The organism is Flavobacterium tegetincola DSM 22377 (assembly GCF_000425485.1).
Classification (GTDB): domain Bacteria; phylum Bacteroidota; class Bacteroidia; order Flavobacteriales; family Flavobacteriaceae; genus Flavobacterium; species Flavobacterium tegetincola.
This window is the reverse complement of sequence record NZ_AUDN01000008.1, coordinates 1-230,686: the sequence shown is the minus strand read 5'-3', so window position 1 is coordinate 230,686 and position 230,686 is coordinate 1. Positions and strand designations below refer to the sequence as shown.

Annotated in this window: 192 protein-coding genes, 9 tRNA genes and 1 pseudogene (1 of these 202 cut by a window edge); 117 read left to right on the top strand and 85 right to left on the bottom strand. The window is 35.2% G+C overall.

Annotated features, from left to right (window positions below; genetic code table 11):
* A protein-coding gene (locus tag H602_RS0102570) for a type IX secretion system plug protein (protein WP_035758781.1) crosses the window boundary here: on the bottom strand, window positions 1-619 show its 5' portion. 608 nt of this gene lie to the left of the window's left edge; 619 of the gene's 1,227 nt are visible here — the first part of the coding sequence; its start codon is at window positions 617-619; its stop codon lies off the left edge, out of view.
* A gap of 229 nt (window positions 620-848) precedes the next feature.
* Between H602_RS0102570 and H602_RS18035 the strand changes: the two genes are divergently transcribed.
* Window positions 849-3,656, top strand: a complete 2,808-nt coding sequence (locus H602_RS18035) for a M16 family metallopeptidase (RefSeq protein WP_084404194.1) — start codon at window positions 849-851, stop codon at window positions 3,654-3,656.
* Between the two features lie 36 nt (window positions 3,657-3,692).
* On the opposite strand, the gene H602_RS0102560 is transcribed toward H602_RS18035, so the two are convergent.
* From H602_RS0102560 to H602_RS0102540, 5 genes and pseudogenes are all read right to left on the bottom strand, one after another.
* Window positions 3,693-4,469, bottom strand: a complete 777-nt coding sequence (locus tag H602_RS0102560) for a class I SAM-dependent methyltransferase (RefSeq protein ID WP_026976612.1) — start codon at window positions 4,467-4,469, stop codon at window positions 3,693-3,695.
* A 63-nt stretch (window positions 4,470-4,532) separates the two neighbouring features.
* A pseudogene (locus tag H602_RS18030) lies at window positions 4,533-4,907 on the bottom strand (GxxExxY protein).
* Window positions 4,908-5,017: 110 nt separating this feature from the next.
* On the bottom strand, window positions 5,018-5,836 hold the full coding sequence (gene map, locus H602_RS0102550; protein WP_026976611.1) for a type I methionyl aminopeptidase: 819 nt from the start codon (window positions 5,834-5,836) through the stop codon (window positions 5,018-5,020).
* A gap of 258 nt (window positions 5,837-6,094) precedes the next feature.
* A complete protein-coding gene (gene gpmI / locus H602_RS0102545) occupies window positions 6,095-7,618 on the bottom strand; it encodes a 2,3-bisphosphoglycerate-independent phosphoglycerate mutase (RefSeq protein ID WP_026976610.1) in 1,524 nt (507 codons plus the stop codon).
* Window positions 7,619-7,700: 82 nt separating this feature from the next.
* Window positions 7,701-10,115, bottom strand: a complete 2,415-nt coding sequence (locus tag H602_RS0102540) for a DUF5916 domain-containing protein (protein WP_026976609.1) — start codon at window positions 10,113-10,115, stop codon at window positions 7,701-7,703.
* 243 nt (window positions 10,116-10,358) lie between these two features.
* Here H602_RS0102540 and H602_RS0102535 point away from each other — a divergent pair, with 243 nt between their 5' ends.
* Complete coding sequence (locus tag H602_RS0102535; protein ID WP_026976608.1) at window positions 10,359-11,084, top strand: murein L,D-transpeptidase catalytic domain family protein; 726 nt, start codon at window positions 10,359-10,361, stop codon at window positions 11,082-11,084.
* Between the two features lie 4 nt (window positions 11,085-11,088).
* Here H602_RS0102535 and H602_RS0102530 read toward each other — a convergent pair whose 3' ends face one another.
* Window positions 11,089-11,526, bottom strand: a complete 438-nt coding sequence (locus H602_RS0102530; RefSeq protein ID WP_035758747.1) for a GNAT family N-acetyltransferase — start codon at window positions 11,524-11,526, stop codon at window positions 11,089-11,091.
* 137 nt (window positions 11,527-11,663) lie between these two features.
* On the opposite strand from H602_RS0102530, the gene H602_RS0102525 reads away from it, so the two are divergent.
* From H602_RS0102525 to H602_RS19240, 3 genes are all read left to right on the top strand, one after another.
* A tRNA-Gly gene (locus tag H602_RS0102525) sits at window positions 11,664-11,736 on the top strand.
* A gap of 206 nt (window positions 11,737-11,942) precedes the next feature.
* Window positions 11,943-13,196: a glycosyltransferase gene (locus tag H602_RS0102520; RefSeq protein ID WP_026976606.1), complete on the top strand. Its 1,254-nt coding sequence runs from the start codon at window positions 11,943-11,945 to the stop codon at window positions 13,194-13,196.
* 56 nt (window positions 13,197-13,252) lie between these two features.
* Window positions 13,253-16,501, top strand: coding sequence for a T9SS type B sorting domain-containing protein (locus tag H602_RS19240; protein WP_084404193.1), 3,249 nt, complete (start codon window positions 13,253-13,255; stop codon window positions 16,499-16,501).
* A 74-nt stretch (window positions 16,502-16,575) separates the two neighbouring features.
* On the opposite strand, the gene H602_RS0102510 is transcribed toward H602_RS19240, so the two are convergent.
* Window positions 16,576-17,715 carry an acyl-CoA dehydrogenase family protein gene (locus tag H602_RS0102510; RefSeq protein WP_026976604.1) on the bottom strand — a complete coding sequence of 380 codons (1,140 nt, stop codon included), beginning with the start codon at window positions 17,713-17,715 and terminating at the stop codon, window positions 16,576-16,578.
* Window positions 17,716-17,810: 95 nt separating this feature from the next.
* Between H602_RS0102510 and H602_RS0102505 the strand changes: the two genes are divergently transcribed.
* Window positions 17,811-18,875 carry an anhydro-N-acetylmuramic acid kinase gene (locus tag H602_RS0102505; RefSeq protein WP_026976603.1) on the top strand — a complete coding sequence of 355 codons (1,065 nt, stop codon included), beginning with the start codon at window positions 17,811-17,813 and terminating at the stop codon, window positions 18,873-18,875.
* A 174-nt stretch (window positions 18,876-19,049) separates the two neighbouring features.
* Here H602_RS0102505 and H602_RS0102500 read toward each other — a convergent pair whose 3' ends face one another.
* Window positions 19,050-20,105 carry a sensor histidine kinase gene (locus H602_RS0102500; RefSeq protein WP_026976602.1) on the bottom strand — a complete coding sequence of 352 codons (1,056 nt, stop codon included), beginning with the start codon at window positions 20,103-20,105 and terminating at the stop codon, window positions 19,050-19,052.
* A gap of 345 nt (window positions 20,106-20,450) precedes the next feature.
* On the opposite strand from H602_RS0102500, the gene H602_RS0102495 reads away from it, so the two are divergent.
* The 8 genes from H602_RS0102495 to H602_RS0102460 all read left to right on the top strand — a co-directional run bounded on the left by H602_RS0102495 (window position 20,451) and on the right by H602_RS0102460 (window position 27,185).
* Window positions 20,451-21,086 (top strand): hypothetical protein, encoded by a 636-nt coding sequence (locus H602_RS0102495; RefSeq protein WP_026976601.1) that lies wholly within the window; start codon window positions 20,451-20,453, stop codon window positions 21,084-21,086.
* 139 nt (window positions 21,087-21,225) lie between these two features.
* Window positions 21,226-22,452 carry a Glu/Leu/Phe/Val dehydrogenase dimerization domain-containing protein gene (locus tag H602_RS0102490; protein ID WP_026976600.1) on the top strand — a complete coding sequence of 409 codons (1,227 nt, stop codon included), beginning with the start codon at window positions 21,226-21,228 and terminating at the stop codon, window positions 22,450-22,452.
* A gap of 271 nt (window positions 22,453-22,723) precedes the next feature.
* Complete coding sequence (locus tag H602_RS0102485; RefSeq protein ID WP_026976599.1) at window positions 22,724-23,428, top strand: MotA/TolQ/ExbB proton channel family protein; 705 nt, start codon at window positions 22,724-22,726, stop codon at window positions 23,426-23,428.
* Between the two features lies 1 nt (window position 23,429).
* Complete coding sequence (locus H602_RS0102480; protein WP_026976598.1) at window positions 23,430-23,822, top strand: ExbD/TolR family protein; 393 nt, start codon at window positions 23,430-23,432, stop codon at window positions 23,820-23,822.
* Between the two features lie 230 nt (window positions 23,823-24,052).
* Window positions 24,053-24,853, top strand: coding sequence for an energy transducer TonB (locus tag H602_RS0102475; protein WP_026976597.1), 801 nt, complete (start codon window positions 24,053-24,055; stop codon window positions 24,851-24,853).
* Between the two features lie 9 nt (window positions 24,854-24,862).
* Window positions 24,863-26,083 (top strand): bifunctional folylpolyglutamate synthase/dihydrofolate synthase, encoded by a 1,221-nt coding sequence (locus H602_RS0102470; protein WP_026976596.1) that lies wholly within the window; start codon window positions 24,863-24,865, stop codon window positions 26,081-26,083.
* 82 nt (window positions 26,084-26,165) lie between these two features.
* Window positions 26,166-26,240 (top strand) — tRNA-Val (locus tag H602_RS0102465).
* Window positions 26,241-26,486: 246 nt separating this feature from the next.
* Window positions 26,487-27,185 (top strand): pseudouridine synthase, encoded by a 699-nt coding sequence (locus H602_RS0102460; RefSeq protein WP_026976595.1) that lies wholly within the window; start codon window positions 26,487-26,489, stop codon window positions 27,183-27,185.
* Window positions 27,186-27,454: 269 nt separating this feature from the next.
* Here H602_RS0102460 and pepE read toward each other — a convergent pair whose 3' ends face one another.
* Complete coding sequence (gene pepE, locus H602_RS0102455) at window positions 27,455-28,174, bottom strand: dipeptidase PepE (RefSeq protein WP_026976594.1); 720 nt, start codon at window positions 28,172-28,174, stop codon at window positions 27,455-27,457.
* Between the two features lie 150 nt (window positions 28,175-28,324).
* Here pepE and H602_RS0102450 point away from each other — a divergent pair, with 150 nt between their 5' ends.
* The 8 genes from H602_RS0102450 to H602_RS0102415 all read left to right on the top strand — a co-directional run bounded on the left by H602_RS0102450 (window position 28,325) and on the right by H602_RS0102415 (window position 35,214).
* On the top strand, window positions 28,325-29,077 hold the full coding sequence (locus H602_RS0102450) for a hypothetical protein (RefSeq protein ID WP_026976593.1): 753 nt from the start codon (window positions 28,325-28,327) through the stop codon (window positions 29,075-29,077).
* Window positions 29,067-29,777: a hypothetical protein gene (locus H602_RS0102445; RefSeq protein ID WP_026976592.1), complete on the top strand. Its 711-nt coding sequence runs from the start codon at window positions 29,067-29,069 to the stop codon at window positions 29,775-29,777. Before H602_RS0102450 ends, H602_RS0102445 begins: the two co-directional genes overlap by 11 nt.
* The gene (locus tag H602_RS0102440) at window positions 29,767-30,537 is read left to right on the top strand and encodes a hypothetical protein (protein WP_026976591.1); all 771 of its coding nucleotides are present in this window, start codon (window positions 29,767-29,769) and stop codon (window positions 30,535-30,537) included. Before H602_RS0102445 ends, H602_RS0102440 begins: the two co-directional genes overlap by 11 nt.
* 43 nt (window positions 30,538-30,580) lie before the next feature.
* A complete protein-coding gene (locus H602_RS0102435) occupies window positions 30,581-31,369 on the top strand; it encodes a peptidase associated/transthyretin-like domain-containing protein (RefSeq protein WP_026976590.1) in 789 nt (262 codons plus the stop codon).
* A 12-nt stretch (window positions 31,370-31,381) separates the two neighbouring features.
* Complete coding sequence (locus tag H602_RS0102430; protein ID WP_026976589.1) at window positions 31,382-31,888, top strand: DUF6702 family protein; 507 nt, start codon at window positions 31,382-31,384, stop codon at window positions 31,886-31,888.
* Between the two features lie 48 nt (window positions 31,889-31,936).
* Window positions 31,937-34,171, top strand: coding sequence for a M1 family metallopeptidase (locus tag H602_RS0102425; protein WP_157504816.1), 2,235 nt, complete (start codon window positions 31,937-31,939; stop codon window positions 34,169-34,171).
* 65 nt (window positions 34,172-34,236) lie between these two features.
* On the top strand, window positions 34,237-34,608 hold the full coding sequence (locus H602_RS0102420) for a Sec-independent protein translocase subunit TatA/TatB (protein WP_026976587.1): 372 nt from the start codon (window positions 34,237-34,239) through the stop codon (window positions 34,606-34,608).
* Window positions 34,609-34,611: 3 nt separating this feature from the next.
* A complete protein-coding gene (locus H602_RS0102415) occupies window positions 34,612-35,214 on the top strand; it encodes a phosphatase PAP2 family protein (RefSeq protein WP_026976586.1) in 603 nt (200 codons plus the stop codon).
* Here H602_RS0102415 and H602_RS0102410 read toward each other — a convergent pair.
* Window positions 35,209-35,850, bottom strand: coding sequence for an O-methyltransferase (locus H602_RS0102410; RefSeq protein WP_026976585.1), 642 nt, complete (start codon window positions 35,848-35,850; stop codon window positions 35,209-35,211). The genes H602_RS0102415 and H602_RS0102410 overlap by 6 nt on opposite strands.
* Window positions 35,851-35,921: 71 nt before the next feature.
* Between H602_RS0102410 and rlmN the strand changes: the two genes are divergently transcribed.
* Window positions 35,922-36,965, top strand: a complete 1,044-nt coding sequence (gene rlmN / locus H602_RS0102405; RefSeq protein ID WP_026976584.1) for a dual-specificity RNA methyltransferase RlmN — start codon at window positions 35,922-35,924, stop codon at window positions 36,963-36,965.
* 637 nt (window positions 36,966-37,602) lie between these two features.
* On the opposite strand, the gene H602_RS0102395 is transcribed toward rlmN, so the two are convergent.
* Window positions 37,603-38,466 carry a sigma-70 family RNA polymerase sigma factor gene (locus tag H602_RS0102395; RefSeq protein WP_026707723.1) on the bottom strand — a complete coding sequence of 288 codons (864 nt, stop codon included), beginning with the start codon at window positions 38,464-38,466 and terminating at the stop codon, window positions 37,603-37,605.
* 137 nt (window positions 38,467-38,603) lie between these two features.
* Here H602_RS0102395 and H602_RS0102390 point away from each other — a divergent pair, with 137 nt between their 5' ends.
* The 4 genes from H602_RS0102390 (at window position 38,604) to cysK (ending at window position 44,930) form a co-directional block, all read left to right on the top strand.
* Window positions 38,604-40,526, top strand: a complete 1,923-nt coding sequence (locus H602_RS0102390) for a transglutaminase-like domain-containing protein (RefSeq protein ID WP_245574902.1) — start codon at window positions 38,604-38,606, stop codon at window positions 40,524-40,526.
* A 9-nt stretch (window positions 40,527-40,535) separates the two neighbouring features.
* Complete coding sequence (locus H602_RS0102385; protein ID WP_026976581.1) at window positions 40,536-42,683, top strand: DUF3857 domain-containing protein; 2,148 nt, start codon at window positions 40,536-40,538, stop codon at window positions 42,681-42,683.
* Window positions 42,684-43,173: 490 nt separating this feature from the next.
* Window positions 43,174-43,998: a serine O-acetyltransferase EpsC gene (epsC, locus tag H602_RS0102380; RefSeq protein ID WP_084404192.1), complete on the top strand. Its 825-nt coding sequence runs from the start codon at window positions 43,174-43,176 to the stop codon at window positions 43,996-43,998.
* Window positions 43,999-44,021: 23 nt separating this feature from the next.
* Window positions 44,022-44,930, top strand: coding sequence for a cysteine synthase A (cysK, locus tag H602_RS0102375; protein ID WP_026976579.1), 909 nt, complete (start codon window positions 44,022-44,024; stop codon window positions 44,928-44,930).
* 115 nt (window positions 44,931-45,045) lie between these two features.
* Here the strand turns inward: cysK and H602_RS0102370 are convergent, their stop codons facing one another.
* From H602_RS0102370 to H602_RS0102345, 5 genes are all read right to left on the bottom strand, one after another.
* Window positions 45,046-45,702 carry a hypothetical protein gene (locus tag H602_RS0102370; RefSeq protein ID WP_026976578.1) on the bottom strand — a complete coding sequence of 219 codons (657 nt, stop codon included), beginning with the start codon at window positions 45,700-45,702 and terminating at the stop codon, window positions 45,046-45,048.
* Window positions 45,703-46,282: 580 nt separating this feature from the next.
* Window positions 46,283-46,909 carry a hypothetical protein gene (locus H602_RS0102360; protein WP_026976577.1) on the bottom strand — a complete coding sequence of 209 codons (627 nt, stop codon included), beginning with the start codon at window positions 46,907-46,909 and terminating at the stop codon, window positions 46,283-46,285.
* A 127-nt stretch (window positions 46,910-47,036) separates the two neighbouring features.
* Window positions 47,037-49,223 carry a polyribonucleotide nucleotidyltransferase gene (locus H602_RS0102355; protein WP_026976576.1) on the bottom strand — a complete coding sequence of 729 codons (2,187 nt, stop codon included), beginning with the start codon at window positions 49,221-49,223 and terminating at the stop codon, window positions 47,037-47,039.
* A 211-nt stretch (window positions 49,224-49,434) separates the two neighbouring features.
* Entirely contained in the window at window positions 49,435-49,704 is a 270-nt protein-coding gene (gene rpsO / locus H602_RS0102350; RefSeq protein ID WP_026976575.1) for a 30S ribosomal protein S15, read from the bottom strand.
* Window positions 49,705-49,895: 191 nt separating this feature from the next.
* Window positions 49,896-50,351, bottom strand: a complete 456-nt coding sequence (locus tag H602_RS0102345) for a GAF domain-containing protein (RefSeq protein WP_026976574.1) — start codon at window positions 50,349-50,351, stop codon at window positions 49,896-49,898.
* 70 nt (window positions 50,352-50,421) lie between these two features.
* Here H602_RS0102345 and xrtF point away from each other — a divergent pair, with 70 nt between their 5' ends.
* From xrtF to H602_RS0102310, 6 genes are all read left to right on the top strand, one after another.
* Complete coding sequence (gene xrtF, locus H602_RS0102340) at window positions 50,422-50,979, top strand: exosortase family protein XrtF (protein WP_026976573.1); 558 nt, start codon at window positions 50,422-50,424, stop codon at window positions 50,977-50,979.
* Window positions 50,954-51,409 carry an exosortase F system-associated membrane protein gene (locus H602_RS0102335; RefSeq protein WP_026976572.1) on the top strand — a complete coding sequence of 152 codons (456 nt, stop codon included), beginning with the start codon at window positions 50,954-50,956 and terminating at the stop codon, window positions 51,407-51,409. The genes xrtF and H602_RS0102335 overlap by 26 nt, the downstream gene beginning before the upstream one ends.
* 36 nt (window positions 51,410-51,445) lie before the next feature.
* Window positions 51,446-51,871, top strand: coding sequence for an HYC_CC_PP family protein (locus H602_RS0102330; protein WP_026976571.1), 426 nt, complete (start codon window positions 51,446-51,448; stop codon window positions 51,869-51,871).
* Window positions 51,872-51,942: 71 nt separating this feature from the next.
* Entirely contained in the window at window positions 51,943-53,958 is a 2,016-nt protein-coding gene (locus tag H602_RS0102325; RefSeq protein ID WP_026976570.1) for a TonB-dependent receptor plug domain-containing protein, read from the top strand.
* A gap of 29 nt (window positions 53,959-53,987) precedes the next feature.
* A complete protein-coding gene (locus tag H602_RS0102320; RefSeq protein ID WP_026976569.1) occupies window positions 53,988-54,329 on the top strand; it encodes a heavy-metal-associated domain-containing protein in 342 nt (113 codons plus the stop codon).
* 153 nt (window positions 54,330-54,482) lie between these two features.
* Window positions 54,483-55,169, top strand: a complete 687-nt coding sequence (locus tag H602_RS0102310) for a DedA family protein (protein WP_026976567.1) — start codon at window positions 54,483-54,485, stop codon at window positions 55,167-55,169.
* Between the two features lie 35 nt (window positions 55,170-55,204).
* Here H602_RS0102310 and H602_RS0102305 read toward each other — a convergent pair whose 3' ends face one another.
* The 9 genes from H602_RS0102305 to miaB all read right to left on the bottom strand — a co-directional run bounded on the left by H602_RS0102305 (window position 55,205) and on the right by miaB (window position 64,793).
* Window positions 55,205-57,556, bottom strand: coding sequence for a hypothetical protein (locus H602_RS0102305; RefSeq protein WP_026976566.1), 2,352 nt, complete (start codon window positions 57,554-57,556; stop codon window positions 55,205-55,207).
* A gap of 102 nt (window positions 57,557-57,658) precedes the next feature.
* A complete protein-coding gene (gene groL, locus H602_RS0102300) occupies window positions 57,659-59,287 on the bottom strand; it encodes a chaperonin GroEL (RefSeq protein WP_026976565.1) in 1,629 nt (542 codons plus the stop codon).
* A 76-nt stretch (window positions 59,288-59,363) separates the two neighbouring features.
* On the bottom strand, window positions 59,364-59,639 hold the full coding sequence (locus tag H602_RS0102295; protein ID WP_026976564.1) for a co-chaperone GroES: 276 nt from the start codon (window positions 59,637-59,639) through the stop codon (window positions 59,364-59,366).
* Between the two features lie 137 nt (window positions 59,640-59,776).
* Window positions 59,777-60,109, bottom strand: a complete 333-nt coding sequence (gene secG / locus H602_RS0102290; RefSeq protein ID WP_035758738.1) for a preprotein translocase subunit SecG — start codon at window positions 60,107-60,109, stop codon at window positions 59,777-59,779.
* 12 nt (window positions 60,110-60,121) lie between these two features.
* Complete coding sequence (locus tag H602_RS0102285) at window positions 60,122-61,003, bottom strand: tetratricopeptide repeat protein (RefSeq protein ID WP_026976562.1); 882 nt, start codon at window positions 61,001-61,003, stop codon at window positions 60,122-60,124.
* A 24-nt stretch (window positions 61,004-61,027) separates the two neighbouring features.
* On the bottom strand, window positions 61,028-61,534 hold the full coding sequence (locus H602_RS0102280) for an LptE family protein (protein ID WP_026976561.1): 507 nt from the start codon (window positions 61,532-61,534) through the stop codon (window positions 61,028-61,030).
* Window positions 61,535-61,556: 22 nt separating this feature from the next.
* Complete coding sequence (locus H602_RS0102275) at window positions 61,557-62,825, bottom strand: sigma-54 interaction domain-containing protein (protein ID WP_026976560.1); 1,269 nt, start codon at window positions 62,823-62,825, stop codon at window positions 61,557-61,559.
* Between the two features lie 61 nt (window positions 62,826-62,886).
* Window positions 62,887-63,261 carry a GxxExxY protein gene (locus H602_RS0102270; RefSeq protein ID WP_026976559.1) on the bottom strand — a complete coding sequence of 125 codons (375 nt, stop codon included), beginning with the start codon at window positions 63,259-63,261 and terminating at the stop codon, window positions 62,887-62,889.
* A gap of 83 nt (window positions 63,262-63,344) precedes the next feature.
* Complete coding sequence (gene miaB, locus H602_RS0102265; protein WP_026976558.1) at window positions 63,345-64,793, bottom strand: tRNA (N6-isopentenyl adenosine(37)-C2)-methylthiotransferase MiaB; 1,449 nt, start codon at window positions 64,791-64,793, stop codon at window positions 63,345-63,347.
* A 193-nt stretch (window positions 64,794-64,986) separates the two neighbouring features.
* Here miaB and topA point away from each other — a divergent pair, with 193 nt between their 5' ends.
* The 7 genes from topA to H602_RS0102230 all read left to right on the top strand — a co-directional run bounded on the left by topA (window position 64,987) and on the right by H602_RS0102230 (window position 74,586).
* Complete coding sequence (gene topA, locus H602_RS0102260) at window positions 64,987-67,527, top strand: type I DNA topoisomerase (protein ID WP_026976557.1); 2,541 nt, start codon at window positions 64,987-64,989, stop codon at window positions 67,525-67,527.
* A gap of 3 nt (window positions 67,528-67,530) precedes the next feature.
* Window positions 67,531-68,682: a formimidoylglutamase gene (locus H602_RS0102255; protein ID WP_026976556.1), complete on the top strand. Its 1,152-nt coding sequence runs from the start codon at window positions 67,531-67,533 to the stop codon at window positions 68,680-68,682.
* Window positions 68,683-68,826: 144 nt separating this feature from the next.
* The gene (gene porK, locus H602_RS0102250) at window positions 68,827-70,209 is read left to right on the top strand and encodes a T9SS ring complex lipoprotein PorK/GldK (protein WP_026976555.1); all 1,383 of its coding nucleotides are present in this window, start codon (window positions 68,827-68,829) and stop codon (window positions 70,207-70,209) included.
* Window positions 70,210-70,277: 68 nt separating this feature from the next.
* A complete protein-coding gene (gene porL / locus H602_RS0102245; RefSeq protein WP_026976554.1) occupies window positions 70,278-70,925 on the top strand; it encodes a type IX secretion system motor protein PorL/GldL in 648 nt (215 codons plus the stop codon).
* Window positions 70,926-70,976: 51 nt separating this feature from the next.
* Window positions 70,977-72,509: a type IX secretion system motor protein PorM/GldM gene (porM, locus tag H602_RS0102240; protein ID WP_026976553.1), complete on the top strand. Its 1,533-nt coding sequence runs from the start codon at window positions 70,977-70,979 to the stop codon at window positions 72,507-72,509.
* Between the two features lie 49 nt (window positions 72,510-72,558).
* Window positions 72,559-73,473, top strand: coding sequence for a type IX secretion system ring subunit PorN/GldN (gene porN / locus H602_RS0102235; protein WP_026976552.1), 915 nt, complete (start codon window positions 72,559-72,561; stop codon window positions 73,471-73,473).
* A 63-nt stretch (window positions 73,474-73,536) separates the two neighbouring features.
* A complete protein-coding gene (locus H602_RS0102230) occupies window positions 73,537-74,586 on the top strand; it encodes an NAD(P)/FAD-dependent oxidoreductase (RefSeq protein WP_026976551.1) in 1,050 nt (349 codons plus the stop codon).
* On the opposite strand, the gene H602_RS0102225 is transcribed toward H602_RS0102230, so the two are convergent.
* Window positions 74,583-74,960, bottom strand: coding sequence for a DUF983 domain-containing protein (locus H602_RS0102225; RefSeq protein ID WP_026976550.1), 378 nt, complete (start codon window positions 74,958-74,960; stop codon window positions 74,583-74,585). The two genes, H602_RS0102230 and H602_RS0102225, sit on opposite strands and share 4 nt — an antisense overlap.
* A gap of 108 nt (window positions 74,961-75,068) precedes the next feature.
* Between H602_RS0102225 and H602_RS0102220 the strand changes: the two genes are divergently transcribed.
* Window positions 75,069-76,976, top strand: coding sequence for an ABC-F family ATP-binding cassette domain-containing protein (locus H602_RS0102220; protein ID WP_026976549.1), 1,908 nt, complete (start codon window positions 75,069-75,071; stop codon window positions 76,974-76,976).
* On the opposite strand, the gene H602_RS0102215 is transcribed toward H602_RS0102220, so the two are convergent.
* Window positions 76,977-77,945, bottom strand: coding sequence for an App1 family protein phosphatidate phosphatase (locus H602_RS0102215; RefSeq protein WP_026976548.1), 969 nt, complete (start codon window positions 77,943-77,945; stop codon window positions 76,977-76,979).
* Between the two features lie 152 nt (window positions 77,946-78,097).
* Here H602_RS0102215 and H602_RS0102210 point away from each other — a divergent pair, with 152 nt between their 5' ends.
* On the top strand, window positions 78,098-78,982 hold the full coding sequence (locus tag H602_RS0102210) for a diacylglycerol/lipid kinase family protein (protein WP_342663463.1): 885 nt from the start codon (window positions 78,098-78,100) through the stop codon (window positions 78,980-78,982).
* On the opposite strand, the gene H602_RS0102205 is transcribed toward H602_RS0102210, so the two are convergent.
* Window positions 78,960-80,123 (bottom strand): GNAT family N-acetyltransferase, encoded by a 1,164-nt coding sequence (locus H602_RS0102205; protein ID WP_026976546.1) that lies wholly within the window; start codon window positions 80,121-80,123, stop codon window positions 78,960-78,962. The two genes, H602_RS0102210 and H602_RS0102205, sit on opposite strands and share 23 nt — an antisense overlap.
* A gap of 124 nt (window positions 80,124-80,247) precedes the next feature.
* Between H602_RS0102205 and H602_RS0102200 the strand changes: the two genes are divergently transcribed.
* Window positions 80,248-80,529 carry a 4a-hydroxytetrahydrobiopterin dehydratase gene (locus H602_RS0102200; RefSeq protein WP_035758735.1) on the top strand — a complete coding sequence of 94 codons (282 nt, stop codon included), beginning with the start codon at window positions 80,248-80,250 and terminating at the stop codon, window positions 80,527-80,529.
* Between the two features lie 163 nt (window positions 80,530-80,692).
* Here H602_RS0102200 and H602_RS0102195 read toward each other — a convergent pair whose 3' ends face one another.
* The 4 genes from H602_RS0102195 to H602_RS0102180 all read right to left on the bottom strand — a co-directional run bounded on the left by H602_RS0102195 (window position 80,693) and on the right by H602_RS0102180 (window position 82,942).
* Window positions 80,693-81,247, bottom strand: coding sequence for a porin family protein (locus H602_RS0102195; protein ID WP_026976544.1), 555 nt, complete (start codon window positions 81,245-81,247; stop codon window positions 80,693-80,695).
* An 88-nt stretch (window positions 81,248-81,335) separates the two neighbouring features.
* Window positions 81,336-82,472, bottom strand: a complete 1,137-nt coding sequence (locus H602_RS0102190) for a helix-turn-helix domain-containing protein (protein ID WP_026976543.1) — start codon at window positions 82,470-82,472, stop codon at window positions 81,336-81,338.
* 269 nt (window positions 82,473-82,741) lie between these two features.
* Window positions 82,742-82,814: transfer RNA gene (locus H602_RS0102185), tRNA-Met, on the bottom strand.
* Between the two features lie 55 nt (window positions 82,815-82,869).
* Window positions 82,870-82,942 (bottom strand) — tRNA-Met (locus tag H602_RS0102180).
* Window positions 82,943-83,059: 117 nt separating this feature from the next.
* Here H602_RS0102180 and era point away from each other — a divergent pair.
* Complete coding sequence (era, locus tag H602_RS0102175; RefSeq protein ID WP_026976542.1) at window positions 83,060-83,941, top strand: GTPase Era; 882 nt, start codon at window positions 83,060-83,062, stop codon at window positions 83,939-83,941.
* 153 nt (window positions 83,942-84,094) lie between these two features.
* Here the strand turns inward: era and H602_RS0102170 are convergent, their stop codons facing one another.
* Window positions 84,095-84,592: a hypothetical protein gene (locus tag H602_RS0102170; RefSeq protein WP_026976541.1), complete on the bottom strand. Its 498-nt coding sequence runs from the start codon at window positions 84,590-84,592 to the stop codon at window positions 84,095-84,097.
* Window positions 84,593-84,844: 252 nt separating this feature from the next.
* Here H602_RS0102170 and der point away from each other — a divergent pair, with 252 nt between their 5' ends.
* Window positions 84,845-86,152 carry a ribosome biogenesis GTPase Der gene (gene der / locus H602_RS0102165; RefSeq protein WP_026976540.1) on the top strand — a complete coding sequence of 436 codons (1,308 nt, stop codon included), beginning with the start codon at window positions 84,845-84,847 and terminating at the stop codon, window positions 86,150-86,152.
* Between the two features lie 187 nt (window positions 86,153-86,339).
* Window positions 86,340-89,111: an outer membrane beta-barrel protein gene (locus H602_RS0102160; RefSeq protein ID WP_026976539.1), complete on the top strand. Its 2,772-nt coding sequence runs from the start codon at window positions 86,340-86,342 to the stop codon at window positions 89,109-89,111.
* 38 nt (window positions 89,112-89,149) lie between these two features.
* On the opposite strand, the gene H602_RS0102155 is transcribed toward H602_RS0102160, so the two are convergent.
* From H602_RS0102155 to H602_RS0102130, 6 genes are all read right to left on the bottom strand, one after another.
* Window positions 89,150-89,479, bottom strand: coding sequence for a hypothetical protein (locus H602_RS0102155; protein ID WP_157504814.1), 330 nt, complete (start codon window positions 89,477-89,479; stop codon window positions 89,150-89,152).
* A 19-nt stretch (window positions 89,480-89,498) separates the two neighbouring features.
* Window positions 89,499-90,323 (bottom strand): TPM domain-containing protein, encoded by an 825-nt coding sequence (locus H602_RS0102150; RefSeq protein ID WP_026976537.1) that lies wholly within the window; start codon window positions 90,321-90,323, stop codon window positions 89,499-89,501.
* Between the two features lie 3 nt (window positions 90,324-90,326).
* Window positions 90,327-90,764, bottom strand: coding sequence for a TPM domain-containing protein (locus tag H602_RS0102145; RefSeq protein ID WP_026976536.1), 438 nt, complete (start codon window positions 90,762-90,764; stop codon window positions 90,327-90,329).
* A 10-nt stretch (window positions 90,765-90,774) separates the two neighbouring features.
* On the bottom strand, window positions 90,775-91,362 hold the full coding sequence (locus H602_RS0102140; protein ID WP_026976535.1) for a LemA family protein: 588 nt from the start codon (window positions 91,360-91,362) through the stop codon (window positions 90,775-90,777).
* Window positions 91,363-91,404: 42 nt separating this feature from the next.
* Entirely contained in the window at window positions 91,405-91,737 is a 333-nt protein-coding gene (locus tag H602_RS0102135; protein ID WP_026976534.1) for a MerR family transcriptional regulator, read from the bottom strand.
* 67 nt (window positions 91,738-91,804) lie between these two features.
* Entirely contained in the window at window positions 91,805-92,782 is a 978-nt protein-coding gene (locus H602_RS0102130) for a M23 family metallopeptidase (RefSeq protein WP_026976533.1), read from the bottom strand.
* A 187-nt stretch (window positions 92,783-92,969) separates the two neighbouring features.
* Here H602_RS0102130 and alaS point away from each other — a divergent pair, with 187 nt between their 5' ends.
* Complete coding sequence (alaS, locus tag H602_RS0102125; protein WP_026976532.1) at window positions 92,970-95,606, top strand: alanine--tRNA ligase; 2,637 nt, start codon at window positions 92,970-92,972, stop codon at window positions 95,604-95,606.
* A gap of 142 nt (window positions 95,607-95,748) precedes the next feature.
* On the opposite strand, the gene H602_RS0102120 is transcribed toward alaS, so the two are convergent.
* The 7 genes from H602_RS0102120 to H602_RS20065 form a co-directional block, all read right to left on the bottom strand.
* The gene (locus H602_RS0102120; protein ID WP_026976531.1) at window positions 95,749-96,711 is read right to left on the bottom strand and encodes a GSCFA domain-containing protein; all 963 of its coding nucleotides are present in this window, start codon (window positions 96,709-96,711) and stop codon (window positions 95,749-95,751) included.
* Between the two features lie 40 nt (window positions 96,712-96,751).
* Window positions 96,752-97,069, bottom strand: a complete 318-nt coding sequence (locus H602_RS0102115) for a rhodanese-like domain-containing protein (RefSeq protein WP_026976530.1) — start codon at window positions 97,067-97,069, stop codon at window positions 96,752-96,754.
* Window positions 97,070-97,129: 60 nt separating this feature from the next.
* Entirely contained in the window at window positions 97,130-98,887 is a 1,758-nt protein-coding gene (locus H602_RS0102110; RefSeq protein ID WP_026976529.1) for an aromatic amino acid hydroxylase, read from the bottom strand.
* Window positions 98,888-99,014: 127 nt separating this feature from the next.
* Window positions 99,015-101,750 (bottom strand): AsmA family protein, encoded by a 2,736-nt coding sequence (locus tag H602_RS0102105; protein WP_026976528.1) that lies wholly within the window; start codon window positions 101,748-101,750, stop codon window positions 99,015-99,017.
* Window positions 101,751-101,872: 122 nt separating this feature from the next.
* A complete protein-coding gene (locus tag H602_RS0102100; RefSeq protein WP_026976527.1) occupies window positions 101,873-102,409 on the bottom strand; it encodes a DUF4136 domain-containing protein in 537 nt (178 codons plus the stop codon).
* Between the two features lie 182 nt (window positions 102,410-102,591).
* The gene (locus H602_RS0102090) at window positions 102,592-104,574 is read right to left on the bottom strand and encodes a urocanate hydratase (RefSeq protein WP_026976526.1); all 1,983 of its coding nucleotides are present in this window, start codon (window positions 104,572-104,574) and stop codon (window positions 102,592-102,594) included.
* Window positions 104,575-104,719: 145 nt separating this feature from the next.
* Window positions 104,720-104,896 (bottom strand): C1orf53 family protein, encoded by a 177-nt coding sequence (locus H602_RS20065; protein WP_169516014.1) that lies wholly within the window; start codon window positions 104,894-104,896, stop codon window positions 104,720-104,722.
* Between the two features lie 28 nt (window positions 104,897-104,924).
* Between H602_RS20065 and H602_RS0102080 the strand changes: the two genes are divergently transcribed.
* The 6 genes from H602_RS0102080 (at window position 104,925) to H602_RS0102055 (ending at window position 110,325) form a co-directional block, all read left to right on the top strand.
* Complete coding sequence (locus tag H602_RS0102080; RefSeq protein ID WP_026976525.1) at window positions 104,925-105,257, top strand: hypothetical protein; 333 nt, start codon at window positions 104,925-104,927, stop codon at window positions 105,255-105,257.
* Between the two features lie 44 nt (window positions 105,258-105,301).
* Complete coding sequence (locus tag H602_RS0102075; RefSeq protein WP_157504811.1) at window positions 105,302-106,237, top strand: hypothetical protein; 936 nt, start codon at window positions 105,302-105,304, stop codon at window positions 106,235-106,237.
* A 92-nt stretch (window positions 106,238-106,329) separates the two neighbouring features.
* Entirely contained in the window at window positions 106,330-107,244 is a 915-nt protein-coding gene (locus tag H602_RS0102070; protein WP_026976523.1) for a 1-aminocyclopropane-1-carboxylate deaminase/D-cysteine desulfhydrase, read from the top strand.
* Window positions 107,237-108,085, top strand: coding sequence for a glucosaminidase domain-containing protein (locus H602_RS0102065; RefSeq protein WP_026976522.1), 849 nt, complete (start codon window positions 107,237-107,239; stop codon window positions 108,083-108,085). Before H602_RS0102070 ends, H602_RS0102065 begins: the two co-directional genes overlap by 8 nt.
* Before the next feature lie 41 nt (window positions 108,086-108,126).
* Window positions 108,127-109,413, top strand: a complete 1,287-nt coding sequence (gene hemL / locus H602_RS0102060; RefSeq protein ID WP_026976521.1) for a glutamate-1-semialdehyde 2,1-aminomutase — start codon at window positions 108,127-108,129, stop codon at window positions 109,411-109,413.
* Window positions 109,414-109,554: 141 nt separating this feature from the next.
* Window positions 109,555-110,325 carry a CDP-alcohol phosphatidyltransferase family protein gene (locus H602_RS0102055; RefSeq protein ID WP_026976520.1) on the top strand — a complete coding sequence of 257 codons (771 nt, stop codon included), beginning with the start codon at window positions 109,555-109,557 and terminating at the stop codon, window positions 110,323-110,325.
* 84 nt (window positions 110,326-110,409) lie between these two features.
* Here H602_RS0102055 and H602_RS0102050 read toward each other — a convergent pair whose 3' ends face one another.
* From H602_RS0102050 to lysS, 3 genes are all read right to left on the bottom strand, one after another.
* The gene (locus tag H602_RS0102050) at window positions 110,410-110,769 is read right to left on the bottom strand and encodes a hypothetical protein (protein ID WP_026976519.1); all 360 of its coding nucleotides are present in this window, start codon (window positions 110,767-110,769) and stop codon (window positions 110,410-110,412) included.
* 60 nt (window positions 110,770-110,829) lie between these two features.
* Window positions 110,830-111,267: a Spy/CpxP family protein refolding chaperone gene (locus H602_RS0102045; RefSeq protein WP_026976518.1), complete on the bottom strand. Its 438-nt coding sequence runs from the start codon at window positions 111,265-111,267 to the stop codon at window positions 110,830-110,832.
* A 159-nt stretch (window positions 111,268-111,426) separates the two neighbouring features.
* Window positions 111,427-113,130, bottom strand: a complete 1,704-nt coding sequence (lysS, locus tag H602_RS0102040; RefSeq protein WP_026976517.1) for a lysine--tRNA ligase — start codon at window positions 113,128-113,130, stop codon at window positions 111,427-111,429.
* A gap of 529 nt (window positions 113,131-113,659) precedes the next feature.
* Between lysS and lipB the strand changes: the two genes are divergently transcribed.
* Window positions 113,660-114,382, top strand: a complete 723-nt coding sequence (gene lipB / locus H602_RS0102035) for a lipoyl(octanoyl) transferase LipB (RefSeq protein ID WP_035758728.1) — start codon at window positions 113,660-113,662, stop codon at window positions 114,380-114,382.
* Here lipB and H602_RS0102030 read toward each other — a convergent pair.
* Window positions 114,377-115,006, bottom strand: a complete 630-nt coding sequence (locus tag H602_RS0102030) for a ribonuclease HII (protein WP_035758725.1) — start codon at window positions 115,004-115,006, stop codon at window positions 114,377-114,379. The genes lipB and H602_RS0102030 overlap by 6 nt on opposite strands.
* Before the next feature lie 174 nt (window positions 115,007-115,180).
* Between H602_RS0102030 and H602_RS18020 the strand changes: the two genes are divergently transcribed.
* From H602_RS18020 to H602_RS0101995, 6 genes are all read left to right on the top strand, one after another.
* Entirely contained in the window at window positions 115,181-117,112 is a 1,932-nt protein-coding gene (locus tag H602_RS18020; RefSeq protein WP_051224116.1) for a S8 family serine peptidase, read from the top strand.
* A gap of 180 nt (window positions 117,113-117,292) precedes the next feature.
* The gene (locus tag H602_RS0102020) at window positions 117,293-120,343 is read left to right on the top strand and encodes a SusC/RagA family TonB-linked outer membrane protein (RefSeq protein WP_026976514.1); all 3,051 of its coding nucleotides are present in this window, start codon (window positions 117,293-117,295) and stop codon (window positions 120,341-120,343) included.
* 13 nt (window positions 120,344-120,356) lie between these two features.
* Window positions 120,357-121,808: a RagB/SusD family nutrient uptake outer membrane protein gene (locus tag H602_RS0102015; RefSeq protein ID WP_026976513.1), complete on the top strand. Its 1,452-nt coding sequence runs from the start codon at window positions 120,357-120,359 to the stop codon at window positions 121,806-121,808.
* A gap of 22 nt (window positions 121,809-121,830) precedes the next feature.
* Window positions 121,831-122,634: a hypothetical protein gene (locus H602_RS0102010; RefSeq protein ID WP_026976512.1), complete on the top strand. Its 804-nt coding sequence runs from the start codon at window positions 121,831-121,833 to the stop codon at window positions 122,632-122,634.
* Between the two features lie 97 nt (window positions 122,635-122,731).
* The gene (locus tag H602_RS0102005) at window positions 122,732-124,735 is read left to right on the top strand and encodes a putative porin (protein WP_084404191.1); all 2,004 of its coding nucleotides are present in this window, start codon (window positions 122,732-122,734) and stop codon (window positions 124,733-124,735) included.
* Between the two features lie 195 nt (window positions 124,736-124,930).
* A complete protein-coding gene (locus tag H602_RS0101995) occupies window positions 124,931-126,292 on the top strand; it encodes a pyridoxal-phosphate dependent enzyme (RefSeq protein WP_026976510.1) in 1,362 nt (453 codons plus the stop codon).
* A 137-nt stretch (window positions 126,293-126,429) separates the two neighbouring features.
* On the opposite strand, the gene H602_RS0101990 is transcribed toward H602_RS0101995, so the two are convergent.
* Entirely contained in the window at window positions 126,430-128,103 is a 1,674-nt protein-coding gene (locus H602_RS0101990) for a GLPGLI family protein (protein WP_026976509.1), read from the bottom strand.
* 111 nt (window positions 128,104-128,214) lie between these two features.
* Here H602_RS0101990 and H602_RS0101985 point away from each other — a divergent pair, with 111 nt between their 5' ends.
* The 35 genes from H602_RS0101985 (at window position 128,215) to H602_RS0101815 (ending at window position 175,731) form a co-directional block, all read left to right on the top strand.
* Window positions 128,215-129,504, top strand: a complete 1,290-nt coding sequence (locus H602_RS0101985; protein WP_026976508.1) for a DUF2851 family protein — start codon at window positions 128,215-128,217, stop codon at window positions 129,502-129,504.
* Between the two features lie 22 nt (window positions 129,505-129,526).
* Window positions 129,527-129,754 carry a hypothetical protein gene (locus H602_RS0101980; RefSeq protein ID WP_026976507.1) on the top strand — a complete coding sequence of 76 codons (228 nt, stop codon included), beginning with the start codon at window positions 129,527-129,529 and terminating at the stop codon, window positions 129,752-129,754.
* A gap of 2 nt (window positions 129,755-129,756) precedes the next feature.
* Window positions 129,757-130,635 (top strand): ComEA family DNA-binding protein, encoded by an 879-nt coding sequence (locus H602_RS0101975; protein ID WP_026976506.1) that lies wholly within the window; start codon window positions 129,757-129,759, stop codon window positions 130,633-130,635.
* A 28-nt stretch (window positions 130,636-130,663) separates the two neighbouring features.
* Window positions 130,664-131,833, top strand: coding sequence for an acyl-CoA dehydrogenase family protein (locus H602_RS0101970; RefSeq protein ID WP_026976505.1), 1,170 nt, complete (start codon window positions 130,664-130,666; stop codon window positions 131,831-131,833).
* 375 nt (window positions 131,834-132,208) lie between these two features.
* A complete protein-coding gene (rpsU, locus tag H602_RS0101965; protein ID WP_022826857.1) occupies window positions 132,209-132,403 on the top strand; it encodes a 30S ribosomal protein S21 in 195 nt (64 codons plus the stop codon).
* Window positions 132,404-132,475: 72 nt separating this feature from the next.
* Window positions 132,476-133,378: a tyrosine-type recombinase/integrase gene (locus H602_RS0101960; protein ID WP_026976504.1), complete on the top strand. Its 903-nt coding sequence runs from the start codon at window positions 132,476-132,478 to the stop codon at window positions 133,376-133,378.
* An 18-nt stretch (window positions 133,379-133,396) separates the two neighbouring features.
* Entirely contained in the window at window positions 133,397-133,699 is a 303-nt protein-coding gene (gene hpf / locus H602_RS0101955) for a ribosome hibernation-promoting factor, HPF/YfiA family (protein ID WP_026976503.1), read from the top strand.
* Between the two features lie 88 nt (window positions 133,700-133,787).
* Window positions 133,788-133,861: transfer RNA gene (locus H602_RS0101950), tRNA-Thr, on the top strand.
* 58 nt (window positions 133,862-133,919) lie between these two features.
* A tRNA-Tyr gene (locus H602_RS0101945) sits at window positions 133,920-134,000 on the top strand.
* A 55-nt stretch (window positions 134,001-134,055) separates the two neighbouring features.
* A tRNA-Thr gene (locus H602_RS0101940) sits at window positions 134,056-134,130 on the top strand.
* Window positions 134,131-134,181: 51 nt separating this feature from the next.
* The gene (gene tuf / locus H602_RS0101935) at window positions 134,182-135,375 is read left to right on the top strand and encodes an elongation factor Tu (protein ID WP_026976502.1); all 1,194 of its coding nucleotides are present in this window, start codon (window positions 134,182-134,184) and stop codon (window positions 135,373-135,375) included.
* A 60-nt stretch (window positions 135,376-135,435) separates the two neighbouring features.
* Window positions 135,436-135,506: transfer RNA gene (locus H602_RS0101930), tRNA-Trp, on the top strand.
* Window positions 135,507-135,523: 17 nt separating this feature from the next.
* Entirely contained in the window at window positions 135,524-135,721 is a 198-nt protein-coding gene (gene secE / locus H602_RS0101925) for a preprotein translocase subunit SecE (RefSeq protein ID WP_026976501.1), read from the top strand.
* 2 nt (window positions 135,722-135,723) lie between these two features.
* Window positions 135,724-136,275, top strand: coding sequence for a transcription termination/antitermination protein NusG (gene nusG, locus H602_RS0101920; protein WP_026976500.1), 552 nt, complete (start codon window positions 135,724-135,726; stop codon window positions 136,273-136,275).
* A gap of 65 nt (window positions 136,276-136,340) precedes the next feature.
* Entirely contained in the window at window positions 136,341-136,781 is a 441-nt protein-coding gene (rplK, locus tag H602_RS0101915) for a 50S ribosomal protein L11 (RefSeq protein ID WP_022826863.1), read from the top strand.
* 9 nt (window positions 136,782-136,790) lie between these two features.
* Entirely contained in the window at window positions 136,791-137,480 is a 690-nt protein-coding gene (rplA, locus tag H602_RS0101910) for a 50S ribosomal protein L1 (RefSeq protein WP_026976499.1), read from the top strand.
* Between the two features lie 22 nt (window positions 137,481-137,502).
* A complete protein-coding gene (gene rplJ, locus H602_RS0101905; protein WP_026976498.1) occupies window positions 137,503-138,000 on the top strand; it encodes a 50S ribosomal protein L10 in 498 nt (165 codons plus the stop codon).
* 52 nt (window positions 138,001-138,052) lie between these two features.
* The gene (gene rplL / locus H602_RS0101900; protein WP_026976497.1) at window positions 138,053-138,421 is read left to right on the top strand and encodes a 50S ribosomal protein L7/L12; all 369 of its coding nucleotides are present in this window, start codon (window positions 138,053-138,055) and stop codon (window positions 138,419-138,421) included.
* A 258-nt stretch (window positions 138,422-138,679) separates the two neighbouring features.
* Window positions 138,680-142,492, top strand: a complete 3,813-nt coding sequence (rpoB, locus tag H602_RS0101895) for a DNA-directed RNA polymerase subunit beta (protein ID WP_026976496.1) — start codon at window positions 138,680-138,682, stop codon at window positions 142,490-142,492.
* A 267-nt stretch (window positions 142,493-142,759) separates the two neighbouring features.
* Window positions 142,760-147,082, top strand: a complete 4,323-nt coding sequence (gene rpoC, locus H602_RS0101890) for a DNA-directed RNA polymerase subunit beta' (protein WP_026976495.1) — start codon at window positions 142,760-142,762, stop codon at window positions 147,080-147,082.
* Window positions 147,083-147,174: 92 nt separating this feature from the next.
* Window positions 147,175-147,486 carry a DUF3467 domain-containing protein gene (locus tag H602_RS0101885; protein ID WP_026976494.1) on the top strand — a complete coding sequence of 104 codons (312 nt, stop codon included), beginning with the start codon at window positions 147,175-147,177 and terminating at the stop codon, window positions 147,484-147,486.
* A 420-nt stretch (window positions 147,487-147,906) separates the two neighbouring features.
* Complete coding sequence (locus H602_RS0101880; protein ID WP_026976493.1) at window positions 147,907-155,025, top strand: Ig-like domain-containing protein; 7,119 nt, start codon at window positions 147,907-147,909, stop codon at window positions 155,023-155,025.
* Between the two features lie 464 nt (window positions 155,026-155,489).
* Window positions 155,490-161,732: a T9SS type A sorting domain-containing protein gene (locus tag H602_RS0101875; RefSeq protein ID WP_026976492.1), complete on the top strand. Its 6,243-nt coding sequence runs from the start codon at window positions 155,490-155,492 to the stop codon at window positions 161,730-161,732.
* A 506-nt stretch (window positions 161,733-162,238) separates the two neighbouring features.
* On the top strand, window positions 162,239-163,132 hold the full coding sequence (locus tag H602_RS0101870) for an ABC transporter permease (protein WP_084404190.1): 894 nt from the start codon (window positions 162,239-162,241) through the stop codon (window positions 163,130-163,132).
* Between the two features lie 131 nt (window positions 163,133-163,263).
* Complete coding sequence (locus H602_RS0101865; protein WP_026976490.1) at window positions 163,264-164,505, top strand: ABC transporter ATP-binding protein; 1,242 nt, start codon at window positions 163,264-163,266, stop codon at window positions 164,503-164,505.
* A complete protein-coding gene (locus H602_RS0101860) occupies window positions 164,492-165,208 on the top strand; it encodes a glycosyltransferase family 2 protein (protein WP_026976489.1) in 717 nt (238 codons plus the stop codon). Before H602_RS0101865 ends, H602_RS0101860 begins: the two co-directional genes overlap by 14 nt.
* Window positions 165,209-165,414: 206 nt before the next feature.
* A complete protein-coding gene (locus tag H602_RS0101855; protein ID WP_026976488.1) occupies window positions 165,415-166,317 on the top strand; it encodes a glycosyltransferase family 2 protein in 903 nt (300 codons plus the stop codon).
* Window positions 166,314-167,237, top strand: coding sequence for a glycosyltransferase family 2 protein (locus tag H602_RS0101850; protein ID WP_026976487.1), 924 nt, complete (start codon window positions 166,314-166,316; stop codon window positions 167,235-167,237). The genes H602_RS0101855 and H602_RS0101850 overlap by 4 nt, the downstream gene beginning before the upstream one ends.
* A complete protein-coding gene (locus tag H602_RS0101845; RefSeq protein ID WP_026976486.1) occupies window positions 167,237-168,184 on the top strand; it encodes a glycosyltransferase family 2 protein in 948 nt (315 codons plus the stop codon). The genes H602_RS0101850 and H602_RS0101845 overlap by 1 nt, the downstream gene beginning before the upstream one ends.
* A gap of 60 nt (window positions 168,185-168,244) precedes the next feature.
* Window positions 168,245-169,372 carry a hypothetical protein gene (locus tag H602_RS0101840; protein ID WP_026976485.1) on the top strand — a complete coding sequence of 376 codons (1,128 nt, stop codon included), beginning with the start codon at window positions 168,245-168,247 and terminating at the stop codon, window positions 169,370-169,372.
* Window positions 169,362-170,702 carry a glycosyltransferase family 2 protein gene (locus H602_RS0101835; protein WP_026976484.1) on the top strand — a complete coding sequence of 447 codons (1,341 nt, stop codon included), beginning with the start codon at window positions 169,362-169,364 and terminating at the stop codon, window positions 170,700-170,702. Before H602_RS0101840 ends, H602_RS0101835 begins: the two co-directional genes overlap by 11 nt.
* Window positions 170,703-170,710: 8 nt before the next feature.
* Entirely contained in the window at window positions 170,711-171,733 is a 1,023-nt protein-coding gene (locus tag H602_RS0101830; RefSeq protein ID WP_026976483.1) for a glycosyltransferase, read from the top strand.
* Window positions 171,715-172,854 (top strand): glycosyltransferase family 4 protein, encoded by a 1,140-nt coding sequence (locus tag H602_RS0101825; protein ID WP_026976482.1) that lies wholly within the window; start codon window positions 171,715-171,717, stop codon window positions 172,852-172,854. The genes H602_RS0101830 and H602_RS0101825 overlap by 19 nt, the downstream gene beginning before the upstream one ends.
* Before the next feature lie 41 nt (window positions 172,855-172,895).
* Window positions 172,896-174,230, top strand: coding sequence for an O-antigen ligase family protein (locus tag H602_RS0101820; protein ID WP_035758718.1), 1,335 nt, complete (start codon window positions 172,896-172,898; stop codon window positions 174,228-174,230).
* Window positions 174,231-174,390: 160 nt separating this feature from the next.
* Window positions 174,391-175,731 (top strand): exopolysaccharide biosynthesis polyprenyl glycosylphosphotransferase, encoded by a 1,341-nt coding sequence (locus H602_RS0101815; protein ID WP_245574901.1) that lies wholly within the window; start codon window positions 174,391-174,393, stop codon window positions 175,729-175,731.
* Between the two features lie 107 nt (window positions 175,732-175,838).
* Here H602_RS0101815 and H602_RS0101810 read toward each other — a convergent pair whose 3' ends face one another.
* Together H602_RS0101810 and H602_RS0101805 are read right to left on the bottom strand one after the other, a co-directional pair.
* Entirely contained in the window at window positions 175,839-176,939 is a 1,101-nt protein-coding gene (locus H602_RS0101810; RefSeq protein WP_026976479.1) for a lipoprotein N-acyltransferase Lnb domain-containing protein, read from the bottom strand.
* A gap of 18 nt (window positions 176,940-176,957) precedes the next feature.
* Entirely contained in the window at window positions 176,958-178,025 is a 1,068-nt protein-coding gene (locus H602_RS0101805) for a putative type IX sorting system protein PorV2 (RefSeq protein WP_483788259.1), read from the bottom strand.
* 170 nt (window positions 178,026-178,195) lie between these two features.
* Between H602_RS0101805 and H602_RS0101800 the strand changes: the two genes are divergently transcribed.
* The gene (locus H602_RS0101800) at window positions 178,196-178,906 is read left to right on the top strand and encodes a CDP-alcohol phosphatidyltransferase family protein (RefSeq protein WP_026976477.1); all 711 of its coding nucleotides are present in this window, start codon (window positions 178,196-178,198) and stop codon (window positions 178,904-178,906) included.
* A 5-nt stretch (window positions 178,907-178,911) separates the two neighbouring features.
* Window positions 178,912-179,781, top strand: coding sequence for a glycoside hydrolase family 25 protein (locus H602_RS0101795; RefSeq protein ID WP_026976476.1), 870 nt, complete (start codon window positions 178,912-178,914; stop codon window positions 179,779-179,781).
* A 156-nt stretch (window positions 179,782-179,937) separates the two neighbouring features.
* Here H602_RS0101795 and H602_RS0101790 read toward each other — a convergent pair whose 3' ends face one another.
* The 5 genes from H602_RS0101790 to H602_RS0101765 form a co-directional block, all read right to left on the bottom strand.
* Window positions 179,938-181,464 carry a carboxypeptidase-like regulatory domain-containing protein gene (locus tag H602_RS0101790; RefSeq protein ID WP_026976475.1) on the bottom strand — a complete coding sequence of 509 codons (1,527 nt, stop codon included), beginning with the start codon at window positions 181,462-181,464 and terminating at the stop codon, window positions 179,938-179,940.
* A gap of 280 nt (window positions 181,465-181,744) precedes the next feature.
* Complete coding sequence (lptB, locus tag H602_RS0101785; RefSeq protein WP_026976474.1) at window positions 181,745-182,485, bottom strand: LPS export ABC transporter ATP-binding protein; 741 nt, start codon at window positions 182,483-182,485, stop codon at window positions 181,745-181,747.
* Window positions 182,486-182,713: 228 nt separating this feature from the next.
* Window positions 182,714-183,064 carry a carboxymuconolactone decarboxylase family protein gene (locus H602_RS0101775; protein WP_026976473.1) on the bottom strand — a complete coding sequence of 117 codons (351 nt, stop codon included), beginning with the start codon at window positions 183,062-183,064 and terminating at the stop codon, window positions 182,714-182,716.
* 2 nt (window positions 183,065-183,066) lie between these two features.
* Complete coding sequence (tatC, locus tag H602_RS0101770; protein ID WP_026976472.1) at window positions 183,067-183,882, bottom strand: twin-arginine translocase subunit TatC; 816 nt, start codon at window positions 183,880-183,882, stop codon at window positions 183,067-183,069.
* Window positions 183,882-184,847 (bottom strand): KpsF/GutQ family sugar-phosphate isomerase, encoded by a 966-nt coding sequence (locus tag H602_RS0101765; protein ID WP_026976471.1) that lies wholly within the window; start codon window positions 184,845-184,847, stop codon window positions 183,882-183,884. Before H602_RS0101765 ends, tatC begins: the two co-directional genes overlap by 1 nt.
* Before the next feature lie 86 nt (window positions 184,848-184,933).
* On the opposite strand from H602_RS0101765, the gene H602_RS0101760 reads away from it, so the two are divergent.
* Genes H602_RS0101760 through H602_RS0101745 form a run of 4 tightly spaced genes read left to right on the top strand, consistent with a single transcriptional unit; the run spans window position 184,934 to window position 189,657 of the window.
* Window positions 184,934-187,129, top strand: coding sequence for a RecQ family ATP-dependent DNA helicase (locus H602_RS0101760; RefSeq protein WP_026976470.1), 2,196 nt, complete (start codon window positions 184,934-184,936; stop codon window positions 187,127-187,129).
* Between the two features lie 11 nt (window positions 187,130-187,140).
* Window positions 187,141-187,845 (top strand): TIGR04283 family arsenosugar biosynthesis glycosyltransferase, encoded by a 705-nt coding sequence (locus tag H602_RS0101755; RefSeq protein ID WP_026976469.1) that lies wholly within the window; start codon window positions 187,141-187,143, stop codon window positions 187,843-187,845.
* The gene (locus H602_RS0101750; RefSeq protein WP_026976468.1) at window positions 187,835-188,620 is read left to right on the top strand and encodes an SDR family oxidoreductase; all 786 of its coding nucleotides are present in this window, start codon (window positions 187,835-187,837) and stop codon (window positions 188,618-188,620) included. The genes H602_RS0101755 and H602_RS0101750 overlap by 11 nt, the downstream gene beginning before the upstream one ends.
* Window positions 188,621-188,628: 8 nt before the next feature.
* Entirely contained in the window at window positions 188,629-189,657 is a 1,029-nt protein-coding gene (locus tag H602_RS0101745) for a VOC family protein (RefSeq protein WP_026976467.1), read from the top strand.
* A 1-nt stretch (window position 189,658) separates the two neighbouring features.
* Here H602_RS0101745 and H602_RS19235 read toward each other — a convergent pair whose 3' ends face one another.
* The 5 genes from H602_RS19235 to H602_RS0101720 form a co-directional block, all read right to left on the bottom strand.
* Window positions 189,659-190,540 (bottom strand): 1-acyl-sn-glycerol-3-phosphate acyltransferase, encoded by an 882-nt coding sequence (locus H602_RS19235; RefSeq protein ID WP_051224114.1) that lies wholly within the window; start codon window positions 190,538-190,540, stop codon window positions 189,659-189,661.
* Between the two features lie 66 nt (window positions 190,541-190,606).
* Window positions 190,607-191,200, bottom strand: coding sequence for a TIGR04282 family arsenosugar biosynthesis glycosyltransferase (locus tag H602_RS0101735; RefSeq protein WP_026976466.1), 594 nt, complete (start codon window positions 191,198-191,200; stop codon window positions 190,607-190,609).
* Window positions 191,201-191,233: 33 nt separating this feature from the next.
* The gene (gene arsS, locus H602_RS0101730; RefSeq protein ID WP_425402311.1) at window positions 191,234-192,301 is read right to left on the bottom strand and encodes an arsenosugar biosynthesis radical SAM (seleno)protein ArsS; all 1,068 of its coding nucleotides are present in this window, start codon (window positions 192,299-192,301) and stop codon (window positions 191,234-191,236) included.
* Window positions 192,298-192,633, bottom strand: coding sequence for an arsenosugar biosynthesis-associated peroxidase-like protein (locus tag H602_RS0101725; protein WP_026976464.1), 336 nt, complete (start codon window positions 192,631-192,633; stop codon window positions 192,298-192,300). Before H602_RS0101725 ends, arsS begins: the two co-directional genes overlap by 4 nt.
* Before the next feature lie 4 nt (window positions 192,634-192,637).
* On the bottom strand, window positions 192,638-193,396 hold the full coding sequence (locus H602_RS0101720) for a DUF547 domain-containing protein (protein WP_026976463.1): 759 nt from the start codon (window positions 193,394-193,396) through the stop codon (window positions 192,638-192,640).
* Window positions 193,397-193,462: 66 nt separating this feature from the next.
* On the opposite strand from H602_RS0101720, the gene H602_RS0101715 reads away from it, so the two are divergent.
* The gene (locus H602_RS0101715) at window positions 193,463-194,287 is read left to right on the top strand and encodes a purine-nucleoside phosphorylase (RefSeq protein WP_026976462.1); all 825 of its coding nucleotides are present in this window, start codon (window positions 193,463-193,465) and stop codon (window positions 194,285-194,287) included.
* A gap of 80 nt (window positions 194,288-194,367) precedes the next feature.
* On the opposite strand, the gene recQ is transcribed toward H602_RS0101715, so the two are convergent.
* Window positions 194,368-196,476 carry a DNA helicase RecQ gene (recQ, locus tag H602_RS0101710; protein WP_026976461.1) on the bottom strand — a complete coding sequence of 703 codons (2,109 nt, stop codon included), beginning with the start codon at window positions 196,474-196,476 and terminating at the stop codon, window positions 194,368-194,370.
* A gap of 151 nt (window positions 196,477-196,627) precedes the next feature.
* Entirely contained in the window at window positions 196,628-196,867 is a 240-nt protein-coding gene (locus H602_RS0101705) for a hypothetical protein (RefSeq protein ID WP_026976460.1), read from the bottom strand.
* Between the two features lie 151 nt (window positions 196,868-197,018).
* Between H602_RS0101705 and H602_RS0101700 the strand changes: the two genes are divergently transcribed.
* Together H602_RS0101700 and H602_RS19230 are read left to right on the top strand one after the other, a co-directional pair.
* Window positions 197,019-198,077, top strand: a complete 1,059-nt coding sequence (locus H602_RS0101700; protein ID WP_051224126.1) for a DUF2891 domain-containing protein — start codon at window positions 197,019-197,021, stop codon at window positions 198,075-198,077.
* Window positions 198,078-198,116: 39 nt separating this feature from the next.
* On the top strand, window positions 198,117-199,673 hold the full coding sequence (locus H602_RS19230) for a T9SS type A sorting domain-containing protein (protein WP_084404186.1): 1,557 nt from the start codon (window positions 198,117-198,119) through the stop codon (window positions 199,671-199,673).
* 349 nt (window positions 199,674-200,022) lie between these two features.
* Here the strand turns inward: H602_RS19230 and H602_RS0101690 are convergent, their stop codons facing one another.
* On the bottom strand, window positions 200,023-200,223 hold the full coding sequence (locus H602_RS0101690; RefSeq protein ID WP_026976458.1) for a helix-turn-helix transcriptional regulator: 201 nt from the start codon (window positions 200,221-200,223) through the stop codon (window positions 200,023-200,025).
* A gap of 624 nt (window positions 200,224-200,847) precedes the next feature.
* Between H602_RS0101690 and H602_RS0101680 the strand changes: the two genes are divergently transcribed.
* From H602_RS0101680 to H602_RS0101650, 6 genes are all read left to right on the top strand, one after another.
* Entirely contained in the window at window positions 200,848-202,410 is a 1,563-nt protein-coding gene (locus H602_RS0101680; RefSeq protein ID WP_026976456.1) for an NAD(P)/FAD-dependent oxidoreductase, read from the top strand.
* A gap of 343 nt (window positions 202,411-202,753) precedes the next feature.
* A complete protein-coding gene (gene idi / locus H602_RS0101670; RefSeq protein ID WP_026976454.1) occupies window positions 202,754-203,278 on the top strand; it encodes an isopentenyl-diphosphate Delta-isomerase in 525 nt (174 codons plus the stop codon).
* Between the two features lie 10 nt (window positions 203,279-203,288).
* On the top strand, window positions 203,289-203,702 hold the full coding sequence (locus H602_RS0101665; RefSeq protein ID WP_026976453.1) for a 6-pyruvoyl trahydropterin synthase family protein: 414 nt from the start codon (window positions 203,289-203,291) through the stop codon (window positions 203,700-203,702).
* A gap of 17 nt (window positions 203,703-203,719) precedes the next feature.
* A complete protein-coding gene (locus H602_RS0101660; RefSeq protein ID WP_026976452.1) occupies window positions 203,720-204,688 on the top strand; it encodes a type I phosphomannose isomerase catalytic subunit in 969 nt (322 codons plus the stop codon).
* Window positions 204,689-204,836: 148 nt separating this feature from the next.
* Complete coding sequence (locus H602_RS0101655) at window positions 204,837-205,103, top strand: hypothetical protein (protein ID WP_026976451.1); 267 nt, start codon at window positions 204,837-204,839, stop codon at window positions 205,101-205,103.
* Window positions 205,104-205,181: 78 nt separating this feature from the next.
* Window positions 205,182-205,255, top strand: a tRNA-Thr gene (locus H602_RS0101650).
* Window positions 205,256-205,378: 123 nt separating this feature from the next.
* Here H602_RS0101650 and H602_RS0101645 read toward each other — a convergent pair.
* The 14 genes from H602_RS0101645 to htpG form a co-directional block, all read right to left on the bottom strand.
* Window positions 205,379-206,089, bottom strand: a complete 711-nt coding sequence (locus H602_RS0101645; protein WP_026976450.1) for a DUF4369 domain-containing protein — start codon at window positions 206,087-206,089, stop codon at window positions 205,379-205,381.
* Window positions 206,090-206,177: 88 nt separating this feature from the next.
* On the bottom strand, window positions 206,178-208,004 hold the full coding sequence (locus tag H602_RS0101640; RefSeq protein ID WP_026976449.1) for a M61 family metallopeptidase: 1,827 nt from the start codon (window positions 208,002-208,004) through the stop codon (window positions 206,178-206,180).
* Window positions 208,005-208,100: 96 nt separating this feature from the next.
* A complete protein-coding gene (locus tag H602_RS0101635) occupies window positions 208,101-209,489 on the bottom strand; it encodes an alpha/beta hydrolase family protein (RefSeq protein ID WP_026976448.1) in 1,389 nt (462 codons plus the stop codon).
* Between the two features lie 10 nt (window positions 209,490-209,499).
* Window positions 209,500-210,090: a hypothetical protein gene (locus tag H602_RS18005; protein ID WP_051224109.1), complete on the bottom strand. Its 591-nt coding sequence runs from the start codon at window positions 210,088-210,090 to the stop codon at window positions 209,500-209,502.
* Window positions 210,087-210,371, bottom strand: coding sequence for a DUF2089 family protein (locus H602_RS0101625; RefSeq protein ID WP_026976447.1), 285 nt, complete (start codon window positions 210,369-210,371; stop codon window positions 210,087-210,089). The genes H602_RS18005 and H602_RS0101625 overlap by 4 nt, the downstream gene beginning before the upstream one ends.
* Before the next feature lie 120 nt (window positions 210,372-210,491).
* The gene (locus tag H602_RS0101620) at window positions 210,492-210,770 is read right to left on the bottom strand and encodes a DUF2805 domain-containing protein (RefSeq protein WP_026976446.1); all 279 of its coding nucleotides are present in this window, start codon (window positions 210,768-210,770) and stop codon (window positions 210,492-210,494) included.
* Window positions 210,771-210,880: 110 nt separating this feature from the next.
* A complete protein-coding gene (locus H602_RS0101615; protein ID WP_026976445.1) occupies window positions 210,881-211,702 on the bottom strand; it encodes a sterol desaturase family protein in 822 nt (273 codons plus the stop codon).
* Window positions 211,703-211,756: 54 nt separating this feature from the next.
* The gene (locus H602_RS0101610) at window positions 211,757-212,365 is read right to left on the bottom strand and encodes an alpha-ketoglutarate-dependent dioxygenase AlkB family protein (protein WP_026976444.1); all 609 of its coding nucleotides are present in this window, start codon (window positions 212,363-212,365) and stop codon (window positions 211,757-211,759) included.
* A gap of 10 nt (window positions 212,366-212,375) precedes the next feature.
* Window positions 212,376-212,735, bottom strand: a complete 360-nt coding sequence (locus tag H602_RS0101605) for a DoxX family protein (RefSeq protein WP_035758713.1) — start codon at window positions 212,733-212,735, stop codon at window positions 212,376-212,378.
* Window positions 212,736-212,769: 34 nt separating this feature from the next.
* The gene (locus H602_RS0101600) at window positions 212,770-213,687 is read right to left on the bottom strand and encodes a DMT family transporter (RefSeq protein WP_026976442.1); all 918 of its coding nucleotides are present in this window, start codon (window positions 213,685-213,687) and stop codon (window positions 212,770-212,772) included.
* Between the two features lie 124 nt (window positions 213,688-213,811).
* Window positions 213,812-214,429 carry a response regulator transcription factor gene (locus H602_RS0101595; protein WP_026976441.1) on the bottom strand — a complete coding sequence of 206 codons (618 nt, stop codon included), beginning with the start codon at window positions 214,427-214,429 and terminating at the stop codon, window positions 213,812-213,814.
* The gene (locus H602_RS0101590; RefSeq protein WP_169516013.1) at window positions 214,426-216,189 is read right to left on the bottom strand and encodes a tetratricopeptide repeat-containing sensor histidine kinase; all 1,764 of its coding nucleotides are present in this window, start codon (window positions 216,187-216,189) and stop codon (window positions 214,426-214,428) included. Before H602_RS0101590 ends, H602_RS0101595 begins: the two co-directional genes overlap by 4 nt.
* A 15-nt stretch (window positions 216,190-216,204) precedes the next feature.
* On the bottom strand, window positions 216,205-216,687 hold the full coding sequence (locus H602_RS0101585) for a hypothetical protein (RefSeq protein ID WP_026976439.1): 483 nt from the start codon (window positions 216,685-216,687) through the stop codon (window positions 216,205-216,207).
* A 98-nt stretch (window positions 216,688-216,785) separates the two neighbouring features.
* Window positions 216,786-218,675, bottom strand: a complete 1,890-nt coding sequence (gene htpG / locus H602_RS0101580) for a molecular chaperone HtpG (RefSeq protein ID WP_026976438.1) — start codon at window positions 218,673-218,675, stop codon at window positions 216,786-216,788.
* 178 nt (window positions 218,676-218,853) lie between these two features.
* On the opposite strand from htpG, the gene H602_RS0101575 reads away from it, so the two are divergent.
* From H602_RS0101575 to H602_RS0101555, 5 genes are all read left to right on the top strand, one after another.
* Window positions 218,854-219,330: a lipocalin family protein gene (locus tag H602_RS0101575; RefSeq protein ID WP_026976437.1), complete on the top strand. Its 477-nt coding sequence runs from the start codon at window positions 218,854-218,856 to the stop codon at window positions 219,328-219,330.
* Between the two features lie 12 nt (window positions 219,331-219,342).
* Window positions 219,343-220,041, top strand: coding sequence for a YiaD family glycine zipper/OmpA-like lipoprotein (locus H602_RS0101570; RefSeq protein WP_026976436.1), 699 nt, complete (start codon window positions 219,343-219,345; stop codon window positions 220,039-220,041).
* Window positions 220,042-220,189: 148 nt separating this feature from the next.
* Complete coding sequence (locus H602_RS0101565) at window positions 220,190-220,882, top strand: TetR family transcriptional regulator C-terminal domain-containing protein (RefSeq protein WP_026976435.1); 693 nt, start codon at window positions 220,190-220,192, stop codon at window positions 220,880-220,882.
* Window positions 220,883-220,906: 24 nt separating this feature from the next.
* The gene (locus H602_RS0101560; RefSeq protein ID WP_026976434.1) at window positions 220,907-222,223 is read left to right on the top strand and encodes an ABC1 kinase family protein; all 1,317 of its coding nucleotides are present in this window, start codon (window positions 220,907-220,909) and stop codon (window positions 222,221-222,223) included.
* A 321-nt stretch (window positions 222,224-222,544) separates the two neighbouring features.
* Window positions 222,545-223,513 (top strand): ABC transporter ATP-binding protein, encoded by a 969-nt coding sequence (locus tag H602_RS0101555; protein ID WP_026976433.1) that lies wholly within the window; start codon window positions 222,545-222,547, stop codon window positions 223,511-223,513.
* Between the two features lie 14 nt (window positions 223,514-223,527).
* Here H602_RS0101555 and H602_RS0101550 read toward each other — a convergent pair whose 3' ends face one another.
* From H602_RS0101550 to H602_RS0101540, 3 genes are all read right to left on the bottom strand, one after another.
* A complete protein-coding gene (locus tag H602_RS0101550; protein ID WP_026976432.1) occupies window positions 223,528-223,836 on the bottom strand; it encodes a type II toxin-antitoxin system RelE/ParE family toxin in 309 nt (102 codons plus the stop codon).
* Window positions 223,837-224,055, bottom strand: coding sequence for a hypothetical protein (locus tag H602_RS0101545; RefSeq protein ID WP_026976431.1), 219 nt, complete (start codon window positions 224,053-224,055; stop codon window positions 223,837-223,839).
* Window positions 224,056-224,237: 182 nt separating this feature from the next.
* Complete coding sequence (locus H602_RS0101540; protein WP_026976430.1) at window positions 224,238-226,646, bottom strand: S9 family peptidase; 2,409 nt, start codon at window positions 226,644-226,646, stop codon at window positions 224,238-224,240.
* Between the two features lie 190 nt (window positions 226,647-226,836).
* Between H602_RS0101540 and H602_RS0101535 the strand changes: the two genes are divergently transcribed.
* Window positions 226,837-227,175 carry a YegP family protein gene (locus H602_RS0101535; protein WP_026976429.1) on the top strand — a complete coding sequence of 113 codons (339 nt, stop codon included), beginning with the start codon at window positions 226,837-226,839 and terminating at the stop codon, window positions 227,173-227,175.
* A gap of 639 nt (window positions 227,176-227,814) precedes the next feature.
* Here the strand turns inward: H602_RS0101535 and H602_RS0101530 are convergent.
* The gene (locus H602_RS0101530) at window positions 227,815-228,510 is read right to left on the bottom strand and encodes a hypothetical protein (RefSeq protein WP_026976428.1); all 696 of its coding nucleotides are present in this window, start codon (window positions 228,508-228,510) and stop codon (window positions 227,815-227,817) included.
* A 397-nt stretch (window positions 228,511-228,907) separates the two neighbouring features.
* On the opposite strand from H602_RS0101530, the gene H602_RS0101525 reads away from it, so the two are divergent.
* Window positions 228,908-230,404, top strand: coding sequence for an SIR2 family protein (locus H602_RS0101525; RefSeq protein ID WP_026976427.1), 1,497 nt, complete (start codon window positions 228,908-228,910; stop codon window positions 230,402-230,404).
* Window positions 230,405-230,686: the final 282 nt, after the last annotated feature.

The following is a 230,686-nucleotide window of genomic DNA, read 5'->3' as shown; positions in this document are numbered from 1 at the left end:
ACATCGGCTTCACATTTTTAATAGCGGTGTTGAAATTTCCATTCTGAATCAATTTAATTTTTACGTTTTGCAAAGGATTTTGAAATTGAATGAGCTCTGATTTTATTGAAAATTCTAAATTTTGTTTGGAGTCCAAATATTGCGTAGTTCGAGGTCTTTTTACTTGCATCGGTACTGAAACTAGATTTTCATACACAATAAATTTTCTGGAGAAAACAACCTCTTTACTGTTGTTTAAAATGCTCAAGATGTAATTTCCTGTTACTTTTAATCGAGTAAATTTGTTGGGAAACGATAAAGTATAGTGCGAATAGAGTTGCAGCGTATTGAACGAGTTTTCGTAGGTTTGAATGCGTTGGTCGTCAAAGCCATCAATATATTCGGCCTTAGAAAGTTCAGATTCGTTCCAATTATAATCGCAGTGTTTTAAGGTATAGAAATAATTTGCTTCATCTCCGTATAAATCGTCAAACTCAAACTGGAACCCGTCTCTTAAATTAAAAACCGGAACTACGTTTTCGCCGTTTTGAACGAAGGTAGCCGTTTTGATATTATAAGGAGGAATAACTTCTGCAATTTGCGCATGCAAAAGCACAGGAAGAATTATTATCCAAATCATAAAGAAAGAGGCTCGATTTTGCGTTATCATAGAATTTAATTTTCAATTTCGTAAATATAAGGATTTCTGCGGATAGATGGTCTGTTTAATAAATCACTTCTAGAATTTGCACACCATTTTATTTTCTACCAATTCTAAATAATCTTATTAATTATTTGTTAATAATAATACAATTTAATATTTAAGTGAGCGTTATTTAATAGTTTTAAACAACCTTAAATAATTTAATATGATACAAATTAAAAGAACACTTTTCTTTTTGCTGGCCTTACCAGTTGCCATGGTAGGTCAAGAAATGAAAGGTGATGCATTAATTCCATTTGATTCTAGCGTGCGAACGGGAAAATTGGAAAATGGACTTACTTATTACATCAAGCAAAATGGCAAGCCGGAGAACAAGGTGGATTTGCGTTTGGTGATCAATGCAGGTTCAATTCTAGAGAATGACGACCAGCAAGGTTTGGCCCACTTTATGGAGCACATGTGTTTCAATGGAACTAAAAATTTTCCTAAGAACAAATTGGTGGATTATTTGCAAAGTATCGGTGTTAAATTTGGACAACACTTAAATGCGTACACAAGTTTTGATGAAACGGTCTACTTCTTACCGATTCCTTCTGACGATCCAGAGAAGTTAGAAAAAGGGTTTCAAATTATTGAAGACTGGGCATTTAACGCGGTTTTGACACCAGAAGAAATTGATAAAGAAAGAGGTGTAGTTTTAGAAGAATACCGTATTGGACTTGGTGCTGGTAAGAGAATGATGGGTCATTATATGCCCAAAATGATGTATAAATCGCATTATGCAGATCGACTTCCAATTGGTAAAAAAGACATTTTAGAAAATTTTACGTACGATAAATTAGTAAGCTTCTATAAAGATTGGTACCGTCCAAATTTGATGAGTGTGATTGTGGTGGGAGATATTAACGTGGACGACATGGAGAAAAAAGTAAAAGCACATTTTTCTTCCTATAAAAATCCAACTAATGAACGTCCTAGAACGATTTATGAAGTGCCAAATCATAAAGAAACATTTGTAGCTATTGAAAGTGATAAAGAAGCTTCATCTGCTTCAGTTCAATTGATGTATAAAGATTATGAAATGCCGAAAGCAACCGTTACAGTTGCAGATTTCAAAACCGAACTTATCGATGGGTTATTTTCAACGATGTTAAATAACCGTTTGGGTGAATTATCAAATTCTCCTACACCTCCATTTACCTACGGATATTCCTATCATGGAGGTACTTTTGCACGAACCAAAGAAGCGTATCAATCCGTAGCAATGTCTGCCGAAGATAAGCAAGTTGATGCTTTAAAAGTGTTGGTTGCAGAGAACGAACGTGTAAAGAAATTTGGATTTACTGAAGGCGAATTGGATCGTGCGAAATCTGATTTTATTGCAAGTATAGAACGCGCTTACAACGACCGAGATAAAACCAATTCGTCTAGTTACGTGGGCGAATATCAATCGCACTTTTTGGAAAAAGAGCCAACTCCAGGAATGGAATGGACTCATGCTATGTTTACTAAAATATTGCCAACTATTAAATTAACCGAAATTAATAAATTAATCAATCAATACATTAAGGAAGATAACCGCGTTGTTATTTTAACTGGACCTGAAAAAGATGGATTAAAATTGCCTACAGAAGCGGAAGTATTGGCTGCCTTGAACGTAAATACAAACGAATTGACGCCTTATGAAGACACAGAAGTAGCGGCAAGTTTATTGCGTAATGACGTGAAACCAGGTAGCATTGTAAAAAAGGAAAAGGATGCAAAAGTTGGAACTACAACTTTGACGCTTTCTAACGGTGTAAAAGTGACGTACAAAAAAACCGATTTCAAAAATGATGAGATTTTAATGAGTGGAATCAGTTTTGGAGGAAGTAATTTGTATTCAAATGAAGAATTGAAAAAGACGCAATTTGCAAACGGTGCTTTATCTGAAGCAGGATTTTCTGGTTTAAAATTGAACGACATCAATAAGTTTATGAATGGTAAAATTGCCTACGTAAATCCGTACATTGGAAGCACATCGGAAGGATTTAACGGAAGTGCGACGCCAAAAGACTTGGAATATTTGTTTCAAATGACCTATGCTTATTTTACAGATTTAAACATGGATAAAGAAGCTTTTGAAGGATACAAACAAAAGCAGAATTCGTTTTACAAAAACATGGCTTCTACTCCTAGTTTTTATTTCCAACAAGAATTTTATGGATTTCTATTGAAAGAAAATCCAAGATTTTTTGGAATGATTCCAGACGAGAAAGCGTGGGAACAGACAAGTTATGAATTGGCGTACCAAAAATACAAAGAACGTTTTGCCAATGCAGGTGATTTTCAGTTCTTCTTTGTAGGAAACGTGGACGATGCTAAAATGGAAGAATATGCTTCTAAATATTTAGCGAGTTTGCCTAGTACAAAAGAACGTGAGAAAATAACCGATTTAGGCTTTAGAATGCCAAAAGGCGATTTGAAAAAAGTTGTAAACAAAGGTACAGATCCTAAAAGTAATGTAACGATAATGTATTACGGAGACACGCCATATTCACCCAAAGAAGCGTTAGCAATGGAAGCATTAGGAGAAGTTTTAACGATCAAATTAATTGAAGAATTACGTGAGAATGAAAGTGGTGTGTACGGAATTAGTGCTCGTGGAAGTATGAGTAAAACGCCTTATGGTTCTTATAGTTTCAATATTTCTTTTCCTTGTGGTCCTGAAAACGCAGAGAAATTAACCGAATCTGCTTTGAGAGAAGTGAACAAAATTATCAAAGAGGGTCCATCTGCGGTAGATTTGGCTAAATATAAAGAAGGTGAAGTAGCGGATTTCAAAAAAGACAGTAAAGAAAATCGTTTTTGGTTGTCTGCTTTAACGCGCTCTTATTCTAATGGAACTGACGCTGCAGATGTTTTGAAAACAGAGGAAAAAGTCAAAGCGCTTACCACAAAAGATTTACAGGAAGTAGCGAAGAAATATTTGTCTAAAGGCAAAGTTATTGGAATGTTGATGCCAGAAAATTAATTTTGGAAGATCAAAAAAGTAAAGCCTGATGTAAAATCAGGCTTTTTCTATTTTGTAGCATACCGGAATAATTTCTCCAGGAGCTAAACAGTATTTTTTGACCAATTCAGGACTTAGTTTTTTTGTGTAGTCCTCCTCAATAACTGTAAAACCGATACTTCTTAATTTATCAAAATAATCGCGTCCGTAAATCCGAACGTGGTCGTATTGTCCAAATATTTTAGCACGTTCTTTTTGGTCTACAATAGTGTCATCTGCAAAAGTTGACGCGCGATTCAAATCTTGTGGTATTTGAAAAATTCCCATTCCGCCAGGTTTTAAAACGCGGTACAATTCCTGCATGGCTTTCGTATCGTCTGGAATGTGTTCCAAAACGTGGTTGCACAGAATAATGTCGTACATGTTGTCCTTAAAAGGTAAATTACAAATATCCGCTTTAACGTCTGCCAATGGCGAAAACAAGTCGGTCGTGGTGTAATCTAAATTTTTTTGATTCCGAAACAGTTTGTAAAACGCTTGTTCCGGTGCAAAGTGTAACACTTTTTTTGGCGCACTAAAAAAATCCGTTTCATTATTCAAGTACAGCCATAGTAAACGATGCCGTTCTAATGACAAAGTACTTGGCGAAAGTACGTTGTTTCGTTGTGTTCCGTAACCATAAGGCAAGAAGTTTTTAAAACTTTTCCCATCAATTGGATCCGTATACGTAGAACCTTTCAGGGCAAAAGCCATAACGGGTCGCACAACATAACTCATCCGAATTAAAAGCGGTCGAGGAATAGTGTTTAAAATGAATTTGAATATTTTTTTCATTGATTTATTAAAGAAAATTAGTCAAATGATTTTTACACAGATTACACTAATTCACACAGATTTTTAAAGAATAATTCGTTTATATTTTAAGCTTTCTTCGCCAAAATTTATAATTAAGCCTAATTTATTTTGAGAACAGGCAAGATAATTTAAAGTTTTTTTAGTGTCGCTTATTGTTAATTGAGAAATAGCTTTCACTTCAAAAATGATTTCATTAAACACTACAAAATCAGCTAAATATTTTCGAGGTAAAATTATTTATTTATATGTAATTTCATAGATTTTTTCTCTTTGAAAAGGAATGGAATTTAACTTAAACTCATATTCCAAAGCATCTTTGTAAACAACTTCACTATGTCCTTTACCAAGAATTCTATGTACTTCCATGCACAATCCTATAATTTTATAGGTTTCTTCTCTCAAATATGAATCATCCATAAGTAGTAGTTAATTTGTGCTTATCTGTGTAGCCTTCACAAATGACTTTATTTTTTTCAATTACTGCTCATCAAATTTAATTCGTGCAAATCTGTGAAATCTGTGTAAAATTATAAAACTAAAGGTTGCATTCTAAACTCGTTTTCTTCATCAGAAGTAATTCCCAATGCTTGATAAACGTAGCCAAATGTAGAAAGCAATTCTGGTTTACCGTTTACAATGGCAACGTTGTGTTCAAAATGCGCACTTGGTTTTTTATCAGCCGTTACAATTGTCCAGCCGTCTTTCAAGGTTTTGATATTTCGTGTTCCAAGATTTATCATCGGTTCGATAGCGACAACCATACCTTCAACGAATAATTTTCCACGTCCTTTTTTACCATAATTTGGCATTTCTGGATCTTCGTGCATTTTTCGTCCCAATCCATGTCCCACTAATTCTCGAACAACAGTATATTTATGTGCTTCGCAATACGTTTGAATTGCATTACCAACATCTTCCACGCGATTTCCGATTTTCAATTCTCGAATTCCTACGTATAAGGATTCTTTGGTAACTTGAAGTAATTTTTTAGTTTCAGGAGCTACTTCGCCAATTTCGAATGTGTAAGCATGGTCACCATAAAAGTCATTCAAAATTGCACCGCAATCTACAGAGACAATGTCGCCATTTTCAATGGGACGATTGGTTGGTAATCCGTGGACTACCTGTTCGTTTACACTCGTTAAAAGTGTCGATGGACATCCGTAAAGTCCAAGAAAACCTGGAATTCCTCCGTTGTCGCGTATGAATTGTTCTGCTAATTTATCTAAATGTAAAGTGGTAACACCTTCTTTGATCTCAGTGGCAATCATTCCTAAAGTCTTAGAAACCAGTAAGGCACTTTGACGCATTAATTCGATTTCTTCTCTTGATTTTTGAATAATCATTTTCTTATTTTTTGATTGTGCAAAAGTAGCAATTTTTAGCGAAACGGAGTTCGGTAGTCTCAAAGCATTTTCATTACAGAAATCTTTAGCTTTGGCGCAAAAAAAAATGTTTCATTAAAATATAATTTTGGTGAAACATTTTTGGTATTTCATTCGCCTTCGTTATCATCTACCAACTTTGAAATAGAAAATCTTTGCAACAGAAGCTCTATTAAAATTTTATTACCGAAAATTGGTGCAATTCGTGACTGTAATTATTTAATGTAAAAGCGAATGTCTCGTCATTGCTTCCGGTTTTTCAATACCAATTAATTCCAAAATAGTTGGAGCAATATCACTTAAAACGCCATTATTGATGAATTTTAACTCTTTATCAACCAAAATAATGGGTACTGGATTCGTTGTATGAGCGGTATTCGGAGAACCATCGGGATTTATCATTGTCTCGCAATTTCCATGATCAGCAATGACGATTGTAGTATAATTATGTGCCAATGCAGTTGTAATTACTTTTTCAACACATTGATCAACTGCTTCACACGCTTTAATCGCAGCTGCCATAACTCCTGTGTGACCCACCATATCGCCATTTGCAAAATTTAAACACACAAAGTCAACTTCTTCTTTTTCAAGTTCAGGAACTAAGGCATTGGTCAAATCAAAAGCACTCATTTCGGGTTGTAAATCGTATGTTGCTACTTTTGGGGAAGGACATAAAATACGACTTTCGCCTACAAATTCAGCTTCTCGACCTCCTGAAAAGAAAAAGGTTACGTGTGGATATTTCTCGGTTTCTGCAATACGAATTTGTTTCTTTCCGTGCTTTTCAAGTACTTCTCCTAGAGTTTCGGTGATGTTGTCTTTGTCATAAATAACGTGCATTCCTTTATAAGAATCATCGTAATTGGTCATCGTGACGTAATATAAATCATTCAATTTATGCATGTTGAATTCGTGCATATCGCATTGAGTCAATACCTCTGTCAATTGGCGCCCGCGGTCTGTTCGGAAATTGAAAAACAGCACTACATCGCCTTCTTCAATTGTTGCAATCGGATTATTTGCATCATCCGTCATTACTATTGGTTGAATAAATTCGTCCGTCACGTCCTTATCATAGCTGTTTTGAATGCTTTGGACAGCATTTCTGGAATGTATTCCTAATCCATTTACCAATAAATCGTAGGCAAGTTTCACGCGTTCCCAACGTCTGTCTCTATCCATTGCATAATAGCGACCAATAACAGAAGCTAATTTTGCCTTTTTAGTGCTTAAAATAGTTTCTAAATCAGCAATAAAACCTATTCCAGATTTTGGATCCACGTCACGACCGTCTGTAAAAGCATGCACAAATACTTTTTCCAAACCAAAATCTTCGGCAGTTTCAACTAAGCCTTTTAAATGATTGATGTGAGAATGCACTCCACCATCAGAAACCAAACCCAGGAAGTGTACTTTTTTATTATTTTTTTTTGCAAACGTAAAAGCGTCCACAAGTGTTTTTTCATCTTTCAAAGTATTGTTCTGAACCGCCAAATTTATTTTAGCTAAATCTTGGTAGATGATTCTTCCCGCACCTAAATTCATATGTCCCACTTCTGAGTTTCCCATTTGGCCTTCAGGCAAACCAACATTTAAACCGTCTGTTCGAAGTTGCGCAGAAGGATAATTTTTATATAATCGATCTATAAATGGGGTATTGGCATTGTCTATAGCTGAAACTTTTGGGTCAGGAGATTTTCCCCAACCGTCTAAAATCATTAGAATTACTTTCTTATTCATGGTTGTTGTGTTTTAAACAAAGGTAAATATTTCAGAAGCAAGCGTATATAAATTTATTGTAATAAATCTATACTTTTGAACATTATAGAGCTGAAAAAACTTTTTTAACGGCATTGTAATCGATGAAATAACGAATACTTACCGAAAAAATGGTGTTGAGATCGCTGTCAATACTATTATTAAAATTGGAAAAAATATTTCTGTCAATCAAATTCTGGTACGTGCTTCCGTTATTGCGGTACAAAACTGAAATTTGGCTTCCAGGAGCAAACCACCAAGAATAGGTAAAGTCAAAATTCAGCGCGTTGTAATTAATATTTGTATTTCTATTAAAATCTGTATTGTTTAGCAATGAACCATCTTTATCCAGTGTCAGGTAGTTTTTATTTTCTGATATGGACCAATAATAACGTGTGGCTAAGTTGAGTGTCATTTTTGGATTAATGGCGTATTTAGCAGTAATTTCATTCGTAACCGTTTGGCGGTCGCGATTTGAAAATATAATATTGTCTGAATCATCAAATGCGGCAAAACCTTTATCACTGTTTTGACGGAAGAGGTCTAACTCGTAAATCATTAACAATCGATCGTTGAAACGGTATCTAGGACTAATGTAGATTCCATACCGTACGCGGTTTTCTTCGTTATATTTGCTGACGCTTGGCGTGACGTCTAAAGCAAATTTTCGATTGTAATTGGTAGATAGATAAAGTGATGCTTCCACGTTTTGCGGTAGCAATACAAATCGGTCGTTTGTACGTGCTTCATAAAAATCAGCAACTTTGAGTGGGTTTACCGCAATGCCAATTGAAAAATAGTCGTTTTTAGTTGTGTTCCCACTAACTTCGATATTAAATTGAGCTTCCTGAAGTCGCCCAGACGTGTTTTGTATTTCTATATAATTTTCATAATTTACACTGAAGGTATTGAATAGAGCTGTTGGATTTAAAATTCGGTACGATACATTGGTGTAGCCTCCGTGGTAATCTGTGATAAAATTAATACCGAGATCATTTGGGTCATATTCTTTGGAAACATAATTTAAACCGGCACTGTACCGCCAATTACCTCCTTTTTTTCCAACGCCTACAGTTGAGTTAATTCCGGTTTTATTTTCCGCAAATCCGTAGCTGTTGATGTAACTGTATTTTAAATTACCGGAAAGATTGTAGCGGTTATTTTTTGTGTTTAAATCGTAGACCAAGGCAGTTACGTTGGCATCCCTGAAATTTCCGTTTCTCGTAACATTTGTGTTGACAAAAGTAATTGATGAATTTTGGTTGAAACGTTGATCAATCACCAAAACATTGTAGTTGGTAAGAGGTTCTACTTCAATTTCTGTTGAAATCTTTGTAACTCTATTGTATACTTTTGCAAAAGTTTGCTCGGTTACAGCATTTAAAATTCCAATTCCGAGTCCGCTTTTGGTTCTACCAGATACTTTAACGGCATTAATTAAATTAACCGAAGTAGGATTTTCAACCGTACTAATTTCATCGGGCGAAGTGGCAAAAGTGGACGGCCTACCGCCAATTCTCCTCGAATACAATAAATCTCCTTTAGTAAATAAATCAGTTCCTTCGGTGAAAAAAGGTCGATTTTCATTGAATTGCTGTTCAAATGGTCCTAAATTTAATTCAACATTGTCGTACACGGTTTGTCCAAAATCGGGAACTAGAATCGCATCTAATGTAAACGAATCATTAATGCCGTACTTAATGTCCATTCCAGCTTTAAATTTGTGGCTCGTGTCCATATTATTGCTTTCATAATAATAGGAAGAATAGGGTATAAAAAAGAGTCGAGTAGGAGGTTTGATGTTTTCAATTCCTTCCAATTGCCCCGTCTGTGGCAATAATGCACCCACTTTTAAATTAATTGGATTCCACGTAAATTTTTGGCGGTCTCTTCGGATTTCTCTGTAAAAATTAATTCCCCAGGTCTGAATGTCTTCTTTTGGAAACCGAAGTGCAGCGTAAGGAATGCGCATTTCTACTTGCCAACCTTCAGGGGTTATATGAACTGCACTACTCCAAATAGCATCCCAGGAATAATCCTCATTATCTTCGGTTGCAATGCAATCCATCTGAACTCCAGCGGCACTCACTAAGAATCTAAAATCTTGCTGACCGTCGTTATAGCCATTTATGAAAACGCCGAAATGATCAGCCGTTCCAAAATTATCCCTTTCGGTAATTTCTTTTAAGATTTTATCGGGCGTATTGTCTGTGAGGATCGCACTTATATAAAGCGCTTCGTTATCATACATAACCCGTACATAACCTTCTTTTTCTACAGGTATTTGAACACCATTGTCGGGTTCTAACATTACAAAATTTGTAGCGGTATCAACAGTTTTCCATACATATTCATCAAATTTTCCATCTATTAAAATAGGTTCGGTGATGGATTGTGTTTTTAAAACTTTTTTCTGCGAATGAACTGAATATGAAATAAATAAAAGTAGAAAACTTATAATAAAAAACCGAATTGGCATAATGATTGTATTATATCTACAAAATTAGTCAATTGCTATTTCTTTGCAATTAGATTCTAGTTTATTTTTTCAAAGCCTTATAGGCATGTGAATTGCAGAATTTATTAATCAACTATAATTCACTAAAACGACCCTAATTGTTGTAAAAATCTGTTTTTAGTTAAAGTTTAATATTAACTGCAATTTCTCTACAATTTTTATATTTTTGTCTCGTTCATTACTAATGTATTAAAAACACTATCAATGATTTATAGAATCCTTCCGATCTTCTTTTTGTTCTTTTCGAGTTTCAGTTCTAACAATAAAGCAGCAGCTATTGCAGCAAGTAGCCTTTCCGTAGTTGCTACAGAAACCACATCCAATTTAACGGCAGAAGCCAAAGCAGTAACTTTATATAATTCTTTAGATTCTAACAATCTTTCGTTACCAAAGTTAGAAAGTTTTACCAATGCCTTAAAAGGATATTATGCTTTGCAAAGTAAAGGCGCTATTAAGAAAAATATTTTAACGCTAATAGATTTTAGTTTGTCTTCAAATACAAAACGCTTGTGGATTATTGATTTAAATAATAAAACAATCCTTTTTAATTCTTTAGTGGCGCATGGCAGAAACACAGGAAACGAGTTTGCTAATTCTTTTTCAAACGCAGCTGAATCATATAAAAGTAGCTTAGGTTTTTACGCCACTGGCGAAGTATATCAAGGAAAACACGGACTTTCATTGCGATTGGACGGATTAGAGCGTGGAGTGAATGATAATGCTCGTGCTCGTGCTGTAGTCATGCATGGTGCTGATTATGTTGCTGAAACATTCATTCATAATAATTCACGCTTAGGTCGTAGCTTAGGTTGTCCAGCAATTCCTATGAACATGACTAAAGAAATTATTAATACCATTAAGGATAAGTCGTGTCTATACATTTATCATCCATCTTTAAAGACGGATGAAGAGCTTAAAAAAGTGTCATAAAGAATTAAAGAATCCGGTACATTATATAATGTGTTCCGACTCCTTCAATTTCAAATGCGGTTCCGATGCTGTGAAAACCTAATTTTTCATAGAACGGAACCGCATTTTTTCTTGCATTAAACCATATAAGTGCAATATTGGATGAAATAGCCCATTCAATTACCGCATAAATCAGTTGTTCGCCAATGCCTTTTTTTTGGAATTCAGCTAAAACTGCCATTCCACGAATTTGAATTTGCTTGGTTTGATGCCAAATTGTATTGCTTTTTTCAAAAATTGAGACTACACCTATAAGATTTTCGTCTGTATAAAAACCGAAATGTACGGTTGAAGGCAAATTATCACCTACAAAGCGACAGGTTTCCACTGGTAAATTTGGTCGAAGGACAGGATTTCTAACAATGAAAGTGGTTTCTGCGGAAATTTTTTTTATAATTGACATTTTTTTTCTGGGGTTAACTTTTTAGTTATAAATTAATTAGCGTGTACGAAGCAAGATTACGAAAAAAATTTCTCTTTTTTTTCAATAAAAAGTTTGCATTAAAGTAATTTTATTACTTATATTTGCACCGTTGATAAGCGAAAGTAGCTCAGTTGGTAGAGCTCCAGCCTTCCAAGCTGGTTGTCGCGAGTTCGAGCCTCGTCTTTCGCTCTTAAAGTCTCAAACCTAGTTTGAGACTTTTTTTTTATTGTACCATTTCTGCTCCACGCCACGATTGAACTTATTTTAAAAGTTTCAATTCTACTTTTCTTTGCCCAATTCACAATTCCTTTTTTAGTCTATCTGCCAATCAAACGTTATATTATAATCAATCTTGTACAGTGCAAGAGTTGGTTTTAATTATAAAATGAAATCAAATGACTAACAATGTAGTATTAATTATCGGTCTCGTATGGCCTGAACCTGCATCTTCTGCAGCAGGGAAACGCATGCTGCAATTAATTGCGCTTTTTCAAAGTTGGGGATACCAAGTTACTTTTGCTTCCACAGCAGCAGAAAATGCGCTGAATTTTGATTTGTCTACAATTGGAATTGAAAAAGTAACTATAAAGTTGAATGCAGAAAGCTTTGACGATTTTGTCAAAATATGCAATCCTAGCATTGTGCTGTTTGATCGATTTGTGACTGAAGAGCAATTCGGTTGGCGTATTACTGAAAATTGCCCTGAAGCATTAAAAGTTTTGGATAGTGAAGATTTGCATTGCTTGCGTTATACACGGGCTGCTAATTTTAAAAAAGGCGTCTCTTTTGAAATAGAAAACTTATATGAGGAAGAATGGACCAAGCGAGAAATTGCAAGTATTTTGCGATGCGATTTAACGCTAATCATTGCAGAATATGAAATGGAAGTCCTCAAAAAATATTTTAAAATTGATCAAAATGTGCTTCTGTATCTTCCCATTCTCTTTGATCAAGTCGATCTGAAGATGGAAGATTCAAATCTCAGTTTTCAAGAGCGATCCGATTTTGTTTTTATTGGGAATTTTTGGCACGAGCCAAATTGGGATGCTGTAGTTTATCTAAAAAAGACAATCTGGCCATTGATACGAAAGCAGCTTCCTACAGCTATTATTCGCATCTATGGCGCTTATCCATCTCAGAAAGTATTTGACTTTACTAATAAGAAGGAAGGTTTTTACGTCGAAGGTCGTGCGGATTCTGCCCTAGAGGTAATTTCGAAAGCCAAGGTGCTCATTGCTCCACTTCGTTTTGGTGCAGGAATAAAGGGAAAATTATTAGAATCCATGCAATTTGGAACCCCAAGTGTTACCACTTCTATAGGTGCAGAATCTATTAACGGAAATTTGCCTTGGAACGGTTTTATTGCCGATGATGCCATAGAATTTGCTCTAAAATCAATTTCATTACATCAATATGAAAAGTTATGGTTGGAAAGTCAAAAACAAGGGTATTGCATTTTAAATGAAAGATTCAAAAAAGGCCATTTCGTAGCTTTATTTCATGAAAAGTTGCACAGCATGTTGAATAATTTGGCTTCCCACCGGCGAAAAAATTTTTATGGTGCTTTATTGTCGCATCATTCTATGAACAGCACAAAATTTATGTCAAAATGGATTGAAGAAAAAAATAAAAACTCCATTTTATCATAATTATAACATAAAATCATTAAATTAGTCAAGTCCCAAACCATTTTACTACTAATCAGATGTCTCATTTACGAATTCTTCTTACTTTCTTATTCTGCACTTTTGCAACGTTGTCACACAGTCAGTTGGCAGATTTCGACCTGAATGTAGTGGTTAGTGATGAAACCTGCACGAACAATGGAAAGCTCCAAATCTCTGTTTCAAACACTACTGCCGCTGCTACCATAGTTTATCGGTTATATTTAGCACCAGATTTTACAACTTCAATTGCAGAAACTACAGGTGCTACTTTTAGCAGTTTGCCGGCAGGAAATTACCGTGTGGTTGCGACTCAAGCATTGGGCGGAATGTCAAACACTGCTACACAAAATGTGGTTATTACAAATTTAATTGAAACATTGGATTTTGAATTATCAGATACGGGCGCTGTGGATTGCGATATTACTGCAAAAATTATAGTAACCGTTTTAACAGGAAATGCGGTAACGTATGAAATACTTTCTGGTCCAGTAATAAGGCCATTGCAATCTTCAAACGAGTTTGGTAATTTACCTTCTGGAGAATACCTTATACGGGTTTTTGATAATTGTGGCGATGCGCTTTCTAAAGCATATACTTTAGTTTTAGGAGCCAACAGTTTAACAATAGGAGCTCCGGTCTTGCCTGAAGTTTATACTTCATGTACCACTGTGGATATTACTAACACAATTACTACAGCAGCCAGTTCAATTTTATACCCCTTACTTGTAACTTACACGGTGTATTCTCCTAGCGGAGGAATAGATCAAACTTACACCCAAAATATCGCTTCTGGTCCTGCAAATAATTTACAATTGACACAAGCGATTAACTTGTTTGGCAGTCAGATATTTCCAGTAAAAATTGAAATTAACGATAATTGCAATAATAGTGTAATTGAAGTATTTGATATTAATCCTAATCCTAAGCTTACGGTTGCTAAATTTCAAGATCCTTGTGGAAAGCCATATTTTACATTAACCATTAAGAATTACTTTCCTCCATACACACTTGATTTTATAGATCCTACCTCTTTTGACCCAACATTGTTTAATCCTGCTTATCCAGGTCCATTTACGGATGCTGGTACTGTTTTTGGCGATGAGGATAATACGGTTCCGTTTGGCGCTTATAAGGTTGTAGCTACCGATGGTTGTGATAGAGAAGTTACCTTGAATTTTGCATTTTTGATTAAACCAATTGTGCCTAATGTAACTGCAGCAAACAATGGTTGTGACTCGCCATTAGGAAAAATCACCATTAAATTACCAAATGACGGGACAATAGTATCTATATCTTTAACAGAGGCTCCATCCGCTTATCAAGGCACTTTGCCACAAGATGTTTTTTCTATGGTAAATGCTGCAGGTGTTTATAATGGTACAAATTTACCTGTTGGTGATTATACATTTAATATTGTTGATAATTGTGATAATGAAATTGAAGTATCAGTAAATATTCCTGAATTTGTTTTTGGGGAATTAGTAGCTGAAACGCGACCGACTTGCGTCCCTATTTTTGGCTCAGTAAAACTTTCTACTACAAATGGAAAGTTGGTTACGGTGTCTATTATTGCAGCACCGTCTAATTATTTGGAACCACTTCCTACAATTTTAAGCAATAATATCAATGCTGACGGTAACTTCTACATGAGTAATTTACCGCCAGGAACTTATACATTTGACACAGTCGACTTATGTGGCTATAGTTCTCAGATTACGGTTGAAATTTTTGGTTATAGCAGTACATCTGACGGACTAACAGTAATAAGAAAGTGTGGTGCATTTGATTTAGTACTTAACGATACGGATATCGCGCTTACGGCAAAGACATTCTGGCTGCAAAAGCTAAATCCTACCACCAATGTATGGGAGCATCCTTATACAGGTGTGGCATTTATTGAAGGTTCGATACCCACTTCAGCCACAGCTAAAGAACTGATTAATGAAGCAACATTATTTAATGTCTTTTTGACGGGGCAGTTTCGTGTTATTAAAGTTTTTGAAACGTTTAATAACGGAAATCCCAATGGTAAATGTTCGGATTTATATGCTGAGTTTATGATCTCTCCAGAGCTTTTTATCTCAGGCGCTTACAATTTGAATTGTATTGGTGGTACAGGTGCAAATGACCTGGTACTTAATGTGATAGGAGTTGAGCCCATTACGTATCAGATTACAGCTCCTTATACGCAGGATAATGGTACTAACAACGTGTTTACCAATTTACCACAAGGTATTTATAACATTTTAGCAACCGACGATTGTGGAAATATAAAAAACATTTCAGTTGAAATGGGAACACTACTTCCCTTAGCTCGCGCTTCAAAACCTAAAAATTTACTAGAATGTAAAGATGATGGTTCGCAGTTTGGAACTTTTAATTTAACAGAACAAACACCTGAAATTTTAGGAAATCAAGAACCTGCAAATTATCAAGTTACTTATCATTTTACAGAAGCTGACGCAAATGCAGATATAAACCCGCTACCGGCTGGTTATACAAATGTTAGTAATCCACAAACGATCTTTGCTCGTGTAGAACATAAAAGTATAAAATTATGCTATGCCGTAACATCGTTTAAAGTAGTGGTCGGAATGAAACCTGCAGTAATGACACCCGCTCCCGCCTTTATTTGTGAGAATTTTACTAAAAAGTTAACAGCAGAAAATGGGTTTGATGCTTATGAATGGTCTACGGGTGAGACTACACAGTCCATTGTTGTTAATCAACCGGGAACATACACCGTTACCGTTAAAAATGTATATGATGAATTCAGTTGTGATGCTTCAGTTAATTACATTGTAACCAGTTCAGGACCTGCAACCATCCAAAGTGTTGAAACTTCCGATTGGTCGTCCAATAAAAATTCTGCTACCATTAATGTAACAGGATCAGGAACTTATGTGTACTCGTTGGACAATGTAAATTTCCAAACTTCTAATACTTTTACAGATTTACTACCCGGCTTTTATACCGTTTATGTTAAGGATATAAATGGATGTGGAACGGTAAAGGAAGATTTTGTACTACTGAATTATCCCAAATATTTCACGCCTAACGGAGACGGTTACAATGATACTTGGCACATTCGTTTTTCTGCCTACGAACCCAATTTGAATGTTGATATCTTTGATCGTTTTGGAAAATTTATCATTCGATTAAAAGGAGGTGAAGCAGGATGGGACGGAACGTACAATGGGCAAACATTATTTTCAACCGATTATTGGTTTGTTGTAATCCGCGAGGATGGCAAAGTATACCGAGGTCACTTCAGTCTTAAAAGATAAAAGAAATTATAAAGCAAAAGAAAGCCCGAAATGTTCAATTTCGGGCTTTCTTTTTATAATAACTTTATTGCGAATTAATTCACTAAAGTTCGTGAAATAACAATGCGTTGAATTTCAGAAGTTCCTTCATAAATCTGTGTAATTTTTGCATCACGCATCATTCGCTCCACGTGGTATTCGGCTACGTAACCGTTTCCACCGTGAATTTGAACTGCTTCAATTGTGGTGTCCATTGCGGTTTGAGAAGCAAATAATTTTGCCATTGCACCCGATTGTGAAATGTCTTTTCCCTGATCTTTTTCAGAAGCCGCTTTTAAACATAACATTTTAGCAGCCATAATCTGAGTTGCCATATCCGCTAATTTAAAAGCAATTGCTTGATGTTTGAAAATTTCTTTTCCAAATGCCTTACGTTCTTGTGAATATTGCAAAGCCAACTCGTAAGCGCCAGTGGCAATTCCTAATGCTTGAGAAGCAATTCCAATTCGTCCACCATTCAAGACAGCCATTGCAAAGTTGAAACCAAATCCGTCTTCGCCAATTCTATTTTCTTTAGGAATTTTTACGTCAGTAAACATTAAAGAATGCGTATCGCTTCCGCGGATTCCCATTTTCTTTTCTTTAACTCCTACTTCAAATCCAGCCCAACCACGTTCTACGATGAAAGCATTGATTCCTTTGTGACCTTTTTCAATATCAGTTTGTGCAATTACAATGTAAGTTGAAGCCGTATTACCATTAGTAATCCAGTTTTTCGTTCCATTCATCAGATAATGGTCGCCCATATCAATTGCAGTTGTTTTTTGCGACGTAGCATCAGAACCCGCTTCTGGTTCAGATAAACAAAATGCGCCAATTACTTCTCCTGTAGCAAGTGGAATTAAGTATTTTTGTTTTTGCTCCTCGTTACAATATTTTTCAATTCCAGCACAAACTAATGAGTTGTTTACCGACATTACCACTGCAGCAGACGCATCTACCTTAGAGATTTCGGTCATTGCTAAAACATACGCCACGCTATCTAATCCAGATCCGCCGTACTTTGGGTCTACCATCATTCCCATAAAACCCAATTCTGCCATCATTTTAATTTGTTCGGCAGGAAATTTAGCGTGTTCGTCGCGTTCAATAACTCCAGGAAGTAGTTCCGCTTGTGCGAAATCTCGTGCAGCTTGTTGAATCATTAAATGTTCTTCTGTTAGATTGAAATCCATAGTATTGAAAATAAATGTTCGATTCTGTTAAAAAATTGTCCGCAAATATAAATTTTTATTGTCAGACTTTCAATGGAATTGCATAATTTTAGCCAATGTTAAAGCAATTCTATAACGTTATCGGTGTCATGTCGGGTACTTCATTAGATGGAGTGGATTTGGCACATATCCATTTTACAATAGAAGACGGCGTTTGGGACTTCAAAATTGTTGAGGCAGAAACGGTTGGTTATTCGATGGATTGGTTCAACAAACTTAAAAATGCCGTACACTATTCGGATTCGGAGTTGATTCAATTGAATATTGATTACACCGTTTTATTAGCCGAAATAATAAATAGGTTCATTGATGTAAATTCAATTGAACATCTCGATGCTGTTTGTTCTCATGGTCATACGATTTTGCACCAGCCACAAAACGGCTTCACGTTGCAAATTGGGAATCTTCCAGAAATTGCAAAACGGATCCATCAGAAAGTAGTGTGCGATTTCCGTGTACAAGACGTTCAGCTTGGCGGTCAAGGCGCTCCTTTAGTTCCGATTGGCGATCAAATTCTTTTTTCAAATTATGATTATTGCTTAAATCTAGGTGGATTTTCAAATGTCTCTTTCGCTGATGATAATTCGCGAATCGCCTTTGATATTTCTCCAGTCAATACCGTTTTGAATTTTTATGCCAATCAATTGGAATTGGATTATGACGATAAAGGTTTAATTGCCAAAGCAGGAAAATTGAATCAATCGCTATTCGATGCGCTAAATGCTTTGCCTTTTTATTCAAAATCGTATCCTAAATCGTTGGGATTTGAATTTGTCACGGAAACCGTTTTGCCATTAATTGAAAAATGTGGAATTTCAAGAGCAGATAAAATGCACACATTTACAGTTCATGTAGCCTTTCAAATTGGAAACGCACTTTTGAAGAATAAAGCGAGATTACTAATAACGGGTGGTGGCGCTTATAATGATTTTCTTGTTGAAGAAATTCAAAAACATTTGCCAGAAATGGAAATTATTATTCCTAATAAAAAGATTTTAGAATATAAGGAAGCACTGATTTTTGCCCTTTTGGGCGTTTTGAAATTACGTGGAGAAATTAATGTGTTGAGAAGTGTTACTGGTGCTAAACAAGATCATTCAAGTGGTGTAATTTACGGCTAATTTGTTTAAAAAGTAAATGTAAACTAAGTCTAACTTTACAAGCTCTACTTAAATTCTGATACACGATTAACGAAAGATCTAAGTTCAAATTCAAATGGATTTTAAATGTCTAGCTAAAAATAAATCGTGATAATTTTATGGTGTGTTTCAAGCAGCGTCTTGTAAAAGTCAACGCTACGCTAGCTTAAGTGACAATGTAAAAATAGCGCCTTTATCGTTTCCTTCACTAAAGGCTTCAATGGTATCGTTCAATTTTTTTGCCATCTCTTTGGATAGATACAGTCCGATTCCTGTGGAAATTTCATTATTAGTACCCATTCTTCCCATAGATGTAAATCGATCAAATAAGTGCTGTTTTTTTGAAATGTCAAAACCTATTCCCTGATCTTCTACCTGAATAGTTAAGTAACCATCGGATTGTGCAACGCTTAATTTTATCTCACCATTGCGCTTGGAAAACTTTATTGCATTGGAAACCAAATTGGAAATAATTCGAGTTAAAAGAAGTTCTTTACTGTAAATAACCACTTGCTTAATCTCTGAATGTACAATCAGAGTTATGTTTTTTTCGGACAACTTTACTGATAATTCATCTTGAATGGCATTTGTCAAAGCGGTTATTGAAACTGTTTCTTTAGTTATTTCTGCAGTGGCAATTTGATTTTCTTCATTTAAAAGTTTAGTAAATCCGTCTAGAAATGTCAGTTGTTGTCTGGAAGATTCTTTTATTAATTGGGCATAATCTCTGTTTCTTTGCGAAGTTGCTGTGTCCTCTAAAATGAAATCTGCAATGACTAAAGGTTGTGAAGCAAAATTTTTGATATCGTGTGTAAGTAAGTAAATTAAATCCTGCTTTTGCTTGAGGTAGAGTTCGTTTTCATTTATTGTGCTTTGAATATTGGACATGAGAATGCCTGATTCGTCTGAATAATTCATTGGCAACTTGGGAACCGTACGATTTTGTCTATAATTAACTAAACTTTTCGAAGCGAGAACTATAGGTTTAATCAGTTTGTGTATGACAATCAATGTGGTTAACGAAGCTACAAGAGTCAATAATAAAGTGAAGATAATAATGGTCCAATTTGAAAACTGTTGCTGCGAGAAAACAATCGTAAATATCAATCCAATTAAAGGAATGTGAATCCCTAGAAACGCTACAAATAAAAACTTGTTAGAATAACTTTTACTTAAAAATGGAATTTTTGATAACCAATTGTATAAATGCATGTGCTTCAATGTTAGTAGGATTTGTAAAATTAACTGATAATTTCTTATAACTACGATTTATAACGTGATGTGGCGCTTTTTTTAAGATATATTTATAATGTTCTCCTTTATGAACTTGAACCTAACAACCTCGGCGTGTTAGTAGAATATGTATTTTGATTTTATAAAATAATTGGAACACATTTAATATCTTCCTATAATGAATCTATTCGATCATTGGAATATTATAATAGTAAAAGTGGGGTAAGTAGGTAATTATTTACTATTTTAGTGTGCAATTTAATGGTGATTAGAAGCCGCTTAACAGTAAAAAATTATATTGTACACTAAAAACATAAGAGCATCATGAAATCATTTCGGTATAGTATACTATTGCTTTTTATTACAAGTATCAGTTTTGGACAAGAATTCGTTTTCGATAAAGTAGCAAAAAGTACATTGAAATATAGGGATTCACCGGTCTTTGAAAGTACTAATTTATTCAATTCAAAAGATTATTCTTATTCGATGCAGATTTACAGTTATAATGACACCCTCATTGCACGTATATTTGATATGAAAGAGGCAAAAAGACACTTCTTTTATCTTGATAAAACAGATTCGTTGAGGCCAATATACGTTAAAACAGATAATTTGCAACGCAATTATAGTAAATACGTCAGTGAATACGAGAATTCAACAAGAAAAAAGGACAGTTCAGAAATTAAATTTTATCTTCATAGTAAAGGAAAAAAGGGTAGATACACGTTGACAATTGATACATCTGGACCTAATTACTTTCCAATTTTTGCTAGAACTGGTAATTTAGGTTTTGAAGAATTGATTTTTACAGAAATAACCCCACCTTTTAATTGTACTGTACTAAAAGCGGAAGGAATAAGTGTTCGTGGATTAAGGACTAGTTATGAATTAAAGTCTATAAACGACATCAATTTACAAGTAATAATACCTCCACAAAACGACAAGCAAAAGACAAAATAATTTAAGCGAAAACCCTTAAATTATTTTGTCTTTTGATCTTTAAATATTCAATTCCTTTATCGATCAATCATTTTACCTTTGATTCCCTAAAGCAAAATAATTCTCTATATTTGCAACACACAAACATTTTTACAACACAATGAAAGACTTACTACAGAAATTCGAAAATAAAGAACCAGAAATAGTTTTCAACTGGAGAGACCAAGAAACTGAAGCCGAAGGATGGACGGTAATCAACTCACTTAGAGGTGGTGCTGCAGGTGGAGGAACACGTATGAGAAAAGGATTGGACATGAACGAAGTACTTTCGCTTGCCAAAACGATGGAAGTGAAATTCTCAGTAGCCGGACCAGCCATTGGTGGAGCTAAATCAGGAATCAATTTCGACCCAAACGACCCTCGTAAAAAAGGCGTTTTGGAAAGATGGTACAAAGCCGTTTCTCCTTTATTAAAAAGTTATTACGGTACAGGTGGCGATTTAAATGTAGATGAAATTCACGAAGTAATCCCAATGACCGAAGAATGCGGGGTTTGGCATCCACAAGAAGGGGTCTTCAACGGACATTTCAAACCAACAGAAGCGGATAAAATCAATAGAATCGGGCAATTGCGTCAAGGTGTGGTGAAGGAAATAGAAAACGCAAGTTTCTCTCCAGACGTTTCCCGCAAATACACCGTAGCCGACATGATTACGGGTTACGGAGTAGCTCAAGCCGTTCGTCATTATTACGCTATTTATGGTGGATCGGTAGAAGGTAAAAAAGCAATCGTGCAAGGTTTCGGAAACGTAGGTTCGGCAGCCGCTTATTATTTAGCACAAATGGGTGCGAAAGTAGTAGGAATCATTGACCGTGACGGAGGAGTAATGAATGAAAATGGTTTCTCTTTTGACGAAATCAAAGCGTTCTTCTTGAACAAAGACGGAAACAAATTAGTAGCGCAAAACATGATTCCTTTTGAAGAAATCAATAAAAATATCTGGACAATGGGTGCCGAAATTTTCGCTCCATGTGCAGCTTCCCGTTTGGTAACGCAAGACCAAGTAGACAGTATGATTGGTGCAGGACTTGAAGTAATTTCTTGTGGTGCCAACGTTCCTTTTGCTGATAAAGCGATTTTCTTTGGTCCAATTATGGAACACGTAGATGCAAAAGTAAGTTTGATTCCCGACTTTATTTCCAACTGCGGAATGGCACGTGTTTTTGCTTATTTCATGGAGAAGAAAGTAAAACTAAACGACGAAGCCATCTTTGTAGATGCTTCTGAAACCATCCGAAAAGCCTTAGAAAAAGCACATGCTTTGAATGCTTCTAAAACAAATATCAGTGCTACGGCATTCGAAATCGCATTGAAACAATTGGTATAAAATTCAATTATCATAACATAGCCTACGGTTTAAACCGTAGGCTATTTATTTTGAACTATCATAACAGTGTCCTCGGTCGCAACCATGGGATATTTGAATAAGTTTTGAAACACCTGGAATGATTTTTATAAGAATAACATGAATTTTTAAAGAATAAATCGGTGAAAATTAGTGTAATCTGTGTAAAAAATAAAGATTAAAAGTCTCCCAAAAAAATCAGAATTCGCAATTTTTATAATACTTTAGCGTTAAATTAAAAAACAAATCACGTATGAGTTTATTGCTACAAATAGACACTTTGTCTGTTGCACAAGAGGGAATGGCTGATGCCGTACCGGTTGAGAAAACATTATCGATAATGGAACTACTCGTAAGCGGTGGTATTGGTGGTCAAGCCATCATGCTTTCGCTTTTTATTATGTTGTTCTTTGCTTTGTATCTTTATTTTGAACGTTTGTTTGCCATCAAAAAAGCATCGGTTATTGATGTGAATTTCATGGCGCAAATTCGTGAAAACATACGTCACGGTAAGATTGACAGTGCCAAAATGCTTTGTGCACAAACACAATCTCCCGTTGCAAGACTTATTGAAAAAGGTATTTCCCGTATCGGAAAACCACTTGAAGATATTAATACTGCTATTGAAAACGCAGGTAAATTAGAAATTTATAAACTTGAGAAAAACGTCGGTATGCTAGCTACCATTTCAGGAGCAGGACCAATGACAGGTTTCTTAGGAACGGTAATCGGAATGATTTTAGCCTTTCATAAAATGGCAAGTGCCGGAGGTCAAATTGAAGTGGGTGCCTTGTCAGAAGGTATTTATACCGCTATGACTACTACCGTTGTGGGACTAATTGTAGGTATTGTTGCCTATATTGGTTACAACCACCTGGTAGTGAAAACCGACAAAGTAGTACACCAAATGGAAGGAAATGCCGTTGAGTTTCTAGACCTTTTAAACGACCCAGCATAATATGAATTTTAGAGGAAGAAATAAAGTCAGCCCAGAATTCAACATGTCGTCAATGACCGATATCGTGTTTTTGCTGCTTATCTTTTTTATGATTACCTCCACAATGGTAACCACCAATGCACTCGATTTGGTTCTGCCAAAAGCAAAGGGAAAAACAGATAGCAATAAAAACATTCAAGTAAGCATCAACAAAGAACTTGAAATGTATATCGACAAAGACCAAGTGCCAGAAGCTGAAATAGAGTCAAGATTGTTATCCATCATGGGTGACGACCGTTCTAAATCAGTAGTTTTAAGAGCCGAAGAAGGCGTGCCGATAGAAAAAGCCGTTTATGTGCTTGACATTGCCAACAGAAATCAGATAAAAGTAGTTTTAGCCGTAAGACCCAAATAGTTTTTAGGATTTGTTTCAGGAGCTATTTCCAGCTCTTCATTGCAAGTCCTCATCATAAAAGCTATTTTTCCAAGCATAAAAAGGAGCTTCCGTTGGTCGCTCTTTTTAAGCAGGAAAAAATTAGCTTTTAAGATTCCGGGCTTTCCACTACTATCTGGGCTAGGGATTTAAGGATTTCGAGTCAACTCGTTTTTTAACATAGAACTTACAACATACAACACACAACGTTTATGGAATTCTTAGAAACAGAAGAAGAAAAAAAATCATTTGCCATCACAACAGCCTTGTTTGTGTTGCTGTTTATTTTGTGCTTTTTTCTTGGTTTAACCTATCTTGACCCACCACCAGAAAACGGAATCGCGATTAACTTCGGAACGACCGAAACAGGAATGGGCGACAAGCAACCTACAGAAGCTATTCAGTCAGCACCAACACCTACTGCAAGTCAGCAAGCAGCTGCTGCAAAAGAAGATATTATTACCCAAGATAGTGAAGAAGCTGTTGTTATTAAGGAAACAAAGAAACCGCAAAAAACAACAAAAGAAGCTACCAAAGAAGAAGTAAAGCCAAAACCTGCCGAGAAACCACAGCCGTCAAAAAGTACATCTGATGCACTTTCAAGCTTAATCAACGGACCAAAATCTGACGGAAAAGCACAAGGAGGAGAAGGCGATGATAAAACAGCCGGCGATAAAGGAAGTCCAAATGGCGACCCTTACGCAAGTGCTTATTTTGGTTCAGGCTCTGGAACAGGTGGAGGAAGAGGTTACGGATTGAACGGAAGGAAACTAAGCAACAGCGGAAAAGAGGTTCAAAACTGTAACGAATCAGGAACAGTAGTTGTTCAAATTACCGTAAACCGCAGTGGAAACGTAATTGATGCTCGTTATACAAAAGGAACTACTAATACAAATCCCTGTCTAGTAGATCCAGCAATTCGAACAGCTAAAAAATACAAATGGCAATCCGATCCCAATGCGCCAGAAACGCAAGTTGGCTTTATTGTAGTGAACTTTAAATTAGGAGAATAATTCTAAAAGATGAATTACGCTGAAACCCTTGATTGGATGTTCAATCAATTGCCAATGTACCAAACACAAGGAGCATCGGCTTACAAAAAGGATTTAACAAACACAATTTTGTTGATGGATTACCTCAATCATCCAGAAGCGAATATTAAAACCATTCATGTTGCAGGAACCAATGGAAAAGGTTCTACGTCGCATCTTTTAGCCTCAGTTTTACAAGAGGCGGGTTATAGAGTTGGTTTGTATACTTCGCCACATCTTAAAGATTTTAGAGAACGAATTAAAATCAATGGTAAAGATATTTCGGAAGAATTTGTCTGCGATTTTATAAATCAACACAAATCCTTTTTTGAGCAAAACCAATTGAGTTTCTTTGAAATGACCGTTGGTTTAACCTTCGATTATTTTGCAAAAGAAAAAGTAGACATCGCCATCATCGAAGTTGGAATGGGAGGAAGGTTAGATTCAACCAATATTATTACGCCATTAGTTTCCGTAATAACCAATATCGGATTAGACCACACGCAATTTTTAGGCAACACTTTAGAGCTGATTGCAGCAGAAAAAGCAGGAATTATCAAACCTACTGTTCCAGTTGTCATTGGAGAATATACTTCAGAAACCAAACCAGTCTTCTTACAAAAAGCAAAACAAGAAGATGCTTCAATCTATTTTGCTTCTGATTTAGTTAGCGAAACTTTTCCAAGCGCATTAATCGGCGACTATCAAATACACAATAAAAAAACAGTTTTGCAAACGATTAAAATCCTTCAAGAAGTAAGTGATTTTACAATTACCGATGAAAACTGTAAGAATGGATTCTTAAATGTAATTGAAAAAACGAATTTGCAAGGTCGTTGGCAAATACTACAAGAGCGTCCAAAAGTGATTTGCGACACCGCTCACAATAAAGATGGCTTAAAAATTGTCTTGAATCAATTGCAAAAAGAGTCTTTTTCCAGATTGCATATTGTTTTAGGGATGGTAAATGACAAGGATTTGAGTGAAATTCTGCCACTCTTTCCAAAAAATGCAATTTATTATTTCTCAAAACCAAATAATTTCAGGGGATTAGACCCATTAATTTTACAACAAAAAGCGAAAGATTTTGAGCTACTTGGCGAAGTATATAATTCAGTTATAATCGCTTATGAAAAAGCGTTGCAAGACGCGACTCCCAATGATATCATCTATGTTGGTGGAAGTACTTTTGTAGTTGCAGAAATACTTTAAAATATTTTCATTTTTTGTTTGGAGATATGTAAAAACGTGCTATATTTGCACACGCAATAACGCAAGACATTGCAACCCGAAAGGGCGATTAGCTCAGCTGGTTCAGAGCACCTCGTTTACACCGAGGGGGTCGGGGGTTCGAACCCCTCATCGCCCACAGAAATTAAACTCCTTAAGAAATTAAGGAGTTTTTTTATTTGGAGAAAATTTAAAATTAGTTAAGTGGTTCCCCTGGAGATTTTCGAATTGATCGAAATTTATCAACCATTACGGTTAACTTATTTTAATTTTAATAAAAGGGTCTTCCTAATTTTTATAGTATCTAAAAACTCTTCTTAGATAGCTATAGAAATAAATAAGTCTTAAAAGTATTTTTAGTCCTAATCTCTTCTATTTTTGCCAAATGTTAGAAATTCTTTACCAAGACGAATACATTATAGCCATTAACAAACCTAGTGGTTTATTGGTTCACAAATCATTTTATGCGCGAGACGCAAAAGAGTATGCTATTCAGGAATTAAGAAATCAAATAGGAGGGCAACACGTTTACCCCGTTCATCGGTTGGACCGCAAAACTTCGGGTGTTTTGTTATTTGCTTTAGATAAGGAAGTTTTGAAAATTATGAATGAGCGTTTTGCTACACGTGAAGTTGAAAAAAAATATTTAGCCATTTTACGCGGTTGGTCGCCCGAAGAGCTAACGATTGATTATGATTTAACCAATGATGATGGCGTTACGCAAAATGCAATAACTTATTTCCATCGTTTGCAAAAGACTGAAATTACGTTAGCATTTAATAATAAGCCAACTTCACGTTACTGTTTGGTAGAAGCGATTCCGGAAACGGGACGGATGCATCAATTACGAAAACATTTCAAGCATATTTTTCATCCTATTTTAGGAAGTCGTCCTCATGGTTGTAACAAGCAAAATAAATTATGGTTGGAGCATTATGAATTGAAAGGAATGATGCTTCATGCACATCAATTAATTTTTAACCATCCAATAAGTAACGAACAACTAATCGTGAATGCAAAGACTAATGAAGAGTTTAATAGAGTAGGAGTTATACTTAATCTGGATTTGAGTATGTATAAGTAGTGTAGTAGCGGTGAATTAAGTGCTACCATTTTTTTTGAATAATGCGTGTATCAATGAATTATTTATTCCCTAATTTCTAATTAATATTCCATATAAGTTGCCGTAATCGTTTAGAATAATCTCATCGTAACAGTACTTCTGTGGTACTTGACTTGTTATATAACTATATAATCCGTCATTTTTTATATTAGAATTTATTTAAGTCTATAATGCAAAAAAAAACTGCTCAATTTCTTAAGCAGTTTTTTGAAGTTTAAACAATTGTTTTATTATAGTACAATACGTCCCAAATCACTCAAATTGGTTCCAGTTATAACTTCCTCCGGGGCTTGATTTTGTTTAAAAACCCGAGCGCTTAGAGTTCCTTTTAATTTAATCATATCGCCCTTCACGTCTAGCCAACTTCCTTCCCTTAATCCTAAAACTGGAACGGTATTGAACGCATGGTATTCTTTGATTCGGGTTTCACGGGTTTCGCCCATATGTTGAGATTGAGCGTCTGGATCCAAGTAATGCGGATTTAAATTAAAAGGAATCATTCCCAATGTTTTAAAACTAGGTGGATAAACAATTGGCATATCGTTCGTTGTTTGCATGGACAATCCTGTAATATTGCTTCCGGCACTCGTTCCTAAATAAGGCGTTCCAGATTTAAGTGTTTCGGTTAAGACTTCCATCACGCCGTATTTGTAAAGCTGTGCAACCAATAAAAAGGTATTTCCGCCTCCTGTAAAAATACCTTGCGCTTCCTGAATTGCTGTCTTACAATCTTCAAATTCTTGCAAACCATTAACATCAATATTTATTGTGGCAAAAGTTGCTCTAACTTTAGCTGTATAATCGTCATGAGAAATTCCGCTCGGTCTTGCAAAAGGAATGAATAAAATGCAACTGCAACTGGCAAAATGAATTTTAAGTTCCGGTAAAAGATAAGCCAAGTAATCGCCTCCATGCAGCGTGGATGTACTTGCAATAATCAGATTTTTCATATTTGTAATTTGTGCTTAAAGATAAAAATCTTCGCTAAAAATCTCCCTAAATCTATTTTATAATTAACAAATATTTACAATGCCATTGGGACTTAATTTGGAAGGCTTCCTAATACTTTTACACCAGATCAATACTATAATTCTATTTATTTGGGAACTAAAATTACTATATCACTTCTTTTTGCCTTTTTCAGTAGTAGTGTAGTTGCTCAAACCAGGAGAAACATTCAGGGTAAAATTGTCGTTGCGGATGCAAAACCTTCCGATGTGTTAGTTCTAAACTTGAATACGCAAGAAGAATCTAAAAGTAATAGGGAAGGATTTTTTGCGATTCTCGCTAAACCAGATGATGTTTTAATTTTCTCATCGCAAGATCTGGCTTACATGAGGAAGATTATTGAAGAGTCTGAATTTCAAAAGGGCAAGGCTGAAATAACAATGACATCAAAGCAAATTGTATTGGATGAAGTTGAAATTAAAACTTACAATGCCGTGTCATTGGGCATTTTACAAAAACCAGCTAAAAGTTATACACCTGCAGAACGTAGATTGCAAACCGCTGGCGACTTTAAGCCCATTCATTTGCTTGCTATTTTAGGCGGTGGAATGCCGCTTGATCCAGTGTTTAATGCAATAAATGGCAGGACAAAGCGCTTAAAAAAAGAAGTCCAATTGGAGCGAAGTCAGTTACGATTGCAGGAGTTTCAGCAATTTTTTCCGAAAGAAGCTTTGATTGACCAAGTTAAAGTGGATCCAGATGATGTTATGGAGTTTACCTACTTTGTATTGAATCAGGAAGAACTTATTAGTTTACTTGAATCTAGAGATAAAAATAAGCTGTTGTTTTATTTGATACAGCAACACAGCCTTTACAAAAACCCAAAGCCAACCGATGAAAAGTAGTAGTATTTTGTTTTTTCTATTTGTAACTACGATTGTTTTTGCGCAGAAAAGCGTAAAGATCAAAGGAGCAATTCTTGTGGCTGATGCCAAACCCAGTGGCGTACACATTATTAATTTGAATACCGAGACTGAAACAATTTCAGATGAAAATGGATTTTTTTATATTGAGGTAAAAGAAGGTGATTTACTGGTTTTTAGTGCAAATCACTTGGACTACATGCGAAAAATTGTGGATGAAGATGCAATTCATAATGCTATAATTCAAGTAGAAATGACTTCTAAAATGACCGTATTAGATGAGGTTGAAATTGTAAATTACAATAGGATTAATGCGGTTTCGTTAGGAATTTTGTCTAAGCCTGCTAAAAAATACACGGTAGCCGAACGCCGATTGTATGGTGCTACAAGTTCGCCAGTAGATGGGTTAATCAATTTAATTTCAGGTCGGACAGCTATGCTAGAAGATGGGATTGCTATTGAAAAAAAACAAGTTGCAATTGCGGCATTGAGCGATCTATATCCTGAATCTTTTTACACGCAGACGCTTAAAATTGCAAAAGATGATATAGGTAGTTTTCACTATTATATTGTGGAAGATTTTAAATTTAGGGAAGCATTAAATGGTAAGAATCCGTTTCTCGTTACTTTTATAATGATTAAATTAGCAACGGATTACAAAGCCATTCGAGATGCAAAATAAATTTTTTATACTCTTTTTCTTAATTTTATCGTACTCCGTCTTTGCACAAAAGGAAAAATTGATGCAGGGAAAAATAGTGATAAAAGATTCGAAAAAAAGCGGCATTCGCGTGGTCAATTTGTTTAATGAAAAAGAGGCGTTTACGGATCAGGAAGGTAATTTTATTATTTTGGCAAAACCGGATGACTTGTTAGTGTTTTCAGCAGAATTTCTAGATTACATGCGGAAGATTGTGGACGAATCGGATTACAATAAAGGTGCAATTGAAATACAAATGACTGCTAAAATCACAATCTTAGATGAAGTCCAAATTAGAGATTATAGTAAAATTAATGCTGTTGCTTTAGGTATTTTGTCAAAACCTGCAAAGGTATATACACCTGCCGAAAGAAGACTAAAAACGGCAACGGGATTGTATCCTACTTTATATGCTGGAACAATGGCGGGCGGATCCATTGGTCTAGACCCATTAATGAATTGGATTTCGGGTAGAACTAAAATGCTAAAAAATGCCCTTAAGTCAGAAGAAAAAGAGATTTTACTGCAAAAGTTGAATGATTATTATCAAGATGATTTCTTTACAGATAATTTAAAAATCGACCAACTGTATCTGGGCAGCTTTAAAAATTTTGTAGTGTATGATGTCATTTTGATAGAAGCAATTCGAGCGAAAAATAAACCTCGGATGGATTTTAATTTATACCGACTTGCCGTTGAGTTTAAAAAGCGGAATGAGGAGCCAATTTTGATAGAAAAGTAACAAAGATAATTCTTTATAATCCATAACAATTAGTGCATTTGATATGAAAACTACACTGCTATTTTTACTGTTTTTTACCGCAAGTCATGGTATTGCCCAGAAGTTGCCACGTGAAATTTTAAACGGTCAATTGCTTTCTGAAACAGGTTCTTTGGAAGGTATTTTGATTACCAATAAAACGGCAAATTTTTCAACGGTTTCTCAAAACGATGGAAGTTTCCGAATTCTCGTTCGAACAAAGGATACATTGGTGTTTTCGGGTCTTAATTTTCCGCGTCAAATTCTTGTTTTAAACGAATCGGATTTAAAATTTTCGGTTTTAAATGTGCCATTGCAAAGTCAAGCAACCAATTTAGAAGAAGTCGTTATTAACCGAAATGCGTTAAGCGGTAATCTCAAAGAGGACAGCGAAAATATTAAAATCACACAAATAAAAATCAAGATTGATAATTTGGCTGTCATGGACCAACTTTTTGAAGATGATTTAAAATCAGCGCCAGAAAACAAGTTGATGCCAGGCTATGTGGACAAAACATATATGGCAGATTTCGTCAAGATCGGCTCAAAATTGGCACGTGTTTTTACAAAGAAAAAGCCGCAGAAAGATGGAAGTAAGGAGCTGGATCAATTTTCTTTGGTGGTTCAAAATAGGTTTTCAAAACAATTTTTCAGGAACAATTTAAAAATCGCTGAAGCGCAAATTGGAAGTTTTCTAAACTTTTGCGAAAATGATCCCAAAGCACAAGAATTGATTGCCAAAGCGGATGACTTTGAATTAATTCAATTTTTAATCGAGAAGAGGCTTGAATTCCTAGCATTAAAAAAAGATTAGTACTTTTGAACCATGAGTAAAAAACGTTCCCTATTGCTGATACTGTTCCTTTTAGTAGGATTGAGTTCTTTTGGTGTCCATAAATTTTATGTTTCCATTTACCAAGTTGATTTTGTACCCGAGAAAAAAAGAATAGAAATTACCGCTCGTATTTTTATGGACGATTTAAATATAGCGCTCGAAAGAGAGTTTAAAAGCAAAACGCAAGTTGGCGAAAAGTCTGAAACACCAGAAGACCTTGTCTTTTTGCAAAAATATTTAAAGAAGCATTTGCGTATTTCGGCGGATGGAAAAGAGCAAAATGTCCAGTTTTTAAGTAAAGAAATTGATAATAATGTAGTAATCGTCTATTTAAAAATCAATGAAATCAAGAAATTCAGTTCGATAAAAATAGTAAATAGTGCATTGTTGGAAATTTATTCCGACCAGCAGAATATCATGCAAACCAATTTTTACAATAATAAAAGAAATTACATTTTCACAGGAGATTACTTTGCTGAAAATATAAATATCAAGTAATATATAAATATTTTCCTTACTTTTAGCCTCTTAAAAATCCATTCTCCAATGAAAATATACAAAATCTCCATTATTTGTTTGTTTTTTAATTCCTTGTTTGTCGTTGCTCAAACAATTCCAGAAAAACAGCAGGGGAAATTAGATACCAATAAATTCCGTCAAATGTACGATTTGATGGCAACACCTAATATGTACCGTACCGCATCTGGAGCTCCTGGTCCAGAATATTATCAGCAACAAGCCGATTATAAAATGGACATTGAACTGGATGATAAAAATGCGCGTTTGGATGGTGTGGAGACAATTACGTACCACAACAATGCGAAAGAATCATTGGAGTATTTATGGTTGCAATTGGACCAAAATTCAAGCAACAAAAATTCGGTTACCAAGAAGAAAGGCAGTTCTTACATGGATGAAGCAATTAGTGTAAAAGGTTTTTCCAAGAAATATTTGGAAGAAGCTGCCGAAAGAGGTTTTAACATCGCTTCGGTTACGGATGATAAAGGAAAACCAGTTTCGTACACAATTAATGAGACCATGATGCGCATCAACCTTGTTGAGCCGTTAAAGCACGGTTCAAAAATGGTTTTTACCATTAAATGGTGGTATAATATAAATAATTATAGAGTAGAAGGCGGACGTTCTGGTTACGAACATTTTGAAAAAGATGGAAATAATTTATACGTGTTAGCGCAGTTTTTCCCTCGAATGGCCGTTTATAATGACGTGGAAGGTTGGCAGAACATGCAGTTCTGGGGAAGCGGTGAATTTGCTTTAGCATTTGGAAATTATGAAGTAAATGTAACGGTTCCTGCAGATCACATTATGAATGCTACAGGTGTTTTACAAAACAGAGATCAAGTTTTTACAGCTGCTCAATTAAAGCGTTTGGCTCTTGCCGAAAAAAGTTACGATAATCCGGTGGTTGTAGTGACTCAAGAAGAAGCTGAAAAAGCCGAAAAAGGATTTTCTAATCAGAAGAAGACCTGGAAATGGAAGGCAGAAAATGTACGTGATTTTGGGATTTCAACTTCAAGAAAATTTGTTTACGATGCAATGGCTGTAAAATTAGGTGATCGAACTGTAATGGCAGAATCACTTTATCCTAAAGAAGGAAATCCGTTATGGGAACAATATTCCACTCGTGCAGTGGCGCATACTTTAAAAAGCTATTCTAGCTACACGTTTGATTACCCTTATCCAAAAGCAGTTTCAGTAAATGCAGAAGATCAAGGGATGGAATATCCAATGATTTGCTGGAATTTTGGTCGTCCGGATGAAAAAGGCGTGACTTCAGACCAAACAAAATACGGGATGATTGGTGTAATTATTCATGAAGTTGGACACAATTATTTTCCAATGATTGTCAATTCAGATGAAAGACAATGGACGTGGATGGACGAAGGCCTAAATACTTTCTTACAATATTTAACGGAACGAACTTTCCAAAAAGACTTTCCAAGCAGACGTGGTCCAGCGCGAATGATAGTTCCTTACATGAAAGGCGATCAGCGAGGATTGGAGCCAATTATGACCAATTCTGAAAGTATCATTCAATTTGGTAACAATGCATATGGAAAACCGGCAACCGCTTTAAATATCTTACGTGAAACTGTAATGGGTCCAGAATTGTTTGATTATGCATTTAAAACGTATGCAAACCGATGGAAATTTAAGCACCCAACGCCAGAAGATTTTTTCAGAACGATGGAAGATGCTTCTGCCGTTGATTTAGATTGGTTTTGGAGAGGTTGGTTTTATTCCACAGATTATACAGATATTGGAATTAAAGAAGTAAAACAATATAGGGTTTCTGCAGAAAAACCTGCAGACGTTAAAGTGGATCAGCCTTCAAGAAGAAACCGATTCAATTTGACCGGACCAATGGTTTATGCTGTGGAAAAAACGACAAGTGACGCTTCTAAAAATGGAAATGTAAAAGAGTTAAAAACTTTGAAAGAATATTTAGCAGCAAACTTTACCAAAATAGAAATTGAAGCTTTAAGTAATCCAAATTATTTTTATCAGGTTACTTTTGATAAACCAGGAGGATTGGTCATGCCGTTAATTGTGGATTTGGTTTTTGATGATGGAACTACAGAAACACATCGCTTTCCGGCTCAAATTTGGCAAAAAAATGACGATCAAGTAACGCGTACTTTTGCTACGGAGAAAGCAATTGTTAAAATTGTGGTGGATGCCAAGCTAGAAACAGCTGATATTGATACGACAAACAATACTTGGCCAAAAGAAAATGTTCCATCGAAATTTGACAAATAAATAAGTGTTAATAGGTAAGAAAATCGAAAACTACCTTTGTAACTTTGCACTGTAAAAAAAAAATTATGTTTGGAATTGGAGGTTCAGAAATATTTGTCATTATACTGATCGCAATAATGCTTTTTGGTGCAGATAAAGTACCCGAGATTGCACGAACTCTAGCCAAAGGAATGACGCAATTGAAGCATGCAACGGACGATATCAAAAATGAAATTGCCAGGACTGCTGAAGAAAGTGGTTTGGACCGCAAAAGTTTAACCAGTAGTTTTGACGCGGAATTAGGCGGATTAAGGGAACATGTTGATGGTATAAAAGATGATTTACTGGCTGATAATACGCTTGATGTAAAAAGTATTACCACAAATATCGATTCTGAGATTTTAAAAGCGAAGGAGGATTTAGAAAATTTAACGGGACCAATAAAAAGACAACGCTAGATTATGATCGAGTTTCTATTTAATTTGGACCGCGAAGTTTTTCTTTTCTTAAATAATTTAGGCACAGAATCGTGGGATGGCTTTTGGTTGCTTGTCACCAAACAATTCAATTGGATACCAATATTCTTGATTATCCTTTATCTTGTTCACAAACATTACGGTTGGCGTCATGCACTATTAATAATAGGAATGATTTCCCTATTGATTTTAATTACGGATCAAACCACCAATCAATTATTTAAATTCCGTTTTGAACGTCTACGTCCGGGAAGCGACCCTTCCTTAGACGGACTTATGAGAGCGGTAAAAACCAGTAGTACTTTTAGCTTCATTTCTGGGCACGCGTCCAATTCTATGGCGGCCTGTTTTTTCTTATACACAGTTTTAAAAACCCGTGTAAAATACATCGAATTTATGTTTCTATGGCCATTAATCTTTGCTTACAGCCGAATTTACTTGGGCTTGCACTATCCTGGAGATATTTTAATAGGCTACTTGTGGGGAATAATAATGGCACTTTTGGTTTTAAAATTATACGTTATCTTACGCGATAAGTATTTTCCTAATCGAGAAGAAATTGATGTAGTAGGTCACGTTAAATTATAAAACGCGAGTCACCGTTAATCCATCTCTTATTGGTAATAAAACCGTTTCCACTCTAGGATCTTCATTCACTTTCTTGTTGTATTCCAACAGTACGGTCGTGCTTAAATCTCTTGGATCTGGTCTCTCCAATACTTTTCCGCTCCACAAAACATTGTCAGACAAGATAATTCCGCCGGCATTCATCATCGGAACGATCAACTCAAAATAATGCAAGTAATTTTCTTTATCGGCATCTATAAAAACCAAATCATATTTTTTATTTAAAGTAGGAATAATCTGAATTGCATCGCCAATATGTTGGTTTATTTGCGTTTTCCAATCAGACAAGTCAAAGTATTTTCTCTGGATGGATTCCAATTCTTCGTTAATGTCAATCGTGTCAAGGCTACCGTTCTTTTGCATTCCTTCGCATAAACACAAGGCCGCATATCCTGTATACGTTCCGATTTCTAAAATATGTACGGGACGAATCAATTTCGATAGCATACTTAAAACTCTTCCTTGAAAATGACCGCTTAACATTCTTGGCTGCAGTATTTTTTGGTGCGTTTCTCGGTTCAATGCTGCTAAAAGTTCAGGTTCAATTTGTGAGTGATCTGCTATGTATGTTTCTAATTCTTCGGAGATAAAGTGCATTTTTTCGATTTTTGGCAAAGTTATCAAATTATCAAAACAGTAAATCAACAAATAGTCATTAAATTTGCAGCATGCAAGAGGATAAAAAAGACATACGCGCGTTGAGCAAAGAAGAATTACGTACTTTTTTCACTGAAAATGGCGACAAAGCCTTTCGTGGCAATCAAGTATATGAATGGCTTTGGAGTAAATCGGCCCATAATTTCAGTGATATGACCAATATTACGAAAGGAACGCGTGAAATGCTCGAAAATAATTTTGTCATCAATCACATTAATGTCGACACCATTCAAAGAAGTGAAGACGGAACGGTTAAAAATGCCGTCCGTTTGCACGATGGTTTGGTGGTAGAATCTGTTTTAATTCCCACCAATACGCGAACCACCGCTTGCGTTTCAAGTCAAGTAGGTTGTTCTTTAGATTGTAATTTTTGTGCAACGGCACGTTTAAAAAGAATGCGAAATTTAGGTGCCGATGAGATTTACGATCAGGTTGTTGCTATTGACCGCGAAAGTCGTTTGTACCACAACCATCCTTTATCCAACATAGTTTTCATGGGAATGGGCGAACCACTGATGAATTACAATAATGTGTTGAAAGCCATAGAAATGATCACTTCTGAAGAAGGTTTAGGCATGTCGCCAAGGCGAATCATGGTTTCCACTTCTGGAGTTCCAAAAATGATAAAGAAACTAGCCGATGATGAAGTAAAATTTAAGCTCGCCGTTTCGCTACATTCTGCAATAGACGAAATCCGTTCTAGAATTATGCCGTTCAGCAAAGCGTTTCCACTGGCTGATTTGCGCGAATCATTGGAGTATTGGTACAGGAAAACCAAAAGTAAAATCTCTTACGAATACGTGGTTTGGAAAGGAATCAATGACAATAAAGAATCGATTGATGCATTAGTAAAATTCTGTAAATATGTGCCTTGTAAAGTCAACCTAATCGAGTACAACCCAATTGACGATGGCGAATTCCAACAAGCATCAGAAGAGTCTATAAACGCTTACATCAAAGCACTTGAAAATGCTGGAATCGTAGTAAAAGTCCGTAGAAGTCGTGGAAAAGACATTGATGCCGCTTGTGGTCAATTGGCAAATAAGGAAGCTTAATTTTTTGATTTTGAGCGAACGGCTTGACTTGTCATTGCGATCCCGAAAGCTTTCGGGAGAAGCAATCTAATTACAGTTTATTGGAGCAAATCGCATGCGTTGTCCATTGCGAGTTTCGAAGCAATCTTTTCCATTTTCCCGCCTTCCTCCCAAATCTCCCAATTAAAAATCGGGAGGATTTTCCTCCCAGTCGCGGCTATTTTAAAATCTTTCGGCTTCGTTTAATCTTTCGGAAAACGCATCACTAAAATCTGTCAGCGTTTTGAAACGTCAAATAACCGAGAAATTTGTATGAGTATTTGAAGCAAAAGTTAAGTGCGATAAAATATTTTAAAATCCTTCTCCTTTGCAAAAAAATTTAGGATGATAATAAGAAACCCGAGAGCTGTGCTCGAACTGACCGAAGGTTTTTTTGCCGTGCAAAAAAAAACCTCGGAACCCGAGAGCTGTGCTCGAACTGACCGAAGGTTTTTTTGCCCTGCAAAAAAAAACCTCGGTAATCAGCCGAGGTTTCAATCATCAATCAAAAAACGAACAGTTAATCAGACTGTTGTTTACTGTAAAAAGTTTCAAATTTCAAGTTTCAGGTTTCGAGCATAACTTTAAACCTAAAACTTTTAACTTGGAACAAATTCTATTATCCTAAATACGTTTTCAAAATCTTACTTCTAGAAGTATGTTTCAATCTGCGAATTGCTTTTTCTTTAATCTGACGAACACGTTCTCTTGTCAAGTCAAAAGTCTCACCAATTTCCTCTAAAGTCATTGGATGTTGATCTCCCAATCCAAAGTACAAGCGAACAACATCAGCTTCTCTTGGCGTCAAAGTTTCCAAAGAACGCTCAATTTCAGTACGTAAAGATTCGTGAATTAATTCTCTATCTGGATTTGGAGATTCGCCTGAACGCAAAACATCGTATAAGTTAGAGTCTTCTCCCTCAACTAAAGGAGCATCCATCGATAAGTGACGACCAGAGTTTTTCATTGACTCTTTTACATCATTTACCGTCATGTCCAATTCCTTTGCAATCTCTTCAGCAGAAGGCGGACGTTCGTTAGATTGCTCTAACAAAGCATACATTTTGTTGATTTTATTGATCGAACCAATTTTGTTCAAAGGCAAACGAACGATACGAGATTGTTCTGCCAAAGCTTGCAAAATCGATTGACGAATCCACCAAACTGCATACGAAATGAATTTAAATCCACGTGTTTCATCAAAACGTTGAGCCGCTTTAATCAAACCTAAATTTCCTTCATTAATCAAATCGGGAAGTGTCAAACCTTGATTTTGGTACTGTTTTGCTACAGAAACCACAAAACGTAAATTCGCTTTTGTTAATTTCTCCAAAGCTCTTTGGTCACCGGCCTTAATCTTTTGTGCTAATTCTACCTCTTCATCAGCAGTAATTAAATCTACTTTTCCAATTTCTTGAAGATATTTGTCTAAAGATGCAGTTTCACGATTCGTTACCTGCTTGGTTATTTTAAGCTGTCTCATTTAATTTCAAAATACCCTTTACTATGGATACCTTTAGTTATACGTTGCGAGTTGCAAAAAAGTTACAATAAATTAAATATATTTTAATTTTTATAAATAGTAGTATTATTTAGTATATTTCGCAAAAATAAAGTTGAATGAAATTACGTACACTCGTTCTATTTTTTCTGATGTTTTCAGGATTGCAATTGCTTGCACAGAAGAATATTGAGCCAACGCCGCAAGATGTTATAGATGCCAAAAAGTTAAGGGAACAGTTTCCTAAAAGTGATGTAGCTATATTAAAAAGTAGTGAAACTATTTCTTTTGATTTAAATAAAAATGAGGCTAAAGTCATCGTAAATACCGAAACGAAGGAACAGTTGATGAACATCAATCACCGAGCGGATATTCGGAAATATGAATTTTATGACACCGAATCCGAAATTAAATCGTTCAGCTTAAAATACCGAAACGATAAAAATGCAAATCCCGCAGTCATTGATGAAATGTATAAGGACAATGATCTGTTTTACAACGACGCTCGTGTTAAATATGCAAATTTAAGTTTTCCCATTCAAGGCTATTCGTATAATTACGAGGTTAAAAAGCAATATAACGATGTAAAATATTTTACTTCGCTTTACTTCAATGATGAACATCCTGTTATTGAAAAAGAGTTTTCAATCACTGTTCCAACATGGCTCAATTTAGAGTTAAAGGAGTTTAATTTTGAAGGCAATTCGATTAAAAAATCCCAATCTGTAGATCCAGAAACTAAAGCGGTGACTTATAAATACACAATGCTCAATGTTCCTGCACTTTTTCAAGATGAAAATGCACCAGGAAGAAGTTACCTATATCCGCATGTTTTAGTGATTGCAAAATCATTTAAGAATAAAGAAAATCAAGTTACCCTTTTTAATTCTACCGCGGATTTGTATAAATGGTACAGTTCTTTAGTGGGACAAATGAATGACGATAACAGTTTTTTTAAAGCTAAAGTGAACGAGTTAACGGCAAACGCAAAAACCGATGAAGAGAAAATTAAAAATATTTATTATTGGGTGCAAGACAACATCCGATACATTGCATTTGAAGATGGGATAGCAGGTTTTAAACCTGACGATTCGCAAAATGTATTTAATAAAAGATATGGAGATTGCAAAGGAATGGGAAATTTAATCAAGCAAATGTTGACTCTGGCTGGTTTTGACGCACGTCTGACTTGGATTGGAACCAAGCACATTGCTTATGATTACACCACACCTTCTTTGGCAGTGGACAACCACATGATTTGTACGCTTTTTTTCAAAGGCAAAAAATACTTTTTGGACGGAACAGAAAAGTTTAATTCTTTTGGTGAGTATGCCGAAAGAATTCAGAATAAAGAAGTCATGATTGAAAACGGCGACAAATTTCTAATCGAAAAAGTGCCAAGCGTAAACAGCGAATTTAATAAGGAAATTTTCAAAGCTAGTCTCAAAATTGTTGATGGAAAGTTGGAAGGAGCTTGTTCAAGAATCTTTGCTGGAGAAAGTAGAGCACAGTTATTGTACCGCATCAGTTCTTTGAAAAGCGATAAGAAAGACGAAATATTGGAACGTTATTTAACAGACAGTGATAAAAATATCAAGGTAAATAATATTAAAAATTCTGATTTGAAAAATAGAGACCAGAAGTTGACCATGGATTACGATATTGCAGTGAACAACAGAGTTTCAGATTTTGACAATGAAATGTATGTGGATTTGGAATACATGAACGAGTACAAAAACTTTGAATTGAAAGACCGTAAAACAGATTACGAATTTGATTACAAAACCAATTATGAGTCCAACGTTTCATTAGCCATTCCGGCAGGTTATAAAGTGACTAAAATCCCTGAAAATTTGACGATCAACGAAAATAACTTTTCCGTGAATGTACAGTTTGTACAATCTGAGAGTCAAATATCGTACAAGAAATCGTTCATATTTAAAAACGGAGTGATCAAAGCAAATGAAATTGAAAAATGGAATTCGTTTGTAAAAGACTTGCAATCCAATTATAACCAACATATTGTCCTATCCAAAATTTAATTAAAACGAATGAAAAAACTATTACCTTGTCTATTACTGCTGTTGTGTTCCTTTTCCTACGCTCAAAATAAAGCAGAAATCAAAGAATTTTTTTGGGGAAAAAATGACGATCATAAAAACACAATTGCTGTTCCAGTCAAGTGGAAAGGCGAATCGGCCGTAATTATCTTTAAAAAGGATTATTATAATTTTCACAAGTTTGGTAAAAGTGTAACGTATACATCGGCAGTTCGAAAGAGAATTAAATTGCAAGATGCCAATGCTGTGCAGCAATTTTCAGAATTTTCATTTGCCGAACGATTTTATACTACAAAAGGTTTTTCGTTTAAAAGAGGAACAACTACAGTGGGAATTAAAATTGTAAAAGCGGGCGGAACGGAAATTGAAGTTGATGTAGATAAAGAGGCCAAAGATATTGACGATACCAAGAAAATTGCCATCGCAAATTTAGAAGTTGGAGATATTATTGACTTCTATTATTATACGGTTGAGCCTTTTAAATCCTTTTATGAAACGGGTTTTGCTCCGGTAGAAACCACTTTGGGCGATATCTATCCTACAATGGAAATGAAATTACTTTTTGAAACGGAAAATGATTTTTTCATCAATTTCAATACATACAATGGGGCGCCCGAATTGAAAGAAGTCTATAACAAAGGTGGCGATCGCAAATATGAACTGGTTGCAAAAGACATTGAGAAAAATGAATTTCCCATCTGGTTTTATCCTGCCGCAGAATTACCGTTCTACAAATTTCAAGTATATTTTGCTCGATCTGCCCGTTTTGAAGCTGGAGCAGAAGCGTTTTTGTCGGAAAAAGAAAGCATCATAAAGAAGACGGTGAGCAAAGACGACGTTTTTAATTATTACAATAATAAATTCAAACCATACGGCGACATCAGTGAAATCAATGCATTTGTAAAGTCAAAGACATTTGCCAGTGATGAAGAGAAAGTAAGACAGGTATATTACTATACGAGGCACGTTTATTTTACAAAATACGTAGAAGCCTTTGTGGCGCATGAGACTAATATTTTTTATCCGTTTGAATTGTATCAAAATCCGGTTTTTATTAAAAATGAGGAGCAGTTCATCAATCACTTCATGAATTTCTTGAAGAAGAACGAGATCAACTACGACATAATCATTGGTACGGCACGCTTTAACGGACCAATTAAGGATTTATTAATTCAAAATAATGTCACATTATTACTGAAAGTAAATACTAAAAATCCAATTTATTTAGAGTTTTTCAGTCCTTTTTCAAGTGCAGATCAGTTCAATTACAATCTTGAAAATACGGAAGCGTATGCACTTCAAGTTTCAAAAGGCAAAAAAGTGGTGGATGCTGAAAACATCGTATTGCCTAAAACAACTTCAGCCGATAACGTTTCCAAAACAACTACTACAATTGCTTTAGAATCCAATTTAACTGATTTAAAGATCAATAGAGTTTCTTCCTTTTTCGGACATTTTAAAGAATCAGAGCAATCGGATAAATTGGAATTTTATGATTATGTGAACGAAGATTATGCAAAATATGGCACAACGCCGTTGATGGAATTGGTTCGGAATAAAAAGAAAAAGGAACAGTATCAAAAGGAATTTGCGGCACTTATAGATAAAGTGAAACAACGAAAAGAGGAGGAGTTGAAAAAAATTGTTTCTCAAGAATTTGAATTTGAAATTGATGATGTGGATTATGAAGTTAAAAATACGGGACGTTACGGAAGCAACCAGCCGTTTTCATTTGAAGAAAAATTTGTCATTAAAAACAACCTTGTAAAAAAAGCGGGAGACAATTACATCATTGAAATCGGTAAATTCTTAACCAATCAAATTGACGTCGATAAAAAACAAAAAGACCGTGTCAATAATGTGTATATGACGTTTCCAAGATTATTTGACAATGAGTTTATTTTTGAAATTCCAGCGGGTTACACGGTAATAGGGATTGAAAAACTCAATAAAAAAGTGGAAAATGAAACAGGGAAATTCATCAGGACAGCTGCGATTTCGGGTAATCAATTGAACATAAAAACAGTCAAAGAATATAAAAACTACTTTGAACCGAATTCAAATTGGGCAAAAATGGTGTCGTTTTTAGATGCCGCATATCAATTTACACAAGAGAAAATTTTGCTAAAAAAGAATTAATATTTGTTTGTACATCATCAGAAAGTCCGGCAGAATTACAGATTTTGTCGGGCTTTTTTGTATTTCAATAGTTAGTAAATGCTGTTTTTTGGGCATTCCCTACGGTCGGGCTGTCCACACTCGCTTTATGGTTCCCTTCGAGTCCACCCTAAGAGCTCAAACAATTGTTCCCATCCCTAATGCAAAAGGTGCGGATCGGGAAGTTCAGGCTGTTTACAATTCATTTTGCAATCCAGCAATTAGAAGTTCCCAAATCTAAAAACCGTTAAAGTAATCCCTACTAATTTGGATGCGCATTGATTAATTCTGAACTTTGTAGCCTAAACGGAAATAGAATGTCCAGAATAAATTCCATCGGAACACATTGTTGCACTTGCTCTAAATCAGAGGGTTTTGTGCTATAAAGTATTTTGATGAATTTCAAAAATCACACGAAACTCTCCGTTATTGGGGAGTTTTTTTGTATACACTATAGTAGAAAAGATGTTTTATGAAATCAAAAAACAAGCTCATTTACCAAGCTAATTTTCTTGAAAAGAAATTATTCTTCAGTAAAAAGAAAATTAAGTATTGGATCAATGAAATGACCGAATGGTTGTTTTGTACTCAAAAGGAATACATCGATTATCAGTTTTTTGCCGATAAAGAGCAAGAGTTGAGCTTGTTGTTAATTCAATTATTGGAAGCAGAACAATTTACAAAAGAAGAAGCAACCCAAATGAGCGCTGATTTTTTCGACCAGTGCGAAAAGTTGCATCAAGTTTTGTCAAACGACTTAAATGCAATTTTTGAATTTGATCCCGCGGCCAAATCAAAGAATGAAGTCTTGATTGCATATCCAGGATTTTTTGCCATTACAGTACACCGGATTGCATTTATTTTATGGAACAACAATGCACGAATTCTAGCACGATTAATTGCCGAACACGCACACAGCAAAACAGGGATCGACATTCATCCCGCAGCCACAATTGGCGAACATTTTTTAATTGACCACGGAACCGGAATTGTAATTGGTGAAACGGCGGTTATTGGTAAACATGTAAAAATGTATCAAGGTGTTACTTTGGGAGCGTTGACCGTAACTAAAGATGCAGCCGAGGTAAAACGGCATCCGACAATAGAAGATAATGTAACTATTTATGCAAACGCTACTATTCTCGGTGGAAAAACAGTCATCGGAAAAGATGCTGTTATTGGTGGAAATGTTTGGCTTACAAATTCCATTCCCGCTGAATCGTTGGTATACCATAAAAGTCAAGTAAATATAAAGAGCAAGGACCAATTTCCTGAAGCACTAAATTTTAGTATATAATTTAAAAATTAAAAAACCGCAATATGAAAGCGAATAGCATTTTAGAAACCATTGGAAATACACCTGTCGTTAAATTAGAACGATTATTTGAAAACAGAAATGTTTGGATCAAACTGGAACGCAATAATCCTGGAAACAGCATTAAAGACCGAATTGCTTTAGCAATGATTGAAGACGCCGAAAAGAAAGGCCTTTTAAATCCGAATAGCGTTATTATTGAACCCACTTCTGGAAATACAGGAATTGGTTTGTCACTAGTAGCTGCGGTAAAGGGTTACAAAGTGATTTTAGTAATGCCCGAATCGATGAGTGTCGAACGTAGAAAATTGATGGAAATCTACGGTGCCGAATTTGAATTGACTCCGAAAGAGAAAGGAATGAAAGGCGCCATTGAACGCGCTGCGGAATTGGTAAAAGAAACGCCTAACGGTTGGTCTCCAAAACAATTTGACAATCCAGCGAATATTGAAATCCACAAAACCACTACGGCACTAGAAATTGCAAATGATTTTCCAGACGGTTTAGACTACATTATTACTGGAGTAGGAACGGGCGGTCATATTACAGGTGTTGCTGAAGTGTTGAAAGAAAAATTTTCTAATCTAAAAGTGATTGCCGTTGAACCCGAATTGTCGCCAGTTTTAAGTGGAGGGAATCCTGGTCCACATCCTTTGCAAGGAATCGGAGCTGGTTTTGTTCCATTAAATTACCATGCAAACGCGATTGATGAAGTGATTCAAGTGGGTAAGGACGAAGCATATGAATTTACAAGACAGATAGCTCGAAAAGAAGGAATTCTAACCGGTGTTTCTACAGGATCTTCACTTGCAGCAGTAGCTAAGAAGTTGAAAGAAATTCCGCAAGATGCCGTGGTGTTGACTTTTAATTACGATACAGGAGAACGTTATTTATCAGTGGAAGGACTGTTTTAATCCAATCTCACATAAACTCAAAAAACCCATTTCAAATTCATGAAATGGGGTTTTTTTATGGAGCAAAAAAAGAATTGTTGTAAAAGCTTTAAAGAATTAATTGCTATTTCAATAATTAGAAACTGACTTCAGAAGGGAAGGAGGTTGCTGCAAAGTCTTCTCTATCCAACCAATACTCTGAGGTTATTATTTCATAAGTTATATTATCTGAGGTATTCAAATGCCAAAGTATATCTTCGGCTTCAACAAATTCCACATCAGTAGTCAATTGTTCATTAAAGAGTCGCTTGATCACGTTTCTTGGCGAAAATCCGGCATATAGAACTCTTAAGATTGCTGCTTTTGAGAGTGGTTCGCTGTTTTCCGTAACATCAGGAGTTATCGTGCAACTGATAATACTTGCTTTAGCATTCAAAAACTTTCCATTGTAGGCTTTGTACAACAATTGATTGATTTGATACAAATCGGCATGCAAACCTATTTCTGGATATTCTTCACACACTTTATCAATCAGCATTTCATTAGAAAGTTGGTCAATTTGTCCTTCATTCAAATGGTCACTTAATTTGTAAGCCAATACCTTTGAAGCAGCATCATTGGGTTCAAAATCACTTACAGCCATTGAAAGCAGTTCTTGTAATTCTGTTAGACTCGTGCTTTTTGCCTCTGGATAATCAAATTGAGCCAACAGATTTACATAATCTTCGTTGGTCCAATAATGCTCTAAATCATCAACATTATTGATGTGATTGATGGTAACTTGATATTTCATAATTTTTTTTCTTTTAATCTATCGAGTAAGGTACGTTATTGCAAAGCAAATTTTGACAATAAAAACTTAAAAACCCCTTTTTTCATTTATTTAAAATGGGGTTTATTCATGTTGAATTAAAAAAGTTGAATTATCCTGCAAGGTTTCTAAAACGGTGTAGGTTTTTAATTTATTGAACTAATTTAAAGGCAATTTAAAATGAGTTAAACCTGAAATTTCTTTCAACAGATTCTTCCATTTATATTTTATTTTTTTTCCATTTCCAAATTCATTGAAAGCTCCGATGTAGATTTAATTTTTCAAATATTAATCTATTTGTAAACCAAGCAACTGCAATATAAACAGATTTTTCCGCAGTTTCAATTTCGTTTATTATTTTGTTGGCTATAGTGCTGAAAATGGTTTCGATGTGCATTTTGTATGATTTAGTGTAGAAACAAATATAGCTTTCTTAGAATTTAAGTTTTAGATTTATTTTGTAATGAAAAAATTTGATTAGATGGTTCTTTAAAATCAAAAACACCTACAAGGTTTTAAAAACCTTGCAGGTGAAAATTTACTAATCATATAAAATTAGAATCTACTTCAAAAACCCATTTGCCCGAATTTCTTTATGCATCGCTACAATGTTTTCCGGAATTTCGCCAGAAAGCAGCCAGTTTACATCCAGTCCATTATTTATAGCGGTTCGCATTAACATAGGATTCTGTCCTATTAGTTTTCCAAGTTGAGAAAGGTCTTCTTTAAAATCAATGAAATAATCTTCGTCAATCGCTTTTATCAAAAGTAAAATTTTAAAAGCTCGTGCAATTACATAAATACACAAAGTGTAGGATTTTGAATAGGTTTGTTGTTGGATTTTATCATTATTCAGTGTCAAAAGCTGAATTAGCATTTTTGTATTTAAAGTAATTTCTCCAAATTTATCTTTGGTTATTTTAACGTGATTCGTAATCTCCCCACTCATAAACCGGGTGTCTTGCAGCAAATAACCTACAGAATAAAACCGTTCAGAATAGTGTTTTATTTTAGTAAACATCTCTTTTTCAAAGGTGTTTCTTTTTTCTTCCACAGTTTCCACATCAACCAATTCAAAATGCAACCGGTTAGCAAGGTCCAAATCTCGTCTCAAAAGTCGAAAGATTAACTTGTCTTTTTCAGCACTTGGCAGTTCTTGAATCGCTTGTTTAAACTCTTTTGTAAACATATTCTTTTAAATTGATTCCCAAATATAAATAATTTTCAAGAAGTAATGTATTTTAAACTTAAAAACCCCATTTCAAATAAATGAAATGGGGTTTTAATTGAATTAAACCTTTTATAAAGTTGTAATCTTATCTTCGGTCATCACGTCTTTCTGGACGAGGTGCTCTTTCTTCTCTTGGAGCATTTTCATCTCTTGGAGGTCTTGGCATTAACGCTTTTCTAGACACTTTTTCTTTTCTAGTTTTAGGATCCATTCCCATGTATTTCACTTGGAAGGTATCTCCCATGTTTACTACATCAGAAACGTTTTCTGTACGTTCCCAAGCCAATTCAGATACGTGTAATAAAACTTCGTTTCCTGGAGCTTCGAGGTATTCAACCACTGCACCAAAATCCAACATTTTAATTACTTTCACATCGTAAGACTCATTCATTTGAGGTTTGAAAGTGATCGATTTAATTTTCGCCAATACTGCTTCAATTCCGGCAGGATCAGTTCCTAAAATTTCAATAACTCCTTCTTCCGTAACTGGATCTTCATTGATAACAATTGTAGTTCCAGTTGCTTTTTGCAATTCTTGAATCACTTTTCCACCAGGTCCGATTAAGGCTCCAATGAATGCATTTGGAATTCTTCTTGTAATGATTTTTGGAGAGTGTGCTTTTACATCTTCGTTTGGCTTAGCTAAAGTTTCAACCAATTTACCAAGAATATGCAAACGTCCATCACGAGCTTGAGCTAATGCTTGCTCCATGATTTCGTATTTCAATCCGTCAATTTTGATGTCCATTTGACAAGCCGTAATTCCTTCAGAAGTTCCTGTTACTTTGAAATCCATATCTCCTAAATGATCTTCATCACCTAAAATATCAGATAAAACAGCAAAACGATCTCCATCAGTAATCAATCCCATCGCGATTCCAGAAACTGGGCGAATCATTTGAATACCAGCATCCATTAAGGATAAAGTTCCAGCACAAACTGTTGCCATTGAAGACGAACCATTTGATTCTAAAACTTCAGAAACTACACGAATGGTGTAAGGACAATCAGTTGGAATCATGTTTTTCAGCGCTCTTTGTGCCAAGTTTCCGTGACCAACTTCTCTTCTTGAAGTTCCTCTCAATGGACGAGCTTCTCCTGTAGAAAATGGTGGGAAATTATAGTGCAAATAGAATTTCTCTTCTCCTTGTTGTGATGGAGAATCAATTTGGTTCGCTTCTCTAGAAGTTCCTAAAGTTGCAGTTGCCAATGCTTGCGTTTCTCCACGTGTAAACAGTGCAGAACCGTGAACAGATGGTAAATAATCTACTTCACACCAGATATCTCTGATTTCAGTCGTTTTTCTTCCGTCTAAACGAGTTCCTAAATCTAAAGTTACGTTACGAACTGCTTCTTTGTTGACTTTCTTGAAATATTTAGAAACTAAATCTCCATCAGCTGCCAATTCTTCTTCAGTAAATAATGTTTTTACTTCTTCTTTAACTTCGTCAAATGCAGCTGAACGTTCGTGTTTCGCCGAACCTTTGCTTGCAATCGCGTAAATTTTATCGTAAGATGCTGCTTTTACTTTTTCGTAAATCGCTTCATCTTCTCTTTCGCCTTCGTACGTTCTAACTTCTTTTTTACCAAAAGCAGCTTGCAAACGCATTTGAGCAGAAATTTGATTTTTGATATGTTCGTGTGCAAATTTAATTGCATCTAACATTTCAGCTTCAGAAATTTCTTTCATTTCTCCTTCTACCATTGCGATAGAATCCATAGAAGCACCAATCATCATATCGATGTCAGATTCTTCTAATTGTGCACGAGATGGATTGATGATGAATTCCCCATCAATTCTTCCAACTCTAGCTTCAGAAATCAACGTTTCAAAAGGAATGTCAGACAATGCAAGTGCTGCCGAAGCCGCTAAACCTGCTAATGCATCTGGCATTACATCTTCGTCATGAGACATCAACTGAATCATAACTTGCACTTCTGCGTGATAATCTGATGGGAAAAGTGGACGTAAAACACGGTCAACTAATCTCATTGTTAATACTTCGTTGTCACTTGGACGTGCTTCTCTTTTGAAGAAACCACCAGGAAAACGACCTGCTGCAGCAAATTTCTCTCTGTAATCTACCGTTAACGGTAAAAAGTCGATACCAGGACTTGCTTTTCTTGAGGAAACAACTGTACCTAAAATTACAGTTTTTCCAATTCTTACTACTACAGAACCGTCTGCTTGTTTAGCTAAACGACCTGTCTCGATTGTGATGCTTCTTCCATCACCTAAATCGATGCTTTCTACAAATAATTGTGGAATCATAATTATTTCTCTTATTGATTAAACATGGGTTTTAGTTGTGTTGTTGTTGCGTAGTTATTGCTCTAAAACCCAATGAAAAACCAAACTTTTTTTAATTTCAATAGCAATATCAAAAATGAATTTAAATTGCTAACTCTCAAGAATTCTGAATTCTAAAATCAAAATACTTAAATAAAAAAAGAGGCGCGTGTGCACCTCTTTTTCATATTGATTATTTTCTAATACCCAATTCTTTGATAATTTCACGATATCTGTTGATTTCAGTCTTTTTCAAGTAATCCAACAAACTTCTTCTTTTACCTACCAACATTACTAATGAACGCTCTGTGTTAAAATCGTGACGATTTTTTTTCAAGTGCTCAGTAAGGTGGTTGATTCTAAATGTAAACAATGCGATCTGAGATTCAGATTTTCCAGTGTTTGCTTCTGATCCTCCGTGTTTAGCGAAGATTTCTGCTTTAACTTCTTTAGTTAAGTACATGCTAATATTATTTAATGATTATTATGTAGATACGTTTATCGTATTTGCGTGCAAAAGTAAGACATTTTTTTATTTAAATAATGCTTTGATCGAAAAGAAATTATATTTCTACCGTCTAACGCAATGATATATTGAGGTTCTGATACTTAAGTTCTTATTGGATTAGTAAATCAGTGTCTTGACCCCTTTCCTTAAAAAGTTTTTGCTATCTCTGCATTTACAAATTCTAAAAAGCGTTCATCTGCTTCTGTAAAAGGATCTCTCACACTTGAATCGATGTCAATTTGTCCAATATTCTCTCCGTTTACAAATAAAGGAACTACAATTTCAGATTTTACAGAAATGCTGCAAGCAATGTAATTGTCTTGTGCTTGAACATCTGGCACTACAAAATTTTGATTGGAAACCGCTACTTGGCCACAAATTCCTTTACCAAATGGAATAACAGTATGATCCGTTGATTCTCCAACATAGGGTCCTAACAGTAATTCTTCTTTGTCGCCGTTTCTAAAATAGAAACCCACCCAATCATAATAATCTATATTGTCTTTCAATAGATGGCAAATCTGAACCAGTTTCTCATTGCGGAGAATGTCAGTTTTAGTCAATATATCTTGGACTTTCGGTTTTAATTCTTCAAATGTCATAATGTACTTTTTATGCAAAAGTATTTATTTGTAGCTTTGGAAAATTATATAAATTTGTTAAAAATTAATTTTGAAGGAATATTTAATACAATACCGTCCTTTCTTGCAGTTTTTAGGCGTTTTCTTACTCTCGTATTTGATACTTGTAGGCTTTTATCAGCTTTATTTAAGTCAATTTAATGCTGCTGATTTGGAGTACGATGGCTTTACCAATGTAGTGGCACTGCAAACAAAAGTGGTATTGGAAGCATTCGATTATACGATTGATTTGAGACCAAGTACATTTGATCCATCGGTAATAGTTAGCGTAGGCGGTAGGTCAATCGTTCGAATTGTGGAAGGATGTAATGCCATAAGTGTGATGATTCTCTTTGTCGCTTTTATTTTGGCATTTAGTAAAGGATTTGGAAAAACGTTGTGTTTTATTGCGTTTGGTCTTCTAGTCATACACTTTCTAAATATATTCCGAATTGCATTATTGACCATTGGAATTATTAAATATCCTGAATACGAACATTTATTGCATGGCACCGTTTTTCCATTGGTTATTTACGGAACCGTATTTGTTCTTTGGATTATTTGGGTAACTAAATTTACAAAAGATGTTTCAAAACCTACTACAGCATAAAGCTAGAGTTTTCTTGTTTGTGCTTGCCGTATTCGGGTTTGCTTTAATTAGGAATTTTGAGAATACGCTATTCTACGATCCTCTATTGGTTTTTTTTAAAGGAGAATATTCTAATAATTCTATTCCTGCTTTAATAGAATGGAAGCTCTATTTAAGTTTGTTTGTCAGGTATTTTTTAAATTCCGCATTGTCAGTATTCATTATATATATTATTTTTAAAAATAAGGAGCATGTAAAATTGACTGCATATTTGTATTTCTTCTTCTTTGTGGTACTGATGTTGCTTTTTATTGGACTTATTCATTTTTTTAGTGAAAAAGTTATGGCTGTTTTCTACGTGAGAAGGTTTTTAATCCAGCCGATTTTCTTACTGTTGTTTATTCCTGGATTTTACTTTCAGCAAGAACAGGTGAAGAAACAGAATCTGTAATTCTTTTAAAGTAATTATTTAAACTACATTTGCAGTATGCGAATTAAAAATGTCACAAGTTTATTTTTAGCACTTATGCTTTTGATTTCCAATTTCGGATTGGCTTTCAATGTGCATTATTGTGGAGATGAAATTGCTTCATTTTCTTCGGTATTTGAAACTGTGCAGCTGCAGTCAAAACAGGAATCTACTAAAGACAACTGTTGTTGTATTCAAATCGAAAATAAAAAAGACTCGTGCTGTAAAGATAAAGTAGTTGATTTAAAAAAAGAAAGCAAAGAAGTTACCACCAAAACATTTTCTTATCACATACAAGCGCCGTTTATTCCCGCTGTACAAAAAGAATTGATTTTTGCAAAAGCAGAAAATAACGCAGCAACCTCAAATCAAACGGCCTATTATTGCAGCCCAAATGCACCGCCGTTATTCAAATTGTACCAACAATATATTTTTTACGCCTGAATTTTAAAGTTTAAAAACGCGCCGTTATAGTTAAAGCGGCTTATTATTTTACAACTTTAAAATACATTACGATGAATAAATTTTATGCGCTAGTTTTAGTGCTCTTTATTGCTTTGCAGGCAAAAGCGCAAGATACCTTAAGATCAGTAGAAATTAAAACTGATGCCAGCTCCACAAAAAAATCCTATAGAAAAGTAACCAATACGGCAACCATGACAAGCAAGGAATTGCTGAAAGCTGCCTGCTGTAATCTTGCCGAGAGTTTTGAAACCAATCCTTCCATAGACGTTAATTTTTCAGATGCATTAACGGGAACCAAACAAATCAAGATGTTGGGATTGACGAGTCCTTACTTAATGATCACAGAAGAAAATATTCCTTCAGTACGTGGTGCTTCCCAAGCGTATGGACTGACTTTTACACCCGGAACGTGGATTGAAAGTATTCAAATTACCAAAGGAGCAGGTTCTGTGGTCAACGGTTATGAAAGTATTTCGGGGCAAATTAATACCGAATTGATTAAACCGATTAGCGATATTCCATTTTTCCTGAATGTGTATGGTTCAAGCGATTCGCGTTTTGAAGTCAATACCCATTTCAATAAAAAAATTACAGAAAAATGGAGCAGCAGCCTTTTTGTTCATGGAAATACGCGTGTGCAAAAAATGGATAATAATGATGATGGTTTCATGGATAATCCGTTGGGAAAACAAATTAATATATTGAACCGTTGGCAATTTGCCGATGCCGAAAAGGGTTGGGTGAGTTTCATTAATTTTAGGTACATGAATGATGAAAAACAAACTGGAGAGCTTGATTTTGATCCAAATCGCGACAAGGGAACTACCAATTTTTGGGGTTCAGAGATCAACACAGAACGTTTTGATGTTTCAACAAAGTTGGGGTATGTATTTCCAAATATGCCGTACCAAAGCATAGGATTTCAAAATGCCTTTACCAGTCACAAACAAGATTCTTACTTTGGATTGAACGATTATCAGATCACTCAGAAAAGTTTTTATTCCAACTTGATTTTAAATTCAATTATTCAAAATACCAAACACCGTTTTGCTACGGGACTTAATTTCACCTATGATGACTACAACGAGTTCTTGGCTGTTCCATCAATTTCGGGCGTTTATGATCGAATAGATACTTCGTTCGGTGCATTTTTTGAATATACGTATGACAATTTAGATAATTTTAGTTTAGTAGCGGGAGCACGAGTGGACAACCACAATCGATTGGGCGTTTTTGCTACGCCAAGAATTCATGTGCGTTACAATCCGTGGGAAAAAGGGGTTTTGAGAGCATCCGTTGGAAGGGGAAAACGATCGGCTAATATTTTTGCAGAAAATCAGCAACTTTTTGCCAGTTCACGTGCATTTGACATCTTAAATAGTTCTGGAAAAATTTATGGGTTAAATCCTGAAATCGCTTGGAATTACGGGGTGAGCTTCCTGCAAGGATTTACTTTATTTACCAAAAGTGCTGATGTAACACTTGATTTTTATCGTACGGATTTCCAAAATCAGGCCATAGTAGATTTATATGCAAGTCCGCAACAAGCCTTGTTTTATAATGGTAAATCGTTTGCTAATAGTTTTCAATTGGAGTTCAACATTGACTTAATGACGCATCTTAATTTTAGAACGGCATACAAGTATTATGATGTTCAAACAGAATACATCAGCGGTGAAGCCCAAAGACCTTTGCAAGCCAAGCACCGATATTTTGCAAATTTAGGTTACGCAACGCACATTGGTGAAAAAGGACGTCAATGGAAATTTGATTTCACATACAATTGGTTGGGAAAACAGCAATTACCCAACACAGCTTCTAATCCAGTTGCCGACAGATTACCAGAATATTCTCCATCATTTTCTTTGATGAATGCGCAAGTGACACGTACTTTTTCTTCTAGTTTTGAAATGTATGCGGGTGCAGAAAATTTAGGGAATTATAAGCAAGATAAAGCGATTCTTGGAAACGAAAATCCTTTCGGAACAAATTTTGATACCTCAATCGTATATGCACCTGTTTTTGGGCAAATGTTTTATGCGGGATTGCGTTTCAAAATAAAATAGATTCAACATCAATTTTAAAATAATTAATTATGAAAAATATACTGTTAGTGCTTTTGATTTCCATCATGGGATTTTCTACACAAGCGCAAGAGAAGAAGGATAAGAATGCAAAACGCGAAATTACTGTAAAAGGTAATTGCGACATGTGCAAAAAACGGATCGAGAAAGCGGCTTATTCGGTTTCTGGGGTAAAGTCAGCCATTTGGAGTTCCGAGAATCAACAACTCAGTGTGATTTTAAATGAGCAAAAGTCAGCGACGGATCAAATTGAGAAAGCTGTAGCTAAAGCGGGTCACGACACTAAAAATGAAAAGGCCGCCAGTGAAGATTACGCCAATTTGCACGAATGTTGTGCTTACGAAAGAAATTAAAATAAAAAACCGAGATGATTCTCGGTTTTTTTGGCTCTAGCATTTATTAAAGTGACAGCGTATTTGGTAAATAAATATATAAATGTATCAGAATAAGATTGGCGTTGAATTAAAAAATTGTTACTTTCACGGCGTAAAATTAACACAAAAACAATGAACGAATTTGATTGGAAAAATCTCATTGATCCTCTGTTTTATATAAATTTTGATATCAATGGAATCAAAGTAGGGCTTTGGCTCGTGCTTTTTATTGTTTTTGCTGAAACAGGTTTATTCGCTGGTTTTTTCCTGCCGGGCGATAGTTTGCTTTTTTTAGCAGGAATTTTCAGTCGAGAATTGATTGAAAATTTTATGGTAGTGGAGAGCGACTTTCTAAATGTTACTATATTGGCTGCACTTGTTGCCTTTGCGGGAATAATTGGTAATACAGTAGGGTACTGGTTTGGCTCAAAAAGTGGTTATTATTTATACAACAAGCAGGATACATTTTGGTTTAAGAAAAAGTACTTGGTTCAATCAAAAGATTTTTTTGAAAAACACGGAGGTCGTGCTATAATCTTAGCTCGTTTTTTACCAATTTTCAGAACGTTTGCACCTATTGTAGCTGGAATTGTGATGATGGAGAAAAAGAAGTTTATGATTTATAATATTATAAGTTCGGTGGTATGGTCGTTCAGTTTGATATTTGCAGGTCATTATTTATATGGTTTTCTATTGGCAAATTATCAAATAAATTTAAAAGAACATATAGAATTAATTGTGCTCTTCTTAGTAGTGGTAACGATAATTCCTGTGATTTTGAAATTTAGTAAAAAATCCAAAGGCGAAAATTTAGATTAAAAGAAAGGGCTGAAATTTAATTTTCAGCCCTTTTTTTATAAATCAATTATTTGTGTTTCAGAGATAATCGCTCCATCAAAAGTAAATCCTTCGATGAGTACTTTTACCTTCTTTTGATTGTAATTGGGTACTGGAATTTCAAACTGATTATTTTCGTCTGTTAAAATAAATGGAATCCAGTTAATAACGCCGTACTGCAGAAATCCTTGACTTGAAGTAGAGTTGTAATTGTAGTTCTCAAATTTTGGTGCACGAGCGAAAGCATTTGTCAATACTGAATTTTTCAAATTAGTTTTTTGTACGCTGAAAGTGGGCGTTTTTCGATACATGCGAATGATTCCAGAATAGTTTTGCATGGAAGGAACAATTGCCGTAGTACTTGTGTAAATTTCGTCTAAGTCATCCATCCGAAGATCTTGCAAAAAGGAATTGTCTCTGATCTGAACATTATCTAAAAATATAATTGGACGTTGAAGTCGACCATTTATGGAGGTTACAGCACGAGTGGTTATATCCACATCAATACCATTTGTGGAAACTTTGAAGCCGTTGGTTTCAATATACGTAATAACGCCAATCGTCATGCTTTCCGGTACTTTAAAACCTCTCAAATTTCGATTTTCAATGTTAGAAGCCCTTTTTAACTCGAATTTTTTAACTTCCACTTCAACGGCTTTCAGACGAATGGAGCCGTCATAAAAATCTGGTAAATCTTCAAAAGTTGTATTGGACGGTTGATTTAATTCTGTAGCATTGTATCCTTTAAAAGCATATTTAAAGATTCTGTTTCCATTAGTAATTCTGCCGTTGTGTGTCAACTTTAAAGGAGTTGCTTCAGTGTTTTTATATAAACCAAAATCTACTGTAGTAGAATCATTCATTAGTAAATGCTTGAATTCAAATTCTTTCAAAGAATTAATGGGCGATTGTACCAAAATCTGATGAAAGTAGGATCGAAGACGTATGTTGTATGCATCGGTGTTTTTTAAAACAGGACTTAGTAGTTGTCCTTTTATGGTAAGACCCATATCAAATTCAAAAGTGGCAACAGGCGGATTTGTTGTAATGTCGATCCATTTGTATTTTGAAGTCGACTGATTTAAAACGGCTAAATCCAATTCATATTTTTGTGCAAGTGTTGGATTGTAAGAGTTCAAATCACGTATTGGTTCTGTCAAATAAGAATTATACAATAAATCTGCGGTAATGGAAGTGCTTTTTGCCGTAGCTTTTGTATTTACAGGTAAGATGGAAACACTTATATTGACATTACCTTTATTAGATAATCCATCCAATTGCAATTGCCCATTGGTATTCATATTTCTCGATAGATTGAATGTCTGAGCTGAATTACCAAATTTGATCAGTGCTCGTTCGGCTATCTGGTTCATGTCTTCATCAACAATTCGTATAGTGTTTACGCCAATTGGCATGTTTTCAGTAGAAAACAGTACGGTTTTTTCTAACGTTTTGGCATCTATTTCAACGTCAAAAATTAGTGCACGCTGGTCTTGATGCACAACTAGAAATATTTTTTTAGAATTTAAAGCGCTAAGTGTAGCAGCGTTGGTTTTGATCTTAACAGACGCTTTGTTCGGAAGGGCATAACTGTTTACCTCAAGTGCCATTCCTATAATGGATGCGGGTGGAAGTGCTTGTTCAAGCACTCGCTCATTCATTTTTACAGAGACTGAGTAATTTTCATTAATAGGTGTGATCAAAAATTTACCCAATCCGTCTTTGTTGATTGGAATTTCAGTAACTACTTTATTGGCACTGTTTTTCAATTCTGCGGTCACATTTCCGATTGGATTATTGAATTGATCCACTATTTTCACGCCAACTGTGTTTGGAATTCCGTTTACAAGCGTGCCGCCTTCAGGTTGAATCATTATTTTAGCAGAAGCAAAATTAGTTTTTTTTGTGTCGAAAAAGTTAGGTGTTTCCGCATTGATGATTTTTATAGGATATATTCCGGATTCATTTTCTTGAAAATTATTCATCCAATTGGTAAACACTTGAATGTAATAATTTCCAGAAGACAAATTTTCTAAATTTTTAAATGCACCGTCAAAAGTTCCTGTATTGGAATAAGCAAGTTGCTGCGTTATTTTTGTACCCGTCTGATCGTACAATGCTACAAATACATTCATCGTGCTAAAAAAAGGTACTAGTTCTTTTCTATTGTATGCATAGCCTTTGAACCAGATGGATTCCTCGGTTGAGAATGTGTCTTTGTTGAGGTGAAGGTGAATGTTTTCACGTTCTAGTGCAAAGTAAGAGTTTAATTTTTCAGCAATGATTTGCTTGGTGTCGGGAGCTTGGCTGAAAGTTTTGACACTCAACGAAAGTGCCAGTACGAATAACAATTTGAATTTTGATCGCATAGAATAAGTGTAAGGCGTTTAGCGTTAAAATTGAAAAGTAAATGTATAAAAAAATCCGAAGCTTTTAAACTTCGGATCTTTTTATTTCATTGAGATTGAGAATTACATCATTCCCGGCATACCGCCACCCATTGGGCTTCCAGCACCCATTTCTTCTTTAATGTCAATCAATGCACATTCTGTAGTTAAAATCATTCCTGAAACGGATGCAGCATTTTCTAAAGCTACACGCGTTACTTTTTTAGGATCGATAATTCCTGCCAATAGCATGTCTACATACTCATCTGTTTTAGCATTGTATCCGTAGTTTCCTTCGCCTTCCATTACTTTTGCTACTACAACTGAACCTTCAAGTCCTGCGTTTTCAACAATAGTTCTTAATGGCGATTCAATAGCACGCGCTACAATCTGAACTCCTGTAATTTCGTCAGCGTTTTCAGTTTGAATGTCTTTCAATGCCGATTTTGCTCTTAATAAAGCCACACCTCCACCAGCTACAATTCCTTCTTCAACAGCTGCACGAGTGGCATGCAATGCGTCGTCAACTCTGTCTTTTTTCTCTTTCATTTCCACTTCAGAAGCAGCTCCAACATAAAGAACAGCAACACCACCAGCTAATTTAGCCAAACGTTCTTGCAATTTTTCTTTATCGTAATCAGAAGTGGTAGTTTCCATCTGACCTTTGATTTGATTCACACGATTTTTAATCATGTCCGCTTCACCAGCACCGCTTACAATTGTAGTATTGTCTTTATCAATAGTTACTTTTTTAGCAGTACCTAACATTTCAATTGTTGTGTTTTCTAAAGTATAACCTCTTTCTTCAGAAATTACAGTTCCGCCAGTTAAGATTGCAATATCTTCCAACATAGCTTTTCTTCTGTCTCCAAAACCAGGTGCTTTTACTGCAGCAATTTTTAAAGCGCCACGTAATTTATTTACCACCAAAGTAGATAATGCTTCACCATCTACATCTTCAGCAATGATCAATAATGGTTTTCCTGATTGTGCCACTGGCTCTAAAACTGGAAGCAATTCCTTTAATGAAGATACTTTTTTGTCGTACAATAAGATGTAAGGACTTTCTAATTCTGTTTCCATTTTTTCAGGATTGGTAACAAAATAAGGAGAAAGATATCCACGGTCAAACTGCATTCCTTCTACAACATCTACATACGTATCTGTTCCTTTTGCTTCTTCTACAGTAATTACACCTTCGCGTCCTACTTTTGCAAAAGCACTTGCAATTAATTCTCCAACGATGTCATCATTATTAGCAGAAATAGAAGCAATTTGTTTGATCTTATCAGAATCACTACCTACGACTTGTGCTTGTTTCGCTAAATCAGCTACTATAGCTTCAACTGCTTTGTCAATTCCTCTTTTAAGATCCATTGGGTTTGCTCCAGCAGCAACGTTTTTCAAGCCTTCTTTTACAATAGCTTGCGCTAAAACTGTAGCAGTTGTTGTTCCGTCTCCAGCTAAATCATTGGTTTTTGAAGCCACTTCTTTAACCATTTGAGCACCCATATTTTCTAACGGGTCTTTTAATTCGATTTCTTTTGCAACGGTAACACCATCTTTAGTAATTGTCGGTCCACCAAATGATTTTCCAATAATAACATTACGACCTTTTGGTCCTAAAGTTACTTTTACTGCATTTGCCAATGCGTCAACACCACGTTTCAATCCGTCACGTGCTTCAATATCAAATTTTATATCTTTTGCCATCTTAATTTTTTGTTTAAAATTTTATTTGTTTAAAGTTGCGAGAATCTTAATACTTAATTCTCTCTACTTAATACTTTTAAATTATTGCAAGAATGTCATCCTCACGCATAATCAAATAATCAATTCCTTCTAATTTTAATTCTGTTCCTGCGTATTTTCCGTATAAAACTGTATCTCCAATTTTTACCGTCATCAGGTGGTCTTTTGTTCCATTTCCAACTGCTACAACTGTACCTTTTTGTGGTTTTTCTTTTGCTGTATCTGGAATAAAAATTCCTGAAGCCGTTTTGGTTTCAGCAGCTACGGGTTCAATTAAAACGCGATCCGCAAGAGGTTTAATACTTAATGCCATAATACTATGTTTAATGTAAATTATTAGATTTTCTTTGTCTATTTCAGAAATGATGCCAAGGCGGAAAAACTGTCATTTTTACCTAAAAAAAATGCCAGCTTTGACAAGCTGGCATCTCTATTATATTTTGATGTGGATTACTTTGCAGGCAATTCAGCTGCAGGAGTTACTGGTGCTGCAGGAGCTGGAGTTTCCATTTTAGCAGGAGCTGGTGTAGTGTCGTTAAGAATTTTAACGTCTGTACTTCCTGAATTGAAACTTAAACTAGAAAACATAATCAATACAATTAGCAATACGCCAAGTGTCCATGTACTTTTATCTAAAAAGTCGGTTGTTTTTTGTACACCACCCATTTGTTGTGAACCTCCCAATGTAGAAGATAATCCACCACCTTTAGGATTTTGAACCATGACTACCACGATTAATAAAAAGCAAACGATTACGATTAGTACTAAAAAAATTGAAAACATGATTATCTTAAATTAATTGTTATTTTGTTGTAAAACTCTAATATCCGAAATACGGTTTGCAAAGAAAGTACTTTTTTCTGGATATTTCAAAATTAATATCTCATATGCTTGAATTGCTTTTTGAAACTTCCTTTGTTCTAAGTATACTTTGGCTAAAGTTTCAGTCATTAGATAGGATTGGTCTTGGTTTTGCTCAGGTATATGGGCTATTTTGGACATTTCTCGCACAGGAGAAATCTTTGGATTGGTTTCAATAAATCGGTCAATTAATGCTATTTTTTTCTTCTTTTCGGGGTCAATTATTGGATCTGGAAGCTTAGTCTCTGCTTTGTCTGGAGTCTTTTCGCGTTCAATAGGATTGAAATTGGCCAGTTGAAGCCATTCTTGAAAGGAATGCTTTTCTTCTTTTGAAAAATCAAGTGGCTTTCCAATCTCCAGTTTTTCTGAAACTTGTGCTGCTTTTTCCTCGGAAGTCGATGCGATTTCTTCTTCTTCTTGAACAGCATTAATCGAACTCACAATGGATTGCTCTAATGTGGAAGGTGCTACTAAATCTTTAGCAACTGTTGGTGCTACAGTTACAATTTGAAGATCATGAACCATGATATCATTGATAAACGCTTCTTTCTCGTCAATAAATAATTTTTGCACGGGTAAAAAGTCTCCGCTTGTAATGAAGTCAAATAGGACACTCCGATCGGTCGTGTACGCTGCCGTTTTTCGTAAAGCAGGATTATACTGAAAACTTTCTTGATTGTGTAAACCTTTTAAAAGTAATGCTCGTGCACTTTGAAAAAAGGGAAATTCGTTCACGATTTTCTCCAAACCAGCGGTGTGCTTGTCTTTAATAGCATTGGGTTTGTTGAGCAGGTAAGTGAATTCAAAAGTGTTCAAAATAAATGTGTTATAGCGTTATATTTACCATTTGGCTAATGACTCGTTGAAAATGTCCTGTGTAATGCGTTCAAAAATCTCATCTAAAGCAGTAGTCAACTGTGCTCCAGCTGGTAAATTTGTGCCAGGGAAGTCATAGAAAAATGAAAAACTTTTTTCAAAATCATCTGCTTCTTTTTTTCTATTGGTAAAACGCACGTTAATTCGAATGGTCAATCGGTTTTGGGCTGCGCGTTGATCTGCAGTTGCCGTCATCGGTGAAATTCGGTAATCCGTTATTTCGCCTTCATAAACCAAATCACCTCCGGAGTTGGTCAAACTTAGATTGGTTTGATTCTGAATTAAATCTTGCAAACGCAACGTAAATGTACGCTCAATTCCCGGCTCAATCAAGTCGGCCGTGTTTTGAAAATAATTTACTTGAAAGGTTTTGGCATCTATTTTTCCCGTTCCTGTAAAGTTGTAAACAGAACAACTGTTGCATACAAATACAATCAATGAAAGGAATGCGATGTGTTTTAATTTATTCATTGTCATTTAAAATTCAAAGATACTATAAATCAAATTGTTTTATTTTTCTGTACAAAGTTCTTTCAGAAATCCCCAACTCGTCCGCTGCAGCTTTCCGTTTTCCTTTGTTTTTTTCTAATGATTTTTTAATCATTTCGATCTCCTTTTGTTCCAATTTCAAGACCTCTTCTTCTTCAACGGTTTCCGCAAAAAGATAATTGTCCTCGTTTTCATCATAATTGGTGCTCGAAGTTTGCGTTTTAGATGCCATTGGAATTACAGACAAATCATTTTCGTCTTCAAATTCAATTTCATTGTCTTCCTGGCCAGATCCGTAAATTTTCTGAATGAGATTTTTGTTCTTTTCTTGCACTTGACTTGCGCCATTTTCCATTAATTCCATGGTCAATTTCTTCAAATCATTTAAGTCACTTTTCATGTCAAACAAAACTTTGTACAGAATTTCTCTTTCTGTGCCAAAATCAGAATCGCTTTTTTTATCTTTAATAACCGAAGGTAAATTACTGCCTTCCGATGGTAGATACGATTTTAATGTTGCAATTGAAATGTCTCTTGTCGTTTCTAAAACGGATATTTGTTCGGCTACATTTCGAAGTTGTCGAATGTTTCCGCTCCAGCGAAATTGCAACAATAGTTGAACTGCTTGGTCGTCCAGTTTTATCGACGGCATTTTATATTTATGAGCGAAATCAGATGAAAATTTCCTGAACAACAAATGAATGTCTTCTTTTCGTTCCCGAAGTGGCGGAAGGGCAATGTCTACAGTGCTTAGTCTGTAATACAAGTCTTCTCTAAACTTTCCTTTTTCAATTGCTTCAAACATATTTACATTTGTTGCTGCAACGATTCTAACGTCTGTTTTTTGAACTTGAGAAGAACCTACTTTGATGAATTCTCCGTTTTCCAAAACACGTAACAATCGAACTTGCGTTGTTAAAGGTAATTCGCCTACTTCGTCTAAGAAAATAGTTCCGCCACTTGCCACTTCAAAATAGCCTTCACGAGTGGAAGTTGCTCCTGTAAAAGCACCTTTTTCGTGTCCGAATAATTCACTGTCGATGGTTCCTTCAGGAATTGCACCACAGTTTACCGCGATGTATTTCCCATGTTTTCTATGTGAAAGCGAATGGATGATTTTTGGAATACTTTCTTTTCCGACACCACTTTCTCCTACAACTAATACTGAAATATCCGTTGGTGCAACCTGAATTGCTTTTTCAATGGCACGATTGAGCTTTGGATTATTTCCAATAATTTCAAATCGTTGTTTTATAGCTTGAACTGATTCCATGTTTTTTTGTTTTGCCACAGATTAAAATGATAAGCACAGATTTATTTTTAAATCCTGGTAGCTAAATCACATATCTTTTATATTGTAAAGATTTGGTTTGGAAATTTACTAACAAGCCAATTCCTGAATTAGATAATTTTATATAATTTAAAATTTGAGCAACATGTTCATTTGAAAATTCTTTTATGGCTTTAACTTCTAATATTATATCTTCATTTACTACAAAATCTGCATTAAATCTATGGGGTAAAATTATTCCTTTATATTCTACAATGAATTCTTTCTCTCTTACAAAAGGGATATTATTTTCTTTGAATTCTATTTCTAAAGCATCCTTATAAATTATTTCTAATAGTCCAGGGCCTAAATTTCTATGCACTTCCATACAAAGTCCTATAATCTTATAAGTCTCTTCTTCTTTGTAGTGATTCTCCATAAATTATTTTCTTTTTAAATAACTTTCACTAGTTTTAATTTCATAAAAATCTTTTAAATCTTTTAAATCTGTGGCATATCTTTTTAATTCATTTCCGAGTAGCCTTGTGCAATTCCTTTTAAAGTTCCGCTGGTGCAATCAGTGATTTTAATATTTACAAATTCTCCTACTTTGTAATGTTCCTTTGGAAAAACAACCATAATACTTTGTGAAGTTCTACCAGCCCATTCATTCGTAGAACGTTTGGATTCTTTTTCAATTAAAACTTCTACCGTTTGGTTTAGAAATTCTTGTGTTCTAAAAGCACTGTGTTCGCGTTGCAAATCTACAATTTCTTGCAAACGACGTGATTTTGTCAGTTCTGGAACATCGTCTTCCATTTTTCTTCCCGCCATTGTTCCTGGTCGTTCAGAATAAGCATACATGTAACCAAAACTATATTTTACGTGAGACATCAAACTCATCGTATCTTTGTGGTCTTGTTCCGTTTCTGTTGGAAATCCAGCAATCATATCTTGCGTTACGGCACAATTTGGAATAATAGAACGGATTTTATCAATTAAGGTAAAATACTCTTCTCTGGTGTGCAAGCGATTCATTGCTTTCAGAATTCTATCGCTTCCCGATTGAACAGGCAAATGAATGTGTTTACAAATATTATCATATTTTGCAATAATGTGCAAAACCGGTTCGTGCATATCTTGCGGATTCGACGTTGAAAATCGAATACGCATTTTAGGAAATGTTACGGCAACTGTTTCTAAAAGCTGGGCAAAATCTACGGAAGTCGCTTTCGCAAAATCAGAAGCATTGTCAAAGTCTTTTTTCAATCCGCCACCATACCATAAATAGCTGTCTACATTTTGACCTAAAAGTGTAATTTCTTTATAACCTGTGTCCCAAAGTTTTTGAATTTCAGTAATAATACTTTCCGGTTCGCGACTTCTTTCACGGCCACGTGTGAACGGAACTACGCAAAATGTACACATATTATCACATCCACGAGTAATGGAAACAAAAGCCGAAATTCCATTTGAGTTCAAACGGACAGGAGAAATATCGCCATAAGTTTCGTCTTTCGATAAAATTACGTTGATTGCATCATGACCGGATTCTACTTCTGCAAGTAAATTAGGTAAATCTTTATAAGCATCGGGACCTACAACAAGATCTACGATTTTTTCTTCTTCTAAAAATTGTGTTTTCAAACGTTCTGCCATGCAACCTAAAACGCCGACTTTCATCTTTGGATTCAAATCACGCTTAACCGCATTGTATTTTTCTAAACGTTTTCGAATGGTTTGTTCCGCCTTGTCACGGATGGAACACGTATTTATTAGCACTAAATCCGCTTCTTCTAGTATAGTAGTGGTGTTGTAATTATTATCAGATAAAATGGAAGCCACGACTTCGCTATCTGAGAAATTCATGGCGCAACCATAACTTTCAATAAATAATTTCTTTGAATTTTGTGCTTTATTTTCTAAAACCAAGCTTTCGCCTTGTTTGCTTTCTTCAATAGTCTTTTCCATGGTCGTATAAAGTAGGAATTTTTCCGTTTGCAAATATAGCTTTTTTTAATAGGTTGTGACAACTTGGCAGATTGAGTTTAACAAAATAATGGTTATTAATTGGTAATCAATATCAGCCATTTGACCACAAAAACACACAATAAATCGAATTTTTAAAAAAAACAATTACTTTTGCCTCAGATATAAAAGCGATATGGCAAAGAATTTAGTGATAGTGGAGTCACCTGCGAAAGCAAAAACGATAGAGAAATTTTTAGGAAGTGATTATCAAGTAGAGTCCAGTTATGGACATATTGCAGATTTACCTTCCAAAGAAATTGGGGTTGATGTTGAAAATAAATTTAAACCAAAATACGAAGTTTCTCCTGATAAAAAAGCCTTGGTGACCAAACTTAAAGGACTTGCCAAGAAAGCCGATATGGTTTGGTTGGCTTCCGATGAGGATCGCGAGGGTGAAGCGATTTCTTGGCATTTAGCCGAAGAATTGAAATTGGATAAAAGTAAAACCAAGCGAATTGTTTTTCACGAAATTACAAAGACAGCAATTTTAAAAGCAATTGATAATCCAAGAGAGATTGATTATAATTTGGTAAATGCGCAACAAGCGCGACGCGTTTTAGACCGTTTAGTGGGTTATGAATTGTCGCCTGTTTTATGGCGAAAAATTAAAGGCGGATTATCTGCCGGACGTGTTCAGTCGGTTTCAGTGCGTTTGATTGTAGAACGTGAACGAGAAATTCAAAACTTTAATGCAATAGCATCGTATTCAATTGTAGCTGAATTTGCAAACGAGTCTGGAAAAACATTCAAAGCAAAATTACCTAAGAATTTTTCCACGAAAAAAGAAGCAGAAGACTTTTTAAATAAAAATAGTAGCTCTATATATAAGGTAGCGGATTTAGAAACAAAACCTACCAAAAAATCGCCAACAGCACCTTTTACGACTTCGACTTTGCAACAAGAAGCAGCTCGTAAATTGTATTTGCCTGTTGGAATCACGATGCAATTGGCACAAAGATTATACGAAGCGGGACTTATTACCTATATGAGAACGGACAGTGTGAATCTTTCAAAAGATGCAATGAATGCGGCTGAAGCGGAGATTATTCGTTCTTATGGAAAGGAATTTTCTCATCCGAGAACATTTACCAATAAAAGTAAAGGAGCTCAAGAAGCCCACGAAGCGATTCGTCCAACCGATATGTCGCAACATACGGTAAATATTGACCGTGATCAAGCAAGACTGTACGATTTGATTTGGAAAAGAACATTGGCTTCGCAAATGAGTGATGCTAAATTGGAACGTACAAACGTAAAAATTCAAGCCAATAATCACGACGAAATTTTCGCGGCAACTGGAGAAGTATTGCTTTTTGAAGGATTCTTAAAAGTATATTTGGAAGGAAATGACGAGGATGATGAAGAACAAGAAGGGTTATTGCCTGCTTTAAAAGTAAGTGAAAAACTACAAAATAATTATATTACAGCAACCGAACGTTATACAAGAGCTCCTGCTCGATATACGGAAGCTTCTCTAGTGAAGAAATTGGAAGAATTAGGTATTGGTCGTCCTTCTACTTATGCCCCAACTATTTCAACTATCATCAACAGAAATTATGTTGAAAAAGGAACATTAGAAGGTCAAGAACGAAATTACACACAACTTACTTTGGCTGCTGGAAAAGTAGGAGAGAAGTTGTTAACAGAAAATACAGGTTCTGATAAAGGGAAATTAGTACCTACGGATATTGGTACAATCGTGACTGATTTCTTAGTTAAAAACTTTGAACGCATTTTAGATTACAATTTTACAGCGAAAGTAGAGCAAGATTTTGATGAAATTGCAGAAGGAAACGTCGATTGGCATAAAATGATGCAAGAGTTTTACGACCAGTTTCATCCTAATGTAAAAGATGTTGAAGCAAACGCTGAACGGGAATCAGGAGAACGTATTTTAGGAACCGACCCAAAATCAGGGAAGCCGGTGAGTGTTCGTTTAGGTAAATTTGGCCCGATGGCTCAAATAGGTAATGCTGAAGATGAAGAAAAAATATTTGCAAGTTTATTGAATGAGCAAAATATTGGTACAATCACTTTAGAAGATGCGTTAAAATTGTTTTTATTGCCAAAAAATCTTGGCGTATATAAAGGAGAAGAAGTAGAAGTAAATAACGGTCGTTTTGGACCTTACGTTCGTTTCGGAACGATGTTTATTTCATTGCCTAAAGGAGAAGATCCAATGGATGTGACTTTAGTTCGTGCAGAAGAACTGATTGATGAGAAGGAAAAAGCGGACGCACCCATTGCAACTTACAAAGAAGAACCGGTCCAAAAAGGAGTGGGGCGTTTTGGTCCATTCTTGAAGTGGAGCGGTATGTTCATCAATGTGAACAAGAAATACAATTTTGATAACCTTTCACAAGCAGATATTGTTGAGTTGATTGAAGATAAAATTCAGAAGGAAATTGATAAAGTACTCCATCATTGGCCTGACGAAGGAATTAAGGTGGAAAAAGCGCGTTGGGGTCGCTCAGTAATTACAAAAGGTAAAATTAAAATTGAGTTGCCTAAAGAAGTAGACGCGGCTGCATTGACATTTGCGGAAGTAACAGAGATGATTGCTAAAAAGACGCCTGCTAAGAAAACAGCTGCGAAAAAAGCACCTGCGAAGAAAGCAACTGCAACAAAGAAAACAACAACAACAGCAAAAAAAGCACCAGTAAAAAAGAAATAATAAATGGAATTTGATTTTTTACATCCACTGAATAAAGAAATGATCCACTATGTTCAATCGCTTTCTTCTCAAAATCTGGGAAGCAAAGTGGTTCTGCATTCAGAAACTGATTTTCCAGATTTAGATAAAGTTCAAATTGCGATTATTGGCGTTTTGGAAAATAGAGGTGGAGCAATACAAGTGGGTGAACTTGATTTAACAGAAATCCGCAAAGAATTTTACGGCTTATATCCTGGAAATTGGCATACAAGTTTTGCAGATTTAGGCGATATTCGTGCAGGTGAGGAATTAAGCGATACCTATTTTGCGGTAAAATCCGTGGTTTCATCCCTTATTAAGAAAAATATTATTCCAATTATCATTGGCGGTAGTCAGGATCTAACGTACGCCATGTACCGCGCTTATGATGTATTGGAGCAAATGGTAAATTTAGTTTCTATTGATAGTAAATTTGATTTAGGAAAGGAAAACGCCGCAGACATGTCCTCGTCATACTTAACACGCATGATCATTGAAGAGCCCAATAACCTGTTTAATTATAGTGTTGTGGGGTATCAAACCTACTTAAATGCGCAAGAAGAAATTGATTTGATGGACAAATTATTCTTTGAAAGCTACCGTTTGGGCGAGATCTGCAATAATATTAGTGTTTCTGAACCCATATTTAGAGATGCTGATATAGTAAGTGTAGATTTAACATCAATCCAATCGTCAAGTTCAGGTAATTTTGTTACTTTTACCCCGAATGGTTTTAACGGTAAAGAAATATGTTCTTTAGCACGATATGCGGGAATTAGTGATAAAGTCACATTATTTGGGATATTTAATCATAATAATTCAAAACCAGAAGCGGCTTTAATTGCACAAATCATTTGGTACTTTTTGGAAGGCTATCAATATCGGTCAAATGAGTATCCTTTTAGTGCAAAAGATAATTATTTTAAATATATTGTGCCACTCGAACAAGAAGAATTGGTGTTTTACAAGAGTGATATCACAGACCGATGGTGGATTGAAGTCTCGCAAATGATTCATTCTCATACTAAAACAGTGAAAAAAACGTTATTACCGTGTTCGTATGAAGATTATTTAGGTGCAATTGAACAGGAAATCCCTGAGCGCTGGTGGAAGACGCAACGAAAAAGCATTATTTAACAGCAAGTTAACGTAGATATAAATTTTTTGCAAGAAACATTTCACATAATTTTAAGTAATTGTTTTAAAAAAAATTGTTTATATAAAAAAAAATAAATAGGTTTACGACCTTAAAATTAAGAATATTTTATAACCCAAATTTATATGAAGAAGTTCATTGCATTTGCAGCATTATCCTCATTTTTGTTCAGCTGTGGTTCAGGAGACAAAGGGGAGTTAGTCGGAGTTCAAGGAAAAAAATGGCATCCTGAAAAACCTTATGGAATGTCTTTAGTTCCTGGAGGTTCCTACATTATGGGTAAATCAGATGATGATTTGGCTAATATTGGTGATGCTCCAACTAAAACAGTTACAGTTCGTTCATTCTATATGGATGAAACTGAAATCACAAACAGTGAGTACCGTCAGTTTGTAGAATGGGTAAAAGATTCTACAATCCGTGTTCGATTGGCTATTATGGCTGAAGATCAAGGTCAGACAAGTACTGGTGGAAATAAAGGTACCTCCATTGGAGATTTTGCGTTTGCTGATGCAAATCCAGAGACCATGACTCCTTATGATAAATACATGTACGAAAACTATTACAGTATCGGTACAGAAGACGATATGTATGCAGGACGTAAAGTAAATAAGAAAGTGAAGTTGATTACCGATACGGCAAAGTATCCAGATGAGTATTATTCTGAAGTAATGGACTCGATGTACTTACCTTTAGAGGAATCTTACAATGGATTGCGCACAATCGACGTTAGTAAATTGCAATTTCGTTACACGGAAGTTAATTTAAATGACGCCGTTAAGAAAAAAGGAAGAAAAGGTTTTATTAAAAAATCTGAACCAGTAGAAATTTATCCAGATACTACATCTTGGATTAAAGATTTTGCTTACTCTTATAATGAGCCAATGCACAATGATTATTTCTGGCACCAAGCATACAGCGATTATCCTGTAGTGGGTGTAAACTGGAAGCAAGCAAAAGCGTTCTGTGCATGGAGAACTTTGTATAAAAACTCACACATTAAATCTAAAGGTAAGAAAGGTCGTAATTTAATTAACTCTTTCCGTTTGCCGATGGAAGCAGAATGGGAATACGCTGCTAGAGGTGGTTTGCAATCAGGTACTTACCCATGGGGTGGTCCTTACACTAAAAACGATAGAGCATGTTTCTTAGCTAACTTTAAACCAAATCGTGGTGACTATGCTGCTGATGGTGCTTTGTACACTGTTGAAGCCAAGTCATACGATCCAAATGGATATAACCTTTATAACATGGCAGGAAACGTTTCAGAATGGACGGATTCTTCTTATGATGCAGGAGCTTACGAATTTGTTTCTACAATGAATCCAAATGTGCCAGACAGTAAAAACTTCAGAAAAGTATTACGTGGTGGTTCTTGGAAAGATGTAGCTTATATGTTACAAGTAAGCACACGTGATTTCGAATATGCTGATACAGCGAGAAGTTACATCGGATTCCGTACTGTTCAAGATTATATGGGAACTGAAACCACAGGGGTGAATAAATAATCCCTCAAATCAAATTGTATTTAACCAAACTTTATAACTAACTAAATTAACTAAAACAAATTATTATTATGGCATTATTAAGCAAAAAAACAATGAATTTCGCTTACGGTATGGGAGCTGCGGTTGTTATCCTTGGAGCATTATTTAAAATTACTCACATCGAATTTGGATTTCTTACAGGTAATTTAATGCTTACAATTGGTCTTGTCGTGGAGGCATTGATTTTTGCACTTTCGGCTTTTGAACCAGTAGACAACGAACTGGATTGGACATTGGTTTACCCAGAATTAGCAGGTGGTCAAGCTAAAAAAGTAGAATTGAAAAAAGAAAATCCTACTGAAGCACAAGGTTTATTATCTCAAAAATTGGATAACTTATTAAAAGAAGCAAAAATTGACGGTCAAATGATGGCAAGTTTAGGAAACAGCATCAAGAATTTCGAATCTGCTGCTAAAGGTATTTCTCCAGCTGCTGACGGAATTGCTGCAACTAAAAAATACAGTGAAGAATTGTCTATGGCTGCTGCGCAAATGGAATCATTAAACAGTTTGTACAAAGTACAATTGGAAAGTGCTTCTAGAAATGCTGAGGCTAACAAAGAAATCGCTGATAACGCATCTAAATTAAAAGACCAAATGCAGTCTATGACAGCAAATATTGCTTCATTGAACAACGTTTATGGTGGAATGCTTTCTGCAATGAGTAACAAAGGATAATTAGTTTTACACTATATTTTCATTAACAAAATAAAACAAAACTAATTAAAGATGGCAGGAGGAAAATTAACCCCTAGACAAAAGATGATTAACCTAATGTACTTGGTTTTCATCGCGATGTTAGCATTAAATATGTCCAAAGAAGTACTTTCGGCATTTGGTATGATGAATGAAAAATTCGAAGCTGCAAATGAGACTTCAAATCTATCCAATCAACAAATGATGGCTGCGCTTGATGCGAAAGCTAGTGAATCGAAAGGTGACTTTATCGCAGCTGCAGTTACAGGACATAAAGTTGAAGCAGCTACAAAAAAATTCTTTGACTTTGTTGCAACAGCAAAAGGAGAAGTTTTAACAGGAGTAGAAGCAGAAGAGGGAAAACTTCCTTACGAAGAAATGGATAAGGCAGATAACCTAAATAACAGTTGGTTTGCAAGTACAGGTTTGTCTGATCGTGGAAATGCGGTTATGAGTGCGATCGAGACTTACAAATCTGAAATGAAAGCTGCTTTAGGAACAGAAGCAAAATACGCTAGTGTTTTGAATCAAGTAAATAACGCTTTTGATATATCTGATGTTGAAAATAAAGATGGTATTAAAGTAAAGTTTTTAGAATATCATTTTCAAGGCTTTCCAGCAATTGCATCTTTAGCAAAATTATCAGCTTGGCAAAGTGATGCAAAAAAAGCAGAATCTGATGTAATCAGTGCTGCTTTAGGAAAAGCGGCTATGAGTGAAGCTTCTATGAGTAAGTTTCAAGCAATCGTGGTTCTTGATAAGAATGCTTATTTCCAAGGCGAAAAAGTTACTGGTAAAGTAGTTTTAGGGAAATATGACCCTAACGCAAAATTTACAGATTTTAAAGGTCCAGGAAAATTAGAAAATGGTCAAGCTGTTTTATCTATGGTAGCTGGTGGAGTTGGTGAGCAAAAAATTGGAGGATCTTTTAACTTCATGGAAAATGGTAAACCAATTAATTTACCTTTTAATGGTACGTACGTTGTTGTACCTCGTCCTAATTCTGCTACGATTTCTGCTGATAAAATGAATGTTGTGTACAGAGGTGTTGTTAATCCAATGACTATATCTTTTGCAGGTGTTTCTGATTCAGATGTTAATGCATCAGGAGCAGGATTAACTAAAGCAGGAAATGGTAAATATAATATGAGTCCTGGTCAAGGTGCTGAAGTTGTGATTAACGTTACTGGTAAGTTGCCTGATGGAACTTCCGCAAATGATAAGAAAGTATTCAGGATTAAAAATATTCCTGCTCCACAAGGTGCAATTGGTGGAACTGTTGGTGAAACATCTGGAGCAAAAGGGCGTTTAGCTGTTTCTCAAATTACAGCACAATTAGTTGATTTTGATTTTGATGTAAACTTAAAAGTAACACAATTTACTTTTAGAGTGTCAGGTCAGCCTTCAGTTGTTGTGAATGGTGATAGAGTTAACAAGCAATGTGAGGCTGCAATGGCTAGAGCATCGAGAGGTGATATCGTTACAATTTCTGAGATTAAAACTAAAATTGAAGGTTCTCCAATTATCTTGCGTCAAACTGCACCTGCTTTTTACGAAATTAAATAATAATAATACTGTTTTGACGTTTTAAACTCAAATCACATTAACACGAACTATGAATTGTAGAAACTTTTTATCACTAATCATTTTAGTAGCAGGTAGCGTTACAGCTTCTGCACAATCTAACTTGTTGAACGCAAAAACTCCAGAAGAAATCGGTAAGAAATCGGAGGCGCAATTGCTCGCAGATAATGATAAGCCATTGCCTTACGGGTTTGTGGACGATCGTGATATCTTAATGGGCAAAGCAGTTTGGGAAGTCATCGATCTAGATGAAAGAGTGAATTTCCCTCTATATTTCCCTATTGATACGGCTAACATCGGACCAAACAGAAGATCCCTTTTTCATGTACTTCTTGGAGGTATTAAAGATGGTAGTATAACTGAAGTGTATGCTGATAGCTATTTCAATACAAAACGTACTTTGAAAGAAATGGAAAACTCTTTCAAATTTAGAGATACTATTGATGCTGGACGTGATGAGATTAACACGTATTACGATGACTATATGTCGGGTAAAAAAGTGTTGGATCCACAGTACATTGACGAACGATTTTTAGTGTCGCAAGATGTTTCGGGTTACAAGATCAAAGGAATGTGGTATTTTGACAAACGTCAAGGCGAATTAAAATACAGAATGATCGGGATTTGTCCTGTTGCAAAAGAGGCAAGAGATTCTGGGAATGATGATGCGATAGCTATTGAGTTGTTTTGGATTTACTTTCCAGCAGCACGAGAAATATTGAATCAGTCCTATGCATTTAACGATAGGAATTCAGCAGCTCCAGTTTCATTTGACCGTTTGCTAAACTCTAGACGTTTTAGCGCGGTAATTTATCAAGAAGAGAATGTGTACGGAGATCGTGAGATTGAAAAATACATGAAGGATAATTCACAGTTGCAATTGCTAGAAGCAGAACGCGTGAAGGACAAAATCAGAGATTTTGAACAAGATATGTGGAATTACTAATTGTAGTTTCATTTTAAAACTAAAACTCTTACCATTTGGTAAGAGTTTTTTTATTTTTGCACTATGGTAGATTATTTAATTGTTGGAGGCGGTATTGCAGGCTTATGCTTTGCAGAACTTTGTTACCAAAACGGTAAAAGTTTTAAGTTAGTTACTGATGCTTCCCAAAATTCCTCCCGAATTGCTGGAGGATTGTACAACCCAGTCATACTAAAAAGATTTACGGGATTAGAAGACGCTGGATTGCAATTGGATTACTTGGAGGAATTCTATAGTACAATTGAAAAAAGAATTGGCGTTCAGATCAATTTTCCATTGCCATTACTAAGAAAATTTTTTTCTGTCGAAGAACAAAATAATTGGTATCAAGCTGCCGATCAACCCAAAATGACTCCATTCCTTTCCACAACAATCGTTAAAAAAGTGATTCCAGGTATAGATGCTCCTTTTAATTATGGACGTGTCTTAAGAACGGGTTATTTAGATACTTTACTCTTTGTGGAAACCTACCAGCATTTCTTAGATTGTAATGGAGACTTGTTTTCTGAAAGTTTTGATCATTCAACACTCAAAATTAAAGACGATAGTTGTGCCTATAATGGAATTGAAGCCAAAAAAGTGGTGTTTGCAGAAGGTTTTGGTATTCACGCGAATCCTTATTTCAACTATTTGCCTCTTGACGGTACAAAAGGCGAACTTTTTATCATCAAAGCACCTGAATTGAAGTTAACAGATATAATGAATACTAGTGTCTTTATTTTGCCATTAGGCGGCGATTTTTTCAAGGTTGGTGCAACTTACAATTGGCACGACAAAACTGATGTTCCTACAGAGGAAGGTAAAGAGGAGTTAGTGTCAAGAATTAAGGAAATTCTACAATGTGATTTTGAAATTATCTCGCACATGGCGGGTGTCCGTCCTACAGTGAAAGATCGAAAACCACTTTTAGGTTCACATGCTATGCATAGAAATATTTTGGTCTTAAATGGTTTAGGAACAAGAGGAGTTATGTTAGGACCTTATTCTGCACGGATGTTATTTCAGTTTGCTGAAAATGGCACTGAAATTCCTTTACATTACTCTATTGCCCGTTTCAAGAAAAAGAGTGTCTAGCTCTTTAAATCTGGTTTATAGGAAACAAACAGATTGATGTAAATATTTCGGGACAGACGCATCACTAATGGAAATGATAAAATAAGTACAACCATGATACTAATGAACGAAGTTAACATGCTTCTGTCAAATTGAAAAACAATAATAAAAGTCAAAATACCTATGGCTACATTTAGACCATAACTTACATACATTGCACCGTAAAAAAATGAAGGCTCGATCTGATATTTCAGTCCGCAGTGGCTGCAATTCTCCTTCATTTTGATAATATTACTCAAATGTAAGAGGTTTTTGTCTTGGTACATCGATTCTTTTTGACATCGAGGACAAGTTCCTGTTAAAATACTATATAATTTGGATCCTTTTTTTAACATTTGCAGATTATTACTGATTTAAATTTTCGTTCGAATTATCGATATGCAAATTTACAAATTAACTCATTCAATTTTGAAGTTTATCTTCAAAGAATTTAAAAATTTATTATGCTTAACATACACAATTTATCCGTTTCGTTTGGTGGGACGTTTCTTTTTGAAGAAGTAACCTTTCGTTTGGGAGCGGGAGATCGCGTAGGTCTTGTTGGGAAAAATGGCGCTGGGAAATCAACCATGCTAAAAATTTTGGCTGGAGATTTTGCTCCGGATAGTGGAGTAATTTCACAGGAAAAAGAAATCCGTATGGGTTTTTTACGTCAAGATATTGATTTTGAACAAGGTCGAACGGTTTTAGAAGAAGCATATGAAGCTTTTGTAGATATTAAAATTGTAGAGAAAAAACTAGAGGAAGTAAATCACCAATTGGTTACTCGTACCGATTATGAATCCGAAGAATATAGCAAAATCATTGAAGATTTAGGAGATTATACCCACCGATTCGAACTTTTGGGCGGTTATAATTATGTTGGAGATACAGAGAAAATTCTTTTAGGATTAGGTTTTAAAAGAGAAGTTTTCAATAATCAAACCGAAACTTTTTCGGGTGGATGGAGAATGCGTATTGAATTAGCGAAACTGCTTTTGCAAAATAACGACGTATTACTTCTGGATGAGCCTACCAATCACTTGGATATAGAAAGTATCATTTGGTTGGAAAGCTTCTTGAGAAATTACCCCGGAGTGGTGGTAATTGTTTCGCATGATAAAATGTTTTTAGATAACGTAACCAACCGTACTATAGAAATTTCGTTGGGAAAAGCCTACGATTTCAATAAACCGTATTCGGAATATTTAGAATTGCGTCATGAAATTCGTGAAAAACAGTTGGCAACGCAGAAAAACCAAGCAAAAAAAATTGAAGAAACGGAGAAACTTATTGAGAAGTTTAGAGCAAAAGCATCTAAAGCATCGATGGCACAATCTTTAATTAAAAAGCTGGATAAAGTAGAACGTATTGAAGTGGATGAAGACGATAACTCAGTGATGAACATCTCTTTTCCAGTTTCAAAAGTTCCAGGTAGAGTTGTTGTTGAAGCAGAACATGTAACAAAGGCATACGGTAGCAATACCATTTTGAAAGACATTTCGCTTTTGGTGGAACGCGGAAGTAAAATTGCTTTTGTAGGTCAGAATGGTCAAGGGAAATCAACATTTATCAAAGCGATTGTAAATGAATTTGAATTTGAAGGTGAAATTAAATTGGGACATAACGTTCAAATTGGATATTTTGCACAAAATCAAGCCGAATATTTAGACGGAGAAATCACGCTTTTGCAAACCATGGAGGATGCGGCAACCGATACCAATCGGGCCAAAGTTCGCGATATGCTGGGTTCTTTCTTGTTCAGAGGTGATGATGTAGAAAAAAAGGTAAAAGTGCTTTCTGGTGGCGAAAGAAACCGTTTAGCGTTGTGTAAATTGCTTCTACAACCCATCAACGTTCTTGTGATGGATGAGCCTACGAATCACTTGGATATAAAATCCAAAAATGTGTTGAAAGCAGCGTTGCAAAAATATGAAGGAACATTATTACTCGTTTCACACGATAGAGATTTTCTTCAAGGAATGTCCAATTTGGTTTACGAATTTAGAGACCAGAAAATCAAGGAATATTTAGGCGATATTAATTATTTCTTGGAACAACGCAATTTGGAGAACATGCGTGAAGTGGAGAAGAAAGACATTGCAAAAAAAGAGAATGCCAAGGAAAATAACAAATCTTCTTACGAAGATCAGAAGAAAAATAAATCGTTGCAAAACCGTTTAAGCAAAGTGGAAAGCCAGATTAAACAGTTGGAAAACGACATTCAGAAAGACGATAAAGCCTTAGCGGCAAATTACGACAAGCATATTGAAGATGCGAGTTTCTTTATGGCATACAACAAAAAGAAGAAAGATCTAGATCAACTTTTAGCAGATTGGGAAGTGGTACAAGGCGAAATTGACGCTCTGTAATTATTTGATCAATCCAATTCGCTTGGAATGTGCAATGGCTTCATTGCTGTCGCGAAAATAACAAATTTTAACACCCAAAGTGCTTATGTTTTCTAAGGCACTTTGGGTTTTTTGTTTTTTGTTCTTTCCGGTTTGCCTGATGTAAACTGCCATTACATTTACGGGGAAAATCTTGCAAATACTCTCGTATAAATACGGATCTTCTTGCGAATCATCGCCAAGCAACGTATAATTTAAGTTAGGATAAAACTCCAAAATGTGCTTGATTTTTTCAAATTTATGATTGTGATCACCACGTCCCGTCAAGAAAAAATCCATTAAACTCGTTTTGATGTCTTTCAATAAAAGCACCGCTCGTGGCAACTGGTTCAATTCTGTAAATTCAACAATAAAACGGTACAAATTCCACTCGCTACTTGAAACATAGAAAAAAGCATTTTGCTCTTCTTTATTGTTTCTTCCGGCAGTACTTAAAGCTTGATAATGCGGTACCACTCCTTCAAAAACTTTCCTTGTATTTACGTTTCTAAACAATAAAATGAATAGTTTTTTAAACGCATTATGGGTATGGGAAACTAAAAAAGTATCATCAATATCTGAAATAAAACCTAAATTCCCATCAATTGGTCGGACGTAAGTTCCAATTTCTTCAATCTTTTTTCCCTCATAAAATATATGCACTTTATAATCCAACCAGCCGTAGCCTAAAATTTCTTTTATTGGAATACAGAATTTAAAATACCCATCTGCAAGTGTTTTGGTATGAATGATTTTTCCATTGCGTTCTAAATAAACATCCGCATTTGACTGTGTTTTGGTTTGAAACATTCGGATAATCGAACGTGCGTTTTTAAACTTCTTTTTTTGAAAATCGTATTCTTCTTGGGTGGTAGGTCTAAAAACATGACCCATGACAATTAATTCTTGCTCATTCGCATAGCCTCTGTATAACTTTAAGATGGGTTTCATAACGGTAAAGTTAAGTGGTATATCTGTATTTACCGAATCGATTATAACTTTTTTGCGGTATTTTTTGAAAAAATTTTTCACAAGCCATCTTATATATTTACTACATTTGATGTACATTAACGTAATGGTTTTTTAGCAATATAAAATTTAAAATGATAAAGAAAAGTGTCATAATGGTGGTCAATCCAATTTCAGGCGACTTGGATAAATCCGAATTCATTCAGGAGGCTAAGTTTTTTGCTGATGCCCTTTTCTTACGTTTTATTGTATATGAAACTACCGGTAAGAAGGATGAGGAATCGATTAAAAAGCTTTTTGATTTACACCAACCCGAACGTATTTTAGTAGCTGGTGGCGATGGAACCATTAAATTGGTTGCAGAAGCACTTGCCGATTGCGATGTGATTATCGGGATTTTACCAGCAGGTTCTGCAAACGGACTTTCGGTCGATCTAAATTTACCTTCCAGCTTACCCGAAAATGTAAAAATTGCGTTTACTAATGAACCAATGGACATGGATATGATTTCCATTAACGGTAAGAAAAGTATGCATTTAAGTGATTTGGGATTGAATGCAGAACTGGTTAAAAATTACGAAAAAGGTACTACTCGTGGAAAATTGGGTTATGCTTTGCAAACTTTTTCAACGCTTTCTGAAATGAAGGAGCCTTTTGTTGCTAAAATTTTTGCAGATAACGTCCAGTTTGAAGTAGTGGCGCGAATTATTATTATTGCAAATTCGCAAAAGTATGGTACAGGAATTACCGTAAATCCAAATGGAAAAATGGACGATGGAAAGTTTGAACTGGTAATTATAAAAAATCTTGATCTTTTTGTTTTTGGGCAAATTATCACTGGAAACATGCCACTTGATTCCGAAGATGTCTTAATTATTTCGACAGACCAAGCACTAATTACAACTGAGGAACCCGTTCCTTTTCAAATTGATGGCGAGTTCATGGGAGAAGTCACTGAATTAGATATTCACATTTTGCATAAACAGCTTAAAGTTGCTATTCCGGAGCATTTGTCTTAAAAGGATTTCTTGGTTGCCAAGATAAGGAAGGTTGTAACGAATTAAAAATGCGCGGCATTTGCCATTGGACCAGTGGATTGCTATGTTTGATATACCCAAATGTGTCTTCAGGAATGGCTCCTACACTGCTTTTTATTTCCAAAGCCGTTCTACCAAAGATGATGGTCTTGAATTTCTTTTTAATCGAATAGCCAATCATATCGTACAACATATTCAGATACAACATCTTTTCGCGCTGGATTTTATCATCGTAGCCCAAGAAATAAGTGTCCATCGTATCTCCATTTTTTATTAATGTGTTGAATCCAATCAGAACACCATTTAAAAAATAGCCGTAAAACAGAAAGTCGTGGTCCAAATGCCTTTTTAATGAACTGAAATGATTTTTACGCAATAAAAATGTATTGAAAGGAGCACTTTCTGCCACATGCAAATACAACTCATAAATAAAGGATTCGGAAGCAATAATTTCTTCTAAACTTAATTTTCTTTTTTCAACATCAATTGCCTTTTTTCGTGCACGCTTGTACTGATCACGGTATTTTTTGTTCAAATCAAAAACGTAATCATCCATTGAATGCCAGTTGTCTTTGATTTCTAAAATCATATTCGGTTGAATCTGAAACTGATAAAAAGAAGAAAAATCAGCAGCTTCAAAAAGAGAAAGTTCCTGATTTGTAAAATCTTTAAAACTGGTCAAATGCGCTTTTCTACCTTGCTTTTGCAATTGCTGTTCTAAAGAGTAACTGGCTTTCTTTAATTCTAATAGTCCATTTTCCAGTGAAATAGTCGGTGAAAATGAAAAAGCATTTTGACCTGTCAACATGTTGTTTCCAATGAAAAGATTGCGACTGGCAAAATTTTTAAATGTAAAATTTCTAGACGCTGTTTTTATGCAACGGTCGCGATTTCCAAAACTCTGCATCGCACTTCCGTCTAAATATTGCGCAATTGCAATTCCTACCAAATTTTCTGCATTATAAATTCCAATGTAAAAACAATTCATGTTTTCCGGAGCCGATTCTTCGAGCACCTTCAGGTAATTGGTAGAAAGAAAAATAGTATGCGTGGCAAAATCATCCCAATTGCTAGGAAGATCTTGGATGCGATTGAAGAGAATGTGGCTAAAAGTGTTTTTCAAATTTGTTTTAAGAAGTACAAAAGTAATTGTTTTTAAACGAGTGCTAAAATAACATTCTAAAGTTTAAGATTATAATTACTAGTGTTTACGTAAATTAGCGGTAAAACGTTTTAAAATTTGAATTATGGAGAAATCAACCGCAGAAGAAATTAAAAAGGAGTTAACAGGAACTTTGAAGTCTTGGAAATTAGAAAACGAACAACTTGTTCGTGAATATAAGTTTAAAGATTTTATCGAAGCGTTTGGCTTCATGACAAAAGTAGCGCTTCTTGCTCAGCAATCTAATCACCATCCAGAATGGTCAAATGTGTATAATAAAGTAAAGATTTGTTTGACAACGCATGATGCGGGAGGTATTACTGAAAAAGACCTTCGTCTTGCTTTAGAGATTGAAAGCGTATCATAGTCGGTTTTAATGAATTTTAAGCATTAAATGCGAGTTTTGCAGATCGGTATTATGGTGTCTTTGAAAAGACGTAAATTATTAATCCATAATTCTGCAGAGACGTTTTTAATGCGAAAATTAAATAAAAAGAGGCTGTCCATTTAAGACAGCCTCTCCAATTTTTTTAGAAAAAGAAGTACCCAATCGATACTTGAATTACGCTGTTTTTATTTTTAAAAGACGAATTATCTAAGTTATTAATGTTAGTCAATCCCAGGTTGTATCGTGCGCCAAAATTAAGTCCGCTTTCAAGTTTGTAACCTAAGCCGAAATTAACACCAAAATCAAAAGTTTTAAACGCATCTTTCACATCTGTCTTTTCATTTTTCGCTGCAAGTAAAAAACCTAATTGCGGTCCGGCTTCAAGACTCAATCCTTTTGTTACATAATATTTTCCAATTAATGGAAGGTTCAAGTAACTTAAAGCAACAATATCGTTGTCAGGACTGTATCCCTGACCCGAGTACATTAATTCAGGTTGAAAGGAAAATTTTTCTGAAATGTGAATTTCTGATACAACACCAAAATTAAATGCTGTAACAGCGCCAAGATCTTTCGTGTTATCACCGCTGATATTTGCAAAGTTTAAACCTCCTTTAACGCCAAATTCAACCTCTTGAGCATTGACATTTGTAAACCCTAAAACTGTAAGAACAGTTAGTAAAAAAAATTTTTTCATAATATGTGTTTTGAATTATTTGATGGCAAAAGTCCTCAAAGAAAAGCGAGAAGAGGTGTCAAAACCTTAAAAATGGATAAATTGGTACTTATTTACCGCTATTCTTATATTCATTTGGTGTTTGACCCGTAGCTTTTTTGAAGCTTTTATAAAAAGTGGTCTTGGAAGTAAAGCCAGATTCTAATCCCATCGCTAATAAATTGTAGTTTTCAAATTCAGAATTTGAAATCATTTCCTTTACGGCTTCTACCAGGTAGTTATTTATGTAATTGGCAAAGTTGTCTCCGGTTATCGCATTTACAATTTGCGAAACATAGCCAGGACTTATTCCCAATTTTTCAGCTACTTTTTCTCTGTTTAAAGTGCTATCCGTATAAATGTGTTGCTCGTTGCAAAGAAGTTGCAGTTTTTGAAAATAGATATTATCCGCTGCAATGCATTCTTTGTTCTCTTCCGATGGTCTAATTTCTACAATTTGCGAATCGGGATAAGTAACCAGCAGATCTGTATGTAGAAAATTATGAACAGCTTCCTTATTCTTTGCTAACTTGTATTTGTAAATGCCTTTATAAGCTGTCCAATGAATTATAAATGTGCCAAATAAAGCCACTCCGCTCATTGTAGAAGAAATATCATATTTAAGAATCAAGCCTGTTAGAGCAGTAATAAGCCAAGACATTAGCAATAAACTAACAAGACTTAATAGGATAACAACCCAATTTTCTTCTTCCTTGACTTTTAAATGCTTTACCATAAAAAAAGAGTAAATCAGTAAGAAAGGAATAAAAGTAACGGCTAAAAGTAGATGAATAAGGCCAAGTACATTTATTATATCGAATAATGTTGCAGGGATTTTATAAATTCCTGCAACACTATCAAGATCGTTTGTAATATTAAGAACAGCGGAATAGACAAATGGAATAAAACACAAATAAATTTTTTGTTTGCTTTTTACAGCATCTTCAATCCGGTTTATAATAAATAGAAATATAAAAACAGGTAATAGAAATGCCCATTCAACATCATCAATAAACTGTAAAAAAGGATAAGGTTTGTATGCATCTTCAATCGCAAGAACATGATTCAGTAAAAGAATGGAAAGTGTAAATAATAAATAGGCTAGATATTTATTTGAATTACTATTGAATAACGAAGACTTTAAAATAATTAAGCCCAAAAGCACTCCTTGAAAAATTGCAATATTTAAAAGTGTTGTATAAATCAATTTCTACTATAATTTAATTCTTGAAAATTAGGAGCAAGCATCTAAATAAAAGATCAATTTTCAAATGCGGTTTTTCCACAGCAAATTGACGTGACGAATTTAAATGAATAGCAATAACTTTTTCAAGCGATTAAGAAATGATTAACTTAATATAATTTAGAATTGAAAAATTCTATTTAAGAAGTGGGTAAGAGTTGAAAAAATTCTAATGTTTCACGAAACGCTATAAAACAGAAAAAGCTTCATATTTCTATGAAGCTTTTTCTTTGTAGCGGGAATTGGACTCGAACCAATGACCTTCGGGTTATGAGCCCGACGAGCTACCTACTGCTCTATCCCGCGATGTGCGTTTGTAATCTCAAAATGATTTTTTTACTAATCGAATTAGTAAACTTAGTAGCGGGAATTGGACTCGAACCAATGACCTTCGGGTTATGAGCCCGACGAGCTACCTACTGCTCTATCCCGCGATGTTTCGGGTGCAAATTTACAACGTTTATCTTGATAAACAAGCATTTTTTTTAAAAAATGTTTTATTTCGTCTATTCCACTGATATCAGTATCTTTGCAAACTAAATAAATTGTAAATGTCACATAAAGCAGGTTTTGTAAATATTATTGGAAATCCAAACGTTGGAAAATCAACCTTAATGAATGCTTTCGTAGGCGAACGCTTGTCGATCATTACTTCAAAAGCACAAACTACACGTCACCGTATTTTGGGAATTGTAAATGGGGATGATTTTCAAGTGATTTTGTCGGATACTCCAGGTATTATTAAACCCGCTTACGAGATGCAAACTTCCATGATGAACTTTGTAAAATCAGCATTTGAAGATGCGGATATCTTGATTTACATGGTTGAAATTGGAGAACAAGACTTAAAAGATGAAGCTTTTTTTAATAAAATCATTCATGCTCAAATTCCAATTTTGTTGCTTCTAAATAAAATTGACACTTCAGATCAAATCCAATTGGAAGAGCAAGTGGCGTATTGGACGGCAAAAGTACCTAATGCAGAAATTTTCCCAATTTCGGCGTTGCAAAACTTTAATGTAAAAGAAGTTTTCAATCGAATTTTGGATTTATTGCCGGAATCTCCAGCGTATTATCCAAAAGACCAGTTGACAGATAAGCCAGAGCGTTTCTTTGTAAACGAAACCATTCGTGAGAAAATCTTGCTTCATTATAAGAAGGAAATTCCTTATTCTGTGGAAATTGAAACCGAAGAGTTTTTTGAAGATGAAAATATCATCCGAATTCGTGCCTTAATCATGGTAGAACGCGATACTCAAAAAGGAATTATCATCGGACACAAAGGTGAAGCGCTAAAAAGAGTAGGAGTGGAAGCACGTGCTGATTTAGAAAAGTTTTTTGGAAAACAAATCCATATTGAGATGTATGTGAAAGTCAACAAAAACTGGAGAAGCAACACCAATATGTTGAAACGATTTGGTTACAATAATTAAAAAACGGTTCTGCTGAAAAATAATTCCATAGCCCAGATGGAAGCGGCATCCTTTTCTGGCTTTCTTTAAGACAGAAAAGATAAAGTGAACAGCTGGATCAAGCTCCTCAAAATACAAGAAGTGAAAGTTGAAAAACCCCTCTTTCGCTAAAAATTAAAATGTCAACATTCTTTGCATCAATTGTTCTAAATTGTGCATCTGAGGTTGGCATTTTTTTCTGTTGATTCGCGCTTGAAAATAGAGTGCGAACCAAGACACAAGCAGTAGTCCCATAATGACAAAGTCAAAAGTGGTGGATTGTTTTAAAGTCCAATGCGAATAAGCGATGACTGCAAAAATTAAAAAAAGTCCTGCAATTATAAAATGCAGAAACATAAAAAAGGTCCAAACCATTTGATCCGGGCCATATAAACCTTTTACATGTGTGGTTTTGTCTTCGTTTTCTGTCAGTTCAATATGTAAGTGCGGTGAATAATACTTTTTTTTTGCACCAATGATGAAGAAGAAAATGTGATGGTCTGAAATTTTAATTCGATAATTTTCTCGTACTTCCTGTTCTATTTTTGTGGCATTTTTTAAAATTTCGCCCACTGATTTTGGAACGTCTACATTGAAAGACGGACGTAAAGCAATTTGATCATCTATTTCCATCCTAATTATTTTAACAATTGTGCGACTAAAATATTCAAATTATTTTAAATTGCAATAAATCTGCAACTATTTTCCCGACGTATTTTTTTTACAAATAATAAATTCAGATCATTTATGTGCCATTCCAATGTAATAAAAGTAAGTGATTATCCATTTTATAAGGCTTTTAAGTATTAAAAATTGAAAATACTTACGTTTCCTAGCAAATAATAGGGGCAAAAAAGCGTACTTTTGCAAATTGAAAATTATTTTATGAACAATATTGTAGCCATAGTTGGACGTCCAAATGTTGGAAAATCAACCCTTTTTAATAGGTTGATTAAGAGAAGAGAAGCGATTGTAGATTCGGTTTCCGGGGTAACTCGTGACCGTAATTACGGAAAAAGTGAATGGAACGGGCAGGAGTTTTCTGTGATTGACACGGGTGGATACATCAAAGGTTCAGACGATGTTTTTGAAAGTGAAATTCGCAAACAAGTGGAATTAGCCATTGATGAAGCGGATGTAATTATTTTTGTAGTGGATGTAGAAGAGGGAATTACTCCTATGGATGACACTGTTGCAAAATTATTGAGAAAAGTAAAAAAACCAGTCTTATTGGCTGTAAATAAGGTAGATAATGCCATGCGTGAAAAAGACGCTATTGAGTTTTACAACCTTGGTTTAGGCGATTATTATACGTTTGCAAGTATTTCAGGAAGTGGAACAGGGGATTTAATGGATGCCTTGGTAGAATCTTTTCCAGAACGACAAGAACCTGTTGACGAAGTTGAATTGCCAAGATTTGCAGTAGTGGGAAGACCAAACGCTGGAAAGTCAAGTTTTATCAATGCTTTGATCGGTCAAGACCGTTTTATGGTAACAGATATTGCTGGAACTACGCGTGATTCTATTGATACAAAATTTGACCGTTTTGGATTTGAATTTAACTTAGTAGATACAGCGGGAATTCGTCGTAAAGCAAAAGTAAAGGAAGATTTAGAATTTTATTCGGTAATGCGATCCGTTCGTGCTATTGAATATGCAGACGTTTGTATTTTGATTATTGATGCCACTCGTGGATTTGAAGGTCAAGATCAGTCGATTTTTTGGTTGGCCGAAAAGAACCGTAAAGGAGTAGTAATTTTGGTAAACAAATGGGATTTAGTAGAAAAAGAAACCATGTCTACACGGGATTACGAGGAGAAAATTCGAAAAGAATTAATGCCTTTTACAGATGTGCCCATTTTGTTTGTATCAGCTTTAACGAAACAACGTTTATTGAAAGCTTTGGAAGCAACTGTTCAAGTATTTGAAAATAAAAAACAACGTATACCTACTTCTAAGTTCAACGATTATATGTTGAAAGTAATTGAAGGTTATCCGCCACCGGCTTTGAAAGGAAAATATGTAAAAATTAAATATTGCATGCAACTTCCTACGCCAACGCCTCAGTTTGTGTTTTTTGCAAATTTACCGCAATATGTAAAAGAACCGTACAAACGCTTTTTAGAAAATAAAATCCGTGAAAAATGGGATTTTTCAGGTGTACCAATTGATGTGTATATCAGAGAAAAATAATAGTAAAAACCAGAGCGAAAGTTCTGGTTTTTTTTTGGTTTAATAATTTTATTCAGGTAATCACACTTTTTACAGTAATTAAAAATTTGTTAATTATTTTGTAAGAAATTATTTCTTTACGTACTAAATATCGTAATTCGCTGTAAATAAGATTGAACCAGAAAGTAAATCTAAACCAAGTCAATTTATGTCAAAAATCTACGCATCAGTGCTCTTTTTTTTAGTGATGTCCTCTTCGCTCCTTGCTCAAAACACGGTAACGATTAAAGGAAAAATAATTGAAGATACTTCTAAACTTCCGCTAGAATCAGCCACCATTTTTATTACCACAGTAAAAGATTCTGCGATTGTGGATTATACTATTTCAGACAAAAACGGAAATTTTTCATTGTCAACTCGGAAAATCTCGCAGCCTGTTTACTTTAAAATTTCATTCGTCGGATTTCAAGATTACACTGTGAAATTAGAATCGCTAACCGAATCTAAAGATTTTGGTGTAATTAAAGTCTTAGATCAAGCCAATGATTTAAATGAAGTAGTGATTCAAGGCCAAGCTCCACCAGTTCGGATTAAGCAAGATACTTTGGAGTTCAATGCTTCTTCTTTTAAAGTGCGTCCCGATTCTAATGTTGAAACTTTGCTGAAGCAATTGCCTGGTGTGGAAGTTTCTTCGGATGGAAAAATTACAGTAAACGGTAAGGAAGTAAATAATATTTTGGTCAACGGAAAACCATTCTTTGGTAAAGATGGTAAAGTGGCCACTAAAAATTTGCCGTCCGACATTATAGATAAAGTACAGATTTCTGATACTAAAACCAAGGAGGAAGAATTAGCGGGTCAAGCGGCAAGTGCGGAAGAAAAAACGATTAATTTGACTATTCAAGAAGATAAAAACAAAGGATTGTTTGGAAAATTTAGTGGTGGTTTAGGAACTAAAGATCGATACGAATCCAGTGGATTGATCAATTATTTTAAAAACGACCAAAAGTTTAGTTTTTTAGGTTCTTCTAATAATATTAACTCTATCGGATTTTCGATGGACGAAGTTTTTGATTCCATGGGTGGCGGTAGAAACGTTTATTCTAGTGGCGATGGAAGTTTTAATATTAATGGTCAGCAATTTGGTGGCGGAAATGGGATTACCGAATCCAATATGATTGGAGTGAATTATTCCGACAAGTTTGGAAAAAAAATTGATCCAAGCGCCAGCTATTTCTATAACTCTTCTGAAAATAATAATGATTCACGCAGCAAGGTGGAGAACCTATTGCCAGAAAATAAATTTACAACAGAATCTTTAGGTAAAACAAGAAACGTAAGTAACGGACACAATTTGAATGTAGAATTTGAGTACAAAATTGATTCACTTACCACGTTGGACATTCGTCCAAATTTAAAGAAAAGCAACTCGAGGTACACAGCAAATCGATCTCAATTTTCAGTAGATGAATTTGGCGAAGCTTTAAATGAAAGCAATAGTTATAGTAATAACAATGCGACTAACTTGGCGTTTGAAAATGATTTATACCTTTTTAGAAAATTTAAGAAGAAGGGAAGAAGTTTGTCTTTTAATTTTGACAATGAAAATACTAATGATAAGACGGAAAGTCAGGATATTTCCACAACTATTTTATACAGAGATGCTGGAGATGAAGTGATTAATCGGAATTTAATTGAAAACAACAAAGAAAAAGACGACCGGTTTTCTACTTCGTTAACGTACTCAGAGCCAATTACAGACTCGCTTACTTTTTCTGTTGGAACAAGATATAAGTGGAGTAAATCTGTTAATGATAAAGCAACTTTTGATTTTGATGAAGCAAGTGGAAATTATTCCATTAAAAATGAATTGCTTTCCAATTACATCACATCTGCTACAAAAGAGGTAAATCCATTTTTAACTTTAAGTATTCGTAAGAAAAAATTCAATGCAAGAATTAGCGTCGGAACAGAAATTACGCGTTTTGAAAACTTCTCAAATTATTTAGATCAAAGCACGGTTTTAAATAAAGATTATGTCTTGCCCAATGTAAACGGGTATTTAAATTATAGATTTTCAAAATCTAAATCGATATATATGAATTACCGTTATTCAGTAAGTTTGCCTACTGCGAACCAAATTTTACCGGTAGAAAACTTATCCAATCCATTAAATACCATCGTTGGAAATCCAGATTTGAAACCCACTAAGAGGAATAATTTTTACCTTGGTTTTAATAATTACGATTATGCAACGCGTTCCGGTTTTTATTTATATTCTGGTGGTAGTTTTTACAATAATCAAATTGTTTCCTCGACCGTTTTTGACGCAAGTGCTAAAAGAAATACAACTTTTGAAAACACAAGTATTACTTACAATGGTTTTCTTGGCTTCAATTGGGATGAAAGTATCAAAAAAGAAGAGCATACTTTTAAATACAGTTTGGGTTTAAGTACTAATTACGGTCTTTCAAAAGGGTTGACTAATAATCAAGCGTACGAAGCGGAAGCATTATCTTTAAACCCAAGCATAGAGTTGTCTTGGGAATATGGAGAATTATTGACCATTACTCCAAGTTACAATTACAATTTTAGTGATACGAAGTTTAAAAACTATTCCATTGACGGTTTGTCCAACTTTGTACATACGTTAAAGTTAGAAACAACTTCTTATTGGCCCAAAAATGTGGTCTTCGGAAATGATTTTGGGTATACATACAACTCCAATATAGCTGACGGATTTCAAAAAGATTTTTATTTATGGAACATGAGTTTGGGCTACAACTTTTTTAACGATCAGTTATTAGCCAAAGTTAAAATTTATGATTTGCTAGATCAAAACGTAAATGCTACTAGAACGATAACTCCAACGGCTATACAAGATGTAGAAAACACAGTTTTAAGAAGGTATGCGATGTTTTCATTGACTTACAAGATTGAGAAATTTGGAGGCAAGAAAAAGAGCCGCTGGGAAGACTAAATGAACAAAAAGAAAAAGGAGCAATTAAGCTCCTTTTTTTATGTATAAAATTCTTTAAAATAATCTTCTATCTCTTGATCAAAACTTGGATCTTTTAAAAGATTTGAGGTCGTTTCCTTTATCAGGATAAAGTCTTCAGTGTGAAACTGATTTTCAAAATTAGTATGAATGAAGGCAAATACACTTTGTAAAACCAAATCAATTTCTTGGCTTGCAATGCCCTTGTTTTGTATGTGTCGGGTACGAATGAGATAAGCGCCAACGTGAGAAGCAACTTCAATGAGTTTTTCGTGCGACAATTGATCTTTTGACATCAGCTTTTCAATGAAATGATCCATTTGCTGATTGATTAATTCCTGAATATTCATGTGCTTTTTTATATTTAAATTACCAACTTCCACCAGAGCCACCTCCAGAAAATCCTCCTCCGCCAAATCCACCACCGAAGCCACCGCCTCCGCCGCCAAATCCGCCGCCAGAAGAACCTCCGCCAAATCCGCCACCTCGGCCTAAACTGCTCAGGATGATCATTTCGGCCAAGCCAAAACCACCACCATTATTGCCGTTTTTGCCATTATTACCACCGCCATTTTTCTTTGCAATTAAAAAAATAATGACAATAAAAATAAGTATGAGCACAATTGGAAAGGGACTTCCATCGCTTTTGTTGTTTTTCCGTTCTCCTTTGTATTTTCCTTTTAAAACCTCAAAAATAGCATCCGTTCCTGCGTCAAGTCCGCGGTAATAACTACCGGCTTTAAATTCAGGCAAAATGTTATTTCGCGTAATTTCGCCGCCAATTCCTGCTGTTAAACGGTCTTCCACTCCATAACCTGCCGAAATCCATATTTTGCGTTCTTTTTCGGCAAGAAGTATAATTACACCGTTGTCATTTTTTTCGCTTCCACCAATTCCCCAAGTTTGGCCCCACTTTGGCGTAAGAAAACCAATATCTTCGCCTTTCAAACTTTCAATAGTAATGATCACAATTTGTGTTGAAGTAGAATCACTATAATTGATTAACTTTTGTTCTAAAGCTGCTTTCTCCTGTGCATTTAAAACACCCGCATAGTCATAAACACTGGTTTGAAATTTTGGAATTTCAGGAATGGTAAACTGTGCAAAACTAAATCCAACTTGAAGCAAGAGCGCCAAAAGCAGCAATTTATTTTTCCACTTGGAATTTGTATTCTTTATTTTTTGGAACTTCATTCTTTATCCTTTAGATATTTCATTTGATAATTCATTCTCATCGCCTTCCTCGTAAGGGAAATAAGTGCGAAGTTGTTCACCCGCTCTTAAAATGCCATCAATCAAACCTTGTTTGAAATTTCCGGTTTTAAAGTGAGCGACCATAGCGTCTTTCGTACAATCCCAAAAATCATTTTCTACGACATCGTTAATTCCTTCATCACCGCAAATAACAAATGATTTGTCTTCAACAGCAAGATAAATTAAAACGCCATTTTTGAGTTTGGTTTCATTCATTTGTAATAAATGAAAAACTTCCAAGGCACGATCAAACGTGTCCTTGGAAGTTGTTTTTTCAATATGAACTCTAATCTCGCCAGAAGTATTTTTTTCTGCAGTTTGAATTGCATTTACGATTTCTTGCTCTTCTTCTTTGGTTAAAAACTCCTCAACTTTTGACATTTTTTTTATTTTAGAATTGAACTTCAACTGGTTTGTCAGCGCCTTCAACTGCTGCAAAGTATGCTTTTTCCTTAAATCCGAACATTCCAGCAAAAATTGAATTTGGGAATGTCAATACATGATTATTATACGGTTTAACCGCTTCATTGAATCGCGTTCTTGCAGTTAAAATTTGATTTTCTGTACTGGCTAATTCATCTTGCAACTTTAAGAAATTTGCATTCGCTTTAAGATCAGGATAGCGTTCTACAGTTACTAACAACCTAGATAATGCAGAAGAAACACCGCTTTGTGCTTTGCTAAATTCAGCCAATTGTTCTGGTGAAATATTTGTCGGATCAATAGTTGTAGAAGTTGCTTTTGAACGTGCTTCAATAACTGCTGTTAAAGTTCCTTTTTCAAATTCAGCAGCACCTTTTACTGTATTTACCAAATTTCCAATCAGGTCATTTCTTCTCTGGTAAGATGTTTCAACATTTCCCCATGATTCTCTGATGTTTTCGTTTAAGGCAACCGCTGTGTTGTTAATTCCTTTAATCCAGAAGTAGCCAATAAATACTACAGCTGCTACAATAATCCAAGGCAAAAATCTTTTCATGTGTTCTTTTTTTTAATTTTTATTATTTGTTCAATTTGGTCTTTATAATTCGCTTTTAATCTGGTTCAATTGTGCTTTAATACTTTCTAGTTTACTGATAATATCAAAGCTGTCTAATGTTTTTTGTTGTCCCACTTTCAAATGCGTTTTTGCACCTTCAAGCGTAAATCCACGTTCTTTGACTAGATGATAAATCAACTGTAAATTCTTAACATCTTCAGGAGTAAACATCCGATTTCCTTTTGCATTTTTCTTGGGTTTCAAAATGTCGAATTCCTTATCCCAAAATCGAATCAACGAAGCATTAACGTCAAACGCTTTAGCTAATTCGCCCATGCTGTAATACCGTTTATCTGGATTTAATTCAAGATGCATATTTTTCTATTTTTAAATCTTTTTTCAATGTAAATAACAATCCTAATTATAATTTAATGTTTAAATCTTAATCCAAAGACTGATTTTCCTGACTCGCCAATTTTGAAATTACAGCAAATTCTGCTGCAGAAATATTTCCGTAATAGTAATTCAATGGATTGACCACTTCGCCATTTTTGTGAACCTCATAATGCAAATGGGGCGCTTCGCTTCGTCCTGTACTTCCTACAAAACCTATAAGGTCGCCACGCTTGACTTTCTGACCTTTTTTAATGTTGTATTTGCTCAAATGTGCATAAAGCGTTTCGTATCCAAAACCGTGCCTGATTACGATGTGATTTCCGTATCCAGAAGCGTTACTGTCTGCTCGATCCACAACGCCGTCTCCTGTTGCGTAAATAGGCGTTCCCGTTTTTGCCGAAAAATCCATTCCTGCATGAAACTTCCTGACTTTTGTAAATGGATCACTTCTGTATCCAAAACCTGATGCCATCTGACGTAAATTTTCATTTTTCACCGGCTGAATGGCAGGAATTGCCGCTAAGAGTTTCTCCTTTGCTTTGGCTAATTTAACAATTTCGTCCAAAGAACGCGACTGAATCGCTGCTTGTTTAGACAAAACATCCACACGTTTAGATGTATTGATAACCAATTCTGAGTTATTAAATCCTTCCAAATCCTTATACCGATTTACACCACCAAAACCTGCTTTTCGCTGCTCGTCGGGAATGACGGAAGTATTAAAATAAGTGCGGTATAAATTATTGTCGCGGTCCTCAATATTTTCCAACACATCTTCAATTTCCGACATTTTAGTGTTCAAAATGGCATATCTAATTTTCAAATTTTCAATTTCTCGCGCTTGTAAACGGTCTTTTGGTGTTTCAAAAAATGGCGTATTTAATAACACAATAAAACTTAGAATTCCAAAAACGGCTGTCGAAAGTAAAAACAACGCAATGTAACCAAAACGTTTACGCTTTTTAGTTACAATTTTTCGGTAGGCCAAATTTTCAGAATCGAAGTAATATTTTACCTTCTTCATGAGTTAAAAAATGCTATTTTTGCACCTTATTAAAAAGGTTAGTCGAACAAATTTAATGAATGTTTCATTGGTTCGGGTGATTTTAATTAGATAATTTGATATTTTACACATTTTGATACTTGTTCAAATGTTTAAAAAATGACAAATGTTCTAATTGCTCAATTTCCAAATTTTCAAATTTTCAAAAATGAAGTCACAAGATATTAGAAAGCAATTTTTAGATTTTTTTCAAAGCAAAGGACACTTAATCGTTCCATCAGCACCAATCGTTTTAAAAGACGATCCAACTTTGATGTTCAACAACTCAGGAATGGCTCAATTTAAAGAATATTTCTTAGGAAATGCTGTGCCAAAAAGTACTCGAATTGCCGATACTCAAAAATGTCTTCGTGTTTCAGGAAAACACAACGATTTAGAAGACGTAGGTTTTGATACATATCATCACACCATGTTTGAAATGCTTGGAAACTGGTCTTTCGGTGATTATTTCAAGAAAGAAGCAATTAATTGGTCTTGGGAATTTTTAACAGAAGTTTTAAAATTAGATAAAGATAGAATCTATGTGTCGGTTTTTGAGGGAAACCCTTCAGAAAATGTTCCGTTTGATCAAGAAGCATTCGATTTGTGGAAACAATTTGTAAACGAAGACCGAATCATAAAAGGAAACAAAAAAGATAATTTCTGGGAAATGGGCGATCAAGGCCCTTGTGGTCCATGTTCTGAAATCCATATTGATTTACGTTCAGATGAAGAAAGAGCTGCAGTTTCAGGTTTTTCATTAGTAAATGCAGATCATCCACAAGTTGTGGAAATTTGGAATAATGTATTTATGGAATTCAACCGTAAAGCAGATGGTTCATTAGAAAAATTACCAGCACAACACGTCGATACTGGAATGGGATTTGAGCGTTTATGTATGGCATTGCAAGGAAAAACTTCAAATTACGATACCGATGTTTTTACACCATTAATTGAGAAAGTAGAAGAAATTACGGGTTTGAAATATACTTCAGATGACGTTCATGATATTTCAGAAACGCAGAATAAAACCAATATTGCGATTCGTGTCGTTGTAGATCACGTTCGAGCTGTAGCTTTTGCAATTGCTGATGGACAATTACCATCCAATACAGGAGCTGGTTATGTAATTCGTAGAATTTTGCGTCGTGCCATTCGTTACGGATTTACATTTTTGGATACCAAAGAGCCTTTTATTTACAAGTTGGTTGAAGTTTTGGCGAATCAAATGGGCGAATTTTTCCCAGAAATAAAAGCACAACAAAATTTAGTGACCAATGTAATTCGTGAAGAAGAAGCCTCATTTTTAAGAACTTTGGACCAAGGATTACAGCTTTTAGACAATGTTATTTCATCTACTGAAGGTAAACTTGTTGATGGAACAAGAGCGTTTGAATTATACGATACTTTCGGATTTCCAATTGATTTAACGGCTTTGATTTTAAGAGAAAGAGGTTATGAGTTGGATGAAGCCGGTTTTGAAAAAGCGATGTTAGAGCAAAAAACGCGTTCTCGTGCAGCTTCAGAAGTTTCTACTGACGACTGGAAAATTTTAGTGCAAGGAAATACGGAAACTTTTGTGGGTTACGACCAAACTGAAAACGAAGTAAAAATTACACGAGTTCGTAAAGTTGATTCCAAGAAAGACGGTGTTTTATATCAAATTGTTTTAGATAATACGCCATTTTATCCAGAAGGTGGAGGACAAGTGGGAGACAAAGGAACCTTGATTTCTGCAAATGAAACAATTGAAATTCTAGACACTAAAAAAGAAAATAACCTGATTTTACATATTGCTAAAAGTTTACCTGAAAATCTTGAAGGTACTTTTACTGCAAGAGTAAACTCAAATCTAAGAACGGCTTCTTCTAAAAACCATACGGCAACACACTTGATGCATTTGGCTTTGCGAACCATTTTAGGAACACATGTAGAACAAAAAGGTTCATTGGTTAATCCAAATAATTTGCGATTCGATTTTTCACACTTTTCAAAAGTGAGTGATGAACAAATTAAGGAAGTTGAAGATTTTGTGAATGAAAGAATTCAGCAACAATTGCCTTTAGTTGAAAGAAGAAATATTCCAATTCAGCAAGCTTTAGATGAAGGTGCAATGGCGTTGTTTGGTGAGAAATATGGTGATAATGTTCGTGCGATTAAATTTGGCGAAAGCATGGAACTTTGTGGAGGAATTCACGTGGAAAATACAGCGAATATTTGGTATTTTAAAATTATTTCTGAAGGAGCGGTTGCAGCTGGAATTCGCAGAATTGAAGCAATTACTGGAGATGCTGTTAAAGATTATTTTGCAAAACAAGAAAACACATTAGCTGATATCAAGGAAACGTTGAAAAATCCGCAAGATACGATGAAAGCGGTGGTTTCTTTGCAAGATGAAAATGCGAAGTTAAAGAAGCAAGTTGAGGTATTGTTGAGAGATAAAATTGACGGATTGAAAAGTGATTTAGTTTCTGAATTTCAAGAAATTGATGGGATTCATTTTTTATCAAAACAAGTTAATTTATCCATGAGTGCTACAAAAGATTTAGCAATGGCAATTGGAACTTCAATGCCAAATTCATTTGTATTTCTAGCTTCTATCGAAGATAATTTGCCTAATATTCACTGCTACATTTCAAAGGAATTAGTTGCAGAAAAAGGATTAAATGCAGGTGCTATTATTCGAGAATTAGGAAAATTAATTGATGGAAATGGAGGAGGTCAGCCTTTCTTTGCTTCTGGAAAAGGAAAAAATGTGGATGGTATTACGGCAGTCCTGAATCAAGTACTACATTATATTAAATAGTCAAGGTTTTAGAAAATTAAGTAAGGATAGCGTCAAGTATATTGGCGCTATTTTTTTTGACTAAAATGAAAGCGCAATACACCAATTTAAAATTTTGATGTATGTTTCTACGTTCGCAAAATTTAACGAGGAAATAAGAGCATCAAATTTTAAAATACATATGCGGATGGATGGATTGCAGTTTCGTTGTCTTTTGCTTTAGGTTATCTAAAAATTTTTTATGCGAAACAGATTCGGGATTAAAAGCGCGGTGCTGTAACCCCTTTTGAATGGTTTCTACAGTGTGCATCGTTGGTAATGCAGTCTTTTCAATGTGTGTTTCTACAAATCGTGACCAAATATAGTCCACAGCCGTCTGATTTGGATGCAGCAAATCAGGATTGTAAAAACGATAGTCCCGCAGTTCATCCATCATAATTTCATAAGATGGAAAATAACTTAAATACGCTGCTTCATTATAGTGAGTAATTAAATCATAGATAGCAGCGATAAGATGTGCTTTACTCACCTGATTTTCTACAAAACCATCCTTAATGTGGCGGACGGGCGAAACTGTAAAAATGAAGTGACAGTTAGGATTAACCCGTTTTATAGATGCAACACTATTCTGCAAAGAAGTGGCTATTTCAGTGCTTGAAAGTAGCTGTTTTACAAATTGCTTTTGAGGTACTTTATGACAATTGGCTACAATTTCATTTGTATCAACTGTTTTATAAACCCAAGAAGTACCCAACGTGAGTATGAAATGAGTTGCCGTTTTGATTTCTTTAAAAAAAGAGGCTAAAGTTTGATTTAATTGCAACAGAAAAATCTCTTTATCCTGATGTGAAAGGTCCGAATGTACTTCAAAACACTGCCATCTTTCATTGTAAAAAAAGATGTCGTCGTCTGTAAAAATTTGGTTGTGAATGGCTCGTGCAATTAGTTTTTCAATCGAATTGGGATTGAATATAATACCGAAAGGATTAACCGTATTTTGAAACTGAAAAAATTGCAATTTTTCACCCATGTTTTCGGCAAAACAAGAACCGACAGAAATAATCTTTGACTGATAATTTATAGGATTAGAAGTCGCGACGATTGGAACCTTGGTGAAAAATTGCATTATAAATTAGTAAATAATTTGAATCATAGCTGCGAAGGCATTACATCGCGGCAAGTTTGTTATTCAAGGAACTCCATCCGCCACCGTTAATGCAGTCAATGCCATTCTTCTTTAAAATAGTCGTTGCTTGAGCACTTCGCATGCCCGATTGACAGCAGGCAATAATCGGTTTGTTCCAACTTTTTATTTTTTCTATTTCATGCGTCAAAGTTTGCAGCGGAATATTTTTTGAACCCATCACGTGACCATTTGCATATTCTGCGTGACTTCGGACATCAATTATTATGGCGCTTTTTTTTGCATATTCTTCAATGTCACTTACTTTACTTCCTAAGCCTATAAAATCTAAAAATCCCATATTGTTTAATTTTTTGACAAAGTTAAAAGAATGAAACGCGTCCTACTGTAACAAATGTTGCTAAACCGGCTCTTTTTCAAAAATCAGTTCCAATCCATTGCTGATCAGTTGGCTTACTGCCGGTCGGTTTTCCTTTATTTTCTCAATATAGATCAAGATTTCTTGCATTAATGCAGGTTCGTCTCGCTCTTTGAGTATTTCAATTAATTCCAGGGGAAGCAACCAATCTTTAGGGTGATTTGCCTTCAGTTCTAAGAATATATTTTTAATGGATTCTCCGTGCTTATTGTTTTCACGGATGGATCGTACTTTTCTGTACAAATGTTCCAATTCGGTTCGTTCTTCTGTTTTGGAAGCCTTAATAGTCTGACTTGAAGGTACGTGAGTGATGAGGTCAAAACTGTTTGTATCTGCAGGTCCTGAAAAAGCAGAAACCACTTTTTTACCTACAGCCATATCATAGATTCCCCAATCTGGCTGGAAAAGTACTTTTTCGCCATGCATAACCGTACAGTTTTTAAAGCTGATTATAATGATTTCACCTTGTAAGTTTCTTGAACCTGTAATGATTTCACCAGAAACCGTAATATCTCCCTCAAAGTCAAGTGTGATTTTTTCACCTTCGTAAATGTTGTAGGCTTTTAAATCTCTTGGGCTCATGTCTTCAATAGCCAAGTTGATTCCTTTAAGCATTCCAATTGGACTTCCAAAACCATCCTTATGGACGTTTGTACCGTGACCTACAAGTTCTTTGCCTCTGTAAGACAGAGCTGTTTTGCCCGTAGTTTGAACATAAACAGATTTTCCGTTGTGTTCAATAACAGCGCTGAAATTTCCAGAAACTTGTAATCCTGTACTCAATTCTATTGTGCCTAATGCTTGAGAATCAATTAGTTTTTTAACGCTTTTTGGACCTCCTTTTCGCAATGCCATTGTACTTGCAAATTCTTCTAAAACTTGATTTAAATAAGCAAAATCAGGTGTTACAAATAGCTGTGGTTGTGGTTTTGTGATGTCAAAACTTTGCTCTGCCGCAGCAAGAGAATAAGGAATTTTTTTCACTTCATCGGTCATACACCAAGCACTTTCGCCGATGGAAGATAATAATCCAGCGCCGTAAATTTTTGGGTTTTCAACTGTTCCAATTAAACCATATTCTACCGTCCACCAATGTAAATTTCTAATTTGCGACATTTCAGAAAGTTCGCCCATATTGTTCTGTAAATCTTCAACAGCTTTCTCGGCAGCATCAATTTCTTGCTGTGGGGTGCCTTCTGCTTCTTTTAGAATAGAAAGTAAACGGATGGCTTCGTACATTTCATAATCTTTGCTTGAAGAAATGGCTTTGCAGCCAATTTCACCAAAACGTCTTAAATATTCGGCATATTCTGGATTTGCAATAATAGGTGCATGTCCAGCTCCTTCATGAATAATATCTGGTGCCGGTGTGTACTCAATGTGTTCTAATTGCCTGATATCCGATGCAATTACAAGAACATTAAAGGCTTGAAATTCCATAAAAGCGTTAGGCGGAATAAATCCGTCAACAGCCACAGCGGCCCAACCAATTTCTTTTAAAATACGATTCATTCCATACATATTTGGAATGTTTTCGACTTCTAAACCGGTTTTTTTAAGTCCATCTATGTAGGAATTATGCGCTACTTTACTTAAGTAATCCACGTTTTTTCGCATCACATAACGCCACACGGCTTGGTTAATCGGAGTATAATCCTCATAATCTTGCGGTTTGATAAACTGCTTTAAGTGTTTAGGCAATCTGTCAATCAGTGGGTTACTTTCAAATGTCTGGCTCATGTTTTCAATCGTTGTAGTTGGTCGTAAAGTTACACATTTTTTTTGGAGCTATTTCCTGGTTTTCGCTACAATCTTTTGCCGTCAAACCTTTTTTAGGAAACCATAAAGAAGTGAGCATATGCTGTACTCACTTTTTATATTTGGTCTCCTTCAGTTCTTTTCCTTTTTTTCCTAATTTTACATCGGGATTGTCGTGCGTTCCAGAAATTTTCATAGGAATTCCAATGATTCCTAAAGGTGGCAAACCCAAACGCATTTGTAAATTTAATTTCCCATCAAAGCTTGTTTGCCCTGAGAATCGAAGGCGGAATAAGGATGCTTTAATGGTAAATGGTTCAATGGTTACTAAATTGTTTTTAATAGATGTTTTGATGTCAACTTTAGAAATATCAGGATTATTAAAGACGTCTGTTTCGGTTTTTTGTGAAACTGCGTTCAATAATTTGAAGCCCTTCATTTTTACATTGTTAACCGAAAGTATGCCTCCGCCCACTAAAGAAGGCATTATGGGTTGCAAATTATTGTCCAAAACCCCTGAAATTTTATAATCTAGTGCAACAATTCCTTCTGCCTTTTCAGCTGCTGTAACGATTTCTCTAAAAAGCTTAATTTCATTGTATGCACGTTTAATATCAAATTCACTGGCAACTATTTTATAATTGAAGTTGGCTTTGCGATTGCCATCATTTTTATAGAAGGCGTCCATTTTCGCAGTAGCTCCAATGATATTTAAAGTCCCATTTTGCATCGTCAAACCACCATTTTTAATTTGTATATTTCCAATAAGATTTTTTACTATTAAATCATCATATACTACTTTTGCAGCGTTAAAACGCATATTTAGATCCAGATTTTTTGGAATTTCAATTACAGTGGATACCGTTTTAGTATTTTTCTTTGGATCAGGATCATTGGTTTTTTCAACCTCGGTGGGCATCAATTCATTAATGTTTACTTCGTCAGATGTAAAGCTAAAATTACCATGCAGCGTTTGATCATCCGCTAAAATAAAATTGATTGCATTTTCTACATATCCATTCATCTTTACAGTTGCCGTACCATAAACGCCGTTAAAATTTTGGAAATGCATCTTATCTTGATTGAAAGTAAACAGACCTTCGGTAATGGTAAATGGTTTTTGTAAGTAAGAACTTTTAGTGACAATGTTTTTAAGTTCCAAGGTGCCACTATTTTTTAAATTTCCATACCTTCGGTTAGTTGCGTCGCTTTGTTTACCAGCAAGACTCAAATCTGCTTTAATATATCCATCAAAATCGATTCCTTTTTGCGAAAATACTTTGTAGATTTTAGACATATTGATGGTTCCTTTTGCTTTTACATCGTACAAGATATCAGTAAAATTTTCAAAAGAAGCATTGATCACAAAAGGTTCGCCCTCAAATTTAAATCCTGCTTTGGGAATTACTAATTTGACATCTTCAAATGTTCCTTTCTTGTTTTCTAGAGTGGCATTAAGCGTAATGTTTTGAATGGGTTTTGGATAATAGGTGGTTTTTAGCATGCCATTGGTCAAGTGAAATTTGCCATTTGTCACAGGAAATTTTCTTTCATTAGCATTGTAAATTCCGTTTACAATTAAGTCAAGATCCATTTGACCTTTCATAAGTAAATTTTCAATTCCGATAGCTCTGTTTAGTTTTTCAAGGTCTAACTTTGACTTTATTTTGCTGTTAATTTGGATTGATTTTCCAATGCCTTGCGTCTTGATATTTCCGCTAAAATACTCTTTACCTACTGTAAAATATAGCGAGTCAACAGTCACTTTCAATTTATTAATATCCAATTCAGGTAATTCAGTTTCGTAATCCATGTAGATTTTTTCGGCAGCGCTATCAGATTTATTATGAGCTACAAAACCATCTCGCACTTTTAAACCCATTATGATGCTTGGTTTACGATTTTCAGAAGCGCTGTATATTCCTTTTAATTTCAAAAAACCGTCAGTTTTACCCTTAATTTCTGTTTTATTCATCCAAACAATAAATTTAGGAGGAAGTGCCGTAAAGACGTCGTGTAAATTACTGTTTTCTGTTTTGACATTAAAATCAAGTGCATAACCATTGTTCAATATGTCCAGTTTTCCCTTGAATTCTACAGGAAGTTTATTGATGATTAAGTCGTTTTTTTCAAATATAAAAGACAAGGAATTGGTGTTGACTTGTGTCAAAAGTTCAGCCGAAATTCTCTTATTGGTCAGATATGCGTCATTGTTGTAACTAAAATTTAGATTCTCAATTACAGCTTTGGTTTGCAAATCAAAATTGGATTTCTTTAAATTCCCATTTCCAGTATAATTAAAACCTGAAGCGTCAATATTTATCTTTGTAGCTAAATCATTATAGATTATCGTAGAATTTTCAATTTGGATGCGTTTTAATTTAAGGGAAGCGTTTTCAGTAGTATTGCTTTTTGCCTTTCCATCGGAAGTATAAACGTTATAATTGGCTTCTCCTTTCTCATTGACTTGGATATTAAAAGCAGCGTCATTGATGTAAATTTTGTCAACATTCATTTGACTTTCAAAAAACAAGCTCATAATATCAATTCCTAGTGAAATGTCTTGTGCAGCAACCAAAGATTGATTTTTAAATGGAAGTGATCCCTTTAAATTAAAATCAGTCAAGGTTAGCGTTAAGGAAGGGAAATGCTTGAAAAAGGAAAGATCAGATGCAGCAAAACTGATTTCTCCATCTAAATTGTCATTGGCTAAACCTTTAATTTTTTCTGTAATGGTGTCGGCAAATACAAATGGAATTAGGATAAGAAGCAACAGCGTCACACCAAAAGTAATACCACTGATTTTTAAAATTCTTACAAGAACGGATTGCTTATTTTGATTCACTTATTTAACTTTTTTTGGATTGACAAATTTAGAGGTATAGCCTTAAAACATATTAGACTATGCTATATAAAAAAAACCGTAACAGTTTTGCTACGGTTTAAAACTCTTAATTTGATAAATTATTACTTAATCTGTGGTGGATATTGTTTCAAAATTTGGGTCACAAACTCTTGAATCCGTTCCTCTTTCTTGTCTTGATTTCTAAAAATTTCGCCTTGTCCTTCACCTTGCCAAATCATTTCCTTCTTTTTTGCATCAATCATATCGATGAATAAAGTGCCATTAGTTGACGTCCGAACGGATGTGCGATTTCCGCCCCACATGTATGGATTCCAACCAAATCCCCAACCGTAACCCCAGCCGCTGTTAAATGAATTGACATCTACTTGCTCGCGTGATTTGGTAAAGAAGTTAATTAAAATATCAGGATTTTCACTTTTAGTAAACCCTTTGGCAAGCATTTGAGCTTCAATAGCTTTTAAAACTCTTTTTTTGTCTAAATCTGAAATTTCCACTTTATCCACTCCCGCTTTATAAAAAGCAAAAGTTTTGTATTGTGTGAAATCGGCATTTTTATCAAAATCGTTGTATACGCTTACAGAGGAACAGGAAGCAAGTATAAAAACGAGTAAAATTGGAAGGCATCTGATAATTTTCATAGTATAAAATTTAGGATTATTTATTTTTTTTCTCTTGGAAACTCTTTACCACAGCAAAAACGTTCAAAACAATTGAAGTAAATAGTAAAGGGTATTGAATGTAAATGTTTTTTACAAACAAACTGATTGCCAACAGACAAATACCTAACGCCATTAATTTCATACTCATCGACATCATACTACTACCAGTTTAAGATTGAATCGTCCACCATATTAGGGATGGTAACTTTTAATAAAGGTTGCGTTTCCATTGCTCTTTTTATTGCGAAAATAGCTCCTTCATTCCGAGCCCAATTTCTACGTGAAATTCCGTTGTTTACATCCCAGAAAAGCATTGATGCTAAACGTTTTGACGCTTCTTTAGAACCATCAAGAACCATACCGAAGCCGCCATTGATTACTTCGCCCCAGCCAACGCCACCGCCATTATGAATAGAAACCCAAGTAGCACCGCGGAAACTATCGCCAATTACATTCTGAATCGCCATATCAGCCGTAAATCGTGAGCCATCATAAATGTTAGAAGTTTCGCGGTAAGGAGAATCCGTTCCCGAAACATCATGGTGGTCGCGACCTAGAATTACAGTGTCAATTTCTCCTTTTGCAATAGCTTGATTGAACGCTTCTGCAATTTTAGCTCTACCTTCTGCATCTGCATATAAAATCCGAGCTTGAGAACCTACTACTAATTTATTTTCTTGAGCGCCTTTGATCCATTGAATATTATCCGCCATTTGCTGCTGAATTTCTTCAGGCGAATGTTGAATCATTTCCTCTAAAACATCACAAGCAATTTTATCTGTTTTTGCTAAATCTTCTGATTTCCCTGAAGCACAAACCCATCGGAACGGACCAAATCCGTAATCAAAACACATGGGGCCCATAATATCTTGAACGTAACTTGGGTATTTAAAATCAATTCCGTTTTCGGCCATAATATCTGCCCCAGCTCTTGAAGCCTCTAGTAAAAATGCATTTCCATAGTCAAAGAAATAAGTGCCTTTTGCAGTATGTTTGTTAATTGCATCCGCATGTCGACGAAGTGTTTTTTGAACTTCCGTTTTGAATTGTTCCGGATTATTCGCCATCATTTCATTCGACTCTTCAAATGTAAAACCAGTTGGATAATAACCTCCAGCCCAAGGATTGTGCAGCGAAGTTTGGTCAGAACCTAAATCAATATGTACATTGTCTTGGTCAAAACGTTCCCAAACATCAACGATATTTCCTAAATAAGCGATGGAAACGGTTTCTTTATTTTCTAATGCTTTTTGAACTCTTGGAACTAAATCTTCAATGTTTTCAACCACTTCGTTAATCCAACCTTGCGAATGACGAATATGCGTTATTTTTGGATTTACTTCTGCACAAACCGTCACACAACCTGCAATATTTCCTGCTTTTGGTTGAGCTCCAGACATTCCGCCTAAACCAGAAGTCACGAATAAACCGCCTTTTGGTTCTTTTTTAATTTTTCTGAAGCCGTTCAAAACCGTAATTGTCGTTCCATGTACAATTCCTTGTGGACCAATGTACATATAACTTCCCGCTGTCATTTGGCCGTATTGAGAAACTCCCAACGCGTTCATTTTTTCCCAATCATCCGGTTTCGAATAATTTGGTATTACCATTCCATTCGTCACCACAACTCTTGGAGCTTCTGTGTGTGAAGGAAATAATCCCATCGGATGACCAGAATACATGGTCAATGTCTGTTGGTCAGTCATTTCTGACAAATATTTCATCGTCAATAAATATTGAGCCCAGTTTTGAAAAACAGCACCATTTCCACCATAAGTAATTAACTCATGTGGATGTTGAGCGACTGCATAATCCAAATTATTCTGAATCATCAACATAATCGCTTTCGCTTGTTCGGATTTTCCAGGATATTTTGAAATTGGTCGCGCTTTCATCTCATAATCGGGACGAAAACGGTACATGTAAATTCGACCGTAGGTATTCAATTCCTCTAAAAATTCCTTTGCCAAAACCGCGTGATGTTCCTTGTCAAAATAACGCAACGCATTTCGCAATGCTAATTTTTTCTCGTCGTCCGAAAGAATTTCTTTACGTTTTGGAGCATGGTTAATTTGAGTTTCGTATGGTTTTACTTGTGGTAAAGTGGATGGAATTCCTTGTTGTATTTGTTCTTTGAAAGTCATAATATTTGTTGTCGGTTTACAGTTGTCTGTTATAATTGTAATCGGTTTTTTATCGTCTATTTAAAAATATCTCGCATCATTTATTATAGTGTTGTTCTATTCCAGAGGTTAACTGACAACCGTCAACTGACAACTGAAAACTGTTCTACTTCTTGACTGTTCCCGTTTTCTTATCATATCCATACGGACAATGTCTACAGCCACTTTTGCAGCAATAACCGCGTTTTAAGTGGTGTTTTTCGGTAAAACATTTGTAACCTTCGGGCGTATAGTAAAAATCTTCTCCTTCAATTAATTTATTTTCCTTATTTTGCTCGTTCATAGAGGCAAATTTAAAAACTTTAAGGCAAATGTTCGTTACTGTTGCAAAATATTTAATTCCAAAGGGTTTTGCGGGACTCACAGTCTTTCCTTTTATTATTTTAAAAGATAGGAAAAATATCTCCAATCCAATAATAATGCAACATGAGAAAATCCATATTCAGCAACAAATGGAATTATTGATTTTGCCGTTTTTCATTTGGTACGGAATCGAATATTTCATACGAATATTGCAATATAAGGATAAACATACGGCTTATAGAAATATTAGTTTTGAACGTGAGGCTTACGCCAATGAATCGAAGGAGTATTTTTTGCGCAAAAGAAGGTTTTGGAATTTTTTAAATTATATGAAACAGTAAATATTTCCGTTGGGAGACTTCTACAATTCCTTAAATAAATGAACATGAAATACATTTTAATTTTAACGGTTTTAATTTACGCTGATACTTATTCACAATCAATAATCCCAAAAAGTAAAGCTGATTCTAGTTTTGTCTTTTCTAACTACGAGACATTCGATTATAAAAATGAAGGACATAAAGTCAGAAAGCTCTTGAACGAAGGTACATCTGCTTTAATCATTGACATGCAATATAATCGATACATTTCTATGAAAAACAATGAAATCATATTTTATACGCGCTGCGAAGACAGTCTTATTAACACCATCACACTTAGCAAGGAAGATAAGTTAAAATGTGAAATTCTAATAGATGCATTAGTTAAAATTAATCCTGAAAAGCTTATTGAAGCCGACACTACTCAAAAGAGCTATTATTCCCATTACGATAAAGATACAAGTGTGGTTTCAATAAGTAAAGGTGGTAAAATTTTGAAACTTATAACTTCACATGGAAATAATTGGCAGCCTAAATACACATTCCCAGAAGTTAGAGAAAAGTTTTCAAAGTCGTACTTAAATTTGAGAAATTATTTTTATGACGAGGAATTTGAAAGAGTTAAGTCCTTAGATACGATTTATTTGTACGTTGAAAGAGGCAAGGAAATACAACTTGGTGAAATTTCTAATAAAGAAAGGAATACTTTTGGACAACAATATTTGTGGCAATTTAAATGCACTTCGGGTATTTTTATGAGTGTGAATCTTAAAAGTTTTAGCGAACCAGCGGATGTGTTTTACAGAGACAAAACATTTTTAAAAACAAATTCGAGTAAAATAATAAGTATGAATTATTTGAAGAAATTTAATAATTATGATTTAAACCAACTAATCAACTCAAATATACGAAAAGTTTTCATTATTGACAAAGATGAAATTAGTGATGAGAAACTAAAAATTAAAGAAGTTAAAGTAGGTGTATTTAATCTGTATTATTAAAGTTTATTGAGTGTAATTAATGAATATTTTTTTCACAAATTAAAAACCATTATATCCAATAAAATTTAAAAAAAACTGTAATAGATTCTTATATGATTCCACTAAAAGTAAAAAACCAATTCGCATTTTCTGATAAAGAAAGAAATATCGACGTTTACATCAAGCGAGAAGACCTAATTCATCCGTTTGTGAGTGGTAATAAATTCAGGAAACTCAAATATAATTTGGCGGAAGCCAAAAAACAAAATTGCACAACACTTTTGACTTTCGGTGGTGCATTTTCCAATCACATTGCAGCAGTTGCTTTTGCTGGAAAATTTGAAGGACTCAAAACAATTGGAATTATAAGAGGCGATGAATTAGCTGAAAAAATAAATGATAACCCAACCTTGAAATTCGCTTCGGAAAACGGAATGCAATTTGAGTTTGTTTCAAGAGATATCTATCGAAATAAAACGGATAAAGCTTTTTTACTTTCGCTAAAAGAAAAATTTGGCGATTTCTACCTTATTCCCGAAGGCGGAACGAACGAATTAGCGGTAAAAGGTTGTACTGAAATTTTAACGGAAGAAGATAAAAAATTCAATTATATAGTTTCTGCAGTTGGAACTGGAGGCACAATTGCGGGAATTATCAAAAGTTCGTTGTCAAATCAGCAAGTTTTGGGATTTCCGGCGTTAAAAGGGGATTTTTTGCAAAATGAAATTCGTAATTTTGTAAGCGAAACAAATTGGCAACTCGTAAATGGTTTTGAATTTGGTGGTTATGGCAAAGTTACCCCTGAATTAATCACCTTTATGAATGATTTTTATGCTGAAACGCAAATTCTTTTGGATCCGATTTATACGGCAAAGATGGTTTTTGGCGTTAGAAGTTTAATTAAAGACGGGTTTTTTGCCGATAATTCAAGGATTTTAATGATTCACACTGGAGGAATTCAGGGAATTGCAGGTATAAATAATTTGTTAGAAAAAAAGAAATTACCAAAAATAAACAGAAATGATTAAAAAAATTGCGTGTCTATTTGTCGTTGTCTTGCTCATGAGTTGTGGAAGTTCAAAGAAGTATTCAAAGACTTCTAAATCAAAACACACTACAAGCAAAAGAACGGTTCAAACAAAAAAACAGACCACAAGTCCAAAATCAGAAAACAGAGAAACGGAGACCATGGTTTCCACATCAAAAACTACCGTGTATACTGATGTTGTTTTTGCTTACATAAATGATTTTAAAAATATTGCAAAAAGCAATATGAAAGAATATGGCATTCCTGCAAGTATTATTCTGGCACAAGGAATTTTAGAATCTGGAGCGGGAAGAGGTGATTTGGCAAAGCGTTCCAACAATCATTTTGGTATTAAGTGCCATACAGGATGGGAAGGCGAAAAAGTATATCATGACGATGATGCCGCTCAAGAATGTTTCAGAAAATATAAAGATCCAGCAGAGTCCTACAGAGATCATGCTTTATTTTTGACCGGTCGAAGTAGGTATGCAAGTTTATTTGAACTGGACAAAGATGATTACGAAGCTTGGGCCAAAGGTTTGCGAAAAGCAGGATATGCCACAGATCCAAGATATCCTGAAAAATTGATTAATTATATTGAAAAGTACAATTTGCACCAGTATGATTCAGAAGTTTTAGGAAATCGATACACGCCATTTGACAATGCTGCGAAACCAGTAATCATTGCGAGTCATCAAGTTGGAAATACTTATGAAGTGCAAGCTGGTGAGACCTTGTATGCCATTTCTAAAAAGTTCAACATTACGGTAGAAGATTTAAAGAAAAAGAATAAATTATCTGACAATACACTTTCTATCGGCCAAAAATTAATAGTAAAATAGTAAGTTGCGAAAGCCACTTTTATCTAAAATAAAATTTAAAAATGATTTATAAAAGAAGTAGTCAGCTTTTTGCAGAAGCTGAAAAAGTAATTCCTGGTGGTGTAAATTCGCCAGTCCGAGCGTTTAAATCAGTCGGTGGAACGCCCATATTTGTTAAATATGCAAGAGGAGCTTACTTGTATGATGAAGACGATCGACGTTTAATTGACTACATCAATTCATGGGGCCCCATGATTTTAGGTCATGCATTTCCACCAGTTGTGGATGCAGTAATATCTAGAGCAAAACTAGGAACGTCGTTTGGAATGCCAACAGCTTTGGAAACCGAAATTGCCACTTTAGCGGTAAAAATGGTTCCGAATATTGATAAGATTCGTTTTGTAAATTCAGGTACAGAAGCCTGCATGAGTGCGATTCGGTTGGCACGAGGTTTTACAAATAGAGATAAAATAATAAAATTTGCAGGTTGCTACCACGGACATTCAGATTCCTTTTTAATTCAAGCTGGAAGTGGTGCCATTACTTTTGGTTCGCCCAACAGTCCAGGAGTTACAGCGGGAACGGCAAAAGATACGTTGCTTGCCAATTTTAATGATTTAGCAAGTGTACAACAATTAATTGATGCCAATCCAGGAGAAATTGCGACCATTATTGTCGAACCTGTAGCAGGAAATATGGGATGTATTCCGCCACAAAAAGGATTTTTAGAAGGCTTACGCCAAATGTGTACCGATAATGGAATTCTTTTGATCTTTGATGAGGTTATGACTGGATTTCGTTTGGCTAAAGGCGGTGTGCAGGAATTATATAACATAAAAGCAGATATTACGTGTTTTGGAAAAGTAATAGGAGGCGGATTGCCTGTTGGTGCTTTTGCAGCTCGTGAGGAAATCATGAATTATTTAGCGCCTCTTGGTCCCGTTTATCAAGCAGGTACGTTATCAGGAAATCCACTTGCTATGGCGGCTGGTTTGGCCATGCTACAAACTTTAGATGCTGATACAGAAATTTTCGATCGTTTGGCTGCAAAAACTGCATATTTGGAAGACGGAATTCGGAACGTGTTGACGCAAGAAGCAATTGAATTTACTATAAACAGAGTAGGTTCAATGATTTCTGTGCATTTTGCTGCAGAAGAAGTAATCGATTTTGAATCAGCAAAAAAAGGAGATAACGAGCGTTTTAAACAATTTTTCCATGGATTATTGGACGAAGGAATTTACATTGCTCCATCTGCCTACGAAACTTGGTTTATAACGGATGCTTTGACCTATGAAGATTTAGATTTTACCATAGCGGCAATTGCGAAAGTGGCCAAAAAGCTATAATAATATAATTACGTTAAACTTGTAATTGATTCTACCATCATATTGTTATTCTAAAAAGAATAAAACTAAAAAAATTGAGCTACTTTTACGGCTCAATTTTTTTTTCGACTATATTGTCCTGACTTTTCTCCTCGTTTTATAATGTCCAAACTTAGTGCCGAAAACCAATTTTTAGATTTATCAGATTACGGTAGGTCATTTGGAAGATTTCTTGCAAAATCCTTGCAAAAAACAAAGTATACTCCCATTCACGTTACCTTTCTTTTTGGCTTTTGTGGCTTACTTTCGATTGTGAGTATGCTGTCTGGTTATTATATCTTAGCCGGATTTCTATTACTTTTAAAATCTGGAATAGACGCTGCAGATGGCGAGTTGGCACGTCTTAAAAAAACGCCTTCTTATATTGGTAGGTATTTGGACAGTATCTTTGATATCCTGCTCAATTTTATGTTTTTAGGTACAATTGCTTATATTACAAATTCGCATTTTTCGTTACTTATTGCTGCATTTTTTGGACTGCAATTGCAAGGTACTTTATACAATTACTACTACGTAATTCTTCGGAATAATACTCTTGGAGGAGATGCAACAAGTAAAGTTTTTGAAATTAATGCTCCAAAAGCTCTACCTGGTGAAACCCAACGTGCGGTAAATAACATTTTTAAAATGTACCTAAGTCTTTATGGAGTGTACGACAGAATTATCTACTTTTTAGATGCAAGTGCGTACAAAGTGAAACGATTTCCCAATTGGTTTATGACTATCTTGTCTGTGTATGGATTGGGTTTTCAATTATTAATTATGGCAGTTTTTCTAGCTATGAATTTAATTCATTACATTTTACCTTTCTTTATAGCAATGACTTTCCCTATCTTGATTTTAGTGTTAATCAGAAAGAAAATGATCAAATAATTTAAAGTTGCTTAAATAGTTTAGGACAATAAAAAAGACCCCAATTAAGGAGTCTTTTCAATGAATTAATAATGTAATCTTATATTACTTTGTCAACTGATTGAACAGTTTTGTATTTGTTTTCAGTTTTGCAAAATTAGCATCACCAAGGTATGTAGCTAGCTGACTTTCAACGTAAGCGTTAAGTGCCGCCATACGATCTTGAGAAAGAGTGTTTTCTGCTTTTGTTCGGTATTTTGTAATAAATGTTTTATTTATTTCAGGTTTTGCCGACTCCTCAACAGTAACTACAGCTGATAAAGCTTTCATGTCACGTTCTGCAGCAGCTTCAGCAGTTAGCATCGGGGCTTCAACGGATGTTGCTGGAGCTAAAGTTGCTTTTTTAGTTTGAGCGCTAACTCCAAGAGCAGCAAAAAGTGCCAATGCAACAAATATATTTTTCATGATTATAGTTTTTAATAGTTTGGTTTGCCAAATCTAATTAAATAAATCATAAAACCAAAATTATTTTTGTTTAGATTCTTTTTTATTGTTGCGCATTTTAACGTGCTTTGTCTTTTTATCTGCATTTTTTTCCCATTTTGCAAACTGTTCAGGACTAAGAACTTTTTTCATTTCTGTATGCATCGCAATTCGTTGGTCAAGCATTTTGGTTCGCATAGCAAATTTGTCATCCGAATTTCTTTTTTTCATTTCCTCGCGCTTGGCTTTCATTTCATCACGTGTCACCGCTCGTTTGGCTTGTTGCTTTTGCATCAGTTCGGAAATTTCCTTCTGCTGTTTCGCACTTAAATCTAAGTCCAAGGTCATTTTTTTAACCTGCAATTCAGTCCTTTGTTCCGGCGTGAATTCTACTTTTTCTTTTCGATTGTTGTCGCGTCGCTCTTGTGCAATTCCTGATAAACTCAAGGATAAAATTGCAAGTATCATTATTCTTTTCATAATTATAAATTTTAAAACGTTATACCATTAAGACCTTTAAAAAAGAATTTAGTTTAATGAATTAATAATATTGGTAAAGTTTTAACAGCTTCTAAATTATAACATAAAAAAAAAGGAGCTCATTACGAACTCCTTTCTATGATCTATTTATCAGTTGGTTTACCCTACAAATTCAACTGTCTTTGTATCGCCAGTTAAACTCACTTTTATTAAATTATGTCTGCTTAGATTTTTCATCGAAGCGTCCCATTTTTTTCCGCTCAAGCCAGCGGCTAGCTTTAATTGTGCTAAATCAAATGTATTTTCGTTTTTATTCAAAAGTAGAATAATAGTTTTTTCTTCGTCAGAAAGTTCGACTTGAATGGCTTTCTTTTCCGGACGCATTTGAGGGAAAAACAATACTTCCTGAATTGATGGATTATTGGTTAAAAACATAATCAATCGGTCCATTCCAATTCCTAAACCAGAAGTAGGTGGCATTCCGTATTCTAGAGCTCTTAAGAAGTCTTCATCGATGATTCCGTTGGCTTCATCGTCTCCTTTTTCGGCTAGTTTCATTTGGTTTTCAAAACGTGCTCTTTGGTCAATTGGGTCGTTTAGTTCTGAATATGCGTTAGCGATTTCTTTTCCGCAAACCATTAATTCAAAGCGTTCTGTTAATTCTGGATTGTCTCTGTGCTCTTTACAAAGAGGCGACATTTCCTTTGGATAATCAGTGATGAAAGTGGGCTGAATGTAATTTCCTTCGCATTTTGCGCCAAAAATTTCATCAATTAATTTTCCTTTCCCCATCGTGTTGTCCACGTCAATTCCCATGCCTCTTGCAGCTTCAAAAAGTTCCGCTTCTGTTTTACCTGAAATATCAAAGCCTGTAAAATGTTTGATAGAATCGGTCATTGTAACTCGAGCATACGGCGCTTTGAAATTGATTTTATGTTCGCCAAAAGTTGTTTCATTACTTCCGTTGACTTCTGTAGCACAATGCTCCAGCAAATTTTCGGTAAATTCCATCATCCAGTTGTAGTCTTTGTAGGCTACATATATTTCCATTGCGGTAAATTCCGGATTATGTGTTCGGTCCATTCCTTCATTTCTGAAGTTTTTAGAAAACTCATAAACACCGTCAAATCCACCTACGATAAGTCTTTTTAGATACAATTCGTTTGCAATTCGCATGTATAACGGAATGTCTAAACTGTTGTGGTGTGTAATAAAAGGCCGTGCTGCAGCACCACCTGGAATGGCTTGCAGAATAGGCGTTTCCACTTCCATGTATCCGGCATTGTTAAAGAAATTTCGCATTGCAGAAAACAACTTGTTTCTTTTTACAAAAACTTCTTTCACGTTTGGATTCACCACTAAATCTACATAACGCATTCTGTAGCGCAATTCTGGGTCTACGAAAGCATCGTGAATATTTCCGTCTTCGTCTGTTTTTGGCAACGGCAATGGACGAATGGTTTTACTTAAAAAAGTAAATTTATCGACACGAATACATTGAGCTCCGACTTTCGTCAAAAAAGTTTCCCCTTCGATACCAATAAAATCACCTAAATCAGTCAGTTTTTTAAACACCTGATTGTACATCATTTTGTCTTCATCGGGACAAATCACGTCGCGATTTAAATACATCTGAATTCTGCCTTCGCTATCTTGTAATTCAGCAAATGCTGCTTTACCTTGGTCGCGAACACTCATTAAACGTCCAGCAAGAACCACCTTTTGACCTTCGCTAAAATTTTCCTTTACTTGTTTTGAAGTATGTTTTACCGGAAATAAATCCGCAGGATAGGGGTTGATATTTAGGTCACGCAAAGCTTGAAGCTTTTCTCTTCTAATGATTTCTTGTTCTGAAAGTTGCATACATTGTATTTTAAGGCTGCAAAGATACGGTTTTCTGGAAAATTAGCAATGTCAATATTAAGGACAATATCAGGGTCAATATCAATTGCAATATTAATCGCAATTTCAATATAAATGATGAATTACTATCGATATTTATTTTATCGAGAACTGATAACCGATAACCGATAACGGACAACTGCTGCTAGGATCGAATGGTTCGGGCTTTTTCAGTAATCCATGTTCCCGCCATCATCCCAAATCTCCCGAAGTCAGTGCTTCTTCCGATAGCTATCAGAAGACGCACTGACTTCGGGAGGATTTTCCGTTCTGTCGGGGATAGGTGAGGATCTATTTGTATATTTGCAGTCGCTTGGGTTTTGAAAAATGTAGGAACTGCATTCTTGAAAATCCCGCGTTAGGGATAGTAACGAGAAATCCTTTTGTGAAATGCAATGGAACAAAAGATTGAAGTGGATAGCCCGCCGACAGGACTGATTTTTCATCAGGACTGACGGAACGCCCAAATAATTAATTTCAATATACTATTTTGAAACAGAATAAAACCATCCAGTTTGCTGATTTAGGAATTCAAGACTACAAAACAACTTGGGAATACCAGGAAGAAATTTTTAAGGGAATTGTAGATTTGAAAATAAAGAATAGGCGAGAGGAAACGGAGCTTGAAACGCCCAATTATTTTCTTTATGTGACGCATCCGCATGTGTATACATTAGGGAAAAGTGGTGCGTTTGAAAATTTGTTGCTTTCCGAAAAACAATTGGAAGCAAAAGGGGCAACTTTTTATAAAATAAATCGTGGTGGTGATATTACGTATCACGGTCCCGGACAAATTGTGGGTTATCCGATTTTAGATTTAGAAAATTTTTTTACCGACATTCACAAGTATCTTCGGTTTTTAGAAGAAGCCGTAATTCTTACCTTAAATGAATACGGCATAATTGGAACTCGAAGCGAAGGAGAGACGGGTGTTTGGCTTGATGTGGGAACGCCGTTTGCTAGAAAAATTTGCGCGATGGGTGTTCGTGCTTCACGATGGGTTACGATGCACGGATTTGCTTTGAATGCAAATGTTGATTTGGGTTATTTTGACAATATTATTCCTTGTGGTATTCGTGGAAAAGCGGTTGCTTCGATGCATGCTGAATTAGGTAAGGCTGTGGACGAAGATGAGGTTAAACATAAAATCTTAAGCCATTTTGCAGTATTGTTTGAAGCAGAATTGAATTTGACAGAAACTTTAAAATTATAAATCCAATTCTAATTGGTCCGGAAGTAACTTAAACGACATTCGGTGGTATTTTGTGGGGCCGTATTTTCTGATGGCTTCGCGGTGTTCTTTGGTCGGGTATCCTTTATTTTTTTTCCAATTGTACATTGGGAATTCTTCGTGTATTTTATTCATGTATGCATCGCGGTAAGTTTTTGCTAAAATTGAAGCCGCGGCAATACTCATGTATTTAGTGTCGCCTTGAATGATGCTTTGGTTTGGGATTGACTTTAAAAATGCGATTTCTTTATCGGTGAATATTTTTCCAACTGGAGATTTTAGTCCCAGTTTTGCATATAATGCACGATTTCCATCTACTATAATATAGGAAGGAATTTTGTTTAACTTTAAGACGGATTCTTGCATTGCTTTCATTGAAGCGTTCAGAATATTTATTTCGTCAATTTCATCAGGAAATAAATGAGTGACGGCAAAGGTTATTGCTTGACTTTCAATTACTGGACGAAGTGAATCCCTTGATTTTTCGCTTAATTTTTTGCTATCATTTAAGGTAATATTTTGGAACGAATTTTCCAAAACTACCACTGCAGCCGTTACTGGGCCGGCTAAGCAACCTCGGCCTGCTTCGTCCGCGCCAGCTTCCATTGATAATCCAGAAAAGTTAGACAAGAGTGAAACCAAAGGTAATTTTATTGCGTATATAATGTTAATGTTGAATGATTACGAATAAAAAAAATTATATTCGCAAAACTTTATTTACCATACATACTATTAAACCACCACAATATTAAAGAATAATTATTAATTAAGATACATGTTATGAAAATTACATTCACTTCACTACTAATTTTAAGTGGAATCCTTTTAGCTAATGTTGACGCAAGCGCTCAAAGTCCTGCGCAACGAGCGAAAATAACCGAGAAATACGATTTACGTAAGTTGGAAGAACTTAGAGTTGAGTTTCAAAATGAACACAATACAAACTACGCAAGAGCTTTAGAGCTTGCAAAATTAAATAATTGGCCGTTAGAGATTAATAAACCTGATGGTGGATTTTCGCAATTAATTGGGGTTACACCGCAAGATCAGCCCATGTATAATACTACAACTAACAATGGGCTAGCTATAACTTCTCGTGCTGATAGATTACAGCCAGGAGGAACGTTAGGTTTGAATTTAGCAGGTCAAGGTATGTTTGCTGGAGTTTGGGATGGAGGAAAAATTCGTGCCTCTCATAATGATTATGGTACTAGAACTTTTAATTTTGATAACAGTACAATGGCAGTGGCTTTTCACCCGACTCACGTTGCTGGTACAATAAATAGTTCTGGAGCTAGCTCAAGTAGTAATTCAGGACGTGGTGTGGCGTATCAATCAACTGTTTGGTACAGCGATTGGAATAATGATACCGCAGAAATGGTTCTTACTGCTCAAGCAGGAATGTTGCTTTCCAATCATTCTTACGGATTAGATGCGAGTGCGCCAGGATTTGCAACGTATCTGTATGGAGCCTACGTTACAAAATCGAGACAAATTGATGACATCATGTTTAATGCGCCAAAATATCAAGCAGTCGTTTCAGCAGGAAACAATCGTAATGATGGAAATCAAATTTACAATCCTTCAAAAGGAGGTTATGATTTGGTAACTTCAATGGCAACTTCAAAAAATGCAATTGTTGTGGCTGCAACAAATCAAGTTTCTAATTATACCGGTCCTTCTAGTGTGGTAATGTCTAGCTTTAGTAGTTATGGGCCTTCAGATGATCGTAGAGTAAAACCGGATATTGCTACAAAAGGTGTAAATGTATTGTCTACTTCAAATGATAGTGATACAAGTTATGCATCAAGTAATGGTACTTCAATGTCTAGTCCTGGTGTTACAGGTACATTATTATTAGTGCAACAACACTATAGTATGCTGTACGATGAGGAATTTATGAATGCGGCAACTTTAAAAGGATTGATGTCACACACTGCTGACGAAGCAGGATCCTTTGACGGGCCGGATGCTAGATTTGGATGGGGATTGATCAATGCAGAGAAAATGGCGCAAACAATCACCAATGCGAAAGTGAGTAATGCGATCATTTCTGAATTGACTTTAGCCAATGGAGGCAGTTATACAAAGCAAGTTAAAGCTTTGGGTACAGAGAAGCTAATTGCTACAATTGCATGGACGGATAAAGGTGGAACGGCAAATAATTCTGTGGTAGATTTGTCTACTCCAGTTTTAGTAAATGATTTAGACATCAGAATTACAAAAGATGGCGCAACTACATTTCCGTGGAAATTGGATGAATTAGGATTTGATCCAGCATTTAAAGGAGATAATACGGTAGATAATATAGAGAAGGTTGAGGTTGATAGTCCTACTTCTGTTGGAAATTATACCATTACAGTAACGCATAAAGGGACGTTATCAACAGGTGTTCAAAATTATTCACTGATTGTAACTGGAATTCAAAATACATTAGCTGTTAAGGATGAAGTATTGGCAAAAGGTTTTACAGTGTGGCCAAATCCAGCAAATAATGTATTAAATGTATCTTTTGATGGGTCAAATCAAACAGAAGACGCCTTTGTTGCTATCTATGATTTACAAGGTAGAAGCATGCTGCAGCGTAAAGTTACGGCATCGGATATTGTTAATGCTTTAAGTTTAGATGTAAGCTCGCTTGTGTCTGGAATGTATATTATTAATGTGAATCAAGGTTCAAATCAAACTTCAAGTAAGTTCGTAAAGCAGTAAAACTAACGTAAGATTCATTTCAAAAAATCCTGCGTTTGTACAATCGCAGGATTTTTTTTGCAACAAAAGGTCGTTTTATCATGCATAATACTATTAAAAGCATTTTAATTAACTGTTAATACTTTGTTATTTAGAAATAAATTAATAGTTTTGCGACTTAACTAACTCAAATTATTAAATATGAAATCAAAGTTTACTTGGATTCTTACGCTAGCTTTAGCGTTTTTTATTCAGTTTTCGTTTGCTCAAGAAAAAACAATCACGGGAAAAGTTGTGTCAAAAACAGACGCAATGGCAATCCCTGGTGTGAACGTCTTGGTGCAAGGAACAACTAGAGGTGTACAAACCGATTTTAACGGTAGTTATTCTATCAAAGCGGCAACTGGTGAAAAACTAGTTTTCTCTTACTTAGGATTTAAAAGCCAAACTGTAACAGTTGGAGCTTCAACTACTGTTTCAATTCAATTAGAAGATGATGACGCACAAATGCTAGATGCTGTTGTAGTTCAAGGTTACGATGTAACTAAAACTAGAAAAACTTCAAACGTGTCTTCTCAAACAGTAAGTGCTGCTACAATCGAGGCGCGTCCAAATGCTTCTTTTATTCAAACATTACAAGGTCAAGTGGCTGGTTTGAATATTACAACTGGTACTGGACAACCTGGAGGAAACAGTACGGTGATTATTAGAGGTGTAGGTTCTATCAACGGTAAAGTTGAGCCATTATACGTTATTGACGGAATTCCGTTGAACTCTGATAACTTTAGAAGTTTAAATCCAGATGATATCGAGTCGGTATCTGTATTGAAAGATGCTGGTGCAACTGCTATCTACGGTAATAGAGGTGCGAATGGAGTAATTTTAGTTCGTACTAAAAAAGGTGGATTTGATTCAGGATTGAAAATTAAATTCAATTCTACTACAAGTTTTACTTCGTTACAAGATAACAAGTATAACATGATGAATGCACAGCAATTGTTGACTTTAGAGCGTTCTTACGGTCAAGGTCGTGGGGCAGTTGGTGGTGCTGCTGGAGGTCCTATGACTGATGCAGAAATTGCTGCAAGTCCTAGTACTGACTGGACTGATTATTTCTTTAGAACAGGTATCTCTCAGAATCAAACTTTAAGTTTAAGTTCTGGAAGTAAAAATCTTTCTTCTTTTACACCTTTTGGTTTTCTTGATCAAGAAGGTATCTTGAAAAATACAGATTTGAAGAGATTTAACTTTCGTTCAAATCTTTCTGGAAAAAGTAATGATGATCGTTTCAATTACAGTACTAACGTATCGATCAACTTCTCAAGAAGAAATGAAGCTACAAGTTTAGGAACGGGTGGAATTAATCAAAACTTTGTATTAGGTGCTAACAATGCAGCTCCTTATATTAGTCCAAGTGATTATACAGATTCGCTTACACTTCAGTCGGATTATGCAAATGATGGAACTTTGTTGTTAACTCCTTTGATGTTAATTGACAAAATGAAAACATTCTCTAATAGAATCGACGAATTAAAAGCATTAGCTTCTTTTGACGGTAGTTATAAATTAACTAAGAATTTGACTTTCGGTAGTAACTTGGGTATTGATTATACACAACAGAATTCGCAAGTGTACCAAGCTCCAACTGCTTTTAACTCTTTGCTTTTCTTAGATCAAAATGGATACTTAGGTTTCCAATCTGAGTTGTTCCAACAAGATATTGCTATTAGTACAACAACAAGATTGAATTACAACAAAACTTTTGCAGATAAACACACTATAAACGTTGCAGCTTATACAGAGTATTTTAAAGCAAACTTTAAATCAATCAGTTATACACAAAATGGTTTAGATGGAAAAGTATCTGGTCCAGGTTATGGAGGAGGTTATATTTTAGATAACCCAGATAACGATTTCTTCGTTCCAACTGTTGGTTCTTCAAAAGCTTCTACAGGTTTGTTTTCATATTTTGCAACAGCAGATTATGATTTTGATTCAAAGTATGGTGTTGAAGCTACTGTTCGTAGAGATGCTTCTTCTCGTTTTGCTTTGTCTAACAGATGGGGTACATTTTTCTCTGTAGCAGGAAGATGGAACATTGATCGCGAAAGCTTCATGGAAGGTTCTGTTTTTGATGCATTGAAATTAAGAGCTTCTTACGGTACAAATGGTAACAATGATATTGTTAACTCTACTTACGGAGCACTTAACCGTACAAGAGAATTGTATGCTATTGGAGCTGGATACCAAGGAAATCCTTCTACTGTGATCGCTCAATTAGCAGCACCAGAATTAAAATGGGAAACAGTTACGCAAGCTAATATTGGTGTTGATTATGAATTGTTTAACAGTCGTTTGAGAGGTACATTTGATGTCTACAGAAAAAGAACAACTGATTTATTCTTAGATGTGCCTATTTCTTTCATCAACGCAACTTCTGTTCTTACTTCAAATTTTGGAACGATGACGAATGAAGGTGTGGAAGCATTACTTACGTATGACATTCTTAAAAGTAATAGCGGATTAAACATCTCAGCTACTTTCAACGGAGCATTTAACGAAAATAGAGTAAATACAGTAAGTAACGAAAGTGGATTAATTGACAATGGTTTGACTGCAACAGCTGAAGACCATGTACTTAATGAGTTCTACTTGATCCGTTACGCTGGTGTGAACCCTGCAAATGGTAACTTATTGTTCTTGGATAAAGACGGTAATACTACTGAAACTCCTGATACTACAGATAGAGTTTTTACAGGAAAATCTTCACAGCCAGTATGGCAAGGTGGTTTTGGTCTTAACGCAGATTATAAAGGATTTTTCTTAAGTTCTCAGTTTTCTTACGTAGCAGACATTTACAGACTTGATTACGATTTATCTGGTACAAGAGATAGAGAAAATATTGGAATCTTCAATGTTTCTAATGATATTTTGAGAGCTTGGACTCCTGACAACAGAATTACTGATCAGCCTTCATTAAATGCAACTAACCTTAGTTTTGATGCAGAATCAGATCGTAACTTGAAAGATGCTTCTTACATCAGAATGCGTTACGTAAGTTTTGGATATGATGTGCCTAAGAAAATGTTAGAGAATACATTCTTGAAATCTGTAAAAGGTTTTGTTCAAGCAGAAAATTTAGTTACTTGGTCTAAATGGACAGGTTGGGATGCTGAAAGCCCACGTGGAAATGATCAGTACCAATATCCTACGCCAAAAATTATTTCTGTTGGTTTAACAGTTGAATTTTAATAAAATAAAAAATATGAAAAATTATAAAGTAGTTTTATTAGCATTTATATCCACATTGATTTTTTCATGTGAGGATGCTATTGATATTGTGCAGCCAGGTGAATTGTATCCTGAAGTTGCATTTCAAACAGTAGATGATTTAGAGAAGGGTATCAATGGTGTTTACGGCGTTGGTGGCGAAAACACTGAAATTGCATTCGCATCTATTTTTACTGATGAAGTTAGAATTGGTCTTGCTAATGGTGGTCAAGGTTTAATTAATGATGCTGAATATAGTTTCAGATTAAATACAGGATCAGGTTACGCTGTAGCACTATGGGGTCAGTATTATTCAATGATTAACTTTGCAACTCGTGTAATCGAAGGTGCAAAAAATGTTGTTCCTGAAACTAGTGAAGAAGCTCAGTACAAGAATATTATAGCGCAAGCGCACATCTTGAGAGCTTATGCTCACTTTAAATTGTTAACGTACTTTTCTGCAGATATTACTGATGATAATGCTTTAGGAGTTATCCTTTTAGATTTTATTCCTTTAACAAATCAAAGTTTACCACGTAATACAAATGCTGAAATTTTTGCCTTAATCAATTCTGATTTAGCTAAAGTTTCTGATTTGACTACAAATGCTGGAAACGCAGATCGTTTCTTTATCTCTAATGATTTCGTTAAAGCTTTAAAAGCGCGTATGGCATTGTACAGAGAAGATTATACTACTGCTGCTGCATTAGCAACAGAATTGATCGCTCAGTATCCATTGACGAATAGAGCACAGTATCCAAACATTTGGAGAGATTTACCAGTTGCAGCTCCTGCTACAGATGAAGTTATCTTCAAATGGGACAGAGTTGCTGACGATGAGATTGTTGGAGCTAATTGGGCGTCAGTAAATGCTACAGTTACAGGATCTCCATTCTTTGAAGTTTCTACCGATTTAAGAGCTCTTTTATCTACAGTTGATGTAAGACGTTCTGTAATTGTTGACGCTTCTGCAAATGCTACTGTTTTTCCAGTTGGAAAATATCCAGGATCAGGTGGTTTAAGAATTAACGATATTAAAGTATTTAGAACTTCTGAAATGTATTTCATTAGAGCTGAAGCGAAAGCAAATGCCAGTGATTTCGAAGGAGTTGCTGCAGATCTTCAAGCAGTAGTTGCACAACGTTTTAGTGCAGCTAACACGCCAACAATTGGAATTCCTGCTACGCAGCAAGCTGCTTGGGCTGAAATTTTGAAACAAAGAAGAGTTGAATTGGCTTTTGAAGGACACCGTTACATCGACTTACGTCGTGTTGGACCTAAAGCGGGTGTAGACATTATCAGAGATCCAGCTGATTGTGCTGTGAACGGAGCATGTACATTGTCTTCATCTGACTACCGTTTTGTTATGCCGATTCCATCTTCTGAAATTGGTGCAAACCCTGCAATTGCTCCACAGCAAAACCCAGGTTACGGAACTATTAATTAATAATAAATAAACGATTAAAATCATGAAAAAATTTCTTTTAAAATTTTCGATTGTAGCCGTTCTTATCGCAACTTTAGCTAGTTGTGATGAAGATCAGGTTATTTGGAATGAAAGTGGTTCAAATTCCTTAGCTGCATTTGCTAAAGAAAATGGTGCTTTACCTGCTAAAGATGCTACTACTACGACTACAGTTGTGGTAAATGTTGCTAATGCAACGAATGCGGATCGAGCAATTGTTATTAGTGTTGACCCTTCTACTACAGCGTCTCCTGACTTGTATGAAATTGTTACTAGTACATTAGTTATACCTGCTGGTGCATATAATGGCGAGATTATTATAAAAAATAATTATGAAGCTTTAGAAGACGGTGTAAGTAAAAATTTAGTATTGAAACTAGAGTCTGTAGATGACGCTACGATTTCGCCACTAAAATACACTTTAAAAATCTTCAAATTCTGTGAATTTGTAAGAGCTGATTTCTTAGGGGAATGGAATGTTGATGAAGTGGGTGAGGGATCTTACTCTTCTACATTTACTGCAGGTGTTGCAGCTAATGAAATCATCATGTCAAATGTATGGGGTTTCAGTCCAACTTCTCAAACTAGAGTTTTCTTTGATGATTCTGATCCAGCTAATTTTGTGTTAGCGTTTCCACCATACCTAGAAAATGTATTAGCTCAAAGCATCGGAACTTACGGTGTGGGATGGATTGACAGAGGTGTTGGTACTTTTTCAGCTTGTGAAAAAACAGTTGATATGCAATATCAAGTTAGAGTTGGTGCTGGTTACTTTGGTCTAGCCATTACAAAATACACTAAACTATAATTTGTTTAAGTTTTCATTAAACCTGCTCCTTTTGGAGCAGGTTTTTTTTTACCTTTTTGTCAAAAAAAAGTTACCTTTGTTTAAATTTAATTAAATAATGTTGAAACATTTTTTTCTGATTGTGGTGTTGTTGTTTTCTTGTTTTGCAATTGCGCAAAAAAAACAGTTGCTCAATAGCGGTGGTACAAAAACCACTTCTATGAATAATGAAGTGCCTCAATTTAATGACTCTATAAAAGAAACAAAATCTACATCCGGGAAATTTAAGCGCGCTCCGATAGATTTCTATAAAGTAATTTCTGTAGAAAATGACACCACTTTTATTGATACCTCTTTAACGATTCAAAAAGAGTACATTTTTAATTATCTACGAAAGGATAATTTTGGTCTTTTGCCTTTTGCAAACGAAGGTCAGCCGTACCAAACGTTAGATTTTGGCTTAAACCAGTTTCAAGGATTTCCATCAATTGGTTTTCAGGGCAAACATTTTAACTTTTTGCAAGCAGATGACATCAAGTACTATTCTGTACCCACGCCTTTAACAGAGCTTTATTTTAAAACTGTTATGGAGCAAGGTCAATCTTTAGATGCTTTTATTACTGTAAATACGTCGGAAAATTTTAATTTTTCTCTAGCGTATAAAGGATTAAATTCTGTTGGCAAATATGTCAATCAACTCTCAAGCACAGGTAATTTTAGATTTACCACCAATTATCATACTACGAATCGTAGGTACGAAATTAAGGCGCATTTTACGGCGCAAGATATTTCAAATGGTGAAAACGGAGGTATTGTCAATTCGTCCAATTTTGAAGGTGATGACGCAGCGTATAGCGAGCGTGCTCGACTTTCTGTTTTCAATGAAGATGCAACTTCGCTATTGGATGGTAAACGCTATTTTATAGATCAGCAATTCCGTATTAATAAAACCGTCGGAACAAATAATCTGTATATAGACCATGAATTTAATTTCGAGAATAAATTTTACGAATTTACACAAGCAACGATAGCATCAACAATTATTGATCCAGACACCGGATCAAATGTTACTTTTAATAGATACGGTGATTCGTACGCATCTACTACAATCAATGATAAAACTCGTTATAATAGAATGTATAATAAAGTAGGGGCGACTTATGAAAATCTACTTTTAGGTAAATTTCAATTTTTTATTGAAGATTTTAATTATAATTATTTTTACAGAACGCTTATCGTTCGTGCAGATAATTCGGTAATTGCAAGTAAACTCGACGACCGAATCAATGCAATTGGAGGAAGCTATACCTACCAAAAAGGCCGTTGGAGTGGGAAAGCAATTTTTTCCAATTCCATTTCAGATCAGGCAATGAGAAATTTAGATGTCAATGCCAACTATAAAATCAATGAGCAAAATGCTATCGGTTTTAAGCTGCAAAATATTTCAAAAATTCCTGATCACGTTTATAATTTATACCAAAGTAGTTACAAAGGATACAACTGGTCCAATAATTTTAATAATGAGAAAATTACCAATTTAGAAGCTGTTCTAAATACCAAGTGGATCAATGCTTCAGCCCAAATCAGTAGTTTAGAAGATAAATTATACTTTGTCAATTCTAGTTCGGTAAACAATCAAATCATTCTTTCTCCAGAACAATTTTCAGGTACAATAAAATATTTTTCTTTGAAGCTTAGTAGAGAGTTTAAGTACGGAAAGTTCGCATTGGACAATACCTTTTTGTACCAGCAAGTCGAACAGAGTCAGGACATCATTAACGTACCAAAGTTGACTGCGCGAAACACATTCTATTATTCAGATCATATTTTTAAAAGAGCACTTTTCTTACAGACAGGATTTACATTTAATTATTTTTCCAAATTTTATGCAAATGATTACAATCCTATAGTAGGTGATTTTTATGTTCAAAATCAAAAACAAATTGGCGATTTTCCAATGTTTGATTTCTTCATAAATGCTAAGATCAGTCAAACACGAATCTATCTCAAAGCAGAACATTTTAACTCTGCTTTTACCGGAAATGATTTTTACAGCGCGCCAAGTTATCCTTATCGCGATTTTATTGTACGTTTCGGAATTGTGTGGAACTTCTTTCAATAAGCATTTGGAACGAATCAGTAGGCTAATCAGGCAGCCATAATCCCGCTTTCCGCTTCTCCCGATAAAAATCGGGATCCACTGCAATCGGGGTTAGTTTGGTTTCCATAGCACTTTTGTAATCTCTTTTTTATCAATACCTTTGTACTCGATTTTAATTGTTGCAAAAAATTCACTTGCAACACCAACCCAATTATAATGAAATACGCAAAAAATATACTCGAAACAATCGGAAACACGCCGCTTGTAAAATTGAATAAAGTAACTGAAGGAATTGATGCATTGGTTCTAGCAAAGTTGGAGCATTTAAATCCAGGTAATTCCACGAAGGATAGAATGGCTTTAAAAATGGTTGAAGATGCCGAAGCAGACGGACGTTTGCAACCGGGAGGAACTATAATTGAAGGAACTTCTGGAAATACCGGTATGGGACTTGCTTTAGCAGCAATTGTAAAAGGATACAAATGTGTCTTTGTAATTTCGGATAAACAATCTAAAGAAAAAATGGATATACTTCGTGCCGTTGGTGCAGAAGTGATCGTGTGTCCAACAGACGTTGAGCCTACAGATCCACGATCTTACTATTCAGTTTCAAAAAGATTGAGTACAGAAATTCCAAACTCTTGGTACGTTAACCAGTACGATAATCCATCTAATGCGACAGCGCATTATGAGCAAACAGGTCCGGAAATTTGGGAGCAAACCGACGGTAAAATTACACATTTTGTGGTAGGAGTGGGAACAGGCGGAACGATTTCAGGTGTTGCAAAATATTTGAAAGAAAAGAATCCAAACATTAAAATTTGGGGAATCGATACCTACGGTTCTGTATTTAAAAAATACCACGAAACAGGCGTTTTTGACGAAAATGAAATTTACTCTTACATCACCGAAGGTATCGGAGAAGATATTTTACCTGTAAATGTTGATTTTTCATTAATTGACGGATTTACAAAAGTTACTGATAAAGATGCTGCCGTTTACACCCGAAGAATCGCTAAAGAAGAAGGGATTTTCGTTGGTAATTCTGCTGGTTCATGCGTTAAAGGATTGCACCAATTAAAAGATCATTTTAAACCAGAAGATGTTGTAGTAGTTTTATTTCACGACAGTGGGAGCCGTTACGTTGGGAAAATGTTCAATGACGATTGGATGCGTCAACAAGGTTTTCTAGATGAAAATATTGAAACAGCAGCTGACGTGATCAAAAATTATGCGCACAAACCTTTAGTTATTGTTCGTACGGAAGAACTGGTTTCTCATGCTATCGGCCGTTTTAATAAATACAAAATTTCACATCTTCCTGTAATTGATACTACAGGATTTGTAGGAAGTATTAGCGAAAACGATTTGTTTAAAGCATATGCTGTTTGTAAAAATATTGCCGACAAGCCTGTGCGTGAATTTATGGGTAAACCATTTCCAATTGTAAAAGAAAACGCATCTATTTCGGAAATTTCTGCATTAATGACTGCTGATAACGATGCGGTTTTAGTGGCATTAGAAGATGGGAAATATCATATTATTACAAAATTTGATATTATTAGTACAATAAAATAAGTATCGAAATATTATAAGTAATAATTCAGGCTAACTGAATCATTGCTATTTAAAGAGGACAACGTATATTCATGAAAATGTATATAGTTGTCCTTTTTATTTATGCAGATTTTAATTCGATCGTGCAAATAGTATTGTCATTCGCCTACTAATACGCCAGAAACATTCCAAGAACTGAAGCTGTTGCCTTCATTCTCGCCTTGAGGAATTTTAATTGTCATTGTATGTGTTCCTGCTTTCAAATCCCCTAAATCAATAAACAGCGGATTAGTAGTGGTTCCCGGACACCAATTGGAACGACTGTAATCAGAAGAGGACAGTCCATTTTCAAAGTTCCCAGACGCAGGATTGTAATTTCGGTAAGAACCACAGTCGGTTTTCCATGGTGTAAATGAAAAAGCTTCTTTAGAATTTAGAAAAATGGTGTTTTTCTTTGGGACAAATTCATCTCCATTTCCCCATCCTCCATGGCCTGTTGTAATATATCTTAATCTTGCATTTAGTAGATCGTCGGTCAAGGTAAATTGTACTTCTAATCCTTTATCGGAATTAAACATTGTTGCGTATTCTTGACCCGCCATTTCCATGATGTTTAGTGTATTGAATAATGTAATGACTTTTTTAGTTCTAGCTTTCACTTCTTTTTCTTCGTGTATAGTCAAGTTTAAACTTACTTTATGTCCACCTTGATCATAATTACCTATAAAAACGCCAATAGTTAGCTCTTGATCACTAAAGAGAGCGGAAAGGTCGCTAATATCTTGACGGTAAAAGGAAGATTCTTCCCAATCCTTGTTTTTCATTTTTAAATAATTAAAATGATGTACGCCAAAGGGTGTAAAGAACCGCATCAATTCTACAACAGGAGAATAATCATCCGTTTTTACAACGCCTTGGTACTGTTTGCCATTTCCGTTGTCATAAATAGGCAAAACGGATTTATCACTTTTTAACGCGTCAACAAATGAAATTTTGGTGTCCGTTGGAATTATAAAAACTGATCCTGTCCGATCATAAGCATCTCCATTGGATTGTTCTTTTAAATCGATAAAAACTTGACTACCGTTGGCGATTTTGCCAACCTTGATTTTTTTGATAATCAAAGTTCCTGCGGCATACCTGAATATGCTATCGTTAGAAACGCTTTGGTCCGAAAAATTAATGACTTCATTTTCAAAGATAGCAAGGGTTCTAAATCTAGATTGCCATAATTCATCCCGGTAAGACAGGACATCGGTGGTGTTTATTAATTTTAAATTGGGAACCAAATTTGTGGGAACAAGTTTCAGTTTCTGCAGTTTTGTAGCTACAATGCTATAATTCCCGTTTCTAGTAACTTCCAAAACCAATCCTAAGTTTTGTCCCAAACTTGATGGTGCGCCTTTTAAATCTAAAGCTTCTGTGTACCAAATGTCAATTGAATTTGAATTGATGGATGTAGTTGCTTTTTTACAGATATAGCCTAGAATTTTCTTAGTTTCATTAGTCAATGTCAATTTTTGACTTGAAATTGAACTACTGTCAACTGTGGAAATGGTTTTATTGATTTTCAATTGTGCTGTTTGATACCAGCGATTGTCGGCTCTCGCTAAATAATACGTTTCGAAAGGAAATGTAGCTTGTTTTTCAATAATTTTCAGCGATGTAACTATAGTTTGGTTTTTGTCTGTATAAATGACAATTGGATCTTGATTTTCAAGCACAATTCCATTCGATGATTTTTCATACGTCACTTGTACTGCATTCGATTTCTTCTGTGCGTTTGCAGTTATAAACAGGAGAAAGCTTAGCAGCGTAATTATAATTTTCATAATAGTTATTGTTGATTCACAAATATAAGTTTTGGATGTCGAATAATTTTGTACTTTTAATAAATCTTTCTCTTTATTATATGCCGTTTTGTTCAATTCAAACCCAAAGACATGAAAGAAGATTTTCTACATTATATCTGGAGATTCAAGAAATTCGACATCAATTCGCTTCAAACTTCTACGGGCGAAACTTTGACTATTGAAAATGTAGGGAGTTATTTAGAGAATGCAGGTCCAGATTTTTTCAATGGATTGATTACAATTTCTGGTCAAAAATGGGCTGGAAATATTGAACTGCACCTTAAATCTTCCGATTGGTACTTGCACCATCATGAAAAAGATGCAGCGTACGAAAATGTAATTCTCCATGTGGTGTGGGAACACGACGTCGATATATTTAGGAAAAATAATATCGAGATTCCTGTCTTGATTTTAAAAGATTATGTGTCTACTGATTTTATCACAAATTTTGAAATTTTAACTGCACCTAAATCATGGATTTTTTGTGAAAATCAAATACTGGAAGTGGATGATTTTGTGTACTCAAATTGGAAAGAACGTCTTTTTATAGAGCGATTAGAGCGAAAACAGAAACCGATCGATGAACTATTCTTAAAATTGAATAAGGACTGGGAGGCCGTCTTGTTTTGCTTATTAGCTAGAAACTTCGGCTTGAATTCTAATGGAATGGCATTCATGGATTTAGCTCAGAACATTCCTTTTTCTATTATTCGAAAAGAAGCTTCGGATGCATTAAATTTGGAAGCACTTTTTCTTGGATTCTGTGGTCTACTTGATGCCGAGAAGGAAGATGTGTATTATAAGGAACTACAAAACCGTTTTGGGTATATGGTTTTAAAATACCAATTGGATTTTAAAAGAACAGTGCCGTTACAGTTTTTTAAATTGCGACCTGATAATTTTCCAAATATTCGCTTGTCACAATTGGCTGCTGTTTTTGCTAAAAACCACCAACTCTTTTCAGATTGTATTCAAGTGAAATCGATGAAAGAGGTAACGAGAATATTTGATGTTGCTGTTTCAGCGTATTGGCAAACCCATTATACCTTTGACAAAATCAGTCCCAAACACTTTAAAAAATTATCGTCTAAATTTATTGAGTTGGTGATGATCAATACAATTATTCCGCTGCAATTTGCGTACTACAAAAGCCGCGAAGAAGAAGTTCAAGAACGGTTAATGACGTTAATGCTGGAAATTCAGCCGGAAAAAAATGCGGTGATGGACAAATTTAAAAGTATCGGAATTGCAGCAAAAAATGCATACGATTCGCAAGCACTACTGCAACTTAAGAATGAATACTGCAATTTAAAAAAATGTTTGTCTTGTGGTATTGGAATTCATTTGCTTAACGCGACTAAAGAGTCTAAAAATACTTAAATTTGTATAAAAATTATTCGCTATGTCATTAGTCCTACAATTGAAATACTTTTTTGAACAACATGGATTTAACGCCGCTTCCCGTTTGGCAGATCGTTTGGGAATGCGAGCGAGTAGCGTGAGGTTGTTTTTCATCTATATTTCGTTCGTGACAGCCGGACTTTGGTTTGGGGTGTATTTGACCTTGGCGTTTTGGCTAAAGTTAAAGGATTTGATCCGTGCAAAACGGAGTTCTGTATTTGATTTGTAAATATGAAAAGAGAGTCAACATATTTTTTTCAAAGATTCACGCCTTCGCAAAGGGTGGGCTTGTTACTGCTGTTTACCGTGATTGTTGGTATGCAAATTGCGTATCAATTCCTTCCTGCAAAAACACGTCCAGAAACTTCTGCAGAGCAAAAAGAATGGTTGGCTTTTCAGGTAAAAATTGATTCTCAGAAAGCACTGACAGTAGAATATAAGTCAAAAATATACCCGTACAATCCCAATTTCATAACCGATTATAAAGGGTATAAATATGGAATGACTACGGAACAGCTTGACCGTTTGTTTGCTTTTAGAAAAGGAAATAAATATGTCAATTCAGCTAAGGAATTTCAAGATGTCACAAAGGTTTCTGATTCTTTATTGAGAGAAATGGCTGTTTATTTTAAATTTCCAGATTGGGTAAATAATAAAAAAGAGTATGCGTCAAAATATACTCCGTTTCCTAAGAAAGAAAAAGAAGTAATTGTTGTTAAAGACATCAACCATGCTACTGCGGAAGATTTAATTAAAATTAGAGGTATTGGTGAAGCCATTTCTGCACGGATTCTTAAGGAGCGTGATAAATTTGGCGCATTTGCCACAATGGAACAAATGCAATTTATCTGGGGATTATCGCCTGAAGTGATTGATTATCTAAATCAATATTTTAAAGTAGTGGATTTTAAGGATATGAAAAAAATAAACATCAATACAGCTTCATTGAAGGAGTTGTCGGCTTTTCCTTTTTTCAATTATTCAACTGCTCGTGAGATCATAATTTACCGCTCCATGAACGTAAAAATTAAGGATGTTGAGGATTTAACAAAAATTAAGGGAATATCTATCGAAAAAGTTAGTGTAATTGCCTTATATTTGGAATTCTAAAATAGAACAAAAAAAAATTGGCATATCTATGAATTCTACATTTTTTACAGAGGAACATGAATCGTTTCGAAAGAGTTTCCAAGATTTCTTACAGAAAGAAGTTGTACCACACATTGAAAAATGGGAGAAAACAGGTACAATAGAACGCTTTATCTGGAAAAAATTTGGCGAAATGGGGTTTTTTGGAATAAATTATCCTGAAGCGTATGGTGGAATGAACCTTGATTTATTTTACACTGTAGTATTCCTAGAGGAATTACAAAAAATTAACTCGTCAGGTTTTGCAGCTGCGATGTGGGCTCATTCTTATTTAGCTATGACGCATTTAAATGCTGAAGGTGATGAGCGAATCAAACAAGACTATTTAGCTCCAAGTATTTTAGGAGATAAAGTTGGTGGATTATGTATTTCGGAGCCTTTTGGAGGAAGTGATGTGGCAGGAATGCGAACAACTGCTGTAAAACAAGGAGATAAATACATCATCAACGGTTCAAAAACTTTTATTACGAATGGTATTTATGCAGATTACTATATTGTTGCTGCTAAAACCAGTCCAGAACAAGGAAATAAAGGTATCAGTATCTTTTTAATGGATACTGGATTGAAAGGAATTACAGCAACTAAATTAGATAAATTAGGTTGGAGAGCGTCTGATACAGCAGAAATTGCTTTTGATAATGTTGAAATTCCTGCTGAAAATTTAATGGGTGAAGAAGGTAAAGGATTTCCCTACATCATGCAGCATTTTGCTTTAGAGCGTTTAATCATGGCAATTAATGCACATGCAAGAGCGGAATATGCAATTGAATATGCAATTGACTATATGTCTAAACGTGAAGCATTCGGAACGACAATTGATAAGTTTCAAGCATTAAGACACACAATTGTGGAACATGCAACTGATGTGGAACACTGTAAAATATTTAATTATGCAGCAGTTGCACGTTTAAATAAGAAAGAATATGTGGTTAAGGAAGCTACGATGGCTAAATTAAAATCTACAAAAGTAGCGGATGAAACTATTTATAGTTGTTTGCAAATGCTTGGTGGATACGGTTATATGGAAGAATATCCAATGGCACGTTTGTTAAGAGACAGTCGTTTAGGTCCAATTGGTGGCGGAACTTCTGAAATTTTGAAAGAGATTTTATCAAAAATGATAATTGATAATCAAAATTATAAGCCAGCGGTTAAGTAATTTTATCGAATAATTGAAATAGAAAGAGCCAAGATGCAAGAAATTGTTTCTTGGCTTTTTTGTTATAATTATTCGTTATACTATACATTAATTATTTATTAAAGTTCAATTTTCTTTTTCAGTAGAAGTTAGTTGGTAAATGTTGTGTTTTTTAGAGATTTTGCATAGTTGTATTTGTTAAAAAGTAAGTGGCAGTGTAAATAAGAGTTATTATACTATTTTGTGTGGTAAAGAAGTTTTCATTCAAAAGTTTATATTCTCTTGTGAGGTTGTTTCAGTTGTGCTAAAATTCTTTTCAAATTAAGTCGTAATTCATAGCTTAGAAGTCATATTTTTGTTTACTTTTGCAAACTAAAGAAAGGGGGTGTCTATATTATGTTAATTATACCAATTAAAGACGGAGAAAATATCGATAGAGCATTAAAGCGCTATAAGAGAAAATTTGATAAAACAGGAACTGTTCGTCAGTTGCGTTCACGTCAAGCTTTTCACAAACCTTCTGTTGTAAACAGAATCAAAATCCAAAAAGCGGCCTACATTCAAAATATGAAGGACAATTTAGAAAACTAATTTCTAAGCTTTTTTAAAATAAGTACCGTTAGTAGTCAAAGTTTAATACCTTTGATACTAACGGTTTTTTTTATGGATAAAAATCAAATAGCATTTAAGGAATATGTACTGCATGAGAAGAAGTATTCAGTTCATACGGTAAGTGCGTACGAAAAGGATTTATTGGATTTTGCCGAATTTATTGCTGATCATTTTGATCAGGATAATTTGTCGGAAATTAATTACAGTCAAATTCGAAGTTGGATTGTTTTTTTAATGGATAATGGTTTAAATCCCGTTTCAGTCAATAGGAAAATTGCGTCACTAAAAGCATTTTATAAATTTCTTTTAAAATCAAAACAGATTGAAGTCAGTCCTTTGGTTAAATTTAAAAGTTTGAAAACGGGTAAGAAAATTCAAATACCATTTTCGGAAAAAGAGGTTCAATCAGTTTTAATGCAAGGGTCTTTTGGATATGATTTTGAAGGTATTCGTAATAAACTCGTCATTGATTTGTTTTATGCTTCAGGAATACGTAGAGCAGAATTGATAGAATTAAAAATATCTTACATTGATTTTCATGCGCATACTTTAAAGGTGGTAGGGAAGAGAAATAAAGAGCGTATTTTGCCTATATTACCCGAAATTTCCAAGCAAATTAAATTGTATTTGGAGGAACGCGCTGATTTAGAAGTTATTCAAGATTCGGAGTTTTTATTTCTTACAAAATCAGGAAATAAATTAAATATTTCACTTGTTTATCGATTAGTAAATGGCTACTTTAGTGGTGTTAGTGAGAAGGTAAAAAGAAGTCCTCATATTTTAAGACATTCTTTTGCTACGCATCTTTTAAATAATGGAGCGGATATAAATTCAGTAAAGGATTTGTTGGGACATGCTACTTTAGCGTCCACACAGGTGTATACTCATAATAGTCTTGCCGAGTTAAAAAAAACGCATGCGGCAGCTCATCCAAGGAGAAAAAATAATGTTTAATCAAATAACCGAATAATTATGAAGGTAAATGTTAATGCGGTGAATTTTACAGTAGATGGAAAGTTAGTAGATTTCATTCAAGAGCGAATGAATAAATTAGAGAAATATTACGACAAGGTAGTGGATGCTGATATTTACTTGAAAGTTGAAAACACAAGCGATAAAGAAAATAAGATTGTCGAAATTAAGGTAAACGTACCTGGTGATGATTTTATGGTAAAGAAGCAGTGTAAAACGTTTGAAGAAGCCGTGGAAACTGCCTCGGAATCGTTGGAAAGATTGTTAGTAAAGAGAAAAGAAAAATTACGAACGCATATTTAATAAAAAAAAAGATACAAATGTTTTGTTTAAAAAACAAAAAGATATACATTTGCAGTCCGTTAGAAATAGCGGGCTTTTTTTTATAATTGCCAGCGTAGCTCAGTTGGCTAGAGCAGCTGATTTGTAATCAGCAGGTCGTGGGTTCGAGTCCCTCCGCCGGCTCTAGATTATTCCAAATGCGATTTGGAATTTGTTCTTTAAATTATTGTAATTTAAAAAGGGGGAGATACTCAAGCGGCCAACGAGGGCAGACTGTAAATCTGCTGTGTAAACTTCGCAGGTTCGAATCCTGCTCTCCCCACAATAAAAAGAGTTTTAAGATTTTTAATTTAAAAATCATGAGCGAAAACTTTACCGCCGGTGTAGCTCAGGGGTAGAGTGCTTCCTTGGTAAGGAAGAGGTCACGGGTTCAATTCCCGTCATTGGCTCCACTAATATAGAATTTGAACACTAATAATAACTAAGATTAAAAATTAAGTAACATGGCAAAGGAGAATTTTGACCGTTCCAAACCGCACTTAAATATAGGTACAATTGGACACGTAGATCACGGAAAAACAACATTAACTGCAGCAATTTCTAAAGTATTAACTGAAGCAGGTTTTTCTAAAAATGCAGCTAAATCTTTCGACCAGATTGATAATGCTCCAGAAGAAAAAGAAAGAGGTATTACTATTAACACATCTCACGTAGAGTATGAGACGGCTAACCGTCACTATGCACACGTTGACTGTCCAGGTCACGCGGATTACGTGAAGAACATGGTTACTGGTGCTGCTCAAATGGATGGTGCTATCTTGGTAGTAGCTTCTACTGATGGACCAATGCCACAAACACGTGAGCACATCCTTTTAGGTCGCCAAGTAGGTATTCCTAGAATCGTTGTATTCATGAACAAAGTGGATATGGTTGATGATGAGGAATTACTTGAATTAGTAGAAATGGAAATCAGAGATTTACTTTCTTTCTACAAATACGATGGTGATAATGGTCCAGTTATCCAAGGTTCTGCTTTAGGAGCTTTGAATGGTGAGCAAAAATGGGTTGATACTGTTATTGCTTTGATGGAAGCGGTTGACGTTTGGATCGAAGAGCCAGAAAGAGACACAGCTAAACCATTCTTGATGCCAATCGAAGATGTATTTACAATTACAGGTCGTGGAACTGTTGCTACAGGTCGTATCGAAACTGGAATTTGTAATACTGGAGATCCAGTTGAGATCATCGGTATGGGTGCTGAGAAATTGACATCTACTATTACTGGTATTGAAATGTTCCGTCAGATCCTTGATAGAGGTGAGGCTGGAGATAATGCAGGTATCTTGTTAAGAGGTGTTGCTAAAGAAGATATCAAAAGAGGAATGGTAATTGTTAAGCCAGGATCTGTAAAGCCACACGCTAACTTTAAAGCAGAGGTTTACATCTTGAAAAAAGAAGAAGGTGGTCGTCATACACCATTCCATAATAACTACCGTCCACAGTTTTACGCACGTACTACTGATGTAACAGGAGTTATTACTCTTCCAGAAGGAGTAGAGATGGTAATGCCAGGAGACAACTTAACTATCAATGTATCTTTGTTAAGCCCAATCGCAATGAGCGTAGGTTTGCGTTTCGCTATCCGTGAAGGTGGTAGAACTGTAGGTGCAGGTCAGGTTACTGAAATTCTAGCATAATTATTTCATAAATATACCAAAGCCAGTTGGTTTTCCATAAAGAAATCACTGGCTTTAATTACGGGCGTAGTTCAAGGGTAGAATAGCGGTCTCCAAAACCGTTGATGGGGGTTCGAATCCCTCCGCCCGTGCAATAAAACAAATTATAATGTCAAAAGTTGGTACTTATATATCGGAAGCATTTGAGGAATTAAGACTGAATGTGACTTGGCCTGAATGGGCTGAAGTGCAACGTCTAACAATTGTAGTTGCTGTTTTTTCAATATTATTTTCGTTAGCAACTTGGGGTGTTGATGAATTTTTCGCAGAGGCATTGACCATTTTTTTTAATTGGATAAAAGCATAAAGATGACGGATAGTAATGTGAAGAAGTGGTATGTTGTTAGAGCTGTAAGTGGACAAGAAAATAAAGTCAAAGCATATATTGAGACGGAGATTAGTAGATTAGGAATGGAGGATTATATTTCTCAAGTATTGGTGCCTACGGAGAAAGTAGTGCAGATGCGTGAGGGAAAAAAGATCATCAAAGACCGTGTTTATTTCCCGGGTTATGTAATGGTTGAAGCAAATCTTACAGGTGAAATACCGCACATTATTAAATCTATAACAGGTGTAATTGGATTTTTGGGCGAAGTGAAGAACGGAGATCCAGTTCCTTTAAGAATATCTGAGGTAAATAGAATGTTAGGTAAAGTGGATGAGTTGGCTGTGAAAACAGATACACACACAATTCCTTTCAATGTTGGTGAGACAATTAAGGTTGTTGATGGACCTTTCAACGGATTTAACGGTACAGTTGAAAAAATCAATGAAGAAAAGCGTAAACTTGAAGTAATGGTTAAGATTTTCGGAAGAAAAACACCATTAGAATTGAGTTTTATGCAAGTTGAAAAAGTATAATATTTGTTACACATATAATAAACCGCCTCTATCACTTCCATGATAGAGGTGTTAAATTCAAAACAATGGCTAAAGAGATTAGTAAAGTAGTTAAACTACAAGTTAAGGGAGGTGCAGCGAATCCATCGCCACCGGTTGGACCTGCTCTAGGTGCTGCTGGTGTTAATATCATGGAGTTCTGTAAGCAATTTAATGCGAGAACACAAGATAAAGCCGGCAAAATTTGTCCAGTGCAGATTACAGTGTATAAAGACAAGTCGTTTGACTTTGTTGTAAAAACACCACCTGCTGCTGTTCAATTATTAGAAGCAGCCAAATTGAAATCAGGTTCTGGTGAGCCGAATCGTAAGAAAGTTGCGAAAGTAACTCAAGCACAGATTCAGGCAATCGCTGAAGACAAAATGGTAGATTTGAACGCTTTCACATTGGAAGCTGCAATGAGTATGATTGCTGGTACAGCTAGATCTATGGGTATAACTGTAACGGGAGACGCTCCTTCTAATTAAGAAAAGACAATGGCAAAATTGACAAAAAAACAAAAAGAAGCTGCTTCGAAAATCGAAAAAAACAAGCTTTACTCTTTGAAAGATGCTGCGGCATTGCTTAAGGATGTTGCGAGTGCAAAATTTGATGAATCAGTAGATATTGCTGTGAAATTGGGTGTAGATCCAAGAAAAGCAAATCAAATGGTTAGAGGTGTAGTTACTCTACCTCACGGTACAGGTAAGGACGTAAGAGTTCTTGCATTGGTTACTCCAGACAAAGAAGCGGAAGCTAAAGCTGCTGGGGCTGACTACGTAGGTTTAGATGATTACTTACAAAAAATTAAAGACGGTTGGACAGATGTTGATGTGATCATCACAATGCCAGCTGTAATGGGTAAATTAGGTCCATTAGGTCGTATTTTAGGACCACGTGGTTTAATGCCTAACCCAAAAACAGGTACTGTTACTATGGATGTTGCGAAAGCAGTTACTGAAGTAAAAGCAGGTAAAATCGACTTTAAAGTTGATAAAACAGGTATTGTTCATGCTGGAATTGGAAGAGTTTCTTTCACATCTGACATGATTATAGACAATGCTCACGAAATTATTCAAACATTAATCAAAATGAAACCAACTGCAGCGAAAGGTACTTACGTTAAAAGTATCCACATCTCATCTACGATGAGTCCTGCTATAGCTTTAGATCCTAAAGCTGTATAATTGGTAGTTAAAAATTTTTAGGATGACTAGAGAAGAAAAATCAATCGCGATTGAAGATTTAACTGCACAGTTAGCTGGTACAAACATAGTGTATGTTGCAGATATTTCTGGATTAAATGCAGATGCTACATCAAATTTAAGAAGAGCTTGTTTTAAAGCAGACATTAGATTAGCAGTAGTTAAGAATACATTGCTTGTAAAAGCAATGGAAGCTTCAGAAAATAATTATGGTGAATTGCCAGAAACATTAAAAGGAAATAGTGCTATTTTCTTTTCTGATGTGGCGAATGCTCCAGCAAAAATTATGAAGGAGTTTCGTAAGAAATCAAAAAAACCAGTTTTAAAAGGAGCTTATATTAACTCTGAGATTTATATTGGAGATGAATTGTTAGATTCATTAGCTTCACTTAAATCGAAAGAGGAAGTTATTGGAGAGATCATTGGATTGCTTCAATCTCCTGCACAAAGAGTTATTTCAGCTCTTTTAAACCAATTCAAAGACGAAGAGGTTTCAGAATAACGCGCACAATAAATAAATTATATTTTACAAATCATTTTAAACGATAGAAAAAATGGCAGATTTGAAACAATTCGCAGAACAATTGGTTAACTTAACAGTTAAAGAAGTTAACGATTTAGCAACAATATTAAAAGACGAGTACGGTATCGAGCCTGCTGCTGCAGCTGTTATGGTTTCAGGTGGTGGAGATGCTGCTGCTGCTGAAGAGCAATCAGAATTTACAGTTGTTCTTAAAGAAGCTGGTGCTTCTAAATTAGCTGTTGTAAAAGCGGTTAAAGAATTAACTGGTTTAGGTCTTAAAGAAGCTAAAGATTTAGTAGATAGCGCTCCTGCTAACATTAAAGAAGGAGTTACTAAAGATGAGGCTGAAGGTCTTAAAAAATCATTAGAAGAAGCTGGAGCTGTAGTTGAACTTAAATAAGTTTTACTAAGTTTTAAGAATAAGGTTTAGGTCTTGGAATTACTTCCAATGACCTAAACCATTTTTCGTATAATAAAATTATATCCGGTTTTATTAGTCATTGAGTTGAATACGAAAAGCTTTTGGTCGCTACGAAGAAAAAAAAGAACTTCAACTTGGTCCTTTTTATAGATGTATCGATTTAAAAAAGAAAGTATGGATTTACACAGTGTTTACACACAAAAAATCACTTTTTTTTAATCAAAATTTTGTCCATAGATGATAACTAATCAGACTGAAAGATTGAATTTTGCCTCTACTAAAAATATACCTAATTATCCAGATTTCTTGGATATTCAGGTTAAGTCTTTTAAAGATTTTTTCCAATTGGAAACTAAATCTGACGAAAGAGGCGACGAAGGTCTTTACAATACCTTCATGGAAAACTTTCCAATCACTGACACTAGAAACCAATTCGTTTTAGAGTTCCTTGATTATTTTGTTGATCCACCACGTTACTCCATTCAAGAATGTATCGAAAGAGGTCTTACGTACAGTGTGCCTTTAAAAGCACGTTTGAAACTGTATTGTACAGATCCAGAACACGAAGACTTTGAAACAATTGTTCAAGACGTTTATTTAGGAACTATTCCTTACATGACGCCTAGTGGAACTTTTGTAATCAATGGCGCAGAACGTGTGGTTGTATCGCAATTGCACCGTTCACCTGGTGTATTCTTCGGTCAATCCTTCCATGCTAATGGAACTAAATTGTATTCAGCACGTGTAATTCCTTTCAAAGGTTCTTGGATAGAATTTGCTACCGATATTAATAGTGTAATGTACGCTTATATCGATAGAAAGAAAAAATTACCGGTTACAACTTTATTTAGAGCGATTGGTTTCGAACGTGATAAAGATATCCTTGAGATATTTGACCTTGCGGAAGAAATTAAAGTTTCTAAAACAAGTTTGAAAAAATATATTGGTAGAAAATTAGCAGCGAGAGTATTGAATACTTGGCACGAAGATTTCGTGGATGAGGATACTGGTGAAGTAGTTTCTATTGAACGTAACGAAATCATCTTGGATCGTGATACAATTATCGACAAAGATAATGTAGAAGAAATCTTGGATGCTAATGTTAAAGTTATTTTGTTGCACAAAGAAGATGCTAATCAAGCAGATTATGCCATCATTCACAATACGCTTCAAAAGGATCCAACGAATTCTGAAAAAGAAGCTGTTGAACATATCTACAGACAATTACGTAATGCTGAACCGCCTGATGAAGAAACGGCACGTGGTATTATAGATAAATTATTCTTTTCTGACCAACGTTACAACTTAGGTGAAGTAGGTCGTTATAGAATGAATAAAAAATTACAATTGGATATTCCAATGGAAAAGCAAGTCTTGACCAAAGAAGATATCATTACAATTGTAAAATACTTGATCGAATTGATCAACTCTAAAGCTGAGATTGATGATATCGATCACTTGTCAAACCGTCGTGTTAGAACTGTTGGTGAACAACTTTCAGCTCAATTTGGTGTAGGTTTGGCTCGTATGGCACGTACGATTCGTGAGCGTATGAACGTTAGAGATAATGAGGTGTTTACACCAATTGATTTGATTAATGCTAAAACATTATCATCGGTTATTAACTCTTTCTTTGGTACGAATCAGCTGTCTCAATTTATGGATCAAACGAATCCTTTGGCCGAAATTACGCACAAGCGTCGTTTATCAGCCCTAGGACCAGGTGGTTTATCAAGAGAGCGTGCAGGATTTGAGGTTCGAGATGTGCATTATACACATTACGGACGTTTATGTCCAATTGAAACTCCAGAGGGTCCAAACATTGGATTGATCTCTTCACTTGGTGTTTACGCTAAAGTGAATGGAATGGGTTTCATTGAAACTCCTTACCGTAAAGTTACGGACGGACGATTGGTACTTGAAACGGAACCTGTATATTTAAGTGCAGAAGAAGAAGAAGGTATGTTGATTGCTCAAGCAAATGTTGAAATCGATAAAGACGGTAACATTATAGCAGAAAACGTAATTGCGAAGCAAGATGCCGATTTCCCTGTAGTAACGCCTAAAGAATTAGATTATGCCGATGTAGCTCCAAATCAAATTGCTTCAATTTCTGCATCTTTAATTCCTTTCTTGGAACACGATGATGCGAATAGAGCCTTGATGGGATCTAACATGATGCGTCAAGCCGTGCCATTATTACGTCCGGAAGCTCCGATCGTAGGTACAGGTTTAGAGCGTCAAGTGGCTTCTGATTCTCGTGTATTGATAAATGCTGAGGGTGCTGGTGTTGTTGAATACGTGGATGCTAATATCATCACTATTAAATACGACCGTACTGATGAAGAGCGAATGGTAAGTTTTGACGAAGACGAAAAAACATACAATTTAATTAAATTTAGAAAAACCAATCAAAGTACGTCTATCAACTTGAAGCCTATCGTAAGAAAAGGCGACAGAGTTATAAAAGGACAAGTACTTTCTGAAGGTTATGCAACTCAAAATGGTGAGTTAGCTTTAGGTAGAAACTTAAAGGTAGCGTTTATGCCATGGAAGGGATATAACTTTGAGGATGCAATTGTAATTTCTGAAAAAGTAGTTCGTGATGATATCTTTACTTCGATCCACATTGATGATTATTCATTAGATGTTCGTGATACGAAATTAGGTAACGAAGAATTAACAAATGATATTCCTAACGTTTCTGAAGAGGCTACTAAAGACTTGGATGAAAACGGTATGATTAGAGTAGGAGCCGAGGTAAAACCTGGTGATATTCTTATCGGAAAAATTACTCCAAAGGGAGAATCTGATCCTACTCCTGAAGAGAAATTGCTTCGTGCAATCTTCGGGGATAAAGCAGGTGATGTAAAAGATGCTTCATTAAAAGCGTCTCCATCTTTACATGGTGTAGTTTTAGGTAAAAAATTGTTCGCAAGAGCAGTTAAAGATAAACGCAAACGTTCTCAAGATAAAGATGCATTGGAAGGTTTAGAATTAAGCTTTGAAGTTAAATTCAATGAGCTTAAAGATAAATTGATCGATAAATTATTCAACATCGTAAACGGGAAAACTTCGCAAGGAGTAATGAACGATTTAGGAGAAGAAGTTTTACCAAAAGGTAAAAAATATACGCAGAGAATGTTGAACTCTGTGGAAGATTTCGCGCATTTGAGTAAAGGTAGTTGGGTTGCAGATGATGAAACTAACAAGTTAGTTAATGATTTGATTCACAACTATAAAATCAAATTGAACGATTTACAAGGAGCGTTAAGAAGAGAGAAATTTACGATTACAGTTGGAGATGAACTTCCAGCTGGAATCTTGAAATTGGCTAAAGTTTACATCGCTAAAAAACGTAAGTTAAAAGTAGGTGATAAAATGGCTGGACGTCACGGTAACAAAGGTATTGTTGCACGTATCGTTCGTCATGAAGACATGCCATTCTTGGAAGACGGAACTCCTGTTGATATCGTATTGAATCCACTTGGTGTACCATCTCGTATGAACATCGGGCAGATTTACGAAACGGTTTTAGGTTGGGCTGGTATGAATTTGGGTCGCACATTTGCTACACCAATTTTTGACGGTGCTTCTTTAGACCAAATCAATGAGTTGACTGACGAAGCTGGAATTCCACGTTTTGGACATACGTACTTGTACGATGGAGGAACTGGAGAGCGTTTCCACCAAAGAGCAACAGTTGGAGTAATCTACATGTTGAAACTTGGACATATGGTTGATGATAAAATGCACGCGCGTTCAATAGGACCGTACTCATTAATTACACAACAACCATTAGGTGGTAAAGCACAATTTGGTGGTCAGCGTTTTGGAGAGATGGAAGTTTGGGCACTTGAAGCTTATGGAGCGTCAAGTACTTTACGTGAAATCTTAACGGTAAAATCGGATGACGTTATTGGTAGAGCTAAAACTTACGAGGCAATCGTAAAAGGAGAGTCTATGCCAGAACCAGGTTTACCAGAATCATTCAACGTATTGATGCACGAATTGAAAGGTCTTGGACTTGACATTCGTTTAGAAGAGTAATACAGTTTAGTTTTCAGTGGTCAGTTTTTTAGTGTTCAGTATAAACTGTTTACCAAAAAGCTGAACACTGAATACTTTTTTTAATTAGTTTTAAGATTTAGGCCCGTAAATCGTTCCGAGTTTTTATACATTCTTATGAATCTATAATTAGCACTTCAGCCAAAAGTTGGGGTTTAGAGAAGTAATTCGAGGCAGTTTTTGATAATAGCATAGCGCTTTCAAAACACAATCAATTTTTTAATTGCACACAAATCAGTAGTAAAAACTATGATGAATAATAGAAATAATAACAACAATAATAATAGAGATAAGAGTCCTATCAAAAGATTCAGTAAAATCTCTATCGGTTTAGCTTCTCCAGAATCTATTTTGGCAGAATCTCGTGGTGAAGTTTTGAAACCAGAAACCATCAACTACCGTACACATAAACCGGAACGTGATGGATTATTCTGCGAAAGAATTTTCGGTCCTGTAAAGGATTTTGAATGTGCTTGTGGAAAATACAAACGTATTCGTTACAAAGGAATCGTATGTGACCGTTGTGGTGTTGAAGTAACAGAGAAAAAAGTACGTAGAGATAGAGTAGGACACATCAATTTGGTGGTTCCTGTAGCTCACATCTGGTACTTCCGTTCTTTGCCAAATAAAATTGGATACATCCTTGGATTACCGTCTAAAAAATTAGACATGATTATCTACTACGAAAGATATGTAGTTATTCAAGCAGGTATTGCAACAAATCCAGAAGGTGAATCTGTAAAAAGATTAGACTTTTTAACAGAAGAAGAATATTTAAATATTTTAGATACACTTCCAGCTGATAACCAATATTTAGATGATTTTGACCCTAATAAATTCGTAGCCAAAATGGGTGCTGAATGTATTATGGACTTGCTAGCTCGTATTGATTTAGATCAATTGTCTTATGATTTAAGACATGCAGCTAACAATGAAACGTCTAAACAACGTAAAACAGAAGCATTAAAAAGACTACAAGTTGTTGAGTCATTCCGTGAGTCTAACTTAAACCGCGAAAACCGTCCAGAATGGATGATTATGAAAGTGGTTCCAGTTATTCCACCAGAATTGCGTCCGCTTGTGCCACTTGATGGAGGTCGTTTTGCAACTTCAGATTTAAATGACTTATACCGTCGTGTAATCATCCGTAACAACCGTTTGAAAAGATTGATGGAGATTAAAGCTCCAGAAGTAATCTTGCGTAACGAAAAACGTATGTTGCAAGAATCGGTTGATTCATTATTTGACAACACACGTAAAGCGTCTGCTGTTAAAACTGAATCGAACAGACCATTGAAATCACTTTCTGATTCATTGAAAGGTAAACAAGGTCGTTTCCGTCAAAACTTACTTGGAAAACGTGTAGATTATTCTGCTCGTTCGGTAATTGTTGTTGGACCAGAATTAAAATTATTCGAATGTGGTATCCCTAAAGATATGGCAGCCGAATTGTACAAGCCTTTCGTAATCCGTAAATTGATTGAAAGAGGTATTGTAAAAACAGTGAAATCTGCAAAGAAAATCATTGACAAAAAAGAACCAGTAGTTTGGGATATTTTAGAAAATGTAATTAAAGGTCACCCTATTTTATTAAATAGAGCTCCTACTTTGCACAGACTTGGTATCCAGGCGTTCCAGCCAAAATTAATTGAAGGAAAAGCAATCCAACTTCACCCATTAGTATGTACGGCATTTAACGCCGATTTTGATGGGGATCAAATGGCAGTTCACTTGCCACTTGGACCAGAAGCGATTCTTGAAGCACAATTATTGATGTTGGCTTCTCACAATATTTTGAATCCAGCGAATGGAGCACCGATTACGGTACCATCTCAGGATATGGTCTTGGGTCTATATTACATGACCAAAGAGCGTTTGTCTGTTCCAGAACACAAAATTTTAGGAGAAGGTTTGACATTCTATTCTGCAGAAGAAGTAAATATTGCTTTGAATGAAGGAAGAGTTGAATTGAATGCTCGCGTTCGAATTAGAGCTAAAGATTACAACGAAACTGGAGAATTGGTATACAAAATCATTCAAACTACCGCTGGTCGTGTATTGTTTAATGAAGTAGTGCCAGAAGCAGCAGGATACATAAATGATGTATTGACTAAGAAAAACTTGAGAGATATTATTGGACACGTTTTAAGTGTGACAAATGTACCTACTACAGCTGCTTTCTTGGACAATATGAAAGACATGGGTTACAAATTTGCATTTAAAGGAGGACTTTCGTTCTCATTAGGTGACATTCGTATTCCAGACCAAAAACCACAATTGATTGCAGATGCAAGAGAGCAAGTAGAAGGAATTTCTGCTAACTACAACATGGGTCTTATTACTAATAACGAACGTTACAACCAAGTTATTGACATCTGGACTTCTGCAAATGCACAATTGACTGAATTAGCGATGAAGAATATCCGTGAAGACCAACAAGGTTTTAACTCGGTATACATGATGCTTGATTCAGGAGCGAGGGGTTCTAAGGAGCAGATTCGTCAGTTAACTGGTATGCGTGGTTTGATGGCTAAGCCAAAAAAATCTACAGCTGGTGGTGGTGAAATTATTGAAAATCCGATTCTTTCTAACTTTAAGGAAGGTCTTTCAATTCTTGAATACTTTATCTCAACACACGGTGCTCGTAAAGGATTAGCAGATACGGCTTTGAAAACGGCCGATGCAGGATACTTGACACGTAGATTACATGATGTTTCTCAAGACGTTATTGTAAACATCGAAGATTGTGGTACTTTAAGAGGTGTTGAAGTTGGAGCTTTAAAGAAAAATGAGGAGATTGTTGAAACTTTAGGAGAACGAATTTTAGGACGTGTTGCATTGCAAGATGTAATCAACCCAATGAATTCTGAAGTTCTTGTTGAAGCCGGAATTCAAATTACTGAAGCAATTATGAAAGCCATTCAGGCTGCACCCATTGAAAAAGTAGAAGTACGTTCGCCATTGACTTGTGAAGCTTTAAAAGGTATCTGTGCCAAATGTTACGGTAGAAATTTAGCTACTGGAAAAATGACACAAAGAGGTGAAGCTGTTGGTGTAATTGCCGCACAATCTATTGGAGAGCCAGGAACACAGTTAACACTTCGAACGTTCCACGTTGGAGGGGTTGCAGGAGGTTTGTCTGAAGAATCAAGCATCGTAACTCGTTTTGCAGGTCGTCTAGAAATAGAAGATTTGAAAACAGTAAAAGGCGAAGATTCAGAAGGAAACTTAATGGATATTGTGGTTTCTCGTTCTACAGAATTAAAATTAGTTGACGCAAAAACAGGAATCGTTTTAAATACGCATAACTTACCTTATGGTTCAAGCATCTTTGTAAAAGACGGCGATATCGTAGAGAAAGGAACTACTATTTGTAAATGGGATCCTTATAATGGAGTAATTATTTCTGAATTTACAGGAAAAATTGCTTACGAAGATTTAGAGCAAGGACAATCGTTTATGGTTGAAATTGATGAGCAAACCGGCTTCCAAGAAAGAGTAATTTCAGAGGGTAGAAACAAGAAATTGATTCCTACTTTATTGATCTATGCTAAAGATGGCGAACTAATTCGTTCATACAACTTACCAGTTGGAGCCCACTTGATGGTTGAAGATGGTGAGAAGATTAAAGCAGGTAAGATTTTAGTAAAAATTCCACGTCGTTCGTCAAAATCGAGTGATATTACAGGAGGTTTACCAAGAATTACAGAGTTGTTAGAAGCTCGTAATCCTTCCAACCCAGCTGTAGTTTCTGAAATTGATGGTGTTGTTTCTTTTGGAAAAATCAAAAGAGGTAACCGTGAGATTATTATCGAATCTAAATTTGGTGAAATCAAGAAATACCTTGTAAAACTTTCTAGTCAAATTCTTGTTCAAGAAAATGACTTCGTAAGAGCGGGTGTGCCATTGTCTGACGGAGCAATTACTCCAGATGATATTTTGAGAATTCAAGGACCAGCAGCTGTTCAGCAGTACTTGGTGAATGAAATTCAAGAGGTGTACCGTTTGCAAGGGGTAAAAATTAATGACAAGCACTTTGAAGTAGTAATTCGTCAAATGATGCGTAAAGTAAGAGTGCAAGATCCAGGGGATACTTTATTCCTAGAAGATCAATTGATCCACACAAAAGACTTTATTGTTGAAAATGATAAATTGTACGGAATGAAAGTGGTTGAAGATGCAGGAGATTCTGATACATTGAAACCAGGTCAAATTATTACTACGCGTGAATTGCGTGATGAAAATTCACAATTAAAACGTTTGGATAAAAATTTAGTGGTAGCACGTGAGGTAATTACAGCTACAGCTACACCAGTATTACAAGGTATTACAAGAGCTTCGCTTCAAACGAAATCATTTATTTCTGCAGCATCATTCCAAGAAACTACTAAAGTATTAAACGAAGCAGCAGTTGCTGGTAAAGTAGATTACTTAGAAGGATTGAAAGAAAACGTTATTGTAGGACATAGAATTCCAGCAGGAACAGGTATGAGAGAATATGACAATGTTCTTGTAGGATCTAAAGATGACTTCAATGAATTAATGACAGGAAAAGAAGAGTATAATTATTAAGAATTTATTTTTGTAATCATATTATTCCTATATTTACTAAACCTAACAGTTCGCTGTTAGGTTTTTTTATGAACAATTAATTTTAAACTATAATGAGCGATCAAAACCAACCACAGGGACAGATAAACATAGAACTAGATGAGAAAACTGCTGAAGGGACGTATTCCAATTTAGCGATCATCAATCATTCTGCTTCAGAATTTGTTGTGGATTATGTATGCATTATGCCAGGTACTCCAAAGGCAAAAGTAAAATCAAGAATTATTTTAACTCCTCAGCATGCAAAGCGACTACTAAAAGCATTAAGTGAAAATATCCACCGCTACGAGATGGCTCACGGTGAAATTAAAGATACCGAGCAACCAGCAATTCCACTGAGTTTTGGTCCTGCTGGACAAGCGTAACCTTGCGCTATTTTGCAGTCAATTACACCAATACTATTTATATTTAAGAACCTTCTCCATTTCGAGAAGGTTTTTTTTATTTACTACTCGATATAGTGCTGCAAGAGAAATTCCATCTTGGTATTTAAAATTAATGCGGACATCAACTTGTTAAAATTAAAAGAATTCAAACAATGATTCTTGCTAATATAAAATTGCTTGTGTCAAAATGACGACCAATTGTAAATTTTAGACTTTCTACAATTTTTTGTTCGGTTTACGAACAAAATAATATGTAAAATATATTTAGTTGTGATTATTTTGGTTTTTTATTGCGTATGTTGTAATTATTATAGATTCATATTTATTTTAATTGATAAAATTAACAACACGATAAAATTTTTGTTAATTTAGTCGCCTAAAAATTAACAAATAATATTTATGAATGAATTTTACGCTAGCTCTATGAACCAGAATGGTTTATCGAGCAAAATTGATTCTTGCGCATTGTCTCCTCCGGATTGGCAAAAAAATCGCAAAACGAGCTTTGGCTTTGCACTGCTTTTGCTTATGTTGCTCTTGAGTAGCGGCTTTGGATTTGCGCAGTCTATTGCCAATTATGCCTTCGCTACTGGCGCAAATGGAAGTTTACAAGATCTTTCCATTGGAAGTACAAGCTATTTAGTGGGTAATCTTGATGACGCTGCAGGAACGGTGCAGCCGCTAGGGTTTAATTTCTTGTTCATGGGAACTAGTTACACACATTTTAGTGCAAACTCCAATGGACAAATGCGTTTACATGCAGGATCTGGAGAAGCAGCTATTGCAAATAATGTAACAGCGGCTGCAAACGCTGCAATATTGGCCCCTTTTACAGGGGACAATGAAGTAGGGAACGGCTTAAGATTTAAAGTTGTAGGTACAGCGCCTAATCGTACTTTTGTTTTAGAATGGAATCAATTTTATGTTTTCTACACTAACCTAAGTAATGCAGGTAATATGCAAGTTTGGTTAGAAGAAAGTACGGGTAAAATTACTTATATGTATGGTGAGATTTATAATTCCTCTACCTCATCACAAACGAGATCAATCTCTTTAGCATCGAGCAATACTACTACAACAGTAGGTTCTATAACTATAGGAGCTGTGTCTACTTTTGCCGCATCAGCAACCTTAATTAGTAATACAATTGCTGCAGGAGCTAATCCAGTAGGTTCGACTTTGATTGCAAATATTGGCTCTGCTGCAGATGGTAGTAGAGTGTTCTTTTCTTTTACTCCTCCTACAACTGTTTTGGGAGATGTTAGTACATTGTCATTTTCTGCGATAACTGGTAATAGTAGTACTTTAAATTGGATAGATAATGCTACAAACGAATTTGGGTTCCTTGTAACCCGTGCTACTGATGCAGCTTTTACGCAAAATGTTGTAAATGCATCAATTGCTTCTACGACTTCCATTGGGACGGGAACATTATATGCTTCAATCCAAACGGGTTTAAGTCCATCTGTCAATTACTTTTATAAAGTGTCTGCACTTGTTGAAGCGGGTCAATCTACTGGAATTAGTGGTAGTCAGTCCACACTTCCTCCAGGTAACGTTACGGCAATTGCCTCAGGACTTTGGAGTGAAGCCACTACTTGGTTAACGGGTGTTGTTCCAATAGTAACAGATAATGTTATAATTCCTGTAGGATTTGTAATCACGCAAGATGTTACAGCTGCGGCAGCGTTTTCATTAATAGTACAAGGCGATTTGGTTTACACAGTTGCAACTGCTCGAACACTTACGGTTGTGAATGATGTTACAATTTCTTCTGGCGCCTCAATCAAATCAGCAGCAACGGGTACGGTAACTACGCATTCTTTGCTAATAGGTGGTAGTTTAATGAATAACGGTACAATTGATTTTAGCACGAATGGATTTACTGCTGGTGCTACAATTACGTTCAACACGCCTGGAAATGCTAGTTTTACTTTAGGTACAAGTTCTATAACCAATTTAAGAAATGCATCGGGCGTGACTTTAAATAAAGGAACAAGCAGAACGAATGTTTTGACTTTTTCTCCAGGTGGTACTTTTACTGTTCAAGGTGCAAATGCGCTAGGGTTTATGGTAATTACCAATGGCTTACTTCAGTTAGAAGGAAGCAATTCTTTTTCTAATCCATTATTTGCTACCAATGGGTATACAATTAGCACGAACGGTGGTTATTGGCAGAACAATCCTAATGCAACCATTCTTGGTTTAGGTGGGTCTCCAACTGTAGGTGGATTACTTCGAATTTCAAGTGGAACGTTTAATATAGGAACTTCAACAGGAAATTCAATGGGCTTTAGTTCTAATAGTCTTATTACAATTGAGGGCGGAACGATTAATGCTGCGTCTCGATTTGGTGTTTCTACATCTTCAAACTTGATAAATTATACACAAACGGGTGGTACAATAAATGTAAACCAAATTGGAAACACAAGTACTACACTTGCTTCATTTGACTTAGGAACTAATGTTGCGTCCGTAATAAACTTTACGGGTGGAACTGTAAATGTAGTTTTAGCTAACACCGCCGTATCAGGTCCTAGAGATGTTAGAGGTACTAGTGTGTTCTCACCTAATTTTGGCGGTACTGGAATAATTAATTTCGGAACTGCTGCTTCTGCTGTAACTTCTTCCACTTATTTTATTTCAGGTAATGTTCCTGGATTAAACATTAGCACAGCATCTGCGTTCCATAACTTGTCTCTAAATGCAAGTGCTCAATCTTTTGGAAATGTAACTGTTCCTGTTGGATCAATCTTAAATTTAAACGGATTTAGATTTATTTTGAGAGGTACTAGTATGATTAATAATGGTACTTTAACCGGAACGATTACGGGAAGCGATCTTTATTTCTTTGCAGGTACTGTACCGCAATCGTACAGTGGTTCAGGAATTACTACGGAAGGACTCATTTCCTTGTCAGTTGATACTGCAGCCAATACATTTAGAATGGATGCAGCATCTCCGGGAATTTCAACTTTGCGCGTAAATTTATTCTCTGGAAGTGTCATTAACAGTAATAAAATTACAATCGGGACTGGACTTGCGCTACCAACAGCAGTGCAAATTGGTGTTGCAACCTCAACCACTGTTGGTGGAAGTTTTGACGTGTCACCAACTTGGAATTTAGGTACAGGTACCCAAACTTTAATTTACGCTCAAGAATCTGTAGCTAGAACATCTGGTTATGAAGTAAATCCATCGCGGATTCTTGCTAACATGGTATTGGATAATACCAATGGACTTACAATAGCTGGTGGTGATATAGCTACTATGGCACTATCGCTTACAAACGGTATCGTTAGCACAAGTTCAAATACTTTAGTTTTAGGAAGTGCTACAACTGTAGGAACTTTAACAGGTGGGAGTGCAACGGCTTATGTAAATGGAGCTTTAACTAGGTCTATTGCAACGGCGAACACAAACACTAATTTTGTGTCATTTCCAATTGGGAAAGCAGGTGTTTACACTCCAATAGCTCTAGCGCCAGCTACTACTTCTATTGCTTTGTTTAAGGCAGAATCATTTGGAAGCAATCTTGGAACTCAAAATCCTTCAATTATAGGTTTGTCTTCAACTAGAAGATTTCAAGCTTTACCCGTTTCAGGAACTTTTGATAATATTAATGTAAGAATTTCTGATCCATTAATTGTGGCTACAAATATTTTAGCACAAGCGCCAACTGCAGCCGGAGCGTATTCCGCAGCATTCGGAAGTGCAGCTACTTATGCAGCTGGCCCACCAACAACTATTACTTCTCTTTCGCCAATTTCAGGTGCCAATTATACTGGTTTTATTTCCTATGCAGACTCTAACGCCTGCACGGGAGTACCAGCACCAGGAAATACAATTGCCTCTTCAAATTCTATTTGTTTGGGTGCAAGTGTAACTTTAAGTTTGCAAAATTCAATTGCCGGAACAGGAGTTTCCTTCGCATGGGAAAGTTCAACAGATGGAGTGCTTTTTACACCGATTGCCGATGCAATTCAAAGTACTTATACAGTTGCGCCGTCAGAAGCGAAATTTTATCGTGCTCAAGTAACGTGTTCTGGAAACTCTGGAGCTTCTATAGCCGTTCAAGTAATATTGACGAACACTGTGCTTTCAACTACTGCAGGAGCAATTTGTGGGTTAGGTAGTGCAACGTTACAAGCTGTTGGAAGTGCAGGGACTACTGTATCATGGTATTCAAATATGAATGGCGGTGCAGCATTAGCTTCTGGTAGTACTTTTATTACGCCACAAATTAGTACAACTACTACTTTTTATGCTGCTGCGGAAGTAGCTTTGCCAGTAACCGGTATTTTAGGAGCTGGCGCAAATACAAGTACTGCTACAGCTGCAACATTTTTGCCAGGTGCTTGGGGTGGTGCAAAAACGCAGTATATTATTAAAGCGGCTGAACTTCAAGCGGCAGGAATTGCTGCAGGAAACATATCAAGTCTAGCTTTTGAACCAACAGTTTCAGGTCAGACTTATCAAGGGTTTGTAGTGCAAATGGGGAGTACAACTCAGTCCGTTGCTACTACTGCTTTTATATCTGGTTTGACGCAAGTGTATAGAGCTACTGGAACAGATGATAGTTATACACCAACTGCAAATGCTGTAAATACGTTAGTATTCGGTACAGGTACAGGATCGTCACCCACATTTATATGGGATGGAACTTCAAATGTTGTAGTTTCTATTTCTTGGAGTAGAGTGCCTGGTGCATCCACTTCTACTGCTTCAGCAATGAAAGTAGATAATGTGGGCTTTGTAAGTTCAAATTATAAACAATCAGATAATGCTACTCCTGCTGCGATGTTAGCAGAAACAACAGCAACTGGCACTGGATCAAGCCGTCCAAGATTTACTATTAATGGAATAGGTATTTGTAGTTCAAATCGTATTCCAGTTGTGGCGACGGTTAATACAGCACCTTCATTTACTTTAAGTGATACCGCTTTGGTATTATGTAATGGTCAGAGTACTGCTACTCCAACAGTAATTACGGCTGGTGGAGCAGATTACGATCTTTATGAATGGTCGCCATCAGCTGCTGTTACAGGAGATGTCTTAACGGGATGGAATTTTAATCCGACAATGACCACTACATTTACTTTGATTGCATCTCAGTCTTCGGGTTCTTTATGTTCTTCTTCAGCTACTGTAGTTGTAACAGTCAACCCAGTTCCTTCTGCTGTTGTAGTTACTCCAATAAATCCTACAGTATGCACTGGAGCAATTGTTGCGCTATCTGCAACAGGTGGAAACTTAAGTAATACGCAAATATTAAATGAAAATTTCAATGCAGTAAGTAGTAATTGGACTACTACAAATAACTCTACAGGTGCAAATTCAGCTTTGATAGCTTGGGGATTAAACTCGAGTCCCTTAAATTATAGTACTTTTGGGTCGTTTAACTCTAATGATGGAACTCAATTTTACTTCTCGAATAATGACGCCGGTGGAAGTGGAAGTGTAGCTAACACGGCATTAATATCGCCAATGTTCAGTACTTTAAATTTTGCTGATGCTTCAGTATCCTTTTGGCATTACTTCAGAAATCCTGGTGATGCTAAAATTGAGTATTCGGTAAATGGTGGAACATCTTGGGTAACAATTCAAACGATTACTGCAACTTCGGGAGCGCCTGCAAATTTTGTACAAACAAACGTTATCTTGCCTGCAGAAGCTTTAAATCAAAGCAATGTTCAGATTAGATTCAAATACGACACTGCGGGTTGGCAATATTTCTGGGCTATTGACAATGTTTCAATATCTGGAACTCAAAACTATCCAATCTCTTGGTCTCCAAATACTAATTTGTACAGTGATACAATGGCAACAGTTCCGTACACTGGTGGTAGTGCTTCAACCGTATATTTTAAGTCAGATGTCCTTACTGCGGCTTCGATGTACACAGCAAGTGTAACAGGTCCTTTTAGTTGTGTTTCATCTAGCAGCATTTCAATAACGTCAATTGACTGTGGGATATCTTACGCAAATGTACAATTTCCTGGTGTAGCTTCAATTTCAACTTGTGCAAGCCAAACCTATTATGCACGAGTTTATAAAGAAGGAATTACGGAAGCTCCGGGACAAGGTAGCGGTATGACGGCGTGGATTGGTCGAAATTCAGCCACTACAGACCCTTCAACTTGGAATGAATCCAATTGGCAATTAGCAACGTTTAATGTGCAGTCCGGAAACGACGATGAGTATCAAGCTACGTTTGGTCCTTTAGCTACTGGAACATATTATGTTGCAAGTAGATTTATGTTCGCATCAGGGAATTTCGTTTATGGCGGATATTCAACAACTGGGGGCGGAATTTGGAACGGAACAAGTAATGCTAATGCTATATTAAATGTTGAAACTCTTGCTCCAATCGCTTCTTCACAAACATTCTGTAATTCTGGAACGGTAGCTGATTTAGTTGCAACTGGAACTAGTTTACAATGGTTTAATGTTGCAACCGATGGAACAGCTTTATCAGCAACAACAATTTTATCAACTGGAACTTATTATGTTTCGCAGACCATTGATGGTTGTGAGAGTGCAAGAGCTACGGTGTCAATAGTTGTTAATACTACAGATGCTCCAACCGCTTCTACTCAAACATTCTGTAATGCAGCAACTGTAGCTAATTTAGTTGCAACTGGTGAGGGATTGCAGTGGTTTGCAACTGCAACAAGCGGAAATGTTTTAGTAAATTCAGCTGCATTGGCTACTGGAAATTATTATGTTTCTCAAACAATTGATGGATGTGAAAGTACAAGAACAATGGTAATGATACTAGTAAATAATGCACCAGTTATTCTACAAAACCCGACAGATGTAAGTGTTTGTCCAAATGAACCCGTAACACTGACAGTTGAAGCATCTGGAACAAATCTTACGTATCAATGGTTTAAAAATGGTACTGCAATTACAAGTGCAACAGGTGCAATATATAGTATTAGCGTTGCTTCACTTTCAGATGCTGGAGATTATACTGTAATGGTAAGTGGCTCATGCAGTCCGTCAGTAACTTCATTAAATGCATCAGTGTCTGTTCAAAATACTGCTGCTCCAACGGGAACGGCTATTCAAGACTTCACTACAGGTCAAACACTAGCTAATTTTACAATTGTTGGTCAAAACATTATTTGGTACAGTACTGCAACAAGTGGATCGGTTTTGCCATCTAGTACTGTTCTTGTTTCAGGAACCGTATATTTTGCGTCACAAAGTGTAAATGGTTGTGAAAGTACAATGCGTTTGGTGGTAACCGCTGGCGCGGATTTAAAAACACCAACATTTGATAGTAATAGCTTGCGTTATTATCCAAATCCTGTGCAAAGCGTTCTAAATGTAGAACATGCTGACGGAATACAATCCGTACAGTTGTATAATATGTTAGGGCAGATGGTTTACAATAGGATGACTAAAAGTGCTAATGTGACAATCGAAATGAGCAGTTTAGCCGCTGGAAATTATGTTATGCAGGTAACAGTGAATGGAATTACTAAAAATGTGAAAGTGATTAAGAAATAGTCGCCGATACAAATAATAATCTTTTAAAATTGCAATCCCGATTACCACTTGGTAGTCGGGATTTTTTTATTACCAAATTTTAAATTGTATTAAAAAGTTGATTTAAGAAACGTAAAGCGCAACTTCTGGTTCACCGTTTTCTTTTAATAACGAATACATATTCTTTTAATTGAAATCATTCAGCTTTAGCTGTTTTCAAAGTGCTGTATTCTTTAATTTTCAACTGAAGTGCCGAATTTTATCTTATTTATCGCATTTTATATAACAATTATTGAGTTAAATAATTAAATAATATTTATAAAATTATTAAAAATTGAAATTATACATCTTTAATTAAATTAAATTGAGTTTTTATTTGATTTATTCGCAAATCGGCATTTTCAAGCGCTAATCTATACTTATGCTTTATAAACTGAGTTAAATAATTCTTAATTTAGTCCCCTAATAATTAAAGAAATCTGTTTATGAACAAACTTTACTCAAACGTATTAAATCCAGGTGATTTTATGCGTAAAGCAATTAAGTACAGAGATTTGCCGATGAAACATCAAGGCAAGACTAAGCAACTGTTCGGATTTGCACTGCTGTTATTGTTAACCTTCTTTGGAAGTCTTAGCGGTTCAGCCCAAAATGTCCTAATCAATCCTGCCGCAGAAGGTGGATTTGAATTAGGTGCCACCTTTGCAGCAAACGGATGGTCCGTTGCTAATAGTGCTAATAACCCTTGGATTATTGGTGCTGTTTCTAATGGTTCAATTACAGGTAATGCCGCATTTGTATCGGATAATGGTGCAACGCCAAATTATTCAATTACTGGAACGTGCACCAATTACTTTTGGCGAGACATTACTGTCCCAGCTGGACAAAGCAAAATTAAATTGGATTTTAACTGGCTTTGTGGTGGTGAATCAACGTGGGATATGTGGCAGGTTTTTGTTGCACCAACCTCAGTATCACCTGTGGGAGCAACACATCCCGGGAGTGGAGCAAATAACGTTCCTGCGGGAATCACTGGAGCTACGTATGTAGGAAATGGTAACTTACAAGCTGCAGCAGTTCAAAACGCATCATTTTTCCTTCCACCATCTTTAGCTGGAACAACTTTCAGATTAATTTTTGTGTGGAAAAGTGATACTAGTGCAGGAGTACAGCCTCCAGCTCAAATTGACAATATCTCTCTAATTTCTAGCGTACCTGGAAATTATGTCTCAATTGCTTCAGGAGATTGGGGTGCTTCTACAACATGGGATATTGGTTCTTCTCCAAGTACGGTTGATAATGCAATTGTATCTAGTGGACATACTGTAAATATAAACGCAGTAGGTCAAGGAATCAATAATTTATCAGTAAACGGAACATTAGCATTTAATACTGTAGCTTCTTCATTTGGAGTTTTAGGAAATGCAACGATTGGAACAAGTGGTACCATCAATGTGTTTGAAGGTACAACTGGAAAAACGCTTACAGTTGTTGGAAATATTATAAACAATGGTCTTATTGACGTTTCAGTTGGAACAACAACTGCTGGAAATTTAACATTGAATGGAACTGCAGTACAAACGGTTTCTGGTTCAGGACAATTTAATGCTGATCTAATAAGAAATTTAACATTTAGTAACACAAGTACTGCAATACCCAATATTAACTGGTTAGTGGACAATGTGAAAATCGCAAATAACTTAAACATTACTGGTGCGAGAATTAATTTAGCTTCTAATAAGTTAACTTTAGGTAATAATGCAGCAGCAGGAACATTTACGGCACCTGTGGGTTCAGGTTTCTTACCTGGGGGTAAATTTTCTCGTTGGTGGACCAATAGCCTTATAGGTACAACAATAACTGCGGCAGGAAGTCCAACAGGAACTGCAAGTAGCTATCCATTTTTGGATGCAACAGGAGTAAATAGAACAATGTATATTACAAGAACAAATGCGACAGGTGCTGTTGCAGGAGAATTGGCTGTAGTGTATAACGACGCCACAACGGTAACTTCTAATTTAGATATATCGGACGGTTCTTATCCAGTTACAGATCGATATAATGGAAACTGGGTAGTTTCTAATGAATTTACATCCATTTCATCGAGCTCATATAAAATTGCTCTTTATGCGCAAAACGGTTTAGTGCCAACTAATGGTAACAGTAGAATTATTGCAGCCGCATCAACAATTGGAGGGTCTCACCAAAATGGGACAACACTACCTGTTGCACAGCGAATAGATGTGCCTCAAGCTGACTTGCTAGGTGGCGCATTATACGTAGGTATCAATTCTGACGATGTGCCTTATCTATCAATAGTTTCTGGTAATTGGAACGCTAGTTCTACGTGGAATAAAGGTGTAGTTCCTTCTTGTGTAGATCAAGTAGTTATTGGAGCTGGCACAACAGTTACTTCAAGTGCTTTTGGAAACGAAGCGAAAAATACCGTTATCGCATTCGGAGGAACTTTAATTGTTTCAGCTGGTGATTTCGTGAACGGTTGTACATTAAATAATAACCCATTGGTTAATAATGGAACATTAACCGTTTCAGGAGGTACACTTATTATTAATGGTAACTTGATGAATAACGCAGGTGCTACTTTTAACCAATCAGGCGGAGAAATTGTAGTGGATGGAAGTGATGGTATTATTGCAAATTCAGTACTTACTGGAACACCTTTAGTACGTTTTACAGCTAATACTGTTGCTAATTTAAATTTGACTGGAGGAATTATTAGAATTTTAAATCCACACAGAGGAGTTTCATCTGTGGACGCTGCTTTATCTATTTCACAAGCTACGGCTCCGAATGCGGCAAGTACAAATCATACCTTTATATTTGGAGATGGTTTTAGCGAAATTGCAGGCGGAAATCTTGGTGGATTCTATATGAATCTTTTTGCAGGTGCTCAATACTTTTCTTTAGGGAATGTAATAGTGGATTCAGGAAGCGCAACAAATCGCTTTTTAAGATCTGGAAGTTCAATTGGTATTCGAGGGAATTTAACGATCACTTCAGGAGAATATCAAATGGCAACTTCTAACTTTGTTGCCGGTAACATTGTAAATAATGGTACTATAACAGCAACAGCTTTGCTAGCTATGGGAACTTTCGTTCCGCCAAATCTTATTGCCTCTTCAACGGCTCCACAAGCTATTTCAGGATCAGGAGTTTTTAGAAACTCATTGGCAGCGCCAACGGCAAGTTTTAATACCTTTCAAGTTTCTAATTCTAGTACATCAGGTTTAACACTAAATGTGCCTCTATCTGTAAGTGGAACTTTAACAACTACTGTTGGTTTCATTAATACTACAGCTACCAATTTGTTGACTTTAGGTACACTTACTGCTCCTGGAACTTTATCTGGTGCTCCAAGCGAAATCACCTACATCAGAGGGCCTTTTGCAAGAACTATTGCGTCTGGAAATCTTGACACAAGTTTTATCTTGTTTCCTGTAGGAAAATCAACTTATTCGCCTGTTTCATTAGCTCCAACCACAACGGAAGTTACTACAATGAGAGCGGAAGCTTTTGACGCTAATGCAGGAACTGCAGGTGCAGGAGTAACAAATCTTTCGGCAAACAGAAGATGGAGTACGAGCCTAGACTTAGGTGGATTTACAAATATTAAAGTACGTTTAGGTGATGCCTTAATTGCAAGCGGAAATATTCCAGTTCAAGCTGCAAGTGCAGGGGGTACCTATCTAGGAGCATTTGGAAGTACTGCATTATTTACAGCAGGAACTCCAAATACAATTGATGCTGGTGCTTCAGTAGTAGCTTCAAATTATACTGGCTTTTTATCTTTTGCTCAATCCAATGCATGTTCAGGAACTCCAACGCCAGGAAATACTATTTCGTCTTCAGCAACAATTTGCGCAGGACAAACAATTAGTTTGACATTGCAAAACTTAACTAATGGAGCAGGCGTTACGTATCAATGGAAATCCTCAGCGGATGGCATTACTTACTTGCCTATTTCTGGAGCAACTATGGCCTCTCTTTCAGTATTGCCAACTGCCGTTACATTTTACGCATGTGATGTAACTTGTTCGTCTAGCGCAGTTACAACTACATCAGTACCAGTTCAAATAACATTTACAAATGCTGTAACAAGTACAACTCCAGCTACACGTTGTGGCGTAGGTTCTCTATCGTTAGTAGCTACGGGAAATACGGGTAGTACTCTATCATGGTATACAATTGCTGTTGGTGGTACTGCGATTGCAACAGGTTCACCTTTTGTAACACCATCAATTAATACGACAACAGATTATTATGTTCAAGCTGTCACTAGTGGAGGACTTGAAGCCTTAGGTCCAATTTCGCCAACAGCGCAAGGAGGAACAACGGGTGTGCAAACTGTAGCTTGGGATATCAATTTCACTGTAGCACAAGCTACTCAATTAAGTTCAGTTGACATATTTCCAGTTGTTGCAGGGCAAAATTCTGCAATTGCATTGAGATCTTCAACGGGGACAGTTATAACTACTGTAAACTTTACTACTACTGTAGGTGGTGGTGCTACAGCTCAAACCATACCATTGAATTTTATTTTAACGCCTGGAAATTATCAATTGTACCCAACATTGCCGAGTTCAGGAGTTACTAGAAATACTACAGGTGCAGTGTATCCTTATACTTCTGGAGTGGCCAGTATTACAAGTAATGGTTTTGATGCTCTATATTTTATGGGAATGTACAATTGGCAGTTTGGATCTCAGTGTGTTTCACCAAGAGTAAAAGTAGTTGCTACAGTTACTAGCGCTCCGGAGGTAACATTAAGTGCTACTTCTCTAACTACTTGTAAAGGTTCAAGTTCAGCTGCAGTAAACTTAACGTCACCTGCTACAGACTACGATACTTTTGTATGGGCACCATCAACGGGGGTCTCAGGAAACAGTACGTTAGGTTGGAGTTTTAATCCAACGGTCAACACGACTTACATATTGACTGCTTCGCAATCTACAGGTGCTTTATGTTCTGCTATTGCAACGCCAATACAGGTAAATGTGAATCCTATTCCAACGGCTATTACATTTGTAACTGCTCCAGGAACGGTTTGTTTAGATCAAGTACAAGCGTTAACAGTAAGTGGAGGTACACTTGGTGTTTCAGGTAAAATTGGAACCGGAACAACAGCAAATACAACTACTACACCATTTAAAGGATTTTGGGGAGGTAGTAAAACACAAGCACTTTATACCGCTGCAGAATTATCTACTTTAGGTTTACAAAATGGGCAATCCATCAGCAGTATTGGTTTTGTAGCGTTATCAGGAACTCCAGTAGTTCTAAACGACTTTACAATTAATGCTGGATTTGTTTCAGCTTCTACATTAGGAACTAGCTTAATTACTGGTGCAAATAATGTGGTTTTAGCTCCAATATTATACACTCCAACAACGGGAATAGGAAACTTAGATTTCCCATTGTCAACTTCTCTTGTTTGGGATGGTGTATCAAACTTGTTAGTAGAAACTTGTTTCAACAATAACAACGGAGGAGGTACATCTTTAAATTCAATTTCTTTAGAATCTTCAATCGTTGCAGCAGGTTTAAATATTTATTATTCGGCTGATAATACAGCAAACGTTTGTTCTAATAGCATCGCTGCAGTTACTTCTTCAACAACACGACCAAATTTGAGAATAGTTGCACAGCAGACTACATCAATTACATGGTCGCCTGTAAGTAATTTATTTACGGATGCAGCAGCTACTGTTGCATACACAGCGGGTACGGTAGCATCAACAGTTTATTTTAAATCAGGTACAGCAGTAGCAAATAATTACACAGTTACTGCAACTACACCATCAAACTGTAGCGTGTCGGCAACAACAGCTATTGCAGCTATTGATTGTACTATTTCGTACGCTAATTTACAATCTCCAGGAACAGCAAACATCAAAACGTGCGATTCGCAAACTTTTTATGCGCAAGTATTCAAAGAAGGCGTAACAGAAGCGCCTGGACAAGGTTCAGGAATAACAGCATGGATTGGTAAATATACAGCTAATACGGATCCTGCAACATGGTCAGAAGCAAATTGGGTTCTAGCAACTTTCAATGTTCAGTCTGGAAACAATGATGAGTACCAAGCTACTTTTGGTCCATCTGCTGCAGGAACATACTATGTAGCTAGTAGATTTAACTTGGCTACTGGAGCATTCGTTTACGGTGGATACAGTGCCACTGGCGGTGGACTTTGGAGTGTTTCGAACGCAAGTGCAGTTCTAACTGTTGAAGCTGTAATGGCACCAACAGGTGTTGCGACGCAAGATTTTACTACAGGTCAAACCTTAGCTAACTTTGCAGTTGTAGGCCAAAACATTATTTGGTATTCTGCTGCAACTGGCGGAACTGTTTTGCCAGCTTCGACCGTATTGGTGATGGGAATAACATACTATGCGTCTCAAACTATTAGTGGTTGCGAAAGTACAGTACGTTTAGCAGTAACTGCAGGTGTAGATTTGAAAACTCCAGGATTTGAAATGACAAAATTAAGTTATTATCCAAATCCTGTTCAAAATCAACTTACAGTAGAATATTCTGATGCAATTCAAAATGTTCAATTGTACAATATGTTAGGACAATTGGTTTACAATAAAGCAACTAATGCTTCTAAAGTAATCGTTGAAATGACTGATTTGACAGCTGGAAATTACATCTTGAAACTAACTGCAAACGGAAACGTTCAAAGCGTAAAAGTTATAAAAGAGTAATTCATACTAAAAAGCGATAAGCTTACATGAAATCCCGATTGTCTTCTTGGCAATCGGGATTTTTTTATAAAAAATCTGTAGTACAATAGAAGATCGTTCAACATTCTTAAATTAATTAATAAGGTATGAAATCCGTAGTTCAAGTAATTATGTGACAAAAATACCTTCGAACAAATCTTCAATTTTTATCTAATTTTATCAATAATAAGTAGGTTTTAAAGCAGCTTTAGACTCAGCCAAATCAACGTACTTATTTAGAATGATAGAGTAAAAGGAAATGAATTTCATGTTGCTAATAGAAACACGGACGCTTGTATTACAGTAACTGAAGAAATCGTATTAAAAAAGTTGTTAGCGAATTGAAATAAAACAATTTACTCAAAGTGTATGTTCAATCACATTTTCTCAATTTTTCTCTTAATCAAAGCAGCTAATTGTGCAATATCCCTTGTCTACTATTTAAAAAAATGTAATTTTGAACATCGAGACAATCAATTCTTTAGCACATGACTAATTCTCCAGATTCAGAAGAATCTTATTTAGAGCACAACCTAGAAAAATGGGATTCTGTTATTGCGTCTAAACATTCTTTTCTGGATATTGATTTCAAAGAATTGTGGCGCTACCGCGATTTATTAATGTTGTTTGTCAAACGTGATGTTGTCACAGTTTATAAACAAACTATTTTAGGTCCACTTTGGTACCTAATACAACCTCTTTTTACATCCGTAATTTTCACGATAATTTTCAACAATGTTGCTGGAATTTCCACAGGAACTACACCTCCGTTTCTTTTCAATTTAGCCGGGATTATGGTGTGGAATTATTTCACATCCTGCTTAAACGATACTTCCGATACCTTCAAGAAAAACGCTTCAATCTTCGGAAAAGTATATTTCCCTAGACTTATTGTTCCCTTATCAGTTGTAATTTCAAATCTGGTCAAATTCAGCATCCAGTTTTTAATCTTTATTGTTTTTTATATTTTTTATGCAATAAAAGGAATGGAAGTGCAGCTTAATTCTTCCGTATTACTTTTTCCATTCTTAGTTGCCTTGATGGGGATTCTCGGATTGGGATTGGGAATGATAATATCTTCGATGGTAACCAAGTACCGCGATTTGAGTTTTTTGGTCGGTTTTAGTGTACAATTGTTGATGTACGTTTCTGCAGTTATGTATCCAATGACTTTGCTGAAGCAAAAATTGCCCAATTTCGGTTGGTTAATTGAATACAATCCTTTGGCATACGTAATTGAAACTGCACGTTACATGTTGCTTCATGAAGGTGCTATTTCAATACAAGGAATATTCTATACAGTTGGTGTTACAATAGTGATTTTCTTTATCGGATTGCTGGTTTTTCACAGAACAGAAAAAAGTTTTATAGATACCGTATAAATTTGTGATTAACTTTACGTAAAAATACAATTCAGAATTTGTCTGTTATAAATTTATGTTTACTTTTAGCAAGTACATTTTTGCAAAACCAAGTACCGTCTCTTACTTAAACGATCGATTAGAAATAAAAAATGAGTTCGACTACCATTATCTTAAAAGCCGAAAATATTTCCAAACAATACCGTTTAGGTACAGTAGGAACGGGTACGTTGAGTCACGACTTGAATCGCTGGTGGCATGCCGTACGCGGAAAAGAAGATCCCTATTTAAAAGTAGGCGATACCAACGACCGAAGTTCTAAAGGAACAAGTGACTATGTTTGGGCCTTGAAAGATATTAATTTTGAAGTGAAATCGGGAGAAGTTTTAGGCATCATTGGAAAAAACGGAGCAGGAAAATCGACGCTTTTGAAAATCCTCTCAAAAGTAACCACACCAACCTCAGGAACGATTAAATATAAAGGTAGAATAGCTTCCTTGTTAGAAGTAGGAACAGGCTTTAATCCAGAATTAACCGGCAGAGAAAATGTATACCTCAATGGTGCAATTTTAGGAATGACCAAAAAAGAAATCACTTCCAAACTGACAGAAATCATTGAGTTTAGCGGCTGCGAACGTTATATTGACACGCCTACAAAACGGTACAGCAGCGGAATGACCGTTCGATTGGCTTTTGCAGTAGCCGCCTTTTTAGAACCAGAAATTCTAGTGGTGGATGAGGTTCTAGCCGTTGGCGATGCTGAATTTCAGAAAAAAGCCATCGGAAAAATGCAAGATATTTCTCGAGAAGGAGGAAGAACGGTTTTGTTTGTGAGTCATAATATGGCGGCGGTGAAGAGTTTGTGTACAAGAGGAATTGTTTTGGAGAATGGGAAGGTTGCGATGAATAGTTATATTGATAACTGTATTGATTATTATCTAAATATGTCAACTGATGTTTACAATCAAACGGAATATTACAATGATACTAATTTTATAAAGTCAATAAAGTTGTTGTCAGATAATAATTCTACAACGCTACAATCTGGTTCGAGTTTGATTTTCGAATTTGAAATTGATAATTCAAAACAGGAGAATTTAAATTTACATATTGGTGTTTATTCAAGGGATGAAGAAAAAATCATCCACCTTTCTAGCGAGTATTCACAAAATAAATCTCTCTTTAACAAAAAGCTACATAGATGTATCATAGAGAAAAATCCATTGGTTGAAGGAGAATACTACGTTAATATTTTATTGTTTAGTAATGATAAAAAGTTAGAACACCTTTCAAAGTGTTTGAAATTTACCGTTTTAAATGGAGATTTTTATAAGACAGGTAGTTTGTTAGAAAAAATACCGTCTAAATTTTTAGTAGATTATGAGTGGAATTGAAAAAAAAAAAACTATTACGGTTGTAATAGCTTCTTATAAATATGGTCATTTAGCAGCTCATTGTATAGAAAGTGTTCTTGGGCAAAGTGTAATTCCGGATAAAATATTGTTTGTAGACGATGGTGTCGGTGACTGTGATTTTTTGCCCGAGCTATACCCTAACATTGATTATGTGTTTAGAAAAAAAAATTTGGGGACAGTAGCTAATTTTAGTGATATGCTTTCAAGGGTAAATACGCAAAAATGTTTGTTTTTGGGAGCTGATAATTGGTTAAGATCTGATTCAATTGAGCTTTTTTTGCAAAAAGACACTGATATAGTAACGTATGATATTATTGTTACAGGGGAACTAAAACATGATGTATTAAAGCGTCATCCGGATGAATTGACAGATTGCAGAGGTGATTTTTATTGGAGTAGATTCATGAAACATCATGGGTCGATGGTTTATGACGTGTCAATGGCCAAAAAGTTGGGTTATCATGCTAATAAAAATTCAGAAAAGTCAGAAGAAGACTTAGTTCTTTGGAATAGTATGATTAAGGCAGGAGCTACCGTGAGTCATATTGATGAAGGCCTACTATTTTATAGGAGACACAAGAGTAATTTTAATAATTATTTGATAAATAAAAAACAACCCAATTTTTTTGTAAGAGGCTTAAAGAAATTAAAACGGAAAATTAAACTTTTTATTAAAAAATAGGTTTAAGGTTCTATAATTATAATCTGAAAGCAAAAGTTTTCCTACTAATTCCTAAGTATAATGTTATATATTTTAACTCCTGCGAAAAAGTGTTTTGACCAATTTTATGGGAAAAAAGAATACTGTATTTATTTATAAATTAAAGAATTTTATTAATAGAATTAGAAGAAAATTACAATAGTTTTTAAGAGAATTAAAAAATGAGGATGGAAGTAACAGAACCTTTAGTTTCTATTTGTTTACCAATTTATAATGGTGCGAAGTTCTTACAAGAAGCTTTAAACAGTATAGCTCTGCAAACGTATTCTAGAATCGAATTGATTATTAGTGATGATGCCTCACGGGATGCCTCATTAGCAATTATCAATGAATTTAAAAAAACTATAAATTTCCCTGTTTTAATTTATCATCATGAACCCTCAGGAATTGGTGCAAATTGGAATAATACAATTGAAAAAGCAAATGGTGAATTTATTAAATTTCTATTTCAAGATGATGTTTTAGAGCCAACTTGTATTGAAAAAATGGTAGAAATTTTCAAAAAAAATCCAAATTTGGGATTAGTCGCTTCTAAAAGGGAGTTTATAATTCAAGAAAGTTTTAAATCTAACGATTTAGAGGACTGGATTTTAAAGTTTTCAGATTTACAAAAAAATATTCCATCTAGTGCGAAAGATGATTATTTTTACATAAATAAAGAATTATTTAAAACGGATTATTTTTTTAAATCTCATTTAAATTTAATTGGAGAGCCTTCAGTAGTAATGTTCAGAAAAAACATAATAGAAGAAGTAGGGTGGTTTAGTACAAAGCTCAAGCAATCTTTAGATTATGAATATTGGTATCGTATTTTGAAAATAAAAGATATAATAATTATAAAAGAACCTTTAGTTAAATTTAGACTTCATAGTGAACAAGAAACGAACAATAATCGAAGTAGAAAAATAGATGATTATTATTTAATGCGAAAAATGCTGTATGAAGATTACTATACATTACTACATTCTGATTTACAACGAAAGTTAAAGTCAGAGTTTTCAATATTTCATATTTTAAAATTTAAAGGTCACAAATTTTTGAAAAAAATTATCAAAAGATTAAAATCATGAAAATTGTTTCTATCATAGTAACGTATAATGCACTTAGAAATGATTGGCTTTACAAATGTCTTGATTCATTACTTTCTTCTGAAATGCACACAGATATTGTCGTTGTTGATAATGCTTCTTCAGATGAAACATGTACTGTAATTAAAGAAAAATACCCGTTTGTAAAATTAATCGAAAACAGTGAAAATAAAGGTTTCGGTGCTGCAAATAATCAAGGATTTGAATATGGGATTACTATCAATGCAGATTATTTTTTTTTACTTAACCAAGATGCTTGGATAGAGTCTAATACAATTGCACTTCTAATTGAAGCTCATCAAAAAGAACCGCAATTTGGAATTGTAAGTCCAATACATCTAAATGGTGAAGGAAAAGCATTAGACTATAAATTTTCAAATTATATCATACCTTCTAAGTGTCAAGACTTATTTTCAGATATTCTTACTAGTAGGCTAAAAAAAGAGCTTTATGAAGTTAGCTTTGTTAACGCCGCAAGTTGGTTATTATCTAAAGGTTGTATGGAAAAGGTAGGAGGATTTAATCCATCGTTTTTTCATTATGGTGAAGATGATAATTACATTCATAGATTATATTTTCATAAACTTAAATTAGGAGTTTTACCAACCGCCATAATTTATCATGATAGAGAGGAACGTAGCAGTAATATTTATTTTGACAATCAATTGATAACTTATAAAAGAGGACTTATTCTTAAAGTATCGAATCCAATAATAAATTACTCATTCAATTTGGAATATAGAAAGTTGTACAAAATAGCTTTCAAATCCTGTTTAGTATTGAACTTAAAACTATCAAAAGAGATTCTGAAAAAAATTAAAATATTAAATGATTTAAATAGAAAGCAAATTGAACAAAATAAAATTATAAGTAAAATTGCAAACCCTACATTTGTAAAGTAATGAATAATCCTTCAGTTTCCATAATAATACCAGTCTATAATGTAGAGAAATATATTTCTAGATGTTTGGATTCTATCTTAAATCAGACTTTTCAGGATTTTGAAATAATAGTGGTAAATGATGCCAGTCCTGATCAATCTCGAAATATTGCCGAAAGTTATGCCGAAAAGGACATTCGAATTACAATTATTGATAATCAAGAAAATTCAGGAGCTGCTTGGTCAAGAATGGTCGGTTACTCCAATGCTTGTGGAACTTACTTAACTTTTTGTGATCCGGATGATTTTCTGCCGGAAGATTCCTTAAATTTATTATATTCAGCAATGATTATTGACCCTAATGCGGATATATGTTTAGGTAATTTTCAACGAGTTTACCCTAACGGACAGACAGGAAACGTATTTAAAAATCAATTGAATTATGGTAATGATAAATGGAGCGTAGCTAAGTCTACCTTGACGTCCGAAACACCGCACTATCTTTGGAACAAAATTTATAAAAGTGAACTGTTTAACTATCCAATAATAACACATAAAGATTTTTCAAAATCATCGGATGAATTTCTTTTTTTTCAGCTTTTGCAAAATTGTAAAAAGATAATTAATATAGATAAAGTAGTTTATTTTTATTTTGATAATAATGCATCGGCAAGTTATAATAAAAGTAATTTTAACGCTTTAAACGCGATGATCATCAGTCAGAAATATGTTGAAGAAATATATAAGAAAAACGACGCGCTTGAAAGCATAATTGAGAAAAGGAAGTTAGGAAAATATGCTAAATTTATACAAGTAGCAGGTAATGACAAGGCACTTTTACAACTCATATTTAAAGAAAACATTGATTATTTATTCACCCCTTTTAATTTGTTCAGGCACTTTCATAAAAGAAAAGCAATTAAAGTATTGCTCAGCTACTTGAAAGCTAAGTATAAAAGTGTTTTTTAAAACATCCGGTAAATGGTATTAAATCAGGACAAGATAAAAGTTTAAAATAGCAATAGATTGATGGATTTTGAAAGAGAATTTATTAAAAAGGTTCAAGATGAACTAAAAAATGCTCAAGCATCAAATTATGTCATAACTGACACTAGTCCACAATATTCAAATATTTATAAGATCGTTACCTCATTTAAAGACCTTTTTCTACTAATTACAAGACTGGTCTTTAACCGGTCAAAAAAATTCAATTTTGTTTATACTGGTGAAGGAATATGTCTTAAGGTTGATGGCGTTTACCGGGATCGGATAGTAGAGCCGTTACACCTTTCGAATCTTATTTATATTAATCGTGGACGAGATACCATCATCGATTGGGTAAATGGAGTAAAAGTGTATAACATTGGTGGATTAGTAAAACTATTTAGTTTCGTATATAAATTTTTAGGTAAAAAAAATTATAATGTTTATTACAGCTATAAAATTATAAACAAGTTCATCTTAAAATTCGCAAAATATCCAAACGTCTATTCATTATTATACTACAATTTAAACGGATTGTCGCTTGTATTTTCAAGTTGCCGAAAGACCTTTAACCTTATAGAAGTGCAACATGGGACCATCATAAATTTTCCGGCTTACGCAATACATTCAGAGATAAAAATTGCAGATAAATTTTATGTTAAAAACAGTAAGACTATAGATTACCTCAAGCAACATTTAAATAAAAATTTTCCAAGAATTGAATACGAAATTTTGCCTTATGCACAATCTAATGCTTTACATAAGGATGGAAAATACATCTTGTACGCTTCAACTGTAGAGTTTAACGGAATACATCCTGTTTTTTCAGCGTATCTCCAGCAAGTTAAACAAACGGAAAATGTAACCGTTTTCATTAGATTACACCCACGTGAAAAAAGTAAAATTGAGTTATTTAAAATTCAAGTGCAGAGTACCAAAGCAAAAATTATATTTGACGATTCTAGAAATTGGCTGGAATCAAACAGAATTAAAAACCTGATTGTGGTATCTCCGTGGAGTTCTGTAATTGAAGATGCCGTAGATAATAATTTTAGAACAATTATTATTGATAAAATTGGAAAAGAGCGCTTTGCCTATTTGATTGATGATAGAAATGTTATTTTTGCTAGTAATTTCCTTAAGTTGTCAAAAGCAATAAATTATGATCTTTAACCATCTAAAATATTTAAAACCCATTTGGTACTTTAATTTGAGGCCAGGTAAAGATTTCTGTTATTTTCCGACGGAAAGTCAGCTGCAAAAAGATGGGGTTTTTTTAGAAATTGACGGCAACTATACAAGCAAAGTGGCTCAATCTCATGATTTGGCGTGGACCGCATTTCAATCCGGATATTTATCCACATCCGTGCAAGAAGGTGTAGATATATGGGCTACAAACAATTTCCCAATACAAGATGAATACCGCTTTTTATGTAAAAATTTCCATAAGGCATGGGTAAGTTATGTGTTGCTACTTCGGATTCTGACTTTTCATAATCCGCTCAAGGAAATCCATGGTTTTTTAAAAAACAGAAAAGTCAAACGAGTGAACCATGCTAAAACTATTCTGAATAATGCGGATTATGAAAATTTTGAAAGTCAACTGATCGTTTCAAATCCATTGGTTTCCGTAATCATTCCTACTCTAAACCGCTATTCCTACTTAAAAGATGTTTTCTTTGATTTGGAAAATCAGACGTTTAAAAACTTTGAAGTCATTGTGGTGGATCAAACAGATGACTTTAAAAAGGAGTTTTATCAAGGTTGGAACTTAGATATAAAATTTTGGTATCAAGAAGAAAAAGCACTCTGGAAAGCAAGGAATGAAGCGATTCGATCTGCACGAGGTACATTTATCCTCATGTCGGAAGATGATATTCTAATTCCTAAAAATCTAATCGAAGACCATCTAAAAACGATAGATTTTTATAAAGCAGATGTATCATGTGGTGTTTTTTTTCCGGAAGGAAGTACCATACCCAAAGAGCGAAGTTATTTTAAATATGGAGAACAGTTTGCCACCGGAAATGCACTGCTGCGAAAAAGTGCATTTGAGCAGGTTGGTTTTTTTGACAGACAGTTTGAAAAACAGCGCATGGGCGATGGAGAATTTGGTCTTCGGTTATACACCAGCGGATTTAAATTGGTTTCCAATCCGGTTGCCTATTGCATCGATGTCAAGGCTCCAGAAGGTGGGTTACGAATTAATGGTGGAAGTTGGGATGCATGGCGACCTAAAAGCTTTTTTGGACCACGGCCTGTGCCAAGTGTTTTATATTTTTCGAGAAAATATTTTGGAAATAAAACCACATTTTATTACATAGTTCATTCCATATTGCCGTCTTTGGTGCCTTATAAGTTTAAGAAAAATAAATTTTTAAAAGTAGTTTCCTTATTTATTCTGCCCCTTGTCTTTATCATAGTTATTTTTCAAATTTTTAAATCATGGAAATTGGCAAACAGTAAGTTAAACGAAGGGGATTTAATTGAATTTTTAAAATAGTTGATTAAATGAAAATTCTTCAAGTTATTGATAATTTAGATGTTGGCGGTGCAGAACGTGTATTTGTAGATATGTGTAATATTTTACACGAAAACAATCACAATGTCACTGCGTTACTATTATTGACAAAAAATGGAGAATTAGCTTCGCAGTTGCAAGTTCCTTTTATAAAACTCGACCGAAAAAGTAAATGGAATGTGAGCAAAATGTATCGCTGCTATAAAATTATGAAGCAATACGACATCGTTCATTGTCATTTTAGACATGTTTATACATATATGTCAATTGTGAATTTAATCTTTAATAGTAACTCCAAAATTATACTTCAGGATCATTATGGTTCTATAAACATAGACAAAAAAATACCTTTTCTTTTAGATTCAATTTTAAAACCAAGTTATTATATTGGAGTAAGTAATACACTTCGTAGTTGGTCAATTAAATACTTGAAAATTGAAGAGGTTAATGTTTTCTTGTTATCAAATATAGTTCGTAAAAAAAGATATAGTATGGCAAATCAGATTGAAGTTGATTTCATATTAGTTTCAAATATTAAACCAGTAAAAAACAATTTGTTTGCAGTTGAGTTATGTCAATATTTAAAGAAAACATTATTGCTAGTAGGTCAGATTCAAGATAAAGAATATTATTCTAAAATTAAGACTAAATTAGACGACACGATTAGTATTTCCACTCTCATTTTAGATTCTCAAGAAATATGTAGAAAAGCAAAATTTGGATTGCATACTTCTAAATCAGAGAGTGGACCATTGGTGCTAATAGAATATTTGGCACAGGGACTTCCGTTCTTGTCCTATGAAACTGGTGAAGTTGCCACAATACTGAAACCTCACTTCCCGGAATATTTTATAGATAATTTTGACATGCAAGAGTGGAAAAGTAAATTGGATAAGATCATTAAATTAGATGTAGATTACACTAAAATGAATACAGTTTTTGAACAGTATTTTGGAGAAGTTCAGTATTATAGAAAATTAGAAAATATATATGCATGCATTTTAAAAGATTAATAATTGTATCTGATACCGCGCTATATAGCAAGAGCAAGCAAAATTACGGTTTTGGACCTGTAGTAAGAGAGTTGGAAGAAATTGATAGTTATTTTGATGAAATAGTTTGGATAGGATTTAAACGAATCGATAAAATAGACGATTTATCTATGCAAGTAATTAGTTCAAAAAAGGTTAGTACTATATTTCTTAATAGTGTTGGCGGTAAAAACTTTATTTCCTCTCTAAAAGTTTTATGTCAATATCCAAAAATGTTTTTGACTATCTGGAGTTCTATACAGAATGCTGATATTGTTCATACCCGAGGACCTTCTCATCCTGCCATAATAGCTATTTTAATTTCTTTTTTTTCGAATAATAAAATTTGGTGGCATAAATATGCGGGAGATTGGTCCCAGTTAAGGCCACCACCATCTTATGGATTTCAGCGCTGGATGTTAAAAAAAGCGGATCGTTCCAAAGTGACTATTAATGGTTTTTGGTTAGATCAACCTGCACATTGTTATTCATTCGAAAATCCTTGTCTAACAGCAGATGATATTAATAGAGGTATTGAGAGCGCAAAAAATCAAAACTTTAATACGACTTTTACCTTTTCATTTATTGGCAGACTAGAAGATCCAAAGGGAGTGACTAGAATTTTAAATGCCCTCAAATCGTTGCCATTATCTGTAATTGAGCAAATTCATTTTATTGGTGATGGTGAAAAAACAGCACATTATCATAAATTGGCTGCATTTTTAGGGGAGAAGGTTAAATTTCATGGCTTTTTAGGTAAAGATAGAATTCATAAAATTTTAGCGGGCTCTCATTTTTTATTACTTCCATCTACAGCTTCTGAAGGATTTCCAAAAGTCATTGCAGAAGCTGCTTGTTATGGAGTGATTCCAATTGTTTCGGATGTAGGAAGTATTCCTCATTACATTGATCAGACAAATGGTTTTATTTGGAAAATTAAAGGCGACCAATCGTTCGAAAAAGTGCTTTCAGATGCCATAGCAACCAATCCAAAATTGCTTAGAGAAAAATCAGAAAATGTATTAAATGTAGCTAAAAAGTTTACTTTTGAAAATTATAGCGCTAAATTAGAAAAATACATATTCAGCAAAGATAAAATGTAAAGGTGTTGAACGAGATAAATCGATAAGGACTTCAATAAAGTATGACTAAAAAAGAACAATTTTATTTAATTGCCATCTTAACTCATGTGGGTATGGGATTTTTGTTCTTTTTTTTCCCCTTCGTTGGTTATTTGTATGGACTTTTCGCACTTGTGGCAGGAGTTATTTATATTGTAAATACGGGCAATAAAAATAACGAAGTCCTCCTCATGGCAGCTTATTTTACAGGGATAGACGTTTATTTAAAAATGATCGGTGCTACCATTTTAAACGAGTATGGAAAATATACCGTTATTATCTTCATGCTGTTAGGCATCCTGTATAAAGGTTTTGCCAAAGCGTCGTTTCTATACGTGGCCTTCTTACTATTACTACTTCCTGCAATTTTCATCGGAGCTGAAACGTTGTCGCTGGATGTCAATATTCGAAAAGCAATTGCTTTTAACATTACCGGTCCAGCATGTTTGGGACTTGCATCAATTTATACCTTTCGGCGAAGTATTACTATAGAACGAATGCTGGATGTACTCACCATGCTGTTATTGCCTTTAATAGCTATGCTTGTGAACTTGTTTCTGTACACGCCAAGTATCAAAGATGTTGTGACCAATACGCAGTCCAATTTTGAGACTTCTGGTGGATTTGGTCCCAATCAGGTCTCTACAGTATTAGGTTTAGGAATGTTTATCGCTTTTGTACAACTGCTTTTAGCTTCAAAATCAAAGACATTTCAAGTCATAAATGGAATTCTAGTGGCGCTTTTCGCATTTCGCTGCATCGTGACATTTTCTAGAGGCGGAATGATAACAGGTTTATTGATGATGGCGGTGCTTCTTTTGGTTCTATATCGCATTACTAACTTTAACGCTAAAGGTAAAATTATAGCAATAACGGGAGCTTCGATGCTTGCTGGATTGCTGATTTGGGGCTATACTTCTATTCAAACTATGGGATTGATAGACAAGCGGTATGCCAATGAAGATGTCAATGGTAGAAAGAAATCAAGTAATTTATCCGGTCGAGAATTACTCATTGAATCCGAGTTTGATATGTTCTTAGATAATCCTTTTTTAGGAGTTGGAGTAGGTAGAAATAAAGAAGTGCGGGAGGAGGAAAGTGGAATTAAAGCACCAACACACAATGAAATTACAAGGTTACTTGCAGAACACGGTAGTTTAGGACTAATTGCATTTTTGATTCTTTTGGTCACGCCGCTTATTTTATATTTGGGAAATAAGCTCCAGATCTTTGCTTTATTATTTACCATTTTCTGGCTTCTTACCATTAATCATGCCGCCATGCGTATTGCAGCTCCTGCCTTTGTTTACAGTTTGGCCTTACTCAATGTACGTTTTTCAGAGCATAATCAGCGGTAAATTATTTTATTTCACAATTTTGCAAAATTAGTAGTAAAATTGAAGTTATAATAACCTTATATTAAATTGTATTTAATAATTTAGCGATTCTCTTTAGCTATTTATGGATATCAATCGAAAAATACATTTTGAAGTTTCGGAACGAAAATTACTGCTGCGTATGTGCGACATAATTTTTGTTTTGGGTACACTTCATTTATTTCACCTTTTTCTTGACTTTGACTATTTTGAAATTTCAATGGTAAATGCACGATGGTTTGCAGTTTTAAGTACGTACCTTATTGTTTTTGGGACGGTGTTTGAAATGTATAATTTGCAAATTGCCAGTAACCAATACCAAATGCTAAAGAGTATTCTACTCACTTCCTTCGCAACGGTATCGTTTTATTTATTAACTCCGATTTTGACACCTGTTTTACCATCCAATAGAATTCAAATTATACTTTTTTTTACAGGCGTGTTCTTTCCATTATTGGGGTGGCGGCTTTTTTATCAACACTTCTTAGCATCGCACCGTTTTGAGAAAAGAGCTGTTTTATTGTGTAATCCCGAAGTTTCCGATGAATTAGTAAAGGCGTTGCAAGAAATAAATCCACATTACAAGGTGCTGGCTGTTTTTTTACTGGACGGAAGTAGACAATTGGCATTTTCTTTAAGGTCAAATAATAAGGAGTTGGAAGAAGAAACCTTAATTCAGTTTGTACAATCAAATTCAATTTCAGAAATTGTGGTTGCCGCAAATCAAACCGAAGGATTACAGCCTTCACTGCTGCAAGAAATATTACATTTATTGCACAAAGGATGCATCATAAAGGAATATACGCAAGTGTATGAAAGCAATACGTATCGCATACCTATTCAGCATTTTGACACCGATTTCTACCGCTATTTCCCTTTCAGTCGAAGTAACAGGAACCAACTGTATCTAGCTTTAGTAAAAATACTTGAAATAATAGGTTCTATTTTAGGGGTAATTGCTACCGTATTGCTTATTCCATTTGTAATTGTAGGCAATTATTTTGGCAATAAAGGCAAATTGTTTTACAGTCAAACGCGTGTTGGAAAAAATGGCGTTCCCTTTGAAATCCATAAGTTCCGTACCATGAAAAGCGATGCTGAAAGTAATGGTGCGGTATTTTCGACAAAAGGAGATGTTCGTGTAACTTCCTTTGGAAAATTTCTGAGGAAGTCGCGCATTGACGAATTTCCACAATTTATAAATATTTTGAAAGGAGAAATGGCAGTCATTGGACCACGTCCCGAACGCCCCGTTTTTGTAGCAGAACTAGTAAAAGTCATGCCTTTTTATGAAACCCGACACGTCGTAAAACCAGGATTAACAGGTTGGGCTCAAGTCAACTATTCGTATGGCGAGTCAATTGAGGAAAGCTTAATTAAGCTGCAATACGATTTGTATTACATCAAACACCGAAGTATTTTTTTAGATTTAAATATCGTCATTAAAACATTGAGCACCATTCTCTTCTACAGAGGACAATGATTATCCAATTTCTATTTTCTATGCTCTATACTCTATACTCTATTTTCTATACTCTCTACTTTTCTCTCTGTTTTCTAAGTTGTGCGCTCTAAAAGTCACCATTAAAATTACTTCTTCTTCACCAAAATTCCCCGAACCAAAAGTGCTGTATTTGCTGCAATAAAAGGCCAAACTATTTCCAGATGAATTTTTGTCAACATGAATAAAGTATAAGTTGCAATACAAGTCAAAGCAATGTAAGAGGAAACTAAAAAAGCTTTTTTATTGTTGTTCCAATTAAAATAAACTACAAATAACAAGACTGGATTCATAAGCAATACATTGTAATTCAATGCAATTTCTTCATGGAAAGAGTAAAACCCAACGAGTGAAAAGAAAATGCCTAGAACACCTAGAATGATAAAATAGACATTGGTAATTGTTTTTTTGTTTACAAGTACAATTAAAGTAAGTACAAAAAGAAGTGTGTAAATAGAATCCCACCAAATTATATTTGGAATTCTGTTGGCTTCAAAAAGAGTCTTGTTTTGCGCCACCAAAGGTTTTCCATTTAAAGTAGTTTGATCCAAATTATTTTTTAAATCAAATGGCAAAAAAAGTGTTGTGGCTTGTTCATCTGTTTTTGCGCCAAAAATAAGATTGATTCCAAGCTTCTGAAAAAATTGATTTTCAGCATATGGATATAAAATTTCACGATAAGTTGTTTCGGAAACGTTGTGTTTGTAAATCACATTTTTCTTTAAGACTTCATTGATCACATCCACCACTTTCGTCGTGCAATTTCTTTGTATGAATTTGTAAGTATAAAATTTGTCTTCTCCCGTTATAGAAGTTTCTAACGCTTGGATTAAACTTAATTTATCTTCCGTAGATAAATCCAGCGTTTGCTCATAAATCGATCGATTTTCATATTTGTAATTGTATTCAAAATCAGCATACGGATACGCTCCCGCAAAATATTGCATGTCACCTTTTACAAAGCGAACTATAAAATTAGGCGTGCTAAAATCAAACATTCCGTAATTATAAACTTGGTCAATACCAAGGATGTCATTTTTGATCCGGATGGCTGTGTGACCGTACAATGAATGCGATTGATCCGCTACACCTACAGTCAAAACGCTCACTTTAATGTGGTCTCTCGCATCAGTTTGTGCGAAAATAAGTGGTGCAAAAAATAAACAAAGAAGAAGGAAAAGTGGTTTCATAAAGTAAGGCAGAAGGTATTATCTAAAAATCCCAAGATCAATTTTTACCGAGAAAATATTGGAATATAATGCGGCACTTTGGTCGCCCAAATCTGTTAAAGCATAGTCAATTTGAATGCCTTTGTATTTAAATCCCAATCCAATATTTGGCTGAAATCCTACTTGTTGAGAACCATCCAATTGCATGACGTTTTGGAAATTTCCCACACCGGTTCTAAAGAAAACCAAGTCGGTGTATCCAACTTCAAATCCAATCGCGGGATCTATACTTACGGCTTTGGTAGAAATAATATCGTTGGTTTGGGTAAATCGCATGTTGAGGTTTGTAGCAGCTAAAAGACTCATGTCATTGTGAAATTCCCATTTTTTGGCAACGCCAAATTGTGCTTTAGGCAAAGTAATTTCGGTACTTTCAGGTAAGTCTTGATTTTCACCTGGAATAGCATCGGCAATTTTTTGATATTCCTCTTCGTCAATATTCCAAATGTTGTAAGTAGTAGTAATGTCGCGAAGCATTAATCCAAACTTCCAGTCATTTCGTTCAAACTGAAGTCCTACGTCAAAACCAAATCCCCAAGAATTGGCAAATTCCCCAATGGTCCTGCGAATTACTTTGGCATTTACACCGTATTGAAAGCCGGGCACTTGCAATTTTCGTGCATACGAAAACGTAAAGGCGTAATCGGCAACGGAGAATAATTTGATTCTATTGTAATCAATATTTCCTTGATTGTCAATTAATTCAGTGGTGTTTAAAATGTCATCCACACCAAAACGAATTAACGAAATAGCGTAAGCACTTCTGTCGTCAATGGGTTTTGCGTAAGCGATATAGTCGTATTGCGCGATGTTAGCAAAATAACTGGCATGCATAAATGATGCTTGATGATCCTCCAAATGAACCAGACCTGCTGGATTCCAATAGGCTGCGTTAACGTCATTTGAACTTGCAATAACAGCACTGGACATGCCTAATGCAGCCGCATCCACGCCAATATTCATAAATTCATTAGAATATTTCCGCACAGATTGACCGTTAGAAATAGTAATATATAGGAAAGTAAGTATAAATGTCAGGTTTTTCAAAAGCCTTGAGTATCAGAAATTAATTGCGAGTGTAAAAATATAAATTTAAAACGAAGCTACAGTGGTTTGAGCCAAAATATGCCCGCGTAAAAGTAACATTAAAAATCTCTTATAAAACGTGCGTGTCTTTGAGTTATTGTGCTAAATTTGTTTTTCAAAAATGCAAACACATGAATATTAAAAAACACGTTCCCAATTTTATTACGTTACTCAATTTACTATCGGGTTGTATAGCTTTAATTTTTGCGATGGAGTTAAATTTCGAGATGGCATTTTTCTTTGTCAGTTTGGGGATTTTTTTAGATTTCTTTGATGGTTTTTTTGCCCGACTGTTTAAAGTTTCAAGTCCATTAGGTTTACAGTTGGATTCGTTGGCAGATATGGTAACTAGTGGTGTTGTACCTGGTTTTATTATGGTTACTATGTTGTCTGATGGTAATAATATATCCGCTACAAGTTGGGCGCCTTATTTGGGATTTATCATCACGTTGGCTTCCTGTTATCGCTTAGCTAATTTCAATATTGACACCCGACAAACGGATTCGTTTATTGGATTGCCTACGCCGGCAAATGCACTTTTAATTTTAAGCTTGCCCCTTATTTTACAGAACAATCCTCCAGAGATTATTCATATATTATTGAAAAATCCATACTTCCTATTGGCGGTAACCGCTTTTAGTGCTTTCATTTTAAATGCCGAAATCCCTTTGTTCTCTTTGAAAATTAAAGAGTTTAATTTTGCTAAAAATAAATTGCAAATTCTATTCTTAACTACTTCTGTAGTGTTCTTATTTGTGTTTCAATACCTTGCAATACCAATGATTATCCTTTTTTATATTTTGCTTTCTGTTGTAAATAATTATCAGTTGGGCAAAAAATAAGTACTATGGCAAAACGCACAGTACGAAAACCATTACAGAGGAAAAAGTCAAAAAAGAATTCGACTTTTAGTAAGGTAAAGCCTTTCTTGATTGCAACCTTTTTTTTAGGATTGCTTTTTGGAACGGCCTATCATTACCGAAATGGCTTGGCGTATTATTTGAGTTTTAAATCTAATAAAAGTGCCAAAGCTGCCGAAAAACAACGACTTTCGGACGTCAGAAATTACACGCTTTTATCCAAATACAAGGAAAATCCTGTCGGTATTGATATTTCTGAGTACCAAGGAACCATACTTTGGGACTCGGTTCGTATGGTGGAAAATGATTTTCCCGTAAAATTTGTTTTTGTTCGAGCAACAGTTGGAATGGATCGGCCTGATCGAAAATTTGCACGCAATTGGGCAGAATCAAAACGTAGAGCATTCCTTCGAGGAGCATATCATTATTACCGTCCGGACGAAAATTCTACACAACAAGCCGAATTATTTATTAAAAATGTCGTGCTTCAAAAAGGTGATTTTCCTCCCGTTTTGGATATCGAGCAATTGCCTAAAAAGCAGACTTTGAAGCAATTAAAAGTCGGCTTAAATAATTGGTTGCAACTGGTTGAAGAACAGTATGGAGTAAAGCCTATTATTTATACCGGTGAGCGGTTTTATAAAGATTTTTTGAAGGAGGACTTTCCGGAATATACGTTTTGGATTGCCAACTATAATTTTTTTGTAGAAAATTTAAAACCCGATTGGCGTTTTTGGCAATTTACTGAAAAAGGTTCGGCGAGTGGCATTTCAGGTCCTGTGGATGTAAATGTGTTCAATGGAAGCGATGCAGATTTAAAAGCAATGACTTTAGGTAATGGCGCATTTAGGGAATAAAGATTTCAATTTCAAAATAAATTGTTACATATAATAATTCTAGAAATATCCCGTTCACCTGCTGAAATAATTTCGCCAGATGAACGGGATATTTTAAATGAAGGTGCTTTTGATGTATGTTTTACTACTTTAAAATCACACTATTTTAATTAAAAGTTAGTCTTGAATTAAAAACTGTTTCATCTCTTCGTTAGGTTCAATCACCGTAAATTCTTTATATATATTTGGGTCATATTTTCTTAAATTCAGGTATTTGAAATCTACTTCCTTGATTTGTTCAAATTCAGCAGCTGTAATTTCTTTTTGATTTAAGTTCAAATACTCTGTTTTGTTTAAAATTTGTCCTTCAGCTTTTATGTCTAGCGCCAAAACATCACCGTCGCCTTCTGTCAATTCAATAAATTTTAAAGGCCTATTTACATAAAAATACTGGCCGTTTTCCTTATTTGCGTAGTGCAAATAGTACTTATTTGTTTCAGGATTTTCTTTGTAAATGAGCGTTCCTCGACTCACATTATTCCTGAATTTAATTCCCAAAAGTAATTTTAAATTAATTCCAGAAAGTGTTTTTCCTGGTGCTAAGGCGTAATTGGCTTTCACTACAGCATAGTCGTTTTCAGAAACGTACATTGTGCCTTCGTAAGAGGCTTTGCTTTTTTTAGGTTTAAATTTAATTACATATACTAATTTATAATCTGCTGTAAAAATTGCACCATCAGAAGTGTAGGTGTACCAATCCGTGTTTCGCATAAATTCGGTTACCGCGCCATAAGCAGGATGCAGTTCACTTTGTAATTCAGTCAAAGAAGATTTTGCACCAGTCACATTTTTCGGCTCTGGTTTTTTATTTTCCTTTTTCTTCTTTTCGTTGAAACTTTTGCTAAACGATACGGTGTCTCTAGATCCAATCCAGCCACTTTTTACCCTGTAAAATTTGGTAGTATCTAGGTGTTTTAGAAATAAATTTGAGGTGGTTTTTTCTAACTCATCTATAGAACTTGATCTGTTTTGGTCTTTAATGGTTGTTGCTTTGAGCACATTTAGTTTATTAGAAATAACAGATTTACCCTCTTTTTTAGTCAACTTCGAGCTGTAATCGCCAAGGAAATCTTTAAACTCACGTGGTGGGTTTTTCGTTGTTTGGGCAATGTAATTTGAAATTTCAGTGTTTACATCTTTCAATTTACTTTTAGAGAATCCAGATGATTTTTCGACTTCGATTTTTAATTGCTTCGCTTTAAAATTAGACTCTTCGCGCAGGAATACGGTGTTTTTTAAAGGCGTGTCTGATGCAATGTAATTTTCATTTATATTTGCTTTAACTTTTGCCATAATGGAATTGGCGTCCTCTTTCTTATCAGTAACATTAACGTCACTCAATTCGTAAATAGCAGGAATCAGCTTGATTATGAAATTTTGTTGCTCCAATTTCTTTACCGTTAACTGTTGAGATTCATAACCGATGTAAGAAACAAGTATCGCTTTCTGGTTGTCTGCTTCAGTGGCTACGAGGGTAAATTTCCCTTCACTATTTGAAACAGTATTAATTTCTGTTCCTACTTTTATATTGGCATAGGGAATGTTTTCGCCCGTACTTGCATCTAAAATAGTGACTACTTTACTTTGTGCTAGGACACAGAACTGAATCAATAGGAAGGAAAAGGTGAGGAGTTTTCTAAGCATAAAAATATGTTTTAACAAACAGTTTGTAAATATTGTGTGAAAATAGTAAAACTTATTTAGATTTCGCAAAAAAAAGTTACTTCGAATGTAATTATTTTTCTGAATAAATTTATAAAAGTGCCACAGATTATAGTGGTTTGTCCTAAATAAAATTATCATAAAAAAAACACCTCAATTATAAATAATAATTGAGGTGTTTGATTCGTGTTTTCGTAAGGATTATTCTTAAATAGCGTTTTGTCTTCATTAAAATGAAACACCAAAATTGAATGTCAGTCGCTTAAAACTCTAATTTCTTTTTACGCAATTCGAAGTTCTGACCTAAATAGACGCGTCGAACCATTTCGTCCTGCACTAATTCTTCGGGAACGCCCGCCTTCAGGATTCCTCCTTCAAACATAAGGTACGTTTTGTCGGTAATGGCAAGTGTTTCTTGTACGTTGTGGTCGGTTATTAAAATACCAATATTCTTATTTTTCAATTGTGCTACAATTCGTTGAATGTCTTCCACGGCAACAGGATCTACACCGGCAAAAGGTTCGTCTAACAAGATGAATTTGGGGTCAGTTGCTAAAGCTCTAGCAATTTCTGTTCGCCGACGTTCACCTCCAGAAAGTAAATCACCACGATTGGTACGGATGTGTTCCAAGCTGAATTCTTCGATCAGCGACTCCATTTTGGCAATTTGTTCGTCCTTAGATAACTTTGTTAATTGCAAAACGCTTAATATATTGTCTTCAATACTTAATTTCCTAAAAACCGATGCTTCTTGGGCCAAATAACCAATGCCATACTGGGCTCTTTTGTACATTGGAAAATCGGTAATATTCATATCATCTAAAAATATATTTCCAGAATTTGGTTTTACCAATCCCACAATCATATAGAAGGAAGTGGTTTTTCCAGCACCATTTGGTCCCAAAAGTCCTACAATTTCACCTTGATTTACTTCTACAGAAATACCTTTTACAACGCTTCTGCCTTTGTAGGTTTTAATTAAATTTTCGGCTCTTAACTTCATGTGTGCTGAATTTATTATGTTTTACAAAGAAACGAATTACATTTTTGTATCGAATTCATTTAACTTCAAATTTGGATTAGGGTAGGAGAATATAGTGAAAAGAATGTAAGGCATAGAACACAGAGCATTGAAGAACGATCTTAGAGCAACTTAATAGTTTTAATAAAATCGATTCAAAAACCTATAGCCTATAACTTACAACCTAAAACTCTTACCTAAAAAACCTGATTATTGAGCACTTTCTTCTAAAGCTTCCCAAAATTCGTAAGCTCTTCTCAAATGCGGTACAACAATGGTTCCGCCTACTAAAGTGGCAATTCCTAAAGCTTCCATTACCTCATCTTTTGTTACGCCTTCTTTGTGACTTGTTTCCAAATGGTATTTTACGCAATCATCACACCTTAAAACTGCGGAAGCAACTAAACCTAGGAGCTCTTTGGTTTTTACATCCAAAGCTCCAGGTGCGTAAGCATTTGTGTCCAAATTAAAAATACGTTTGATGATTTTATTATTGTCAGCCAATAATTTCTCATTCATTTTTTGACGGTAGTCATTGAATTCTTTTACAACATCACTCATAATTAAACTGTTTTAGCGTCTCTGTTTTTATTGACAATTTTGGAAATAAAAATACTTATTTCGTATAAAATAATTAGTGGAATAGTTACAATCATTTGACTAATGATGTCCGGCGGTGTTACAATTGCGGCAATAATCAATATGATAACATAAGCATATTTGCGGTAATCGCGCAAAAACTTTGGAGTAACAAGTCCAATTCGGGATAAAAAATAAATAATAATAGGCAATTCAAAAACCAATCCTGTTGCTAAAGAAGTGGATTTTACTAAACCAATATAGGAGTCAATATCAATTTGATTTTGCACCTGACTACTGATGGTCAGGTTAGATAAGAAATTGATGGACAATGGAACCAATACAAAATAGCCAAAAGCAACTCCAATAAAAAATAGGAGCGAAGCTAGGAAGATAAAATATTTAATGTTCTTCTTCTCTTTTTCGTATAAAGCTGGACCTACAAATTTCCATAATTCCCATAAAATAAAGGGGAACGCTATGATGAAACCGGCGGTTACAGAAGTCCAAATTAACATGGAAAACTGTCCTTCCATAGTTCTGTTTTGAATGGTAAAGGGAAGTTCGGTAATGCAAAAACTTTGGTCCAAGCCATATTTGGTAGCCATATCGCAGAAAAATTGATAGGTTACGAAATCAGCACTTTTTGGGCCGAAAATAACAACATCAAAAATAAAATCACTGTAATTATAAGCTATTGCCGCACCTACAAGTATGGCTATTGTGCTTCGAATTAAAACCCAACGCAATACTTCAAGATGATCTAAAAAGGACATTTCGCCCGTGTTTTTCTTTGCCATTATACAATTCCTTCTTTTAAAATATCGTGCAGGTGCAAGATACCTTTATATTCTTCCCCGTCTAAAACAACGAGTTGTGTAATTGAAAAATCTTCTAAAATATTCAAGGCGTCTACCACCATGTCTGAGGCTTTTACCATTTTTGGATTTTTGGTCATAATGTCCTTTGCTGTTAATCCCGTAATTGAATCCCGTTCATTTAACATTCTTCGGATGTCTCCATCGGTAATAATACCAATTACTTTTCCGTGGTCAATAACCGCTGTAACACCCAATCTTTTTTCTGAAATTTCAAAAATCGCTTGTTTTACAGAAGTGTCTGGGCCAACCATTGGTTTTAATGAATGTTCCAACATATCTTTTACCTGAAGTAATAACTTCTTGCCCAAAGCGCCACCAGGATGGTACTTTGCAAAATCTTCGCTTTTAAAATTACGCAATTCCATTAAGCACACTGCTACTGCATCCCCCATAACCAATTGAGCTGTGGTGCTGGATGTTGGCGCCAAATTTAACGGACAAGCTTCTTCTTCTACGGTGGTATCTAAAACATAATTAGCACCTTTTGCTAAAAAAGAAGTCCTATTTCCCGTCATGGCGATGAGAATATTTCCAAAGCGTTGGATAATCGGGACCAAGACCTTTATTTCTGGACTGTTTCCACTTTTTGAGATGCAAATTATGATGTCTTGCGGCTGCACCATTCCTAGGTCGCCATGTATCGCTTCTGATGCATGAAGGAACATAGAAGGTGTTCCGGTAGAATTCATAGTTGCCACAATTTTTTGAGCAATTATGGCACTTTTTCCTATTCCAGTTACTATAAGTCGACCCTTTGTTTGTAAGATTAGGTCAACACTTTTAACAAAATCGTCATTAATAAAATCAAGCAGTTGTATAATGGCTTTGCTTTCAGTGCTTATCGTCTTTTTTGCAGTGGCCTTAATCGTTTCAGATGAATTCAAAATAGAATAGTTATTATATTTGTTGGTGTAAAAGAAAGTACTATCTTTATGTTCTGCAAATTTATATAAAATACACTTAATAAAGAATGAATTCAAGCGAAATTGATATCCATAAGGAGTTAAAGAAGTATTTTGGTTTCAACCAATTCAAAGGTTTACAGGAACAAGTTATAAAAAGTATTATTCAAGATATTAATACCTTTGTAATTATGCCTACAGGTGGGGGTAAATCATTATGTTACCAATTGCCTGCTTTAATTAAAGACGGAACAGCTATTGTTGTTTCTCCTTTAATTGCATTGATGAAAAATCAGGTTGATGCCATCCGGAGTCTTTCTTCAGATCCCGGAGTAGCGCATGTATTGAACTCATCTTTGACAAAAACAGAAATTGCGCAAGTCAAGCGTGATATTACTTCTGGAATTACCAAACTTTTATACGTAGCTCCAGAATCTTTAACAAAACTTGAATATGTTGAATTTTTAAAAACGGTGACCATCTCTTTTGTGGCCATTGATGAAGCACATTGTATTTCAGAATGGGGTCATGATTTCCGACCAGAATACAGGAATTTACGTCATATAATTAAGCAATTGGGCGACGTAGCAATTATAGGATTGACGGCTACGGCAACTCCAAAGGTGCAAGAAGACATCTTGAAAAATTTGGATATGCCAAATGCCAATACATTCAAAGCGTCTTTTAATCGTCCGAATTTATATTACGAAGTTCGTACCAAAACCAAAAATGTAGAATCGGATATCATCCGTTTCATCAAACTGCATAAAGGAAAATCGGGAATTATTTATTGCTTGAGTCGTAAAAAAGTGGAAGCTGTTGCACAAGTTTTGCAAGTCAATGGGATTAGTGCAGTTCCGTACCATGCCGGTTTAGATGCAAAAACGAGAGCCCGTCATCAAGATATGTTCTTGATGGAAGACGTGGATGTAGTTGTGGCAACGATCGCTTTTGGAATGGGAATTGACAAACCCGATGTGCGTTTTGTAATTCACCATGATATTCCTAAATCATTAGAAAGTTATTACCAAGAAACAGGACGTGCCGGTCGAGACGGTGGTGAAGGCCATTGTTTGGCTTACTATTCCTATAAAGATGTTGAAAAATTAGAAAAATTCATGTCAGGAAAACCAGTTGCAGAACAAGAAATTGGTTTTGCATTACTGCAAGAAGTGGTGGCTTATGCCGAAACTTCAATGTCAAGACGGAAGTTTCTATTGCACTATTTCGGTGAAGAATTTAGTTCAGAAACCGGAGAAGGTGCCGATATGGACGACAATGTTCGGAATCCAAAAAGTAAAAAAGAAGCGAAAGATGAAGTGGTCAAACTGCTTAAAGTGGTGCGCGACACCAAACATCTATACAAGTCAAAAGAAATTGTCTATACATTAGTTGGAAAAATTAACGCTACCATAAAAGCCCATAGAACGGACGCTCAAGCATTTTTTGGTGTTGGTGCGGGAATGGAAGAGCGGCATTGGATGGCATTGATTCGCCAAGTATTGGTTGAGAATTACCTTTCCAAAGACATTGAAACTTATGGTATTTTAAAAGTGACTGAAAAAGGACTTCAGTACATCGATAATCCTGTTTCGTTTATGATGTCGGAAGACCATGAATACAATGAGAAGGAAGATGCTACTATTGTCACGGCATCTAAAACGTCTGGAATAGCTGATGAAGTGCTGATGACCATGTTGAAAGATTTACGTAAAAAAGTTTCAAAAAAACTAGGCGTTCCTCCTTTTGTAGTGTTTCAAGATCCTTCGTTAGAAGATATGGCGCTCAAATACCCAGTTTCAATTACCGAATTAGGAAGTATTCATGGAGTTGGAGAAGGAAAAGCCAAGAAATACGGAAAAGAATTTGCTGAACTTATCGCTCGATATGTAGAGGAAAATGATATTGTCCGACCGGATGATTTGGTTGTAAAATCAACTGGAGTAAATTCAGCCAATAAGTTGTATATCATTCAAAACATCGATAGGAAACTATCGCTGAACGACATTGCAAAAGCAAAAGGTTTGGAAATGGATGCATTATTGAAAGAAATGGAAATGATTGTGTATTCAGGTACAAAACTCAACATTAAATATTATATCGATGATTTGCTAGACGATGAACAGCAAGAGCAAATCTTTGAATATTATATGGAATCGGAATCCGACAGTATAAAAAATGCATTGATCGAATTTGACGGCGATTTTGATACTGAGGAATTGCGTTTGATGCGTATAAAGTTCATCAGCGAAGTGGCGAATTGACACCTTAGTTTATGTATTTATCCATCATCATTCCTACTTTTAATGAAGCGTTGTCTATTGCGAAAATAATTTTACATCTTCAAAAAAATCTTAAAGGTCAGGATTATGAAATTATAATTTCTGATGGTGCAAGTACTGACGGAACAATTGCAATTGCTAAGGAATTGGGTGTGAAAACACTTATTTCTGAAGTGAAAGGTAGAGCGGGTCAAATGAATTTTGGAGTTCAAAATGCCGTAGGCGACGTTTACTTTTTTGTCCATGCCGATAGCTTACCAAATCCTTATTTCTTTGAATTGATAAAAAATGCTATTGCAAAAAATTATGACTGTGGGAGTTTTAGAACACAATTTGACAGCAATCGTTTTTTATTAAAAATCAACGCTTTTTTTACCCGATTTAATTACTTGTTTTTTAGAGGTGGCGACCAAGGAATATTTATAACAAAAACACTTTGGAATCAGATTGGAAGTTTTAATGAAGAAATGTTCATCATGGAAGACTATGATTTTATCCAACGACTTTGGGAGCGCGGTAATTTTAAACTCATCCCGAAATCAACCTTAATTTCAGCTCGAAAATACGAGCAAAATTCCTATTTGACGGTCCAGTTAGCCAATTTAAAAATTGTAAAAATGTATAAAAAGGGTGCTTCTCAAAATGCTATGGTTTCAAAATATAAGGAACTTCTAAGCTACCGAAAAAATGCATTTTAAAAACAAGATTGTTTGGATAACGGGCGCTTCCTCAGGAATTGGTAAAGAATTAGCGGTGCAACTTGCCAAGCAAAATGCTATATTAATTCTGACTTCTACAACTACAAGTGCTTTAGAAAATCTAGCTTCTGAACTCAGTTGCAAAACACATGTTTTACCTTACAACTTATTGGAAGTGGACGGAATTGCTTCGTTAGTTGATACTGCAATGCAATTGGAGGGAAAAATTGATTTTGTAATCCAAAGCGCCGGCATCAGTCAACGCTCTTTGGCGGACCAAACTTCAATGGAGGTCTATAAAAAACTAATGGACATCAACTATTTTGCTCCAGTAGCATTGACTCAATCGATTTTACCGTATTTCAAAAAGCAAAATTCAGGCAGTATGACAGTAATTAGTAGCATTGCTGGATTAATTGGTTTTCCCTTACGTTCAGGATATTGTGCTTCAAAACATGCTATAAAAGGGTATTTGGAAACCTTGCAATGTGAATTTTATAAAACCAACATTCATATTTGTCTCGTATATCCAGGCAGGATTGATACGCCAATTTCCCGCAATGCTTTAGTCGGAAATGGAAGTCAATTTGGAACTACGGACGAAAACAATCAGGTGGGAATGCATGTTTCCGTCTGTGCAGAAAAAATTTTGAAGGGAATTTCAAATAACAAAAAATCCGTTCTCATTCTTAAAGCCGAACGGTTTTTGTTTTGGCTTTGGTGGTTCAGTCCGTCGTTGTATTATAAAATAGCCCATAACAAAGGATTAAAATAAAAGAGTAAATGTCGCATCATTATTTATCTGGAATTCAGCAAATTGGAATCGGTGTTTCTAACGCAGAGCAAGCGATGCATCTATACAAACATTTGTTTGGACTGGATGTTTTGGTTTTTGATGATGTTGCAAAAGCCAGTTTAATGACTGCATACACTGGTAATAAAGTATTTGAAAGAAGAGCCATTCTCACCATGAACCTGCAAGGTGGAGGAGGAGTTGAAATCTGGCAATATTTGAACAGGAAACCGGTACATTGTAATTCTATCAAACTAGGCGATTTAGGAATTTATGCAGCGATTTTGAAGTCAGTTGACATTGAAAAATCGCACCAAAGACTAAAAAGTATTGATGCAATCTCAGTGTCTGAAATACAAAATTGCGCGAGTGGTACTGCATATTTCTGGGTAAATGATGGAACAAATGCATTTAAAATTATTCCAAAAGACGATTGGTTTCAAACAGGAAAGCACGATTTGGGTGGCGTAATTGGTGCTGTAATTGGTGTTTCCAATATGGAAAAATCATTGCATTTCTATCAAGAAGTAGTGGGTCTCGATACTATTTTGTACGATTATGAATTTTCTGAAAATAATAGTATCTACCGAAAAGTGGGATTGCAAAAAGCAGCTACAGGTAAAGGTGCTTTCAATAAACTGTTAGGAAACATTACAATAGAGCTCATTCAAATTATTAACGAAAAGCCTAAAAAAATTTATGAGAATAGATTTTGGGGCGATTGTGGTTTTATCCATCTGTGTTTTGACGTATTAGATATGGACGCCTTTAAATTGCACGCTGAAAATAATAATTATAAATTTACGGTAGACAGCGCCAACACATTTGAAATGGACAATGCTTCTGGTCGTTTTTGCTATGTTGAAGATCCCGATGGAACGCTTATCGAATTGGTTGAAACTCATAAAGTCCCTATTTTTAAAAAAATAGGCTGGTTTTTAGATTTAAGGAAAAGAAACAGAGAGAAACCTTTGCCGAATTGGATGATTAAAATGCTTGCTTTAAGCAAGGTAAAATAACCTAGCTTTTATATTCTCTGTATGACCAAGCACTGAGTGGAAAGAGGAAAAACAGAAATAATGCGGCTTGAAAATTGACTAGTAATCCAAGAAAAACACAAAGTATACTTACGATGATTGGGTAACATAGAAACAGTAATCCAAATAAAATCGAATCGTAAAAGACGGTATTTGTAGTTTTTTTTAGTGCAAAATTTTTAAAAATTGCATAAATCCAATAATTGAGTATAAATCCAATACTTGCTGGAATTACCAAAAGTAATTGCTTTAACTTATTCTCTTTATTTTTAAAAAGAGCCACTTTTTTCACTTGGATGGCAATATACATTTTATTCAGAATTCCGTTTTTCAATTTGAAATTAAACGTTTTATGAAATTCGATTTCTTTACTAGTTTCATCAAATTGTGGACAAAAGGCTTCGTTGAAATTTATAATTACATCCTTTGGGTTCTGATGAAAATTGGAATAATTAAGATTTACGGGTTGAATTTCTAAATTTGCTATACCCTCTTTTAATGCCATTAAAGCCAACCGAGCCGTACCTTTTTTCAAAGGTCTCAAATTCCACTCATTAACGCACAAACCTTCCGAGAAGATAAGAATCGTTTGGTTTTGCCGCAATAACTCCAAGCATTTTTTGAAAGTAGCATCGTTTTTACTTAAATTATTTTTGCCTTCACTCAATCTGTAAATCGGTATGAGATGCAATGCCTTTAAAAAATTGGCAACCAAAGGCTTCTTGAATGCATCGCCGCGCGCCAAAAAGTAAATGGGTTTTGGATAATGAACGGCAATCAGTATCGCATCAAAAAAAGAATTGGGATGGTTACTGGCCAAAATTTTCGGACCAGAAAACACAGTAGTTGCATCAAAATTTGCCACAGTTTTACGGCAATAGATTTTTACGGCTAGAAAAGCAAATATTTTAAATAAGGTGTACACGATCCGTTATCTCCAGTGTTTTGGTACATCTTTTTCTTCGTCAATATCGGTTAGTTTTACCAAATTTGAGTAGGATAAACCAAATTGTTCGAAGTCAGCAATAGTGTCCGAATAGACTGTTTCAGTGCTCCAATTTTTATTTTCGAATAATGCAGCGTGTAGTTTTTTCATTCCTAGTAAATAGTAACCTCCGTCATTTGTTGGCCCAATAACTACATCTTTTGATTCCAACTCTATGAAAGATTGGTTGATGGTTTCTGAATTTAATTCGTAGCAATCACTTCCAATGATACAAACCGAATCGTATTTCAATTGGAATAATTCACGGAATGCATTTTGCATTTTTTGTCCTAAATCGTCTCCATTCTGTACTCTCTTTTGAAATACAGCATTATCCCAATCATCTTCCCTTTCAATATTTTCAGAATAGAAAACAAATTTGTCCACGTCAACAGGAATTACTATTTCTCTGGTATGTTCTAGCAATTTAATATAAATTTCAAGGGCTTTTACATCCCCAATTGTTTTGGCTAGACGGGTTTTGCATTTCCCCAATTCGGGATTTTTTGTAAATAATAAGAGTGCTTTTTTGTTTTGCATTCGGAGAATTTAAGTGGATAAATAGGATTGAAATTAAGCAACGGCACCGCCACAACTGCTTCCAGAGCCTGCCGTACATCCATAACAGTGATTGCTTACTATTATTTTTCTGTTTTTTAAAGAGTCGATTTTAAAGTCGGATAAGTGCTGGGAATCTCTGCTAGAAACCTTTAATTCCAACATTTGATTGAAGTCACAATCGTAAATATAACCATCCCAACCAATAGAGAGTGTGTTTCTACACATTACATTTGAAGCTGCAACTGGATTAAATGCGTCAATTAATTTGGTCATGTAATCTTCGAAATTTTCAGATGCTATTAAATAATCCAAATACCGACTGACCGGTAAATTGGTAATTGCAAATAAATTATTGAATTCAATTCCGAAATCTTGGAACAATGCTTTTTTATATTCAAGTTCCAAAGCGGATTGATTGGGTGGTAAAAATGCTCCTGCTGGATTGTACACTAAATTTAAGATCAGTCCTGAATTTGGCTTGCCGTAACCTACTGTATTGAGCATTTGCAAAGCCTCAATGGAACTTTTAAAAACGCCATCTCCTCGCTGTTTATCTGTTCGGTCTTTTGAATAAAACGGCAAAGAAGAAACGACTTCTATATTGTGAAGTTTGAAAAAATCAGGTAAATCGTAATATTTTTTATTAGCTTTTATAATGGTCAAATTGCAGCGTACTAAAATTTTAATGCCAAGTGCACTCACTTCTTCCACAAACCATCTGAAATTCGGATTCATTTCGGGAGCACCACCGGTCATGTCTACAATTTTAAAATTCGGGTTGTTTTTTAAAACCTCCAAAATGAGTTGCATCGTTTCCTTGGTCATAATTTCTTTCCGATCCGGACCTGCATCCACATGACAATGCGTACACACTTGGTTGCACATTTTGCCTAAATTGATTTGAAATACTTCTAAATTTGTAGGCAATAATGGAGACAGTCCGATGGCATCTAAACTATCCTGGAACGGTTTAAAGTGCAAAGGATCTTGTTCTAAAATCTGCAGTTGATTTTCTGCTTTTGACAAGGAATTATGAGTTGACTTTAGTGATTTCAACGGCACTTTTTTAAATGCACTCATAGGCCAATTTTCTTAACTTTATTCATCATTTGAACGCCGTGAACTAAACTTGCTCCACCACGAATCGCGGCGGCAACATGAACGGCTTCCATCATTTGCGATTCGCTGTATCCTTTTTCATAAGCGTCCGTGCTGTAAGCGTCAATGCAATAGGGACATTGAACGGCATGCGCTACCGCCAAAGCAATTAAGGATTTCTCCCGCGCTGTTAATGCACCTTCTTTAAAAACTTCGCCATAATAGTCAAAGAATTTTTCGCCCATTTCTTTCTGGAAATCAACAATATTTCCAAACTTTTTTAAGTCGTCCGAATTGTAATAACTTTTATCCATTTTTCTAGTTTATTTTTTGATTTTTAACATCTAAAGTCCAATCGTAATCGGCATATTTAAATTTTGGCTTTTGGTCTTCAGGAACTAATTCCAGTTTTTTAATGATTTTTAAAATCCCACATCTACTGCCAAAATCTCCTCTAAACCAGGACATCAGTACGGGTAAGGTAATCTCATCCTCTTCTTTATTGTATTTGGCAATTTTAGTCACATAATCTCTAGTGGATTTTTCCAATTGCTGATCTAAATCTTTTGAAGTATAAGCAACGACAGGTGGACAACTTTTTGCTCCGCAATTTAGCGCAAAATGGATGCGGTAATCTACTTCGTCAACTCGATACGTTCGGTCTAATTTACTTGGAAATAGTTTGTGCAATTTGCCTAAACTCCACTTGATACTCGATCTTCTCAAGAAGCCATGTTCAATGACGTCCAAGCTCAATTCGTGTCCTGCGATTACAAATTGCTTTGACTTAAAAAACGCACCTCTATCTTCATATTTTTCAGGATGTTTTTTTAATTCATTATTTGTAAAACCATTATACAAGTTGATGAAAAATGTTTTTTTATTAGTATCGTCCTCAATTTGTTTCAATAATTGGGCTTCATCTGCTTTTGCAATAATTGCTTTATAGTCATCAAATTTAGGATCATTTGAAAGTGCCGCTTGCACAAATTTTGTAGATAAAGCCACATAATCTACTTCTTGAGCGTAATTCATTGCGGTAAAACACAAAAGTACTATTAGTGCTATTTTTTTCATAAAAGATTGTATTGTAATGTAAATTTATATTTATTTACGTAATTAATTTAATAAAGTTTTAAAATTATGAACTATTCAAATCAGATCAGTGAAGCTACGGATTTTTTACGCTCAAAAGCTGTGACTGCTCCAGAATTTGGCGTTGTTTTAGGAACTGGTCTTGGCAAGTTTTTAGATTACGTAGATATTGAGCATACCATTGATTACGCAGAAATACCGCACTTTCCTGTATCGACCGTTGAATTTCATAAAGGTAAACTAATTTTTGGCACTATTGGAAGTACTAAAATTGTAGCGATGCAAGGTCGCTTTCATTTGTATGAAGGTTACAGTTTACAGCAAGTTACATTTCCTATCCGTGTTTTGCAAAAATTGGGAATCAAGCAATTATTGTTAAGCAATGCAGCAGGTGGAATAAATAAATCGTTTAGAAAAGGCGATTTGGTTTTGTTAAACGATCACATTAATTTACAAGGATCCAGTCCGCTAAAAGGCTTGAATAGTTTTGAATTTGGTGGCATTTTTCCAGATATGAGTGCTCCTTATGATGCTAATTTGAACGGAAAACTACATTTAAAAGCTACTGAACTTGAAATAGAATTGAAAGAAGGAGTGTATGCGTCAGTGTTTGGACCGCAATTGGAAACCAGAGCAGAATACCGCTATTTAGGAATTATTGGTGCCGATATGGTTGGAATGAGTACTACGCCAGAAGTTATTGTTGCCAACCAATTAAAAGTTCCATGTGCGGCAATAAGTGTCATTACAGACGAGTGTGATCCAGACCATCTAAAACCAGTAGACATTGCTGATATAATTGCAACTGCAGGAAAAGCGGATGAAAAGTTAAGTAAGTTATTTTATGAAGTAATTCAAACTTTTAACTCGTAACTAGTTTTTAGTTTTTAATGTAACTTATTTAATTTTAATATCTTCACCCCATTTAGTATTTGGAAAGTACCATTAAAATGCTAGTGCTCTTTTTCAATAACTGCCAATCCCATTCTGATTTTCGAGTACGGCATTTCTTCTTCGAAGTAGTCAAAATAAGATTTCAGAGGAGCATTTGGTTGTAACTCCTTTTGTGCTTCTCTAATATGATCCACTTCAGATGAATTAACAAAGCTACTTACATCATTTAATAAATCATCGGAATACAATTTAGCAATGTGCGAAATAACGGTAGAAACGCCCAATTTACGCCTCACTGCGATTTCTTCCACGCTCAAATTTTCATTAAAAAGAGCTAAAGTTTCTTTATAAGTACTGCTTTCTTTTTTCACGCGAGGGGTAACGGGTTTGTTTTTCTGAAATTCAATAATTGCTTCAATAAATTCTGAACCGTATTTTTCAAGTTTTGCCTTTCCAACTCCTTCAATCGTTAAAAATTCTGCTTCACTCATTGGTCGTGTTTTTTCCATATGACGCAGTGTGGCATCACTGAAAATAACATACGCCGGAACTTCATCTTCCTTTGAAATTGTGTAACGCAGTTTTCGCAATACATCAAAAAGTCCACTACTTGCTCTTGAAGGTGCTTTTTCTTTAAAATCAATGGTTGGCGCTGGTTTTTTTACCACTGCGGTTAATTTTACTTTTTCGCCTTCAAATAAAACTTTTCGTGCCAAAGGTGTAAGTAGAATTCTATTTTTCTGATGAAAAGCAATTTCGCAATAACCTAGATTAATCAACTGAATTAAATATTGATTCCAATCAAACCATGAAATATCGGCACCAATTCCGTACGATTTTAAATTCTGATACTCTTTATCGTAGATCGATGCATTTTTTGAACCTCTTAGAAAATCAATTATTAAAGTCAACGGTTCATTTTCTTGCAGTCGTGTGATAGCCGAAAGCGCTTTTTGTGCCAAAATTGTTCCGTCAAAAAACACGGGTGGATTTTTACAAATATCGCAATTGCCACAATTTTCGGTAACCAATTCGCCAAAATAGGACAGTAGGATTTTACGTCGGCAACTTAAAGCGTCGGCATATTGCTTCATGCGTTGCAATTTTGCCAGTTGTACTTCAGAATTTAATCCTTCGGAAGCAAACTTTTGAAGCTGAATCATGTCCGCATAACTTTCAAATAAAAGTGTTTCTGAAGGCAATCCGTCTCTACCTGCACGACCAATTTCTTGGTAGTAACCTTCAATGTTTTTGGGCAAGTTATAATGAATGACCCATCGAACATTTGACTTGTCAATTCCCATTCCAAAAGCGATTGTGGCACAAACAATTGGGCAATCGTCGTTAATAAAATCATCCTGCGTTTTGGCTCGCAACTTACTTTCCAAACCTGCATGATAGGCCTTTGCTTTGATTCCCTTTTGTTGTAGTTTCTGTGCCAATTCCTCGGTAGTTTTCCGACTCAAACAATAAACGATCCCAGATTCATCGGGTCTATTTTCTATAAAATCTATAATTTGTTTCACCCTATCCAATGCCGGACGAACTTCTAAACTCAAATTTTTGCGGTCAAAAGACGCCACCACAATTTTTGGATTGATGAGGTTTAATTGTTGTACAATATCCGCTCGCGTAGCTTTATCGGCTGTCGCAGTTAGTGCCAAAACTGGTGTTGCCCGAAAGCGATTTTTTAAGTAACCCAAGTTGGTATATGCCGGTCTAAAATCGTGTCCCCATGCTGAAATACAATGTGCTTCATCAATGGCTATCAAGCTTATTTGGAGTGAATTAAAAGCTTGGTCTAAATATGATAAACTTTCGGGCGCCACATAAACCAATTTTATGGTGCCTTCGCGCAACGCATCTATGTAAAATTGCTGTTCTTCTGAACTTTGAGTGCTGTTAATAAAACAAGCCGGAATTCCGTTGGCTTTCAAGCTGTCCACTTGGTCTTTCATTAACGCAATTAATGGTGAAATCACGATTGTAATTCCCGGTAATAATAACGCAGGCAATTGGAAACAAATTGATTTTCCACCACCTGTAGGCATAATTGCAACAGTATCTTGACCTGAAAGCACAGTCTGAATAATGTCTTCTTGATGTTGACGAAATTGCTCAAATCCAAAATGCTCTTTTAAATTGGCGTGGAGTATTGATGTAGTCATGACGGCTTTTAGTTTAGGATTTAGAGATAGAACCACTTAAGGATGGAAAGATAGAAGGACTTTAATATCAATTTCAATCAAGAAAAGAAAATCTAGTGCAAAGACTGATTTCAAAACTGATAACTTTCAACGGATAACCGTTAACTGACAACTATCCTTCAAAAAGCTCTCCTCGATGTGGTTTTAATACGTCTCTAATCTGAATCATATAAGCATCAGTAACCACAACATAGGCAATGGCATGCATGTCATTGATAACTTCAAAACCAGTATTAGTTAAAGGAAGTTGCTCAATTTCAATGTATTCCTTTAAGTGAGTTACATGATGTTCGGCTGTCTTTTCGGACGCTTGGCCTCTAAAATCCCAAACTAATTTTATTTGACGTTCCATTTTTTGCTTGTTTTATGCAAAAATACGGTGCTTTAATTGATTTTGCTTTATAATTGACTTCAAATCTAGCATGCAAAACCGTAATGATTTTACACGTTTATATTTGAAATTTTTAGCTTCAAAATGCTTATTTTTGGTAAAAACACAAGGTATGTATAAATCCATCTTATTCTTTTTGACGATAAGTTCTTTTTGCTTTGCGCAAAATTTAACACTTCCTCAAGCCAATCACTTGGCAACATTACCCATTAAATGTTTGCAGCAAGAATATCCCAATAAGTTAAGTCAAATGCTCATTGACAGTTCTGAAATTGCTTCGCCAAAAACGTTGCATCCTGCTTTTTACGGTTGTTTCGACTGGCATTCTTCGGTCCATGGACATTGGAGTTTGGTGTATTTGCTCAACCATTTCCCCAAATTGGAAGGTCGAGCAGAAATTATTGAGAAATTAAAAGTCAATTTATCGAAACAAAACATCCAAGAGGAAATAGCCTACATTTCTAAACCGCATGAAAAGTCGTTTGAACGAACGTACGGTTGGGCTTGGTTGCTGAAATTGCAAATGGAATTAGACTCTTCTTCTGAGGCTTACGCCAAAGATTTAGCACAGAACTTACAGCCACTTTCTGATAGTATAGTGCGTCGTTATATTGAATTTTTGCCCAAATTAAACTATCCTATTCGTGCTGGAACACATTCTAATACGGCATTCGGGATGAATTTGGCTTGGGATTATGCTATAAATTCTAAAAATGATGCGCTTCAAAAAAGTATTGCAGATAATGCCATCCGATTGTATGAAAAAGACCAAAATTGTCCTTTTGATTGGGAACCAAGTGGCACGGATTTTCTATCGCCATGCTTGGAAGAATTAGGAATTATGCAGCGAATTTTGCCTGCTAAATCATTCTTGGTTTGGACAAAGCAATTTGCACCAAGATTATTCGACAAAAAGTACACTTGGGATGTGGCCCGAGTTTCCGATAGAACGGACGGACATCTAGTACATTTAGATGGTTTGAATTTTAGCCGTGCGTGGAATTTTTATTACCTTATTCAGAGGTATCCAAAAGAATTTTCACATTTGCAAAAACTGGCGGATACACATTTGACATTTTCACTTCCTTCTGTAGTAGATGGAAATTACGAAGGCGAACATTGGCTTGCTTCATTTGCTTTGCGAAGTTTTGAAATGAAAGGTCAATTGTAAACTAATTATGCTTAAATTTGAAATAATATAACAAAATATATGAAAAACAATTACTTATCTCTTAAAAATTTTGTTGTTTGCATTATGATTTCCACTTTCGGAATGCATGTGAATGCGCAAACAGATTACAGTGTTACTTCAATTCCGCATCAAGTGTATACAGCTGCTGTTCCTGTGCAATTTACATCAGATGACAAATATTCAGATGTAATTCCGCTGACGTTCGATTTTACTTTTATGGGAAATACTTTCAATCAAGTCCTAATAGGTACAAATGGTGATATACGTTTTGATACTGCATTAGCAAATGGATATAATCCTTATAATTTTAATACAACAATCCCTAATTTAGATTTCCCTATCAAAAATGCAATACTTGGTTGTTATTCGGATATGAATAGTAATGGAAATACGACTGCAACACCAGGAACGATAACTTATTCAGTTGTAGGAAGCGCACCTTACCGCAAGTTTGTTGTGCTTTTTAATAATCAGCCCCCTTTTTATTGTGGTAATGCAGAAGTAACTACCTTTCAAATGATTCTTTATGAAACTCTAAACACCGTTGATGTGCAAATTGTGCAACGTCAATCCTGTACTACTTGGAATGGCGGACTTGCCGTAACGGGTTTAATTAACGACACCGGTTCAATAGGAATTACTCCTCCGGGAAGAAACACAGGACCTTGGACTGCTACTCAAGAAGGCTGGCGTTTTGCATTGCCTGTTTCTAATTCAAATTACAGTTACATCGCTTGCGAAAATACAGCTGCTGGAGTTGCTGATTTCAACCTTCAAGTGGTGAAAGATGATTTAGAAAATGCGAATTTGAATTTTTACGCTAGTCTTTCGGACGCTCAATTTGCTGAAAATGCGCTTGCCTCTTTAAGTTTCACAAATACAACGGCCAACTATCAAATTCTATATGCAACGGACGGTACAAGTATTACACAAGTAGATTTGCGAACCATCAATTGCCAAAACGACTACGATTTGGATAGCGTTCCCACTATTGATGAAGATTTGAACAACGACGGTAACTTTGCAAACGACGATACGGATAACGATGGAATTCCAAATTTCATCGATAACGATGACGACGGCGATATGGTTTTAACTTCCGTTGAATATGTGTTTGCAAATCTTCCTAATGGAAGAACCGAAACCACTTTGCTAGACACAGACGTCGATGGAACTCCAAATTACCTAGACAATGACGACGATGGCGACGGTGTTTTAACCATTAATGAAGATTATAACGGTAACAATAATCCTGCAGATGACGACACCAATAATAATGGAATTCCAGATTTTCTTGAACAGTCGGTTTCATTGGGTACAACTAAAAGCACATTGAATAATTTAATTTCAGTGTATCCAAATCCTGCTTCAGATGCTTTTTATATCGCAAATAAAAGTGCCGAAACAGTTTCAAATGTTTCCATATATGCTATAAATGGAACTTTGGTAAAAGAATTTAAAAACACAGCTGCAACTGCAAATGGTATTTCTATTGCTGAATTTCCAACGGGTGTTTACTTGGTTCGATTAACAGTTGGTACAACCATTGTAAATTGCAAATTGATTAAAAAATAAATCATTACATGTTAGATTGAAAAGGTTTGGATTTATGCCAAACCTTTTTTTTTAATAATGTTTTTTGTATCGCAACTTTTCGGCTTCTTTTTAACCATGTTCCTGCCTTCCGTTAAATCTTTTCTGATCTCGTGAAAAACGAGACCAGAAAAGGATACCACTTCCAGTCAGGGATAATTAAACAATCTGTAGGCTTCATTTAATCGTTCAAACGAAAATTTAACTATATGTGCTCTAAATCCTGCAAGGTTTTCAAAACCTTGTAGGTATAAACCACATTCGAAAATGCCTAAAAATTTGTGGATAAAAACTCACAAGATTTCAAGAATGTTTAGATCGTTTTTTGCAATCAATCGGTTTCGTCAAGGAAGAAAATAGCTTCAACTGATTTTTCAAAATACTTTGCGATTTTCAAAGCTAATACGGTCGATGGAACGTACTTATTTTTTTCCATAGCATTAATGGTTTGCCGACTTACTGAAATAATTTTGGCCAAATCTTCTTGCGTAATATCTTTGATGGCGCGTTCGACTTTTATATTATTTTTCATTACTAGTGTCGTTGAATTTGTATAATAAATAATGGAATCGAATGATAAATAAAATGAGAACCGTAAACATATTGTAAATCATTACATTTAAGAAAGCGAGGTCATAAATAAAAATGAAGCACAACAACAGTAATGTATAATTTATTAAAATAGACCACTGAAAAGACAAAAGTCGCAATTTCATAATGAATTCGTCTTCTTTTTTTTGTTTTGCGAAAGCCACGAATAGGCCGCCTAAAATAAAAAGTACGCCTACAATAGTAAAGGTTAGATTTACGTCGATTAAGGTAAAATATTCGGTCGGTTTCAGTATTTCAGCACCAGCAATTGTAAATACTCGTGCATTGAGAAATGAAAATTCATCTTCACTTATTGAGCAAATCGTCCAGGCTAAAACGGCTGCTGTAATTTAAATCCATCCAAAATAGCTGAATCGATTCGGTAATAAAAAATTTGTTTCCATAAACTGTTAAATTTAAATTCAATCAAATGTAATAATAACTTCTCTTTATGTAAAGTATTTTTTACAAAAAGCTTTAAATTTTTTACATTTTATAATTAGTAAGGTTATTTATAAATGAATATTATCTTTTATAAATTCCCTATTTTTGCAAAAAAAAATCCATGTCTAAAGAACTCTTGCTTCAAGTTGCACCAGAAATTGCAGTCAATAATCAGTTGCTTAAAGAACATATTGCAAGACTGGAACGCATTAGTTCAGCCGAAATTCAACACATTACCATTTTGAAGCGTTCGATAGATGCCCGTCAGAAATCGATAAAGATTAATCTAAAGGTGGTGTTGTTTTTTCAAGGCGAAGCTATTGTTGAAAAGCAAATTGAGTTGCCTGAGTACAAAGACGTGTCCAAGGCACAAGAAGTTCTTGTAGTTGGAGCAGGGCCTGCCGGACTTTTTGCTGCATTGCAATTAATTGAATTGGGCTTAAAGCCAATTGTTCTCGAGAGAGGAAAAAACGTTCAAGAACGCCGACGGGATTTAAAAGCCATCAACATTGACCACATCGTCAACGAAGATTCCAATTACTGTTATGGCGAAGGGGGTGCAGGAACCTATTCAGACGGAAAATTATATACCCGTTCTAAAAAGCGGGGAGATGTTGATAGAATTCTGGAATTATTTGTCGCTTTTGGCGCTTCCCCGGATATTTTAGTCGAAGCCCATCCACACATTGGAACCAATAAATTGCCTAAAATCATTCAAGCCATTCGCGAAAAAATCATCGAGTTTGGTGGACAAGTTTTGTTTAATACCAAAGTGGTCGATTTTCTTGTAAAAAACAATGCCATTGAAGGCGTTGTCACGCAAAATGGCGATAAGATTCTAGCATCTAATTTGATTTTGGCCACCGGTCATTCCGCTCGTGATATTTATGAATTGTTGCATCAAAAACAAATATTTATCGAAGCCAAGCCTTTCGCTATAGGCGTTCGGGCTGAACATCCGCAAGAACTGATTGATAAAATTCAGTACAGTTGTGATTTTCGAGGCGAATTTCTTCCACCAGCACCTTATTCAATAGTAAAACAAATAAACGGTCGCGGCATGTACTCCTTTTGCATGTGTCCCGGTGGCGTAATTGCACCTTGCGCGACAAGTCCGGGTGAAGTGGTAACGAACGGTTGGTCGCCATCCAAAAGAGACCAAGCTACCGCCAATTCAGGAATTGTGGTCGAATTGCGTTTAGAAGATTTCAAGCCCTTCGCTAAATTCGGACCTCTTGCTGGAATGGAATTCCAAAAAAGCATCGAGCAACAAGCATGGCGTGTAGCGGGGGAAACGCAGAAAGTGCCTGCCCAACGAATGGTTGATTTTACACAAAGCAAAGTTTCGGCGTCCATTCCTAAAACGTCGTATGTTCCCGGCACTACTTCGGTAGAATTGGGACGCGTTTTTCCGGGATTCATTACGCAAACGCTGCGGGAAGGTTTTGTTGAATTTGGTAAATCCATGAAAGGTTATTTCACAAACGAAGCCATCCTTCACGCTCCTGAATCCCGAACTTCATCACCAGTAAGAATTCCTCGTGATGCTATTTCGTATCAGCACCTTCACATCAAAGGATTGTATCCATGTGCAGAAGGAGCGGGGTATGCCGGCGGAATTATTTCTGCAGCAATTGATGGGGAGAAATGTGCATTGAAAATAGCGGAAAGCGTACACCAATAATTCTTTTATAGTACTTTCGTTAAATATTTCACAAACGCAAAAATCGGCAGTTAGCTCATAAGTTTTTTGTATTTTTGGAGCTATTCTTAAGGAATGGATTTAGGATGTACACCAATTATTACCTGCGTTAGGAATTGATTTTTTTGCGTGAGGGATGGAAGTGGAGCTCTTTTTTGGATTGTTTTTTTTTTTTTTAACAATCCAAAAAAAGCGGGAGCGTACAGCCCGACCGCTGCTGCTTTTGGCTTGCTTTGAAAGCCAAAAGCAGTAGGGGTCACGCCCAAAGAATGCAACACTTGATTAGATTTTGCCAAAATTTTGAAAATTATAGGATTGTAAAAGAATGGAAGAACAAGTTATTTTAGTGAATGAAAAGGACGAACCAATTGGCTTGATGAACAAGTTGGAAGCGCATGAAAAAGCGGTTTTACATCGTGCATTTTCTGTTTTTATATTAAATAAGGACAAAGAAATTATGTTGCAACAACGCGCTTCACATAAATACCACTCGCCAATGTTGTGGACCAATACGTGTTGCAGTCACCAAAGAAGTGGCGAAACGAACGTTCAAGCTGGGAAACGACGTTTGTTTGAAGAAATGGGTTTTACGGCTGAATTGAAAGAGTTGTTTCACTTTATTTACAAAGCACCTTTTGATAATGGCTTGACGGAGCATGAATTGGATCACGTAATGATTGGTTATTCTGATGAGGAACCAGCGATTAACGGTGAAGAAGTGGCCAATTGGAAATACATGTCTATTGAAGCGGTGCGGCAGGACATGAAGGACAATCCCGGTATTTACACGGTTTGGTTTAAGATTATTTTTGATAAATTTTACCACTATTTAGAGGAACACACGATATAAAAGTATATTTATGAAAGTTACAATTTCACGAAAAGCACATTTTAATGCGGCTCACAGGCTGTATCGGAAAGATTGGTCTGATGAACAAAACCAAAGCATTTTTGGGAAGTGCAATAATGCCAATTTTCATGGGCATAATTATGACATGATTGTAAGTGTTACCGGACATATTGATCCTGAAACAGGTTATGTGATGGATGTTAAAATCCTTTCGGATTTAATTAAAGCGGAAATTGAAGATCGTTTTGATCATAAAAACTTGAATTTAGACGTACCTGAATTTGCTGATTTAAATCCTACTGCAGAAAACATTGTAGTGGTTATTTGGGACAAACTTCGCGCAAAGATTAATCCAGAACACGATTTAGAGGTGGTACTTTATGAAACGCCTCGCAATTTTGTGACCTATAGCGGTGACAAATAGATTTTAATTCTATACCTATGAATCCATTATTTTATCCATTGCAGTTTAACCCTATTTTAAAAGAAAAGATTTGGGGTGGTGAGAAACTAAAAATGCTACTTAATAAACCGATTACTTCAGATACCACAGGCGAAAGTTGGGAATTATCTGCCGTTGAAGGTAATATTAGTGTGGTTTCGAATGGTGATTTTAAAGGAAAAGAGATTACAGCGTTAATTGACGCTTATCCAGAGGAAATTTTAGGCGCTTTAGTTTATAATCGTTTTGGAAAGCAGTTCCCTTTATTATTTAAGTACTTAGATGCCAAAGAAGATTTGTCTATACAAGTGCATCCAAATGATGCGTTGGCAAAAGAACGCCACAATTCCTTGGGGAAAACTGAAATGTGGTATGTGATGCAAGCGGATGAAGGTGCTGAAATTATAGTAGGTTTTAAAGAAAATTCAACGCAAGATGAGTATTTAAAAAGTTTGGCTACTAGGAAACTGACTTCTATTTTGGACGGTATCGAAGTGCATGAAGGAGAAGTGTTTTTTCTGGAAACAGGAACGGTGCATTCTATTGGTGCTGGAATTGTTATTGCAGAAATCCAGCAAACGTCTGATGTTACGTATCGTTTGTATGATTTTGACCGGTTTGACAGCAATGGGAATAAAAGAGAATTAAACGTAGATTTAGCCTTGGAAGCCATCAATTATCAAAAAACAGAAACTCAGAAACTGTTTTTTAGAGAAGCAAACCAATCCAATCCTGTGGTGGAGTGTTCTTATTTTACAACTAATTTCATACCGCTAACCGTGAAAACTGCCATTGAAAAATTAGGCGATTCGTTTACCGTATACATGTGTGTGGAAGGAACTTTTGAAATCATAATAAGCGATGTGCATTTTTACTATCAAAAAGGCGATACGGTTTTAATTCCTGCCGCTTTAAAAAACTACTATTTAAGTGGAGTAGCTTCCCTTTTAGAAATTTACATTTCATAAGACCCGTAATTGCAATTGTTAAAAATCTGTATCTACGATGCTTTTTATCGTGGGTGTTTTTTGCAATACTTTCTATTTTAGCAATTTCATAGTCGGTTATATCAAGATTATGTGTACTTTTGCAATCGGAAATTAAAATAAAAATCAAATGGCCAATATTAAGAATTTAAAGAAAGACATCAACTACGTATTAGGTGATATTATTGAAGCAGTATACTTGTACGAGATGACTACAACAGGAAAACCAACTGTAGAAACAAATGCATTAATCGATGAAGCGATTGCTTCTTTTGATGTTTTGATTGAAAAAGTAAACGCAAAGAAAGTTGAAGATAAAAAAGCACACTTCAAACAAATCAATAAAGATTTGGAAGAAGTTGCAAATCAATTAGTTGCTAAAATCAACGCATTGTAAGAAAAAAAAGTGCAAAAAAAGTTGAATTTTTGTTTGTAAATCTAAAATTCAGTCTTATATTTGCACCCGTAATGAGACGCCAGCGTAGCTCAGTTGGCTAGAGCAGCTGATTTGTAATCAGCAGGTCGTGGGTTCGAGTCCCTCCGCCGGCTCAATACAGAAACCATAACATTTAGTTGTTATGGTTTTTTTTATGTCCAAAAAAAAAGCCATTTTTGAATTTTCAAAAGTGGCTTTTTAATAGCAATTTATAAATGATTGTATATCGCTTGATTTTATTTTACTTGCTTCAAATCGTTCAAGTACTCGGTTAGTAATTTTCCATATTTAGATTGAGCTACTTTTGGAGCGATCGTTTTGCTGATGGTGTCTAAATATTTAATGTTAGCATTGCTAAGTTCTGTTAAAGCTACGTAAGGTGCTACTTCATATTCTTTGTTGGTCAAAGCAAAGTTAATAGCGTACAAGTATTTTCTTTTTAATTTAGAGTCAAACTTACGCTCAATACTATCCACGTCTTGCAAACGCTTAAAACGAATAGCATCAAATTTCTCTTTTGAAATATCTAGTAATTCGCCGTTGTATTTGGTGTTTACTTTTTGGAATTGTTCAAACAATTCGTGATTCTTAGATCCAGAAACTTTTGCACTTGCGTAAAAATGGTCTAACGCCGCGTCAACAGTTATTGTTCCTGGCTCTGCAAAAATAGGTAAACTGTTATCAATGGATTTTGTAACGCCGCGATTTACTTCCAAATACATCACTTCCGGTGAATCAAGATTAAAATCAAATTTAAACTTGGAATCTTTACTCATTTGTACACTGTCAATAGTAACTAGAATACTGTCGTTCTGCTTCTGTAGATAAACGGTTCCTGATGTGAATCCTTTAATAGTTCCTGCAATATGTGTGTTGGTATCGGCACCTTTTTCCGCACAACTCATCAAAAGGAAAGCGGTGGTAAGCGAAAGAATCAATTGTTTCATTTGGTTATATTTTTTTGGCAAAATAATAAAAAAATCCCCAAACAACTGACTTATTTGGGGATTATATTTAGCAAATCATTTTAAACTTTTAGCCTTTTAACCATGCTTGTTTTTTAGACTCTTTTGCGGTTTCTGTAAATTGATAGCCTGGAATTCGTTCTTGTGGCAAAATAGCTTTGCCTGAAAACTGTTTTTCAACACCGTTGCGTCTAATTATGAAAGTAACTTCTTCCTCTTCTTTCAATGAAGTGCTCCAAATGATCAAATCATTGATGTTGTCTAAATTATATTTTATAGTATTCACGGATAATAATACATCGCCCGGTTCAATTCCTATATTTTTTAAAAATGGTTGAAGTGGTGCATGTTGGATGAAACTAATTTCCTTCGTATCTGGATCAATGCTTATAAGTGGCGCTTGCTCCTTTATAAATAAATTCCCTTCGGTATTGATCATCGTTTTGGTCACTCCCATTTTTGCAAAGTATGCACTGTATGGAATTGGAGTAGGACCGCTTACATATTTTTCCAAGAAAATGCCTACTTCTGGATAGGTCAATTGGGTTATTTTGCCAAATAATTCGCTATCGTCAAATGCTTTTTTTGTCCCATATTCCAAAGAAAGCAGCTTCATTAAATCTAAAATACCTCGTTTTCCATTGCTTTTTTCTCTGATTTCGATGTCAATGCACATGGCAATCAGTGCGCCTTTTTCATAGACATTAAGGTATTCATCTTTGTAAGGTTTTATCAAAACGTTAGTACTCATTTTGGTAAAAGGCAACATGTCATTCATTCGTGATGCATTGGCAATCTTGCCCGACATTCTTTTATAAAACTCTTCTTCGGTAATTAAGCCTTGATTGATCTGAAATAAATTGGCAAAATATTCAGTTACACCTTCATACATCCATAAATGTTTAGACATTTTGGGAGCATTGTAATCAAAATCCTGGATTTCCTTAGAATGAATGCTTAAAGGGGTAACAATGTGGAAAAATTCGTGCGAAACTACATCTTTCAATTGATCTACTAATTCTGATTTTGGTAGTAATTCTGGCATCACCACCGTTGTTGCTGTTGGGTGTTCCAAAGCGCCAAATCCTTGCGCATCGGGTTTTGAATTGTCAGACAAATAAAGTAGAACTACATATTTTTTTGTGGCGTTAAAGTCACCTAAAAAATTCTTCTGAGTTGTTATCATAGTCTTCATTTCAGGCGTAATGCTTTCCGCAGTAACCAATCCGTTTGGTGAGTAAACAGCAATTACAATTTCCATTCCTTGGACGGTAAATGTAGTGTAATCCGGTTTTGCATACATAATTGGGTTTTCCACTAACGTAGCATATCGATTGGTCTGAAATACATCTTTAGTTTTGGATGCATCCAAATCTTCCATGGCCGTTGCACCCCACAAATATTCCGGATGAATGATGGTAAGTTGATACGGACTATTGGCAAAACCATCAAAATAACCTACAAAAGCATGTGTGTTGATCATGAAATTTTTACCGACTTCGATATTGCTTCCTGCTGGTGAAAATATTTCGTGTGTGTCTTCAATATCGTATGTGTCATTAACCTGATACGAAATTGTTCTTGCCTTTGCAGCATTTTCAATTTTCCAAGAATTATCGTTGACTTTTATCGTTGTCAGTGCATTTCCTTTGGCATCAAAAGCTTTAAATTTTTCGATGTATTTTCCATAATCATCCTCCGAATACGTTCCGGGGATTATTTTAGGAAAGCTGTAAAGTAACGCAGATGCCGTAGTTACAGGAACGGAAACGGAAACAGTGACTTGGTCATTGGTCACTTTATTTAAATCCATTTCTACTTGAATTTTGTTTTGTGAAAAGGCAAATAGTGTAGAAGTTAGCGCAAGGAGTAAGAACTTTTTATGTGTAAAATTCATCGGATAGAATATAAGTTGAATGTATTAGACTAAAATCGCGCTGAAATGTTACCGTTTTTAAAAGAAAAAAGAGGAATTAAATTCCTCTTTACTGTATTACTTTACTTGTTCTTGCATCCAATCGGACATCGTTTTTAAAACTTCAGGAGCAAACGTTTCTTCAATTTCACTGTATTCTGCCACAGTACATGTTTTACAATGTTGGAATAAGTGATTGAGCTCTGGAAAAATCTGAACTTTTACTTTCTTATTTCCTCCTTCTTTTAATGCTTTTGCAATCGCTTCTGTATTGAGTTTAGCCGATACTTGAATGTCTTTTTCGCCGTTCAATACTAAAACAGGACATTTTACCTTCTTCAGATTCACTCTCGGATCGTAAGAAATAAAATACCGAAACCAAGGCGATGCAATAGCGTTTACATTAGTCTTTATAGACGCATCTAACTCTTCTTTCGACGGTTTTTCATTCTGAGGTATTTGTGCAGAAGCATTTTGGAAGTATACGGTTAAGTTTTGTTTTACCTCCAAAAGTGTTCCTGTACCTTTTACAATAGCGTAGATTTCTTGATTTGTTATTTTTGCCGCAGCTAATTGTTCCTCGGTCATGCCATTAATTTTTCCCACTTGGTAATTTTGATCTACAAGTAATTCATCACCTGCCACACCTGTTCCTGCTAGCAAAACGATAAATGCAATATTTTTATCTATTGCAGCAAGCATTGGAGCAATAGTGCCGCCTTCTGAATGTCCGATAATTCCAATTTTTCTGCTATCAACTTCTTTCCTAGTTTTTAAATACGCTATAGCTGCTGCAGCATCATTTGCAAAATCATCGGATGTAGATAAAGTAGGGTTTCCTTTTGATGCTCCAACGCCTCGATCGTCGTAACGCAATACTGCAAAACCATTTTTAGTGAGATAATCAGCAATGACTAGAAAAGGTTTATGTCCTAAAATTTCGGAATCACGATTTTGCTGGCCACTTCCTGAAATTAGAATTACCGCTGGAAATTTTCCTTCTTTTTGTGGCAAAGAAAGTGTTCCGGCCAATCCGATTTTTTCTATTTCATTTATAAATTCAACGTCTTCCGTATAATACGAGTACGGTTTTTTAGGTTCTTGAGGCCGAATAATTTCCGCAACACCTTTTGTCAGATTCAAAGGTGCTGAAAACGCTCCTTGGGAGAAAGTACCCGTAATTTCAGAAGTTGATTTCCATTCGCCCGTGTACTTTATGCCTGCAGCTTTTACATTTATCGTTAACTGTTGATTGGAAAAAGTAACTGCATCAACAGGAATTCCCTTGGCACCTTGCTTCGGACTGTCCATAGTAGCTGCATAACCTGTCGCGGTTTTGGTAAAATTAAAAACCAACGGAAGTTCAGTTCCTTGAATTTTTAGTATTCCGGTCCATCCGCCAGAAAGGTCTTGACCAAAGGAAGAAAAGCTGCCCAGAATGACGAGTAAGAGGAAAAATTTTTTCATAACGTATTAATTAATTAATTAGGTAAAAAATAATTTTTGAAAGCACTTCTGCAACGATGATCGTCACGCCAAAAAGGACAACTTCTACAGCACCTTTAGCATTAGTAGCCACTTTATATCCTTGGTAAAGCAGATAGATAAACCAAGCAAGGAACACAAGTGAGACAATTGCAAATAAAGCTAATATCCCCATTTGAATCGTGTCAAATTCTGGAATTGCTCCAGGTTGCACGGTAAGAAATTGCTGTATTAATTTTTCAGTTTCATTATAAATGTAATTGTTCCAATTAAAAAACGGAAGAAAATAATAAGGTATTCTAGCAATTAAACTGGCTGAAAAAAAGTCTATAAACCGCGTTTTGTTGTTTCGAATTTTGCCTAAAGCAAAAAGCGTCAGCGATAATAGGGCAATATTTATAGCATTGTCGGTCAATGTATTGCTAAAAAAAGTAGGCATTGAAAAATGCAAATCCAACACACCATCAAATCGAGCATTGAAAAAAGCGCCAGTCATAGATAATACAATTGTAGCAGCAATTCCAAATAAAATTAAAGGTCGTTCTGAAAATTGCTCAAACGGATTGAAGAGGATTTTTTTCATAAGGCAGGTTTTGGTTGAAGTTTTTTAATCTTTTCAATAATGTCATCTAGCTTATTCCGAACTGTGGGGTAGCTTTTTCCCATCTGATTTGCCATCTCCTTTAGACTGCCGCTGGCTAAAAAAAAATCGAGTATAAATTGTTGTTCTTCTTCTGGTATTTGTAACAATAATGGCAAAAGATATTTGCCCGACACTTTAGTTTGACATTCCGGACAGCTCAATTCTGTTACGGTAAGTTGACTTTCACAACTGGGACAACTATCGGGGAGTTTCGGCTTCATTTTTAATTATTTTAAAAATTATTAAACAAAGTTAATATTATTTTAAATATAATTTAATAATTATCAAATAATATTTCAATGACAGCCAAAAAAAAACTTCTGCAGGGCAGAAGTTTTATATTAGTCAAACTTATTTTTTATGTAGTATTTTCCGTCCAAATCTTCGTCAAAGTCATCCACTTTTTGGGGTTTGGGTTTAGGTTTAGCCGCCACTGCTTTCTTTTTCCAATGTTCAAATTTTTCTGCAGTCAATCTTTTCTTCATGATTTCCATGATTTCCCTCTCGGCAAAACCAAATTCCTTTTTAATGATTTCAAAGGGATTTCGTTCTTCTAAAGCAAGGGTAATCAACTTCTCGTTCTGTTCGCGAGTTAATTCGATATTTTTATTCTTTTTCATTAGGTGAAAATTAATTCAGATAATTTGTTAAGGGTGAAATTATTAGTCAATATTAAGGAAAAATTTAAAACTACAGTCTACTTAACTCAATTTTTTTTGAAAAAAAAAAGTTACAATTTTTTAAAATCCTTCTTGAACGGAATTTTCAGCATCGTTTTTACGCTGTTGCATTCTTCCTTTTTACGATGAGTGTCAATTCCGTAAATTATTTTTGAGTTTTCTAACACAGAAAATGTTCCGAAAATACGGTCCCAAATTGAAAAAATATTTCCATAATTAGTATCTGTGTAAGGCAAAACATAATGATGATGCACTTTATGCATGTCAGGAGAAACGATAAAATAGCTAATCAGCGTGTCCAATTTCTTTGGTAGTTGAATATTGGCATGATTAAATTGTGAGAAAACTACTGAAAGAGATTGGTATAAAAACACCAACCACATCGGCGTTCCCGCAATAAAAACTGCAAGAATGGTACAGATAAAACGAATTAGACTTTCTCCGGGATGGTGCCTGTTAGCAGTGGTAGTATCTACAGCGGTATCCGTGTGGTGAATTAAATGGAAACGCCACAAGACTGGAATGCGGTGCTGTACCCAATGTGCAAAATAGGCTCCAATTAAATCTAAAAGTAGTAAGCCCAATAAGGCATACAACCAGATATTTATTTTAGGTAAAAGATGCACTAATCCCCATTGGTTTTGAAATGTATAATTGGCGGTAAAAAGTAAAGCCGCTGCTAATGTAAAATTTACTATAATCGTAGTCGCTGTAAAAAAGATATTTATGCTTGCATGTTTTGCTTTATTGTATCCAAATAAATGCAACGGCGAAATATTTTCAATAAGCCAAAACAGTGCAATTCCTCCTGCTAAAATGAATCCCCGGTGCAATGACGGGATTGTGGTGAAATAGCTGATAATTGTTTCCATAAAATTCACATATCTTTAAAACGCTGCACTAAAATAGTGCTTTTTTAAATAGCATCAGCTTTTTTTTATGCTCCTGAACGTCAGATTGATTCGTGGCGCCACCGGTTGCAACGTTTTAGGAATTTGATGCTTGTAGAAATGTTGCGTACTTCCTTTCATCAACAATAAGCTTCCGTGCTCGAGCTTAATTTTACATTTGCTTTCGGGATTTTTGATATGCTTCAGATGAAAGAATCGCTCACTTCCTAAAGTGACTGAGGCAATGATCGGATTAATTCCCAATTCCTTTTCGTTATCAGCATGCCAGCCGTTACTGTCTTTTCCATCGCGGTATAAATTTAGCAGCACGCTATTAAAAGTGGTTGAAGCCCTCTGTTCAATCTCTATTTTCAATTGTAAAAGTGCGTTTGACCAAGCATTGGCTAGCATTTTTATATTGGAATAGGAGTAACTTAAATCGTCTGCACCATAAAAAGCGGTCAGCCTGGGTTGTGGATGTGTTTTGCCAAACAGTGTGATAGAGTCACTTTGCCAAGGTGTTTCACTTAGCAGTTGTTTATACAGTAGCGTGGCATTATTTGATTCTAAAAAAGCAGGATAGTAAATTACCTCGGCGTCCGGTAAGTTAAATTCTATTTTTTCTTCTGAAAACAAAGGAGTCATCTCAAAAATTTTAAGTGTAGCAATAAGCCCAAACTATAAGTGCCATTTGAAGTGGTAATCTTAGAAGCAAAATAGTTCTGGACAAGCCCATTCCGGCTTTTTCATTTGTAAACATAAATAAATTTGCGGGAAAAACAGCAATCAGCAAAGCTATAATTCCCCATGCTGCAATTGGTGAAACCAGTGGAATACACAATCCAATACCCAAAATAACTTCTGCAATTCCGCTTACGTAATTCAGTAATTTGGGTTTTGGAAGATAGGAAGGCATTATTCTAAGGTACAATCGAGGATTTCTAAAGTGATTTAGTCCCGCGAGCATATAAATAGCTCCCATCAAATATAAATGCCAGGGAAAATCAAAATTCATGTCGTTCAATTTCCTAGCAAATTAAGAAAAATAATTACATCATTCGTTTCTTTCTGTCGAAATTTAAATTCATAATAACAATCGCGGTAATGATGATGATAATTCCAATCCACTGAATCAAAATCACTTGTTCATTTAGTAAAAAGTAAGCCATCATTACTGAAACGGGAAGTTCTAAAGACGCAACGATGCTTCCTAGACCAATTCCAGTATTTGGAAATCCTGCGTTTAATAATAATGGTGGAATAATGGTGCCAAAAAGGGCTAGTACAATTCCCCACCTCATGAAGATTTCTAGATTGAAGGGAGTTATTTGAGTTATAAATGCAAAAGTAAATACAATTATTGCTCCACCTGTAAGCATGAGTAAACTCCTTTGTGCGGAAGATACATGCGTAGCAATTCTATTAGCGGTAAACATGGTTGTTGTAAAAGATGCTGCGGCTAAAATACCCCAGAACAAACCAGTTGACCAATCAATTGAGGTATCGCTGAAGTTGATCTCAAATATATTAATGGCTAAAGCAGTACCAATTAGAACAACTAAAACGGCAATTGTCTTCTGTAATGAAGGTGCTTTTTTATCCAAAATCCATTCGAGTAAAACGCCCATCCAAACGGTTTGCATCAGCATTACAATTCCTATAGATACCGGAATATATTTTACTGCCAAATAATAAAATAAACTCGTCAATCCCGTAGAAGTTCCTGCTACGATTAGTTGTATGACATGATTAGTTGTAGGTTTTACAACAGCAACTTTTGATCTGCTGCGTTGAACGATGTTTACGATTATTAAACCAATTAATCCGTAGATAAATTGAGATGTGGTTACTTCTGCAGTAGTATAGCCTTCATTGTAGGCAATTTTCACAAAGGTTGCTAGCATTCCGTAGCTGGTTGCTCCAAGTGCAACAAGAAAAACACCTTTGAGTACGTTGTTTTGAGTCATTTTTTCAAAATTAAAAAGGGCGACAAATGTACTCCTTTAATATTCAAAAACGTTTTATTTTTCAAAGTAAAATTGGAAGCAATTGTAAGAATTTTTTATGCTGTAAGAAATGTGATTATTGGAATTAATCAAAGTCGTATTTTCGCTCCACGGCAAAACGCAGTAAATCGGTTTTTCCGCGAATGTTTAACTTCTTTAAAATATTTTTTCGATGGGTGTCAACGGTGCTCTTTCCAATAAACAAAAGTTCACTGATCTCTGCAGAAGTTTTTCCTTCGCCTATAAGGTGTACAATTTCTATTTCACGTTTGCTAAGTAAAACCTCCTCATTTGTGGAGCTGCTTTTTTCGCAAATGATATTACTGTCAAAGAATGTCTGCTTTTGGGCAACCGTACGTATTGCTTCTACTACTTTTTTCAACGACGAATTTTTCATAATATAACCCGAAGCACCTGCGTCTTTCATTTGAGCCATTGCTTGAGGTTGATCAAACATACTGAAACCAACAACTTGAATGTGCGGAAATTCGGCTTTTATGATTTTGGTTGCTGTAATTCCATCGCATTTTGGCATGCGAATATCTGTAATTACTACATCAGGCTGTTTCAAGCGGACGAGTTCAATTAAAGCAGCGCCATCTATTGCCTCTCCAATTACTTGAATGTCATCTTCAAATTCTAGCGAAAGCTTAATCCCGTCTATGAGTGCTTGATGGTCTTCTGCGATTATAATTCTAATCATAAGGCTAAATCGATTATAATGGTTGTTCCTTTTGATACCGCAGAATCCACAGTAAAAGTTCCACCCATTTGTTCTACTTTCTTCTCAATTGATTTAAGACCAATTCCATCTTTATGAACGACTTCTTTGTAATCAAAACCCTTTCCGTTGTCTTCTATAATAATGTTGATCAGTTCAGGATTATGTTGTGTCAGATAAATATTCACTTCGTTTGCCTCTGAATGCTTGATAATGTTGGTACATAATTCCTGAATAATTCTAAATAAAGTGACCTCCGTTGTATTGGATAAACGTTGTGTCAGTCCAAACGGAATGACATTTATTTTTAATCGATTTATAACGGTCATTTTTTCAGCCATTTTTTTTACGGCAATAAGTAATCCTTCATTTCCCACAATACCCATGTTTTTAAGATGGGAGATGTTGCGTACTTTTTGATAGGTTTCCTCTAACATAGCATCCGTTTTTTCAAATAATTCTTTATCCTCAAGCTTTTGCAATCGGCTTAAATTCTGAAAATTCAATTTTAGTGTCGCGAGTAAACTGCCTAGATTATCATGTAATTCATTAGCAATTTGTTGTCGCTCCACTTCCTGGCTTTTTAACATAACGTCAATATCATGTAACTCTTGATCTTTAAGCGTTTTATCAAGTTGCTGTTTTTGTATTAATTGTGCTTGTTCGGCAATTTTTCGTTTCTTAGAAATGTTTTTAAAAATTAGCACGGACAGAATAATCGCTATAAGTAGGAGGCCAAGAGTTGTATAGGTTATAATCTGATTGCGCTGTACTTTAGCTTTTAGCATCAAGTTTTCAATCTCCTTTTCCTTTGTTTCATATTTAATATTGAATTCAGAAATTTTGATATTCTGCTTGTCAAAATCAAAATCAGCTTGAACTTCTATGTAATTTGAAAGATTTTCATATGCTTTTTTATAATTCCCCAGTTCGCTGTAATTTACGGCTAAGAATTGGTAAATGTAGCTCTTAACGTTTTTGTCGTTTTGCAGCAATGGAATTGCTTTTGCTTGTTCCAGTAAATCTAATGCTTCTTGAAATTCTCCTTTATAATAATAGCAGCTGGCTTTATTAATTAAGTTAATGCATAAATTATATTTATCATCCCTTTTTCCAGCTAATGCTATAGATTTATCAATATAATATAATGCTGAATCCGGTTTTTGAAGCATTTCATTGTATAAAACGCCTATGTTAGAATAAACATTTTGCAATTGTGCGCTATTTCCAGCTCGCTCTCCATAAAATAGTGACTTTTTAAAGAGTTGCAAACTTTCTTTTGGATGTTCTTCCATTTTTAATGTGCCCCAACTAGAATACGCATTGGCAATCATTACATCTTTTTTTTGCTTTAGCGCAAAATTTAAATAATCCTGAACATAGCTTTCTGCTTTTTTTCTATTGTTTTTTTCGGTGCTTAAAAAAAATGCAATATCCAAGTTAATTGCCATTGCACTTTCAATACTGTCAATGGCCAAATAGGCTTTTTTAGCATGTAAATAACTTTGAAACGCGGAAGCATTTTTATTATCAGCTGCAAAACATTTAGCCCGATAAATATGGAATAAGGCTAAATCTTGCTTTTTCAACTTTAAAGTATCGTTGGAATTAATTTCCTTCAAAACCCGGAAATGCTGACCGCTTTTTAATAAACTGTCAAGATGCTTTCGGTCCATATTTTGTGCGTTCATCACAATGGAAGGCATCAGAAATGAAATTAAAAAGCAGAAAAATTTGTTCATAGTGCACATGTAGTATTATTTCGTAACAGGCATTTTAGTAATCAGGCTCATGCCAATTTTTCTCGGATTGCTAAGTGCTGCATTGGTGGCCACTCCATCGTGAGCCTGATTGCCATTGTGTTTTATGTCGTTATAAATAGTTTCAATTTGTTCAAAGTAATAAGCTCTATCACTTTCATCAAAGGAAGTATTGTGAAAGAAAAGAAATACGGCATCATCTTTACTTTCGTCAAAATCAGTTGCTCCACGATGATTTTTCATAGCGTAAATATCGAGGTTCAATCGGTAGTCAAAGTTTTGGTGTTGCATAGCGGTTGAGGTGCCATCGCTAAAGTGACAAAAAATAGCGTTAATGCTTCCATTAGATGTAATTTTTGACATATTATATATTTCTTTCTGGTATTTGCCTGAATGAGTTTCAGTAGGAATACATACATTGATGATTACCTTTCCATTTTGGTCAAAAGTTCCTTTTGCAGCATACGTTAAATCGATCATAGGGTTGAAGTTTAAATTGATTACTGTCAAAAATCGGAGTTTAAGGTATAAAAAAAATCCCTACAAGTAGGGATTTTTAGTTTTTATGTAAAATAAATTTATTTTACCAATTCAAAACTTCTTTTTACAAAAGCCGTTAAATCTTCTCCTTTTAATAAATTTTGAGAAAGTTTAGCAAGGTCTAACGCTTGCTTTACCAGTTGTTCTTGATGTGTTTTGTCTGTCGAATTTAAAATTGTAGTGGCCAATTCTGAATTGGTGTTCACAACAACATTATACATTTCAGGCATATTTCCCATTCCAAACATTCCGCCGCCACCGCCAGACTGACTCATTTCTTTCATTCTACGCATAAATTCTGGTTGCGTAATGATAAATGGTGCCGAATGACTGTCCATTGCTTGAAGTTGTACATTATAAGTAGGTTTAGGAACCAAAGTTTCTAAAACTGTTTTTAAAGTTTCTTGCTCTGTTTCTGACAATTTAGAAATTGTAGCTTCTTCTTTGCTGATCAAATTATCCACGTGATCTGAATCTACTCGTACAAACGTCATGTTCTCATTATCTGCTTCCAATTTCTGAATCAAATGCGAGATAATCGGCGAATCTAAAAGCAATACTTCGTATCCTTTTTCCTTCGCCGTTTGAATGTAAGAGTGTTGTGATTCTTTATTTCCAGCGTAAAGCAGCACTAATTTGCCATCCTTATCCGTTTGCGTCTCTTTCAAGTTTTCTTTCAATTCTTCTAAAGTGAAGTATTTACCGTCAACGGTTGGGTATAAGGTAAACGCGCCTGCTTTTTCGTAGAATTTTGGCTCGGATAACATTCCGTATTCTAAAACTATTTTAATATCGTTCCATTTTTCTTCAAAATCAGCTCTGTTTTCTGTAAACAAAGATTTCAATTTATCGGCAACTTTACGAGTAATGTAATTTGAAATTTTCTTAACCGCTCCATCTGCTTGCAAGTAGGAACGCGAAACATTCAACGGAATGTCTGGAGAATCAATAACACCTTTTAACATCGTTAAAAATTCAGGTACAATTCCTTCTACGTTATCGGTAACATAAACTTGGTTTTGGTACAACTGAATTTTGTCCTTCTGAATTTGTAAATCAGAAGACATTTTTGGGAAATATAAAATACCAGTTAAGTTAAACGGATAATCTACATTTAAATGAATGTGAAACAAAGGATCTTCAAACTGCATTGGATACAATTCCCTGTAAAACTCTTTGTAATCTTCGTCTTTCAATTCCGTTGGCGCTTTCGTCCAAGCTGGATTTGGATTATTGATGATGTTGTCTACTTCAACTTCTTCTGCTTTAAAATCTTCTGGAGCATCTTCCGGTGTAGGAAGTGTTTCTGTTTTAGTTCCAAATTTAATTGGCACTGGCATGAACTTATTGTACTTGTTCAATAAAGTAGAAATTCTGTTTTCTTCCAAAAACTCTAAAGAATCCTCGGCGATGTGTAAAATAATTTCAGTCCCACGAGTGGTTTTATCAGAAGCTACTAATGTAAATTCTGGACTTCCGTCGCACGTCCAATGTGCTGCTGGTTCGTCCTTGAACGATTTTGTGATCAATTCTACTTTTTCAGCCACCATAAAAGCCGAATAGAATCCCAGTCCAAAATGACCGATAATTCCTGAATCTTTAGCTGAATCTTTGTATTTCTCTAAAAATTCTTCCGCTCCTGAAAATGCAATTTGGTTGATGTATTTTTCCACTTCTTCAGAAGTCATACCCAAACCTTGGTCAATGATGTGCAATTTTTTTCCTTCCTTGTCAATTTTTACTTCAATAGTAGGATTGCCATATTCCACTTTAGCATCGCCAATACTAATTAAATGCTTTAATTTTAGCGTAGCATCAGTACCATTTGATATCAACTCGCGAAGAAAAATTTCGTGGTCGCTGTATAAAAATTTCTTGATTAATGGGAATATGTTTTCAACCGAAACATTAATTTTTCCTGTCGTCATAGCTTATATAGTTTAAATTTAATTAAATAGTTTAATTTGTGATATGATTTTCAAATAAAGTACCAAAATTGGTAAAGTGACAAATTGTCTTGATACTTATTACTGAAATGTTGTAATTTAAATTTTAACATTTGAGAAGTAATTCTCGTATATTTGTACGAAAATAAAATTTAAAACTATGAGAAAATTACTCTTGTTAAGCATGCTTACGATATTCTTCGTTTCATGTAAATCTAAATCGGTTACAAATACCGCAGTAGACAATAAAACCGAACGTATGATGAAAGGCGACTGGACAATTACTTCAGTTACTTACCCAGGTTCAGAATACATCAAAGTGCAATCTTTTAACCTTGCCGACTCGCAATGTTTTGAAGGAAGTACTTGGAACTTTATTTCAAATAATAACAAAGGAGCAATGGCTTTGACAAAATCGGATTGTACTTCATTTAGTTCTCCAATTTCTTGGTTTGTAAATAAAGACGGTCAATTTGTACTGAAAGTTTTAGACGCAGGCGAAAAAGCTAAAAAGGTTAGAGATGGTTATATTTTAGGTATGGCAAATCAAACTGAAAACTCGTTCCAATTGATTGACAAAATCAGTGTGGGTGGGAAAATGACTGAAGTAGTGTATCAATTTGCAAAATCAAACTAAAAAAAAAATATTATGAAAAATAGAATATCAGTTGTAGCTCTTGCTGCATTAATGTTAATAGGAACATCTTTAACAAGTTGTGAGGCCGTTAAGAACAGTAATAATACTCAAAAAGGTGCTGGAATAGGAGCTGTTGCAGGTGCTGTTTTAGGTGGAGTTTTGGGAAATAACGTTGGAAAAGGTGGTAATGGCGCTTTAGGTGCTGTACTTGGTGGAGTTGTTGGTGGAGTTGCCGGTGGCGTTATTGGTAATAAAATGGACAAACAAGCCCGTGAAATTGACAGTGCCATTCCTGGTGCAGAAGTAGAAAGAGTAGGAGAAGGAATTAAATTGACGTTGAACGAAAATGCAGTACGTTTTGATACAAACAAATCGAGTTTAACTGCCGCTGCTCAAGCTAATTTAGATAAATTGGTAACGGTTTTCAACCAATATCCTGATACAGACATCGTACTTTACGGTTATACAGACAGTTCAGGTCCAGCTGATTTCAATTTGAAATTATCGGAACAAAGAGCTACTTCAGTAAAGAATTATTTGTCTGGAAAAGGTATAAAAGCGGATCGTTTTACCGTAAATGGGATGGGAATCGCTGATCCTATTGCTTCAAATGAAACTGCAGAAGGTAAAAGTAAAAACCGTCGTGTAGAATTTGCAATTACTGCAAATGAAAAAATGAAACAAGATGCTGAAAAAGAAGCACAGAAATAAGGTCTGATTTCAGATGTAGAAAAGCCGTTTCGAGAGAAACGGCTTTTTTTATGCTTCAAAATTTTTGAAAGACATTTAACAAATGTTTTTATGTTTCAGAAATATTTGAAAGTAAATTTACACAACCAATTAATTAAAATTCAAGACAATGGCAACGGTAAAAAAAACAACAACGAAAATAATTCCAGACGTAATGGTTGAACCTACAGTAATTGACGACAACTATATTATCACACTTTACATGGAGCACGTGTTGATGGGCGAGCATGAACCCAAAACAATCTATGCTTTTTGTAAGAATAACAATATTGAAGAAAGTGATTTCTATAGCTTTTTTGGTTCCTTTGACGGACTAAAGCAGGAAATCTGGAATAAGTTTCTAGAAAATACTATTACAACATTGCATAATGATGCTTCATTTGGAAGCTATTCGCCAAAGAATAAATTGCTGACTTTGTATTTTACATTGTTTGAAGTACTAACATTAAATAGAAGTTACGTCCTCTATGTGTTGAAAGACAATACTAAAGGAATGAATAATTTAATGCAGTTGAAGCAATTTAGAATGACCTTCAAAGAATTCATTAAAAATCATGTTGCAACCGAGGAATCAGCTAATAAAACAGTGTCTAAATTTACAACTCCAGCGTACAGTGAAGGCGCTTGGATCCAATTCTTATTGATTCTTAAATATTGGATGGACGATAATTCTAAAGGATTTGAACGTACAGACATCATCATAGAAAAATCGGTGAATACGGTAGTGGATTTATTAGATTCTAAACCATTGGAAAACATCATTGATTTAGGTAAATTTCTTTGGAGCGAACGTAAAATGTAATTTTTGCCAATAAAAAAAAATCTTATGAAGACTTTAGATAAAATACCTACAACAAAAATTGAGCGAGCGGGTCAGCTGGTAAAAACAGGATTTAAAATCGGTGGAAACTATATTTCTTATTACGGTGAGAAAATCGTAAACCCTTCTTTAAATCGCGACAAACTCAATGAAAATAACGCTGAAGATATTTATGATGGACTTAAAAATCTGAAAGGTAGCGCACTCAAAGTAGCCCAGATGTTAAGTATGGACAAAAATATCATGCCTAAAGCGTATGTAGAAAAATTTTCATTAGCACAATTTTCGGTTCCGCCACTTTCTGCACCTTTGGTCCGCAAAACTTTTAAACGGTATTTGGGTTACGAGCCCGAAGTTTTGTTCGACACTTTTACAGCAGAATCCGTAAATGCAGCAAGTATCGGTCAAGTACACCGCGCTTCAAAAGACGGTAAAAATTTAGCCGTTAAAATCCAATATCCAGGTGTGGCAGAAAGCATTAGTTCGGATTTATCAATAGTAAAACCGTTTGCTGTAAAGATGTTTAATTTGCAAGGAAAAGATTCTGAAAAATATTTTCAAGAGGTTGAAAATAAATTATTAGAAGAAACGGATTACAAGTTAGAGTTGCGTCAAGGTATGAATATTGCCCAAGCGTGTAGCGAAATTCCAAACTTGAAATTCCCAGTATATTATCCAGAATGGTCTTCGGAGAAAATCCTCACAATGGATTGGATGGAAGGACAGCATTTGTCAGAATTTGCACCAACCAATACCGATGCAGCTTTGGGAAACCAATTGGGTCAAGCATTATGGGATTTCTATATGTTTCAAATCCACAGTTTGAAACAAGTGCATGCCGATCCACACCCGGGAAATTTTTTGATTGACACTAAAGGAAATTTGATTGCCATTGATTTTGGCTGTATCAAGCACATTCCCGAGGATTTTTATGTGCCTTATTTTGAGTTGGCCGTTCCAGCGGTTATTGATAATCCAGCCTTATTTGAAGAAAAGTTATACGAACTAGAAATTCTTCGTAGAGACGATACGCCAGAGGAAGTAACCTACTTCACCGGTTTGTTCCATGAGTTATTGAGTTTGTTTACAAAACCATTCCACGGCGATTTCTTTGATTTTTCTGATGACGCATTCTTTGGTCAAATTGCCGCAATGGGAGAAGAATTTTCAAAAGACACGCAGTTGCGAAAAATGAACGGAAATAGAGGTTCAAAACACTTTTTATACATCAACCGTACGTTTTTCGGTTTGTATAATTTATTGCACGATTTAAAATCAAAAGTACATACTACAACGTACAAACAATATATAACGAAGTCATAGTTTTTTTTTATTGGTTAATTGGTTGAGAGCGGCGTTCAGTAATGGATGCCGCTCTCTTTTTTATTCAGATACATTATTATTTGGGCGTGCCCCTCCCAAAAAGGTCGGGTCGGGCTGTACGCTCCCGCTTTTATTGCTTTTCCAAAGCAATAAAGAGCTCCACTTCCATCCCTCACGCAATCCCGTTACTAACAAAAACCAACTCTTTTCAGCAGAAAAGTAATTTCAAGAATGCACTAAATCTTTTAAAAACCAACTTTTCTGCATCAAAAACTATTTTTAAATCCGTATTTTTGTACCGCTAAAAAAAAAAGCTAAATAATGCTCCAAGTTCAAAACAGTTCATTTGCTTACGATACAAAAACAGTCATTTCGGATGTTAGTTTTTCCATAGAAAAAGGTTCAAATGTAGCAGTAATTGGAGAAAGTGGCTGCGGAAAAAGCACATTGCTAAAATTGATTTACGGGTTGTATGATTTAAATGAAGGTACCATTCATTGGGATGGAACGCCTGTTTTAGGTCCCAAATACAATCTTGTTCCCGGAGTGGACGCGATGAAATACCTCGCGCAAGACTTTGACTTAATGCCGTATATTACTGTAGCAGAAAATGTGGGTAAATTTTTGTCCAACATATATCCCGAAAAGAAAAAACAGCGTGTTCAAGAATTACTTGAAATGGTGGAAATGACTGAATTTGCAAACATTAAAACCAAATATTTAAGTGGCGGACAACAGCAGCGTGTTGCATTAGCTCGGGTTTTGGCTTTGGAACCAGAGGTTTTATTGCTTGACGAACCTTTTAGTAATATCGATAGTTTTAGAAAAGGTGCTTTGCGCAGAAATTTATTTGCCTACTTAAAAGCAAAAGGAATCACGTGCATCATTGCCACACACGATAGCATTGACGCCTTGTCATTTTCAGACGAAACAATTGTAATGAAAGACGGGAGCATTTTAGCACATGATGCATCACCTAAAATTTATTTGAAACCAGAAAGTAAATATGTAGCGTCATTATACGGCGAAGTGAATGAGATGGCGCTGGATTTATTCGATGAAAATGCAGATGAAAATCAATCGATTTTAGTCTATTCACACGAATTGTTTTTGACAGAGCAAAGTAATTTGGAAGTTACCGCAAAGCATTCATATTATAAAGGAAATACGTTCTTGATAAAAGGAGTGTATGATAAAAAAGTATTGTTTTTTGAGAATCCCTTTCCGATTGAGGACGGGCAGAAGGTGTTTTTAACGATCGATGATGAGGTTGTAATGTTTCGTAGGTAAGTTTTTATCTAACGTTATCCTTTTACTTTTATAGGATTTTGTCTTGAATCAAAAACATCTGTAACGTAAACGATATTTTCCACTTGACTGCAATAGTGTATAATTTTATAATTGCCACAAATCAGACGTTTATGGTTTTTGTTGAGGTATTTCAGCTGTTCATCTTCCTGCCATTCGACATCTGCATTTTTTAAAGTTTTGATTGCATAAAGTAATTCTAATTTTATTTTTTCGGCAATTTTCTTCGAAACACGTTCCAAGTAGTAATTGTATATGGAGTCAATTTGCTTCAATGCAAAGTGAGTAACTACAACCGTTCTCATTTATAACTCATCAATATTTATAAAACGCCCCATTTTAATGTCTTCTTCAGATTGTTCAGCCCTGTTGTGGTATTCTTCAATAGAAAAAGGTTTGAAAATTGCATCTTCATTTTTTCTTTTGGCAGTGGCTAAAAGGGATTTTATTGAATTTAGTACATCTGCATCGTGAACAGATTCTAATTCTTTTTGGATTATTTTTATTTCTACAGATAGATCCATCGTAATTTTATTTAAATCAAAGTTACAAATTTATTTAAATAGAATCGGCTTTTGTAGCTTCTAAAGATTTGCCAAACTTCTGATAATTTTATCTTTAGCTTAATTAAGAACTATTCAAAACATAAAAAAAGGTTGCTGAAATTTCTCAATTCCAGCAACCTTTTTTAGTAGAAAAACGTTCTTTAGTTTTTCAAGTACTTCTCTAAAAACTGATCTTGTTCCCAAAGCAGGTGCAAGATGTTTTCCTTTGCAGCATAACCGTGGCTTTCTTTTGGTAAAATAACCATTCTTACTGGGGCACCTAAACCTTTTAATGCTTGAAAATAACGTTCGGTTTGTAAGGTAAACGTTCCCGGATTATTGTCTGCTTCACCATGAACCAAAAGCATTGGCGTTTTCATTTTTCCAGCATTCATAAAAGGCGACATCGTGTTGTACACTTCAGGAACTTCCCAATAGTTACGTTGTTCGCTTTGAAAACCGAAAGGCGTCAGTGTTCTGTTATAAGCACCACTTCGGGCAATTCCACAAGCAAATAAGTTGGAATGTGTAAGTAAATTTGCCGTCATAAAAGCGCCATAAGAGTGTCCACCAACGGCAACTTTCTTTGGATTGATGTATCCTAACTTGTCCACAGCATCAATTGCCGCAGCAGCATTGTCGACCAATTGTGAGATAAAAGTATCATTAGGTTCCGTAGTTCCTTCGCCAATAATTGGGAAAGACGCATCGTCCAGAACGGCATATCCTCTCGTAACCCAGTACACAAATGAGCCGTAGTAAGGCATTGTAAATTCATTAGAGTTCTGACTGCTTTGTCCCGCACTGTTTTTATCTTTAAATTCTTCTGGATACGCCCAGATCAATAAAGGTAATTTCTCTTTCTTTTTCATGTCGTAATTGGCAGGCAAATACAAGGTTCCTGATAATGCTACACCGTCTTTTCTCTGGTATTTAATCACTTCTTTATGAATGTTTTTAATACTTTCAAACGGATTTTTAAACGCAGTAATTGCTGTTAAGCTGTTTTTCTTCTTGATGTTTCTGAAGTAATAGTTGGGATAATCAGTTTTAGATTGAATTTGAACCAAAACCTCTCCTTTTTTAAAGTCTTCAATAGAGAAAATATTTTCTACTTTATCCTTGTAATTGGATTGGTATAAACGCGTAGACTTGAAGGTTTTTAAGTCGAAATTATCAATAAAAGGAAATTGTCCTTCTTTTGTAAATCCTTTTCCGATTAAGAATGCTTTGTTGTTTTCAATGGCCAAAACGTATCTGCCGTATTCATTTTTTACAGTTTCAAAATTACCTGGATCGGAATAAATATCTTGCGAATTTCGGTCCCAGATTAATTTTGGCGCTTGATCTAAGGCCGATGGATCGATCATGTACGTTTTTTCGTTTCGAGTGTCGTACCAATAATCTAGTAGAAGTGCGGTGGTGGCATTTCCCCAAGTAATTCCTCCGTAACGTTGCACTGTCTTTACAAAAGGTGCTGGTGCAGCAGTAAAAGGAGCTTCCCATGTAAACACTTGGTCTCTAAAAGCAACAGTGTTGGCAGGATTTCCTTCGTCCAATGCTTCCACAAAATATAACGTAGCTGGCGCGTCTGCTCTCCAGTTCATGCTTCTTTTTCCTTGTTTGACCGCCATAAAACCTTTGGGCATGATTTCATTTAAAGGCGACTCATTTACTACTTTTACTGCTTTTCCATCGGCATCGTAGATGGTCGTTTTATTTGGAAAACGACTCAATGGAACGATGTATGAAAATGGTTTTTCAATTGTGGTAACCATTAAATAATTTCCGTCAGGCGAAAATGTTTCTCCTGCATACAAATTGGCTTCTTTAAACAATTTTGCATTTCCATTCAAGTCTACTTTGTACAATTCTGACGTTACTAGGGTTTCAAAGTTGGATTCGTCTGTTTTATTTTTTAATAAATCTTGGTAGGTTCTGTTTTGAGAAACCGATCCGTCTGCTGTGGAAACTATTGGTCCCAAGGGCAAATCTTTTTTGACATCAATTAATGCCGGACGGTTGTTGGGCAACATTCGGACTAAAATGTGCTCGTTGTCTTTGAACCAACTGAACGGATTTCCCATGTTGCTGTTGACTTTAGCATCGGTCAAACGTTTTGCTTGGGCGGATGCTACATCAATTACCCATAATTCAACGCCGGAATTGGTTGTGTTGGAAAACGATAATTTTTTCTCGTTTGGCGACCACGATACGTTGGTAATCTTTGCGTTTTCTGGCAAACCGTTGATGGGCATTTCAGTGGTACCTTTTATTTTTCTGATTTTCAAGTTGCTGATGTACGTTGTAGTGCTTGAAATATTGGTTACTGGATTGATTCTTAAACCGCCCAAACGCATTTCTTCTTGGCTTAAATCGTCCAGCGTTTTGTAGGTGTTGCGGTAGGAAAGTAACATGTACTCCTTTTTGGTATCCATGGAAACGGATGGAGCGCGTTCAAAGTCGGCAAGGTCTAGGATTTCCTTAGGCGGCTTTTGATAGGTTAGATTTTCTTGGGCACTTGCGGAAGTTACCGCAAGGATGAAGAGAAATTGGAAGAGGTTTTTCATACAGTTTGTAATTGGAATTGAAAATTGATTTATTAAAATCAGACCGACTGTTGTACCGGTCAAATTTCAAGCACCTAATGTAATAAACATTATTCTGAAAAAAAGGTTAAAATTTATACATTATTAGTACTGTGGTTTTGCGTTTTTTGTTTATTTTTATGAAATTAATAACCAAAAACAGATATTACCAATGGCAAAATTTGAAATTACAACGCGAAAAAATGGAGAATTCCAATTTAATCTTAAAGCGGGAAATGGTCAAGGCATCTTGATTAGTGAGGGATATACTACCAAAGCAGCGTGTATGAATGGCGTGGAATCGGTGCGGAAGAATTCGCAAGAGGACAAGCGTTTTGATCGATTGGAGGCTAAAAACGGAAAGCCTTATTTTAATTTAAAAGCTACAAATGGTCAGATTATTGGCGGAAGCGAAATGTATGAGAGCGTTTCAGGACGTGAGAACGGTATACAATCGGTGATGAAAAATGCACCAGAAGCGGCAGTTGATGATAAAACGATAGAGGCGTAATTGGACAATGGATCTATTAGTTGCTATTTATAGAAAAGAGTGCGGAAGTTGTTTCGCACTCTTTTTATTTTTGGGGTAGTGGCGTTTGGTTTATAAAGTAATCGCATAACGGAGTACATACAAAATACCGTTAGTGACGAACGAATGATTGGGATGTTCCGCATTTCACAAATTAAATGTTGCCTGTCACATATGAACTTCCGTGCACGATAAATAAGCTTCCGCACACCACAAATGAGTTTCCGCAGACCACAAATGAGCTTCCGCCTACCATAAATTAGTTTCCGCAGACCACAAATGAGCTTCCGCAGACCATAAATGAGCTTCCGCACACCATAAATGAGTTTCCGCAGATCATAAATTAGCTTCCGCATATCACAAATTAGCTTCCGCATACCACAAATGAGTTTCCGCACACCACAAATTAGCTTCCGCATACCACAAATGAGTTTCCGCAGATCACAAATGAGCTTCCGCATACCATAAATGAGTTTCCGCACACTACAAATGAGCTTCCGCATACCATAAATGAGTTTTCGCACTTTTTATAGCGGTTGAGGTGGGGCATAAAAAAAACTTCTGAGTAGAAGTTTTTGCTTTTAAGATTGTTATAAATAGGGGAGTGGGCGAGCTATTTTATTATTTATTGTTGATTTTGTTCTTTACTTTCGAAAAGCTAAACTGTTCTTGTACGGTGGGGTCTCCTTTAAAGAATTTAGTTGCAATTTTTGCTATGGCAGATGCTTGTTCATATATAGCGTTAAAGTTGTTGATGGCTTCTTCGGTTAGTTCTTTTCTGGCTGACTTTTTACCTTCTTGGGTAATATTTTTATTTTTGAGTTGGTCGGCATAACTGGTAATTTTAACCAAAAGTGCGGCATCGATTCCTTTATTGGTTATGGTTGCTCTTAAATCGGTCGTTAGGTTTTTCTTAAACTGGTATAATAAACTAATGGTGGATTCTTGATCCTTTTTTTTAGCATCTGTATAAAATGAATTATAGCCTAAGGTGGTAAGGATTTCTTTTTTGAGTTGTGGATCGCTGTTGAAATCGGCATCAACTTGTACCTTAAATTCGGCTAAATCCACAAGAGCTGGCGTTTGGATAGCGAGTACTTCTTGCGTTGCTTTTCTTAACGCTTTGGCGTTATCTCTACCCAGGTATTCTTCGATGACTGTATCAATTTTGGTGGCAAAATCTTGGAAAAAGGTGTCGTTCCATGCAGCACGTTTGGATTGTAGAAATTCTTGGTGTGTAATGGCAGATTCTGTAATGGTTGCAGCTGTAATGAGCATCTCCACATCTTTGGCTTTGTAATTTCGTACTGGTTTCATATTTTACTGGTTTGAAGGTTGATACTAACGAAATAAGTGAATTAATTAAGATGTTGTTTGCGGGTAAGTGCTAAATGTTTGTTAAATTATTAAGGGATTGTTTGGGGGTGTAAATGGGAGGGATTTGGTTTTGGATTGTATTTTTTCGGAGTGGTGCCAGTGAGGGTTTATAGGTTTGTGGTTGTGGGTACGTGAAGTATTTTTTGGTATTTACGGAAAACCGTAATTGAGAATGCATAATTATGGTTATGTTTGTTAAATTATTACGCATGACTAATTGAATAGTACGTTGGGAAGTGTGACTTGGAAAAAGTTATGTGAAGATGTGGTTATTTAGTGGTTGGCATACATTACAAAAAATCACAATAAAGTAGAACTTTAAATTTTTAAAAAACCTATGACAATTCAAGAGTTTATTGCACAATATAGAAATCATCCTATTCTGTTTGTTGGAACAGGAATAAGTTTAAGGTACTTGAAAAATTCGTTTACTTGGGATGATTTATTAAGTAAAATTGCTTTTGAATTGACTGAAAATTCAGAATATTATTTTGATGTAAAAGCACAATGTCACGTAAATGGAAAATTTGATTATTTAAAAATTGCTACAATAATTGAAGATAAATTTAATTTAGTATTACAAGAAGAAAGAAACGGAAAATTCAAACACATTAACGATATCTTCTACAAAAATATGGCTAAAGCAATTAATTTGAGTAGATTTAAAATTTATATTGCAGAATTATTTTCGAAACTTGAATTTAAAGAAGATATGGCTGATGAACTGAAAGATTTAAAAAAAATCAGAAAAAATGTTGGTTCAATTATAACTACTAATTATGATGGATTAATTGAAAATATTTTTGAGTTCACAAAACTAATTGGTAATAATATACTTTTAAGTAATCCATATGGTTCAGTTTATAAAATACACGGATGCTTTGAGAATCCAGATAAAATAATAATTACCGAAAGAGATTATTTAATATTCGATGATAAATTTGAGTTAATAAGAGCTCAACTACTTTCATTATTTATTCACAATCCAATAATTTTTCTTGGATATAGTGTTGGAGATGATAACATCAAGAAAATTCTAAAAACAATATTTTCATATGTTGAACCTAATTCAGAGTTAGCAACAAAAATTAAAAATAATTTTCTTTTAGTTGAATATGGAAAAGAAATTAATAATGAAATAATTACTGAACACGATATTGTACTTGAAGATGGTTTAACGATAAGAATAAATAAAATTAAGACAGATAATTTTTCGTCCGTTTATAATTCAGTTTCAGATTTAAACTTACCTGTAACAGCACTTGATATTAGAAAAGTCCAAAATATAGTAAAAGAAATTTATGGTGGTGGAGATATTAAAGTAAGTATAACAGAAGATTTAGATACTTTAAAAAATGGAGATAAAATTTTAGCAATTGGTTCAACCAAGACTATTAGTTATCATTATGAAACAGCACCTGAACTACTTTCCAATTATTTCAAAATTATTGACGAATCTAACTCTCAAATTTTAAACTTGATAGATAAATATAAAATTCAAAGCGCTCAATATTTTCCAATTTTTGGATTTGAAAAAATTAATCCAGAAATAAATTTAGCAGTAAAATTAAAAAAACAGCAAGAAAGTAATATTCTTACTTGTATGAAACAGATGTCTATTCAATGTCAAACAAAACATACTACAGTTGAAGATATTATAAACGATGAACATATTTCAGCCTCAAGTAAAATGAATTCGGTAATGTGGAATACATTTCAAGGAAATATTAATTTGGATGAAATCGAGTCTTTTTTAAGAGAATATTCTCCAACAACTTCAACTGAATATAGAAAACTGTTAAGTGTGTACGACTTAAAAAAATACAAAAAGTAACTTTCTGCCAACAGCTAAGGTTTCGTTGCGTTCGGAGAACGAACAATGAAACCTGTGTTGAACGGAACCGATTACATGCCGTCAACACTTATGGAGTTATCGTAAAGCGTTTTGAAGAATATCAAGAGGATTAGATGATCCTCTTTTTTTGTGCAGTAAAATGGGGGTCATTTTTTAGTGTTTACCTTCACTTTTGAGCACAGTGCCCTTACCCATTCCAAGTTAATTTTGGTGGGACTTTGCCTTTTGGCTAACGCCAAGATACCAAGCCGGTGGACCTCT

Excerpts from the sequence above, each read along its gene's own strand:
- H602_RS0101855 (WP_026976488.1), top strand. The coding sequence starts at position 165,415 with ATGGAAGTAACAGAACCTTTAGTTTCTATTTGTTTACCAATTTATAAT.
- H602_RS0102420 (WP_026976587.1), top strand. The coding sequence starts at position 34,237 with ATGTTTGGAATTGGAGGTTCAGAAATATTTGTCATTATACTGATCGCA.
- H602_RS0102220 (WP_026976549.1), top strand. The coding sequence starts at position 75,069 with ATGCTTAACATACACAATTTATCCGTTTCGTTTGGTGGGACGTTTCTT.
- H602_RS0102200 (WP_035758735.1), top strand. The coding sequence starts at position 80,248 with ATGGAGAAATCAACCGCAGAAGAAATTAAAAAGGAGTTAACAGGAACT.
- H602_RS0102320 (WP_026976569.1), top strand. The coding sequence starts at position 53,988 with ATGAAAAATATACTGTTAGTGCTTTTGATTTCCATCATGGGATTTTCT.
- htpG (WP_026976438.1), bottom strand. The coding sequence starts at position 218,675 with ATGACGACAGGAAAAATTAATGTTTCGGTTGAAAACATATTCCCATTA.
- H602_RS0102225 (WP_026976550.1), bottom strand. The coding sequence starts at position 74,960 with ATGTTAAAAAAAGGATCCAAATTATATAGTATTTTAACAGGAACTTGT.
- idi (WP_026976454.1), top strand. The coding sequence starts at position 202,754 with ATGGAAGAACAAGTTATTTTAGTGAATGAAAAGGACGAACCAATTGGC.
- H602_RS0102295 (WP_026976564.1), bottom strand. The coding sequence starts at position 59,639 with ATGGCATTAAGTATTAAACCTCTTGCGGATCGCGTTTTAATTGAACCC.
- H602_RS0101615 (WP_026976445.1), bottom strand. The coding sequence starts at position 211,702 with ATGGAAACAATTATCAGCTATTTCACCACAATCCCGTCATTGCACCGG.
- H602_RS0102045 (WP_026976518.1), bottom strand. The coding sequence starts at position 111,267 with ATGAAAAGAATAATGATACTTGCAATTTTATCCTTGAGTTTATCAGGA.
- H602_RS0102505 (WP_026976603.1), top strand. The coding sequence starts at position 17,811 with ATGTTAAAGCAATTCTATAACGTTATCGGTGTCATGTCGGGTACTTCA.
- epsC (WP_084404192.1), top strand. The coding sequence starts at position 43,174 with ATGAAATCAAAAAACAAGCTCATTTACCAAGCTAATTTTCTTGAAAAG.
- H602_RS0102480 (WP_026976598.1), top strand. The coding sequence starts at position 23,430 with ATGAATTTTAGAGGAAGAAATAAAGTCAGCCCAGAATTCAACATGTCG.
- H602_RS0101875 (WP_026976492.1), top strand. The coding sequence starts at position 155,490 with ATGAACAAACTTTACTCAAACGTATTAAATCCAGGTGATTTTATGCGT.
- H602_RS0102385 (WP_026976581.1), top strand. The coding sequence starts at position 40,536 with ATGAAAAAACTATTACCTTGTCTATTACTGCTGTTGTGTTCCTTTTCC.
- H602_RS0101600 (WP_026976442.1), bottom strand. The coding sequence starts at position 213,687 with ATGACTCAAAACAACGTACTCAAAGGTGTTTTTCTTGTTGCACTTGGA.
- H602_RS0101570 (WP_026976436.1), top strand. The coding sequence starts at position 219,343 with ATGAAAAATAGAATATCAGTTGTAGCTCTTGCTGCATTAATGTTAATA.
- H602_RS0101815 (WP_245574901.1), top strand. The coding sequence starts at position 174,391 with ATGTGCGACATAATTTTTGTTTTGGGTACACTTCATTTATTTCACCTT.
- H602_RS0101840 (WP_026976485.1), top strand. The coding sequence starts at position 168,245 with ATGGATTTTGAAAGAGAATTTATTAAAAAGGTTCAAGATGAACTAAAA.
- secG (WP_035758738.1), bottom strand. The coding sequence starts at position 60,109 with ATGTTTTCAATTTTTTTAGTACTAATCGTAATCGTTTGCTTTTTATTA.
- H602_RS0102110 (WP_026976529.1), bottom strand. The coding sequence starts at position 98,887 with ATGAGCCAGACATTTGAAAGTAACCCACTGATTGACAGATTGCCTAAA.
- cysK (WP_026976579.1), top strand. The coding sequence starts at position 44,022 with ATGAAAGCGAATAGCATTTTAGAAACCATTGGAAATACACCTGTCGTT.
- H602_RS0102430 (WP_026976589.1), top strand. The coding sequence starts at position 31,382 with ATGAGTAAAAAACGTTCCCTATTGCTGATACTGTTCCTTTTAGTAGGA.
- H602_RS0102460 (WP_026976595.1), top strand. The coding sequence starts at position 26,487 with ATGTTAGAAATTCTTTACCAAGACGAATACATTATAGCCATTAACAAA.
- H602_RS0102140 (WP_026976535.1), bottom strand. The coding sequence starts at position 91,362 with ATGAAAAGATTTTTGCCTTGGATTATTGTAGCAGCTGTAGTATTTATT.
- H602_RS0101980 (WP_026976507.1), top strand. The coding sequence starts at position 129,527 with ATGTCATTAGTCCTACAATTGAAATACTTTTTTGAACAACATGGATTT.
- H602_RS19230 (WP_084404186.1), top strand. The coding sequence starts at position 198,117 with ATGAAAAACAATTACTTATCTCTTAAAAATTTTGTTGTTTGCATTATG.
- H602_RS0102310 (WP_026976567.1), top strand. The coding sequence starts at position 54,483 with ATGAACGAATTTGATTGGAAAAATCTCATTGATCCTCTGTTTTATATA.
- H602_RS0102145 (WP_026976536.1), bottom strand. The coding sequence starts at position 90,764 with ATGTCAAAAGTTGAGGAGTTTTTAACCAAAGAAGAAGAGCAAGAAATC.
- H602_RS0101990 (WP_026976509.1), bottom strand. The coding sequence starts at position 128,103 with ATGAAAATTATAATTACGCTGCTAAGCTTTCTCCTGTTTATAACTGCA.
- H602_RS0101870 (WP_084404190.1), top strand. The coding sequence starts at position 162,239 with ATGACTAATTCTCCAGATTCAGAAGAATCTTATTTAGAGCACAACCTA.
- H602_RS0102560 (WP_026976612.1), bottom strand. The coding sequence starts at position 4,469 with ATGAAAAAAATATTCAAATTCATTTTAAACACTATTCCTCGACCGCTT.
- lptB (WP_026976474.1), bottom strand. The coding sequence starts at position 182,485 with ATGAAGTTAAGAGCCGAAAATTTAATTAAAACCTACAAAGGCAGAAGC.
- H602_RS0102355 (WP_026976576.1), bottom strand. The coding sequence starts at position 49,223 with ATGATTCCACAATTATTTGTAGAAAGCATCGATTTAGGTGATGGAAGA.
- H602_RS0102415 (WP_026976586.1), top strand. The coding sequence starts at position 34,612 with ATGATCGAGTTTCTATTTAATTTGGACCGCGAAGTTTTTCTTTTCTTA.
- H602_RS0102475 (WP_026976597.1), top strand. The coding sequence starts at position 24,053 with ATGGAATTCTTAGAAACAGAAGAAGAAAAAAAATCATTTGCCATCACA.
- H602_RS0101865 (WP_026976490.1), top strand. The coding sequence starts at position 163,264 with ATGAGTTCGACTACCATTATCTTAAAAGCCGAAAATATTTCCAAACAA.
- H602_RS0102500 (WP_026976602.1), bottom strand. The coding sequence starts at position 20,105 with ATGCATTTATACAATTGGTTATCAAAAATTCCATTTTTAAGTAAAAGT.
- H602_RS0102130 (WP_026976533.1), bottom strand. The coding sequence starts at position 92,782 with ATGAAGAAGGTAAAATATTACTTCGATTCTGAAAATTTGGCCTACCGA.
- H602_RS0102305 (WP_026976566.1), bottom strand. The coding sequence starts at position 57,556 with ATGCGATCAAAATTCAAATTGTTATTCGTACTGGCACTTTCGTTGAGT.
- H602_RS0102010 (WP_026976512.1), top strand. The coding sequence starts at position 121,831 with ATGAAAAAATTTCTTTTAAAATTTTCGATTGTAGCCGTTCTTATCGCA.
- H602_RS0102020 (WP_026976514.1), top strand. The coding sequence starts at position 117,293 with ATGAAATCAAAGTTTACTTGGATTCTTACGCTAGCTTTAGCGTTTTTT.
- H602_RS0102135 (WP_026976534.1), bottom strand. The coding sequence starts at position 91,737 with ATGCATCTTGAATTAAATCCAGATAAACGGTATTACAGCATGGGCGAA.
- H602_RS0102490 (WP_026976600.1), top strand. The coding sequence starts at position 21,226 with ATGAAAGACTTACTACAGAAATTCGAAAATAAAGAACCAGAAATAGTT.
- gpmI (WP_026976610.1), bottom strand. The coding sequence starts at position 7,618 with ATGAATAAGAAAGTAATTCTAATGATTTTAGACGGTTGGGGAAAATCT.
- H602_RS0102050 (WP_026976519.1), bottom strand. The coding sequence starts at position 110,769 with ATGAAAAATATATTTGTTGCATTGGCACTTTTTGCTGCTCTTGGAGTT.
- H602_RS0101835 (WP_026976484.1), top strand. The coding sequence starts at position 169,362 with ATGATCTTTAACCATCTAAAATATTTAAAACCCATTTGGTACTTTAAT.
- H602_RS0101810 (WP_026976479.1), bottom strand. The coding sequence starts at position 176,939 with ATGAAACCACTTTTCCTTCTTCTTTGTTTATTTTTTGCACCACTTATT.
- H602_RS0102210 (WP_342663463.1), top strand. The coding sequence starts at position 78,098 with ATGATAAAGAAAAGTGTCATAATGGTGGTCAATCCAATTTCAGGCGAC.
- H602_RS0102055 (WP_026976520.1), top strand. The coding sequence starts at position 109,555 with ATGTCCAAACTTAGTGCCGAAAACCAATTTTTAGATTTATCAGATTAC.
- miaB (WP_026976558.1), bottom strand. The coding sequence starts at position 64,793 with ATGGAAAAGACTATTGAAGAAAGCAAACAAGGCGAAAGCTTGGTTTTA.
- H602_RS0101540 (WP_026976430.1), bottom strand. The coding sequence starts at position 226,646 with ATGAAAAACCTCTTCCAATTTCTCTTCATCCTTGCGGTAACTTCCGCA.
- rplA (WP_026976499.1), top strand. The coding sequence starts at position 136,791 with ATGGCAAAATTGACAAAAAAACAAAAAGAAGCTGCTTCGAAAATCGAA.
- H602_RS0102435 (WP_026976590.1), top strand. The coding sequence starts at position 30,581 with ATGAAAACTACACTGCTATTTTTACTGTTTTTTACCGCAAGTCATGGT.
- H602_RS20065 (WP_169516014.1), bottom strand. The coding sequence starts at position 104,896 with ATGAACGAGCAAAATAAGGAAAATAAATTAATTGAAGGAGAAGATTTT.
- era (WP_026976542.1), top strand. The coding sequence starts at position 83,060 with ATGTCACATAAAGCAGGTTTTGTAAATATTATTGGAAATCCAAACGTT.
- H602_RS0101655 (WP_026976451.1), top strand. The coding sequence starts at position 204,837 with ATGGCCAATATTAAGAATTTAAAGAAAGACATCAACTACGTATTAGGT.
- H602_RS0101610 (WP_026976444.1), bottom strand. The coding sequence starts at position 212,365 with ATGACTCCTTTGTTTTCAGAAGAAAAAATAGAATTTAACTTACCGGAC.
- porL (WP_026976554.1), top strand. The coding sequence starts at position 70,278 with ATGGCATTATTAAGCAAAAAAACAATGAATTTCGCTTACGGTATGGGA.
- H602_RS0102495 (WP_026976601.1), top strand. The coding sequence starts at position 20,451 with ATGAAATCATTTCGGTATAGTATACTATTGCTTTTTATTACAAGTATC.
- H602_RS0101985 (WP_026976508.1), top strand. The coding sequence starts at position 128,215 with ATGAAAGAAGATTTTCTACATTATATCTGGAGATTCAAGAAATTCGAC.
- topA (WP_026976557.1), top strand. The coding sequence starts at position 64,987 with ATGGCAAAGAATTTAGTGATAGTGGAGTCACCTGCGAAAGCAAAAACG.
- H602_RS0102470 (WP_026976596.1), top strand. The coding sequence starts at position 24,863 with ATGAATTACGCTGAAACCCTTGATTGGATGTTCAATCAATTGCCAATG.
- arsS (WP_425402311.1), bottom strand. The coding sequence starts at position 192,301 with ATGAGTGCATTTAAAAAAGTGCCGTTGAAATCACTAAAGTCAACTCAT.
- H602_RS0101825 (WP_026976482.1), top strand. The coding sequence starts at position 171,715 with ATGCATTTTAAAAGATTAATAATTGTATCTGATACCGCGCTATATAGC.
- rpsU (WP_022826857.1), top strand. The coding sequence starts at position 132,209 with ATGTTAATTATACCAATTAAAGACGGAGAAAATATCGATAGAGCATTA.
- H602_RS0101885 (WP_026976494.1), top strand. The coding sequence starts at position 147,175 with ATGAGCGATCAAAACCAACCACAGGGACAGATAAACATAGAACTAGAT.
- H602_RS0102150 (WP_026976537.1), bottom strand. The coding sequence starts at position 90,323 with ATGAAGTTCCAAAAAATAAAGAATACAAATTCCAAGTGGAAAAATAAA.
- H602_RS0102090 (WP_026976526.1), bottom strand. The coding sequence starts at position 104,574 with ATGACTTTCAAAGAACAAATACAACAAGGAATTCCATCCACTTTACCA.
- H602_RS0101755 (WP_026976469.1), top strand. The coding sequence starts at position 187,141 with ATGTATTTATCCATCATCATTCCTACTTTTAATGAAGCGTTGTCTATT.
- H602_RS0102390 (WP_245574902.1), top strand. The coding sequence starts at position 38,604 with ATGAAATTACGTACACTCGTTCTATTTTTTCTGATGTTTTCAGGATTG.
- H602_RS0102255 (WP_026976556.1), top strand. The coding sequence starts at position 67,531 with ATGGAATTTGATTTTTTACATCCACTGAATAAAGAAATGATCCACTAT.
- H602_RS0102335 (WP_026976572.1), top strand. The coding sequence starts at position 50,954 with ATGTTTCAAAACCTACTACAGCATAAAGCTAGAGTTTTCTTGTTTGTG.
- porN (WP_026976552.1), top strand. The coding sequence starts at position 72,559 with ATGAATTGTAGAAACTTTTTATCACTAATCATTTTAGTAGCAGGTAGC.
- H602_RS0101620 (WP_026976446.1), bottom strand. The coding sequence starts at position 210,770 with ATGAAAAAGAATAAAAATATCGAATTAACTCGCGAACAGAACGAGAAG.
- H602_RS18035 (WP_084404194.1), top strand. The coding sequence starts at position 849 with ATGATACAAATTAAAAGAACACTTTTCTTTTTGCTGGCCTTACCAGTT.
- H602_RS0102115 (WP_026976530.1), bottom strand. The coding sequence starts at position 97,069 with ATGGGATTTTTAGATTTTATAGGCTTAGGAAGTAAAGTAAGTGACATT.
- H602_RS0102155 (WP_157504814.1), bottom strand. The coding sequence starts at position 89,479 with ATGAATATTCAGGAATTAATCAATCAGCAAATGGATCATTTCATTGAA.
- H602_RS0102520 (WP_026976606.1), top strand. The coding sequence starts at position 11,943 with ATGACTAACAATGTAGTATTAATTATCGGTCTCGTATGGCCTGAACCT.
- H602_RS0101595 (WP_026976441.1), bottom strand. The coding sequence starts at position 214,429 with ATGATTAGAATTATAATCGCAGAAGACCATCAAGCACTCATAGACGGG.
- H602_RS0101660 (WP_026976452.1), top strand. The coding sequence starts at position 203,720 with ATGAATCCATTATTTTATCCATTGCAGTTTAACCCTATTTTAAAAGAA.
- H602_RS0102160 (WP_026976539.1), top strand. The coding sequence starts at position 86,340 with ATGTCAAAAATCTACGCATCAGTGCTCTTTTTTTTAGTGATGTCCTCT.
- H602_RS0101860 (WP_026976489.1), top strand. The coding sequence starts at position 164,492 with ATGAGTGGAATTGAAAAAAAAAAAACTATTACGGTTGTAATAGCTTCT.
- map (WP_026976611.1), bottom strand. The coding sequence starts at position 5,836 with ATGATTATTCAAAAATCAAGAGAAGAAATCGAATTAATGCGTCAAAGT.
- lysS (WP_026976517.1), bottom strand. The coding sequence starts at position 113,130 with ATGCAACTTTCAGAACAAGAAATCATTAGAAGAGAAAAGCTTCAAGCT.
- H602_RS0101545 (WP_026976431.1), bottom strand. The coding sequence starts at position 224,055 with ATGGATCTATCTGTAGAAATAAAAATAATCCAAAAAGAATTAGAATCT.
- rpsO (WP_026976575.1), bottom strand. The coding sequence starts at position 49,704 with ATGTACTTAACTAAAGAAGTTAAAGCAGAAATCTTCGCTAAACACGGA.
- H602_RS0102030 (WP_035758725.1), bottom strand. The coding sequence starts at position 115,006 with ATGGAAGCTGGCGCGGACGAAGCAGGCCGAGGTTGCTTAGCCGGCCCA.
- groL (WP_026976565.1), bottom strand. The coding sequence starts at position 59,287 with ATGGCAAAAGATATAAAATTTGATATTGAAGCACGTGACGGATTGAAA.
- H602_RS0101555 (WP_026976433.1), top strand. The coding sequence starts at position 222,545 with ATGCTCCAAGTTCAAAACAGTTCATTTGCTTACGATACAAAAACAGTC.
- H602_RS0101795 (WP_026976476.1), top strand. The coding sequence starts at position 178,912 with ATGGCAAAACGCACAGTACGAAAACCATTACAGAGGAAAAAGTCAAAA.
- H602_RS0101680 (WP_026976456.1), top strand. The coding sequence starts at position 200,848 with ATGTCTAAAGAACTCTTGCTTCAAGTTGCACCAGAAATTGCAGTCAAT.
- alaS (WP_026976532.1), top strand. The coding sequence starts at position 92,970 with ATGAAGTCACAAGATATTAGAAAGCAATTTTTAGATTTTTTTCAAAGC.
- H602_RS19240 (WP_084404193.1), top strand. The coding sequence starts at position 13,253 with ATGTCTCATTTACGAATTCTTCTTACTTTCTTATTCTGCACTTTTGCA.
- H602_RS0101525 (WP_026976427.1), top strand. The coding sequence starts at position 228,908 with ATGACAATTCAAGAGTTTATTGCACAATATAGAAATCATCCTATTCTG.
- nusG (WP_026976500.1), top strand. The coding sequence starts at position 135,724 with ATGACGGATAGTAATGTGAAGAAGTGGTATGTTGTTAGAGCTGTAAGT.
- H602_RS0101845 (WP_026976486.1), top strand. The coding sequence starts at position 167,237 with ATGAATAATCCTTCAGTTTCCATAATAATACCAGTCTATAATGTAGAG.
- H602_RS0102440 (WP_026976591.1), top strand. The coding sequence starts at position 29,767 with ATGCAAAATAAATTTTTTATACTCTTTTTCTTAATTTTATCGTACTCC.
- H602_RS0101960 (WP_026976504.1), top strand. The coding sequence starts at position 132,476 with ATGGATAAAAATCAAATAGCATTTAAGGAATATGTACTGCATGAGAAG.
- H602_RS0101565 (WP_026976435.1), top strand. The coding sequence starts at position 220,190 with ATGGCAACGGTAAAAAAAACAACAACGAAAATAATTCCAGACGTAATG.
- rplJ (WP_026976498.1), top strand. The coding sequence starts at position 137,503 with ATGACTAGAGAAGAAAAATCAATCGCGATTGAAGATTTAACTGCACAG.
- H602_RS0101575 (WP_026976437.1), top strand. The coding sequence starts at position 218,854 with ATGAGAAAATTACTCTTGTTAAGCATGCTTACGATATTCTTCGTTTCA.
- rplK (WP_022826863.1), top strand. The coding sequence starts at position 136,341 with ATGGCTAAAGAGATTAGTAAAGTAGTTAAACTACAAGTTAAGGGAGGT.
- H602_RS0101530 (WP_026976428.1), bottom strand. The coding sequence starts at position 228,510 with ATGAAACCAGTACGAAATTACAAAGCCAAAGATGTGGAGATGCTCATT.
- H602_RS0101585 (WP_026976439.1), bottom strand. The coding sequence starts at position 216,687 with ATGATCGATTTAACGTATGCTGCAAAAGGAACTTTTGACCAAAATGGA.
- secE (WP_026976501.1), top strand. The coding sequence starts at position 135,524 with ATGTCAAAAGTTGGTACTTATATATCGGAAGCATTTGAGGAATTAAGA.
- H602_RS0101850 (WP_026976487.1), top strand. The coding sequence starts at position 166,314 with ATGAAAATTGTTTCTATCATAGTAACGTATAATGCACTTAGAAATGAT.
- H602_RS0102425 (WP_157504816.1), top strand. The coding sequence starts at position 31,937 with ATGAAAATATACAAAATCTCCATTATTTGTTTGTTTTTTAATTCCTTG.
- H602_RS0101640 (WP_026976449.1), bottom strand. The coding sequence starts at position 208,004 with ATGAATTTTACACATAAAAAGTTCTTACTCCTTGCGCTAACTTCTACA.
- H602_RS0101970 (WP_026976505.1), top strand. The coding sequence starts at position 130,664 with ATGAATTCTACATTTTTTACAGAGGAACATGAATCGTTTCGAAAGAGT.
- H602_RS0102080 (WP_026976525.1), top strand. The coding sequence starts at position 104,925 with ATGTTCGTTACTGTTGCAAAATATTTAATTCCAAAGGGTTTTGCGGGA.
- H602_RS0102005 (WP_084404191.1), top strand. The coding sequence starts at position 122,732 with ATGTTGAAACATTTTTTTCTGATTGTGGTGTTGTTGTTTTCTTGTTTT.
- porK (WP_026976555.1), top strand. The coding sequence starts at position 68,827 with ATGAAGAAGTTCATTGCATTTGCAGCATTATCCTCATTTTTGTTCAGC.
- H602_RS0102535 (WP_026976608.1), top strand. The coding sequence starts at position 10,359 with ATGATTTATAGAATCCTTCCGATCTTCTTTTTGTTCTTTTCGAGTTTC.
- H602_RS0102275 (WP_026976560.1), bottom strand. The coding sequence starts at position 62,825 with ATGGAATCAGTTCAAGCTATAAAACAACGATTTGAAATTATTGGAAAT.
- rpoC (WP_026976495.1), top strand. The coding sequence starts at position 142,760 with ATGATGAATAATAGAAATAATAACAACAATAATAATAGAGATAAGAGT.
- H602_RS0101550 (WP_026976432.1), bottom strand. The coding sequence starts at position 223,836 with ATGAGAACGGTTGTAGTTACTCACTTTGCATTGAAGCAAATTGACTCC.
- rpoB (WP_026976496.1), top strand. The coding sequence starts at position 138,680 with ATGATAACTAATCAGACTGAAAGATTGAATTTTGCCTCTACTAAAAAT.
- H602_RS0102370 (WP_026976578.1), bottom strand. The coding sequence starts at position 45,702 with ATGAAATATCAAGTTACCATCAATCACATCAATAATGTTGATGATTTA.
- H602_RS0101800 (WP_026976477.1), top strand. The coding sequence starts at position 178,196 with ATGAATATTAAAAAACACGTTCCCAATTTTATTACGTTACTCAATTTA.
- H602_RS18005 (WP_051224109.1), bottom strand. The coding sequence starts at position 210,090 with ATGAAAAAAATCCTCTTCAATCCGTTTGAGCAATTTTCAGAACGACCT.
- rlmN (WP_026976584.1), top strand. The coding sequence starts at position 35,922 with ATGCAAGAGGATAAAAAAGACATACGCGCGTTGAGCAAAGAAGAATTA.
- H602_RS0102410 (WP_026976585.1), bottom strand. The coding sequence starts at position 35,850 with ATGCACTTTATCTCCGAAGAATTAGAAACATACATAGCAGATCACTCA.
- H602_RS0101590 (WP_169516013.1), bottom strand. The coding sequence starts at position 216,189 with ATGAACAAATTTTTCTGCTTTTTAATTTCATTTCTGATGCCTTCCATT.
- H602_RS0102230 (WP_026976551.1), top strand. The coding sequence starts at position 73,537 with ATGGTAGATTATTTAATTGTTGGAGGCGGTATTGCAGGCTTATGCTTT.
- H602_RS0102215 (WP_026976548.1), bottom strand. The coding sequence starts at position 77,945 with ATGAAACCCATCTTAAAGTTATACAGAGGCTATGCGAATGAGCAAGAA.
- rplL (WP_026976497.1), top strand. The coding sequence starts at position 138,053 with ATGGCAGATTTGAAACAATTCGCAGAACAATTGGTTAACTTAACAGTT.
- tatC (WP_026976472.1), bottom strand. The coding sequence starts at position 183,882 with ATGGCAAAGAAAAACACGGGCGAAATGTCCTTTTTAGATCATCTTGAA.
- H602_RS0102485 (WP_026976599.1), top strand. The coding sequence starts at position 22,724 with ATGAGTTTATTGCTACAAATAGACACTTTGTCTGTTGCACAAGAGGGA.
- H602_RS0101725 (WP_026976464.1), bottom strand. The coding sequence starts at position 192,633 with ATGGATAAAAGTTATTACAATTCGGACGACTTAAAAAAGTTTGGAAAT.
- H602_RS0101745 (WP_026976467.1), top strand. The coding sequence starts at position 188,629 with ATGTCGCATCATTATTTATCTGGAATTCAGCAAATTGGAATCGGTGTT.
- H602_RS0101715 (WP_026976462.1), top strand. The coding sequence starts at position 193,463 with ATGAACTATTCAAATCAGATCAGTGAAGCTACGGATTTTTTACGCTCA.
- hemL (WP_026976521.1), top strand. The coding sequence starts at position 108,127 with ATGATTTATAAAAGAAGTAGTCAGCTTTTTGCAGAAGCTGAAAAAGTA.
- H602_RS0101625 (WP_026976447.1), bottom strand. The coding sequence starts at position 210,371 with ATGAAGCCGAAACTCCCCGATAGTTGTCCCAGTTGTGAAAGTCAACTT.
- H602_RS0102540 (WP_026976609.1), bottom strand. The coding sequence starts at position 10,115 with ATGCCAATTCGGTTTTTTATTATAAGTTTTCTACTTTTATTTATTTCA.
- H602_RS0101700 (WP_051224126.1), top strand. The coding sequence starts at position 197,019 with ATGTATAAATCCATCTTATTCTTTTTGACGATAAGTTCTTTTTGCTTT.
- H602_RS0102325 (WP_026976570.1), top strand. The coding sequence starts at position 51,943 with ATGAATAAATTTTATGCGCTAGTTTTAGTGCTCTTTATTGCTTTGCAG.
- H602_RS0102280 (WP_026976561.1), bottom strand. The coding sequence starts at position 61,534 with ATGAATAAATTAAAACACATCGCATTCCTTTCATTGATTGTATTTGTA.
- H602_RS0101560 (WP_026976434.1), top strand. The coding sequence starts at position 220,907 with ATGAAGACTTTAGATAAAATACCTACAACAAAAATTGAGCGAGCGGGT.
- tuf (WP_026976502.1), top strand. The coding sequence starts at position 134,182 with ATGGCAAAGGAGAATTTTGACCGTTCCAAACCGCACTTAAATATAGGT.
- H602_RS0101635 (WP_026976448.1), bottom strand. The coding sequence starts at position 209,489 with ATGAAAAAATTTTTCCTCTTACTCGTCATTCTGGGCAGCTTTTCTTCC.
- H602_RS0102345 (WP_026976574.1), bottom strand. The coding sequence starts at position 50,351 with ATGACATTTGAAGAATTAAAACCGAAAGTCCAAGATATATTGACTAAA.
- H602_RS0101705 (WP_026976460.1), bottom strand. The coding sequence starts at position 196,867 with ATGGAACGTCAAATAAAATTAGTTTGGGATTTTAGAGGCCAAGCGTCC.
- H602_RS0101790 (WP_026976475.1), bottom strand. The coding sequence starts at position 181,464 with ATGCTTAGAAAACTCCTCACCTTTTCCTTCCTATTGATTCAGTTCTGT.
- H602_RS0102330 (WP_026976571.1), top strand. The coding sequence starts at position 51,446 with ATGCGAATTAAAAATGTCACAAGTTTATTTTTAGCACTTATGCTTTTG.
- H602_RS0102120 (WP_026976531.1), bottom strand. The coding sequence starts at position 96,711 with ATGCAATTTTTCACCAAGGTTCCAATCGTCGCGACTTCTAATCCTATA.
- H602_RS0101820 (WP_035758718.1), top strand. The coding sequence starts at position 172,896 with ATGACTAAAAAAGAACAATTTTATTTAATTGCCATCTTAACTCATGTG.
- H602_RS0101535 (WP_026976429.1), top strand. The coding sequence starts at position 226,837 with ATGGCAAAATTTGAAATTACAACGCGAAAAAATGGAGAATTCCAATTT.
- H602_RS0102195 (WP_026976544.1), bottom strand. The coding sequence starts at position 81,247 with ATGAAAAAATTTTTTTTACTAACTGTTCTTACAGTTTTAGGGTTTACA.
- H602_RS0101775 (WP_026976473.1), bottom strand. The coding sequence starts at position 183,064 with ATGAGTGATGTTGTAAAAGAATTCAATGACTACCGTCAAAAAATGAAT.
- H602_RS0101645 (WP_026976450.1), bottom strand. The coding sequence starts at position 206,089 with ATGAAACAATTGATTCTTTCGCTTACCACCGCTTTCCTTTTGATGAGT.
- porM (WP_026976553.1), top strand. The coding sequence starts at position 70,977 with ATGGCAGGAGGAAAATTAACCCCTAGACAAAAGATGATTAACCTAATG.
- H602_RS0102100 (WP_026976527.1), bottom strand. The coding sequence starts at position 102,409 with ATGAAAATTATCAGATGCCTTCCAATTTTACTCGTTTTTATACTTGCT.
- H602_RS0101975 (WP_026976506.1), top strand. The coding sequence starts at position 129,757 with ATGAAAAGAGAGTCAACATATTTTTTTCAAAGATTCACGCCTTCGCAA.
- H602_RS0102270 (WP_026976559.1), bottom strand. The coding sequence starts at position 63,261 with ATGGAGAATCACTACAAAGAAGAAGAGACTTATAAGATTATAGGACTT.
- H602_RS0101605 (WP_035758713.1), bottom strand. The coding sequence starts at position 212,735 with ATGAATTTTGATTTTCCCTGGCATTTATATTTGATGGGAGCTATTTAT.
- H602_RS0102075 (WP_157504811.1), top strand. The coding sequence starts at position 105,302 with ATGAAATACATTTTAATTTTAACGGTTTTAATTTACGCTGATACTTAT.
- H602_RS0102360 (WP_026976577.1), bottom strand. The coding sequence starts at position 46,909 with ATGTTTACAAAAGAGTTTAAACAAGCGATTCAAGAACTGCCAAGTGCT.
- H602_RS0102395 (WP_026707723.1), bottom strand. The coding sequence starts at position 38,466 with ATGAGACAGCTTAAAATAACCAAGCAGGTAACGAATCGTGAAACTGCA.
- H602_RS0101665 (WP_026976453.1), top strand. The coding sequence starts at position 203,289 with ATGAAAGTTACAATTTCACGAAAAGCACATTTTAATGCGGCTCACAGG.
- H602_RS18020 (WP_051224116.1), top strand. The coding sequence starts at position 115,181 with ATGAAAATTACATTCACTTCACTACTAATTTTAAGTGGAATCCTTTTA.
- recQ (WP_026976461.1), bottom strand. The coding sequence starts at position 196,476 with ATGACTACATCAATACTCCACGCCAATTTAAAAGAGCATTTTGGATTT.
- H602_RS0101880 (WP_026976493.1), top strand. The coding sequence starts at position 147,907 with ATGAATGAATTTTACGCTAGCTCTATGAACCAGAATGGTTTATCGAGC.
- der (WP_026976540.1), top strand. The coding sequence starts at position 84,845 with ATGAACAATATTGTAGCCATAGTTGGACGTCCAAATGTTGGAAAATCA.
- H602_RS0102170 (WP_026976541.1), bottom strand. The coding sequence starts at position 84,592 with ATGGAAATAGATGATCAAATTGCTTTACGTCCGTCTTTCAATGTAGAC.
- H602_RS0101690 (WP_026976458.1), bottom strand. The coding sequence starts at position 200,223 with ATGAAAAATAATATAAAAGTCGAACGCGCCATCAAAGATATTACGCAA.
- H602_RS0101735 (WP_026976466.1), bottom strand. The coding sequence starts at position 191,200 with ATGCAAAACAAAAAAGCACTCTTATTATTTACAAAAAATCCCGAATTG.
- H602_RS0102510 (WP_026976604.1), bottom strand. The coding sequence starts at position 17,715 with ATGGATTTCAATCTAACAGAAGAACATTTAATGATTCAACAAGCTGCA.
- H602_RS0102530 (WP_035758747.1), bottom strand. The coding sequence starts at position 11,526 with ATGTCAATTATAAAAAAAATTTCCGCAGAAACCACTTTCATTGTTAGA.
- H602_RS0101830 (WP_026976483.1), top strand. The coding sequence starts at position 170,711 with ATGAAAATTCTTCAAGTTATTGATAATTTAGATGTTGGCGGTGCAGAA.
- H602_RS0102065 (WP_026976522.1), top strand. The coding sequence starts at position 107,237 with ATGATTAAAAAAATTGCGTGTCTATTTGTCGTTGTCTTGCTCATGAGT.
- H602_RS0102070 (WP_026976523.1), top strand. The coding sequence starts at position 106,330 with ATGATTCCACTAAAAGTAAAAAACCAATTCGCATTTTCTGATAAAGAA.
- H602_RS0102445 (WP_026976592.1), top strand. The coding sequence starts at position 29,067 with ATGAAAAGTAGTAGTATTTTGTTTTTTCTATTTGTAACTACGATTGTT.
- H602_RS0101995 (WP_026976510.1), top strand. The coding sequence starts at position 124,931 with ATGAAATACGCAAAAAATATACTCGAAACAATCGGAAACACGCCGCTT.
- hpf (WP_026976503.1), top strand. The coding sequence starts at position 133,397 with ATGAAGGTAAATGTTAATGCGGTGAATTTTACAGTAGATGGAAAGTTA.
- H602_RS0102015 (WP_026976513.1), top strand. The coding sequence starts at position 120,357 with ATGAAAAATTATAAAGTAGTTTTATTAGCATTTATATCCACATTGATT.
- H602_RS0101760 (WP_026976470.1), top strand. The coding sequence starts at position 184,934 with ATGAATTCAAGCGAAATTGATATCCATAAGGAGTTAAAGAAGTATTTT.
- H602_RS0101750 (WP_026976468.1), top strand. The coding sequence starts at position 187,835 with ATGCATTTTAAAAACAAGATTGTTTGGATAACGGGCGCTTCCTCAGGA.
- H602_RS0101720 (WP_026976463.1), bottom strand. The coding sequence starts at position 193,396 with ATGAAAAAAATAGCACTAATAGTACTTTTGTGTTTTACCGCAATGAAT.
- pepE (WP_026976594.1), bottom strand. The coding sequence starts at position 28,174 with ATGAAAAATCTGATTATTGCAAGTACATCCACGCTGCATGGAGGCGAT.